At 40.2% G+C, this 223,169-nt stretch carries 203 protein-coding genes, 2 tRNA genes, 1 pseudogene and 1 riboswitch (1 of these 207 only partly in view); of the genes and pseudogenes, 135 read left to right on the plus strand and 71 right to left on the minus strand.

Annotation, left to right across the window (positions count from 1 at the left end; all coding sequences use genetic code 11):
• The 6 genes from ilvD to BG00_RS05380 form a co-directional block, all read left to right on the plus strand.
• Window positions 1-935 carry the 3' portion of a dihydroxy-acid dehydratase gene (ilvD, locus tag BG00_RS05355; RefSeq protein WP_036983358.1) on the plus strand. Its footprint begins 922 nt before the window's first position, so the window shows 935 of its 1,857 coding nt (coding positions 923-1,857); its start codon lies off the left edge, out of view; its stop codon occupies window positions 933-935.
• A 2-nt stretch (window positions 936-937) separates the two neighbouring features.
• Complete coding sequence (ilvA, locus tag BG00_RS05360; protein WP_036981045.1) at window positions 938-2,491, plus strand: threonine ammonia-lyase, biosynthetic; 1,554 nt, start codon at window positions 938-940, stop codon at window positions 2,489-2,491.
• Between the two features lie 144 nt (window positions 2,492-2,635).
• Window positions 2,636-3,619: an ABC transporter substrate-binding protein gene (locus BG00_RS05365; RefSeq protein ID WP_036981047.1), complete on the plus strand. Its 984-nt coding sequence runs from the start codon at window positions 2,636-2,638 to the stop codon at window positions 3,617-3,619.
• A 133-nt stretch (window positions 3,620-3,752) separates the two neighbouring features.
• A complete protein-coding gene (locus tag BG00_RS05370) occupies window positions 3,753-4,937 on the plus strand; it encodes a methyltransferase (protein ID WP_036981049.1) in 1,185 nt (394 codons plus the stop codon).
• Window positions 4,938-4,947: 10 nt separating this feature from the next.
• Window positions 4,948-5,613 carry a carbonate dehydratase gene (gene can, locus BG00_RS05375; RefSeq protein ID WP_036981050.1) on the plus strand — a complete coding sequence of 222 codons (666 nt, stop codon included), beginning with the start codon at window positions 4,948-4,950 and terminating at the stop codon, window positions 5,611-5,613.
• Window position 5,614: 1 nt separating this feature from the next.
• Window positions 5,615-6,259, plus strand: a complete 645-nt coding sequence (locus BG00_RS05380; protein ID WP_036981051.1) for an NAD(P)H-binding protein — start codon at window positions 5,615-5,617, stop codon at window positions 6,257-6,259.
• A 48-nt stretch (window positions 6,260-6,307) separates the two neighbouring features.
• On the opposite strand, the gene ubiK is transcribed toward BG00_RS05380, so the two are convergent.
• Window positions 6,308-6,571 (minus strand): ubiquinone biosynthesis accessory factor UbiK, encoded by a 264-nt coding sequence (ubiK, locus tag BG00_RS05385; protein WP_008112735.1) that lies wholly within the window; start codon window positions 6,569-6,571, stop codon window positions 6,308-6,310.
• Between the two features lie 113 nt (window positions 6,572-6,684).
• Here ubiK and rep point away from each other — a divergent pair, with 113 nt between their 5' ends.
• Window positions 6,685-8,703 carry a DNA helicase Rep gene (rep, locus tag BG00_RS05390; protein WP_016899315.1) on the plus strand — a complete coding sequence of 673 codons (2,019 nt, stop codon included), beginning with the start codon at window positions 6,685-6,687 and terminating at the stop codon, window positions 8,701-8,703.
• Between the two features lie 13 nt (window positions 8,704-8,716).
• Here the strand turns inward: rep and BG00_RS05395 are convergent, their stop codons facing one another.
• The 3 genes from BG00_RS05395 to elbB all read right to left on the minus strand — a co-directional run bounded on the left by BG00_RS05395 (window position 8,717) and on the right by elbB (window position 12,718).
• Window positions 8,717-11,281, minus strand: a complete 2,565-nt coding sequence (locus BG00_RS05395) for a bifunctional diguanylate cyclase/phosphodiesterase (protein WP_036981052.1) — start codon at window positions 11,279-11,281, stop codon at window positions 8,717-8,719.
• 173 nt (window positions 11,282-11,454) lie between these two features.
• Window positions 11,455-11,847, minus strand: a complete 393-nt coding sequence (locus BG00_RS05400; protein ID WP_016899314.1) for a c-type cytochrome — start codon at window positions 11,845-11,847, stop codon at window positions 11,455-11,457.
• Window positions 11,848-12,070: 223 nt separating this feature from the next.
• Window positions 12,071-12,718, minus strand: coding sequence for an isoprenoid biosynthesis glyoxalase ElbB (elbB, locus tag BG00_RS05405; protein ID WP_028834474.1), 648 nt, complete (start codon window positions 12,716-12,718; stop codon window positions 12,071-12,073).
• A 511-nt stretch (window positions 12,719-13,229) separates the two neighbouring features.
• On the opposite strand from elbB, the gene polA reads away from it, so the two are divergent.
• The 3 genes from polA (at window position 13,230) to BG00_RS05420 (ending at window position 17,567) form a co-directional block, all read left to right on the plus strand.
• The gene (gene polA / locus BG00_RS05410) at window positions 13,230-15,965 is read left to right on the plus strand and encodes a DNA polymerase I (protein WP_036981053.1); all 2,736 of its coding nucleotides are present in this window, start codon (window positions 13,230-13,232) and stop codon (window positions 15,963-15,965) included.
• Window positions 15,966-16,464: 499 nt separating this feature from the next.
• Entirely contained in the window at window positions 16,465-17,052 is a 588-nt protein-coding gene (locus BG00_RS05415; RefSeq protein WP_036981054.1) for a YceI family protein, read from the plus strand.
• A complete protein-coding gene (locus tag BG00_RS05420) occupies window positions 17,049-17,567 on the plus strand; it encodes a DUF1285 domain-containing protein (RefSeq protein ID WP_036981055.1) in 519 nt (172 codons plus the stop codon). Before BG00_RS05415 ends, BG00_RS05420 begins: the two co-directional genes overlap by 4 nt.
• On the opposite strand, the gene yihA is transcribed toward BG00_RS05420, so the two are convergent.
• Window positions 17,568-18,224: a ribosome biogenesis GTP-binding protein YihA/YsxC gene (gene yihA, locus BG00_RS05425; protein WP_036981056.1), complete on the minus strand. Its 657-nt coding sequence runs from the start codon at window positions 18,222-18,224 to the stop codon at window positions 17,568-17,570.
• Between the two features lie 280 nt (window positions 18,225-18,504).
• Here yihA and BG00_RS05430 point away from each other — a divergent pair, with 280 nt between their 5' ends.
• From BG00_RS05430 to BG00_RS05440, 3 genes are all read left to right on the plus strand, one after another.
• Entirely contained in the window at window positions 18,505-19,137 is a 633-nt protein-coding gene (locus BG00_RS05430; RefSeq protein ID WP_013463877.1) for a c-type cytochrome, read from the plus strand.
• 732 nt (window positions 19,138-19,869) lie between these two features.
• Window positions 19,870-20,454 carry a Der GTPase-activating protein YihI gene (yihI, locus tag BG00_RS05435; protein ID WP_036981057.1) on the plus strand — a complete coding sequence of 195 codons (585 nt, stop codon included), beginning with the start codon at window positions 19,870-19,872 and terminating at the stop codon, window positions 20,452-20,454.
• Between the two features lie 12 nt (window positions 20,455-20,466).
• A complete protein-coding gene (locus BG00_RS05440) occupies window positions 20,467-20,982 on the plus strand; it encodes a DUF2489 domain-containing protein (RefSeq protein WP_036981058.1) in 516 nt (171 codons plus the stop codon).
• A gap of 69 nt (window positions 20,983-21,051) precedes the next feature.
• Here the strand turns inward: BG00_RS05440 and hemN are convergent, their stop codons facing one another.
• Window positions 21,052-22,425 carry an oxygen-independent coproporphyrinogen III oxidase gene (gene hemN / locus BG00_RS05445; protein ID WP_036981059.1) on the minus strand — a complete coding sequence of 458 codons (1,374 nt, stop codon included), beginning with the start codon at window positions 22,423-22,425 and terminating at the stop codon, window positions 21,052-21,054.
• A gap of 115 nt (window positions 22,426-22,540) precedes the next feature.
• Entirely contained in the window at window positions 22,541-23,065 is a 525-nt protein-coding gene (yjgA, locus tag BG00_RS05450) for a ribosome biogenesis factor YjgA (protein ID WP_013463882.1), read from the minus strand.
• Window positions 23,066-23,210: 145 nt separating this feature from the next.
• Here yjgA and pmbA point away from each other — a divergent pair, with 145 nt between their 5' ends.
• The 3 genes from pmbA to BG00_RS05465 all read left to right on the plus strand — a co-directional run bounded on the left by pmbA (window position 23,211) and on the right by BG00_RS05465 (window position 27,461).
• Window positions 23,211-24,560, plus strand: a complete 1,350-nt coding sequence (gene pmbA / locus BG00_RS05455; RefSeq protein WP_036981060.1) for a metalloprotease PmbA — start codon at window positions 23,211-23,213, stop codon at window positions 24,558-24,560.
• A 109-nt stretch (window positions 24,561-24,669) separates the two neighbouring features.
• Entirely contained in the window at window positions 24,670-25,149 is a 480-nt protein-coding gene (locus BG00_RS05460; protein WP_036955747.1) for a DciA family protein, read from the plus strand.
• A 239-nt stretch (window positions 25,150-25,388) separates the two neighbouring features.
• Window positions 25,389-27,461 carry a M13 family metallopeptidase gene (locus tag BG00_RS05465; protein WP_036981063.1) on the plus strand — a complete coding sequence of 691 codons (2,073 nt, stop codon included), beginning with the start codon at window positions 25,389-25,391 and terminating at the stop codon, window positions 27,459-27,461.
• A gap of 84 nt (window positions 27,462-27,545) precedes the next feature.
• On the opposite strand, the gene mutT is transcribed toward BG00_RS05465, so the two are convergent.
• The gene (gene mutT / locus BG00_RS05470) at window positions 27,546-27,944 is read right to left on the minus strand and encodes an 8-oxo-dGTP diphosphatase MutT (RefSeq protein ID WP_016899312.1); all 399 of its coding nucleotides are present in this window, start codon (window positions 27,942-27,944) and stop codon (window positions 27,546-27,548) included.
• A 70-nt stretch (window positions 27,945-28,014) separates the two neighbouring features.
• The gene (gene secA, locus BG00_RS05475) at window positions 28,015-30,723 is read right to left on the minus strand and encodes a preprotein translocase subunit SecA (protein ID WP_036981064.1); all 2,709 of its coding nucleotides are present in this window, start codon (window positions 30,721-30,723) and stop codon (window positions 28,015-28,017) included.
• A gap of 616 nt (window positions 30,724-31,339) precedes the next feature.
• Here secA and BG00_RS05480 point away from each other — a divergent pair.
• A complete protein-coding gene (locus tag BG00_RS05480) occupies window positions 31,340-32,110 on the plus strand; it encodes a Rossmann-fold NAD(P)-binding domain-containing protein (protein WP_036981066.1) in 771 nt (256 codons plus the stop codon).
• A 195-nt stretch (window positions 32,111-32,305) separates the two neighbouring features.
• On the opposite strand, the gene hutH is transcribed toward BG00_RS05480, so the two are convergent.
• Genes hutH through hutC form a run of 3 tightly spaced genes read right to left on the minus strand, consistent with a single transcriptional unit; the run spans window position 32,306 to window position 36,265 of the window.
• Window positions 32,306-33,838 (minus strand): histidine ammonia-lyase, encoded by a 1,533-nt coding sequence (gene hutH, locus BG00_RS05485; RefSeq protein ID WP_036981068.1) that lies wholly within the window; start codon window positions 33,836-33,838, stop codon window positions 32,306-32,308.
• A complete protein-coding gene (gene hutU, locus BG00_RS05490) occupies window positions 33,835-35,514 on the minus strand; it encodes a urocanate hydratase (RefSeq protein ID WP_036981070.1) in 1,680 nt (559 codons plus the stop codon). The genes hutH and hutU overlap by 4 nt, the downstream gene beginning before the upstream one ends.
• Before the next feature lie 22 nt (window positions 35,515-35,536).
• On the minus strand, window positions 35,537-36,265 hold the full coding sequence (gene hutC / locus BG00_RS05495) for a histidine utilization repressor (RefSeq protein WP_036983359.1): 729 nt from the start codon (window positions 36,263-36,265) through the stop codon (window positions 35,537-35,539).
• A 110-nt stretch (window positions 36,266-36,375) separates the two neighbouring features.
• Between hutC and hutI the strand changes: the two genes are divergently transcribed.
• Both hutI and BG00_RS05505 read left to right on the plus strand, forming a co-directional pair.
• Window positions 36,376-37,623: an imidazolonepropionase gene (gene hutI / locus BG00_RS05500; protein WP_036981072.1), complete on the plus strand. Its 1,248-nt coding sequence runs from the start codon at window positions 36,376-36,378 to the stop codon at window positions 37,621-37,623.
• A gap of 59 nt (window positions 37,624-37,682) precedes the next feature.
• Window positions 37,683-39,407 (plus strand): GGDEF domain-containing phosphodiesterase, encoded by a 1,725-nt coding sequence (locus tag BG00_RS05505; protein ID WP_036983360.1) that lies wholly within the window; start codon window positions 37,683-37,685, stop codon window positions 39,405-39,407.
• Window positions 39,408-39,413: 6 nt separating this feature from the next.
• Here BG00_RS05505 and BG00_RS05510 read toward each other — a convergent pair whose 3' ends face one another.
• Both BG00_RS05510 and rraA read right to left on the minus strand, forming a co-directional pair.
• Window positions 39,414-40,463: a formimidoylglutamase gene (locus BG00_RS05510; RefSeq protein WP_013463896.1), complete on the minus strand. Its 1,050-nt coding sequence runs from the start codon at window positions 40,461-40,463 to the stop codon at window positions 39,414-39,416.
• 1 nt (window position 40,464) lies between these two features.
• Window positions 40,465-40,962, minus strand: coding sequence for a ribonuclease E activity regulator RraA (gene rraA, locus BG00_RS05515; protein WP_036981074.1), 498 nt, complete (start codon window positions 40,960-40,962; stop codon window positions 40,465-40,467).
• Between the two features lie 427 nt (window positions 40,963-41,389).
• Here rraA and BG00_RS05520 point away from each other — a divergent pair, with 427 nt between their 5' ends.
• Window positions 41,390-43,270 (plus strand): methyl-accepting chemotaxis protein, encoded by a 1,881-nt coding sequence (locus BG00_RS05520; RefSeq protein ID WP_036981076.1) that lies wholly within the window; start codon window positions 41,390-41,392, stop codon window positions 43,268-43,270.
• 70 nt (window positions 43,271-43,340) lie between these two features.
• Here the strand turns inward: BG00_RS05520 and BG00_RS05525 are convergent, their stop codons facing one another.
• The 5 genes from BG00_RS05525 to priA form a co-directional block, all read right to left on the minus strand.
• Window positions 43,341-43,715, minus strand: coding sequence for a gamma-butyrobetaine hydroxylase family protein (locus BG00_RS05525; RefSeq protein WP_036981078.1), 375 nt, complete (start codon window positions 43,713-43,715; stop codon window positions 43,341-43,343).
• 65 nt (window positions 43,716-43,780) lie between these two features.
• Window positions 43,781-45,109: an HslU--HslV peptidase ATPase subunit gene (gene hslU, locus BG00_RS05530; RefSeq protein ID WP_013463899.1), complete on the minus strand. Its 1,329-nt coding sequence runs from the start codon at window positions 45,107-45,109 to the stop codon at window positions 43,781-43,783.
• A gap of 12 nt (window positions 45,110-45,121) precedes the next feature.
• Complete coding sequence (gene hslV / locus BG00_RS05535; protein WP_008115012.1) at window positions 45,122-45,640, minus strand: ATP-dependent protease subunit HslV; 519 nt, start codon at window positions 45,638-45,640, stop codon at window positions 45,122-45,124.
• An 80-nt stretch (window positions 45,641-45,720) separates the two neighbouring features.
• Window positions 45,721-46,248 (minus strand): SPOR domain-containing protein, encoded by a 528-nt coding sequence (locus BG00_RS05540; RefSeq protein ID WP_028834485.1) that lies wholly within the window; start codon window positions 46,246-46,248, stop codon window positions 45,721-45,723.
• A 20-nt stretch (window positions 46,249-46,268) separates the two neighbouring features.
• Window positions 46,269-48,452: a primosomal protein N' gene (gene priA / locus BG00_RS05545; RefSeq protein ID WP_036981080.1), complete on the minus strand. Its 2,184-nt coding sequence runs from the start codon at window positions 48,450-48,452 to the stop codon at window positions 46,269-46,271.
• Window positions 48,453-48,682: 230 nt separating this feature from the next.
• Here priA and rpmE point away from each other — a divergent pair, with 230 nt between their 5' ends.
• From rpmE to BG00_RS05565, 4 genes are all read left to right on the plus strand, one after another.
• On the plus strand, window positions 48,683-48,898 hold the full coding sequence (gene rpmE / locus BG00_RS05550) for a 50S ribosomal protein L31 (protein ID WP_008115018.1): 216 nt from the start codon (window positions 48,683-48,685) through the stop codon (window positions 48,896-48,898).
• A 524-nt stretch (window positions 48,899-49,422) separates the two neighbouring features.
• A complete protein-coding gene (locus tag BG00_RS05555; protein WP_036981082.1) occupies window positions 49,423-50,664 on the plus strand; it encodes a malic enzyme-like NAD(P)-binding protein in 1,242 nt (413 codons plus the stop codon).
• Between the two features lie 87 nt (window positions 50,665-50,751).
• A complete protein-coding gene (locus BG00_RS05560; RefSeq protein WP_036979831.1) occupies window positions 50,752-51,252 on the plus strand; it encodes a transposase in 501 nt (166 codons plus the stop codon).
• On the plus strand, window positions 51,249-52,094 hold the full coding sequence (locus BG00_RS05565) for an IS3 family transposase (protein WP_250653896.1): 846 nt from the start codon (window positions 51,249-51,251) through the stop codon (window positions 52,092-52,094). Before BG00_RS05560 ends, BG00_RS05565 begins: the two co-directional genes overlap by 4 nt.
• A 61-nt stretch (window positions 52,095-52,155) precedes the next feature.
• Here BG00_RS05565 and metJ read toward each other — a convergent pair whose 3' ends face one another.
• On the minus strand, window positions 52,156-52,476 hold the full coding sequence (gene metJ / locus BG00_RS05570; protein WP_008115021.1) for a met regulon transcriptional regulator MetJ: 321 nt from the start codon (window positions 52,474-52,476) through the stop codon (window positions 52,156-52,158).
• Between the two features lie 198 nt (window positions 52,477-52,674).
• Here metJ and metB point away from each other — a divergent pair, with 198 nt between their 5' ends.
• Both metB and metL read left to right on the plus strand, forming a co-directional pair.
• Complete coding sequence (gene metB / locus BG00_RS05575; RefSeq protein WP_036981083.1) at window positions 52,675-53,922, plus strand: cystathionine gamma-synthase; 1,248 nt, start codon at window positions 52,675-52,677, stop codon at window positions 53,920-53,922.
• Window positions 53,923-53,971: 49 nt separating this feature from the next.
• Entirely contained in the window at window positions 53,972-56,317 is a 2,346-nt protein-coding gene (metL, locus tag BG00_RS05580) for a bifunctional aspartate kinase/homoserine dehydrogenase II (RefSeq protein ID WP_036983361.1), read from the plus strand.
• A gap of 48 nt (window positions 56,318-56,365) precedes the next feature.
• Here metL and BG00_RS05585 read toward each other — a convergent pair whose 3' ends face one another.
• Complete coding sequence (locus BG00_RS05585; RefSeq protein WP_036981085.1) at window positions 56,366-58,840, minus strand: penicillin-binding protein 1A; 2,475 nt, start codon at window positions 58,838-58,840, stop codon at window positions 56,366-56,368.
• Between the two features lie 131 nt (window positions 58,841-58,971).
• On the opposite strand from BG00_RS05585, the gene BG00_RS05590 reads away from it, so the two are divergent.
• From BG00_RS05590 to BG00_RS05630, 9 genes are all read left to right on the plus strand, one after another.
• Window positions 58,972-60,051, plus strand: coding sequence for a pilus assembly protein PilM (locus BG00_RS05590; RefSeq protein ID WP_036981089.1), 1,080 nt, complete (start codon window positions 58,972-58,974; stop codon window positions 60,049-60,051).
• On the plus strand, window positions 60,039-60,611 hold the full coding sequence (locus BG00_RS05595; protein WP_036981091.1) for a PilN domain-containing protein: 573 nt from the start codon (window positions 60,039-60,041) through the stop codon (window positions 60,609-60,611). Before BG00_RS05590 ends, BG00_RS05595 begins: the two co-directional genes overlap by 13 nt.
• On the plus strand, window positions 60,601-61,203 hold the full coding sequence (locus tag BG00_RS05600) for a type IV pilus inner membrane component PilO (RefSeq protein ID WP_036981094.1): 603 nt from the start codon (window positions 60,601-60,603) through the stop codon (window positions 61,201-61,203). The genes BG00_RS05595 and BG00_RS05600 overlap by 11 nt, the downstream gene beginning before the upstream one ends.
• Window positions 61,203-61,739, plus strand: coding sequence for a pilus assembly protein PilP (locus tag BG00_RS05605; RefSeq protein WP_036983362.1), 537 nt, complete (start codon window positions 61,203-61,205; stop codon window positions 61,737-61,739). The genes BG00_RS05600 and BG00_RS05605 overlap by 1 nt, the downstream gene beginning before the upstream one ends.
• Window positions 61,726-63,816 (plus strand): type IV pilus secretin PilQ, encoded by a 2,091-nt coding sequence (locus BG00_RS05610; RefSeq protein ID WP_036981096.1) that lies wholly within the window; start codon window positions 61,726-61,728, stop codon window positions 63,814-63,816. Before BG00_RS05605 ends, BG00_RS05610 begins: the two co-directional genes overlap by 14 nt.
• 447 nt (window positions 63,817-64,263) lie before the next feature.
• Window positions 64,264-64,782 (plus strand): shikimate kinase AroK, encoded by a 519-nt coding sequence (gene aroK / locus BG00_RS05615; RefSeq protein ID WP_008466255.1) that lies wholly within the window; start codon window positions 64,264-64,266, stop codon window positions 64,780-64,782.
• 29 nt (window positions 64,783-64,811) lie between these two features.
• Entirely contained in the window at window positions 64,812-65,882 is a 1,071-nt protein-coding gene (aroB, locus tag BG00_RS05620) for a 3-dehydroquinate synthase (RefSeq protein ID WP_036981098.1), read from the plus strand.
• The gene (locus BG00_RS05625; RefSeq protein WP_036981100.1) at window positions 65,883-67,199 is read left to right on the plus strand and encodes an AAA family ATPase; all 1,317 of its coding nucleotides are present in this window, start codon (window positions 65,883-65,885) and stop codon (window positions 67,197-67,199) included.
• A gap of 53 nt (window positions 67,200-67,252) precedes the next feature.
• Window positions 67,253-68,104 carry a Dam family site-specific DNA-(adenine-N6)-methyltransferase gene (locus tag BG00_RS05630; RefSeq protein WP_036981101.1) on the plus strand — a complete coding sequence of 284 codons (852 nt, stop codon included), beginning with the start codon at window positions 67,253-67,255 and terminating at the stop codon, window positions 68,102-68,104.
• On the opposite strand, the gene BG00_RS05635 is transcribed toward BG00_RS05630, so the two are convergent.
• Together BG00_RS05635 and BG00_RS05640 are read right to left on the minus strand one after the other, a co-directional pair.
• Complete coding sequence (locus BG00_RS05635) at window positions 68,067-68,252, minus strand: DUF2970 domain-containing protein (protein WP_008115053.1); 186 nt, start codon at window positions 68,250-68,252, stop codon at window positions 68,067-68,069. The genes BG00_RS05630 and BG00_RS05635 overlap by 38 nt on opposite strands.
• Before the next feature lie 4 nt (window positions 68,253-68,256).
• A complete protein-coding gene (locus BG00_RS05640; protein ID WP_036981103.1) occupies window positions 68,257-68,556 on the minus strand; it encodes a hypothetical protein in 300 nt (99 codons plus the stop codon).
• Between the two features lie 297 nt (window positions 68,557-68,853).
• On the opposite strand from BG00_RS05640, the gene rpe reads away from it, so the two are divergent.
• From rpe to trpS, 3 genes are read left to right on the plus strand one after another with little or no spacing between them, the layout of a single operon-like run.
• The gene (rpe, locus tag BG00_RS05645) at window positions 68,854-69,537 is read left to right on the plus strand and encodes a ribulose-phosphate 3-epimerase (RefSeq protein ID WP_036981104.1); all 684 of its coding nucleotides are present in this window, start codon (window positions 68,854-68,856) and stop codon (window positions 69,535-69,537) included.
• Window positions 69,537-70,202 carry a phosphoglycolate phosphatase gene (locus BG00_RS05650; protein WP_036981107.1) on the plus strand — a complete coding sequence of 222 codons (666 nt, stop codon included), beginning with the start codon at window positions 69,537-69,539 and terminating at the stop codon, window positions 70,200-70,202. The genes rpe and BG00_RS05650 overlap by 1 nt, the downstream gene beginning before the upstream one ends.
• Before the next feature lie 33 nt (window positions 70,203-70,235).
• Window positions 70,236-71,240: a tryptophan--tRNA ligase gene (gene trpS / locus BG00_RS05655; protein WP_036981109.1), complete on the plus strand. Its 1,005-nt coding sequence runs from the start codon at window positions 70,236-70,238 to the stop codon at window positions 71,238-71,240.
• 172 nt (window positions 71,241-71,412) lie between these two features.
• On the opposite strand, the gene BG00_RS17985 is transcribed toward trpS, so the two are convergent.
• Together BG00_RS17985 and uvrA are read right to left on the minus strand one after the other, a co-directional pair.
• A complete protein-coding gene (locus tag BG00_RS17985) occupies window positions 71,413-71,775 on the minus strand; it encodes a hypothetical protein (RefSeq protein WP_253861353.1) in 363 nt (120 codons plus the stop codon).
• Window positions 71,776-72,198: 423 nt separating this feature from the next.
• The gene (gene uvrA / locus BG00_RS05665) at window positions 72,199-75,024 is read right to left on the minus strand and encodes an excinuclease ABC subunit UvrA (protein ID WP_036981112.1); all 2,826 of its coding nucleotides are present in this window, start codon (window positions 75,022-75,024) and stop codon (window positions 72,199-72,201) included.
• Window positions 75,025-75,187: 163 nt separating this feature from the next.
• Between uvrA and BG00_RS05670 the strand changes: the two genes are divergently transcribed.
• The 3 genes from BG00_RS05670 to BG00_RS05680 all read left to right on the plus strand — a co-directional run bounded on the left by BG00_RS05670 (window position 75,188) and on the right by BG00_RS05680 (window position 79,280).
• Window positions 75,188-76,555: an MFS transporter gene (locus tag BG00_RS05670; protein WP_036981115.1), complete on the plus strand. Its 1,368-nt coding sequence runs from the start codon at window positions 75,188-75,190 to the stop codon at window positions 76,553-76,555.
• Between the two features lie 20 nt (window positions 76,556-76,575).
• Window positions 76,576-77,265, plus strand: coding sequence for a single-stranded DNA-binding protein (ssb, locus tag BG00_RS05675; RefSeq protein WP_036981118.1), 690 nt, complete (start codon window positions 76,576-76,578; stop codon window positions 77,263-77,265).
• Between the two features lie 368 nt (window positions 77,266-77,633).
• Entirely contained in the window at window positions 77,634-79,280 is a 1,647-nt protein-coding gene (locus BG00_RS05680) for an EAL domain-containing protein (protein ID WP_036981121.1), read from the plus strand.
• Between the two features lie 29 nt (window positions 79,281-79,309).
• On the opposite strand, the gene BG00_RS05685 is transcribed toward BG00_RS05680, so the two are convergent.
• Window positions 79,310-80,218 (minus strand): 1-aminocyclopropane-1-carboxylate deaminase/D-cysteine desulfhydrase, encoded by a 909-nt coding sequence (locus tag BG00_RS05685; RefSeq protein ID WP_036981123.1) that lies wholly within the window; start codon window positions 80,216-80,218, stop codon window positions 79,310-79,312.
• 336 nt (window positions 80,219-80,554) lie between these two features.
• Here BG00_RS05685 and BG00_RS05690 point away from each other — a divergent pair.
• From BG00_RS05690 to BG00_RS05740, 11 genes and pseudogenes are all read left to right on the plus strand, one after another.
• Window positions 80,555-82,474: pseudogene (locus BG00_RS05690) on the plus strand (SUMF1/EgtB/PvdO family nonheme iron enzyme).
• Window positions 82,475-82,608: 134 nt separating this feature from the next.
• Window positions 82,609-83,652 carry a rod shape-determining protein gene (locus tag BG00_RS05695; protein WP_036981126.1) on the plus strand — a complete coding sequence of 348 codons (1,044 nt, stop codon included), beginning with the start codon at window positions 82,609-82,611 and terminating at the stop codon, window positions 83,650-83,652.
• Window positions 83,652-84,494, plus strand: coding sequence for a rod shape-determining protein MreC (mreC, locus tag BG00_RS05700; RefSeq protein WP_171034717.1), 843 nt, complete (start codon window positions 83,652-83,654; stop codon window positions 84,492-84,494). Before BG00_RS05695 ends, mreC begins: the two co-directional genes overlap by 1 nt.
• Window positions 84,487-84,966 carry a rod shape-determining protein MreD gene (gene mreD / locus BG00_RS05705; protein WP_036981128.1) on the plus strand — a complete coding sequence of 160 codons (480 nt, stop codon included), beginning with the start codon at window positions 84,487-84,489 and terminating at the stop codon, window positions 84,964-84,966. The genes mreC and mreD overlap by 8 nt, the downstream gene beginning before the upstream one ends.
• Entirely contained in the window at window positions 84,966-85,535 is a 570-nt protein-coding gene (locus tag BG00_RS05710; RefSeq protein WP_036981129.1) for a Maf family protein, read from the plus strand. The genes mreD and BG00_RS05710 overlap by 1 nt, the downstream gene beginning before the upstream one ends.
• A gap of 1 nt (window position 85,536) precedes the next feature.
• Window positions 85,537-87,009, plus strand: coding sequence for a ribonuclease G (rng, locus tag BG00_RS05715; protein ID WP_013463925.1), 1,473 nt, complete (start codon window positions 85,537-85,539; stop codon window positions 87,007-87,009).
• On the plus strand, window positions 87,009-90,848 hold the full coding sequence (locus tag BG00_RS05720; RefSeq protein ID WP_036981131.1) for a YhdP family protein: 3,840 nt from the start codon (window positions 87,009-87,011) through the stop codon (window positions 90,846-90,848). The genes rng and BG00_RS05720 overlap by 1 nt, the downstream gene beginning before the upstream one ends.
• Entirely contained in the window at window positions 90,845-91,684 is an 840-nt protein-coding gene (locus tag BG00_RS05725) for a carbon-nitrogen hydrolase family protein (RefSeq protein ID WP_036981134.1), read from the plus strand. Before BG00_RS05720 ends, BG00_RS05725 begins: the two co-directional genes overlap by 4 nt.
• Window positions 91,681-93,120: a metalloprotease TldD gene (tldD, locus tag BG00_RS05730; RefSeq protein WP_036981136.1), complete on the plus strand. Its 1,440-nt coding sequence runs from the start codon at window positions 91,681-91,683 to the stop codon at window positions 93,118-93,120. The genes BG00_RS05725 and tldD overlap by 4 nt, the downstream gene beginning before the upstream one ends.
• Window positions 93,121-93,204: 84 nt before the next feature.
• Window positions 93,205-93,705 (plus strand): transposase, encoded by a 501-nt coding sequence (locus BG00_RS05735; protein ID WP_036979831.1) that lies wholly within the window; start codon window positions 93,205-93,207, stop codon window positions 93,703-93,705.
• On the plus strand, window positions 93,702-94,547 hold the full coding sequence (locus BG00_RS05740; protein ID WP_250653896.1) for an IS3 family transposase: 846 nt from the start codon (window positions 93,702-93,704) through the stop codon (window positions 94,545-94,547). Before BG00_RS05735 ends, BG00_RS05740 begins: the two co-directional genes overlap by 4 nt.
• A 58-nt stretch (window positions 94,548-94,605) precedes the next feature.
• Here BG00_RS05740 and BG00_RS05745 read toward each other — a convergent pair whose 3' ends face one another.
• Genes BG00_RS05745 through BG00_RS05760 form a run of 4 tightly spaced genes read right to left on the minus strand, consistent with a single transcriptional unit; the run spans window position 94,606 to window position 98,089 of the window.
• On the minus strand, window positions 94,606-95,106 hold the full coding sequence (locus tag BG00_RS05745; RefSeq protein WP_036981138.1) for a DUF3299 domain-containing protein: 501 nt from the start codon (window positions 95,104-95,106) through the stop codon (window positions 94,606-94,608).
• A 14-nt stretch (window positions 95,107-95,120) separates the two neighbouring features.
• On the minus strand, window positions 95,121-96,368 hold the full coding sequence (locus BG00_RS05750; RefSeq protein ID WP_036981140.1) for an ABC transporter permease: 1,248 nt from the start codon (window positions 96,366-96,368) through the stop codon (window positions 95,121-95,123).
• Window positions 96,365-97,051 (minus strand): ABC transporter ATP-binding protein, encoded by a 687-nt coding sequence (locus BG00_RS05755; protein ID WP_036981142.1) that lies wholly within the window; start codon window positions 97,049-97,051, stop codon window positions 96,365-96,367. The genes BG00_RS05750 and BG00_RS05755 overlap by 4 nt, the downstream gene beginning before the upstream one ends.
• 6 nt (window positions 97,052-97,057) lie before the next feature.
• Entirely contained in the window at window positions 97,058-98,089 is a 1,032-nt protein-coding gene (locus tag BG00_RS05760; RefSeq protein ID WP_036981144.1) for a CDP-glycerol--glycerophosphate glycerophosphotransferase, read from the minus strand.
• A gap of 217 nt (window positions 98,090-98,306) precedes the next feature.
• Between BG00_RS05760 and BG00_RS05765 the strand changes: the two genes are divergently transcribed.
• The 7 genes from BG00_RS05765 to BG00_RS05795 all read left to right on the plus strand — a co-directional run bounded on the left by BG00_RS05765 (window position 98,307) and on the right by BG00_RS05795 (window position 105,309).
• Window positions 98,307-99,410, plus strand: a complete 1,104-nt coding sequence (locus BG00_RS05765) for a phosphoribosylaminoimidazolesuccinocarboxamide synthase (protein WP_036981145.1) — start codon at window positions 98,307-98,309, stop codon at window positions 99,408-99,410.
• A 137-nt stretch (window positions 99,411-99,547) separates the two neighbouring features.
• A complete protein-coding gene (locus BG00_RS05770) occupies window positions 99,548-100,213 on the plus strand; it encodes a methylamine utilization protein (protein WP_036983364.1) in 666 nt (221 codons plus the stop codon).
• The gene (locus BG00_RS05775) at window positions 100,203-102,518 is read left to right on the plus strand and encodes a bifunctional diguanylate cyclase/phosphodiesterase (protein WP_036981146.1); all 2,316 of its coding nucleotides are present in this window, start codon (window positions 100,203-100,205) and stop codon (window positions 102,516-102,518) included. Before BG00_RS05770 ends, BG00_RS05775 begins: the two co-directional genes overlap by 11 nt.
• Window positions 102,508-103,338, plus strand: a complete 831-nt coding sequence (locus BG00_RS05780; protein ID WP_036981147.1) for a DUF3034 family protein — start codon at window positions 102,508-102,510, stop codon at window positions 103,336-103,338. The genes BG00_RS05775 and BG00_RS05780 overlap by 11 nt, the downstream gene beginning before the upstream one ends.
• Window positions 103,338-103,757: a group I truncated hemoglobin gene (locus tag BG00_RS05785; protein WP_036981149.1), complete on the plus strand. Its 420-nt coding sequence runs from the start codon at window positions 103,338-103,340 to the stop codon at window positions 103,755-103,757. Before BG00_RS05780 ends, BG00_RS05785 begins: the two co-directional genes overlap by 1 nt.
• Window positions 103,758-103,843: 86 nt before the next feature.
• The gene (locus BG00_RS05790) at window positions 103,844-104,908 is read left to right on the plus strand and encodes a CDP-glycerol glycerophosphotransferase family protein (protein ID WP_036981151.1); all 1,065 of its coding nucleotides are present in this window, start codon (window positions 103,844-103,846) and stop codon (window positions 104,906-104,908) included.
• A complete protein-coding gene (locus tag BG00_RS05795) occupies window positions 104,908-105,309 on the plus strand; it encodes an FAD synthase family protein (RefSeq protein ID WP_036981152.1) in 402 nt (133 codons plus the stop codon). Before BG00_RS05790 ends, BG00_RS05795 begins: the two co-directional genes overlap by 1 nt.
• 112 nt (window positions 105,310-105,421) lie before the next feature.
• Here BG00_RS05795 and BG00_RS05800 read toward each other — a convergent pair whose 3' ends face one another.
• Window positions 105,422-106,438, minus strand: a complete 1,017-nt coding sequence (locus tag BG00_RS05800; protein ID WP_036981153.1) for a CDP-glycerol--glycerophosphate glycerophosphotransferase — start codon at window positions 106,436-106,438, stop codon at window positions 105,422-105,424.
• A 174-nt stretch (window positions 106,439-106,612) separates the two neighbouring features.
• On the opposite strand from BG00_RS05800, the gene BG00_RS05805 reads away from it, so the two are divergent.
• Complete coding sequence (locus BG00_RS05805) at window positions 106,613-107,443, plus strand: sulfurtransferase (protein WP_036981154.1); 831 nt, start codon at window positions 106,613-106,615, stop codon at window positions 107,441-107,443.
• Between the two features lies 1 nt (window position 107,444).
• Here the strand turns inward: BG00_RS05805 and BG00_RS05810 are convergent, their stop codons facing one another.
• Complete coding sequence (locus tag BG00_RS05810) at window positions 107,445-107,795, minus strand: DUF5522 domain-containing protein (RefSeq protein ID WP_036983365.1); 351 nt, start codon at window positions 107,793-107,795, stop codon at window positions 107,445-107,447.
• Window positions 107,796-107,838: 43 nt separating this feature from the next.
• Here BG00_RS05810 and BG00_RS05815 point away from each other — a divergent pair, with 43 nt between their 5' ends.
• On the plus strand, window positions 107,839-108,159 hold the full coding sequence (locus tag BG00_RS05815; protein ID WP_036981155.1) for a hypothetical protein: 321 nt from the start codon (window positions 107,839-107,841) through the stop codon (window positions 108,157-108,159).
• Window positions 108,160-108,278: 119 nt separating this feature from the next.
• Here BG00_RS05815 and BG00_RS05820 read toward each other — a convergent pair whose 3' ends face one another.
• Complete coding sequence (locus tag BG00_RS05820) at window positions 108,279-109,247, minus strand: class 1 fructose-bisphosphatase (RefSeq protein ID WP_008115459.1); 969 nt, start codon at window positions 109,245-109,247, stop codon at window positions 108,279-108,281.
• 155 nt (window positions 109,248-109,402) lie between these two features.
• Between BG00_RS05820 and BG00_RS05825 the strand changes: the two genes are divergently transcribed.
• Window positions 109,403-111,832 (plus strand): zinc-dependent metalloprotease, encoded by a 2,430-nt coding sequence (locus BG00_RS05825; RefSeq protein ID WP_036981156.1) that lies wholly within the window; start codon window positions 109,403-109,405, stop codon window positions 111,830-111,832.
• 139 nt (window positions 111,833-111,971) lie between these two features.
• Window positions 111,972-112,745, plus strand: coding sequence for a YggN family protein (locus BG00_RS05830; RefSeq protein ID WP_036981157.1), 774 nt, complete (start codon window positions 111,972-111,974; stop codon window positions 112,743-112,745).
• A 134-nt stretch (window positions 112,746-112,879) separates the two neighbouring features.
• Here the strand turns inward: BG00_RS05830 and rsuA are convergent, their stop codons facing one another.
• The gene (gene rsuA / locus BG00_RS05835) at window positions 112,880-113,578 is read right to left on the minus strand and encodes a 16S rRNA pseudouridine(516) synthase RsuA (RefSeq protein WP_036981158.1); all 699 of its coding nucleotides are present in this window, start codon (window positions 113,576-113,578) and stop codon (window positions 112,880-112,882) included.
• Window positions 113,579-113,636: 58 nt separating this feature from the next.
• On the opposite strand from rsuA, the gene zapE (BG00_RS05840) reads away from it, so the two are divergent.
• Complete coding sequence (gene zapE / locus BG00_RS05840; RefSeq protein WP_036981159.1) at window positions 113,637-114,746, plus strand: cell division protein ZapE; 1,110 nt, start codon at window positions 113,637-113,639, stop codon at window positions 114,744-114,746.
• 155 nt (window positions 114,747-114,901) lie between these two features.
• On the opposite strand, the gene BG00_RS05845 is transcribed toward zapE (BG00_RS05840), so the two are convergent.
• The 6 genes from BG00_RS05845 to BG00_RS05870 are packed head-to-tail and all read right to left on the minus strand — an operon-like array spanning window position 114,902 to window position 119,887.
• Entirely contained in the window at window positions 114,902-116,329 is a 1,428-nt protein-coding gene (locus BG00_RS05845) for a tetratricopeptide repeat protein (RefSeq protein WP_036983367.1), read from the minus strand.
• Window positions 116,330-116,348: 19 nt separating this feature from the next.
• A complete protein-coding gene (locus tag BG00_RS05850; RefSeq protein WP_036981160.1) occupies window positions 116,349-117,005 on the minus strand; it encodes an energy transducer TonB in 657 nt (218 codons plus the stop codon).
• A 1-nt stretch (window position 117,006) separates the two neighbouring features.
• Window positions 117,007-117,411 (minus strand): ExbD/TolR family protein, encoded by a 405-nt coding sequence (locus BG00_RS05855; protein ID WP_036981164.1) that lies wholly within the window; start codon window positions 117,409-117,411, stop codon window positions 117,007-117,009.
• A 4-nt stretch (window positions 117,412-117,415) separates the two neighbouring features.
• Window positions 117,416-117,796 carry a MotA/TolQ/ExbB proton channel family protein gene (locus tag BG00_RS05860; protein WP_002960812.1) on the minus strand — a complete coding sequence of 127 codons (381 nt, stop codon included), beginning with the start codon at window positions 117,794-117,796 and terminating at the stop codon, window positions 117,416-117,418.
• Complete coding sequence (locus BG00_RS05865) at window positions 117,789-119,114, minus strand: MotA/TolQ/ExbB proton channel family protein (protein WP_036981165.1); 1,326 nt, start codon at window positions 119,112-119,114, stop codon at window positions 117,789-117,791. Before BG00_RS05865 ends, BG00_RS05860 begins: the two co-directional genes overlap by 8 nt.
• Window positions 119,114-119,887, minus strand: a complete 774-nt coding sequence (locus tag BG00_RS05870) for a DUF3450 family protein (RefSeq protein WP_036981166.1) — start codon at window positions 119,885-119,887, stop codon at window positions 119,114-119,116. The genes BG00_RS05865 and BG00_RS05870 overlap by 1 nt, the downstream gene beginning before the upstream one ends.
• Window positions 119,888-120,104: 217 nt before the next feature.
• Between BG00_RS05870 and BG00_RS05875 the strand changes: the two genes are divergently transcribed.
• The gene (locus tag BG00_RS05875) at window positions 120,105-122,285 is read left to right on the plus strand and encodes a TonB-dependent receptor (RefSeq protein ID WP_036981168.1); all 2,181 of its coding nucleotides are present in this window, start codon (window positions 120,105-120,107) and stop codon (window positions 122,283-122,285) included.
• A gap of 89 nt (window positions 122,286-122,374) precedes the next feature.
• Entirely contained in the window at window positions 122,375-123,055 is a 681-nt protein-coding gene (locus BG00_RS05880; RefSeq protein WP_002960803.1) for a Fe2+-dependent dioxygenase, read from the plus strand.
• Between the two features lie 450 nt (window positions 123,056-123,505).
• Here the strand turns inward: BG00_RS05880 and galE are convergent, their stop codons facing one another.
• Window positions 123,506-124,522: a UDP-glucose 4-epimerase GalE gene (gene galE / locus BG00_RS05885; protein ID WP_036981170.1), complete on the minus strand. Its 1,017-nt coding sequence runs from the start codon at window positions 124,520-124,522 to the stop codon at window positions 123,506-123,508.
• A 242-nt stretch (window positions 124,523-124,764) separates the two neighbouring features.
• Between galE and BG00_RS05890 the strand changes: the two genes are divergently transcribed.
• Window positions 124,765-125,250 (plus strand): DUF3016 domain-containing protein, encoded by a 486-nt coding sequence (locus BG00_RS05890; RefSeq protein WP_036981172.1) that lies wholly within the window; start codon window positions 124,765-124,767, stop codon window positions 125,248-125,250.
• Window positions 125,251-125,305: 55 nt separating this feature from the next.
• On the opposite strand, the gene BG00_RS05895 is transcribed toward BG00_RS05890, so the two are convergent.
• Window positions 125,306-125,596 (minus strand): hypothetical protein, encoded by a 291-nt coding sequence (locus tag BG00_RS05895; RefSeq protein WP_010390514.1) that lies wholly within the window; start codon window positions 125,594-125,596, stop codon window positions 125,306-125,308.
• Window positions 125,597-125,712: 116 nt separating this feature from the next.
• Here BG00_RS05895 and BG00_RS05900 point away from each other — a divergent pair, with 116 nt between their 5' ends.
• Window positions 125,713-125,922, plus strand: coding sequence for a hypothetical protein (locus tag BG00_RS05900; protein ID WP_036981174.1), 210 nt, complete (start codon window positions 125,713-125,715; stop codon window positions 125,920-125,922).
• Here BG00_RS05900 and epmB read toward each other — a convergent pair.
• Window positions 125,919-126,932 carry an EF-P beta-lysylation protein EpmB gene (gene epmB / locus BG00_RS05905; RefSeq protein ID WP_036981176.1) on the minus strand — a complete coding sequence of 338 codons (1,014 nt, stop codon included), beginning with the start codon at window positions 126,930-126,932 and terminating at the stop codon, window positions 125,919-125,921. The genes BG00_RS05900 and epmB overlap by 4 nt on opposite strands.
• Before the next feature lie 40 nt (window positions 126,933-126,972).
• On the opposite strand from epmB, the gene efp reads away from it, so the two are divergent.
• Together efp and epmA are read left to right on the plus strand one after the other, a co-directional pair.
• A complete protein-coding gene (efp, locus tag BG00_RS05910; RefSeq protein ID WP_010390517.1) occupies window positions 126,973-127,539 on the plus strand; it encodes an elongation factor P in 567 nt (188 codons plus the stop codon).
• A 61-nt stretch (window positions 127,540-127,600) separates the two neighbouring features.
• Window positions 127,601-128,575 (plus strand): elongation factor P--(R)-beta-lysine ligase, encoded by a 975-nt coding sequence (epmA, locus tag BG00_RS05915; protein WP_036981179.1) that lies wholly within the window; start codon window positions 127,601-127,603, stop codon window positions 128,573-128,575.
• 102 nt (window positions 128,576-128,677) lie between these two features.
• On the opposite strand, the gene BG00_RS05920 is transcribed toward epmA, so the two are convergent.
• A complete protein-coding gene (locus BG00_RS05920; protein WP_036981181.1) occupies window positions 128,678-130,777 on the minus strand; it encodes a TonB-dependent receptor in 2,100 nt (699 codons plus the stop codon).
• Window positions 130,778-130,879: 102 nt separating this feature from the next.
• On the opposite strand from BG00_RS05920, the gene BG00_RS05925 reads away from it, so the two are divergent.
• The 8 genes from BG00_RS05925 (at window position 130,880) to BG00_RS05960 (ending at window position 138,506) form a co-directional block, all read left to right on the plus strand.
• Window positions 130,880-131,278, plus strand: coding sequence for an acyl-CoA thioesterase (locus BG00_RS05925; RefSeq protein WP_008465083.1), 399 nt, complete (start codon window positions 130,880-130,882; stop codon window positions 131,276-131,278).
• A gap of 126 nt (window positions 131,279-131,404) precedes the next feature.
• Window positions 131,405-131,803, plus strand: coding sequence for an META domain-containing protein (locus BG00_RS05930; RefSeq protein WP_282452050.1), 399 nt, complete (start codon window positions 131,405-131,407; stop codon window positions 131,801-131,803).
• A gap of 100 nt (window positions 131,804-131,903) precedes the next feature.
• A riboswitch (TPP riboswitch) is annotated at window positions 131,904-132,010 on the plus strand.
• A gap of 141 nt (window positions 132,011-132,151) precedes the next feature.
• Window positions 132,152-134,104: a phosphomethylpyrimidine synthase ThiC gene (thiC, locus tag BG00_RS05935; RefSeq protein WP_036981185.1), complete on the plus strand. Its 1,953-nt coding sequence runs from the start codon at window positions 132,152-132,154 to the stop codon at window positions 134,102-134,104.
• Window positions 134,105-134,207: 103 nt separating this feature from the next.
• Window positions 134,208-135,209 (plus strand): FAD-dependent oxidoreductase, encoded by a 1,002-nt coding sequence (locus BG00_RS05940; RefSeq protein ID WP_036981187.1) that lies wholly within the window; start codon window positions 134,208-134,210, stop codon window positions 135,207-135,209.
• 7 nt (window positions 135,210-135,216) lie between these two features.
• Window positions 135,217-135,411: a sulfur carrier protein ThiS gene (gene thiS / locus BG00_RS05945; RefSeq protein WP_036981189.1), complete on the plus strand. Its 195-nt coding sequence runs from the start codon at window positions 135,217-135,219 to the stop codon at window positions 135,409-135,411.
• A gap of 4 nt (window positions 135,412-135,415) precedes the next feature.
• Entirely contained in the window at window positions 135,416-136,207 is a 792-nt protein-coding gene (locus tag BG00_RS05950) for a thiazole synthase (protein ID WP_036983368.1), read from the plus strand.
• 12 nt (window positions 136,208-136,219) lie between these two features.
• Window positions 136,220-137,746 (plus strand): thiamine phosphate synthase, encoded by a 1,527-nt coding sequence (thiE, locus tag BG00_RS05955; protein ID WP_036981191.1) that lies wholly within the window; start codon window positions 136,220-136,222, stop codon window positions 137,744-137,746.
• Window positions 137,739-138,506 (plus strand): HesA/MoeB/ThiF family protein, encoded by a 768-nt coding sequence (locus tag BG00_RS05960; RefSeq protein WP_036981192.1) that lies wholly within the window; start codon window positions 137,739-137,741, stop codon window positions 138,504-138,506. Before thiE ends, BG00_RS05960 begins: the two co-directional genes overlap by 8 nt.
• Before the next feature lie 106 nt (window positions 138,507-138,612).
• On the opposite strand, the gene asd is transcribed toward BG00_RS05960, so the two are convergent.
• Together asd and rsgA are read right to left on the minus strand one after the other, a co-directional pair.
• A complete protein-coding gene (gene asd / locus BG00_RS05965) occupies window positions 138,613-139,479 on the minus strand; it encodes an archaetidylserine decarboxylase (protein WP_016900290.1) in 867 nt (288 codons plus the stop codon).
• Between the two features lie 14 nt (window positions 139,480-139,493).
• Window positions 139,494-140,552 carry a small ribosomal subunit biogenesis GTPase RsgA gene (gene rsgA, locus BG00_RS05970; RefSeq protein WP_036983369.1) on the minus strand — a complete coding sequence of 353 codons (1,059 nt, stop codon included), beginning with the start codon at window positions 140,550-140,552 and terminating at the stop codon, window positions 139,494-139,496.
• A 122-nt stretch (window positions 140,553-140,674) separates the two neighbouring features.
• Here rsgA and orn point away from each other — a divergent pair, with 122 nt between their 5' ends.
• Window positions 140,675-141,220, plus strand: coding sequence for an oligoribonuclease (gene orn, locus BG00_RS05975; protein ID WP_036981194.1), 546 nt, complete (start codon window positions 140,675-140,677; stop codon window positions 141,218-141,220).
• A 153-nt stretch (window positions 141,221-141,373) separates the two neighbouring features.
• Window positions 141,374-141,449, plus strand: a tRNA-Gly gene (locus tag BG00_RS05980).
• Between the two features lie 147 nt (window positions 141,450-141,596).
• Here the strand turns inward: BG00_RS05980 and BG00_RS05985 are convergent.
• The 3 genes from BG00_RS05985 to BG00_RS05995 all read right to left on the minus strand — a co-directional run bounded on the left by BG00_RS05985 (window position 141,597) and on the right by BG00_RS05995 (window position 142,987).
• Complete coding sequence (locus tag BG00_RS05985; protein WP_024601659.1) at window positions 141,597-142,025, minus strand: secondary thiamine-phosphate synthase enzyme YjbQ; 429 nt, start codon at window positions 142,023-142,025, stop codon at window positions 141,597-141,599.
• Complete coding sequence (locus BG00_RS05990) at window positions 142,022-142,489, minus strand: chemotaxis protein CheX (protein WP_036981196.1); 468 nt, start codon at window positions 142,487-142,489, stop codon at window positions 142,022-142,024. The genes BG00_RS05985 and BG00_RS05990 overlap by 4 nt, the downstream gene beginning before the upstream one ends.
• Before the next feature lie 63 nt (window positions 142,490-142,552).
• Entirely contained in the window at window positions 142,553-142,987 is a 435-nt protein-coding gene (locus BG00_RS05995; protein WP_036981198.1) for a transcriptional repressor, read from the minus strand.
• Window positions 142,988-143,079: 92 nt separating this feature from the next.
• On the opposite strand from BG00_RS05995, the gene BG00_RS06000 reads away from it, so the two are divergent.
• From BG00_RS06000 to BG00_RS06035, 8 genes are all read left to right on the plus strand, one after another.
• Entirely contained in the window at window positions 143,080-143,700 is a 621-nt protein-coding gene (locus BG00_RS06000) for a MarC family protein (RefSeq protein WP_036981200.1), read from the plus strand.
• A gap of 123 nt (window positions 143,701-143,823) precedes the next feature.
• Window positions 143,824-144,756 carry a tRNA dihydrouridine(20/20a) synthase DusA gene (gene dusA / locus BG00_RS06005; protein ID WP_036983371.1) on the plus strand — a complete coding sequence of 311 codons (933 nt, stop codon included), beginning with the start codon at window positions 143,824-143,826 and terminating at the stop codon, window positions 144,754-144,756.
• 236 nt (window positions 144,757-144,992) lie between these two features.
• Window positions 144,993-145,673, plus strand: a complete 681-nt coding sequence (locus BG00_RS06010; protein WP_036981202.1) for a PspA/IM30 family protein — start codon at window positions 144,993-144,995, stop codon at window positions 145,671-145,673.
• Between the two features lie 10 nt (window positions 145,674-145,683).
• Window positions 145,684-145,890: a PspC domain-containing protein gene (locus tag BG00_RS06015; RefSeq protein ID WP_013463970.1), complete on the plus strand. Its 207-nt coding sequence runs from the start codon at window positions 145,684-145,686 to the stop codon at window positions 145,888-145,890.
• A gap of 10 nt (window positions 145,891-145,900) precedes the next feature.
• Window positions 145,901-146,227 (plus strand): hypothetical protein, encoded by a 327-nt coding sequence (locus tag BG00_RS06020; protein ID WP_036981204.1) that lies wholly within the window; start codon window positions 145,901-145,903, stop codon window positions 146,225-146,227.
• 78 nt (window positions 146,228-146,305) lie between these two features.
• Complete coding sequence (locus tag BG00_RS06025; protein WP_013463972.1) at window positions 146,306-146,815, plus strand: copper chaperone PCu(A)C; 510 nt, start codon at window positions 146,306-146,308, stop codon at window positions 146,813-146,815.
• 8 nt (window positions 146,816-146,823) lie between these two features.
• On the plus strand, window positions 146,824-147,810 hold the full coding sequence (locus BG00_RS06030) for a DUF2333 family protein (protein ID WP_013463973.1): 987 nt from the start codon (window positions 146,824-146,826) through the stop codon (window positions 147,808-147,810).
• 3 nt (window positions 147,811-147,813) lie between these two features.
• Entirely contained in the window at window positions 147,814-148,584 is a 771-nt protein-coding gene (locus BG00_RS06035) for a TIGR04219 family outer membrane beta-barrel protein (protein ID WP_036981206.1), read from the plus strand.
• Window positions 148,585-148,625: 41 nt separating this feature from the next.
• Here the strand turns inward: BG00_RS06035 and BG00_RS06040 are convergent, their stop codons facing one another.
• Window positions 148,626-149,507 (minus strand): TIGR03899 family protein, encoded by an 882-nt coding sequence (locus tag BG00_RS06040; RefSeq protein ID WP_036981208.1) that lies wholly within the window; start codon window positions 149,505-149,507, stop codon window positions 148,626-148,628.
• Entirely contained in the window at window positions 149,476-150,024 is a 549-nt protein-coding gene (locus BG00_RS06045) for an SRPBCC family protein (RefSeq protein WP_036981209.1), read from the minus strand. The genes BG00_RS06040 and BG00_RS06045 overlap by 32 nt, the downstream gene beginning before the upstream one ends.
• A gap of 289 nt (window positions 150,025-150,313) precedes the next feature.
• Here BG00_RS06045 and BG00_RS06050 point away from each other — a divergent pair, with 289 nt between their 5' ends.
• Entirely contained in the window at window positions 150,314-152,497 is a 2,184-nt protein-coding gene (locus BG00_RS06050) for a YgiQ family radical SAM protein (RefSeq protein WP_036981212.1), read from the plus strand.
• Between the two features lie 62 nt (window positions 152,498-152,559).
• On the opposite strand, the gene mgtE is transcribed toward BG00_RS06050, so the two are convergent.
• The 12 genes from mgtE to BG00_RS06110 all read right to left on the minus strand — a co-directional run bounded on the left by mgtE (window position 152,560) and on the right by BG00_RS06110 (window position 162,097).
• A complete protein-coding gene (gene mgtE / locus BG00_RS06055) occupies window positions 152,560-153,918 on the minus strand; it encodes a magnesium transporter (protein WP_013463978.1) in 1,359 nt (452 codons plus the stop codon).
• A gap of 123 nt (window positions 153,919-154,041) precedes the next feature.
• Window positions 154,042-154,314: an HPr family phosphocarrier protein gene (locus tag BG00_RS06060; protein WP_013463979.1), complete on the minus strand. Its 273-nt coding sequence runs from the start codon at window positions 154,312-154,314 to the stop codon at window positions 154,042-154,044.
• An 18-nt stretch (window positions 154,315-154,332) separates the two neighbouring features.
• Window positions 154,333-155,175: an RNase adapter RapZ gene (rapZ, locus tag BG00_RS06065; RefSeq protein ID WP_036981214.1), complete on the minus strand. Its 843-nt coding sequence runs from the start codon at window positions 155,173-155,175 to the stop codon at window positions 154,333-154,335.
• A 19-nt stretch (window positions 155,176-155,194) separates the two neighbouring features.
• On the minus strand, window positions 155,195-155,647 hold the full coding sequence (gene ptsN, locus BG00_RS06070) for a PTS IIA-like nitrogen regulatory protein PtsN (protein WP_013463980.1): 453 nt from the start codon (window positions 155,645-155,647) through the stop codon (window positions 155,195-155,197).
• Between the two features lie 4 nt (window positions 155,648-155,651).
• Window positions 155,652-155,939, minus strand: a complete 288-nt coding sequence (gene hpf, locus BG00_RS06075) for a ribosome hibernation promoting factor (protein WP_010390562.1) — start codon at window positions 155,937-155,939, stop codon at window positions 155,652-155,654.
• Window positions 155,940-155,965: 26 nt separating this feature from the next.
• Entirely contained in the window at window positions 155,966-157,465 is a 1,500-nt protein-coding gene (locus tag BG00_RS06080) for an RNA polymerase factor sigma-54 (protein WP_036981216.1), read from the minus strand.
• 334 nt (window positions 157,466-157,799) lie between these two features.
• Window positions 157,800-158,525 (minus strand): LPS export ABC transporter ATP-binding protein, encoded by a 726-nt coding sequence (gene lptB / locus BG00_RS06085; protein ID WP_013463982.1) that lies wholly within the window; start codon window positions 158,523-158,525, stop codon window positions 157,800-157,802.
• On the minus strand, window positions 158,522-159,061 hold the full coding sequence (gene lptA / locus BG00_RS06090) for a lipopolysaccharide transport periplasmic protein LptA (protein ID WP_036981218.1): 540 nt from the start codon (window positions 159,059-159,061) through the stop codon (window positions 158,522-158,524). Before lptA ends, lptB begins: the two co-directional genes overlap by 4 nt.
• Window positions 159,051-159,605 carry an LPS export ABC transporter periplasmic protein LptC gene (gene lptC, locus BG00_RS06095; RefSeq protein WP_036981221.1) on the minus strand — a complete coding sequence of 185 codons (555 nt, stop codon included), beginning with the start codon at window positions 159,603-159,605 and terminating at the stop codon, window positions 159,051-159,053. The genes lptA and lptC overlap by 11 nt, the downstream gene beginning before the upstream one ends.
• Window positions 159,602-160,153: a 3-deoxy-manno-octulosonate-8-phosphatase KdsC gene (gene kdsC / locus BG00_RS06100; protein WP_036981223.1), complete on the minus strand. Its 552-nt coding sequence runs from the start codon at window positions 160,151-160,153 to the stop codon at window positions 159,602-159,604. The genes lptC and kdsC overlap by 4 nt, the downstream gene beginning before the upstream one ends.
• Window positions 160,154-161,125 carry a KpsF/GutQ family sugar-phosphate isomerase gene (locus tag BG00_RS06105; protein WP_036981225.1) on the minus strand — a complete coding sequence of 324 codons (972 nt, stop codon included), beginning with the start codon at window positions 161,123-161,125 and terminating at the stop codon, window positions 160,154-160,156.
• Between the two features lie 3 nt (window positions 161,126-161,128).
• Window positions 161,129-162,097, minus strand: a complete 969-nt coding sequence (locus BG00_RS06110; protein WP_033104260.1) for a calcium/sodium antiporter — start codon at window positions 162,095-162,097, stop codon at window positions 161,129-161,131.
• 266 nt (window positions 162,098-162,363) lie between these two features.
• On the opposite strand from BG00_RS06110, the gene BG00_RS06115 reads away from it, so the two are divergent.
• From BG00_RS06115 to murA, 7 genes are read left to right on the plus strand one after another with little or no spacing between them, the layout of a single operon-like run.
• Complete coding sequence (locus tag BG00_RS06115) at window positions 162,364-163,179, plus strand: ATP-binding cassette domain-containing protein (RefSeq protein ID WP_013463988.1); 816 nt, start codon at window positions 162,364-162,366, stop codon at window positions 163,177-163,179.
• Window positions 163,179-163,958 (plus strand): lipid asymmetry maintenance ABC transporter permease subunit MlaE, encoded by a 780-nt coding sequence (mlaE, locus tag BG00_RS06120; RefSeq protein ID WP_036981227.1) that lies wholly within the window; start codon window positions 163,179-163,181, stop codon window positions 163,956-163,958. Before BG00_RS06115 ends, mlaE begins: the two co-directional genes overlap by 1 nt.
• 14 nt (window positions 163,959-163,972) lie before the next feature.
• On the plus strand, window positions 163,973-164,521 hold the full coding sequence (gene mlaD, locus BG00_RS06125; RefSeq protein ID WP_013463990.1) for an outer membrane lipid asymmetry maintenance protein MlaD: 549 nt from the start codon (window positions 163,973-163,975) through the stop codon (window positions 164,519-164,521).
• A gap of 5 nt (window positions 164,522-164,526) precedes the next feature.
• A complete protein-coding gene (locus BG00_RS06130) occupies window positions 164,527-165,207 on the plus strand; it encodes an MlaC/ttg2D family ABC transporter substrate-binding protein (protein WP_036981229.1) in 681 nt (226 codons plus the stop codon).
• Complete coding sequence (locus BG00_RS06135) at window positions 165,200-165,493, plus strand: STAS domain-containing protein (protein WP_008465119.1); 294 nt, start codon at window positions 165,200-165,202, stop codon at window positions 165,491-165,493. Before BG00_RS06130 ends, BG00_RS06135 begins: the two co-directional genes overlap by 8 nt.
• Window positions 165,494-165,498: 5 nt before the next feature.
• A complete protein-coding gene (locus tag BG00_RS06140; RefSeq protein ID WP_007378312.1) occupies window positions 165,499-165,756 on the plus strand; it encodes a BolA family protein in 258 nt (85 codons plus the stop codon).
• A 14-nt stretch (window positions 165,757-165,770) separates the two neighbouring features.
• A complete protein-coding gene (gene murA, locus BG00_RS06145; RefSeq protein ID WP_036981232.1) occupies window positions 165,771-167,030 on the plus strand; it encodes a UDP-N-acetylglucosamine 1-carboxyvinyltransferase in 1,260 nt (419 codons plus the stop codon).
• A gap of 91 nt (window positions 167,031-167,121) precedes the next feature.
• Here the strand turns inward: murA and BG00_RS06150 are convergent, their stop codons facing one another.
• The 3 genes from BG00_RS06150 to BG00_RS06160 form a co-directional block, all read right to left on the minus strand.
• Window positions 167,122-168,204, minus strand: a complete 1,083-nt coding sequence (locus BG00_RS06150; protein WP_013463993.1) for a trypsin-like peptidase domain-containing protein — start codon at window positions 168,202-168,204, stop codon at window positions 167,122-167,124.
• A gap of 87 nt (window positions 168,205-168,291) precedes the next feature.
• The gene (locus BG00_RS06155) at window positions 168,292-169,644 is read right to left on the minus strand and encodes a Do family serine endopeptidase (protein ID WP_008465125.1); all 1,353 of its coding nucleotides are present in this window, start codon (window positions 169,642-169,644) and stop codon (window positions 168,292-168,294) included.
• Window positions 169,645-169,775: 131 nt separating this feature from the next.
• Window positions 169,776-170,210: a Z-ring associated ZapG family protein gene (locus BG00_RS06160; protein ID WP_036981235.1), complete on the minus strand. Its 435-nt coding sequence runs from the start codon at window positions 170,208-170,210 to the stop codon at window positions 169,776-169,778.
• 133 nt (window positions 170,211-170,343) lie between these two features.
• Here BG00_RS06160 and zapE (BG00_RS06165) point away from each other — a divergent pair, with 133 nt between their 5' ends.
• Window positions 170,344-171,432 carry a cell division protein ZapE gene (zapE, locus tag BG00_RS06165; RefSeq protein ID WP_010390581.1) on the plus strand — a complete coding sequence of 363 codons (1,089 nt, stop codon included), beginning with the start codon at window positions 170,344-170,346 and terminating at the stop codon, window positions 171,430-171,432.
• A gap of 532 nt (window positions 171,433-171,964) precedes the next feature.
• Here zapE (BG00_RS06165) and gorA read toward each other — a convergent pair.
• Window positions 171,965-173,326, minus strand: coding sequence for a glutathione-disulfide reductase (gorA, locus tag BG00_RS06170; RefSeq protein ID WP_036981238.1), 1,362 nt, complete (start codon window positions 173,324-173,326; stop codon window positions 171,965-171,967).
• 248 nt (window positions 173,327-173,574) lie between these two features.
• Here gorA and prlC point away from each other — a divergent pair, with 248 nt between their 5' ends.
• The 3 genes from prlC to BG00_RS06180 all read left to right on the plus strand — a co-directional run bounded on the left by prlC (window position 173,575) and on the right by BG00_RS06180 (window position 176,779).
• Window positions 173,575-175,626, plus strand: a complete 2,052-nt coding sequence (gene prlC, locus BG00_RS06175) for an oligopeptidase A (RefSeq protein WP_036983373.1) — start codon at window positions 173,575-173,577, stop codon at window positions 175,624-175,626.
• 97 nt (window positions 175,627-175,723) lie between these two features.
• Window positions 175,724-175,888, plus strand: coding sequence for a response regulator (locus tag BG00_RS17765; RefSeq protein ID WP_190276281.1), 165 nt, complete (start codon window positions 175,724-175,726; stop codon window positions 175,886-175,888).
• A 135-nt stretch (window positions 175,889-176,023) separates the two neighbouring features.
• Complete coding sequence (locus tag BG00_RS06180; protein ID WP_036981241.1) at window positions 176,024-176,779, plus strand: class I SAM-dependent methyltransferase; 756 nt, start codon at window positions 176,024-176,026, stop codon at window positions 176,777-176,779.
• Window positions 176,780-176,914: 135 nt separating this feature from the next.
• Here BG00_RS06180 and BG00_RS06185 read toward each other — a convergent pair whose 3' ends face one another.
• Window positions 176,915-177,898, minus strand: coding sequence for an IS110 family RNA-guided transposase (locus BG00_RS06185; protein WP_036981244.1), 984 nt, complete (start codon window positions 177,896-177,898; stop codon window positions 176,915-176,917).
• Between the two features lie 676 nt (window positions 177,899-178,574).
• Between BG00_RS06185 and trmJ the strand changes: the two genes are divergently transcribed.
• From trmJ to BG00_RS06245, 11 genes are all read left to right on the plus strand, one after another.
• Window positions 178,575-179,300 carry a tRNA (cytosine(32)/uridine(32)-2'-O)-methyltransferase TrmJ gene (gene trmJ / locus BG00_RS06195; RefSeq protein ID WP_036981247.1) on the plus strand — a complete coding sequence of 242 codons (726 nt, stop codon included), beginning with the start codon at window positions 178,575-178,577 and terminating at the stop codon, window positions 179,298-179,300.
• Window positions 179,301-179,482: 182 nt separating this feature from the next.
• Entirely contained in the window at window positions 179,483-179,974 is a 492-nt protein-coding gene (gene iscR, locus BG00_RS06200) for a Fe-S cluster assembly transcriptional regulator IscR (protein WP_008113921.1), read from the plus strand.
• A gap of 24 nt (window positions 179,975-179,998) precedes the next feature.
• Window positions 179,999-181,216: an IscS subfamily cysteine desulfurase gene (locus tag BG00_RS06205; protein ID WP_036981250.1), complete on the plus strand. Its 1,218-nt coding sequence runs from the start codon at window positions 179,999-180,001 to the stop codon at window positions 181,214-181,216.
• 40 nt (window positions 181,217-181,256) lie between these two features.
• A complete protein-coding gene (gene iscU / locus BG00_RS06210; RefSeq protein WP_008467675.1) occupies window positions 181,257-181,640 on the plus strand; it encodes a Fe-S cluster assembly scaffold IscU in 384 nt (127 codons plus the stop codon).
• A gap of 9 nt (window positions 181,641-181,649) precedes the next feature.
• Window positions 181,650-181,973, plus strand: coding sequence for an iron-sulfur cluster assembly protein IscA (gene iscA, locus BG00_RS06215; protein WP_008113924.1), 324 nt, complete (start codon window positions 181,650-181,652; stop codon window positions 181,971-181,973).
• Window positions 181,974-182,043: 70 nt separating this feature from the next.
• Entirely contained in the window at window positions 182,044-182,571 is a 528-nt protein-coding gene (gene hscB, locus BG00_RS06220) for a co-chaperone HscB (protein WP_036981253.1), read from the plus strand.
• A gap of 41 nt (window positions 182,572-182,612) precedes the next feature.
• Complete coding sequence (hscA, locus tag BG00_RS06225; protein WP_010390592.1) at window positions 182,613-184,475, plus strand: Fe-S protein assembly chaperone HscA; 1,863 nt, start codon at window positions 182,613-182,615, stop codon at window positions 184,473-184,475.
• Window positions 184,476-184,486: 11 nt separating this feature from the next.
• Window positions 184,487-184,825, plus strand: a complete 339-nt coding sequence (gene fdx, locus BG00_RS06230; RefSeq protein WP_008113929.1) for an ISC system 2Fe-2S type ferredoxin — start codon at window positions 184,487-184,489, stop codon at window positions 184,823-184,825.
• Window positions 184,826-185,279: 454 nt separating this feature from the next.
• Window positions 185,280-186,707, plus strand: a complete 1,428-nt coding sequence (locus tag BG00_RS06235) for an NAD-dependent succinate-semialdehyde dehydrogenase (protein WP_036981256.1) — start codon at window positions 185,280-185,282, stop codon at window positions 186,705-186,707.
• A 458-nt stretch (window positions 186,708-187,165) separates the two neighbouring features.
• Window positions 187,166-188,707, plus strand: coding sequence for a methyl-accepting chemotaxis protein (locus BG00_RS06240; RefSeq protein ID WP_036981259.1), 1,542 nt, complete (start codon window positions 187,166-187,168; stop codon window positions 188,705-188,707).
• A 4-nt stretch (window positions 188,708-188,711) separates the two neighbouring features.
• A complete protein-coding gene (locus tag BG00_RS06245) occupies window positions 188,712-191,261 on the plus strand; it encodes a sensor domain-containing protein (RefSeq protein ID WP_051498231.1) in 2,550 nt (849 codons plus the stop codon).
• A 776-nt stretch (window positions 191,262-192,037) separates the two neighbouring features.
• On the opposite strand, the gene BG00_RS06250 is transcribed toward BG00_RS06245, so the two are convergent.
• Window positions 192,038-192,113: transfer RNA gene (locus tag BG00_RS06250), tRNA-His, on the minus strand.
• 794 nt (window positions 192,114-192,907) lie between these two features.
• Between BG00_RS06250 and BG00_RS06255 the strand changes: the two genes are divergently transcribed.
• From BG00_RS06255 to rfaH, 24 genes are all read left to right on the plus strand, one after another.
• Window positions 192,908-193,726, plus strand: coding sequence for a mechanosensitive ion channel family protein (locus BG00_RS06255; protein ID WP_013464003.1), 819 nt, complete (start codon window positions 192,908-192,910; stop codon window positions 193,724-193,726).
• Between the two features lie 106 nt (window positions 193,727-193,832).
• Entirely contained in the window at window positions 193,833-194,615 is a 783-nt protein-coding gene (locus BG00_RS06260) for a DUF481 domain-containing protein (protein WP_036981261.1), read from the plus strand.
• Window positions 194,616-194,737: 122 nt separating this feature from the next.
• Window positions 194,738-197,287, plus strand: a complete 2,550-nt coding sequence (locus BG00_RS06265) for an SLBB domain-containing protein (RefSeq protein WP_036981263.1) — start codon at window positions 194,738-194,740, stop codon at window positions 197,285-197,287.
• Between the two features lie 264 nt (window positions 197,288-197,551).
• Window positions 197,552-197,734: a hypothetical protein gene (locus BG00_RS17625; RefSeq protein WP_150111308.1), complete on the plus strand. Its 183-nt coding sequence runs from the start codon at window positions 197,552-197,554 to the stop codon at window positions 197,732-197,734.
• Between the two features lie 707 nt (window positions 197,735-198,441).
• A complete protein-coding gene (locus BG00_RS18475; protein ID WP_340139788.1) occupies window positions 198,442-198,636 on the plus strand; it encodes a four helix bundle protein in 195 nt (64 codons plus the stop codon).
• A gap of 61 nt (window positions 198,637-198,697) precedes the next feature.
• Window positions 198,698-198,904, plus strand: a complete 207-nt coding sequence (locus BG00_RS18480) for a four helix bundle protein (RefSeq protein ID WP_340139789.1) — start codon at window positions 198,698-198,700, stop codon at window positions 198,902-198,904.
• A 100-nt stretch (window positions 198,905-199,004) separates the two neighbouring features.
• The gene (locus tag BG00_RS06280; protein WP_036981267.1) at window positions 199,005-199,985 is read left to right on the plus strand and encodes a Wzz/FepE/Etk N-terminal domain-containing protein; all 981 of its coding nucleotides are present in this window, start codon (window positions 199,005-199,007) and stop codon (window positions 199,983-199,985) included.
• A 321-nt stretch (window positions 199,986-200,306) separates the two neighbouring features.
• Entirely contained in the window at window positions 200,307-201,323 is a 1,017-nt protein-coding gene (locus BG00_RS06285; RefSeq protein ID WP_036981269.1) for an exopolysaccharide biosynthesis polyprenyl glycosylphosphotransferase, read from the plus strand.
• A gap of 24 nt (window positions 201,324-201,347) precedes the next feature.
• A complete protein-coding gene (rfbB, locus tag BG00_RS06290) occupies window positions 201,348-202,442 on the plus strand; it encodes a dTDP-glucose 4,6-dehydratase (RefSeq protein WP_036981271.1) in 1,095 nt (364 codons plus the stop codon).
• Between the two features lie 10 nt (window positions 202,443-202,452).
• The gene (gene rfbA, locus BG00_RS06295; RefSeq protein ID WP_036981272.1) at window positions 202,453-203,316 is read left to right on the plus strand and encodes a glucose-1-phosphate thymidylyltransferase RfbA; all 864 of its coding nucleotides are present in this window, start codon (window positions 202,453-202,455) and stop codon (window positions 203,314-203,316) included.
• Between the two features lie 11 nt (window positions 203,317-203,327).
• On the plus strand, window positions 203,328-203,885 hold the full coding sequence (gene rfbC / locus BG00_RS06300) for a dTDP-4-dehydrorhamnose 3,5-epimerase (RefSeq protein WP_036981273.1): 558 nt from the start codon (window positions 203,328-203,330) through the stop codon (window positions 203,883-203,885).
• Window positions 203,885-204,715, plus strand: coding sequence for an NAD-dependent epimerase/dehydratase family protein (locus BG00_RS06305; RefSeq protein WP_036981274.1), 831 nt, complete (start codon window positions 203,885-203,887; stop codon window positions 204,713-204,715). The genes rfbC and BG00_RS06305 overlap by 1 nt, the downstream gene beginning before the upstream one ends.
• Window position 204,716: 1 nt before the next feature.
• Window positions 204,717-206,327, plus strand: coding sequence for an aldolase catalytic domain-containing protein (locus BG00_RS06310; protein ID WP_036981275.1), 1,611 nt, complete (start codon window positions 204,717-204,719; stop codon window positions 206,325-206,327).
• On the plus strand, window positions 206,314-206,979 hold the full coding sequence (locus BG00_RS06315; RefSeq protein WP_036981276.1) for an HAD family hydrolase: 666 nt from the start codon (window positions 206,314-206,316) through the stop codon (window positions 206,977-206,979). Before BG00_RS06310 ends, BG00_RS06315 begins: the two co-directional genes overlap by 14 nt.
• Complete coding sequence (kdsB, locus tag BG00_RS06320) at window positions 206,970-207,710, plus strand: 3-deoxy-manno-octulosonate cytidylyltransferase (RefSeq protein ID WP_036981278.1); 741 nt, start codon at window positions 206,970-206,972, stop codon at window positions 207,708-207,710. Before BG00_RS06315 ends, kdsB begins: the two co-directional genes overlap by 10 nt.
• 1 nt (window position 207,711) lies before the next feature.
• A complete protein-coding gene (locus tag BG00_RS06325) occupies window positions 207,712-208,959 on the plus strand; it encodes a hypothetical protein (RefSeq protein WP_036981279.1) in 1,248 nt (415 codons plus the stop codon).
• A complete protein-coding gene (locus tag BG00_RS06330) occupies window positions 208,925-209,584 on the plus strand; it encodes an acyltransferase (protein ID WP_202807718.1) in 660 nt (219 codons plus the stop codon). Before BG00_RS06325 ends, BG00_RS06330 begins: the two co-directional genes overlap by 35 nt.
• 5 nt (window positions 209,585-209,589) lie before the next feature.
• The gene (locus tag BG00_RS06335; RefSeq protein ID WP_036981280.1) at window positions 209,590-210,831 is read left to right on the plus strand and encodes a hypothetical protein; all 1,242 of its coding nucleotides are present in this window, start codon (window positions 209,590-209,592) and stop codon (window positions 210,829-210,831) included.
• On the plus strand, window positions 210,824-211,759 hold the full coding sequence (locus tag BG00_RS06340; RefSeq protein WP_036981281.1) for a WaaS/CpsH family glycosyltransferase: 936 nt from the start codon (window positions 210,824-210,826) through the stop codon (window positions 211,757-211,759). The genes BG00_RS06335 and BG00_RS06340 overlap by 8 nt, the downstream gene beginning before the upstream one ends.
• A gap of 286 nt (window positions 211,760-212,045) precedes the next feature.
• Complete coding sequence (locus BG00_RS06345) at window positions 212,046-212,930, plus strand: O-antigen ligase family protein (protein ID WP_202807719.1); 885 nt, start codon at window positions 212,046-212,048, stop codon at window positions 212,928-212,930.
• Complete coding sequence (locus BG00_RS06350; RefSeq protein ID WP_150111309.1) at window positions 212,920-213,735, plus strand: glycosyltransferase; 816 nt, start codon at window positions 212,920-212,922, stop codon at window positions 213,733-213,735. The genes BG00_RS06345 and BG00_RS06350 overlap by 11 nt, the downstream gene beginning before the upstream one ends.
• 56 nt (window positions 213,736-213,791) lie before the next feature.
• Window positions 213,792-214,676, plus strand: a complete 885-nt coding sequence (gene galU / locus BG00_RS06355; protein ID WP_036981283.1) for a UTP--glucose-1-phosphate uridylyltransferase GalU — start codon at window positions 213,792-213,794, stop codon at window positions 214,674-214,676.
• A gap of 454 nt (window positions 214,677-215,130) precedes the next feature.
• Complete coding sequence (locus BG00_RS06360; protein WP_036981285.1) at window positions 215,131-218,724, plus strand: putative Ig domain-containing protein; 3,594 nt, start codon at window positions 215,131-215,133, stop codon at window positions 218,722-218,724.
• A 904-nt stretch (window positions 218,725-219,628) separates the two neighbouring features.
• Window positions 219,629-220,120: a transcription/translation regulatory transformer protein RfaH gene (gene rfaH / locus BG00_RS06365; protein WP_036981287.1), complete on the plus strand. Its 492-nt coding sequence runs from the start codon at window positions 219,629-219,631 to the stop codon at window positions 220,118-220,120.
• 325 nt (window positions 220,121-220,445) lie between these two features.
• On the opposite strand, the gene BG00_RS06370 is transcribed toward rfaH, so the two are convergent.
• A complete protein-coding gene (locus tag BG00_RS06370) occupies window positions 220,446-221,828 on the minus strand; it encodes an MBL fold metallo-hydrolase RNA specificity domain-containing protein (RefSeq protein WP_036981289.1) in 1,383 nt (460 codons plus the stop codon).
• A 156-nt stretch (window positions 221,829-221,984) separates the two neighbouring features.
• Entirely contained in the window at window positions 221,985-222,968 is a 984-nt protein-coding gene (locus BG00_RS06375; RefSeq protein ID WP_036981290.1) for an IS110 family RNA-guided transposase, read from the minus strand.
• Between the last annotated feature and the right edge of the window lie 201 nt (window positions 222,969-223,169).

Genomic DNA, 223,169 nt, shown 5'->3' on the forward strand with positions numbered 1-223,169 from the left:
CGCCATTTTTATGTAAAGTCGCGCCAGCTACCGCGCAATACCACATTGAAGACGTACACCGCGCTGGTGGCATGATGGCCATAGTACGCGAGCTTGGTAAAGCCGGCTTGGTTGATTTATCGGTTAATCATGTTGCCGGCATGACCATGGGTGAGTTGGTAAAAAAATGGGATGCAACGGATCCTAATAACGAAGCGGCGCGAAAGTTTTACCGCGCGGGTCCGGCAGGCATTCGTACCACCAAAGCAATGAGCCAAGATTGTCGTTGGGATGAGGGTGATAACGACCGTGAAAACGGTTGTATTCGCAGTGTTGAACATGCATTTCGTCAAGATGGCGGCCTTGCCGTGCTTTCAGGTAATTTAGCAATAGATGGCTGTATCGTTAAAAGTGCCGGCGTTGTCGATGAAATGCTGCATTTTGAAGGTACTGCTGTTGTATACGAATCACAAGATGACTCTGTAGAAGGGATTTTAAATGGTGAAGTAAAAGCCGGCGATGTAGTTGTAATTCGCTATGAAGGACCTAAAGGCGGCCCAGGCATGCAAGAAATGCTATACCCAACCAGCTACTTAAAATCAAAAGGTTTGGCAGAGAAGTGTGCATTAATTACTGATGGGCGTTTTTCAGGTGGTACGTCAGGTTTATCAATTGGCCATGTGTCTCCCGAGGCAGCCAGCGGTGGCGCGATAGCTTATGTTGAAAATGGCGATAAAATTATCATCGATATTGCCACTCGAGAAATCACTTTAGCATTAAGCGATGAGGAACTCGAAGCTCGCAGGCAAAAACAATTGGCTCGTGGTAAACAAGCGTATAAGCCGCTTAACCGCGATCGCTATGTCTCATCTGCGCTTAAAGCGTATGCGCTACTTGCAACCAGTGCCGATAAAGGTGCGGTTCGCGATTTAGCCAAACTGGAGGAGCTTAGTTAGGTATGGTTTCTCAAGAACTCGATTATTTTCGCGCGATTATCCAAGCCAATATGGAGCCTTTAGCTAAGGTGACTGAGGTGAGTGAAATGGCCGAATTGAGTGCACGATTAGGTAATCATGTTTGGTTAAAGCGTGAAGATCAGCAACCGGTGTACTCGTTTAAATTACGTGGTGCTTTTAATAAATTAAATAAGCTGCCAAAGGGCTCGGTTGTGATCACCGCATCGGCAGGTAACCATGCTCAAGGGGTGGCGCTGAGTGCCTCACACCTAGGGCATAAAGCCACTATTGTCATGCCCGTAACCACGCCTGAAATTAAGGTTAATGCGGTAAGAGCATTGGGCGGGGAAGTCGTGTTACATGGTCATCAGTTTGATGCCGCAAAGGCGTATGCGCTTGAATTAACTGAGCAGCGAAACGGCGTATTTGTCCCTCCATTTGATGACCCCGATGTCATTGTTGGTCAAGGCACAGTTGCCCGTGAACTAATGCAACAGCTGAACGACTTAGACGTGGTATTTATTCCTGTTGGCGGCGGCGGATTGCTGGCGGGTATGGCGGTATACATTAAATCGCTGCGCCCAGATATCAAAGTGATTGGAGTCGAGGCTAATGAAAGTGCTTGTTTAAAAGCTGCCATGGAAGCGGGAGAGCCTGTAGAGCTAGAAAGAGTAGGAAGCTTTGCCGATGGTGTTGCCGTAAAAATAATTGGTAGCGAAACATTTAGATTGGCGCAAAAGTTTTGCGATGAAGTGGTGACCGTATCAGATGATGAAATATGTGCTGCCATGCAAGATATTTTTGTATCAACCCGTGCTATTGCCGAACCTTCAGGCGCACTTGCAACTGCAGGGCTTAAAAAATGGTCTCAGCAGTCGGGTTTAAAAGGGTTAAATTTAGCCGCTATTTTGTCTGGTGCTAATTTAAACTTTGATCGCTTACGTTATGTGGCTGAGCGCACTGCGCTGGGTGAGAAAAACGAAGCTTTATTAGCCGTAACCATTGATGAAAAGCGCGGTAGTTTTAAGCAGTTTTGTGCATCTTTAGGTGGGCGTGCTATTACCGAATTTAACTACCGATATGCAGGGCCTGGCGAGGCGCAAATTTTTGTTGGTATTGCACTGCGCCAAGGGTTAGCAGAACTTGAAGAGCTTAAACAAAGTCTAACAGATAACAAATATACCTTTTGCGATTTGTCAGATAACGAATTAGCAAAGCTGCATGTACGCTATATGGTTGGCGGTAAAGCGCCAGAGCAGTTACATGAACGCTTACTAAGGTTTGAGTTTCCAGAGTACCCAGGCGCATTGGCGCGCTTTTTAGATACGCTGGGTAGTAACTGGAATATCACTTTATTTCACTACCGTAATCATGGCGGGTCAATGGGGAATGTATTAGCAGGCTTTGCTATTGAACCAAGCCAATATGAGATGTTTAATGAGCACTTAAACCGCCTAGGTTACAGTGTTCAAGACGAAACCCATAACCCGTGTTTCACCCAGTTTTTAACTACCCAACCTCAAGCAGAAAAGCTTGAAAAGCTCGCCTTAGCATAATCCTACTTTAAGCAGGCATCTTCTGTGGATGCTTGCTTTATTAGCTGCTTTACATATAGTTACGTTAATCACTACGTTTTTTGGAAACTCTCTTTGTTACTTAAAGGAATGATAATTAGCGCCTGCCTTTTTTGTAGCCAGTTAATGGCGCAGGAATCAGTCACACTACAATTAAAGTGGACACATCAATTTCAATTTGCGGGTTATTATATGGCTCAGCAAAAAGGGTATTATGATGAGGCCGGTTTAGACGTCACTATTGTGCCTGCCGATCCAAAACGGCCCAATAGTTTTGGCGCGGTAGAGCGTGGTGAAGCCCAGTTTGGGGTTGCGCATTCTGGTATTTTACAGCAGCGTATTGCAGGTAAACCCTTTGTAGCCATGGCTGCCATATTACAGTTTTCTCCTTATTGCTGGATGGTCAAAGAAAGCTCTGATATTTTTCATGCCCGTGATTTTGTCAATAAACGTGTAAGTGAAGTGAGTAAAGAGAGCAATTCTGAGTTGTTAACTATGCTCAAGCGCAGCGGTATAAATATCGAAAAGTTGGTTATATACAAAGGCGATAAATTACAAAAAGCATGGATGGAAAATAAAATAGATGCCATCGAAGTCTATGTTACCGACTTACCTTATTATATGGATCAGCAAGGTATTGCTCATCGACTTATATGTCCACAACGTTATGGTATGGACGTATACGCAGATATTTTATTTACCAGTGATGACATGATTAAGTACCACCCCGATACGGTAGAAAAGTTTTACCAAGCGAGTTTAAAAGGGTGGCGTTATGCGGTAATGAATATGGATGAAGCCATCGCCATTACTCAGCAGTTTTATGCCCCTGAGCGTAGTTTTCATCAATTAGCTTTTGAGGCCGAAGTGCTAAAAGACTATATTGCGCCGCCAAGCACCAATGTGGGTAATATGTCGATGGCCAAATGGCGTTTGATTGCTGATTTATATGAGATTGACCAAACAAAGTTTGACGAAGTAAAAGCCGATTTTATTTATAAATATAAAAAACAAGAAACGTTGCAGCTTTCTTGGATGCTGATTGCGGCCATTATTATTAGTATTATTTCTATTCCCCTTTATTTACGGTTAATGTTCAAAGCACGCTAATGGCTAATTTAACCAATAGAAAAGGTGGGAAAGTTAAGTAATCCCCTTGCTCTGCGAGGTTAAAAAAATAACCGCTTAATTAGGCGCGAGTGTACTGGTATAATTTATTGCCTTTTTAATATTTTAAGCTGTTATGACCTTAACTGAGCAATTTACTGCCCTCGATTCGTTACTGATGAATACGCGCTCGTATTGGCAATGTACTGCGTTTGATTTTGACTGTTTACCATGGCCTGAATTACACAACCCCCTAACTGCTTTAACTGATCAGGACGTTGCTGAGTTAGATACTGATCAAGCGCAACTTTATCAGTTTTTTTCACCTTACATACCCGGTATTGAGCAATTAAGCCGATTAGCTTCACTCCCTGTCATAACAAGCAGTCGAACGGATTATCCGTTTTGGATTAGTAACGGTATTAAAGGACGAAAGTTTACACAGCTACAAGACTTTGTTGGTGCGCTACCTGCCAATGATCAGCCTATTTTAGAGTGGTGTGCAGGCAAAGGCCATTTAGGACGAATGTTAGCTTTTAATGGTGCGCCGAGCGTGCACAGTATTGAGCTACAATCTCACTTATGTGAGCAAGGACAAAAAAGTGCGCAGCAACAGGGGCTTGCTATGCAATTTAGCCAAGCTGATGTACTCACAGATAACACTCAGGATTTTTTTAACCCACAAACCCATGCCGTTGCTTTACATGCCTGCGGTGCGTTACATCAAACATTTATGCATCAAGCCAGTGCGGCCAAAGTAACACAAATTAGTTTTTCACCTTGTTGCTATCACTTGTTTACCGAGAATAATTATCAAGCAATGAGCGAACAGGCGAAGCGAAGTGCGCTTAATTTAACTCATCGAGATTTAAAACTCGCTTTGCAAGAAACTGTCACGGCTCCATCGCGAGTGGGCAAAGTACGAAAAACAGAAGTTGAGTGGCGACTCGGGTTTGATGCTTTAAGAAAGTCAGTCACCGGTGAGTTGGCGTATGTTAGTGTGCCCTCAGTGAATAAAGCAATATTTTCAGATTCGTTTGAATCATTTTGTAAGTGGGCGGCAGATAAAAAAGCCTTAAAACTGCCAAAAGATATTGATTACAATAAGTTTTTATTGATTGGGCAGGCGCGAAAAAAGATAACCGAGCGAGTTGAACTGGTTCGACATGTGTTTAGAAGAGCAATAGAAGTTTGGCTTGTGCTCGATCGTGCTTTATATTTGCAACAGCAAGGCTATAACGTCAGTGTTAGTACATTTTGTGAGAAGCACTTAACACCCCGTAATATTTTAATTTTAGCCAGTTTAACGCCCTCGACCTAAAAGAGATGTAATGAGAAATTTAAATAACCTACTAGAAAATAATAAACGCTGGGCATCTAGAACGAGCGAAGCTAATCCTGAATTTTTTAAAATTTTATCGATGCAACAAAATCCAGAATACTTATGGATTGGTTGCTCTGACTCACGAGTTCCTGCTAATCAAATTGTTGATTTACTACCGGGTGAATTATTTGTACACCGTAATGTTGCCAACGTAGTCGTTCACACCGATCATAATTGTTTATCGGTTATGCAGTACGCGGTTGAAGTATTAAAAGTAAAACATATTATGGTTGTTGGCCACTACGGCTGTGGTGGTGTACAAGCGGTATTAAACGAAGATCGCTTTGGCTTTATTGATAACTGGCTACGCCACGTTGGTGATGTAAAAGAAAAGCATTTAGAGCAACTTAACGCTCTACCAGAAAAACAGCGTCTTGATCGTTTAATTGAGCTTAATGTGATTGAGCAAGTGCGTAACGTATCGCGCACTAGCATTGTTCAAGATGCTTGGTTACGAGGTCAAGAGCTCACAGTGCATGGCTGGGTATATGGATTAGAAAACGGTCACTTGCATGATTTAGAGTCGGTAGTTAGCTGCGCTGAAGAAGAATACATTAGCTATAAAAAAGCTGTACACCATGTACTAAATAAATCTGCGGACAGTCACCTTTAATATGACCAAAACGGCGCTAATAATCGGCAGTACCGGCTTAGTGGGCAGCCAGTTATTACAACAGCTGTTAGCATCTCCTTGCTATACGAAAGTAGTGAGCTTATCGCGCCGCCAATTAGATTTTTCTCATCCTAAATTAACTAGCCATGTTATTGATTTTGAAAATTTGACGCATCATGTTGAATTGTTCAAAGGTGACGTGTTCTTTTCTTGCTTAGGGACCACATTAAAGCAAGCAGGTAGTGTGGCTGCACAACGTAAAGTTGATTTTGAATACCAATTTATTTGTGCGCAAATGGCGGCCAATAACGGTGTTCCTCATTATTGTTTGGTGTCATCAAGTGGCGCAAATGCGCATAGCATGAGCCGTTATTTAAAAATAAAAGGGGAACTTGAGCAGCAGGTAAAGCAGCTTGGCTTTTCGCGCTTGAGTATATTGCAACCGTCTTTGTTAGTCGGCGAGCGATCAGAGCTTAGAATTGCAGAAAAGCTAGGTGAGGTGGTACTGCCACTGTTAACGCGTTTTGGCATCTTCAAACGGTATAGACCAATAACCGGTGAGCAAGTAGCTAATAAATTACTAAGGGTGAGCATAGAGCAGCAACAAGCAACGGGTTACTATGTGCTCGACGAGCTATTTGAATAACTGAGTGATTAGCGCCATAAAGCAGGTTCGTCTATGGCGTTATATTCATTATTCTGCGTCTGTTTTTGCCGATAATTGCTGTTCAAGTATCGCTACTTTTGCTTCTAATTCAGTTAGCTTTTCACGGGTGCGGATCAGCACTTGGCTTTGAATATCAAACTCTTCACGGCTTACAAAGTCCATTTCGGCAAGCTTATTTTGTAACACTTGCTTGGTTTTACCTTCAAGTGTATCAGCCAGGTTTTTTACACCTTGTGGCATGTTATTAGTGATCTGTTTCGCAATTTCTTCAAGTTTTGCTGGGTTAATCATAGTCGTCCCTTGCCTGTTGCCTAAAATGATAATAACTAATATTACCTTATTGGCTAGGCGTATTGTAGTGATTACGTTAAAATTGCCCGTCTTTTTGCAATCAGCTGGTCGTTATGAAACTCAATCCTAAACAAGATGAAGCGGTAAAGTACATTAGTGGTCCTTGCTTAGTATTAGCCGGCGCAGGCTCGGGTAAAACACGAGTTATTACCAACAAAATTGCTTACTTAGTACAGAAGTGCGAGTATCAAGCGCGTAATATTGCGGCGGTTACCTTTACCAATAAAGCGGCTAAAGAAATGCGCGAGCGGGTTTTGCAAACCTTGGGCAAACAAGAGTCTAAAGGTTTATGGGTCTCTACATTTCATACACTCGGGCTTGAAATCATTAAAAAAGAGTTAAAAACACTGGGTTTTAAACCCGGTTTTTCGTTGTTTGACGATCAAGATACGAATCAATTACTTGGTGATTTAACCGAAGATGAGCTTAAAAAAGACAAAGACTTACTAAATCTACTTAAAATGCAAATTGGTAGTTGGAAGAATGAACTCATTTTACCAGAGCAAGCTATTCGTGAAGCCAGAGAGCCACAAAAAGCCTTGTTTGCTCAGTTGTATGCGCGTTATCAAAATCAATTAAGAGCGTATAACGCGCTGGATTTTGATGATTTAATTATGATCCCCACGCTGCTTTTAAGTAGTAATGCCACATCACGTGAGCGATGGCAGCAGCGTTTTCGTTATTTACTGGTGGATGAATACCAAGATACCAATACCAGCCAATACCAATTAGTAAAATTGCTGGTTGGTGAGCGTGCACGATTTACCGTGGTAGGAGATGACGATCAGTCAATTTACTCTTGGCGTGGTGCTCGCCCACAAAATTTGGTGTTATTAAGTAAAGACTATCCAGGATTAAGATTAATAAAACTAGAGCAAAACTACCGTAGTGCAGGGCGTATTCTTAAAGCGGCTAATATATTGATTGCGAATAACCCCCATGAGTTTGAAAAAAAGCTCTTTAGTGAACTTGGCTATGGTGAGCAAATTAAAGTCATTGGTTGTCGCGATGAAGAGCATGAGTCTGAGCGTGTGGTTGCAGAGATTATTTCTCATAAGTTTATGAAGCGCACTAGTTATAAAGATTACGCGATTTTGTACCGAGGTAACCACCAAGCGCGTGGTTTTGAAAAGTCGTTAATGAGTAACCGTATACCTTATAAAATTAGCGGCGGGATGTCGTTTTTTTCACGTTCTGAAATTAAAGATATCATGGCTTACTTACGTCTTTTAGTGAACCAAGATGATGACAATGCCTTTTTAAGAATCGTGAATACGCCACGGCGTGAAATAGGCACGGTGACGCTTGAAAAACTAGGCACCTTAGCCAATGAAAAACATCAAAGCTTGTTTGCCACCTGTTTTGATAACGACTTAGGATACAGACTAAAAGGACGTGGTTTTAATGCGTTAGCTGGGTTTGCCCGTTGGGTGGTTGAGCTGTCGGATAACGCAGTACGCAGCGATACCTTAGAAGCGGTCAAAGATTTAGTGCGAAATATTAATTATGAAGCCTATTTATATGAATCATCACCGAGTGCCAAAGCCGCCGAAATGCGGATGAAAAATGTGTCCGAGCTATACCGCTGGATCACCGATATGCTGACTGGCGATGCCGATAATCCGCCAATGACGTTAGCTGAAGTGGTTAGTAAATTGACCCTGCGCGATATGCTAGAGCGTAACGAGGAAGAAGATGAAGCAGATGCAGTACAATTACTTACGCTGCATGCTTCAAAGGGACTCGAGTACCCTTATGTATTTATGGTAGGCATGGAAGAGGGGCTATTACCACACCAAGTAAGCATTGATGAGGATAATGTAGATGAAGAGCGCCGCCTTGCCTATGTAGGTATTACCCGCGCGCAGCAAGAGCTAACCTTAACGTATGCTAAAATTCGTCGTCAATTTGGTGAAACATCGCAAACGGAGCTCAGCCGGTTTGTGCAAGAGCTACCCCAAGATGATCTCGCTTTTGAAAACAAAAAAGCGCCTAATACTCAAGCTGAACGCATGGAAAAAGGCCAAGCTCGGGTTGCAAATTTAAGGGCAATGCTAAAAAAACCACAATAAGGTGTGTTTAGCGCTATTTTAATTCTGAGTTTTTAAGTGTAGCTGGTATAGCGCTGGTTAGTGGGTGCTGCTTAGCAACGAATAGGTTTATGCCGTGTTTATCTAAAAGAGCTCTAAAGTTTAATATTGACGGGCCTTTAGCTATCACTTTAATGTGTTTAAGTTTAGTGATAGCCAGCAAACCTTGTAGCTGTAAGTCATAGCATTCCTGCTGCAATATTCGTTTACTGAAAGTGGAGCTTAATAGTAAGTAATCAAATTCTATCTCGGTCACTAAATTAAGCTCGCATTTATCCTTTGCGAAATTATTTAGACCAATAGAGTAGCCCAGCGCTTTAAGCTGTTTTAAGTTTTCTAGTTGCAGCGCACTGGCGTAACGTAATTCTTGATCATCAAACAACAAACAAAGTGGATCAATGTTTAATGGCTGCTTTAGTGCAGCAGTTAATAAAGAGAACTCATGCTTTTCTAAAAGCAGACTTGAGCAAGGCAGAAGAGCAACGCTTATTTCAGCGTCTTTCGCTTGTTGATACGCTTGTAAAATCAGTTGGAGTTCTACTTTTATATGCTGTTCTTTATCACTTGCAAATTTCTTTAAAATATCAAAACTAGTAAAGCCAAGTACAGGGTGTTCACCAAACGCTTCAAATAATGAGGCATATTGATAATGCTCATCCATAGAAATAATATCTGAGCCACGAAGCGTCATAGGTAATACATCAAAATGGTGCAATGTTTGTGACTCATGTTGCAGCATTGGCTCTGTGAGTAACGGGTGAAATAATTCGAAGCGATTTTTACCAGAGTTTTTAGCGTAATACATTGCGGCATCAGCATCTCTAATAATTTCATCTGTATGTTTATAGCTTTGTTTTGAATAAGTGATACCAATACTCGCGCCGCTTTGCACACAAATACCTTTTGTACAAAAAGGTTTTCGCATGATGTTGATGATTCGATTTGCAACATCTTCAGCTTGGTTTGGCTCGGTTAAATGAGTGAGTAAAATGACAAATTCATCTCCCCCTAAGCGTGCTAATAAATCATGCTCACGGATACATTGAGAGAACAACTGACCCACGCTAATTAAAAATTCGTCTCCGGCATGGTGCCCAAGCTGGTCGTTTATATCTTTAAATTTATCAAGATCAATAAACAGTACCGCAAAGTGCTCATCAGGGTGACGTTGGTAAAACTGTAGCGTTTTTTCTAGCTGCGTTAAAAATAAATTACGATTTGGCAAGCTTGTTAATGAGTCATGGTGCGCATCGTGATACAGCTGCTGCTCTATTTTTTTACGCTCATCAATTTGCATCTGTAAATGCAAATTTGCTTGGCTTAGCTCTTTGGTTTTTTCGTTTACTCGAGAAGCGAGCTCTTGGTGGCTCTTTTTCAGCGCCTGTGAGGCTAATTTTGTTTGTAATACCGTGGCAATTTGATGCGATACAAAGGTTATGAGTTCTGCATCATCTTGTGTGAAAAGGTGTTCATTATTATAAGCTTGGCAAACAATTAAACCTATAACTCCTTGCGATGTTTTTAGCGGAGCGCCAAGCCAGCTGGTGGCTCTTCTAGATTCATCAATTGGTTTTTCACGCTCTACAATACCACTATCTAATAACTCTTGTGCTCTTTGCGGGTGAATTATTTGTGTTTCTTCAGTGCTGATCACCAGCTCACTGTACCCTTTTGCAAAGCGCCTTGGTTGGGTGCTGCCTTGAAATTCGTCAACACTGTAAGGAAAACTAATCCAGCCCGTTTCTTTATCATACAAGGCAATATAAAGATTTTTTGCGTAAGTGATGGTTTTTATTATTTCGTGTATTTGAAAATAAGCATCATCTAGGTTTTTAGCTTGAGTTGTCAGCTCTGAAATTTTAAATAATATTTGCTGGCGTTGCAGGGCGCTTTTTCGCTGTTGTATTTCAACATTTAAAGCATCATTGCTTTGCGTTAATGCACGGGTTCTTAGTTTTACTTCTGATTCGAGCAATTCTCGTTTCTTAACGCGTTCAATAGCTGTCGCTAAATAAAGTGATATTGCTTCAAGTAGGTTTATTTGTTGCGAACTATAACCTTGCTCAGTGTCGTAACTTTGCGCTGCTAATACGCCAATAATATTTTTTTCTTGATAAACTGGAACGCCTACCCAGTGTTCTGCAGGTGTACCTAATGCTTTAAATAAGCCTTGCTGTGCAGCATCATGCATTTGTTGCTTAGTGAAATAAATGGTCTTTCCTTGTTTAAACACATAACCCGTTGCGCCTTCTTTAAAATTATTCTCCCGATTAAGTGGTACAGAAATTCCATCTTTTTCATCAGAAAAATAAGACAGTTCCAACTGTTGTGATTGCGGCTCAACAAGCACCACATAAAAGCTTTTACTCGGGACATACTTTTGTAGAATGTCATGAATAGCTGGGTAAAGTAAGGTTAATTCGGCAACAGTACTTGCTTGCTCTGATAACTGTATCAGGGCATTGTGGAGGTGGTAGGCATGTTTGTACTTTTTCAATAGTGCTTTTAGTCGTTTATTTTGGCGCACTACGCTACTCGGTACAATGAGTTTATCTTCCAATGATGTTTAACCAGTTATAATTTTTTGTATAGTTATTAATCATTATAGTTCCACTTTTAACATTTTGCGTCAAGTAGATATTTATCTTATTATGCTGCGAAAAGTCGATAATTAGAAACAAAAAAGGCTTACTGTGAGTAAGCCTTTCATTTATAGTTTTTGCCTGACTGATTTTATTTAGCAGTCATAAAGTCGATTGCTGCGCTTATTTCATCATCAGAACAATCCATACATGTACCACGTGGCGGCATTGCATTGAAGCCATTGATTGCATGATCTAATAAGGTATCTTTTCCTTTAGCAATACGAGGAGCCCAATCGTCAGCTGATTTAGGAGCGCCTAAAGCACCTGTACCATGACAAGCAAAACAGGCCGCTTGATATACTTGCTCGCCTGAACGAGGCCCTGTTGGTGCAGCAACCGCTACTTTTTCACCTTCAAGGTAAACAGCACCGATAGGCGCTAAACGTTTTTTAATTGCATCTTCAGTCATAGAGTTATCATATGGCTGTGCGTATGCGGTGGTTGCTAGCACAAGTAATGCTGCAGCTGATAGTTTTTTCATTTTGCCTTGCCCACTTCAATTTGAACGTGATCAATCACGATTTTAAATGACGGAATTTAAACCAATTATAACTCCACTAAGTCATTTATAAAATGCTCAGAGTCGATTTTATTTAGAAATACGACTAATGATTGTCTTAACTCAATAAAATTACATGGTTTAGCGCGTAGTTAAATTATAAAACGGGATCATCACGCCTTTAATGCGATCAAAGCCCTTACGACTAACTCATAGCTAATACGTTACGCACTAACTTATCGATTCCTGCATCTGCATCCATAATAGATTGTGCCAACATATAGGCCGGTGTCGTAACGAGTTTATTGCTTTTATCAATAACAATATCATCCACTTTACACTCTACGTGTTCAGCGCCTAATGTGCTAAGAGCCTCGGCTGTGTCGCTATCATTACCAATAGTAAGCTGAGGTTTATGATAAATAAAAGGCAATAGAGCCGGTGCAATACACATGTAACCCGTGGCTTTTTTTGCATCCGCAAACGCTTTACAAGCGCTAAGTACTGCCTCGTTTACTTTAGCGTTAGTGCCATTAATAGCAAAGTCAGATAGATTTTTAGCTACCCCGAAGCCCCCAGGGACAATGAGTGCATCAAATTGTGTAACGTCTAATTCAGCGAGTGACTTTATATTGCCACGGGTGATGCGAGCTGATTCAACTAATACATTTCGCGGCTGTGCAATTTCTTCACCAGTGATGTGATTAATGGTGTGGTACTGCTCTATATCAGGTGCAAAGCACTGATACTGAGCATTATTTTTTTCAATGTGTAATAAAGTCAGTACCACCTCATTAATTTCACTACCATCAAACACACCACAACCTGCTAAAATTACAGCTATATTTTTCATATCATTTCGCTCCATTAAAGTCTCTTAAATAAAGTTTAACACGATGAATCAGCCGATTTAAAAATTTATTTGCTCGTTTTTTAGGCGCAAAGCACCTTGTTATGCGCTATATGCCATTTAGTGATTAGTAGCCATGAAAAAAATTATAAAGGATCGCTATGATCTTTGATCCATTATGCTAGAATGCCCATCCAGTTATTTAAATGGACGTAAATAATTAAGGTGGGTTATAAAACCAGTGACGGTATAAATGCTTTTTCCACACTAATAAAAAAATAATAAAAAAGAACCTCGAATTATCTTTTTTTTAGACAAAACAATAAATTACAAATTAATCTAGGCATTTTAAGATGCTTCGGATGAATCGTTCGTGGGTGTTATCTACATAGTTATCCACAACTTACCAAAAATGTAGCGCTATTACTCACATTAATTCACAGTCGTTTTATTTACTGCCTTATGGCATGCTTACACTCATATTACTTTTTTGTATTTAGGATCCAATTTTACCATGGCTCAGATCCCCGAAAACCCGCTTATTTTAGTTGATGGCTCTTCATATTTGTTTCGTGCTTATCATTCACCACCACATCTAACCAACTCTAAGGGTGAGGCCACCGGTGCCATTTATGGCGTGGTAAACATGCTTAAAAGTTTGATCAAACAATATGATCCCTCACATATGGTGGTGGTATTTGACGCCAAAGGTAAAACCTTCAGAAATGATATGTACAGTGAGTATAAAGCGAACCGTCCGCCAATGCCTGATGATCTGCGTACTCAAATAGCGCCGCTGCACAGTATTATCAAAGCAATGGGTTTTCCGTTAATTAGTATTGAGGGCGTGGAAGCCGATGACGTAATCGGTACTTTTGCACGGATTGCCTCTGAGCAACAACGTCATGTGCTGGTATCGACTGGTGATAAAGATATGGCGCAGTTGGTCAATGAGCATGTAACCTTGATTAATACCATGACCGACAGTATTTCAGATCCCGAAACTGTGGTTGAAAAGTTTGGTGTTGGACCTGAACTTATTATCGATTATTTAGCTTTAATGGGCGACAAAGTAGATAATATTCCTGGCGTTGAGGGTTGTGGACCTAAAACAGCAGTTAAATGGTTACAAAAGTACGGATCGCTTCAGGGCGTAATTGATAATGCTTCTGATATAAAAGGTAAAATAGGCGAGAAACTGGCAAAAGCGATTGATCATTTACCGTTAAGCTATGAGCTTGCCACTATTAAATGTGATGTTGAGGTTGAAGCTGATCTTGATACTTTTAAATTGCAAACACCGAATAAAGACGAATTAATTGCCTTATACGGTGAATGTGAGTTTCGTCGTTGGCTAGCTGAATTGCTAGACAACCCAAAAGATGCCGACACACATTTAGCAGTCCCAACGCAAGAGAATGAGCTGCCAAAAGTTGAAGATGCGCACTATGAAACTATTTTAACTGAGGCCCAATTTGAGACATTAATAGAACAGCTTAATGAAGCTGAGCTATTTGCTTTTGATACAGAAACAACCAGTTTAGAGTATATGAAAGCGCAATTGGTCGGTATGAGCTTTGCGGTTAAAGCAGGGGAAGCGGCTTATTTACCAATAGCACACGATTACCCCGGTGCGCCCGAGCAGTTAAGCCTTGAATTTGTGATGCAAAAGTTGGGGCCGATATTAGCAGACGAAAATAAAGCTAAAGTAGGTCAAAATCTAAAATACGATAAAAGCGTGCTTGCCAATGCAGGCTACGAATTAAATGGTATTAAGTTCGACACTATGCTGGAGTCTTATGTATTTAATAGCGTAGGCACCCGTCATGATATGGACTCGTTGGCGCTTAAATACTTAGGCCACAAAAATATTAGCTTTGAAGATATTGCTGGTAAAGGTAAAAAGCAGCTTACATTTAATCAAATAGAACTTGAAAAAGCAGCGCCTTATGCCGCTGAAGATGCCGATATTACTTTGCGTTTGCACCAAGTGTTATGGCCGAAACTTGAAGCGGATGAAAAACTAAAATCGGTGTTTGAAGATATAGAAATGCCACTAGTAAGTGTTATTTCTGATATTGAACGCACCGGTGTTGCTATCGACAGCAACATGTTGGCCACGCATAGCCAACGTTTAGGTGAGCGATTACTTGAGCTTGAAAAAGAAGCGTTTGAAATCGCGGGCGAACCGTTTAACTTAAGCTCACCAAAGCAACTACAGGTGCTGTTATTTGAAAAGCTCGAATTGCCCGTTATCAAAAAAACACCTAAAGGAGCGCCCTCTACAGCAGAAGAGGTACTACAAGAGTTAGCGCATGATTACCCATTGCCTAAAGTGATTATTGAGCATCGTGGTTTATCTAAGCTCAAATCAACCTACACCGATAAGTTACCCTTGATAGTCAATGAACGCACGCAGCGAGTGCATACTTCTTATCACCAAGCGGTAACAGCAACAGGTCGATTAAGCTCAAGCGATCCTAATTTACAAAATATTCCTATTCGTTCAGAGGAAGGGCGTCGTATTCGTGAAGCGTTTATTGCCGCAGATGGATATAAAATTGTGGCTGCCGATTACAGCCAAATAGAACTGCGTATTATGGCGCATCTCTCGCAAGATAAGGGATTACTAAGCGCATTTGCTAATGGCTTAGATGTTCACAGTGCCACGGCTGCTGAAGTATTTGGGGTTGAGCTTGAAGAGGTAACATCAGATATGCGCCGTAAAGCTAAAGCGGTAAACTTTGGCTTAATTTATGGCATGTCAGCATTTGGCTTAGCACGTCAACTTGATGTACCACGCCATGAAGCGCAGCATTATATTGATAAATATTTTGAGCGTTTTCCAGGTGTTTTAGAATACATGGAAACAACGCGTGAGAAAGCGGCCGAAAAAGGCTATGTAGAAACAATTTTTGGCCGTCGCTTACATTTACCAGAAATAAATGCGCGTAATGGTGCTCGTCGCAAAGGCGCTGAGCGCGCAGCAATTAATGCGCCGATGCAAGGTACTGCGGCCGATATTATTAAAAAAGCGATGTTAAGCGTGCATGCTTGGGTTAATCAGCAAGCACCTAATACAGTTAAGCTGCTTATGCAGGTACACGATGAATTGGTATTTGAGATTAAAACAGAATGTACTGAGCAATATACCAAACAGATTTGTGAGCTGATGTCACAAGCGGCGCAGTTAGATGTACCACTTATTGTTGAAGCTGACGAAGGTGATAACTGGGAACAAGCACACTAATTTAGCGCTACTGTACTGGCTTTAATATAGGCCAAATACAGAGTTCAAAAAGATTATCATAAAGCGCCTAACGGCGCTTTTTCTTCATCTTGCAGGTTAAAAAAAAGTTAAATTAAACAGCAGGTTGTACTAAATCGTTATAGGTTCGTCAATTCGCTACGATTATCAATAATATGCTTGTATTTTTACACTTGCTTTTGGTAAAGTGCCGCCCGTCCTCATCCTGTAGGACATCCTGTTGATGATGCATCGTAAGATGCAACGTATTGATAGCTTCTCCCCAGTTTGCTATATCGGCCTATCATATATTTGATGGGCCGTTTTTTATTGCCTTGCATCCAAGCGTTAAATTTATTCTCTAATTGCACTTAGCGTTTCAAGTGATACCATCAGTCTACTTAGCATTTTCGATTTACCACACAGTAACTAATGATTTTCAGCTTGGCTGATCAAAGTATTATTTTTACCGGTATAAATCTTTTTATTTTAGGAGTGCATTATGTTTAAAACGTTAGCTATCGCAGGTTTATCTTTATCATGTTTACTAGTTTCAGGTGCTGCATCGGCAAACTGGCAACTATTGAACGATAAAAGCCAATTAAGTTTTGTATCAATTAAAAAAAATAGCATTGCTGAAGCAAGTCACTTTACTCAGTTAGCAGGGCAGCTGAGCGATCAGGGTCAATTTAGCGTAAACGTTGATTTAACCTCAGCCGAAACCTTTATCCCAATCCGTAACGAACGTTTAAGTAAAATATTGTTTGAGTCTGACACGTTTGCAAACGCAGTATTAACCGCTGACTTATCTGATAAGTTGTCACTTATTAAGCAACCTGGGCAGTACGTATTAAAAGGTATTAGCGCTGAGCTAGACTTTCATGGCCATAAAAAGCCACTTGCTGTTGATGTACTCGTAAGCAGTGCGGCCAATGGAGATTTAAGTGTGGCATCATTCTCCCCTATTATTATCAACAGTGATGACTTTAAGATCACTGAAGGGGTAATGCAGTTACAAAAATTAGCCGGATTACCTTCAATTGCTACTGCTGTACCGGTTACTTTTGCACTAACATTTAAAAAACAGTGATTTCACTTAACGAGCTTAGCAAGCAACTCAGCGAGCCAAGCAAACCTTTTGAACAATGGCAGCCCGCTCACTGCGGGCAGTTACCATTATTGATTGATGAGCAAGGTAAATGGTTTTACGCAGGTAGTGAAATTACCCGTCAATCAATGGTGAAACTTTTTGCCAGTGTATTATGCAACGAAGATGGGCAGTTTTACTTAAAAACACCTGTAGAAAAAATCGCGATTGAGGTTAAGGATGCGCCTTTTATTATTGTAAATTGGCACAGTGAACCGACATCAGAGGGAAGCGTTATTTGTTGTATTGATAATTTAAACCGTACATGGCTATTAAGTCGTTCTGAGTCACTTTATATCAATGACTACAAAGGCGCGGCCGTGCCTTATATGCAGTTACCCTACGGCTGCTTTGCGCGAGTTGCGCGTAATGTGTTTTATCAGTGGGCTGAAATAGCCGAAACAGATGAGCTCGGCTATTTTATTACCTCCGCACAGCAGAAATTTTACTTACAGTAATTATTCGCTATCTGGCGTTGCTAAATCAGCAGGTGGAACGGCCACTATTGGGCCTAAATACCACTCATCTAGCTTTTTAGCGACTTCTGGTAAGCCGGTGCCTTTAAGTGATGAAAATGCATGAACCGTAATATCGCCATCTAATTCACTTAACTCACGACGAACACTAAGAACTTGTGATTTACGCGGACCTTGCTTTAGCTTATCGGCTTTAGTTAATAGTGCCAATACCGGAATTTCACTGCCTACAGCCCAATTAATTAAGTCGCGGTCTAAATCTTTTAATGGATGACGAATATCCATTAATACCACAATACCTTTTAAACTTTGACGTTTTTGCAGGTATTCGCCTAGCGATTTTTGCCATTTCTTTTTCATTTCAATCGGCACTTTTGCAAACCCATAGCCAGGTAGGTCAATTAGACGCATATTATCTACATCGGCAAGTTCAAAGGTGTTGATCAGCTGAGTACGGCCGGGTGTTTTACTGGTTCGTGCTAACTTTTGATCGGTTAGGGCATTTAGCGCACTTGATTTACCTGCATTAGAGCGACCGGCAAACGCGACTTCAATTCCCGTATCAGCAGGTAATTTAGTGATGTCTGGCGCGCTTGTAACAAAAGACGCAGTGTTATACTTGATACGAGATTTGAGCACAGGCTCTCCTAAAACTTAAAAAATAACATTGGGTAAACCAAATTCACCCGTGACGCGTATTTTATACTATAAAGTAGCTATTAAAAAGTGTATTTGAGCATGTAAGATCATTGCTGACAGTACATTTTAACTGGCTTAGCGTTTAATTTTACTCAAAACCCTATAATTTATAGGTTTAATGTGTGTAGAAAACGTGCCAGAGAATTTAATATCGTGTAGAATATAAAAATCACAACATCCATATTGTAGATGATACAGGGTCGGAAACAGAGAATTCACCATGAAAAAAATAGCACTATCTTTAACTATATTGCTTGGTGCGTTGTCAGCAAGCAACGCAACAGCATTTGATGGCGATGTAAACGCAGGTAAAGAAAAATCAGCAACGTGTGCGGCTTGTCACGGCCCAGACGGTAATGCGCCGGTTAACATCTACCCAAAAATTGCAGGCCAACACGCAGATTACATATACAAGCAGCTTACTGAATTTAAATTAGGTATGACTTCGGGCGGTAAAGAAGGTCGTATGAATCCAGTAATGAGCGGCATGGCAATGCCATTAAGTGATCAAGATATGAAAGACTTGGCTGCTTACTTTGCTTCTTTGAACATGTCTGAAGGTGCTACACCGAAAGATGTTCAAGAAACAGGCGCCATGTTATATAAAGCAGGTGATGCTGAGCGCGGTATCCCATCATGTGCGGCTTGTCATGGTCCACGTGGTAATGGCTCTTCACTTGCTAAATTCCCAAAGATTTCTTTCCAACATCCAGAATACATCAAGTCACAACTTGAACAGTTCAGAGATGGTGTTCGTAATAACGACCTAAATGGTGTTATGCAGGACATTGCAAAGAAACTAACAGATAAAGACATTGAAACACTCTCTAAATACCTTGGTGGTCTACACTAAAGTCGTATTTATTTAGTTGTTGTTAACATAATATATTGTTAATTAGTGAAAAAGGCAGCTTTAGCTGCTTTTTTTGTGCCTGCCGTGACCGATAAAGCTCCTTCTCTTGTAAGACATTGACCATGCTTTGATGTAAGAAAAATCTCATTTTATTTTTATTTTTTAATGTAACTTCTTGTAATTAATATCTTTTAGTGCTTTTTATCATGTGTAGTACAATAAAAAAGATATAAATTAGTTGTAACAAAATTATTAACGAGTAAATTAACCCCTGTCGCAAAAACAATAACAAATAGGAAAACGTTATAAGGATAGTAGCGCGGCACGACTGAATAGCACATAGAGTGTGCTACCAAAGGAAATATCAAAAAAGTGTTAGGAAGACCGAAAATAATAAAATACTCATGGAAGTTTAATAATAAAAACAAAATGGAATGCTACACGGAAGATAAATAATAAAAATACGGATAGAAAATAATAATAAAAACAATAAAGGCTAAAAAGTCGAAGGGAGAAGTGTCCATATAACGGCGCTCAGATTAGTAGGCGGTAGAGATGTTTTCTCTACCGCCTTTTTATTTGTCCTGTTACAATACCCCCCGTTTAAAAAAAGCACCTTAACTGTGCTTTGGCGCACAAAATGCCCAAACTGAATTCTCCTGGCTAGGCCAGCACCGCGATGCCCATTGAGTTGCGCCTCGCTCAAAACCTCTTAAGTGAGACGATCAAGATATGAGTAGAAAGAAAAAGTCACGTAAAATACCATCAAATGGTCCCGTTCGTTTAAGCCAAGATAAGCTTAGAGAAATGCGCGCATTGAAAGAGCAACGTGTTAAAAAAACTAAGGGTGCTAAGCCTGGTTCACGTAATGCACCGGATGCATTGAGTAATGACACTCAAAAAGCAAGTTCGGCTACTAAAGATAAACGCGTTGGTAGTAAAAAAGCAGTGCCATTGGTTGCACCTGCTGCTGAACCAAAAATCGAAATGAAACGTAACCTTAAACCTGTAGCTGAGCTTAAAAAGGCCGTTGAACCAGAATTAACGCCTGAACAAGAGTTAGAAGTCCTTGAAAATGATGAGCGCTTACTTAAATTAGTTGAGCGTCATGAGCAAGGTGAAATGCTAACGGGTAAAGATGCAAAATACTTCAATAGCCGCATAGCGCGTCACCAAGTGCTTTGTAAATTATTAGGCATTGAAGATGAAGAAGAGTTTGAAGATGACTTCAGCGATGAAGACAGTAATTCAGACTTTGATCAATACCTATCAAACGATCTAGCGAATGAATGGCTAGATGACGACGAAGATAAGTAATAAGGACACGCAATGAGTACAGCAGTGATCTTAGCCTTAGTTGTAGGTGCTGCTATTATAGCGGGCTTGGCATTTTATGCGGGTCAGTTGCTCTATAAGCTAAATGTGCAAAATAAGCTAATTAGCAAAAAACAGGCAGAGCAACAGCAAAAGCTAAAACAGTCGCGTTTAAAGCGTAACGCGAAGTTAGCCGATAGTATTCATTTAATTGCACGTGCTATGAATGAAAAGCAATGTGATTATTCTGAGGGGTGCTTACGTATTTGGGTGCTTATGTCGCAATATAGTTTTGATACTGAGCGCGACCTAACGAGTGCATACCCGGGTATTTATAAAATGTACGACGTGGTAAAAGAAATGCCAACCCATGATTCGCGCAAAAAGTACGCTAAAAAAGAAATTTTTAAGCAAGACACGGCGCGCTGGCGTGCAGAAGAATCACTGAGTGATGAAATTGAAGCTGACTGTAAAAAAATTATTGTTGAGTTTAAAGCAGCCCAAGGCAGCGAAAACGTGGTTTTTAACTAGCGCTTAGATTTTACGGCATATATAAAAAAGCAGACCTTGGTCTGCTTTTCTATAGGTGCTAGTTTTAAATTATATAACGCGTGAGAAGCGAGTAGCATTTATCTGTTTTTGTAAATGCGCATCAAAGCACATACAAATAATACGAATAAATAAATTCCCTTTTGGTGTTACGCTAATTAGGTTGTTTTCTATTGTTACCATTTCATCGGCAATTAATGGTGCGAGTGCCTCTAAAGCATCTTGAAAGTAGTCATTAAAGCTGATTTTATGTCTGTTAGCGAATACGCTCATATCAAGCTCAAACTGGCAAATAAGCTGCTTAATCGCATCGGCGCGAATAAGATCATCTTGGGTTAAATGCATGCCTTTATTAATGGCACTGCCTGCTTGCTCATCAACTGCTTGATAATAATGTTTTAACTCTTTTTTATTTTGTAATATCGCTGTGCCTATTTGCGAAATAGACGAGACCCCTAAGCCCAATAAGTCGCACTCACCATGAGTGGTGTAGCCTTGAAAATTACGATGCAGCTGACCAGTATTTTGAGCAATAGCCAATTCATTATCAACTTTTGCAAAGTGATCCATACCTATAAATTGATAGCCCGCCTGCGTCATTTGCTCTAGTGTATTTTTAAACATGGTGAGCTTATTATGCGCACTGGGTAAATCGGCGTCTTTAATTTTACGTTGGGCGGCAAAACGTTCTGGTAAATGAGCGTAGTTAAATACTGAAACGCGGTCAGGGTTTAAGGCAATCAGTTGCTCAATAGTTTGCTTAAAACTCTCAGGTGTTTGTAGAGGCAGGCCATAAATCATATCTGCATTAATTGATTTAAAGCCCAACTGTTTTGCTTGGGTAATTAATTGTTTTACCTCATCAACATGCTGTGGGCGATTAACAGCCAGCTGAACCTGATCATTAAAATCTTGAATACCAAATGACACACGATTAAACCCCAACTCGCTTAAATCAACCAGCATATTGTCAGCCAGTGAGCGAGGGTCGATTTCGATACCGCGCTCGCAGGTATCGCTAAAGTTAAAGTGTTGCTCTAGCAGCTTTACTAAGCGCGTCATTTGCGCTGCGGTTAAAAAGGTTGGTGTGCCGCCCCCCAAATGTAATTGCTCAACCCGATAATCTTGAAACAGCGGCGCTTGTGCTGCAATTTCTTTAGCTAAAAAGTCTAGGTAGGTATCGGCTTTAGATTGGTGGCGAGTAATGACTTTATTACAGCCACAGTAATAACAAAGCTGACTACAAAAAGGAATATGGATATATAAAGACAACGAACGGGTTTGCGATGATTCAATAGCGCTAATCAAATCTTGTTGCTGATAACCATCAGCTAACGAAAGTGCGGTCGGGTAAGACGTGTAACGCGGGCCCGATACATTGTATTTGTTTATTAAAGTTTGATCCCATTGAGGAAGTTTAATCATCACGCGCACCTTATCTTTTAAGTTGCTGCGTATTGTAAAAAAGCAAAGGGGAGGAGGCTTTGATCTACAACAAAAAAAGGTGCCGCAGCACCTTTTAATATATAACGCGGCTGCGTTACATTATGGCGTCTTTTAAGTACTGAAATAACTCTTTGTAGCTTCTCGCTGGTTTTTCAGCTTTTACTTCTTTGGCAGCATTACGCACCATTTGGCGCATTTTTTGGCGCTCAAGAGCTGGATATTGTTCAATTGTTTCGTTGATTAAGTCATCGCCTTGTTCAATTAAATCACTGCGCAGTTGCTCAATTTTTTTGATCATAACCTCAGCTTGGTTATTTTTATTTAGCATGACATCAATGATCGCTTTAATTTCTTCAATATTTTCTACCGTACGAAGGGTTTTTGCGATGTAATTTAAATGTCGGCGGTAGGCATCACTTTTATTACTTATTTTATCAGCAACCACCATTGCTTCTTTTAAGTCATCATTGAGCGGCAGGCGTTCGCGCTGCTTTTTACCCATTTTGGCAATTTCAGATCCTAACTGATGAAACTCTTGCGCCTCGCGCTTAAGTTCACTTTTTGATACATATATAATTTCTTCTTCAATTTCAGCAGGCTTGCCTTTTTTCTTCGCCATGGGGTGCTCTTAAATAAAAATAACTTTATCTATTATACGCGATTCTTTTAGTGATTAATATTAGCTGATGTGGTGCAGTGAGTGTGTTAGCATTTAAATATAAAAAATGTGTGCAATACGGCCTTCAGGGCTCAGGACAGAATTTATGAAAAGCCAACACCAAGATCCAATTTATTCGCAAATCTCTCAAGTAAAAGACGCCGTTTCAGAAGTACTTGAACATGCTAAAAAACTAGGTGCTACCGCTGCAGAAGCTGCTATGTCTAGCACTTCGGGGCTGTCGGTAAGTACGCGCATGGGGGAGGTAGAAACTATTGAGTTTAATCAAGACGGTGGTTTAGGTATTAGCGTGTATGTTGGCAATAACAAAGGCTCGGCATCAACGGCTGATTTAAATCCTAAAACATTACGTGCTGTGGTCGAAAAAGCCATCGATATTGCTAAATTCACTTCAGACGATCCATGTAATGGTATTGCTGATAAAGAACTGCTTGAGTTTGCCCCTAAAGATTTAGACTTGTTTCATCCTTGGGATGTAAGCCCAGAGCAAGGGATTGATTTGTGTCATGCAGCAGAGCAAGCCGCATTAAACGCCGATGAGCGAATTGTGAATTCAGATGGCGCGAGCTTTTCATCGCATCAAGGTTTGCGAGTGTATGGTAATAGCCATGGTTTAATTGCCGGCTTCCCTCGAACTCGTCACAGCATTAGCACTATGGTGATAGGTAAAGAGGGCGAGCATATGCAGCGCGACTCAGCCTACACGATTTCTCGCGATCAAGCAGGGTTAAAAGATGCAGCAAGTGTTGGACTTGAAGCCGCTGAAGAAACCCTAGCAAAACTAAACAGCCAAAAGCTAGGCACCATGAAAGTGCCGGTTATTTTTAGAGCCGATATTGCTAATTCATTGTTTGGCCATTTGGTATCAGCAATTGGTGGTGGCGCACTGTATCGTAAATCCAGCTTTTTATTGGATAGCTTAGGCACGCAGGTATTTAGCAAAACCGTTAATATTTCAGAGCGTCCGCACTTACTTAAAGGCTTAGCATCATCGCCATTTGATAGCGAAGGAGTTAAAACTCTCGACAGAGAAATAATTCACGGCGGCGAGCTGCAAACGTATTTATTAGCAAGCTATGCGGCGCGTAAAATGAATATGACCCCAACCGGGCACGCTGGCGGTATTCATAATTGGTTAGTAGAACAAACGCATCAAGATTTAACTGCATTATTAAAAACTATGGGTACGGGCTTATTAGTTACAGAATTGATGGGGCAGGGCGTGAATACCGTAACCGGTGACTACTCTCGCGGTGCGGCTGGTTTTTGGGTTGAAAATGGGAAAATACAATACCCAGTAAGCGAAATTACGATTGCTGGTAATTTAAAAGATATGTTCAAAGGTATTTCTGCTATAGGTGGCGATATAGAACGTCGCGGCGGGATTCAGACTGGTTCAGTACTGATTGAACAAATGCAAGTAGCAGGTGCTTAATACCCATCCGCAATAACATTTATTTCAGTGAATTGGTATAAACCCACTTTGCTTGCTTAAATTAAACTTAATTTAAGCAAGCCTTCTTTTGATGTTTTTAAGGTGTGATATGGCTAAAGATAGATATGCGCCAAAACCGTTAACCGATATTATGGCTGGGCTGAACAATCGCTTAGCAGCCTATGCGGGAAAAAGCCAAGCACTGGATACACAGCAACAATTGTTGCGCGATTTCTTAGGCCCTAAGTTAGGTGAAAAGTGCCGAGTAAGTAATTACCGTGACGGCACCTTAATGATAGAAGCCGTTTCTGCACCTATTGCGCTTAGGCTTAATTATTTAAAAATGGACATGCAATCGCATTTTAGAGCCGCGGGTATGGCCGAGCTTGGGCAAATAAAAATTACCGCCAATCCACAGGCAACTCAACGGTTAAGCACTCGACCTAAAGTGGCTGATGGCAAACCAACAAACTCCCTTAAAATGAGTGAACAAACGGCTGATTATTTAAATGCGATCGCCGATTCTGCTCCACCGTCATTAAAAGAAAAGCTTCAACGCTTAGCTTTGCATGGTAAAAATAAGCCCTAATTAAATACCATTTAACACCTTACTCGGTTTGTTTTGCTGGCTTTAAAATACTTTGTTACATATTCGATTTTATTGTTATTTAAATCAGGTTTATGATGCCTAGTTAGTACTTCCTAAATTAGGTTGTAGCTGATGCGTATTTCATTAAGCAGATAATAGACTTCATCCTATTGTTGTTTTTTTGAGTTATCAAACCTTAATGAAATGCGTATTTATTCTAATTAATATACGGAATTCTTATGAAAAAAATAACAATGACTGCCGCCAGTATTGCATTGGCGTTAGGTTTGGTTGGTTGTGGCGAAAAGCCACAAGAAATGCAAGCAGAAGCAACAACAGTAACCGCACCGGTGGCAACCCCTGGTGCCTTAGGTGTTGATTTACAAAATATCGATAAAAGTGTTCGTGCACAGGATGATTTTTACTATCACGTAAACGGTAAATGGTTAGAAAAAACTGAAATCCCTAGCGATAAGTCAAACTATGGGTCGTTCTCACAGTTATATGATGAATCGCAAAAGGCAATGAAAACAGTACTAGAAAACGCCAGTACCAATAGCAGCGCAAAGCCAGGTTCGGATGAATATAAGATCGGCGCATTTTATACTAGCTACATGGCTGAAAATGCTCGTGAAGAGTTAGGGATGTTACCACTTGAGCCGGCTATTAAAAGCATTGATACAGTAAAAGATAAAGCCGCGTTGGTCACACTGATGGCACAGCTACAAGTTAAAGGCGGAGATCTTCCTTTTGGCTGGTATGTTAATAATGATGCTAAAAACTCAAGTGAAAATGCGCTTTATGCCTATCAAGCGGGACTTGGTTTACCTGACCGTGATTATTATTTAAAAGATGATGAAAAATTCACAAAAATTCGCGCGGCATATCAAACCTATATTACCGATATTTTAGCTAAAGCTGGCGTTAATAATGCCGCTGATGCAGCCAAAGCGATACTTGCCCTTGAAACGACACTTGCTGATGCACAGTGGAGCCGAGTACAAAGTCGTGATGCAACAAAATCATATAATAAAATGTCAGTAGCTGCAGCTAACGAGCTAATGGGTGAATTTGATTTAAGTGCTTACTTTGAAGCAGTTGGTGTTGATGCCGAAGAACTGATTGTGAGCCAACCGAGTTACTTTGAAAAATTTGCAGACATTTTCAAAAATACAGACTTAACGGTTTGGCAAAACTACTTAAAATTTCATTTTGTTAGTAATTACGCGCAGTTGCTAAATAAAGACTTAGTGGATTTAAAGTTTAATTTTTACAGCACCACGTTACGTGGTGTTGAAGAGCAAGCACCACTTTGGAAGCAAGCCGTTGATGCTTCAAACAGTGTACTGGGTGAAATTTTAGGTAAAGTCTACGTTAAAGAAAACTTCCCGCCAGAAGCGAAAGCGCGCATGGAAGAATTAGTTGATAACGTGATTAAAGGCTATTCAGTGGCAATTGAAAACCTTGAGTGGATGAGCCCTGAAACAAAAGTTGCGGCGCAAGAAAAGCTGGATAAGTTTACGCCTAAAATTGGTTACCCAGATAAATGGAAAGATTATTCAGATTTAGCGATTAACCCCGATGAGCTAGTAGGTAACTATATTCGCTACAGTGAGTGGGCTTATGCAGATATGATTGCTAAATTAGGTAAGCCAGTTGATCGCTCTGAGTGGCATATGACGCCACAAACGGTGAATGCTTACTACAACCCAGTGAATAACGAAATAGTATTCCCTGCGGCGATTCTGCAGCCTCCTTTCTTTAATTTAGAAGCAGATGATGCGGTTAACTATGGTGCTATTGGTGCGGTTATTGGCCATGAGTTAGGCCATGGCTTTGATGACCAAGGTGCAAAATACGACGGTGATGGCAATTTACGTAATTGGTGGAGCGAGTCAGACCTTAAGCAGTTTGAACAGCGAAGTGCAGCCTTAGTAGCGCAGTATAATCAATATAAACCGTTTGAAGATGCCAGCGTTAATGGTGAGCTGACACTGGGTGAAAACATTGGTGATTTAGGCGGCTTAACCGTCGCTTATAAAGCGTATCAATTATCGCTGGGTGATTCTAAAGCGCCCATTATTGAAGGCTATACGGGCGACCAACGCTTCTTTATGGGCTGGTCGCAAATTTGGCGTCGTAAATACCGTGATGAGGCATTGCGCAATCGTTTAATGACCGATTCACATTCACCGAGTCATTATCGCGTAATTGGTATTTTGTCGAACATGCCGGAATTTTACCAAGCGTTTGATGTTAAAGAGGGCGATAAAATGTATATCAAGCCTGAAGATCGCGTAAAAATTTGGTAATTTAAGCTAAAATTAGCTTAAACTAATCGAAAACTAAAAAGCCAGTGAGTATGATGCTCACTGGCTTTTTAGTTACTTTTATACTTAGCTATATTTCGTTTTTATGGCGCTGATAATCTCGACATTGGCTGCAGGAAAATCATAGTTATCTAGTTCGTCTATACTTACCCATTCGCTTGGTTGCCCTTCTGCGCCATGAGCTTGACCATTAAAGTTACTGACCACGTGTACATTAAGTCGTACGCATTTATCGCCATAGTCATGCTCTATAGTGACAAGTTCGCTTGAGCTATGAATAGTCAGTCCTACTTCTTCAAATAATTCGCGCTTCAGTGCTTGAAAAACACTTTCTCCGGCTTCCACTTTTCCGCCTGGAAATTCCCATAAGCCACCTTGGTGCTGTTCATCTGCACGTTTACAAATAAACACATTGTTATTTTTTTTAATTACACCCACAGCAACATTGATGATTACTTTAGTCATTACCTCTCCCTTAAATAGCATAAAAAAAGCGACGCAAGCGTCGCTTTTTATCTAACGTAACAAAGTGGTGTTATTTTAATTTACCACAACATTGTTTGTATTTTTGACCTGAACCACATGGACATGGATCGTTACGACCCACTTTTGGCTCGCTACGCGCCATAACCTGAGCGCTTTGTGGTGCTTCACCACCTACATGCTCTGCTTCTTCATGTTGATATTCGCGAGGGGCATTTTCACTTTTACGGTGTTGCTCTTCTACTTTTTCAACATCTTCTTCAGCGCGAACTTGCACTTTACTTAAAATACCGACGACATCGACTTTTAAGTTTTCTAGCATTTCAGAGAACAATTCAAACGACTCACGTTTGTACTCTTGCTTAGGGTTCTTTTGTGCATAACCACGTAAGTGAATACCTTGGCGTAAGTGATCCATTGCAGCAAGATGGTCTTTCCAATGTTGGTCAAGACTTTGAAGCATAATGGCTTTTTCAAACTGACGTAGTACAGAATCGCCAACCATTTCTTCTTTTTGCTTGTAAGCTTGTTCAACCGCTTCTTCAATACGCTCACGCAGTTTTTCTTCGTATAGTTTATTGTCATCAGCTAGCCATTGCGCGATAGGCAACTCAATCAAGAAGTCTTGTTTTAAGCGCTCTTCAAGCCCTGGTATATCCCACATTTCAGCCAAGCTTTGTGGGGCAATGTATTGATCAATCACACCCGCGAGCACATCACCACGGATAGCGGTAATCGTTTCTGAAATATCACCTTCTTCAAGCAATTCATTTCGTTGAGAGTAAACAACACGACGTTGGTCGTTTGCTACATCATCGTACTCAAGTAGCTGTTTACGCACATCAAAGTTACGTGCTTCTACTTTACGCTGAGCGTTTTCGATTGCGCGGTTAACCCATGGATGTTCAATCGCTTCACCGCGTTGCATACCTAGTTTACGCATCATGTTAGTCATGCGCTCACCGGCAAAAATACGCATTAACGCATCGTCCATAGATAGGTAAAAACGGCTAGAGCCGGCATCACCCTGACGACCAGCACGGCCACGTAATTGGTTATCAATACGACGTGATTCATGACGCTCAGTACCAATAATGTGTAAGCCGCCAGCATCAATTACCGCATCATGGCGAGTTTTCCATGCTGCTTTTATTTCAGCAATTTGTTCGTCAGTTGGGTTCTCAAGTTTTTCAACTTCGCTGTTCCAGTTACCACCAAGTACGATATCGGTACCACGACCGGCCATGTTAGTGGCAATCGTAACTGTACCAGGTAAGCCAGCATCAGAAACAATGTCTGCTTCTTGTGCGTGGAATTTAGCATTAAGTACATTGTGCTTAATTTTTTCTTTGCGTAAAAACTGCGATAAGTACTCAGAGCTTTCAATTGATATAGTACCTACAAGTACCGGCTGACCACGTTCTTGACAGTCTTTAATGTCTGCTAAAATCGCTTCGTACTTTTCTTCCTGCGTTAAGTAAACTAAATCAGCGCGATCATCGCGGATCATTGGTTTATTGGTTGGCATAACCACAGTGTCTAAACCATAGATAGACTGAAACTCAAACGCTTCTGTGTCGGCTGTGCCTGTCATACCTGCTAGCGTTTCGTACAAGCGGAAGTAATTTTGGAACGTAATAGAAGCTAACGTTTGGTTCTCGTTTTGAATTTTCACACCTTCTTTTGCCTCTACAGCTTGGTGTAAACCTTCTGACCAACGACGTCCTTCCATAGAGCGACCTGTATGCTCATCAATAATGATGACTTCGTTTTCTTTAATAACGTAGTCAACATCTTTTTGGTAAAGCTTGTGCGCACGAAGAGCTGCATAAACGTGGCTAAGTAGCGTGATGTTCGCTGCTGAATACAGTGAGTCACCTTCTTCAATTAGGCCGCGCTCGGTAAGTAACTCTTCTACTTTTATTTGCCCACGCTCAGTAAGATGAACTTGCTTAGATTTTTCATCGATTGTGAAATCGCCATCACCTTCAATTCCTTCCTCGTCTTCTTTTTCTTGTAATTCAAGTAGAGGAACAATGGTATTAATTTCAGTGTATAGCTCAGAGCTATCTTCAGCGGGACCAGAAATAATCAGTGGCGTACGTGCTTCATCAATAAGGATTGAATCCACTTCATCCACTACAGCATAAAATAATGGGCGTTGTACGCGCTCATCAATACTAAATGCCATATTGTCACGCAGGTAATCAAAACCAAATTCGTTATTGGTACCGTAAGTGATGTCAGCTGCATAAGCTTGTTTTTTCTGTTGCGGCATCATGCCCGGAACATTACAGCCTACGGTTAACCCTAAAAATTCAAATAATGGGCGATTGGTTTCAGCATCACGTTTGGCCAAGTAGTCATTCACGGTAATGACATGAACACCTTTACCTGTTAAACCATTTAAATAAGCCGGCAGTGTCGCTGTGAGTGTTTTACCTTCACCGGTACGCATTTCTGCGATACGACCTTGGTGTAAAACCATACCACCTAATAACTGCACGTCGAAATGACGCATACCGTTTACACGTTTTGATGCTTCACGTACCACTGCAAATGCTTCTGGTAGAATATCGCCTAAGCTTTGTCCGTTATTGTAACGCTCTCTAAACTCGGCTGTTTTAGCTTTTAAATCTTCATCTGAAAGCGCTTCTAGCTGCGTTTCAAGTGCATTGATCAGTGCGACCGTCTTTCTTAGGTTTTTAATAGTGCGGTCATTGCGACTACCAAAAATCTTGGTAAATAAATTAGATATCATGATAAAACCGTTACAATGTGTTTTTTTGCTAGCCGTGCATCGGCTAACCCATTTTTTACAATTGATAATTAATGTATTCTTTAAATTAACCTTTAGGACACATTAATTAGCAATTTTGTATTAAGCTGCTTAAAAAGCACTGTTTATTACCTGCGCTACTATACCAGACTCTGCTAAACATCAAACTACCTCAATAAAAAGATCTTCATTTAAAACAGAAAAATGAGATCTCGCTCATAAAAATAGCGTTATGTAACGAAACTTGATTAAAACTGCAGATAAACAGACCCTAAAGATATGGTGCTGAATAAATTAAAAACAAGAGCAAAGCGCTTAAATTTCAACCTTAAACGCCTTGTTAGCAGCCATCGTTTTTTAAAGCTTAAATTGAGCAATCGTTTTATATATTACTCTCGGTAAGTCACTTAAGTCATACGCTTTATCTACATGTAATGAATGGTTGCGGTATCATTAAAGAGATTACTAATTGAAAAAAAGCGTGTGTAAATATCTTCTGCAACCAGCGTTTGCTAATATTATTTTTAGTCGCATAAAGTTAATTATATTTTTTATCGCTATAAAACGCGTTGATTGAGTTTTAATAAGGGTAAATAAAGTGCAAACCAACAAAGATAATTTAGTCGTTCTTGGCGCTGGCTGGCTTGGCCAAGCCTTATGTATTGATGCACAAAAACAAGGTTGGCAAGTGCAGGGGACTCATCGAAGTGACACTCATCAATTTGATTTTGAACGTCAGTTTGTTTTACAAAACGGCGAGTTGCAGCACCAAGTGGATTTACAAAATGCGTATTGGGTCTGTGCAATCCCGCCTCGCAGTCGAGATAGTCAAAGTGATTATCCGCAAGTGCTTGAGCAGGCGTTAAAGCTGGCAACTGAGCTTAATTGCAAAGGCTTTTTATTGTGCTCATCGACTGGGGTATATGACCAAGAACCTGGCGTTTATAGTGAAAGCAGCGATATATCAGGCACTAACGAGCGACAAATAAAGCTGTATGATGCCGAAGAGCAAGTGCTTGAACAGCAAGGTAAAGTGCTTCGCTTAGCTGGATTGTTAGGGCCAAATAGAGAGCCTGGTCGTTTTGTGGCGGGTAAAGAACTCAATACCTCTAGTAAGCAAGTAGTGAATATGGTGCATCAACAAGATGTGATCAATGCTATTTATGCGGTCCTTAATAACTGGTCGCAAGGACAGAGCATTTATAATGTGGTGAACCCAGCGCACCCGACCAAAGAAGATTATTATGCACAAAAGTGTGAGCTGTATGGCACACAAATGCCAAGCTTTAGTAGCGATGAAGTCGCTGAGCGCAAAGTTATTGGCTCAGCGATAGAAGCACTGGGTTTTAGTTATCAGTATGGTATTTAACCTGAACTCTGAATAATAAATCTATCTCAAGCAGCTATTTTCAGTGCTAACTGCGTTGAATTTACTTGCAATAGGCGAGCTATTGACGCGTAATTTCGCCTTGTTTTCACTGGAAATCTCTGGCTAGAGAAAATAAACATAAATATCATATTGATTCAATACGTTAGTAAATCTCTTAACCAGAGTTCAGGCTATTTAATAAGAAGGTAAAGGTGAGTGGCTTATGAAGTCGCACAACTTACCTTCACTTAGTAGTGTGTTAGCCGCTTCGATATCGGGAGCAAAGTAGCGGTCTTTATCGTAATAGCTAACATGTTGGCGTAGCAGTGCCTTCGCATTTTCTACCTGCTTACACGCATGTAGTGGCGCTCTAAATTCTAACCCTTGAGAAGCACTTAGCCACTCAACGGCTAACACGCCTTGCGTATTATTAGCCATATCAACTAAGCGCCTAGCGGCAAAGGTTGCCATAGAGACATGGTCTTCTTGGTTAGCTGAGGTCGGTAAGCTATCTACCGAGGCTGGGTGTGCTAGTGACTTGTTCTCAGAGGCGAGCGCAGCTGCGGTCACTTGAGCTATCATAAATCCTGAATTTACCCCACCGTTTTTTACTAAAAATGGCGGCAATTTTGATAAATTAGAGTCAATAAGTAAGGCAATACGTCGCTCAGCTAAGGCGCCAATTTCGGCAATGGCAATCGCAAGGTTATCAGCGGCCATAGCAACGGGCTCAGCATGAAAGTTTCCGCCTGAAATAATATCCCCTATATCGGCAAATACGAGAGGGTTATCGGTTACCCCGTTTGATTCACAAAGTAATACTTCGGCGGCTTGGCGTATTTGGGTTAAGCATGCACCAAGTACTTGCGGCTGGCAACGCAGGCAATAAGGGTCTTGTACTTTTTCACAATTAATATGTGAGTCACTAATTTGTGAGTGGGTACTTAACAGCTCTCTAAATACATGCGCGGTATCAATTTGCCCTTGTTGACCACGAACCTCATGAATACGAGCATCAAATGGTGCGCGACTGCCCATGGCCGCTTCTATACTGATAGAGCCAATTACACAGCTTTGTGCGTACAAGTCTTCGGCTCTAAATAATCCCTGAAGTGCAAATGCAGTAGAGGCTTGCGTGCCATTTAATAATGCTAAGCCTTCTTTTGCAGCTAATGTTAGTGGCTCAAGCCCTGCAATGTTGAGTCCTTGTGCAGCACTTATCAGCTCACCTTGGTAACGCATTTGCCCTTCACCTAATAAAGGCAAACACATATGCGCAAGCGGTGCTAAATCGCCCGATGCGCCCACTGAGCCCTTTTTAGGCACGCAAGGGTAAACTTCACTTTTAAGCAGCTGCATAAAAAACTCAAGCACAGCTAAGCGAATGCCAGAATAACCCCGTGATAAAGAATTTACTTTTAGGGTGATCATTAATCTGACCGTGCTGTCATCCATTAACTCACCAATACCTGCGGCGTGTGAAAGCACGATACTGCGTTGTAATAGTTCGAGTTCATCGTCAGCGATTTTAGTATTGGCCAATAACCCAAAGCCAGTATTAATACCATATACAGTGCGATGTTCGTTTATCACGTTTTGTACTGTTTGGGCACTGGCTGCTATTTGCGCCTGTGCATCATTGGCCAGAGTTAAGTGTATGGCTGATTTGTTAATTTTTCTTAAGGTATGTAATTCAAGCTGACCCGGTGTAAGTGTGTATGAAATCATGACTTATCCTTGTTAAGCATAGGTAGGTCTAGGTTTTGTTGTTGTGCACAATTTTTTGCAATGTCATAACCGGCATCGGCATGGCGCATCACACCGGTAGCAGGATCATTCCAAAGCACTCTTGCAAGGCGTTGCTCTGCTTCATCGGTACCATCGGCAACAATAACCACACCTGAATGCTGGCTAAAGCCCATACCTACACCACCGCCATGATGAAGCGATACCCAAGTAGCACCGCCTGCGGTATTAAGCAGGGCATTTAATAGTGGCCAATCGGAGACCGCGTCGGAGCCATCTTTCATACTTTCAGTTTCACGGTTAGGACTGGCAACTGAGCCTGAGTCGAGATGATCTCGTCCAATAACTACCGGCGCTTTAAGCTCACCGCTTTTAACCATATCGTTAAAGGCAACAGCAAGGCGCGCTCTATCTTTTAAACCGACCCAACAAATACGTGCAGGCAAGCCTTGAAATTGAATTCGCTCACGCGCCATATCAAGCCAATTATGCAAATGCTTATCATCAGGAATTAGCTCTTTTACTTTTGCGTCTGTTTTGTAAATATCTTCAGGATCGCCAGATAGTGCTACCCACCTAAACGGACCAATCCCTTCACAAAATAATGGACGAATATAAGCAGGCACAAATCCAGGGAAATTAAATGCATTTGCTACGCCTTCTTCGAGCGCCATTTGGCGAATATTATTGCCATAGTCAGTCGTTGCTGCGCCCGCATCTTGCAGTGCCAACATCGCTGTTACTTGAACAGCCATTGACTGTTTGGCCGCTTTGACTACTGCTTGTGGATTATCGATTCGCATTTTTTCTGCATGCTCCATACTCCAACCTTGTGGTAGGTAGCCGTTAAGCGGATCATGGGCTGAGGTTTGATCGGTGACTATATCGGGAGTAATACCACTTTTTACTAAGGTACTAAAAACATCAGCCGCGTTACCGAGTAAACCCACAGAAAGCGCTTCACCTTTGACACAGGCATCGGTTATTAATTTTAATGCATGCTCAAGATCTGTCGCTTTTACATCGACGTATCCTGTTTTTATTCGAAAATCGATACGGCTTTCATCACATTCCACCACTAAGGCACTAAAGCCAGCCATGGTTGCAGCTAATGGTTGTGCACCGCCCATTCCTCCCAGGCCACCTGTTAACACCCACTTACCTTTGGCATCGCCTGAGAAATGTTGTTTTGCCATAGCTACAAAGGTTTCGTAAGTGCCTTGAACAATTCCTTGAGAACCAATATAAATCCAAGAGCCAGCGGTCATTTGGCCGTACATCATCAAGCCTTTCTTATCTAACTCGTTAAAGTGTTCCCAGTTAGCCCAGTGCGGAACAAGGTTAGAATTTGCAATTAATACCCGCGGTGCATTGCTATGAGTTTTAAATACCCCCACTGGTTTACCTGATTGCACCAATAAGGTTTCGTCATCTTCAAGGCGCTCAAGCGTCTCAATTATTTTGTCATAGCTTGGCCAATCACGGGCTGCACGGCCAATCCCGCCGTACACCACCAAAGCTTGAGGGTGCTCGGCAACATTAGGGTCTAAATTATTCATTAGCATGCGTTTAGCTGCTTCGGTTTGCCAGCTTTTAGTAGATATTTGATTACCATGCTGTGCGCGTATTTCACGTTGTGTGTCCAGTCGATGATCCATTGTTCACTCCTGTTAAATAGTGTTAAGCGTTATGGGCTTTATTATTGTTTTTAAATGTTAATTGTCCGCCCAAGCGGTACTTACTACCCGGCGATATAAGTCGTGCAAAGCTAACAATCCCGTTAACCGACCAAGTGCGGCGTATTACTTGTAAGCATGGCTCTTCGTTATACAGGTTAAGCCATTGGCACATTTCACTGCTTGGTGTAATAGCCTCTACGGTGTGCCTTGCTTGTGTTAAAGGGGCAACCGTTGATAGGTATTCGTGTGGGGTGAGAGCGGTAAAATCTTGTTGTAAATAATCATTGGCAAGTAACGGGTTTACAAAGCGTTCTTCAACTTGCAAGGGACTGTCGTTTTCGTTATGAATAATGACACTTCTATACACCACACTATCTACCTCAACACCTAAAGCAATAGCAATTGGCGCCACGGCATTGATTGATTCCAACACCTGTACTGTGCAGCTGTAGTTTCCGTTTCGCTCTTTGACTTCATGTGCAATGTTTTTTATTTCGAGTAATGATGATTGCGACTTAAAGCTTGCGACAAAAGTACCCAGCCCTTGGCTACGGGTTAAAATGCCTGTATCAGTTAGCTCACTTAACGCTCGACGTGCGGTCATTCTACTTACCGCAAACTGCTTTGCCAGTTCATTTTCTGAGGGCACGCGTTGGTTTTCAAGCCAAAGCCCACTACGTATTTTGTCCACAATAAACTGTTTTATTTGTGTAAATTTAGGTGTTGGCATAGACGCTTTTGATGTATTAAAAATAAACAATGCTTAATAAGATGGCATAATTACCTTGTATATACAAGATGTGTTGTTAAACTTGTTTGAACATTATCGCGGAGAAACTTATGCAAGCCACAGAATCTACAGAACAGTTAAATGATATCGATTTATTGCTCACAGATGCCAACATTGCCACTATGGATAGCAATATTGATGCGCCTTATGGGGCAATAGAAAATGCGGCGCTAGCTATTAAAAATGGCAAAATAGTGTGGCTAGGTAAGCAAGCTGACTTACCTAATTTTGATGTGTTAGCCACCCCGATATTAAGTGTAAAAGGGCAATGGTTAACCCCTGGCTTAATTGATTGCCATACACATTTAGTGTTTGCCGGTTCTCGTGCGCAAGAGTTTGAGCAGCGTTTGCAGGGCGTGAGCTATCAGCAAATAGCCGCGCAGGGCGGGGGAATAGCAAGTACAGTTAAAGCAACCCGAGAGGCTGACCACGAACAGTTATTTGTAGCAACAAAAGAGCGTTTAAATGCATTGTTAGCTGAAGGGGTGACAACGGTTGAAATTAAGTCAGGATATGGGCTTGATATAGACAATGAGAAAAAAATATTGGAGGTGGCTAGGCTGTTAAATCAACATCATCCTATTGACGTGGTTAACACCTTTTTAGGGGCGCATGCACTACCTCTGGAGTTTAAAAACCGCAGTGATGATTACATAGATTTAGTATGCAATGAAATGCTAAGCATGCTTGTTGAACATGACCTAGTGGACGCAGTTGACGTATTTTGTGAAGACATTGGCTTTAGCTACGCACAAACTCAACGCGTATTTGATGCAGCTAAAAAACAGGGTTTGGCAATCAAGTGTCATGCCGAGCAATTATCAAATCAACACGGTGCAGCGCTGGTAGCACAATACAATGGCCTGTCAGCTGATCATTTAGAATACCTTGATGAAGCAGGCGTTAAAGCTATGGCAAACGCAGGCACTGTGGCGGTATTACTGCCTGGGGCTTTTTATTTTTTAAAAGAAACGAAATACCCACCAATTGAACTGTTAAATAAATACAAAGTACCCATTGCGATCGCCAGTGACTTTAATCCCGGCACATCACCCTTATGTTCGTTGCAATTAATGATGAATATGGCCTGTACCTTATTTAATTTCACCCCAGAGCAGGCATTAACTGGCGTAACAGCACATGCGGCTCGTGCTTTAGGTTTTACTGATAGAGGGGTGTTAAAAGTTGGCGCTCGCGCAGATATAGCTCATTGGCAAATTGACCATCCTGCACAATTAAGTTATCAGTTTGGGGTAAATAAACTGTTAAATCTATGGATATTGGGTAAACTTAGCTAGTTTGTATAAAATTAACTCTTAAACCTATGTTTTATTTAATGTCAGTGAGTACGTCAGCTATGGATGGAACGTTATTTAGCTACATCAATTTAGCTATTTTTTTAAGTGGTGCACTTTTAATGGCAATGGTTGCCACGCTATTAACCGTTAAAAGTAACGTAATGAGACTCAGCTTTTTATGTACTGGGCTCATTGGCTTAGCTATGGTGAGTAGCGCAATACCCTGGCTCGCTATTTTACTAGCGCTAGGTTTTGGTTTTAATTTATATCAAGCGAAGTTACAAAAGCAAAAAAAACCACTTCTTATCAGTGCCTGTGCAAGCGCATTACTTGCTTTATTGTTAATAGGGTATCTCTTTTTTACGCTGCATTTAGCGTGGTTGCTCATGGCTATTTTACTGCTCTCAGTCAGTGGTTTTTTAGCTGATAATGAGCCTAAAACTACTACGCCTTTAAAGCCACAAACCGAGCCTGAGGTGTATGTTGAAAACTCACCTTTAGCCAGCTTCCCCGATAAACAACAGTTACGTCAAAAGTATAATGAGCTTACCAATGAAGGTTCATTCAGAGCCGCACTTATTGTATTAAGGCTAGAGGGGTTTGCGCAGGTAAATCAACATATTGGACGAGATTTTGGTGACTTATTGTTGTCGCAGTCGGCAAATCGAATAAAAGACTTACTAGACAGTGATGAAGTGTTGTTCCTTGCTCCGCACGCTAAATTAGCGCATTTAGGCGGGTTAAATTTCGCGTTTATTTGTGTTCTACAAAGCCATAATCATTTACATCAACAGCTTATCAAGCAAATTATTGGCGCTACATTAAAGCCCTTTAACGTGGCAAATTGCACTATTGAAGTAAAGGTAAGAGCCAGTTATGTTCATTGCGATCAACAAAGTACGAACTTTGATGATTTAATTAGTCATGCTTACTTGGCACTTGATAGTCAGCCAAGCAAACAAATAGTGGCTTATCATCAACAAATGACGGTTGAGCATTTAGCGCAACAAGCGCGATTAACAGAGCTTGCGAATATCAGCTTTGCTGATGAGTTTGAGCTGTTTTTTCAACCCGTTATTCGCAACGGCGATGGCCAAATTGAATTTTTAGAATTGTTATTGCGTTGGCAACACCCCACGCAAGGCACCTTATCGGCAAGCCGATTTATAAATGATATTAGAATTGCAGGGCTTGGTTATTCACTGGCTACCTTTGTTATAGAGCGTGCTGGCGAATTAGCCATGGCACTTCGTATAGAAGGGATGTCGGTGCCTTTGAGTGTTAATTTATTTGGCCCAGAAATGCTCAATGAAGAGTTTGTTGATTTTGTTTACGGAGTAATTGGTGAGCATCAACTAAGACCAGGCGATTTAATTATTGAATGTCCGCTTCATGTTTTTACCAGCCTAGATGATAAAGGCAGAGCCATGATCGCAAGGCTTAACAGTTTAGGTTTAAAAGTATGCGTTGATGGCTTGGGAGATAACCCCGTATTACTATCTAAATTACCAAGTTTAGCGGTGGAGTATATTAAGGTATCTCCTGCCTTAACTGCTGACTTTAGTAATCAAAATAATATACGCAGCTTAGTAAGCGGCATGGTAGAAATGCATAATCAGCAACAAACAAAAGTGATTTTTGAAGGTGTTGAAACACTGGACCAACTTAAATTTGTGAAAAGTTTGAAAGCTTATGCCTCACAAGGCTACTACTTCGGACACCCTTTAAGTAGCTTAGGGTTAATGAGTTGGTTTAAACAGTGGTTACAGGCACAAGAAGACTAGGGAAGATTAGATTTTTTGCTTTGTTTGCAGGTAGGTATTTACTAAGGCGCTGATAACTTGACCACATTGTAATTTACCCGCAGCAAGAGAGTGAGGATGTTGCGATGGTGCTGCTTCGCATAAATGTAAATAAGCACTGTGATGATTACTTGCAGCTAAATAAACATAATGCTCGCCATCGCTAACATCAAAACCGCAATAATTAAATGCGCTTGCAGGCATGTTGGTTAGGCTATCTAAATCAACTTCTATTCCTAACGGTGCGTTATCAAATGCGTTTAGTGCATTGTTAGTTGCCTCCGTTAAACTTATTTCTCGCCTAACATTAATCGCTTGATAGCTGGTGAAACTAAATTTTGCACTTTGCATCGCATTAAAAATTTGTTGATTATTTTTAAGCTCATGTAAGCCAATTACATGGTAACTGTTAAGGTGCTGCTCTTGATAGGCGTAGTGAAAACCATTGCCACTGTGTCTGCCTTCACACTCTCTAAAGTCGGCATGGGGGTCTAAATTAATGGCGTTAATTGCGCTGTTTTTATATTTTGCAAGCGAGCGAATAATACCTAAGCAGTTGTTATGTCCGCCACCAATAATGATGGGTTCAAGACCGGCTTTAAAAATCATGCTTAAAATTGCTTCAACCCGCACATCAATCTCAGCGCACAACTGACGTAATTGGTCTAAATCGAGAGGATTTTGGTTATCAAGCGGGTGTGCTTGTTCCATTAAGTCATCAAGGTTTACTTCGCCAAGGAGTAACACTTTTTGCATGGCAATAGCGTGATTGTGAGGTTGGTTTAAAAAGTGTTGTAAAAAAGCGGGCCAAGCATGCTGTGCTCCGCCTTTACCTAAATTGGCTCTAGGTCCAATGTCTTCGCAAACGCCCAGTAAAACAAAGCGCATACCAAACTGTGCAGCATCAGTAAGCGCTTGTTGTATATTAACGTTTGCGTCAAGTAATGCCATTGACTGCCACGCTTTTTGTTCACCTGCACGGTTAGAACAAATGCGCTTGAGCGTGCTTTCGTTATATACTTTAAGGTGTGCTGTCACGCTACAGCTCTATTATTTCTAGCTCTAATTCTTCAGCAGAAAGTACAATACCTGTACTGTCGGCATAAACAAAATCATCATCGAAAAATGATACACCCGCAAAGTTAACGCCTATGCCGCTTTCACCCGCGCCTTCACTGTCAGCTGCAACCGGAATTGATCCAATGGCTTGAATTCCTAAATCCAGTTCTTCAAGTTCATCAACATGGCGCAGTGCACCATATACAATAATACCTTGCCAATTGTTTTCAAGTGCCAGCTCAGCCAGTTCAATATCAATTAAGGCTCTACGAGTGGAGCCTCCACCATCAATAAGTAAAATCTGATCTGTACCATCTTGAGAAAGCAATTGACGGATCAGTTCATTATTTTCAAAACATTTTACCGTTTTAATGCGGCCACCAAAACTGTGTCGACCACCAAAGTTGATGAACATAGGTTCAAGCACGTCAACCACATCAGGGAAATGGTCACATAAATCAGAAGTGCTGTAATCCATTATTTTATCCTCAAAAGATACATAAGTTAGTAGCTTAGTATACCCTCCTTATATTCAATAACAACGACTTAATTGCAGTAAATTTAGCCAGAAATAGAACTAAATCAATAACACGACTCATAATTTTTTAATAAAATTGTCATCTTTATAAATAAATTTTTTTAAGCTATGGACTGAGCGCTTATAAGTGCGAGAGATGTAAGTTCTGATTGGCGAGACTGTTAAAATTAAACAATACTGTGATCAGGCCGATGATTATATTGTCCATTTATATAAAGGGAGTTTGTTAATGGTTAAATTTTACTGGTAGCCCTTTTTTTTGGTTTTTAATGATAGGCATTATTGTTTATTTCATGTAACAAAATTATGTTAATACAAGAAAGCATCACGTTATACTGAACTGGCAAATTTAATTTAGGTATTTACAATGAACTTTTTACAGAATCTAACGATTAAACGTCGTTTACAATTTAACGCATTAATCGTTGGCTTAGCCATGATTGTTATGCTGTGCATCATCATTTATGAAGCACGTATTATGCTTAAATTAAATGAAACTATTCAGTACGCTGAAGAGCTAGATGTGCATGAGCTTTCGATGCGTAAATACGAAAAAGACTTTTTGTTTTACAAAGATGAGTCTAGTTTAGAGCTATTTGCACAAGAATATAAAAAACTACAATTTAAACTAGAAAAGCTATCTGTTTTATCTGCAGATTTAAATATTGCTACGGCTCAGGTCAATCAATTTTCTACGTTAACCCAACAGTACTATGACGACTTTCAAAATGTTGTAAAACTACAGCGTAAAATCGGGTTGCACCCAAAAGACGCTTTATATGGCGAGCTGCGAGAAGCAGTTCATAAAATAGAAACATTGCTTAGTGAGCAAAATAATTACCAATTACTCACCACTATGCTACAGCTACGCCGAGCTGAAAAAGATTTTATGCTACGTTTAGATACCAAGTATTTAGATCGATTTAATAAATTAGCAAGCGAGTTGAAACAACAAGTAAATACTGCAGAGCTACCCAATAATACACGTAATCAATTAGCCTCGTTAATGGCTAACTACCAAAATAAATTTACTGCATTGGTAGAGGCGCAGGTGGAATTAGGCGTCGATTTAGATTCGGGTGCCCTAGGGAAAATGAGAATAAGCGTCAAGAAAAGTGATGAAGTGGTTACTTTGATCACTAATGCGACTAAACAGCAAGTAACTGAAACGGCGCAGCAGGCGCAATTATTAGCAATAGTCATATTTATAATTGCAGGTATCATCGTTATGCTACTTGTGTACTTAACCAGTCGTTCAATTATCCAGCCTATTGAGAAAGTTTATCAAGCAATAGATCAGATCAGACGAAACAATGACTTAAGCTTATTCATAGAGCACAAAGGGAAAGGTGAAGTAACGAGGATGACCATAGACTTTAATAGTTTAATTAGTGACTTTAAAGATCTCATCTATGAAGTAAATACGGCTCTAACAACGCTTAATATAGCAACAGAGAATCTATCTGAAACAACCTCAGCGACTAGCTCTGGTATGCAAGAGCAATTACATGAAGCGGATATGGTAGCAACCGCTGCTACAGAAATGCAGGCAACGATTCAAGATATTTCACACAATACTGAAGCCGCCGCTAAAAAAGCTGAATCGACCAATGTAAGCGCCCAGCAAGGTCAGGTTGAAGTTGAGTCAACCATTAAGCATATTAATGCCTTATCTGATTCACTTGGTAAAGCTTCCAGCGTGGTGTCTCAGCTAGAAAAAGATGGTGAAACCATAGGTTCTGTGCTTGATGTGATACGTGCGATTGCAGAGCAAACTAATTTACTTGCTTTAAATGCTGCCATTGAAGCGGCGAGAGCGGGTGAACAAGGTCGTGGCTTTGCGGTTGTTGCAGATGAAGTGCGCTCACTTGCACAGCGTACGCAGGAGTCAACCAGCGAAATAGAAGGCATTATTAACACCCTACAACAGCGTACTCAAGAAGTTGTGAGTATCATGCACCAATGTCGTACTCAAGGTGGAGAAAGTGCTACACAAGCAACAAAAGCGGGTGAGCTGCTAGGATCAATTACCATTGATGTGCAAACTATTATGGAAATGAGTACACATATTGCTACTGCTATTGATGAGCAAAGTCAGGTGGCTTCTGAGGTAAATAAAAACGTGGTCCGTATTCGAGATATTGCAGAGGGGGCTGCGGCTCACTCACAAACTAATGCGCAAACCAGTGAAGAGGTCTCTGAGCAAGCAAGGGTACTTCATCAAGCAATTTCAAAATATAAGGTTTAACTACTAACAGAAAAAAGTGGCTTAATTGCCGCTTTTTTCTCATTCACAGAGTATAAGTTCAGACTAAATACTAGGGGACAAACTTTATGGGTACGCTGTCTTTGTTGTTTTCATGTTGTTTAACACGTTCTAAATACGTATCCCATAAGCTCGTTTGTTCAGCTTGTAACTTAGCAAAATATTGCCAGCTGAACAGCCCGCTATTATGGCCATCGTCAAACTCTAAACGTAACGCGTAATGCCCTACTGGCGTAATGGTTTTAATTCCCACTGCTTGTTTATTTAGTACTAACTTCATAGGCTCAGTTCCATGGCCTTGAACCTCTGCTGAGGGAGAGTGTACCCGTAAAAACTCAGCGCTAAATATAACTTCAGAGTTATCATCAAAATAAACATCTAAATTTTTACTCACACTATGATAGTGCACTTTTGTAACTTGTTTCATCGTCATCTCGCTTACAAAAAAGCCTCCATATTGGAGGCTTTTAGTATAACTGTTTGTGTTTTCAATTAAAGAATAAAACGACTTAAGTCTTCATCTTCAACTAGCGCACCTAAGTGTTTTTCAACGTAGGCGGCATCAATAACAAGGCTTGAACCCGCTTTTTCAGAAGCGTCATATGAAATCTCTTCCATTAGCCTTTCCATAACTGTATGAAGGCGACGCGCACCGATATTTTCGGTTTTTTCGTTTACTTGCCATGCTGCCTTAGCAATACGCTCAATTGCGTCGTCGCTAAATTCAATAGCGACTTGTTCTGTTTTGAGTAGCTCGCGTTGTTGCTCAGTAAGTGACGCGTGTGGCTCAGTTAATATACGTTTAAAGTCATCGGCTGTGAGTGCTTCAAGTTCAACACGAATAGGTAAACGGCCTTGTAACTCAGGGATCATGTCTGATGGTTTAGACATTTGGAATGCGCCTGAGGCAATAAACAACATGTGGTCAGTTTTTACCATGCCGTGCTTGGTATTAACGGTAGAGCCTTCAATAAGCGGAAGTAAATCACGTTGTACACCTTCACGACTTACATCTGGGCCAGAGGCTTCACCACGTTTACAAATTTTGTCTATTTCATCAATAAACACAATGCCGTTTTGCTCTACTGCAAAAATGGCCTGTTCTTTTAATTCTTCAGGATTAACCAGTTTACCGGCTTCTTCTTCAGTAAGTAACTTAAACGCTTCTTTAATTTTAAGCTTACGCTTAGTGCGTTTATCACCACCCATGTTTTGAAACATTCCCTGTAACTGGTTGGTCATTTCTTCCATACCAGGAGGAGCCATAATTTCAATATTAGGTTGAGCTTGGGCTAAATCAATATCAATTTCTTTGTCATCTAATTGGCCTTCGCGTAACTTTTTACGAAACGATTGGCGTGTCGATGAATTTTCATCGCGCTGAACTTCACCGTATTGATCTTTCGCTGGAGGCAGTAATACATCTAAAATACGTTCTTCAGCCGCTTCTTCAGCGCGATGTTTGAACTTTTTAGTTTGTTGCTCTCGTGTCATTTTAATTGAAACATCAACTAAATCACGGATGATAGTTTCAACTTCTTTGCCGACATAACCTACTTCTGTAAATTTAGTGGCTTCAACTTTAATAAAAGGTGCGTTGGCAAGCTTTGCTAAACGACGAGCAATCTCAGTTTTACCTACACCCGTAGGGCCAATCATTAAGATGTTTTTTGGCGTTACTTCTGCGCGTAAGTCTTCGTTTAACTGCATACGGCGCCAGCGATTACGAAGGGCAATAGCAACCGCTTTTTTCGCTTTAGCTTGGCCAATAATATGTTGGTCTAGCTCATGAACAATTTCTCTTGGGGTCATATCAGACATAGCGAGTTCCTATTACAATTCTTCGATAGTTTGGAAGTTATTCGTAAATACACAGATGTTGCCAGCAATTGTTAGACTTTTCTCTACAATTTCACGAGCACTTAAGTCGGTATTTTCTAATAAGGCGGTTGCAGCTGATTGCGCAAAGTTACCGCCGCTGCCAATTGCGATTAGGTCGTTTTCTGGTTGCACCACGTCACCGTTGCCGGTAATAATTAGCGAAGCTGTTTCATCAGCAACAGCAAGTAAAGCTTCAAGTTTACGCAGGGCACGATCGCTACGCCAATCTTTAGCCATTTCTACAGCCGCTTTAGTGAGGTTACCTTGGTGCATTTCTAGTTTGCTTTCAAAACGTTCGAAAAGAGTAAAGGCATCAGCAGTGCCGCCAGCAAACCCAGCGATAACTTTGCCATTATAAAGACGTCGAACTTTTCGGGCATTGCCCTTCATTACTGTGTTACCAAGAGATACTTGGCCGTCACCACCAATAACAACTTTGTCATCACGGCGTACACTTACGATTGTAGTCATGTTATTCCTCATCATCGCGCTGCAAGGGGCAGCGCGTAAAAAACGATTATGAAGAGGTTATATGGGTGAATGGTTTAAATTCAAGTCCAGCCCCAAATTCCGCAGCCGACAATATTAATTCGTTTAAGTTTGTTCTTGTCACTTTCTGCATGACGCTTGGTTTCATAAGGCCCTAAACGCACTTTGTACCAAATACCATTGCTGCCTGTGGTTTTTTTGATTTCTGAAATTAATCCTGCAAACGCTATTTTAGCTTTTAAGGTTTCAGCTTGCTGATGGGTTCTAAATGAACCACATTGCATGACATAAGGACCTTTTTGTTCAAGTTCTTTTACTTCAACCTGAATCTCATGCTCTTTAATTTCTTTAATAAATTTAGGTGGCCGCGGTTTAGCTATTTCTACTTGTTTTTCGGGTGTTGGATTTGCTTGCTTTTCAACAAGCTCTGGATCGGCATTGTTTTTAACAAACCAGAGTCCGTATGCAAAACCACCGACTAGTAACAAGGCAATAATGATTAACAAAAACGGGAAGGGTTTTTTTGCCGGCTCTTGTTTAGTGTTTTTTCTATTTTTTGGTTTTTTATTAATATAATCGTGCTGTGCCATGGTGTTATATGTGGCCTTACCTAAATCATGTCTGTAGGGTCTACGTCTAAACTCCAGCGAACTTTTTGTGCAAGTTTGCTAGTGCTGAGATAATCAACCATTTGCGCGAGATACTGATGTAGTATGCGTCGTTCTTGCGCTTGAATATGTAATTGAAAACGATACATTCCCGCAATTTTTTCTAAAGGCGCGGGGATCGGTCCGAGCAATTGTATACCAGATACCCCATTGACAGGAACCAAATCCGTTAGAAAGTCGACGACTTGCTTTATGTTATGCCCTTGTGCGCGAACAATTGCCATACTTGTAATAGGTGGCAACTGTGCATCACTTCGCTCAGTGAGTGCAAAGCGGGCAAAATCTTGATAGCCATTATTAACTAAGTCTTGTAATAAGGGGTGCTCAGGAAAGTGCGTTTGTAATAATACTTCACCGGGTTCGCCAGAACGTCCCGCGCGTCCTGCAACTTGTGTTACTAATTGTGCTAAATGCTCAGTAGCCCTAAAGTCACACGAATACAAACCACTATCGACATCTAAAATAAGTACTAGGCTAACATCAGCAAAATGGTGGCCTTTTGCCAGCATTTGCGTACCAACTAAAATACGTGCGCCGCCTTGGTTTATTTCATCCAGTGCTTTTTCAAGGCTACCTTTACGCCGAGTTGAGTCACGGTCGATACGGCTGATCGGGGTGTCTGCAAATTCACTACTTAAAAACTCTTCTATTTGCTCGGTGCCTTTGCCGTTAGGAAATATTTGCGTACTACCACAGTCAGGGCATTGATGCGGTACATGATATTGATCGCCACAATGGTGGCAAATCATTTGGCCTATTGCCTTATGGAAAGTCGCACTGGTGCTGCATCGGCTACATTCACTCAACCAACCACATTCATGACAAATCAAGGTAGGAGAAAACCCACGGCGATTTAAAAATACCATCACCTGCTTTCCTCTATTTAGGTGCTGGCGCATTATTGCAAGACTGGCATGCGCAATACCGGCTCGATCAGGCTGACCTTTCATGTCGAGCAGCTTAAACTGATTATCGGTGGCGGTTTGCGCGCGCTCACTTAATGTGAGTAACTGGTATTTGTTATTAATTGCTTTATGCAGTGTTTCTAATGCCGGCGTGGCGCTACCTAAAATAAGTGGAATTTGATGCTGATAGGCACGATACGCAGCTAAATCACGGGCATGATAGCGTAAAGTGTCTTGTTGTTTAAATGAGGCATCATGCTCCTCATCAACCACAATCATCCCGAGCTTTAAAAATGGCAGAAAAATACTCGAACGGGTGCCTATAACAATGGCGCAACTGCCTTTTTCACAAAAGCGCCATGTTTGTAGACGTTCGTTATCGGTTAATGCCGAGTGCCATAACATAATAGGGGTGTCAGGAAAGCGACGTCTAAAACGATTGACCGTTTGAGGCGTTAGCCCTATTTCAGGAACAAGCACTAACGCCTGTTCGCCACGTTTTAATACTTCTTCTAGGCATTGTAGGTAAACTTCGGTTTTTCCGCTGCCAGTGACACCTTCTAGCAAAAAGCTCTTAAACCCAGTGCTTTGATTAATTGCAGTGCAGGCAATGGCTTGCTCTTTATTCAAACGAGGTTTGCTGCCAACCGTTGGCGAGGTATGTTGCCATTGATTGTCGTGCTCAATGGTTTGAATTATTAGCTTTTTATCTAAAAGGGTATCAATGGTTTTTTTATTAAACCCGAGGGCTTTGAGTTCGGTTAATGATGATTTACCGGATGCTGATAATTGCTTAAGCAAATTAAGCTGTGTTTTAGCTTTTAAAGACGGTAAAAGTGCCCCCTTTTCGCTTAATGTCACCATGTTTATACTGGTTTTATCAGGGCACTCACCTTGGCGCAGTGCACTGGGCAATGCAATATGAATAGTTTCACCGAGTGGATAGCAATAATAACGCGCTGTAAACTTCAGTAGCTCTAAATGCTGCGCAGATAACACCGGTGAGTCGTCAATAACTTCAATAATAGATTTTATTTTGCCTTCGGGGACTGCTGTATCCGCTTTTAAGCTAAGAATAACCGCTACTTTACGTTGATTGCCAAAAGGGACTAACGCGCGCATACCAGGCTGTAATTGAGTCAGCGGTACTAATTGCTCATCCACTTTATAATCAAAGGTGCGAGGCAAGGGGACTTTTATTGCAACTTCAGCAAAATGCATAACAACTCAACCAATTAACGTAATGGTTTAATGTACTAAAAATAGCATTAAAAGCCTACCGACAAATCAGTAATGAATAGGTGTTTGCCGACTTTTTAGCAAAAAGGGTAATTAAAGCTTGTGTGCGTGCGGGTTGTTGGATAAAATTCGCGACCAATAAATTTGTTTTAACGACGTATGGTGCCAGACTTCGGGTTTGGAGAGCGATGCGGCCTTAACTAGAGGTTCCTATGAAAGAAGGTATTCACCCTAAGTACGAAGTAATTTCTGCAACTTGTTCATGCGGAAACAAATTCGAAACTCGTTCTACTCTGTGTAAAGACATTCACTTAGACGTATGTTCTGCGTGTCACCCGTTTTACACTGGTAAGCAAAAGATTTTAGACACTGGCGGCCGTGTTGATCGCTTCAACAAGCGCTTCGGTGCACTTAGCAGCAAAAAATAATTTTTTGTTTCTATGTAAAAAAAGCACCTTAGGGTGCTTTTTTTGTGGTCAAAATTTACTTTCCTATCTGCTTTCTTAGCAATTTTGTATTTATTTTTTTTGCATAACTATTTCCTGTTCTTATTCTGAGTATGCATAAACATTTGCAGACAAAACAGCCAATATTCTCTATATTTTTATTTGTTAAACTTTAAAGATGGTACTCAAATGCAGGTAACGTGAGGTTATTTGTGTTTAAAGTTAAATAAAATTCGGTATTTCGCTATTTTAATTTAAGACTAAAAAATACGCTTTATAAAAATAGAACAAGGGCAAAAAGTACCTGTGTTTTTCATTTTTATGACGAATTTATATTTTAAAAATGTCAGGATAATCTAGGGAAGTTGCTGATAAATCACTTAAAATTAACAGTTCTAGCATATAACAGGATAGACCTGATATTGCTTGGAATTTAAAAATAATAAAGGTATCGTAGATTAAAACTACCTCTCACTTTAACTTAAATTGCAGGATATAATCGCGTTATGTCAGATTTTCGTGAACAAGCACTACATTACCATGCCCATCCCGTTCCAGGTAAAATCAGTATTGAGCTGACCAAGCCCGCTGAGACGGTTAAAGACCTCGCGCTCGCATACAGCCCTGGTGTCGCAGAACCTGTTCGTGAAATTGCCGCTGATCCAGCAAATGCCTACAAATATACTGGTAAAGGAAATATGGTTGCGGTTATTACTAACGGCACCGCAATTTTAGGCTTAGGTAATTTAGGTCCACTCGCTTCAAAACCCGTTATGGAAGGTAAAGCGCTACTATTTAAGCGTTTTGCAGGGTTAGACTCTATAGATATTGAAGTTAAGCACCGTACTACCGAAGACTTTATTAACACGGTGGCTAATATTGCCGACACCTTTGGTGGAATTAATTTAGAAGATATTAAAGCGCCAGAGTGTTTTGAAATAGAAAAAGCGCTTATAGAGCGTTGTAGCATTCCTGTTTTTCATGATGATCAGCATGGTACGGCTATTGTAACGGCTGCGGGTATGCTAAACGCGCTGGAAGTACAGGGCAAAGCAATTGAAGATGCAATTATTGTATGTTTAGGTGCCGGCGCTGCAGCTGTTGCCTGTATGGAGCTTTTAATTAAGTGTGGCGCGTTGCGTGAACATATTTATATGTTAGATCGCAAAGGAGTTATTCATACGCGTCGTGATGACTTGAATGAATATAAGCAATTATTTGCAAACAATACCGATAAACGTACTTTACAAGATGTAATTGAAGATGCCGATGTGTTTGTGGGTGTATCGGGCCCTAATTTATTAGCCCCTGAAGATTTAAAATTAATGGCTGATAGACCCGTGGTATTTGCTTGTTCAAACCCCGATCCTGAAATCGATCCGCAATTAGCACACGCTGCACGTAACGATTTAATTATGGCTACAGGTCGCTCTGATTATCCGAATCAAGTTAATAACGTATTGTGTTTTCCGTTTATTTTCCGTGGTGCGTTAGATGTACGTGCCAGTGAAATAAACGACGAGATGAAAATTGCTGCTGTGGAAGCAATTCGCAGTATTGCTAAAGAGCCCGTGCCGACTGAAGTGCTTACTGCCGCAGGCATCGGCAAATTAGAGTTTGGTGCTAAATATATTATACCAAAACCAATGGATCCACGTTTGTTACCACGTATAGCTAAAGCGGTTGCGCAGGCGGCGGTAGACTCTGGTGTTGCACAAATTGATATGCCAGAAAACTACATGGCGTAATTGTTAAGTGTAAATTACCGCAAAAAAACCTCAGCATTTTGAAGTGACCCCCAATAGTTGGACATTCCAATTACTGGGGGTCTTTTTATGTCCAAACATCATCGAGCTTTTAAGCTCAAAATAGCAGAGCTCGCTTTGTCTGAAAGCTCTTCGACAGTAAGCAACAGATTTAATGTTACAGATAGGCAGGTCCGATATTGGACCGCTATTTATCGAATTCATGGCGCTGAAAGCTTCAGGTCTGTTCACAAACCTTATTCTCAAGCATTTAAGGTAGAAGTGTTAAAAACGATGACAGCAAACAGTTGGTCACTCGGTTATACCAGTGCTTTTTTCGATTTATCGTCCCCTGGCATTCTTTTTCAATGGCAAAAGCTTTATGCTCGTGATGGTATATCACGTCTCAAACCACAAATAAAAGGTAGGCCAGTCATGACTAATAATTCTTCTTCATCAAAACCAGTAGAGCAAATGACTGAGGAGGAGTTACGAGAAGAATTAGCATACTTACGAGCAGAGAATGATGTGCTAAAAAAGTTAGAAGCCTTGGCTCAAGCCAGAAAGAAAAAAGCAAAGACAAGACGATAGTCGTCGAAGAGTTCAAGGCAAAACATAGCTTACGACACCTTTTAAAGGCTACAGGGCTGCCAAAGAGTGTTTACTATTATCATCGCACTACTTGTAAGCAACCCTGTGCAAGCAATGATTTACTGGTAAAAATACGTGATATCTATCACGCGCATAAAGGACGATATGGCTATCGCAGAATTACGAGTGCTCTGAGAACAATGGGGGTACTTGTTAATCATAAGCGCGTTCAACGGCTGATGAATGAGTTAGGCCTCAAGTCAAAAGTAAGGCCTAAGCGTTATAAATCCTATAAAGGTGAAGTGGGTAAAATCGCAGAAAATACGCTTAACCGTGAGTTTAGTGCGCAGAAGCCAAATCAAAAATGGGTGACGGATGTGACAGAGTTTAAAGTGAATAATGAGAAGGTATATCTATCGCCTATGATTGACCTATTCAACCAAGAGGTAATCAGTTACGAAGTCAGAAAATCCGTTGCACTCCCTTTGGTAACTGACATGCTTAAAACAGCAACTGCTAGGTTGAAGCCAAATGAAAAGCCAGTTGTACACTCAGATCAAGGGTGGCAATATCAAAACAAACAATATCAAAATCATCTCAAGGAAAAAGGGTTGCAACAAAGTATGTCTAGAAAAGGAAATTGTTTAGATAATGCGGTTGCTGAGAACTTCTTCGGCATATTGAAGAGTGAGATGTACCACAACGAAACGTTTAAAGACGTGAATGAGCTTATTGAAAACATCAAAGAATATATCGACTATTACAACAACGAGCGTATTAAGCTGAAACTAAAAGGCCTGAGTCCGATACAGTATCGAAATCAGGCCTTGGCAGCCGCTTAAAAATGAGTCCAACTTTATGGGGTCACTTCATTTGCTGAGGTTTTTTTGTATAAAGACCCTTCTAGTCTTCATTTAAAATAGGCACTTCTAGTCCCATTTCTTGCATTATTTTCTTCACTTCTTCAGGTACTTTTTCTGCGTTATCTTTACGCAAATCATCATCATTAGGCAGCGGTTGCCCGGTAAACGCATGCAAAAACGCTTCGCATAAAAGCTCGCTATTTGTTGCATGACGTAAGTTGTTTATTTGACGACGAGTACGTTCATCAGTTAATACTTTTAATACATTTAGCGGGATCGAAACGGTGATCTTCTTTACTTGTTCAGATTTTTTCCCGTGTTCTGCGTATGGGTGAATATATTCACCATTCCATTTAGCCATAAGATGTATCGTTGCCTCAGATTATAAATTGCTCACACAGCATCAAAGCGTGTAAATATGCGTGAAATTCTATCGGTTTAAAAAAGATAGTCAAATACTAGTTATTTAGCTATCTAGACATTTAAATGTTTTGACATCTTAAATTGCATGCGCTACCTTTTAGACGTCTAAACATCCAAATCAGTAAAGGTAGCGAAAATGAGTAAAAAAAATAAGGCAACAATTGCTGTTCGTAGTGGAATAGAAGCCGACAAGCAGCATGGTGCGGTTGTTCCACCGCTTTATTTATCAACAACTTACTCATTTGCTGACTTTGATACAAAGCGCCAATATGATTATGGCCGTAGTGGTAACCCTAATCGTGACATTTTGGCTGAGGCGCTCACGGAGCTTGAAGGTGGCGCTAAAGGCATTATTACCGCAACAGGCATGGCAGCCGTTCACCTAACAACACAATTACTTAATAGTGACGATACGTTAGTGATCCCTCATGACTGTTATGGGGGCAGCTATCGCTTATTTACTTCGCTAGAAAAGCGCGGCTTATTAAAACTAGAAGTGGTCGATTTTACCAAAAGCGACAGTTTGACACGCATCCTTGCTATTAAACCTAAGCTGATTTGGATTGAAACACCTAGCAATCCTATTTTACGCTTAACAGATATTAAAGCAGTAACTGATACAGCTAAACAGTGTGGTGCACTGGTTGCCGCCGACAACACGTTTTTATCGCCAGCATTACAAAACCCGATTAAGTTTGGCGCTGATATTGTGGTGCACTCAACCACAAAATATATCAATGGCCATTCAGACGTTGTTGGTGGCGCGGTTATCGCAGCGACTGCTGAGTTAGGTGAAGAGTTAGCGTGGTGGGCAAATAACATTGGCATCACCGGCGCGCCATTTGATAGCTATTTAACTCTCAGAGGCTTACGTACTTTAAACGTGCGTTTAAGGCAACACCAAGAAAATGCACTCGCCATTGCACAGTATTTAGAACGCTCTCAGTTTGTTGACCAAGTTTACTACCCAGGTCTTGAATCACACTCTCAACATGCGCTAGCTAAGGCGCAGCAGCTTGGCTTTGGTGCTATGGTTAGTTTTGATATAAAAGGCGATATAAACGATGCTGCAGCGTTTTTAACGCGCTTAAATGAATTTAGCTTAGCGGAATCATTAGGTGGAGTAGAAAGTTTGATTTGTCACCCTGCGACTATGACCCACGCCGGCATGGACGCAACCGCGCGTGCAGAAGCCGGAGTAGGCGACACGCTTATTCGTATCTCGGTGGGTATTGAAGATGTAAATGATTTACTCGCTGACTTAGACAGGGTATTTAATTTGGTGCGCCCAGGGCAAGCCGATCCCGGCCTATCGGCAAAAAGTGGTGCTAGTGAATCATTTGGTTCAGCAAAGTTAAACGCGGCGCATCCGGCGTTATGGTAGTGCATACCATTCTTCAAAATACGAAACATAAATGCGAGTCGGTATTAATATGGTAAATCAGGTTCATAAATTTGGTGGTTCGAGTTTAAGCTCAGCGGATCGCTTTAAAAGTGTCGCAAATATTATTTTAACTCACGCTCACGCTGGGGATTGTGTGGTGGTATCGGCTGCCGGTAAAACCACCGATACCTTAGTTAAACTGTGGCAAAGCTATCAACAGCAAGACACTCAAGCTATTGCTGATATTGTATTGCTATTGAGTAACCATCAAATAGCTCTAATTGAGCAATTATTAATAGCTAACGCTAAGCACCATGCGCTTGATTTACTTGAAACTGAGCTCAGTATTATTACCAAGCAGGCTAAGCAAGGGACATTAGCTGAAGCTGCGTTATTAGCCCATGGTGAATTGTGGTCTGCAAGGTTACTAAGCGCTTACTTAGAACAACTTAACGTTAGCGCTTGTGCCCATGACGCTAGGCAGTTATTTACGTTAGATGCCGGACAGCTGCAGCATGCTAATAATCAGCAGCAGTGCTTAAAAGCCATACAGACGAGTAAAATTAATGTAGTTACGGGGTTTATTGCGGCTGATTTACATGGTGAAACAGTGACCTTAGGGCGAAATGGCAGTGATTACAGTGCCACTTTATTAGCGCGGTATTGCAATGCTAAAAAAGTCTCTATTTGGACTGACACTCAAGGTGTTTTTAGTACTGATCCGCGTAAGGTTGCTAATGCGGTTAAGTATGCGCGAGTGTGCCGTGATCAAGCTAATTTATTAGCGAGGTTAGGTAATCCAGTATTACACGCTAAAACATTATCGCCATTAAAAGATACCGATATAGAATTAGTTGTTCGCAGTAGTTACGATCCTCAAGGCAGTCATACCGAAATAGTTAAACTAGGAATGAGTAAACAAAAACGCTTTTTAACCACAGTAAATAATGTGGATTTACTCATTGTTGATGATCTGAGTGAAGGCGAAGTAGCACATGTTAGCCAACTTATTCAGCATAGTTTGCATCACTTTGAACACGAAGGCGAAATCTACTTACTAGTCCCTGCGTCAGCGACACATCAGGTGGCTAATTATTTTGCTGGCCGCGCCAATATTAGTGAGTCAAACTTAAATGGGGTGGCGATTATTGCACCTGATCAAGAGGTAGCGCCGCTTGGTAAGCAAAGTGAAGCCTTATTACAAACACAATCTATCCAGCCTCGGTTTACCCATTACGGTGAGGGATATACGTTACTATTAACCGATCAAGTACTTGAAAGTGATGTGCTGAGCCTGTTACATGACAAGCTCATTAATAAAGCACAAGAAATAGCTATAATTATTGCAGGACTTGGTAATGTAGGTGCTGAGTTTATGCGCCAATTACCTGCTCAACTAGCACGCTTATCAACTGATTTTAACGTCAAGTTAGTAGCGCTTTTACGCTCAGAGCAGATGCTGGTGAATGCTAATGGGTTAGACTGTGAAAGCTGGCAACTTCAATGGGAAAACCATGCAAGCTCCTATAAACAAGCCGATTTATTGTCATACATAGATACTCTTGAGTATGAACATAAAATAGTGATCGACATGACCGCAAGTGAATATTTTAGTCAGCTTTATAGTAAGTTAGTTGAATTAAACTGCCATCTAATTAGTGCTAATAAATACGCGGGAACCGCATCGCTTTCGTGGTATCAAACACTACGTGAAAGCCTTGCTCAACGTGGCTTACATTGGCGTTATAATGCAAGTGTAGGGGCCGGACTACCGATTAATTTTGCCTTGGCTGATTTACAAAATAGTGGCGATAAAATAACGCGAATAGAAGGCGTGTTTTCAGGCACGCTGTCATGGTTATGCAGTATGTATGATGGCAGTAAAGCGTTTTCAGATTTAGTTCTAGAAGCACAAGCTTTGGGGTTCACAGAGCCTGATCCTCGAGAAGACTTATCTGGACGAGATATGCAACGTAAGTTGCTTATTTTAGCGCGTGAATTAGGTATTGAATTGGAACTTGATGACATTTCTTTATCCGCATTGATGCCCGATGAGTTAAGTGCTGGCAGCTGGAATGACTTTATTGATAACAAGGCTCGTTTAGATGCGTTTATTGAGCAGCATGCGCAAGCGGCTCAGCAACAAAATGCTGCACTGTGCTACACCGGGTTATTAGAGTTTGAAAACAACACGCTAAACGCTAAGGTAGGGATTGCCTATGTACCAAAAAGCGAAGCGGTTGCGAATTTGACCCCTGGCGATAATATTTTTGTGATTAATACCCAGTGGTATAACCAAAACGCATTAGTGATACAAGGCCCCGGTGCGGGTAAAGAAGTGACTGCTGCTGGCGTTCACTCTGACTTATACTGGCTGGTACAAAATATTAGTTAGACCATCAAAAAGGCCGCTAATTAGCGGCCTTTTCATTGTTCACTATATTTAAAATAGCTCTTCTTCAGTTTTAGTGTTTTCTTCAAATATATCATTTGGTTGTGATAACACATACTTGGTAGGAGCGGTGCCTTTTTCAAAGTATTCAAAACGGCTGGTGTAATCGTTTTTATGACTTAATAACCCGGTTTCTAAATCAATACGAATAGAAACTAAGCCTTCAGGTGGTTCGATTGGCGCAGCAGGTTTACCATCCAGTGCAGCGCGCATAAAATCAACCCATGCAGGCTGAGCTGTTTTTGCGCCTGACTCAGCACCTGATATTTGACCACTTCCTAAGTTGTTATTGTAGGTTGAGCGTCCCAGTGTATTACCTGGGTTATCAAAGCCAACCCAAACTGATGTCATCACATCGCGGTTAAAGCCACTAAACCAAGTATCTACAGAATCATTAGTCGTGCCTGTTTTACCAGAAAGATCGCGACGTTTTAGCGCTTGTGCACGCCAGCCTGTTCCACTCCAACCGGTTTTATGTGACCAGCTACCGCCACCCCAAATAGCACTATTCATTGCGCTGGCAATTAAAAATGCATTTTGTTTAGAGATGATCTGCGGCGCACAATTTGGTGCTACGTGCTCACCTAGCATTGGCGAGCTAGGTGTTGTCGTTTCATCATCACAAATAATGGTGGGATTGGTTTTAAATAACGTATTACCCATTGCATCTTGGATTTGTGAAATAAAGTACGGCTCAATTAGGTGACCGCCATTAGCAAAAGCACTCATCCCACGAGCTAATTCAAGCGGCGTAATGGATGCACTGCCTAATGCCAGTGACTCACTACGATTTATATCTTTATCGTCAAAACCAAATTTTAATAAATGATCGGCTGTTCTTTGCAGTCCAACGCCCCTTAATAAGCGTACGGAAATTACATTCTTAGATTGGGCTAAAGCACGACGAATGCGAATTGGACCATTATAAATAGCTGGGCTGTTTTTTGGTCGCCATGCAACGCCTTGGCTCTTATCCCATTGATTTATAGGAGCATCATTTAAAATTGACGCTAGTGTGTAGCCTTTTTCAAGCGCAGCTGAATATATAAACGGCTTAATATTTGAGCCTACTTGGCGTTTAGCTTGTACAGCTCGGTTGTATTGGCTTTGTTCAAAACTATATCCACCAACAATGGCTTTTATGCGCCCGTCTTGTGGGTCTAAAGAAACAATGGCGCTCGCCGCTTCAGGTATTTGACTTAAAATGTAGCTATTATCGTCATTTTTGCGCAGCCATATTTGCATGCCTGGGGTTAATATATCGCTTGCTGTTTCAGGCGCAAAGCTTTGGCGGTAGCGTGTAATAAACTTACGTGCCCATTTTAGGTTATCCCAAGTAAGAGTTGTGCGCTCGCCGCTTTTAAGTATAACTTCAGCGCTTTTATCGCTCACGCTTAACACCGCAGCCGTTTTTAAAGGGCCAAATTCATTAACAGCTTTTAAAGTATTTAATAATTTCGACTGCGTTAATGGCGGCTCTGTTTGCGGATCCCACAATATGGCTTCAGGGCCTCTAAAGCCATGGCGCATATCGTAGGCATGTAGGTTATTAACTAGAGCTGTTTGTGCTGCTTTTTGAACATCTGATTCAACAGAAGTGTACACTTTAAACCCTGAGTTATAGGCTTTATCTATACCGTAGCGTGACACCATTTCTGCTCGTACCATTTCTGAAATGTACGGCGCATATAAGTCAATTTCAGCTCCATGAAAATACGCGGTAATTGGTTGGTTAGTGGCTTCATTATACTGCGCTCTTGAAATATACTTCTCTTCAAGCATTCTTCCTAACACCACATTTCTTCTTGCTTTAGCACGTTCTGGATTACGAATAGGATTAAGTGCTGAAGGAGCTTTTGGTAAACCAGCAATCATTGCCATTTGCGCAAGAGTTAACTCTTTTAGTTCTTTACCATAATAAACTTGAGCCGCAGCACCAATACCAAAGGCACGATTTCCTAATTCTATTTTATTTAGGTAAAGCTCAAATATTTCATCTTTTGAGAGGAGGTTTTCGATATGAATGGCAATAAATATTTCTTTTACTTTACGAATGTAGGCTTTTTCTCGTGTTAAAAAGAAGTTACGAGCTAATTGCATGGTAATAGTACTGGCACCTTGCTTTTTCTCACCAGTAGAAATAAGTACTAGTGCTGAGCGCACAATACCAATTGGATCAATACCGATATGATCGTAAAAGCGGTTATCTTCAGTTGCCAAAAAAGCCTGCAATAAAGGCTGGGGAATTTGATCTATAGTTACAGGGATCCGTCTTTTTTCACCAAATTGGTTGATTAAAAGCCCATCTTTAGTAAATACTTGCATAGGCGTTTGTAATTGCACGTTTTTTAAAACTTGCACGCTGGGAATATCGGATTTAACGTAGTAATAAAGGCTGAGCAATGTAATTAGTGCAAGTAATGCACAAAGGATCAAAAATTGTAAAGTTCTTTTTAATAAAATCACTGATATTTCCCTAAACGGACTCCCAATTACTGGTTGAGACTGCTAGTATATATTGATTAAAAATTGAATAATATTTTTTAAGATATAAATTATAACTTGTTTATTATTAAAGCAAAGGCAAAGTTGCAAACATGCTAAGTCAACTAATAAAAAAACCATCACCAATGATGGTAGGTATTGATATTGGATCGCACTCTATCAAGGCCGTACTTTTAAGTGAAACAGAAACTGGGCTTCGACTAGAAGCACTTGCAATTGAACCTATGCCAAAAGGCGCCATGAGCGAGCGTAATATTCAAGATATTGAAGCAATTGGTAATGTGATAATCAAGTTAAAACGAAAGCTACCAAAGTCGCTAAAATTCGCGTCTGTTGCCGTCTCTGGGCAAACCGTGATTACCAAAGTTATTTTTATGGATGTTTCCTTAAGCGACGCTGAATTAGAGTCGCAGATTGAAATTGAAGCCGACAGCTTAATTCCTTACCCACTAGATGAAGTGAGTCTTGATTTTGAAAAGCTCTCTATAAATAGTGCTGACCCGAGCAAAATAAATGTACTGCTCTCTGCCGCTAGAACCGAAAGCGTTGAAGCCAGAGTCGGTGCGTTAAGTGCTGCGAATTTAACCGCAAAAGTAGTGGACGTTGAAAGCTATGCACTAAGTCGCGCTATGGATGTTTACTACCAACAGTTACCATCAGATGCATATGACAAAACGGTTGCAGTGGTTGATATTGGTGCTGTACTCACCTTGGTGAGTGTAGTGCAATCTGGTGAGACAATTTATACCCGTGACCAAGTATTTGGTGGCGACCATTACACAAATAGTATCGTTGCTTACTACAACAAAGGCTTTGATGAAGCTGAAATTGGCAAAACAACCGGTGATTTACCTCCAAACTATACATTTGAAGTGTTAGCTCCTTTTCAAACATCGTTACTCCAGCAGGTTCGTCGTGCTGTTCAAATGTTTTTAACTACCACAGGTAAAGAACAATTGGACTATATTGTATTGACGGGCGGCTCAGCGATGATTAAAGGCATTGATAGATTGCTGATTGAAGAATTAGGAATACACACAGTTGTTGTTGAACCATTTGATAAGATGGAAATATCCCCTAGAGTTGATCGTAATATAATACAGCGCCACCGCACTCAATTTGCAATTGCGACTGGCCTGGCGTTGAGGAGCTTTTCATCATGCCACATATAAATTTATTACCTTGGCGTGAGCTACAGCGTGAGCAGTCTAAAAAGAAATTTATAACACTTCTTATGGCTGTGGTTATCGTCTGTTTTGCTGGTATGTATATGCTGAGTATGTTTTATGGTGCTCTAAAAGAAGGGCAAACGTTAAAAAATAATTATCTTAGTTCAGAAATTACAACGCTCGACAATAAAATTCGCGACATACGTGATTTAGACAAGAAAAAAGAAAACTTACAACAACGTATGCGTTTAATTGAAGAGTTACAAAGTAGCCGTAATTTAGGCACCCAAATAATGGATGAAGTGGCAAAAATAGTGCCTGCAGGGGTTTATTTAACCAAGCTGGAGCGCAAAGGTAATCAAATTCAAGTGTTAGGCAAAAGTGAGTCTAATAATCGTCTATCTACTATGCTCAGACAGGTACAAAGCTCTTACTTATTAGAGCGCCCGACTATGCAAGGTATTGTTGCCGGCGATCAATCTTCACGTTTACTCAGCGATTTTAATATGGAGTTTTACGTAAAACCATTTGGCAAAATAGGTGAGGTACGTAATGAACCTTGATTTTAAATCGTTTACAGAAATCGATTGGAATGAAATCGAGCTCGATAACATCGGTGAGTGGCCCGTTATTGTAAAAGCAATATGCGTAACTTTTGTAGCTTGTTTGGTGTTGTTTTTTAGCTACAGTTTATTAGTGTCGGATGAAATAGACAGCTACCACAATGCCGTTGCTAAGGAAATTGAGTTACGCACAACCTACCGAACTAAATATGCAGTTGCCAGTAAGCTTGATATTTATCGTGAGCAAATGGTTGAGATGGAAGATAAATTCTCTCAATTATTAAAACGCCTACCTACTTCAAATGAGACGCCAGGATTATTGGACGACCTTTCTTATGTGGGTACAACCAGCGGGTTAACATTTTTAAAAATTGGTTGGTTGCCAGAAGTTGAAAAAGAGTTTTATACCGAGTTGCCAATTAAAATTGAGGTGGTAGGTACTTATCATGAGTTTGGCGAATTTGTAGGGAAAGTGGCTCAACTACCAAGAATTGTCAGTTTACATGACTTTTCTATTTTATCATCTGGCGAAAAGCAGCTAACATTCAGTGTAGTAGCAAAAACTTACCGTTATGAAGAGGGGGTGAGATGATGAAGCAGCTTCTCTTTTTAACCACCGCGATGTTGCTGCTCAGTGGCTGTAACGAGGATACATCGGAGCAAAAAGAATTTATTGATCAGGTTAAAGCAAATACCACGGCACGTATTGAAAAAATACCTGAGCTAGTTAAGTTTGAGCACTTTGAGTATAACGCCAAAGACTTACGTAGCCCTTTTGTAGCACCAGAACCAGAAATTATTCAAAACAAGCTAACACAAGTTAAAAACTGTCTTCACCCAGACCCAGAGCGTGTTCGTCAGCCACTGGAGAAGTACCCATTAGATAATTTAGCAATGAGGGGCACAATAGGATCGAACGGCAAAACATGGGCGCTCATTACAGCTGCTGATGACACCTTGCACCGAGTAACAATAGGAAGCTACTTAGGCACCTATGACGGAAAAGTAAGCAGTGTTAATAGTGACTATATTGAATTAGTAGAATTAATCCCGGATGGGTCAGGTTGTTGGAAAGAACGTTTGACCAAATTAGAAATGTTAGAGGCGGCAACCAATGGCGCAAATTAATAAGAAAAAAGGTATACCCTATATGCATAAAGGTGAGTGTTCGCATCATCGTATTTTATCTGCTTTATTGTTTGTTTTTTTACTACTAATGACAAAAGCCGTAAGTGCAGCCCCTTTACTCTATGACGTTCGATATAATCCATTGCTTAAAGGTGAAACCGAATTACAGCTAGTTTTTGATGAAGAGTTGCAGCAGCAACCAGCAGTACAAGTTTTTAATAGCCCTGCAAGAATAGAGCTTCTATTTGATGGGGTAGAATTAGATGAAGGGTTGACGAATATCGCTATCAACCAAGCTGGTATCAGTAACATCACGAGTATGATGACCAGTGCGGGTTTAAAAGTGACCATTAACTTGGACCGATTAAAAATTTATGAGACTGAAGTAAACAATAATTTAGTTTCTATTAGAATTTCAGATAACCCACTTACAGAGCAAATTTTAACAACCAGCGAAGATGAGCCTGCTTACACGTCTAATTATATTAACGGTATTCAAGCAATTGATTTTCGACGTGGAGAAAAAGGTGAAGCGAAAGTACTTGTTTATCTACAAGATACTCAGGCAGCTGTAGAGGTGCATGAAAGCGGTGGAAAAATCATTGCCGAGTTTCATCATACCGATATTTTAGATGATTTATTGTATGAATTAGATGTACTTGATTTTGGTACTGTGGTGAGCAGTATTGAAACGTTTAAAGAAGATAACCTTACACGTTTAGTGATTGAACCAAACACTGCATTTGCCTATACCTATCAGCAAATTGAGAATATTTTTACCTTAACGGTTGAGAAAGATGAAACGCAAAATGCCTACTTAGATGGTGGTAAAGAGTACTTGGGTCGTCCTATGACGCTTAATTTTCAAGATATCTCTGTTCGTGCTGTATTACAGATTATTGCCGGTTACAATGATTTTAACTTGGTAACAAGCGACTCAGTGACAGGCAATATTACTCTTCGCCTTGATGGGGTTCCGTGGGATCAGGCGTTAGATGTCGTGCTTAGAATAAAAGGCTTAGACAAACGCATGGACGGTTCTATTTTAATGGTTGCACCATCTGAAGAGCTGGCTGCCCGTGAAGCAAAAGAGTTAAAAGCTAAACAGCAAGTTGAGGATTTAGAGCCACTTTACAGTGAATACATCCGCTTAAATTATGCAAAAGCAGAAGACTTTGCCGACTTATTAAAAACAGATACCAATAGTATTATTACAGCCAGAGGGAGCGTGTCTGTTGATCAACGTACCAATACGTTATTAATGAAAGACACTGCAAAAAGTATTGAAAGTGTTCGTCGTATGGTCGAAACTTTAGATATACCAGTTAAACAAGTAGTTATTGAAGCGCGTATGGTAACCGTACGTGACAACGTTAAAGAAGATTTAGGCGTACGTTGGGGGTTTAGTGATCAGCAAGGCTCAGACGGTGTTTCTGGCACATTAGAAGGAGCTGAAACGATTTCTAATGGTAATATTCCTAGTCTTTCTGATCGACTTAACGTTAATTTACCAGTGGCGAATCCATCGGCAAGTATAGGTATGCACATTGCTAAATTGGCTAACGGAACATTAATTGATTTAGAATTAACCGCCCTTGAAGAAGAAAACAAAGGTGAAATCATTGCAAGCCCACGCATTACTGCTGCTAATCAGCAAAAAGCGCGTATTGAACAAGGTACTGAGATCCCGTATGTGGAGTCAGCTTCAAGTGGTGCAACAACTGTAAGTTTTAAAAAGGCGGTACTAAGCCTAGAAGTGACACCTCATATCACACCCGATAACAAAGTTATTTTAAATTTAATCATTACTCAAGATACCCGAGGGGATACGGTTCAAACAGGTACAGGCCCAGCGGTTGCCATCGATACGCAACAAATTGAGACTCAAGTACTCGTTGAGAATGGACAAACGGTAGTGTTGGGTGGTATTTTCCAACAGCAAATTATTAATTCGACCAAAAAAGTACCTTTATTGGGCGACCTTCCTTACGTAGGAAGACTATTTAAAAGCACAAGCGAGTTCAATGAAAAGCGCGAACTGCTGATTTTTGTTACACCTAAAATCCAAATAGACTAAATATTTAAGCTATCTAGGTTGAATACCAGCCTAGATAGTATGGGTATGTAATTTAGTTATCGTGGTGTGAACACTCCCTATAAATGTACAATAAGACAGTATATAATTTTGATCATGTACTGTACTGCGGATGTATTTAAGGCTGCGTTTATGTTGTTTGTAATTCAGGCTCTTGTAAAGTTACCATGCAAAAGCTTTCATGAAGCAACAATGTAGTAACCTTAATTGCATAAATTTTAACCCTAGAAGATAAACTTGCCTATAATAAGGTGCTTTTTTGTTAACCAGTGGGTAATTATTTAGTTTAATTGCTCGTTATATGGCTTTTTATCCTAATTGACTTGAAATACCCGACCGATTACTGAGATAATCCCTTTCTTAATTTTGGGGCCAGGTCGTTAGGCGGGGTTTTATTTCAAATTTTAGAGTTCGTTTGTACTAAAAGATATGGCTGAGAAACGTAATATATTTCTAGTTGGCCCCATGGGGGCTGGCAAAAGCACGATTGGTCGTCACATCGCTGACCAATTACACCTTGAATTTGTTGATTCTGATCAAGAAATCGAACGTCGCACGGGCGCAGATATTGCCTGGGTATTCGATCTTGAAGGTGAAGAAGGCTTTAGACTTCGTGAAGAATCTGTTATTGGTGACTTAACCGAAATGCAAGGTATTGTACTTGCAACCGGTGGTGGTTCTGTAATGAGTAAAGAAGTTCGAAACAAGCTTTCGGCTCGCGGTATTGTTGTATACTTAGAGACACCGATTGAAAAGCAAGTTGCACGTACGCAACGCGACAAGCGTCGCCCATTACTGCAAACAGAAGAAGCACCTCGTGATGTACTTGAGCGCTTAGCAGAAGAGCGTGAACCATTATATAAAGAAGTAGCTGATTTTGTTGTACGCACTGATGAGCAGAGCGCGAAAGTTGTTGCTAACCAAATCATCGAGAAATTGGATTTTTAAAAGCCAGTATTAAAAAGGACTAACCCAGCATGCTTGAATTAACTGTTAATTTAGACGAGCGAAGTTATCCTATTTATATTGGTCAATCTGCACTTCAAGATACAGGCCGTCTAATCCATCACATTGGTGATTGTCGGCCTATCATCATTACTAATGAAACGATTGCACCGCTGTACCTTCAACAGTTGCTTGATTCATTAGCACAGCTAAACCCACTGCATTTTATTATTCCAGATGGTGAGCAATATAAATCACTCACTTGGTTTGAAAAAATATCGGCATTCCTACTTGAGAATAATTGCGGCCGTGACACCTGCTTAATTGCATTAGGTGGTGGCGTTGTAGGTGATTTAACTGGATTTGTTGCTGCTTGTTATCAGCGTGGCGTCCCATTTATCCAAATACCAACCACTTTATTATCTCAAGTTGATTCTTCAGTTGGCGGTAAAACAGCGGTTAATCACCCGCTAGGTAAAAATATGATTGGGGCTTTTTATCAACCCCAAGCTGTATTTATTGACACACGTTCGTTGCATACCTTACCAACACGCGAGTTTGCTGCAGGTATGGCTGAAGTTATTAAGTATGGCTTGATTTACGATACTGAACTGTTTGCTTATCTAGAGCATAACATCGCTAAATTACAACAATTAGACGAGGCGTGTTTACAGCACATCATCTTCAGATGCTGTGAAATTAAAGCGCTTATTGTTGCACAAGATGAAAAAGAGCAGGGCCTTCGTGCGTTGTTAAATTTAGGGCACACGTTTGCGCATGCTATTGAAGCGCAAATGGGTTACGGTGTTTGGTTACATGGAGAAGCGGTCGCGACAGGTATGGTGCTTGCTGCAAAGCTTGCTTATACTCGCCAAGATTTAACACGAGAAGATGTAGAGCGTATTGCTACATTAATAGCACAATATAGCTTACCAATCGAGATACCTAGCGATATGACCAGTGAGCACTTTTTACTGCATATGCGAAAAGATAAAAAGAATAAAAAAGGGACTATCAGATTCATTTTACCCACCGAATTTGGTCAATGTGCATTAGTTGATGATGTGTCTGATGAGCAAGTCAGAGCATTGATCGAGCAATAAATGCAGTCACAAATTTTACCGAGCCGTGCGGCTTTGGTGGATAGAATCGCATTGCAATTTGAATATGGTCAAAACCTAATTGTTTTGTTGGGCACTTCTGGTTTAGGTAAAAGCTATTTGCTTGAAACCTTCATCACTGATAAATATAACGATTTTAATAAAGCGTTTGTGCAAGTTGGCGCTCAAATGACTGATGTGCAATTGATGACTCAATTATTAGAGCAAAGCTTTAATGGCCCTTTAATTGATCACAACCTGAGCTTATCACAAAATTATTATCAATTAGCGAAGCAACAACAATGCGGCGCGTGTTTATGGGTTATCGATGGCGGCAGGCACTTATCTGATGAGCTAATTGCAGAGCTCGAGCTGTTATCAAAAAATGCGCCCAATGTGCTTTACATTATGATTGCATCGCAGTCTAAATTGCCGTTTAAAGAGGCAGTTAATATTCATTTAGAGCCATTAAACTTGGTTGAAAGTAAGCAGCTAATGGGATGGTACTTCACGGCGCTACCTTATGATGAAGACCCTGTATTTAAAACCTTTTTAGTTGAAGCCCAAGGTAACCCAAGTCTTTTATTAGCCTGGCAGCCTAGCGAACAAGTTGCTGATATTATAGTAAAAGACAAAGTATCTTGGCGCTTACAGTTGCTCACACTATTACTCATAATTATGTTATTGATTATTGGCGTTGTATACAAAGCTGATATGACCCAATGGTGGAAAAATGCTAATAGTCAAAGCGATGAGCAAGTCCTCACAACCGCTATTACAACCGAGCAAGCTATTCAAAATAAACAACAACCGGCTAAATCACCAACCCTGTTTACCTCACCACAGCCTATAACTAAAGAGCCAACTACAGATGAGCGTGCCCACAATGACGTGCCAGCAATTGTAGGAAGTTTAACTGAGCCATCGACTTTAACTGAACAAGAAAAGCCAGCACCGCCGCCGGTTGAAGAAGTCATTAGCGTACCTGAGGTGGTAAAGCAGCAAAGCCAAATGGTAAAAATACCTAGTAACTGGTACCTGGAACAACCTGAAGATAATTTTGTTATTCAGCTATTAGCCGTAACTCAGCAGCAGGTAAGCAATGAGTTTATTGCTGAACATAAGCTAGAAAGTATTATCAATACATACCAAACTAAGCGAAATGGTAAAATGTGGTGGGTGGTAACAACAGGCAGTTTTGCTAACTTAAATGAGGCAAAACAAGCACTGCAAGCACTCCCCGCTGGAGTAAGAAAAAATAAACCTTTCTATAAAAAAATTAGCAAAATAAAACAAGAAATTGCACGAGTTGATCAGTAAACTCAGTGACTTTAGTGTAAAATCGCGCAACACCGAATTGAAGTAAAGAGCCAATGCAGCAAAAGAGTAGAGCCTTCCTTAAATGGGCAGGCGGAAAATACAGCCTCGTTGAAGATATTAACGCGCGACTAAATCAAGCAAGTAAACATGCAGATACCTTGGTTGAACCTTTTGTTGGTGCGGGCTCAGTGTTTTTAAATAGTAATTTTAAACACTACGTACTTAACGATATAAATGCTGATTTAATCAATTTATATAAAGAGCTTAAACGTTCGCCGGATGAGTTTATTAGCGATGCAAAAAAACTATTTGTTGATTTAAATAACCATCCAGATGCGTATTACGATTATCGTGTGCAGTTTAACCAAAGCAGCGATGTGTATGAGCGAGCTATTTTATTTTTATATATGAACCGCCATGGTTATAACGGATTATGTCGCTATAACTTAAAGGGCATTTTTAATGTGCCTTTTGGTAAATATAAAAAGCCTTATTTTCCTGAAAAAGAAATGTACTTTTTTGCCAGCAAAGCACAAAAAGCAACATTTACCTGCTTAGGCTACGATGATGTATTTAAACTGGTCCCTAAAAATGCGGTGATATACTGCGATCCGCCCTATGTGCCATTAAGTAAAACCGCATCGTTTACCTCTTACGCTAAAGGCGGATTTAACTTAGATGATCAGGCTAATTTAGCTAACTTGGCTGAGCAAGCGGCATTTGAGAATAACACGCCAGTCCTTATTTCAAACCACGATACCGTGTGGACACGCAAAATTTACAGTCAAGCATCACTGGATAAAATTCAGGTTAAACGTACGATTAGTCCAAAGGGCGGTTCACGAAATAAAGTGGATGAGCTAATGGCTATGTATTTAGCACCGAAGTCACGGTTGCATAAATAGCCAGTACAAATAATACAAACAGTACTACGGCAATAGCTATCAGCGTAATTGGAGAGTGGTACTTAAAGTCTGTTTTGCGCTTATCTTCAGATTGAACACCAAAAAATGCAGCCAGTACGCTTTGTAACGCGCTAAAAAAGTGCTGCATTTAATTAAAATAATGGCTTGATTGAAGAGGGTTTGTGTTTGTCATCAGTACCCGTTAACAACTCTAGCAAGTCTAAGTAATGAAACTGAGCGCTACGGCTATCACCTGTTAACCAAGAGGCCCAAGACGAATCCTCTTCAATTTGAATGCAACGGGTTGCGCTATTATTAATAGCGTTGGTTTGCTCTTTATGAAGACAAATGTTGGCAGAGCTTAAATCTTGCTCAGTATTTGAGTAAAACGATATTGCTCCAATAATAACACTTACCGACGTGATTAATAATCCAATTTTAAAAGCACGCATGATATAAACCTAATAATTTAGTTCTTCGCGCAGCATAACAAAAACTGCTTAAATAATACACTTTATTTTTGTTATTGTTTATTTGTATTGTGTTTTAAATACTGAGTGGCACCCGCTTAAAAACTGACTCTGTTTTTAATTATAAAGCCTACATCCTCAGCAGGTTATTCTTTTTCATGAATAGCCGCAATAAGGCTTTAACATTACTTATTTGGCGCTATTTTTAAAGGTGCTACTTGGGTAACTTCGCTAATTAAGTTACATTAACGGCATAAATTATTCATTAACGGATTAGCGATGCTCAACTGTGAACAAAAATACTTAATAGCGCCCTCAATATTATCTGCAGACTTTGCACGATTAGGCGAAGATGTCGACAAAGTGTTAGCCGCTGGTGCTGATGTCGTTCATTTTGATGTAATGGATAACCATTACGTACCTAACTTAACGATTGGCCCAATGGTATGTAAAGCACTTCGCGACTACGGGATTAAAGCCCCGATTGATGTGCATTTAATGGTAAAACCGGTAGATAGCTTAATTCCACAATTTGCCGAGGCGGGTGCATCAATTATTACCTTCCATCCAGAGGCGAGCGAGCATATTGACCGTACTTTGCAATTGATAAAAGATAAAGGTTGTCAAGCAGGCTTAGTGTTCAACCCTGCAACAAGTTTAAGCTACCTCGATCACGTAATGGATAAAGTAGATGTGATCTTATTAATGTCAGTAAATCCTGGGTTTGGTGGGCAAAGTTTTATTCCACAAACACTCGAGAAACTGCGAGAGGCAAAACAACGCATTGTTGAATCTGGACGTGATATTCGTTTAGAAGTAGATGGTGGTATTAAAGTAGATAACATAGCCGCGGCGGCTGAAGCGGGAGCCGATATGTTTGTTGCAGGCTCAGCTATTTTTAATCAGCCTGATTATAAAACGGTGATTGATGAGATGCGTCAGCAATTAGAAAGTGTTAAATAATGAAATATGAAGCAGCGTTTTTTGACTTAGACGGCACCCTAGTTGATAGCGTGTACGACTTGTATATGGCTTTAAATTTAACACTTAGCGATTTAGCGTTTCCAATTGTCAGTCAGCGATTAGTTGAAAGCTGGGTAGGTAATGGCATTGAGGTGTTAGTTAAACGAGCTCTTTGCGGCGATATGCAAATTAGTGAGCATCTCGATGAGGCTTTAAGCGAACGAGCTACCAACCTGTTTTATCAACATTACAGTGAGCAGGTCGGTGAATACAGTGTGTTATATCAGCATGTTGAAACTGGTCTTGCTGCTCTCAGTGGTATGCCTAAAGCACTTATTACTAATAAAGCACGCCGCTTTACTGAAATGCTTTTAGATAAGCTCGCAATTCGCAGTCATTTTGAAGTGATTGTTTGCGGTGATGACATGGCAAAAAAACCGTCACCTGAGCCGCTATTATTTGCTTGCGATGCATTAAATATAACGCCTGATAAAGCGATTATGATTGGTGATTCAAAGAGTGACATACTCGCAGCGCAAGCCGCTAACATTGACGTGATAGCGCTTACTTATGGGTATCACCAGGGAGAGCAGTTAGCGGATTATAATCCGCAGTACCTATGCGATAACTTCTTAGCTATAATACCGACACTAACACAGCGTTAAGCATATTTAATTAAGTAAAAATAAAGGAAAATCATGAGCAAACCAGTAGTATTAAGTGGCATGCAGCCAACCGGTGGTATGACAATAGGCAACTATGTTGGCGCTATTAACCAGTGGGTTAAGCTACAGGAAGAATATGATAGCTACTTTATGCTTGCAGACTTGCATGCAATTACCGTACGCCAAGACCCTGAATTATTGCGTGCTCGTGTACTCGATGGCGTTGCGTTATATACGGCATGCGGTATTAACCCAGAAAAAGCGGCGTTATTTGTACAATCTCAGGTACCTGAGCATGCGCAACTTGGCTGGGTATTAAACTGTTATGCGCAAATGGGTGAGCTTAATCGCATGACCCAGTTTAAAGATAAGTCGGCAACGCATGCTAATAATATTAATGTGGGGTTATTTGCTTATCCAGCTTTGCAAGCGGCTGATATTTTACTGTACCAAGCAGACAAAGTACCTGTAGGTGAAGATCAAAAACAGCACCTTGAACTAACGCGTGATATTGCAACCCGCTTTAATAATGTTTACGGCGATATTTTTACGCTGCCAGAACCGTATATTCCAGAATTTGGTGCGCGAGTAATGAGCCTGCAAGATCCACTGAAGAAAATGTCTAAGTCAGATGAAAATCCAAATGGCTTTATTATGATGTTAGACGAGCCGAAAAAGATTGAGAAAAAGCTTAAAAAAGCAGTTACCGATTCTGACGAGCAAGCGCGTATTTACTTTGATCGCAAAGAAAAGCCAGGTGTATCTAATTTACTTACACTACTAAGTGTGGCAACTAAGCGCTCAATTGAAGAGTTAGTCCCTGAATACGAAGACAAAATGTATGGCCATTTGAAAAAAGACACCGCAGCAGCTGTTGTCAGCATGATTGAGCCAATTCAAACACGTTTTAAAGAAATTCGTGAAGATCAAACACTTCTTAATGACATCATGAGAGCAGGGGCTGAAAAAGCCGGCGCGCGTGCAGAAACTACATTAAAAGCAGTTTATGATGCGGTTGGGTTTATTACACGCCCATAGGCTCGTTTATTTGCAGATACAAAAATGCCGCTAATTTAGCGGCATTTTTTGTATTTTAATGTTTTGTAGCAGAAATACCGGCAGACTCACAGGCTCTAACTATAAATTTATAACCGTAAGGCATGCTTTGATCAGGCGTTATTTCAATAATTTCGTAATCATTTAGCTCTATTCACTTACTCTCTGTTGATTTCTTACAGCGTGAATAACTGTCTGCTTCATAACTATAGGCAAACATGGCAATTAAGCGCTTACTATGTTCAAAGTAGCCTTTAGTATCTAAAAACTGCCTAACCGTTTGAGTGTTCTCATCTTCGCCTTCTAAGCGAATACCAAATGTTTTTGTCTGAGCGCCGTCATCGTCTGAAGAGGGAAGTTTTTTCTTTATTTGCTTACTCAACTTTTCTATGGCTTGCTCTTGTTCAGCGGGGGATTTATTTGCGAGCGATTGGCTATTTTCAAAGCTATTTACTATATCGTTTAATACTTTTTCAGGCGGTTTTTCATCAATAAATGCAATCAGACTTACAAACACTACCGTCGCTAAAAACAGCGGGTTAATGCAGTTAGAAGTGGTGAGTAGCTTTGGCTAATAAACTTTATGCGATCAGATCCAAATGGCTTGATTAGTAATACTGGCATAAATACCAAAATAAGTGCTTTACCGGCGGGTGAATTCCAGAGCTGATTAAACTTAGGCCAAAATTCTATGATCAGCGCAATAATAGTAATAGTGGCACATAGCCACGTTAACTTAAAAATGGCTAGGGTTATAAACGCAAGCAGATAAAGTTTTTGCGCGGTGTTAAGGTTAAACCATATGCTTTTTATATGGCTAAGCAGTTTAACTTGGTGTGGTTGCCAGCTTTTTTGCTGTTGCTTAAACTGCTTATTAGCACGCCATTTTGCAATTTTAAATACCTTAACACCGACTTTCCTTATCTAAAGCGTATTACCGTTATTTATTTAATAACGGTTTTAAGTAGTGCCCAGTATGAGAGCGCTGGCATTCAGCCACCTCTTCAGGTGTACCTGCAATCAGTATTTCACCGCCGCCAGCACCACCTTCAGGGCCTAAATCAACGATCCAGTCGGCTGTTTTGATTACATCTAAATTGTGCTCAATCACTACAATGGTATTGCCATGATCGCGCAGACGATGCAGTACTACTAATAACTGCTCTATATCTGCAAAGTGCAGGCCTGTTGTTGGCTCATCTAATATGTATAGCGTTTTACCGGTATCACGCTTAGAAAGCTCACGTGCTAACTTAATTCGCTGTGCTTCACCACCAGAAAGTGTTGTAGCTGCTTGGCCTAAACGGATATAAGAAAGTCCAACATCCATCAGGGTTTTAAGTTTACGTGCAATAGCCGGTATTTTATCAAAGTAGTCATGGGCATCTTCAACGGTCATGTCGAGCACTTGGTTGATGTTTTTGCCTTTATATTGTACTTCTAAGGTTTCGCGATTATAACGTTTACCCTTACACACATCACACGGTACATAAACGTCTGGTAAAAAGTGCATTTCTACTTTAATAACGCCATCACCTTGGCATGCCTCACAACGCCCACCTTTAACATTAAAACTAAAGCGACCTACTTTGTAACCACGTGAACGGGCTTCTTGAGTACCTGCAAATAGCTCACGAATACCAGTGAAAATACCAGTATAAGTGGCAGGGTTTGAACGCGGTGTGCGGCCAATAGGACTTTGGTCAATATCAATTACTTTATCAAAGTGCTCAAGGCCTGCAATTGATTTGTAAGGTGCCGCTTCTGCGGTTGTGGCACCATTAAGCTCAGTGTGAGCGAGTTTAAATAAGGTATCGTTAATGAGTGTAGATTTACCCGAACCAGATACGCCGGTAATACAGGTCATTAAGCCAAAAGGTATTTTTAAATCAACATTTTTTAAGTTATTACCAGTAGCACCAAACAGTTCTAACCATTTCTCGTTAGTAGCATGGCGCTCTTTAGGTACTTCTATTTTACGCACGCCCGATAAAAACTGGCCGGTAACCGAGTCTTTGCTTGCTAAAATATCATCGCGTGTACCTTGAGCAATAACATGGCCGCCATGTACGCCAGCACCTGGGCCAATATCAATAATATGATCAGCGGCACGAATGGCGTCTTCATCGTGTTCTACAACAATAACGGTGTTACCTAAATCACGTAAATGAACTAAGGTTTTCAATAAACGGTCGTTATCACGTTGGTGCAAACCAATTGAAGGTTCATCCAGTACATACATAACACCCACTAACCCAGCACCAATTTGACTCGCTAAGCGAATACGCTGTGCCTCACCGCCTGAAAGTGTGTCGGCGCTGCGCTCAAGTGATAAGTAATTTAGACCTACATTTATTAAGAACGATAACCGGTCGCGAATTTCTTTTAGTATCTTCTCGGCGATTTGGCCTTTTTGCCCAGTCAAATGCAAACCTTCAAAAAAGCTCATCGCCTCACCAATACTCATATGCGTAATGGTTGGCAAGTTAGTTTGACCAATAAATACATTGCGTGCTTCTTGGCGAAGGCGCGAACCTTTACAACTAGGACACGCTTGACTAGTTTGATACTTAGCTAGCTCTTCACGCACAGAGTTTGATTCAGTTTCGCGGTAGCGGCGGTTCATATTATTTAACACGCCTTCAAATACATGATTACGTGTAATTAAATCACCGCGGTCATTACGGTAATTAAATGCAATTTTAGTATCACCCGAGCCATCTAGAATAATTTTCTTATGTTCTTTTGCAAGCTCTTGATAAGGAACATCTAAATCAAACTCGTAATGTTGTGCAACTGCTTGCAACATTTGATAGTAGTAAAAGCTGCGTTTATCCCAACCTTTAATTGCACCGCCAGCTAAGCTTATTTCAGGATTATGGACCACGCGATTAGGGTCAAAGTATTGTCTTACGCCTAAACCATCACAGCTTTGACAAGCCCCTGCAGGATTGTTGAACGAAAATAAACGCGGTTCAAGCTCTGTCATCGCATAGCCACAGGTTGGACAGGCAAAATTTGCTGAAAACAGCATTTCTTCAGCATTGCTATCGTCCATAAACGCAATGTTGGCAACGCCGCCTGACATTTCAAGTGCTGTTTCGAATGATTCCGCGAGACGTTGTTGCTGGCCGTCTTTGACTTTAAAGCGATCAACCACGACTTCAATTGTGTGCTTTTTATGTAGATCTAGTGATGGTGGATCAGATAGGTCGCACACTTCGCCATCAATACGTGCGCGAATGTAGCCTTGGCTTGCAAGCTGCTCTAATAGCTTTACATGTTCGCCTTTACGGTCTTTAACAACAGGCGCCAAGAGCATTAACTTTGTGCCTTCAGGCAGCGCCAGTGTGGTATCGACCATTTGGCTGATTGTTTGCGCCGCGAGCGGTAAATCATGAGTCGGACAGCGAGGTTCGCCAACGCGTGCAAACATCAAGCGTAAATAATCGTAGATTTCAGTAATAGTTCCCACGGTTGAACGTGGGTTATGCGAGGTTGATTTTTGTTCTATGGAAATAGCAGGAGAAAGGCCTTCAATATGATCTACATCGGGCTTTTCCATTAATGACAAAAACTGCCTTGCATAAGCAGAGAGTGATTCAACATACCGGCGTTGCCCTTCTGCATACAGCGTATCAAATGCAAGTGATGACTTACCTGAACCAGATAAGCCAGTAATAACAATTAGTTTATCACGTGGGATGGTTAGGCTGATGTCTTTTAAATTGTGCGTGCGGGCGCCTCGGACTTCAATGTTTTCCATGCTATCTCGTTTATTGCCAAAATTATTTGTTCAGTATCGCATAATACGCTGCAATATTAATCCTTGATCATCGAAAAAATCCTTAGTTATAGACGATTAATTATTGCCAAGCTTGTGATAGAATCCTTGCCTAATTTTTTAACACAGTAAGATCACGCAAATAATGACCGCATCTTCACTTAATTCACGAGAAAAACGCGCCGCCGTATCGTTAGCGAGTGTGTTTGCATTTAGAATGCTCGGCTTGTTTATGCTGATGCCTGTTTTAGCTATTTATGGTCAAGAGCTTGAAGGCTTTTCACCTATCTGGATTGGTTTTGCAATTGGTGCGTATGGTTTAACTCAGGCCGTATTACAAATCCCAATGGGGAGACTTTCCGATAAAATAGGTCGTAAAAAAGTCATAGTCGGTGGTTTGGCGGTGTTTGCTTTAGGTTCGGTAATTGCCGCTTTGGCAGAGTCTATTCAAATGGTGACGGTAGGGCGTGCGTTACAAGGCATGGGAGCTATCGCCAGCGCATTATTAGCGTTTGCATCAGATTTAAGCCGTGATGAACAGCGCCCCAAAGTGATGGCGGTGATCGGCATGAGCATCGGCATGAGCTTTGCGTTTGCGATGTTATTAGGGCCGATAGTGGCAGCTTCATGGGGCATTGCAGGCGTATTTTGGCTAACGGCTATTTTGGCTGTGTGTGGTATTTTTATAGTCACTATGCTCGTTCCCAGTGCAATAAATAAAGCCCCTAAAGGCGATACGCTTGCCAGTTTTAGTGACATCAAAAAATTGATTAAACACCCACAGCTGGCACGTTTAAATGTAGGCGTATTATTGCTGCATCTAACATTAACGACTATTTTTGTAGTATTACCAAGCCAATTAATTAAAGATGGCTTAGTGGCCGAAAACCATTGGCAGCTTTATATTCCGGTTTTATTTTTGGCGTTTTTTTTAATGGTGCCAGTAATGATAGTGGCAATTAAAAAAGAGAAAGAAAAACAAGCCTTTATTGGTTCTGTTATGGTTTTAATAGTTAGCATGTTAAGTATGTCTATGTGGGCAAACAGCGTTGTTGGTATTGCAGTTTGTATGCTGTTATATTTTGTTGCGTTTAACTTTTTAGAAGCCACTATGCCGGCTCTTGTGTCGCGTATTGCTCCAGCAAGCCAAAAAGGCTCAGCCATGGGGGGGTATTCATCGAGCCAGTTTTTAGGCGCTTTTTTAGGCGGCATGCTTGGCGGGTATGTAGCACAAACAACTAGTACGCAAGCTGTGTTTGCGGCGGCGGCACTTGTTGGGGTAATATGGCTTATTATTGCGTGGAAAATGCAAGTCCCACCGAAAAGCAAAGTTATTAGTTTAATGACCCAATTAGATTCTGAAGAGCAGGCACAAACACTGGCTTCTCAGTTAGTTGCTTTACCCGGCGTAATAGAAGCAACCGTAGTTCGCGACGAAAGCCGCAGCTACTTAAAGATTAATGATAAAGAATTTGACCTAGACCAAGCCCGAAGAGTGGCTGGTTTAATCTAACGTTTATAGGAGATGGTTCCATGGCACGCGGTGTGAACAAAGTAATTTTGGTTGGTAATTTAGGGCAAGATCCTGAAGTTCGTTACATGCCTAATGGTAATGGTGTAGCAAATATTACCTTAGCAACTTCAGATAGCTATAAAGATAAAAACACTGGCCAAATGGTTGATAAAACTGAGTGGCACCGTGTGGTATTTTTTGGCAAGTTAGCTGAAATTGTGGGTGAATACTGCCGCAAGGGATCACAAATTTACGTAGAAGGAAAACTTCAAACCCGTAAATGGACTGATCAACAAGGCCAAGAAAAATACACTACAGAAATCGTTGTTGATGGCTTTACGGGTCAAATGCAAATGCTAGGTGCACGCGGTGGCGACCAACAAGGTGGTGGTTATCAAGGTAACCAAGGTGGTCAACAAAGTAGTGGCTATCAAGGAAACCAAGGCGGGCAACAAAGCGGTGGTTATGGTCAAAATAACCAAGGCCAAAATAACCAGCAAGGCAGTTATGCTCCACAGCAGCAATCTGCACCTGCTCAGCAGCAAAACAACCAATACCAGCCACAGCAGCAAGGTGGTTTTGCACCACAACAAAATAGTGCACCACAACAGCAAGGCGGGTTTGCACCTAAGCCACAAAATGCACCGCAAGGTGGCGCATCAAACCCTATGGAACCAACAATCGACTTTGATGACGATATCCCGTTCTAGACAAAGACAAAACGTCAAATGTTGAAAAATAATCTTAAAAGCCGCTATTAAGCGGCTTTTATTATTAAAAAAATGACCGTATTCCATTTCTACAGTTTTTAAATCTGAATAAATACTTCCTAAAGTAAACATATGAATGTGTAAAAAGCACTGTGATACTGGTGTTTTTATTTTTTAAGCCAAGCCCTCCTTTGTTCAAACTAATATATAAATAATGACAGCTGTTTAGTTAACTAATTAAAGGCTAAATATAATGTTTATAACATTAAGTACTAACTTTTAAACCTCTGCTAAACTTTTATTGTTGGCTTGTACAATTGCAAATAGTAGACAACACTTTAATAACTTATTTGATGTGCCGGTGGGTTATGAAAGCCAGTAAATTTCACTTTACCAATTATTCAAATGCTTTGTTTTATGCTCTGTGTATCGCCTTGCTAGTGATTATTAATAGCGGTTTAAGTTTGGTTTTACAGCATCAAAACGAGCAAGTTGGTTTAAAGCTAGCGAAGCAATTGCAACAGCCATTGGCCAATGAAAATCAACTTATTGCAAATACGCCTTTTACGCTCGCCCCTAATAAAAACTCTATTTATATAGAAAAACAAAAACATTATTTTAGCGCTAACTCAAAAGGAATTTTGCTCTACTCATGGCCAGTTTGGTATAGCTATAGCTATTTGTTTTTAATAATAAACGCGTTTTTTTTGCTCGCTATGCTTTGTATTCGACGTTTTAAAAAGCCTAAAACAATAAAAAACAGCACAATAGCCTCTAAACGTCAGCAGCACTTTAATAATAAGAAAGTGCGTTATGCACCCAAAGTGAGTTCTTTACAGCTCGCTCCAATAGCGACAACTAATGTGCAGGAAGCAATTAAATATAATGTATTTGCACTTATTCAGTGTGAATGTCATTTTGATGCAAACACTGACTTACAAGCGACCTTTAAAGTCTTATTGGCAAAAGACTTTATTAATACGACTGAAATATCCGTTAAGTTATTAACTGCAGGCAATTTCGCTTTTACTCTCAAAGGGATTGATGCAATTGATAAACTCAATTGCGCTAAATATTTACATCAATGCATTGTAAGTGCCGCTCATGTATTGGCGCCAAGAACTGCACAGAGGCATGTAAAAGTAGGTTTATGTACTTATTATTCAGAGGCTGATCAGGTTATGGTGTATCAGTTGGCAAAGTCGGCGCTTACTCTTTCACAGCAAAATCGAGTTAAGCATTATCACCAATTAGGGTTAAATTATGGTCATGTCCAAAAGCTCGATAGACACTCAATACCACAACGAATTAAAAAGCAAAAATTGGCTATTTTATTTCAACCAGTATACGAGCTCGATAGCGGCGCTATTATTAAGCATTACGTATCAATTAAAAGTAATGACAGGGGAAATAAACAATTACTTAATCAAGAAAGTATCAGTCAATTTTATAACGAAGGTGAGGCGCTATTGCACGATCAAGCGGTAGTTATGCAAGTAAAAAAACTATTGCTTATAGATAAATCATCGTCAGTTATTAGCATTAAGTTACATCCTAAAAACTGGTTTAATAACGAGTTTTGGAGCTGGTTAACTGCTTATATCAATGACTTAAAAAACCAACATACACTGCAATTTTCTATAAATGAATCAGAATTCTTAAATAATCAATTACGTTTGCAAGGCGCTTTTGCAGCAATAGCGGCACTAAACTGCAATATTGTAATTGATGATGTGAGAAGCAGTAAAAATATCTTTAAGTTTACGCTTAATAAACAAATATCAGGGCTTAACTTAGCTTCTGAACTTGTCCATGGGATAGAGCGCAGTAATTCACAACAAAAATACGTTAAGGGGATTGTGCATATGGGTAGATTATTGAGCTTATCAGTATTTGCACTTGATGTGGAGACGCCTCAGGAGCTACAACTTTTAAAAGTAATAGGCATTAGCGGCGCGCAAGGAGGATATTTTTCTAAATTGCTCCCCAATTATACTCAAGTCGCATTTCACTAATGCTAAGCAATTAACAAGTTAAATATACTCTACACTAATTTGCGATATTTTAGCCCTTCTAAACCTTGCAACCCACCAGTATGTATTGCAATAATTTTGCTGTTAGGGGCAAAGTAATCATTATTGATGAGCTGCCAAAGTGCGTACATCATTTTACCGCTGTAAATAGGCTCCAAGGGTAATTGATGTTGCTGCTGCATGTGTTGGCAAAACTGCCATAACTCAGCTGTAAAACGACCATATCCACCACCGTGAAATTGCGTAAGTAGTTGCCAGTTATTTTGTGATTTTGCTTTAGGGCTAAGAGCACGTATTTCGTCCCGCAGGTAGTCGGCTTGCTTTAAAACAGCAATCCCTAGTAGGTTGATTTTATTTGAGCTGCCCTCTATCAATCCAGCCAAGGTGCCGCCACTGCCAGTTGGACAGATTAAGTAGTCGTGCTCAGGTAAACTCTGGGCAAGCTCTTTACATCCCTCTATAGCAAACTCGTTAGTGCCTCCTTCAGGTAGAATGTATGCGTTTGGAAAGCGTGCCTGTAATGCGGCTAAATAGGCTTCATCATGTCGTTGTTTGTACTCTATACGATTGACGGCATGTAACTGCATACCACATTGCTGTGCAAATTTTAGAGTAGGATTATTTAGATCAAGCTGTGGGCCGCGCACAATTGCGTGGGTTGTTAAGTTAAACTCTTTACCAGCAGCGGCGCACGCATGAATGTGATTTGAAAAGGCCCCACCAAATGTAAGTAATTCAGATTTACCCAGTTGTTGCATACGAACTAAATTGTATTTGAGCTTTCGCCATTTATTACCACTGATAAGTGGATGCAATAAATCATCGCGCTTAATAGTTAAAGTTATTTTTTTGTCTGTTAGTAATTCACTGGTAATTGTTTGTAAATAGCTATGTTCATTAATACTGAATGGTATTGGCATTATCACTCTTTTTCATTAGTTACATTATGAATGTGCTGTGTAATAGCGTTATTTTGACTCAGTTTTTATTACTTAAGCAAACTAAAAAATATGAATACGCGGCTAAATTGGCATCTTATATAGCGTAAAACGCAGATAAATCTCGGTGTTGTTAAATAAATTAGCTATTTAGTACAAATGAAACGGTTATTTACTGGCATGAAACGGGATAATAGTTGTAAACTGAGATAATAAATGAACAAAGCTTGTGTTTTGTGCTTCAAGTACATAGCATAAGGTTTTATTATAAAAAATAATAATAACCAAATAACTGCCGCTTTTTTGGGACTGAAATATATGCGAATCGCCCCTTTATCTCTGTTAATTTATGCTAGCTTTTTTGCAAGCACAGTATTTGCACAAGATACAACTACTGTAAACAGAATTGAATCAGAGATTAATGCGAAACAAACAGAATACACTCGTTCAACGACGATGCTCGATAAATATTTAAAAGAAGAGAATCAACTTCAAACACAACTTGAATTGCTGAGAACGCGTTCCACACAGCTTGATAAAGAAAAAACCAAGCGTTGGATGCGATGAATGATATGTATCGACGTTTCATTGATAATCCGTCGCTATACATTACCTCTGCACAATCGCGTTATCAAAAAGCCGTTGTTGATCAAAAACAAAATAAAAATGATATTTTTATGCAATTGGCGGCAATTGCATCCATCTAAAAGATATTGAGCAAGTTCGCGCTGATAAACATGCACTTCAAAACACGATTGAAAGCTTAAAAGTGCAATATATTACGGCGCGTGTAGAGCGATTACGCAATGAATTTACCCGAGAGGGTACGCTTGAAGTTGACCATACCATTAACTGTAAGCGCACTGAAACACTGGCGGCAAGTGAGCAGAGCGGTCAGCAAATAGGACTGAAAAAGGCAACTAAACGTTTTTTAGATAAAATATTTGAAAATTATACAGAAAAACGTCTTGTTGAACCTAAGCGAGACATGGCTGGGGCACAAGCACAAATTTTAAGTAGTCACGTGATTAAGAGCGCATTTAGCGGGCAAGGTGATTACAACGCCAATTTAAGCGTTACTAAGCGCGAAGATGTAAACAGCAGTCGTTTATGTCACTTACTTAGTGTGAATAATAGTTTTTGTTTAGAGTATGGTACCCCGCTGGCAAATACTTATCAGCCAGCTTATAGTACTACTTTCTCTGATAGTCAGTTAACATTCAGCGATAATGGGGATAATAAAGCTGCTGCCGTTGTCGCTAAAACAGTTAATAAAAAGCCTAAAGTGGTCGCTGAGAACAAGAAAGATAAATTAGTTCAGTTAACCTTACGCTCTAATGTACACGGCGATGCAGTATTTATTAATGATATTGAGTCGGTTCTACTCGTTTGGTGACGAACTTACCACGTGGTTTGTATAAATTAGAAATACGCAAAGAGGGTTACATCCCTTATAAAGCGCGAGCAAATAATACAAGCAGATTGCCCAAAAGGAGTGGAAGTTGATACACGCCTACCTATGGTGGACCCATCAGCAGTGATGATCCCCGTTGGCAAATTTAAAATGGGTGATATAAACGGCAATGGGCTTGAATATGAACGCCCCGTGGTTGAAAAAACGATTAGTGAATCTTTTGCTACGCAGAGCAAAAAAGTGACTGTTGGCGCATTTGAAGCGTTTGTAAACGAAACGCAATATAAAACCGAAGCTGAAAAAGGCAAAGGTTGCGCATATTACCTCAACGGCGAACCGGTTTGGGAAGAAAGCTTAAATTGGCGAGCTCCAGGATTTGAGCAAACTAATGAGTTTCCTGCTGTGTGTTTGACAAAAAAATGATGCTATTGTTTACGCTTAATGGTTTTTTGATATAGCAGCGCAAACGTATCGTTTACCTACTGAGGTTGAGTGGGAATATGCGGTGCGTGCAGGCACTGAGACAGAGTACCCATGGGATAACGAAATTGGTAAAAATCTAGCTAACTGTGGTTGGTGTGGTAGCGAGTGGTCTAATAAACGCACGGCTCCGGTAGGGTCTTTTTCTGCAAATGCATTTGGCTTATGCGATACTGTAGGCAATGTATGGGAATGGACTAGTAGTACAGGGAATAAAAAGATGCCGTTGTTCGCGAAGGTGCATGGAATTTTGCCCCAAGCCTTGCTCGTGCATCAACGCGTTAATTTTAGCGCCAGATTTTAGAGCTAATTATATTGGCTTTCGCTTAATGAGCGAACGATAATATTTAATGGGGAAGCGACGCTTCCTCTTTTTAATGATTACAAAAACGGCTGCGCTTTACATTGCTCATTGTGTTGAGAATGTTAAAGTAAGCGCAACTACAACAAGAACGAATTTCAAAGGTCATCCAGCCTCATGTTTAAAAAACTCCGTGGTATTTTTTCAAACGATCTATCGATCGATTTAGGTACAGCCAACACACTAATTTATGTAAAAGAAGAAGGTATTGTATTAAACGAACCTTCAGTTGTTGCTATTCGTCAAGAGCGTGCTGGTGGACCTAAAAGTGTTGCATCTGTAGGTGCAGAAGCTAAGCAAATGTTGGGCCGTACGCCTGGTAATATTAAAGCTATACGTCCAATGAAAGACGGTGTGATTGCTGATTTTTATGTTACTGAAAAAATGTTACAGCACTTCATCAAACAAGTGCACAATAATAATTTTATGCGCCCAAGCCCACGCGTGCTTATTTGTGTTCCTTGTGGAGCTACTCAAGTTGAAAAGCGTGCAATTCGTGAATCAGCAATGGGTGCAGGTGCTCGCGAAGTCTACTTAATCGAAGAGCCAATGGCAGCTGCAATTGGTGCCGGTTTACCGGTGTCTGAAGCAACGGGTTCTATGGTGGTTGATATTGGTGGCGGTACAACAGAAGTCGCTATTATTTCACTTAATGGTGTTGTGTATTCATCTTCAGTACGCATTGGTGGTGATAAGTTCGATGAAGCCATTATTAATTATGTGCGTCGTAACTTTGGTAGCTTAATCGGTGAAGCCACCGCTGAGAATATTAAACACCAAATTGGATCGGCATTTAAAACAGACGAGCCAGTAGAGATAGAAGTGCGTGGTCGTAACCTTGCAGAAGGCGTACCTCGTTCGTTTACGCTTAACTCGCATGAAATCTTAGAAGCATTACAAGAACCACTAATGGGGATTGTAAGCGCTGTCATGGTGGCGCTTGAGCAGTCTCCACCTGAGCTGGCATCTGATATTTCAGCGCATGGTATGGTGTTAACTGGCGGCGGCGCATTACTTAAGGATTTAGATCGCCTGCTAATGGAAGAAACGGGCATTCCAGTGGTTGTTGCTGATGATCCACTTACGTGTGTTGCACGTGGCGGCGGCAAGGCCCTTGAAATGATTGATGTGCACGGTGGTGACGTTTTTAGTTACGATTAATGAAATCAATGTTTGAAAAAACGGTTTCTTTGCAACTGCGACTTTTTGTCGCAGTGCTTTTGAGTATCGTATTGATCCTTGGAGACAAGTACACGCAAGGTGGACAGAACATTCGTACTAGTTTGAATACATTGGTCAGTCCACTTATTTATGTTGCTAACCTACCTTACGAAGTATTTAGCTTTAGCGCCAAAAGTTTGCATACCCGTGAGCAGTTACTAACCGAAAACGAAGCACTCAAAAAGAAGCAAGTATTGCAAAGTGAGCAAATCCAGCAATATGAGTTTTTAGCAAAAGAGAATCAAAAACTTCGTGCATTACTTGGCTCTTCCTCTAAGCACACCAATCGTAAAATTATTGCTCAAGTACTTTCTGTTCATTCAAATCCTTATAGTCACCAAGTGGTGATAAATCGGGGAACCACCGATGGTTTAAGCGAAAGCCAAGCGGTGATTGATGATATGGGGTTAGTCGGGCAGTTGACTAAAGTTGGTTCAACAACCTCGCGGGTGCTGTTAATTACAGATACTACCCATGCAACACCGGTGCGTATATTACGAAACGATGTGCGCACAGTGGTTGAAGGTATCGGTAAAATTAACGTGTTAAAGCTATCACATGTGCCGCATAGCTTAGATGTGCGTATTGGTGATGTGCTGGTGACCTCTGGCCTAGGTGGTACCTTTCCTGAAGGTTATCCGGTTGCGGTGATCACCGAAATAACTCGTGATGAAGGCCAACCTTTTGCTCAAGTATTTGCTGAGCCGATAGCTCAATTAGATCGAATTCGGTTACTAGTGGTATTATGGCTAAATCAGCAGGAGTTGATGGGTGATGATTAACCGTCATATGCTCTTAATCGCATTAAGTATTTTCTTTGCATTAGTAATGGTGCTAATGCCGTTACCTTTTTCACTTGAACCATTTCGTCCTGATTGGGTGCTGTTGGTGCTTATGTACTGGTCTTTAGCTTTACCGCATAGACTAAATATAGGGACTGCCTGGGTTGTTGGGTTATTAATTGACTTAGCAACAGGCTCCTCATTGGGTGTTAATTCCTTAACTTATTCAGTATGTATTTTTATTACTGCAAGTAACTTCCAAAAAATTCGCAATTTTTCATTGTGGCAACAAAGCCTACTTATAGGCTTGTTCTTAACGCTTTACCACTTAATGCAGTTTTGGTTAAATCACTTTTTACTTGGCGTTTATTTTAGCCCACATTACTTATGGCCTGTATTAACAGGCATGTTGAGCTGGATATGGGTATTTTTATTACTTCGAAAATACCGTAGACATTTTAGGATCAGATAATGACTTGCGCAGTATATTTAGCCTCCGCGTCTCCCCGTCGTAAAGAGCTTCTAACCCAATTGGGGATTGAATTTTCACAGTTTAGTGTTGATGCCGATGAAAGTCAGCTTGCTAATGAGCGCCCGTATGACTATGTAGAGCGTTTAGCGCGTTTAAAGGCGCAAATGGGCGTAGAGCAAGGGTATACTGACCGGCCAGTGCTAGGTAGTGATACTGTGGTGGTGATGGATAACCAATCATTATGTAAGCCTCGAGATAAAGACGATTTTACTCAAACCTTAAAGCGCTTATCAGGGAGCACGCACCAAGTGTTAACAGCCATCGCTTTTGCTACATCAGATAAAGTACTCAGTTGTGTGGTCAGTACAGATGTCACCTTTAAAACGCTCAGTGATGAAGAAATACATGCTTATTGGCAAACGGGCGAGCCTCAAGATAAAGCCGGTGGTTACGGTATCCAAGGGTTAGGTGGGCGCTTTGTAACGCATATTTCGGGTAGCTATTTTGCCGTTGTCGGCTTACCTTTATATGAGACAGAACAATTATTAAATACATTCTTAAGAGGGTAGCATGAGTACAGAACTACTGATCAATGTCACGCCAAGTGAAAGTCGCGTTGCCCTAATCGAAAACGGTGTATTACAAGAAATTCAGCTAGAACGTATTGGTAACTTAGGTATCGTGGGTAATATTTACTTAGGTAAAATAAGCCGCGTGTTACCAGGTATGCAAGCCGCTTTTGTTGATATAGGCCTAGAGAAAGCTGCCTTTTTACACGCTTCAGATATCGTTAATAGTGCCTCTATCGTTGAGGGTGTTGACGACGAGCCGATTAAAAAAGTCCAAGATATTCGTGAGCTTGTTCGCCAAGGTCAGTACATTATGGTGCAAGTGGTTAAAGATCCTTTGGGTAGCAAAGGGGCACGTTTAACCACTGATATCACGATACCTTCACGGTATTTAGTGTTTATGCCTGATGCGACACATGTTGGGGTGAGTCAGCGTATCGAAACGGAAGAAGAGCGTGCAAGGCTGAAAAAAATTGTAGCCGAATACGGCGATGAAAATGGTAGTTTTATTGTCAGAACAGCTGCTGAAGGCGCAAGTGAAGCAGAGCTGAGACACGATGCAGCTTTTTTAAAAAAGCTCTGGGATAAAATTGTCTCTAGACGCAGAAAAACAAGCAAAGCCAGTATTTTGCATGAAGATCTTACACTTGCCTTTAGAACGTTACGTGATTACGTAGGTGAAGATATGGAGCGCATTCGTGTTGACTCTAAGCTTACTTACCAAGAGCTTAAGCTGTTTACTGAAGAGTTTGTGCCTTTGTTATCACAAGTGCTTGAGTATTACCCAGGTGAGCGTCCCATTTTTGATTTATTTGATGTAGAAAGTGAAATTCAAAAAGCATTGCATCGTAAAGTTACTTTAAAATCGGGTGGTTATTTGATCATAGATCAAACTGAAGCGATGACCACTGTCGATGTTAATACCGGTGCTTTTGTTGGTCACCGTAACCTTGAAGAAACTATTTTTAATACCAACGTAGAAGCAACGTCTGCTATTGCCCGTCAACTAAGGCTGCGCAATTTGGGCGGTATTATTATTATCGACTTTATTGATATGGTAAGCGATGAGCATAAACGCCGAGTAATGCACTCATTAGAATCTGCACTCGATAAAGATCGTGCCAAATCTAATATTAATGGTTTGTCGGCATTAGGCTTAGTTGAAATGACCCGCAAACGTACCCGCGAAAGCCTAGAGCATGTACTGTGTGATGTATGCCCAGCATGTTCAGGGCGTGGCTCACAAAAAACAGTTGAAACGGTCTGCTATGAAATTCTTCGTGAAATAGTACGTGTTAATCGCGCTTACGATGCAGATAAGTTTGTAGTGTATGCTTCGCCTGCAGTTTGTGAAGCGCTATTAAATGATGAGTATCATAACCTCGCCGAATTAGAACTATTTATTGGAAAGCAGGTCAATATTCAAACTGAAAGTTTATACAGCCAAGAGCAGTTTGATGTGGTAATGATGTAATGAAATTTAAAGCGGCCTGTTTTTATTGTGTACGAAAATTATGGCAAATAAGTGCTGTAATTTTAGTACTACTGGCCGTGATTGTTTCTATTTTAAAATACACCTTACCCTACGCGAACGATTATAAAGGGGATATAGAAAGCTACCTTGATGATAGGTTTGATATTAGTTTATCTATAGGTACTATATCAGCAAGTTGGCAAGGCAGTGGTCCCGCTTTAGTACTCGAAGAATTATCATTTAAAGACAACCAAACAGCCCCTATCTCTTTAACCATAGCTAAAACCAGTTTAGAGCTAAATCTTTGGGAAAGTTTAAAGTCGCTGCAGTTTAAATCAAATTACTTTGTGATCAATGGTTTTCATACCAAGGTTAATGTCGCCAATTTATTTGCAGGTGATCAAGATGAAGTTTCATTTGAGCAAAAAGAATTAATAGAAGGACTGTTTTTAGGCGAAACCGGTCACTTTGCAATAGAAAACTCCAGCATCAGCTTTGTACTAGAAGATAACAAAGAACGTAAACTGTTATTAGAAAACATTGTATGGCAAAACCAAGATAAACAGCATCTTGGCAGTGGTAGTCTAGCGCTACCGGGTATTTCTGTGGGTAATTTTGATGCCCGTATTGCGCTCAAAGGTGAAACCTTAGAGCAAATGGTAGGTGATCTGTATGTGCAGGCTAATCAGGTTGATGTGTCAAATTGGTTAGCCCAGTATATAAATACTCAAAAGCAGCAACTGCATAGTGATTTAAATTTACAAGCATGGCTTAGGTTAGAACAAGGCTTAATAAGTGACGTAAAAGTACAGTGGTTACCGAGTGCGGTAAATTGGCAACTCAATGAGCAAACACAAAAAGTCAGCCTAAGTGAAGGGGGATTTCATTTATACCCTGAGCAAAATAGCTGGCGGTTAAAAAGCACTGGCTTAGCGTTTAGTACCAACGAAATAATGTGGCCTAGCCTCGAATTTGAAGCTTTATTAGGCAAGAAAAATAAAATATGGCTACAGCAACTCGATTTAGCCCTATTAAATGATTTAGCAGAATTAACTAATTTTACTCCTTTTTTAGCTCGCCAACCCAGTGGTGAAATAAAAAACGCGTATCTAGAGTTTGCCGATGCAAAGCAATGGCAACTATGGTTTAAAGCCGATGAAATTAGCTGGCAAGAAAAAAACGCCGTACCCGCCGCTCAATCTTTAAGGGTTGATGGTTTAGTTAATCAGCAATATGGGCGGATCACTATTTTTGGTGAAAACAGCCATTTAATTACAGGTGCTAGTTTTAGTAATAATATTGACTATAACCAGCTAAACATTGAATTAGATTTAGCTAAGCGCTCAGGCGATTGGCATATTAGTAGTGATAACCTGTGGTTTGATAACAATGAAGTGACCTTAAGCGCACAGATGAAATTAAGTTTAGGTAAGACGCCTCGCTTAGATTTATATGCCGAAGCATTTGCCCCCGATGCCAGTGTTGCCGGTCATTATTTTCCTTTAACGTTAATGAGCCCTGAGTTAGTTAGTTATTTAAATGGCGCAATAAAATCAGGTGAAGTAACAAATGCCCAGGTGTTATTTTCTGGTCCATTATCAGGCTTTCCATTTGACGATGGTTCTGGGCAGTTTGATGTTTTAGCGCAAATAGATAATGCTACCTATCAATTCGATCGGGATTGGCCAGCAGTCACAAATGCCAGTGTAAAGCTGCATTTTGCAAATGAGCGAATGGATATTTATAGCCAGCAAGGCCAACTTGTAAACCTTGACGTTGGCAGTAGTGTACATGTGAGTATTGATGACTTAATGGGCGATGCGCCATTGGTGGTTAGTATTGATAAGCAAGCTGAGCTTGAAAAAATGCACGATTTTTTTGTCGCCACACCTTTAGCAAATCCTTTGGCTGATATTTTTAATATTGTGCAGGGACAGGGACTTGCCAGCGCAAACATTGAACTGCTAATCGGCTCACAATTTGAGGGCGGGGCGAGTGTAACTGGTACGGTTAATTTACTTGACTCACCTCTTTATATTTCTGCTCCCGGTATTTCGCTTGAGCATTTAAAGGGTGAACTTAGCTTTAATAATCAACAAATAAACCTCACCGATGCTACGGCTACATGGCTTGGTATGCCATTAACGATTAACTACACTAGTGACGCAAACGCAGAGGATTATCGCGCTAATATAAATATAAATGCTCAGCTTGATGCGCAAACACTCATAAACCATGGTCAAGGCATTTTAGATGGTTACTTAAGCGGGCAAAGTGACGTTGATATTGCTTTAGAGCTTAATTTTACCGAGCAAGGGTTTAACTATCGTGCCGAAGTTGAATCGCCACTTATTGGCTTAAATAGTTCCTTGCCAGGAGTATACACAAAAAGCAGTGAGCAAATTTGGCCTCTGAGTGCGGTTATTCAAGGTGATGATATCTCTAATCTGATCACTGCAAATATTAATGAGTTATTTTATTTCAATGCCATTCTAGACAATACTCAATCGCAGTTTACCAACGCTCATTTTATCATCGGTGAAAAAGACTTAGGGCTTAACTCACAAAATTTAGCGGTGAGTATTAATTTAGCGCAGAGTGAGTTATTACCTTGGATTGATTTAATTGATCAAATTATTAATGTAGCTAAAGCGCAGCCTGAGAATGCATCGCCGGGCGTGATGCCGCCTTTACATGAAGTGGTTGCGAATATTAACTCTTTTAACGTGAGTGGCATGCAGTTTAATGATTTTGATATGCGTTTATCGCCCCTAAATAATAATTTGCAATTAAAGCTCAATGCCAAAGAGTTAAGAGCCGAAGTATTTATACCTAGCGGGCAATCAAGTCAGCCGATTCGAATTAATAGCGATTATTTAAGGCTTAATTTTTTAGATACAGAATCAGAGCGACTGAGCGAAAAATCAACCCCTGAACAACTTGCATGGCTTACAAAATTACCGGCTATTGAATTTGAATGTGCCGATTGTAAAGTAAGTCATTATCAGCTTGATAAGGTAAGCGCCTCATTGTTAGGCGATGGTAAAAAGCTGCTTATTTCTGAGCTAGTGGTTGATAAGGGCGACCATATATTACGGACTAAAGGGCAATGGCAGAATGGCCTAACGGCGATGAGTGGTGAACTTAAAAGTGATGATATTGGCGCCTTATTTAATGAGTTTGATATTACCACCACTATTAAAGACTCAAACGCCAATCTAAATTATCAGCTAAATTGGCAAGCGGCACCTTATGATTTAGACATTGCCAGTTTAGATGGCGAAATTAGCTGGGATTTAGGCGAAGGCCATTTAACTGAAATCAGTGATGGAGGTGCACGCGTATTCTCATTACTGAGCCTTGATTCATTAGTGCGTAAGCTAAAGCTTGATTTTAGAGATGTATTTTCTAAAGGTTTTTTTTATAACAGCATGCAAGGCACCATGCAGATAGATAAAGGCATTGCTTATACCCAAGATACTAAAATGGATGGGGTACCTGCCGATCTCTCTATAAAAGGGTATGCAAATTTAAATACTCTCGAAATTGACTACGACTTAGCCGTGGCACCACAAGTAACCTCGAGCATTCCGGTGATTGTGGCTTGGATGGTTAATCCAGTAACGGGGCTTGCAGCTTTAGCAATTGATAAAGTGATTCATTCTGCCCGAGTGATCTCAGAGATCAACTTTAAAGTAACAGGCAAAATGAACGATCCTCAGGTACAAGAGTTAGATCGTAAGAGTCGAGAGGTGACTTTACCGCAAGCAGCACAAAGTCAGCCACAAGCATCCTCAGAGTTAAAGCTTAAAGATGCCGAGGTTAGCGCCACACAATGAATAAACAAGGTATAAATTCAGCCCCTGCGATTATTGCATTGCAAATGTGCTCAGGCTTAAACCCTGATGATAATATTGCAAAATTAAAACAGGCATTACAAATCTTACCGACAGCTCGTCCGCTGCTAGTGTGTTTACCAGAAGCATTTTTAGTGTTTAGTAAACACGCAGGTGATACGCTTTTAGTGTCACAGCGTATTGAACAGTACAAACAGCAACTCAGTGAATTGTGCCGTAAGCACAATATTTGGTTAAATGCTGGCACACTACCAGAGCCGTATAACCAGCATAAGTATTACGCTGCCTCACACTTGTTTAATAACCAAGGCGATATTGTTGCAAGCTATAACAAAATACATTTATTTGATGTTGAGGTAGATGACCAGACCGGCAGCTACCGAGAATCCGATTTTACTCAAGCCGGCGATGAGGTTGTGGTTGTTGATTCGCCCTTTGGTAAAATTGGTTTAACAGTGTGTTATGATTTGCGTTTTGCAGGTTTATTTAATGCCTTAGTTCGTAAAGGCGCCGAAATTATATTAGTACCCAGTGCGTTTACTGTTCCAACAGGTAAAGCGCATTGGCAGCCGCTACTTGCAGCGCGAGCTATAGAAACGCAATGTTATGTTATTGCTGCAGCGCAATATGGAACGCATGAAAACGGTAGGCAAACTTATGGTCACAGCCTCATGTTATCGCCTTGTGGTGAAACATTAAGTGAAAAATCAACAGGGCTTGGTTTTATTAGTTGCACCGTAGATTTAAACCAGTTACACAAAATTAGACGAGATATGCCGCTGCAATCTCACCAACGATTTAGAGAGCCATTATTATGAATTCGGTTGAACAGCATTTATTACACGACAGCCAGCTAAATCGAGAAGAACTCGAAAAAACATTAGCTTATATTCACCAGCACAAAGTTGATTATGCCGATCTTTATTTTCAATCGAGTCATCATGAGTCTTGGGTATTAGAAGATGGCCTTGTTAAAGAAGGGTCTTATAATGTTGAGCGTGGTGTTGGCGTACGGGCTGTTAGTGGTGAAAAAACCGGTTTTTCGTATTCAGACGCAATCAATCTTGAAGCGTTAAACAAAGCAGCCACGGCAGCACGGAGTATTGCCGATGCCGGTGAAGATAAAGCGGTTAAAGTATTCAGCGATGTGGCTGCAAAGCAGCAGTATGCGCCACATCAGCCTATTTCTAGCATGAGCGATACCGATAAAGTTAATTTGTTACGTGAGCTTGAAAATTATATTCGCGAATTAGCCCCTGATGCTGAGCAAGTTATTAGCTCAATGTCTGCGGTATACGAAGAAGTATTAATTGCAGCCAGTGATGGCACCTTTGCTACCGATATTCGCCCACTGATCCGTTTAAACTGCTCTGTATTACTTGAAAAAAATGGTCGTCGTGAACGTGGCGGTGCTGGTGGCGGCGCCCGCCTAGATTATGGTTACTTTAAAGAGCTTGTTGATGGCAAGCCGCGTTGGATGGGTTTTGCAGAAGAAGCTGTTCGTCAAGCTAAAGTAAACTTAGAAGCCATTGATGCCCCTGCGGGTACTATGGAAGTGGTATTAGGTAATGGCTGGCCAGGCGTGTTGTTACACGAGGCCGTAGGTCATGGCCTAGAGGGTGACTTTAACCGTAAAGGCGCGTCTGCGTTTAGCGGTAAAGTAGGGCAAAAAGTTGCTTCAGAGCTATGTACTGTGGTTGATGATGGTACTATGGCCGATCGCCGTGGTTCACTTAATGTAGATGACGAAGGTACGCCTGCAGCCTATAACGTACTTATCGAAAACGGTATTTTAAAAGGCTATATGCAAGATAAAATGAACGCGCGTTTGATGGGGGTAAACCCAACAGGTAATGCACGTCGTGAGTCATACGCGCATTTACCTATGCCACGTATGACCAACACTTACATGTTAGGCGGCGAGCATAGCCAAGCTGATATTATCAGCACGGTTAAAAAAGGCGTGTTTGCTCCCAATTTTGGTGGTGGTCAAGTGGATATCACCTCAGGTAAGTTTGTATTTAGTGCCTCAGAAGCGTATTTAATTGAAAATGGTAAAATCACCCAGCCAATTAAAGGGGCAACATTAATTGGTAATGGCCCTGAGGTTATGCAACAAATTTCTATGGTAGGTAATGATCTAGCGCTTGATAAAGGTGTAGGTGTTTGTGGTAAAGACGGTCAAAGTGTACCAGTAGGTGTTGGCCAACCAAGCCTGAAAATAGATAACCTAACAGTGGGTGGCACGGCTTAATTTTATTACAAAGTCGTTATAAAAAAAACCGCGTTTTGAAGTGACCCCCAATAGTTGGACATTCCAATTACTGGGGGTCTTTTTATGTCCAAACATCATCGAGCTTTTAAGCTCAAAATAGCAGAGCTCGCTTTGTCTGAAAGCTCTTCGACAGTAAGCAACAGATTTAATGTTACAGATAGGCAGGTCCGATATTGGACCGCTATTTATCGAATTCATGGCGCTGAAAGCTTCAGGTCTGTTCACAAACCTTATTCTCAAGCATTTAAGGTAGAAGTGTTAAAAACGATGACAGCAAACAGTTGGTCACTCGGTTATACCAGTGCTTTTTTCGATTTATCGTCCCCTGGCATTCTTTTTCAATGGCAAAAGCTTTATGCTCGTGATGGTATATCACGTCTCAAACCACAAATAAAAGGTAGGCCAGTCATGACTAATAATTCTTCTTCATCAAAACCAGTAGAGCAAATGACTGAGGAGGAGTTACGAGAAGAATTAGCATACTTACGAGCAGAGAATGATGTGCTAAAAAAGTTAGAAGCCTTGGCTCAAGCCAGAAAGAAAAAAGCAAAGACAAGACGATAGTCGTCGAAGAGTTCAAGGCAAAACATAGCTTACGACACCTTTTAAAGGCTACAGGGCTGCCAAAGAGTGTTTACTATTATCATCGCACTACTTGTAAGCAACCCTGTGCAAGCAATGATTTACTGGTAAAAATACGTGATATCTATCACGCGCATAAAGGACGATATGGCTATCGCAGAATTACGAGTGCTCTGAGAACAATGGGGGTACTTGTTAATCATAAGCGCGTTCAACGGCTGATGAATGAGTTAGGCCTCAAGTCAAAAGTAAGGCCTAAGCGTTATAAATCCTATAAAGGTGAAGTGGGTAAAATCGCAGAAAATACGCTTAACCGTGAGTTTAGTGCGCAGAAGCCAAATCAAAAATGGGTGACGGATGTGACAGAGTTTAAAGTGAATAATGAGAAGGTATATCTATCGCCTATGATTGACCTATTCAACCAAGAGGTAATCAGTTACGAAGTCAGAAAATCCGTTGCACTCCCTTTGGTAACTGACATGCTTAAAACAGCAACTGCTAGGTTGAAGCCAAATGAAAAGCCAGTTGTACACTCAGATCAAGGGTGGCAATATCAAAACAAACAATATCAAAATCATCTCAAGGAAAAAGGGTTGCAACAAAGTATGTCTAGAAAAGGAAATTGTTTAGATAATGCGGTTGCTGAGAACTTCTTCGGCATATTGAAGAGTGAGATGTACCACAACGAAACGTTTAAAGACGTGAATGAGCTTATTGAAAACATCAAAGAATATATCGACTATTACAACAACGAGCGTATTAAGCTGAAACTAAAAGGCCTGAGTCCGATACAGTATCGAAATCAGGCCTTGGCAGCCGCTTAAAAATGAGTCCAACTTTATGGGGTCACTTCATTTTTACGCGGTTTTTTTATTTTAAGAATTAAAGCTCAAAAGGAGCAACACCGACAGCTTGCATTGTGTAACCTACTTGGGCTACTTCGCCAGACCAAGTTTGCGTTTTAATAATACCCGTTACAACAATCGCATCGTATAAGCTATCGATAGGGACACCGCCTTTAATGGTCACATGAACCAGCTGATTTGGCGGCGGCGGGGGCACATGAATACAGGCACCAAAGTAAGGGACTAATAAAAACTCGGTAATAAGTTCGCTATCGCCTTCAAGAGGTACAACAAAACCAGGTAAGCTAACAGATTGCCCATCAAGTGCTTTAACAACTGGCGCGTCTAAATCAGGTTGCACCCAGTTTTGTTCACTGCCTTCGTGATTAGCTTGCGCTTGAGTATCTATTTGTACATGGCCCTCGGGTATGAGGTCTTCCCAAAAAATTTCCTTGGGTGGATTTGCAATGCTAGCAAAGCTAATTAGCACTGCGCTTAATAGCATTAAAGAGTGTGTAGTTACTTTAAACAACGTCATGATCATCCTAAAGTTTATATTTTTATACTCATACCATCACTGAGAGAATAAAAGTAAGCGCGTGTAGCGGGGATCAAGCCAATAATAAATCCCGCAGCCATAATAACGCCAATCAAAGTGAGTTCATAGTCAGAGAGCATGCTGATATTAATACTCACTCCAGCTTGGCTCTGTAAGTAACCCGCGGTCCTACCCATAAGCGCATAAAATAGAGTGCAACCTACTAAGCAACCTAAAAAGGTGGTGAGTAGTGACTCCATACTGATCAGCGAAAATAATTGCCAAGGGCGGGCACCCACAGAACGCAGTATTGCCAGTTCTCTGCGGCGTTGATTAAGGTTAGCAAGTAATGTGGTTAACATACCGAGCAAGCTAATAATGACCACCACAAATGAAAATAACAGCAGTATTTTTTCTATTATTGCCAGCATTTCCCAAAGCTCTTTTAAAGTGACTGTGGGCATAATCGCTAATAGAGGCTCTTGTTTATATTGGTTAATGTTGCGCCTAATTTGTAGCGTATAAAGCGGTGAGTCGAAGCCCATTAAAAAGGCGGTAATTTGTTTTGGGTGCCCAATTAATGCATGGCTCGAGTGATCATGATGATCGTCATGATCATGATGGCCGCCACCATGGATCAGCTCAATTGCCGCCAGTGGCACATGCAAGGTTTTATCAACCGGGGTACCGGTAGGCTTTAAAATACCAACCACTTTAAAAGGGTTATCATCATGATGATGAAAGCTAGTATTGCCCATGCCATGAGAAATCACAATTTCATCACCAATTTTATAGGCCAGTTTATTTGCAACCTCACTACCTATAACAACTTCATTGATGCTAGAAAAAGCCTGTCCTTGTTCAAATGCTAAGGGCTGTTTTTTAGCAAATCGATAGTGCTTAAAATAATCGAGTGTGGTGCCTAAGACTGCTTGGCCTTTGTGGCTATCTCCAAGGCTGATAGGAATGCTCCACTTAACCCCGCGCTGTTTTGTTATGTATTGATAGCTTTGCCAACTCACCCCATTGTTGGTATGGCCAATTCTAAACACCGAGGAGAGGAGTAATTGAATATCGCCAGTACGTGCGCCAACAATTAAATCGGTACCCGAAATGGTATTACTAAAACTACTTTTAGCATCTACGCGAACGCGCTCAATACTGAGTAATAACATGACGCTAATCGCAATAGTGAGCAATGTGAGTAATACACTGGCACGTCTATTGAGCAAACTTTTATAGGCGAGTTTAAATAAAATCATACACCACCTTGTAAATTAACTAAGTCGATTGTGCGGCTAAAGAGTGGTTTTAATGTTTCATCGTGGCTAACAAAAACAAGGGTGCTGTTACTTTTTTTGGCTTGTTCAAATAGCAGCTTGATAAAGCTTTCACGATTTTGTGTATCAAGCGCCGAAGTGGGCTCATCGGCAATGATAAGTTCAGGGCTGCCTATAAATGCCCGCGCTGCAGCAACTCGCTGTTGTTGCCCAATACTTAAAGTGGCAACATTTTGATTATGAAAGTGCGGCTCTAACCCCAGTGCATTGAGTAATCGGGCTGCCTCACTTACTAAATTATCAGCTTGGCTGAGCACGTGTTGCTGACGTTTTTTTGAAAATTGGCACCCTAAACACACGTTTTCTAATGGGGTTAAATAAGGTAGTAAATTAAAGTTTTGGAAAATATAGCCAATATGATCAGCTCTAAATGCATCGCGCTGTGCGTTGGTGAGCGCACTTAGGTTTTGGTTTAAAACACAAAGTTGGCCGCTAGTGGTTACATTAATGCCTGCCAGTAACGCCAGTAAGGTAGATTTACCACTGCCGCTTGGACCATGTAAAAAAACATGTTCCCCGGCATTAATCGTAAGCTGCTTAATAGCGAGAGTCGGGGTGACTGCGCTTTTTTGCCATTTGAAAGAGACATTCTCAAGGTTGATCATAACGGCTTACCAACTCCAATAGTTAAGTCTTTTGCGCATTTTAAATTGTCTAAGAAGATTAAGCGGTTTAGCTTTGAGCTTTTCATCACTATGCAACAGTTCATTGGTTGCGCAAAGTACTCGTTGGCTTGACTTACCATCTGTGTATGGGTGTAACTCTTGGCAAAAAGCTTCAATATTATCTATAAGCTCTTTTGGGTAGGTTAGTGCATAGTCTATTGCAGCTTCAACGTTATTTTTATCAGTAATATCAAGTAAGTGTTTTTCAGGCGCTTTATTGCAAAACGTTACAACCGGTTTTCGTTGTACCAAAAACATCAGTAATATGGATGAAGTATCGCACAGCATTACATCAGCAGATTGTAATAAAGGAATAACATTGTCTGTTTCAACAAAGGTTAGATTGTCATTACTTAATGCTTTGTATTTATCAACCCAATCTTGCGGCATTTTCGGATGAAACTGAACTAATAGTCGCCATTTACCGCTTTCACTAAAGTGTTTTATTTGTTCATAAAGTTTAGGTGCAAGAGATAAACGTTTTGAAAATGTAGAGCAAATCAATACCGTTGGGCGAGAGCCTTTACCTAAATAAGGATTACTTGCATGGTCATTAAACAGAGGATCTAGTGTGGGCCAGCCAGTTTCTGAAACTTGGAAAAAGCCATGCTTTTTAGCAAGCTCTTGAAACCTTAAAGTCGTATTAGGTCCTTGTGTACAATATAAATCAAAACAACCCCTAATATTGAAATGGTCTTCTTTACCTTTTCTATTTAGTTTTCCAGAATTAAAACCATGAAATACAGCTATTTTTTTTCCTGGAATAAAGCTTGGAATAGTATTGCCTGGTATGAAAACAGCATCTGGTTCCCAATCTTTTATACTTTTGACTGAATCAAGGCTATGTTCAGTTGATTTTAAAAACTTAGGGTCTACTTCATCACCCTCTAAAAACCATTTAACTTCCCCTCCTTGAGCTAATATTTCTGCTTGCAAAGGTCTTAAAATAGCGTAGGAATAATTTTGAGAAATATACATTAAATATTTCTTATTCTTAGTGGCAGTTAAATAGTTCAAGCTAGCTCCTTAGGGCAAGTAATCATTCAAGTTTACCCCAATGCGCCAGCTAGATAAATATTCTAAGATGATTTGTTTTTAGCCTAAGATTGAGCTTTGTGGTTGCCTAGATTATTATAGAGCGCCTAACCCCAATTCCATACTTTGCTCTTTGAGCATGCCAAACCCCGGAGATAGCATGACTAGCTATAAAGTTTTAGACGTAAACGATGACTTACCCATTCGTACCAAAGGTAAAGTACACAGTGGCAAAGTGCGTTCAGTTTATTGGTTAACCGATGCAGATAGTAAACGCTTAATAAATGAAAAAGGCTATAACGTTCCTGCCGATACTGAATTAGCCATTATGGTTATTTCAGACAGAATTTCTGCTTTTGATTGCATATGGCAAGGTGAAAATGGCCTAAATGGCGTGCCGGGTAAAGGCATTGCATTAAACTCAGTGGCTGCTCATTGGTTTAACATGTTTAATGAAGCCGGTTTGGCGGGTAATCATATTGTTGATATTCCTCATCCATACGTATGGATTGTTCGTAAAGCCAGTACAGTTAAAGTTGAAGCGATTGCTCGTCAGTATATTACCGGCAGTATGTGGCGCGATTACGCCAAAGGCGAAAGACACTTTTGTGGTTTGCAACTTCCAGAAGGCTTAAAAGCGAATCAAAAGCTTGAGCAAGTACTTATAACTCCCTCTACCAAGGGTATTATAAAAGGGGTTGCTGATATTCCTGCCGTTGATGATGTAAATATCACGCGTGAAAATATTACAAACAACTTAGATGTCTTTAATTTTAAATCGGCTGACGATGTCACCAAATACGAAAAATTATTGGTAGAAGGGTTCGAGCTAATTAGTAATGAGTTAGCTAAGCTTGGCCAGATTTTCGTTGATACTAAATTTGAATTTGGTTACGTAGAAGATTTAAATGGTGCTCAGCAACTTATTTATATTGATGAAGTAGGGACACCCGATTCATCGCGTATTTGGGATGAAGCATCATATAAGAATGGCAAAATTGTTGAAAACTCAAAGGAAGGCTTCCGTCAGCTGTTAATTAATAATGTGCCAGAGAGTGATGTGTTATTAAATAAAGACCGTATGGCTGAGCGTGAGCAGTTAGCAAAAGATTATATTTTACCTGAGTCAGTAATGCTTGAAGTGTCTGACACTTATGTGGGTATTGCTAGCAAAATTATCGGTAAAGAGATCGTTATACCCAATGATCCACGCCAAGAAGTGATTGCAATTTTAGATGCTGATTACGGTTTAATCGTTAAATAACGTAGTAAGTAGACAGATATAGCAAAGCTCATTTTAACTAATGAAAAAGTATTTATTTTAAATAACTGAGCTATAATTCTTGCAATTAGTGCTCGTCTTTAATTAACTTAACCTATGGTGAATTTTTGGGTGTGGTTATGTTAGAGCGAGCATGGCAAGTTATTGCAAAACGTCGTTATATATTAGTACTGGGTGTAGTGTTTAATGTATCGGCTTTTGGTAATACCATTAATTTGGTTATTAAAGATCAGCATGACCAAGTATTGCCTAATGCTGTCGTAGAAATAAATCATTTACCTTCTTCAAAAACTCCGGGTAATTTACCTACAGCGGTAGTGGATCAAGTTGATAAACAGTTTTCTCCAGAGTTGCTTATTGTGCAGCAAGGTCAGTACGTTAACTTTCCAAATAGCGATAATATTCGCCACCATGTGTATTCTTTTTCAAAAGCTAAACCTTTTCAATTAAAGCTCTATTCTGGCCAGCCAGAAGAACCTATTAAGTTTGATAATCAAGGTGTTGTTGTTCTAGGCTGCAATATTCATGACTCCATGGTGGGCTATATATATGTTGCTAACAGTCGTCATGTGTATACCAGTAACGAGCAAGGCCAGATAAAGCTGCAAGTAGACACTTTTCCTGTGCAAGCCAGTGTTTGGCATTCACTGCAAACTGCTCCCTTGGATAATAAAAAACAGTTTAATATAGAATCAACCAGCCCGTTATCAATAACTATAAATACATCTACCCCTGCGCCACGTAATACCTTTGGTAGTCAATTTAGGAAAGGCAATGGCCAATAATTTACGCAGTCGTATTACAACGCTTTGCGTTGGCTTGGTATTACTCACTACCTTGGTTAGTTTACTGAGCTTTTGGTGGTCTACCAGTAAATTTCAGGCAGAAAAAGTGCAACAAAATATAACGGTTGCGCAAAGCGTTTATAAACAATATTTAAAATCAAAAGAGAGCTTGTTATTAACCGCTGCAAAGGTGTTAACCGCTGATTTTGGTTTTAAGCAAGCGGTTGCAACTCGTGATGCCGCCACTATTAGCAGTGTGTTATACAACCACAGTCAACGGATCAATGCCGATTTAATGCTGTTGCTCGATTTATCAGGGCGGTTAGTGTCTGCTAATGTGAATGCACAAAATTTTGCCGATAACCTACAACCCTTAATGGATGAATTATTAAATAATTCTGAGCAATCGAGCTTTGTCGTGTTAAATAAGCAGCTGTACCAAGTGATTTTATTGCCCGTTAAAACTCCCAGAACCATTGCTTACAGTTTGGTCGGCTTTAAAATCACGTCGGCTGTTGCTACTGAGCTGAAAAGTTTAACCGGAATGGAAGTTAGTTTTGTTGCGCAGTTAGATGATTTTGCAGCAAGCTCGTTGGTACCTCAACCTAAAAACTTTCAACCCATAGAATACTTTGAGACTAAAACTACAGCTCGTTTTTTTGCTGAGTACTTGGCCTATGAAAATCAACAAATAGCTTTACCCTCTTTGCAATCGCATCCGGTTACCTTACTACTTAGTGCTGATTTAACTTCAAGTTATCGAGATATTGAGCAGCTATTGCTGACGCTAGTTACATTGGCCGTATTCACCATGTTATTTGGTGTGATCACCAGTAGTTTGCTAGCCAATAACTTAACCACCGGACTTACACAGTTAGCGGTTATTGCAAGGCAATTTGCTAAAGGTGACTACCGTTTTAAATTTGAAGGTAAAAAACAAAGCAGCGAAATAGCAACGCTAGTCAGCGCCTTTAATAACATGGGTAATGATATTAATAAGCGTGAGCAGCAAATCAGTTTTCAAGCACATCACGATACTTTAACAGGGTTTTATAACCGTTCAGCTATGTTAGATTTATTAGCAAAGCAGCTCACTAAAGATAAACGCTACACGCTTGTTGCTATTGATATAAAAGGCTTAAGACACATAAACGACAAGCTTGGTCCGCAAGTAGGAGATGAGTGTTTAATTGCGGTGGCAAACCGTATTCGTCAATTTTCTGATGAGCTTGGTGGATTTGATGCACGAATTGGCGGCGATGAGTTTTTAACGGTTTACCCCAGTGTGGAGGCTGACCAAGTAAAATGTGCTGTAGCCGATTTGATTGAGCAATTACAGGCACCTTATCAGATTAAAAGCTTAAAAATAAGTTTGCGTTTTAACGCTGGGATTGTGCAGTACCCTGGACAAGGCGTTAAAGCGGACGATTTAATGCGGCGTGTACTCATTGCTGTTGATGCGGCTACAACAAGCCAACAAAGCTTATATTACTACCAAGATGGTGAAGATGAGGCGCACTTAGACCGTTTAATAATGCTTGATGAGCTCAAACAAGCGATTGATGATGATAACGGGCAACTGTTTATGACTTATCAGCCTAAGTTGAATATTAAAAGTCAGAAAATTGATAAGGTTGAGTCACTTATTCGTTGGCAACGTGATGATGGGAGCTGGGTTTCGCCTGAAGTGTTCATTGATTTAGCTGAGCAGTCAGGATTAGTTGTGGAACTAACTGCCTGGGTTGTCGATACAGTTATTGCGCAAATAGCCGATTGGGATAAAAAAGGGATTCACTTACAGGCAGCCATTAATGTGTCAGCCCAAGATATTGCGCATGCGGGGTTTCATAATTTGTTGGTCGCAACCTTAAAGAAATATCATGTAAACCCAAGCTCTGTCACTATTGAGTTGACGGAGCGCGATATGATCGAAAATGAAGCTCAAGGTATCAAAGCGTTAAAGAACTTAAAAACTATCGGTGTTAAAATATCATTAGACGATTACGGTGTCGGGCAAACATCATTGGGGCGATTAAAAATGTTACCTATTGATGAGCTTAAGTTAGATAAATGCTTTATTTTAACTCTGCACGAATCACAAAAAGATCAATACATAGTGCGCTCCTCAATCACATTGGGTCACCAATTGGGGTTTTCTGTTGTGGCTGAAGGGGTGGAAACCGCTGAGTCTTTATCAATGCTTCACGAAATGCAATGCGATCATGCGCAAGGTTACTATTTAAGTCGCCCTTTAAAAGCGCAGCAACTAGAACAATGGTTAGAGGAATATCAGCGTGCACATTAAGTTATTATTCGCCTTGGCACTCTCATTTTGTAGTACGTTAAGTATGGCTGCTACGGGGAAATTATTAGCAACACCTGGGGTGTCTCAAATTGAAGGCAGTGCAGGGGGCGGATTAGTTCCTTGGGCACAATTGGCAGGTTATGCCAGTGAAGACGAATGGGCTGTTAATGGCTTTTGTAGTCGTGCTGATGTAACAGATTACCGCCTAGATGCCTGTGGTGTGCAGCTTAACCTATTTAATCGTGTTGAACTGAGTTATGCCGTGCAGCAGTTTGACGTGCCTGCGCTCAATACAGAAATAGAGCAGTCAATTTCTGGTGCAAAAATTCGTTTGTATGGTGATGTAGTTTACAGTAAATGGCCACAACTAAGCATGGGGGTGCAGCATAAGTCACTGGATGATGGCACAGTTGCAAATTTGGTTGGTGCAAAAAAAACCAGTGGTACAGATGTGTACCTAGCAGCCAGTAAATTACATTTGGGCGCACTTGCTGGGTACAACTGGTTTTGGAATGTGACCACCCGCTACAGTAAAGCCAATCAGTTAGGGCTTTTAGGATATGGCGGGGCCAATGAAGGTAGCCATATTTTACTAGAAGCAAGTAGTGCGGTGTTTGTAAGTCGTGAACTTGCCATTGGTGTTGAATATCGACAAAAAGCCAATAACTTGGGGTTAGGCGAACAAGATTGGCGTGATTTATTTATAGCTTGGATGCCTAATAAACATGTCAGTGTAACGGCGGCCTATTTAGACTTAGGCCGGATTGCTGGTGTTGATAACCAAACCGGCTGGTATTTATCGGTTACGGGGTATTGGTAATGAAACTGAGTGTATTTACTTTTTGTTGTTTAAGCTTACTTTCAGGGTGTACAACACAACCTAACACTTCTTTGTATCAGCAGCTTGGCGAGCGAGCTGGGCTTGAAAAGTTAACTGACAGTTTTATTACACAAATAGGCAATGATAAACAAGTGTTTCATTACTTTGAACACAGTAATATTAGCCATTTTCGACAAGGATTTATTAGCCACTTATGTTCGCTGGTTCAGGGCCCTTGTGAATATAAAGGTGACTCTATGGTTGCTATTCATACAGGTATGAACATTAACGAAAAAGACTTTAACCACGTTGTCGATTTATTAATAAACGCAATGAATGAGCAAAATATTCCACATACAGTTCAGAATAAAGTACTTAATGAGTTAGCGCCTTTGAGAATTAATGTAATTAAAATGTAAATTTTAAGGTTCTTTTTTGTTTGAGTTCAATAGTTGTATCCACTTATGTACAATAAGCAGCATTATTATTTAATTGTGTATTTTTGATGCTTATATGTTTTGATGTTCAACATGTCTACTATTTACCTCAGTATTTACCTGTAATTGAAGAGCTATCAATAAAAGGTCATCAATGTTCATTGATATTTTATAAGTCACAAGATGCCCAGTTTATTACAATTTGTAAAAATTTTATTGCTGAGAATGCTATAAACTCAATGTGGTTAGATAATAAAGAGCAAGCGCTAACATTTTACAATAGTTTGGCTTGCGATTGGGTTGTGTTTGGCAATGCATTTTTAGATGTTGAAATGTTAAACAAAAAAAGTATATTGATGCAACATGGTATAGGCCCAAAAAGTTGCTACTATGATGTATCAAATACAACAACTACCGTTCGTTTTGTCGAAGGTGAACATCGATTGAAACGTTTAGAAACGTTATATCCAGATGGTAACTTTGTTGATACAGGCTACGCAAAGTTAGATCCCATAATAAATAAAACGATCAAAAAAATTGACATCAGTACCTTAGGGTTAGATAAAAATAAACCTACATTGTTGTATGCACCAACATTCTATCCTAGCTCTATTGAATGTATGAGTAATGATTTTCCTAATCATTTCACAGATTACAATATAATTATAAAACCACACTTTTTTAGTCTTGCTAAATCACGCTATAGAAAACAAAAGCGAAAAATAATGCATTGGCAAAAATATGATAATGTTTATGTAGCCAGTGAGAGTGAGTTTAACTTGATACCTTTTTTAGCTATAGCGGATATAATGTTATCAGATGCATCATCGGCAATTTTTGAGTTTGCAGCATTAGACAAGCCAGTAGTTTGGTGTGACTTTTATAAACTAAGATGGAGCTATAGAGGTTTATTTTCTTATCGTTTCAAGGCGCGTCTAGATGATGATATTAACTATTTTCATCAGATTTGCCACCAAGCAAAACAATACAATCAATTAGCCTCCGCAATAAAATCATGTTCAACCGAGACGAACGAATTTAAAAACCATCGTAAGAAGCTTATTGAGCAACTTGCAGGCAAGGTTGATGGTTTATGTGCTAAGCGAATAGTAAATTATTTAGAGAGTTATTAATGAAGCGAGTTATAACATTTGGTACCTTTGACATTTTCCATGTAGGCCATATCAATATTTTAGAGCGAGCAAAAGAGCTGGGCGACTATTTAATTGTAGGAATCTCATCTGATGAGCTCAACTTACAGAAAAAGGGTCGAGCACCTATTTACAGTGAAGCTGAGCGGATAAAAATCATTAGTTCTTTACGTTGTGTCGATGAGGTGTTTATAGAACATTCTCTAGAGCTCAAAGGAGAATATATAAAACAGTATCAGGCTGACCTATTGGTGATGGGGGATGATTGGTTAGGTAAATTTGATGAATATAAAAGATTATGTGATGTTCAATATTTAGCACGTACACCTTCTATATCAACCACTGAAATTATCGAAGTTGTTCGTAACCCCATCAAACAGTAATATTTAAAAATAATGCCATATTTCATATGGCATTATTTTAATAAGAATCACCTCAACGGCTCAAAGGTTAATACAAGTATTTTTGGCGCTATTTTTAGCTTCTCACACTTTTTTACTTAAACTTCATATAATTTAATGATTTACGTATTTTATACTTACGTAATAAATTAAGTGGTTTTGTCTTTACACCTTCTTTAATTACATCCTCAGTTGCCGATAAGATACGCAGAGAACTGTTACCATCTTTGAAAGGGTGCACCTGTTCAATGTAGTCTTTTATTTTTTGTTGATGATTGGGGTTTTTATATAATGCTTTTTCAAGCGTTTCAGATAGAAGCTCAGGAGCTGTAATATTTAATAATGCAGCTTGTGGCTGCTGGTTATTATATGTAATTACTGTTTTACCTAAAATTAATGATTCATCTACTGCGCTTGATGTATCTGATATCACGATATCAGCTTCTTGTATTAATGGAATTAAATTGTCTTTATTTGCTATCTCGAAATTTTCATATTTAGTAAGCTGTTGATACATTTGTTGCAATACTTTGTCTGTTTTTGGATGAAACTTTAATTTTATAATGTATTTATTGCTTTCAATGAGCGCTTTTATTTGAGAATAAAGTGCATGCAAAGAGGTTAATTTAGGTGAAAAGGTAGGGGCATATAAAATAACTGGCGTTTTATTTTGAGGTTGCTGGTAATTAAAATAAGGATCGAGCTTTGGCCAGCCTGTTTCCACAACCTTAAAGTGTTTGTGCTGTTTGGCTAATTTATTAAATGGAATCGTCGTTAATGGGCCATGTGTACAATAAAGATCAAAAAAACCACGGATACTAAAGTGGCCCTTCTTTTTGTATTCTAAGCCATGAAAAACTTGTACTTTTATGCCAGGAAAAAAGTCAGGAACAATATTACCAGGTACAAAGACGGCTCTTGGATTAAATGCTTTTACCTCTTCAACACTTAATAACTGCAATTCATCTTTCAAAAGGTTCTGCTTTGCAATGTCCTCTTGTCTGATATACCAGTAAACTATATCTCCTCTTGCTCTTATTACCTCCTGTAATGGCCGTAAAATAGCAAAACTATAGGGCTGTTCAACATAGAACAAATAATGTTTGGGCATGAATAATCACTTATTATTTAATGAATTTTGGCTAAATGAACCTATTACAATTATGAGAATAATAAAACCTAAACAATTTATTATAAATTTAAGATATTTTTTATACGAAGAATTTTATTATGCAATAAGTTAAAAATTAAAATACGAGTATAAACTTTATTGGAGCGAGAAAAAATGAAAAACATGGTGAGCGCACAATGGTTACATGCGCGTTTAGAGCAAACTAACTTAGTTATTTTTGATGCAGGTATGCTACGCCCCTCAGCTACAGGGGAATATTCGCCCGTTGCTATGCTACCTAAAGCACAACGGTTTGATATCAAAAAAGAACTCGCAGATACTTCAAACCCATTACCCAATACCTTGTGTAGTGCAGAGCAATTTACTCAGGTGATGCAAAAAGCGGGCGTGAATCACGACTCATTGGTGGTGATTTATGAAGATGCGGGGTTATTCAGTGCAGCTAGAGCCTGGTGGATGTTTAAAGCCATGGGATTTAATAACGTAAAAGTGCTCAGTGGTGGTTTAGCCAAGTGGCTTGAACTAGAGCTTCCGGTTGAGTCAAGCTATACACAAGCATCACTAAAAGGTGACTTTATTGCTCAATACCAGCCTGGTTACTTTATTGATAAAAAACAGGTGCTAAGTGCTACTAAGGATACCAATACGGTCATTTTAGATGCGCGTGCTTATGAGCGTTTTACCGGTAAAAATAAAGAGCCAAGAGCGGGTATGCGCAGCGGCCATATTATTAATAGCTATTCGCTACCTTTAACTAGCTTATTAGAAAATGGCGAGGCAAAATCACTCGACTTTATACAGGCACAGTTTAATAAATTAGTCGGGAATGCAAAACAGCTGCAATTTAGCTGTGGTTCAGGTGTTACTGCCTGTGCGCTTGCATTGTTCGCTGATGAATGCGGATATAATAATTTAAGTGTTTACGACGGCTCGTGGAGTGAGTGGGGCGCTGATAGCTCACTGCCTATTGCTGTGGGTGACTAATTTAATTATAGGGACAATTTTTACACCCGTTTTTGCAGCAAGTACCCCGTTTTAAAAAATACCACTTACTAAACACCATGTAATTATTCTGCATGGTGTAATCTAACCCTTCAATTAAATTATCATGGCTTCTAAATTGTTTAGCAAAAGCGATTTGAGCTTTTATTGGCTGAGTATATATGGTTTCTATATAGTAATTAATTTTAGCAAGAGTACATGATCGGCATAAGCAGCTGGTTGCTGTATCATCGAGTGGTAAAATAGCAGGTAACTGATAACACCAACATGCGGTTATATCATTAACATTACAGTTAAGTGTTGTATTACATTGGTTGCAGTTTATCTGGGTCATTTTAGGTCTTATTAACAGTAGAGCAGCAAGAATAACAAACATTATGAATATACAAAAAGCATTGGCTGAATTTATTACATTTGGGGAGCAAAGAGATAACGCCATTAGTGTGATTGTTTCAACCGCAGCAAACAATCAAACCTACCTGTATACACTCACAAAGCCTGTACTAATTAATGTACTTACGCGTTGTTTTAATAAAGAAATTGATATTGACGATTTACAGCTGTGGGCAAATGTCATTGAGTCGCGAGATGACATAAATTGCGCCGAGCATGAAGGCGTTATTTACGCGCTGAGCAACAGCGAGCAAATGGGCGAATTGACTCATCAAAAGCTCGCACAGTTGTTAAAACTATTATAACAGTAGCAGGTGGTTATCAGAAAATATTAAAGGTTTTAAGCAACAGTTTTCAGATGTTAGTAACCACCGCTGGGCTAATCTCTAGCTGACACCTGAAACCTAAAACCTGTTCTTAAAGTTTACTTATGATAGCTCAAGCAAGTTTCTACTTCGTCTTTAGAGCCTAAAATAACCGCAACACGCTGATGGATAGCATCAGGCTGAATATCCATAATACGCTCAGTACCTGTTGAAGCAATACCCCCGGCTTGCTCTACTAGCATTGCCATTGGGTTTGCTTCATAAAGTAAACGCAGCTTATTAGGCTTATTAGGGTCTTTAGTATCAGTTGGGTAAGTAAATAAACCACCACGGCTAAGTACACGGTGTACATCGCCAACCATTGCAGCAATCCAGCGCATATTGAAGTTTTGAGCGCGAGGGCCTGTATCTCCGGCAAGTAAGTCGTTAATGTAGTTTTGCATTGCCGGTTCCCAGTGGCGCTGGTTAGAGGCGTTAATTGCAAATTCATTGGTTTTAGCAGGAATAGCGGCAAAATCTTGGGTAAGTAAAAAGCTACCTTGGGTTTTATCTAAGGTAAACATGCGTGTACCTTTACCCGTTGTTAGCGCAAGCATAGTTGATGGGCCATACAGTACATAACCTGCAGCCACTTGTTGATGCCCAGGCTGCATAAAAATCTTTTCATCAGCCGCATCTGAGCCCACAGGCGCTTTCATAATAGAAAAAATAGTACCTACTAGCGAGTTAATATCGGTGTTTGACGAGCCATCAAGTGGGTCAAATGCAACAATGTACTCAGCATCTGGGTTACCGGCAACGGTATAATCTTCTTCTTCAGAGGCAATCGCTTTAACTGTGCCTGACTCCAGCAATATATCTTTTAATAACTGATTAGACAGTACATCGAGTTTCTTTTGTGTTTCGCCTTGAATGTTTTCATCGAGGGTTGAGCCTAATACGCCCGATAATTCACCTTGACCGACGCGAAATGAAATTTCTTTACATGCCGCTAAAATAGTACGAATTAACGACAAAAGTTCTCTTGAACAGCCATCTTCTAGTAATACTGGTGGGAGTCTACGCATTCTTTTTTCCTGATAACGTGTTAAAACTAATCATAATGTGAGAGAGATTAGTTTAGAGCGCTGAAATTCGTCTTAAATAACTGTATTGTATAAATACCCCCCTTATAATGGGGTACCTACATCGCATTTAAAACGCTAATAACAAAGATAAGATTATGCAAAAAATATCACGATTAAGTTACATACTCTTTACTGTGCTGCTCTGTATGATAACCCAAGCGCACGCAGCAATTAAGTCTATTGACGAATTTACTGAAAAAATGAACCATTTCCCTGGTTATTTTTCTTTCTTTTACGATACCCAAAACGGCAATGTGTATTTAAAGGTCGATAAACTTGAACAACAATTTTTATTACAACACAGCTTACCTTATGGCGTTGGGTCTAACGACATAGGTTTAGATAGAGGCCAATTAGGCGGTACTTATTTAGTACAGTTTGAGCGCTTTGGCAATAAGGTGATGTTGCGCGCTGTAAATACTTACTACCGTGCTAACACGAGTAATATAGCAGAGCAGCAAAGCGTTAACGAAGCGTTTGCATCCAGTATTTTGGCGGGTTTTAAAGTTGTCGCGCAAGATGAGAATGCTGCATTAATTGATTACACCCCCTATTTACTAAGCGATGTACATGGCGTAAGCCGAACTTTAGCTGCGCGCAAGCAAGGGCAGTTTAGCCTTGATGAGTCACGCAGTGCGGTATTTATGAATCGCTCAAAAGCATTTGTAAAAAATACTGAACTTGAAGCCATTCTCACCTTTAAAGGGTCTAAACCAGGTGAATATGTGCGCCAAGTGAGTGCTGACCCTTACGCTTTGAGTGTGCATATGCACCATTCACTTATTCAATTGCCTGATGATAATTACACACCTCGTAAATTTAGCCCGCAATCGGGTTATTGGAGTGTGGAGCATAAAAATTATGCAGCAGGGCTCGATGAGTCTATGTATGTGCGTTACATTCCGCGCCATCGTTTAGCAAAAAAAGATCCAAGCCTAGCAGTTAGTGAGCCAGTAGAGCCTATTGTTTATTACTTAGATCCTGGGGTACCTGAACCAGTAAAAACGGCTTTATTAGATGGCGGGCAATGGTGGAATGACGCTTTTAATGCTGCAGGCTATAAAAATGCCTTTAAAGTTAAAGTGCTACCAGATAATGCTGATCCTATGGATGTACGCTACAACGTTATTCAATGGGTGCATCGCGCAACTCGTGGTTGGTCTTATGGCAGTTCAATTATAGACCCACGTACAGGTGAAATTATTAAAGGCCATGTGACACTAGGATCGCTACGAGTACGCCAAGATATTTTAATTGCTGAATCACTGGCGGCGCCTTATTTAAAAGGCAATGAAGTGGCAAGCACTTTACATGCAATGGCACTTGATCGTATTCGTCAACTCAGTGCTCACGAAATTGGTCATACACTGGGTATTGCGCACAACTTTGCTGCGTCAGTAAATAATCGTGCTTCGGTGATGGACTATCCGCATCCGTTGTTAAGTTTTGCTGATAATGGTCAGTTAGATGTATCTGATGGTTATGCTAAAGGTATGGGCGCATGGGATAAGCAAGTGATCAAATATGGCTACAGCGACTTTACCGGACAAGATGAAAGCGCAGCACTCGCTGCTATTTTACAGCAAAATAAAGCGCAAGGTTTGGCATTTATTTCTGACAGTGATGCCCGTGCCAAAGGTGGGGCGCACCCTACAGCGCACCTTTGGGATAACGGTAGTAATCCAAGTGAAGAATTACTTAGAGTGCTTGATGTGCGAAAGCAGGCGCTTGGGCAGTTTGGTATTAATAATATAAAAACTGGGGTTGCGCTATCGCAATTGGAAGAAAAGCTAGTACCGCTTTATTTGTTCCACCGTTATCAAGTTGAAGCGGTTGCTAAGCTTATCGCGGGCGTTGATTATGACTATGAGATACGTAGTGATGCACCCGTTAAAGGCGCCCAAGTTGTAACTAAAGAGGCTCAACAACAAGCGGTTAATGCCATTTTAGCGACCCTAAAAGCAAGCAACTTAACGCTTCCAGAGTCGATACTTTCCTTAATCGTACCTAAAGCGTATGGCGAGTCTAAATCACGAGAAAGTATAGTGGGGCGTACCGGCTTAACCATGGATGCACTTGCATTGCCTGAAGTCGCCGTGCAGCATAGTTTATCGCTATTACTAAATGCTCAACGATTAAACCGATTAGCGCAGCAACAAGCACGTGATAACCGTTTTTATAGCCTAGATGAGTTACTTAAACAGTTAAATAAGCAGGTGTTTAACGTATCAGCGCCTGCCACCATGACAGGAAAAGTAACGCAACGAGTACAGTACCTAACGGCAAAAACCATGGCTGATCTTGTGGCTAACGACGGTTTAAGCCCTGAAGTGCAAGCGCAACTACATTTCTATTTAAGCAAGCTTGCTGATGAGTTTAATCAACACTCTTTACTGAGCCATCCTGAAGTAGGTGACAGCGCATTTAAAGACTATTTAGCGGCGCAAATTAATCAGTTTTTAACAACAGGCCAGTGGCCTGATAACTTTAAAGCGTTACCTATACCACCAGGCTCACCTATTTAATAGTACAAGCCAGAGGATAAAGGCGCTGTGTAAACGTTACGTTTCATGGTGCCTTGTTTTTAGGGTGTTACTTTTGCTTGCATAAAGTTGGTTTTTTGTTAATCTAGCCACCCCCTATTTTAGTCTTTTTGAGGTGTTTATGGCGTTTTTATCTCGTTCGATATTGGCGTTATCAATGGCACTTTTAAGCTGCAATGCAATCGCACAAAAACAATGTGATGTTGAACTTCGTCATGGTTTAATTATTACCGATGATGTGATCCGTATTGTTGATAAAGGCCAAACCAGGGTGCAAATTAACAATAATAATCAACTGTTTATTCGAGGCTACTGGGTCGATTTAAGTACCGACGAAAGTAAAGTGCTAGAACAATTTAGCAATGGTATTCGTCAAACGGTGCCAGAGCTGGTCGATTTAGCGACTGATGGCGTAAACCTTGGGCTTAGTGCTATTGAGCATGTTGTTGAGGGCATGTCAGATAAAGAACCCGAAGTGCTAAAAACGCAATTACAATATGTAGAGCGTGCACTTATGGATAAGTTTAAGCGTGGCAACGACTTCTTTTTTATAGCCCCTCAATCGCTTTCCCAAATTGATGATTTTTTTACTAAAGAAATTAGCCAAAAAATACACTCTGCAGTACATGGATCTTTAGGCGCTATTTTAATGTCGCTCGGGGATGCGTTTAAATCTCGAGAAGGCAATATAGAAGACCGCATGAACGACATGGGGCAACGCATGGATATCATCACTAAAGAAATCGATAAGTCGTTGCAGAAAAAAGCCCATCAATTAGAACTTAAAGCCTCTGAATATTGTGAATGCTTAAACTCTTTAGATATTACTGAGTCTCGTCTGCAAGCGATTGTACCCGGAATGACAGACTTTGATTTAGTACAAATTAAATCGTAAGATCAGGTGTTAAACGCCAGATTTCAGACAGATATTAAGCAAGATTATTAAAGGCAACGAGCAGCGAGCCTAGAGCAGCAGATGAACAGCCCGAACCTCGTGGCCCGAAGCCATTTCCTAACACCTAAACAGCCTTACAGTTTTATCTCTGCGGCGGTTAGTGGGCGGTATTCACCTGCAGCCAAATCTTCACCTAACTTTATACCCGCAATTTGTTCACGATGTAGTTCAACCACTTTGTTATCTACCGCTGCTAGCATACGTTTTACTTGGTGATACTTCCCCTCAGAAATAGACAAGCGTAAACCGTAACTGCCCAAGCGTTCAGCAATAGCAGGGCGAGTTAAATCTTTTTCATTGTGTAACTGCACACCGTCGCGTAGTTGTTTAAGTGCATCGTCAGTAATCGGTTCTTGGGTTTCGACTAGGTAGGTTTTAAACTTATTCTTTTTCGGCGAGGTAATTTTGTGTGACCAGTCGCCATCATTAGTAATAAGCACTAGGCCAGTGGTGTCTATGTCTAAACGCCCGGCAATGTGAAAGTCGGCCATGTTTGGCTCATCAAGCAAATCAAATACGGTTTTGTGTAACTCATCCGAATTAGCGCACACATAACCTACCGGCTTATTGAGCATAAAGTAGCGTTTACCTAAAAAAACTAATGGCTCGTCATAAAACAGCACGTCATCTTGTTGAGTAACTTGAAAGTCAAATGCCGTGATCACCTCGCCATTAACGCAAGCCACTTGGCTTTTTATTGCTGCGCGGGCTTTTGAGCGTGGTATCTCTGCTAAATGGCTAATAAATTTATCTAAACGGCAAGGAAATTTCATGTTGTTCACATTTTTAGTCGGCTACAATGGCCGCGAGTATAGCGGATAGTGAAATACCATGACAGAGCCCAGCACAGAAATTTTAAGCCTGTACCATAGCAAGGTTTCATCAGGAGAGCTTGATTTCGATGCGGCGCAGCACCTAGCAGTGAGTGCGTTACAGTCTTTAAGTGAGCAATTAAATCAGCCTGCAAGTTGGTGGCAAAAAGCACCTTTAATTAAGGGAATATATTTATATGGCCCGGTTGGTCGGGGTAAATCTATGTTGATGGATTTATTTTATGAAAACTTACCTACAGAGAAAAAGCAGCGCCTGCATTTTCATCATTTTATCGAAAAAGTTCATGCTCAACTAGCCAAGTTACAAGGGGATAAAAATCCGCTACAAATAATAGCTAAACAGTGGGCCAAAGAGATAAAGGTACTGTGCTTTGATGAGTTTTTTGTTAGTGATATTGGTGATGCCATGATTATGGCTCGGTTATTTAACGCTTTGTTTGAACAAGGCGTGGTACTAGTCGCAACCTCTAACGCAAAACCCGAGCAACTGTATTACAACGGTTTGCAACGCGCGCGATTTTTACCTACGATTGATTTAATTAATAGTCACTGTCATATAATTAACGTGGCAGGGGAGGACGATCACCGCTTTAGATATGGTAAAAACAGTCGTCACTATTTTATTAATTTATCAAATCACGATTTTGAAAGTAAGTTTTTAGCTTCGTATCCGGCTGTAACATGCAGCAATACAGTTAGTGTGCATGGGCGCGATTTACCTTATTTATTAAGAGCCGATAATGCCTTGATGATTGATTTTATGGCGCTATGTTCAGGCCCACGCAGTGCTAACGATTATATGTTTTTAGCAACCAAATTTGATGTGTTATATGTATCGAACGTGCCGCAAATGGGGGCTAAAGCAACGGGTAAAGTTATTGTTCACGGTATAGAAGATAGCTACCAACGCGAAAAACAAACGCTTGATGAGCACACATTTGACGACGAAGCACGGCGCTTCATTGCCTTAGTAGATGAGTTTTACGATTGCCATAAATTGCTGGTAATAAATGCGCAAACCGACATTGAACATTTGTACAAAGGTAAAAAGTTGAGCTTTGAATATGCGCGCACGCAATCACGCATAGTCGAAATGCAAAATTGGTAACGTTTTAATATATATTGTAAACAAGCTTGCTCACGTGAGGAGCGCAGCTTTTAATTTATTCTACTTACGAGCTGCACCGTTTGTTTTTTTATGGGCTTTGCCCATCACGCCCGCAAGCTGTGCGGCTACAAGTCAGTCTAACCACTGTGTTAAACTTACCCTTCTTGGCGCACTATATTCTCAAGGGCGCGAATATTAGTAATTAAATCCTGGCGTTGTGGGTTGGCTTGTAATGCTTTTCTAAGATGATTTAGCGCACTCGGGTAGTCTTTAGAATCAATCGCTATTTGCGATAATCCAAGCCACGCCGATAGTTGGTAATCAGGCAGAGCTTGTGCACGAACATACATAAGTTTAGCTTGGGTGAGTTGGCCTTTACTACGATATATACTTGCTAAACTAAGTAGGGCATCACCTAAATTCGGGTTTATTTTAAGTGCATTATTTAAGCTTTTAAGAGCACGTTTAGTATTACCTTGTTGCATAGCAATTTGTGCGCTGTATACAGAAAACTGCGCTTGTTCATCACGGGGTAGCTGCTTAGTTAATCTTTTTGCGCTGCCTATTAGATCTTTAGCTAAATCCCATTTTTGTTGAGATACAAGCCAGCCTAAAGTTTGCATCGTGGTATTAATAACTTCAACTTGCTGCTGTTTAGTGGCGTGTTTTAAACCTTGCTTTAATAAACTCACTGCGCGTTCAGTGCTGCCTTCAGTTAAATGCAGCTGGGCTGCTAAAAGCTGGTTACTGGCATCTTTAGGGTTGAGTTTTAGGGCTACTTCAATAGCAGCTAGCGCCTGCTTTTTTTGATCAAGCTGTAATGCTATTTGTGCACGTTGCAGCCAAAGTTCAGCTTTATCAGGGGTTTTATTGAGTAATTCTTTTAATAATGCATTTGCCTGACTTAAATCACCCGATTCAATTAACGCAAACAATAGCCCTTGTTGATACTGCGCTGTTTGAGGAGCAAGCATCAGCGCTTGGCGGTAGGCCGCTACTGCGCTCCAAGGTTGGCTATGCTGCACGTGTATATAAGCAAGTTGCGCATAACTTTGTGCGTCAGCTTGGCCAAGTTCAATACTGTGAACTAGGTGTGTTTGTGCTTTATCATACTTTGCTTGTTGCATGTATAAAAGGCTCAAACCTTGGTGTGCTTTTACTAAATCAGGTGAAGCTTTTAAACACGCTAGGTAAGCTAGTTCAGCGTTATTAAAGTCTTTTGTTGAAAGCAGTACTTGTGCACGTAATAAGTTTAAAGCAGTGCTATCTTGGCTTATATCTCGGCCTTTAAATAGCGCCGCAACTTCACTGTAATTACCGGCTTGTAATAGTGGTTGTACTTGGCGAGCAAAACCGCGCTCGGTCGGCTCAATAAGAACCTCTGTAGGGCCTAGTAATTTATTATTTATAGCCAACTGCCATGTTGGATCGCTAGGCGATAAAGTTACTTTTAGTGGCGCACTTTTTAATGGCGTACTAGCAGCGCTTGCATGCACGCTAGTTACACCTAATAAAGGGAGTGAGCACATTAAAGTAGTAATAACTGCGCGAGTTAATGGTTTTAGCGTTTTAAATATATTCATATTTTTCATTTTAATAGGCTTAAGGTTTAAATTCGATTGGCCAAATAAAGCGAGCGCGTACGGTTTCACCTTCTTTTTTAGGTGCACTAAAGCGGCTTTGTTTAATAATTTTGTCGATAGCTGGTTTAAGTTCAGGGTATGGGTTTTGTACTACCTCAATTAAACTTAACTTGCCACTTTCATCAATAAATACATCGAGTTTTACAGTAAATACATCAACACCTCGGCGGGTTAAGCTTTTTGGTAAAACGGCTTTGACGGGAGTAAGCAAAGTGGGGAGACCATCGAGTTGATTTAAGCTAAATGCATCCCAATTTACACTCATTGATTGCCATTGTGGCGCGCTTACTTTTACGCTAGGTGTATCGGGTTTTACAATACTTAAATTGCTGTTGATCTTAATTTTTACGGCTTGAATAGATGCGCCTGCACCTTCTACCGCTAAGCTTTGCATTGGCTCACTAGTTTGCTGTTGCGATATTGATGGAGGTGGCGGAGGTGGCAATGCCACCATGGCAATCTCACGTACAACCACTTTGTCTTGGATATGATGCTCTGCAAGTTGCCCAAGCCATAAAAGCAGTAATGCAGCACTAAGCACAATGAGGCTAAGGCCAAATGCAAACAGCGGATGGCGATTGTTTTTTGTTTTTTGAAGCGGGTTAATCGTGTGCATATTATTGTTTCGTAGCTAAGTTAACTTGCGCTGCGCCTGCCAGCTTTGCTTCGTCAATTACTTGAACAAGTAACTCAGTAGGTACTGTTTTATCAGCTTGAATAACCACAGGGCGTTGTTGCTGCTTTAACATTTGCTCGACACTACTACGTACGCCAGCCACACCAATTTGGCTGCCATCAAAAAATACTTGTTGGTTGTCGGTTATTGCTAAAAATATAACTTGCTGCTCAAGACGACTGGCCGATACGGCTTGTGGTTTATCAACCTCAACGCCGCTTTCGCGTACAAATACGGTTGTAACAATAAAAAATATTAGCAATATAAATACCACATCAAGTAGCGGCGACATATCAATATGTTGCCCAGCTTCTTGCTCTAGCTTGTGCTTTAATCGTGATTGCATAGTGTTACCCTAACTGTTTACTTAACGTATGTAATTTAGGATTACGCTGCGAATACGCTAAGTAAGCTTGCATTAACCACGCAGGGATAGCGCACACAAGGCCCAATTGAGTTGTTAGCAATGCGTCACCAATGGCGTCGCTCATTAACTCGTTATGGCCCAGCGCCATTACTTTAAATGTATCAAGCAAACCAACAATGGTGCCTAATAAACCAAGTAGCGGAAGCGCTGCAGTTAAAATAGAGCTAACTTCTTGCCAATAACCTTTGCGCTGCGCTTGGTATTGTTTAAGGTGCAGTAAGTCATGAAAAATCAGCTGGTATACAAATAAAGCGAGTAAAAGAATACACCAGCAAATAGGGTTACTAACGATTTTTTCAAACATTGTTTTCTCCTTTTTCTAGTTGACTAAGCTGTAATGCAAAGCCTTCTAGTTGGCTGTAATATGCTTTTGCTTTACGCGATAACAGCGCATTTAAAACGAGTGCTGGTATAGCAACAACTAAACCTAACTCGGTAGTAATAAGTGCTTGTGCAATACCGCCCGATACAACTTCTGGGTCGCCTGAGCCAAATAAAGTCATCATTTTAAATGTTTCGATCATGCCGCTAACAGTGCCTAATAACCCAAGTAGTGGGGCTACTGCAGCCGTAACGGCAATAGCGCCAATAAAGTTATCGAGTTTATGCTTATCATGAATTAACTGATTAAATAATTGATCGTCTCGTACTTGGCCTTTTTCGCTTTGTAGCGTTAAGTTAAATAGCTGCTGCTGCATACCTGCAAATTCACTGCTATTTTCAGCTTTAAAAAGTTGCTGTAATTGCATTTGAGAGTGCATTTTAATTTTACTTAAACGCAGTAGCTGTGCGGCTTTTAATAGCGCAATAGTTAGTGCAAAGCAGGCAAATAAAATAATAGGGATAGCCCACAAACCGCCTTTTTCTAAGTGTTCAAGCGGACTTTCTTGTTGGGCTTGGCTAGTTACTAAGTGCGTTAAACTAGGATCAAAAGTAAGTAATGTAGAGCCTACACCGTTTTGCTTTACAGTATTATCGAGTGGGTTGTCGTCACTTGTAGATTGTACTAACGCTACTTTTAATGCATTAGATTCATCATCTAAATTTAATAAACCCATAAGTTTAGATGTTTGCGTACTAAACCATGCAACAGGCCCGACTTGAAGGGTATTAGCTTGGCTTAATTCGCCATTACTTAGCACAACCGATTGTTTTTTAAACTGTGGATAAAGTGCCTGCTCTTGATTATTAATTAGCGATACAACACGGTTTAATAACTCGTTTTGGCTATTAGCCGACTCGTTACTGCTAGCACTATTGCTGGTGTTTTGGCGTACAAAACGGCTAAGTAAGTTTAATTGATATTGCCGCTGCTGTTGCCAAGTGTCTAATCGGGTTTGTAACTGATCAAGGCTTAATGTGTTTTCGTCAGCTAGGCGGCGATTAACTGCGGCTTGTTCGCGTAATTTACTGAGCGATTGCTGCTTGGTAAAAATTTGCTTTGCAAGGATTGCTTGCTCTTTTGAAATGCTATTTTGAGTTTTACTTAGAGTACGCTGCGCTGTTTTTATATCACTTAAAATACTTTGTTTAGCATCATCACTGCTAGCTGCAAAAGATATGTTTGCACTAAAAAGTAAAACTGTGGCGCTAAATACTTTAATTATGCTGTTAGTAGCCATTATTTAGCCCCTTGCTGGTTTTTATTTACATAACTTAATATTGGGAGTGTTACCCAATCAGTAGCGCGCTTTTTTTGCTGTACAGCAATACCCAGTGCAACTTGCTCTGCATTAATGCTTGAATCAAACTCCCACTGCCAACCTAAGTCACTTGGAAAACCAATACCTACGTAACTTAAGTCTTCGCTTACAAACCATGCTTGAGCTGCACCTAAATAAAGCTGCTTAACCCATACTTCTTGCCCGTCAGGATGCTTAATAGCCATTTCGTGAATAGAAATACGTTGTTGAAAATCATTAAGTAGAGTCAGCATTTTTAGTGCTGTTTGTAACCTGTCAGTTGTACTGAGTTTTGAATCGCTTAAATCACCGGCGTTTTTCCAACTACTCAAAAGTGGCGGGGGGAGCTGCACTTGTAATGAAAGTAATTGCCCAGAAATACGTGCTAGTTGATCATTTAATTGCTGTTGATCATTTTCAAGTTCTGATTGCTGAGTTACAAGCTGTTCGCGTTTTTGGGCAAGCTCACTGGTGCTTTTTTTTCTACGCTGATTAAGCTCGCTAAGTTGCTGCTGCTCGGCATTAAGAAGCGTTAAGGTTTGCTCCATACTGCTTTTTTGTTCAAGCCAATGAGTATTTAATTCTGTGTTTTGATTTTCTATTTGTAGCCATTTATTAACGAGTTGTTCTAGCTCACTAACAGTGTCGGCTTTTACTGCCATAGTGCTACAAAGCGCGATAACTACGCTAATTGGTTTAATTAAGCTTCGCATTACTTAACAACAATCCTGAAAGTTACGACGAGCAATTACAGGGACGTAATTACTGTTAATTTTTGAGTGTGTATACAATATAGGAATTTACATAACAATGCAATTGATAACAGTTATCGTTTACATTGCGTTGTTTGAGTGGTAGGATTTCGCCGAAATTAAATATGTACCTTAAATTAACAATAGTTAAGTGCTTAATAAAAACTACGGAGTAACCATGAGTAAGCCATCGAATAAAGGAAATGCGTACGTGAAGCCAATTGCAGCGGTTGTTACAGCTACGCTTTCAACTTGGGCAAGTGCACAGGATGTTCAAGAACTATCGGTAACCAAAGCAGAAACTAAAACTGAGTCTAGTTATGTTGTAGAAAAATCAACGTCGCATAAATACACTCAACCGCTACTCGATACAGCTAAAACGGTAACAGTAATCAACCAAGCGGTAATGAAAGACAGAAACGTAGATAGCCTACGTGATGCTTTGCGTAATGTTTCAGGTATTTCTTTAGCAGCAGGTGAGGGTGGCTCACCTACTGGCGATAGCATGTCGATTCGTGGTTTTAGTGCAACAAATGATATTTTTGTTGATGGTATTCGAGATGTTGCAGGTTACACACGTGATATTTACAACATTGAAGCCGTTGAAGTTGCAAAAGGCCCAGGCTCTGCAGTTTCTGGTCGTGGCGCAACAGGTGGTAGTGTTAATTTAGAAAGTAAAAAAGCGAAGTTAGACAACTTTAACGACGTTTCGCTACGTTTAGGCACAGAAAGCGATTACCGTGGTCGTTTTGATACTAACATCCAAGTAAACGACACAAGCGCACTACGTATTAATCTTCTGACTGATAAAGGTGATGTTGCAGGTCGTGACCATGTTGAAAACGAAACAAATGCTGTTGCGTTTGCATTTGCAACAGGGCTTGGTACAAACAGCCGTTTTGATTTAAACCTAGAGTATCAACGCCAAGACAATTTACCAGATTATGGTATTCCTTGGGTTTACAGTGATACGCCAGTAGCTGAACTTGCCGATAGTGCACGCTCACCTTCTCCTGTCGACTTTGATAACTTTTACGGTAATATTTACCGTGATTACGAAGATATTGAAGCTTATTCAACAACAGCTCGTTATGAGTATGATTTTTCTCAAAATACTACGTTACGTGTGCAAGGTCGTTTAGGTAAAGTTAAGCGTGAATCAGTAACAACTGCACCGCGTTATTTCTCGGTTACAACAGACACTGATATTACCTTTGCAGATGAAAAAACACGTGATACTGAAAATTCACTTGCTGCACTTCAAGTTGATTTAATTGGTAACTATGAGTTTGCTGGCTTTACTCACGATGTTGTAGTGGGTGTTGAACTTGCAAATGAAACGTTTACACGCCATAACTTTGTTGCAACTACGCCTGATAACCTAATTGAAGATGGAATACGTAACGACTTATACAACCCTGATGCAACAATTGCATTTACGGGTGTGTACGGCCGTGACGGTACAAGCATTGAAGCTAAAGCTAAAAACCAAGCTATTTATGCATTTGATACAGTGACGCTTAACAAGCAATGGGAAGTTACAGGTGGAATTCGCTTTGATAGCTTCACTACGGATTATCACAACGATTACAATGATCCAAGCGCTTTAATTTCTACAAGTGACGATTTATTTAGCTGGAATGCAGCTGTAGTTTATAAACCTACAGAAAATGGCAGTGTATATTTAGGCGCAGGTAATTCATTTAACCCATCGGCGGAAAGCCTAACGGTATCTACGCGTTCAAATGCAGCTGATTTAGACGCAGAAGAAAGCCGCAGTTATGAATTAGGAACTAAATGGAGCCTAATGGATGGCCGCCTGCAAACTAATGCTGCACTTTTCCGTACTGAAAAAACCAATGCCCGTACTGATGACCCATTTGCAGATAGCTCAAGTGACGAAATACTCGGTGGTGAGCAGCGCGTTCAAGGTTTAGAGCTTTCAGCAACGGGCCTAATTACTAAAGAGTGGACTGTAATTGCTTCATACACTTACCAAGATAGCGAAGTAACTGAAGCATTAGGCGACGACGCAACTCAAATCGGTAACGAGCTTGCACGTACGCCTAAAAATAGCGCGAGTGTTTGGACTACGTACGATATGTCGGATAAGTTATCGTTTGGTTTAGGTGCGCAGTATGTAGGTGAGCGTTACAACGGCACTAGGTCAACACGCTCTCGTGCGCCAGGTTATACTATTTTTGACCTGATGGTTGCGTATGACATATCAAAAGATTTGAGCCTGCAGCTTAATGGTGAAAACCTAGGTGATAAAGATTACGTTGATCAGTTAGGTGGTGGACACTTTGTACCAGGTGATGGTCGTAAGTTTAGTTTAACAGCGAGCTACTCTTTTTAATTTTAAAACAAATTAAAAAATAAAAGTAAGCATAAGGGCAGGCCTATTACCTGCCCTTAATTATTTGATGAAAATGTGAGAGGGCGCACATGATAGTTAAAATTCCAGAGCTATTAACGAAAGAAGAAGTGGCGTATTGCCATGAGGTTTTGCTTAAAGCGCAGTGGGCCGATGGCAGTATTACCGCAGGTCATCAATCAACCAAAGCAAAAAATAACTTACAGCTACCTGAAAATAGTCCTGAATGCCAAGAGCTTGGCGATATTATTATGGCAGCACTTGCGCGTAGTAATTTGTTTATGTCGGCAGCGCTTCCTGCAAAAATTTTTCCTCCGTTATTTAATTGCTATCAAGGCGGGCAATCGTTTGGTGTGCATGTAGATAATGCAATTAGACAAGTGCCGGGTACGCCAGTAAAAATTCGTACAGATGTATCAATGACGTTATTTATTAATGACCCTGAAGACTATGAGGGCGGTGAACTTGTTATTGAAGACACTTATGGCTCACATAGTGTAAAGCTGCCCGCAGGCAGTATGGTGTTGTACCCTTCAACGAGTTTACATCGTGTAATGCCAGTAACGAGTGGGCGCAGATTAGCCTCATTTTTTTGGCTGCAAAGCATGGTAAACAGCGACGAAAAACGTGGTTTGTTATTTGATTTAGATATGTCGATTCAAAGTTTGCGTAGCAAAGTAGAAGATAGCCCAGAGATTATTCAATTAACAGGTGTGTACCATAACTTACTAAGACAGTGGGCACAGACATAACGAATATACTCGTTATTAAATACTGGATATAAGTAATTAAATATAAGTAATTAAAAGCTGCGCTTTTCGCGTGAGCAAGCTTTACGCCTTGTATCTACAGCCAAAACTTAACGCTGTGGTTAAATTACTTGTAGACGCGCAGCTTGCTGGCGTGACGCGCGAAGCTCGTAATTTCTAGGTTTTGGTCTCTTCTCATTTACTCCTCTTTTACTTCTCTTTGTGCAATAAGGTTTTAAGTGATTTATTCACAAAGAGGTTAAGAGGGCGCTGCGCTTTAGAGAAGTAAAAAGTAAGTAACAATCAATTTTAAAAGCTGCGCTTTTCGCGTGAGCAAGCGCTACGCCTACAATTAAAACTTAACGCGGTGGTTAAATTACCTGTAGACGCGCAGCTTGCTGGCGTGACGAGCGAAGCTCGTAATTTCTATGTTTTCTCACTTGCGCTTTTTACTTAACCCTTATAACCGTTAGGGTTATTTGACTGCCAGCGCCAGGTATCTTGCATCATTTCATCAATACCGCGCACTGCTTCCCAGCCAAGTTCATTAAGTGCTTTTTCTGGCGCTGCATAACACGCTGCAATATCACCAGGGCGGCGAGGTGACACCGCATAAGGGATTGCTTGGTCGCTAGCCTTAATAAACGCATTGACCATTTGTAATACTGAATAGCCGTTACCTGTACCAAGGTTATAAACAAGCGCACCGGTTTCTGCGGCTATTTTATCAAGTGCTTTTAAATGCCCTAGGGCTAAATCTACAACGTGAATGTAATCACGAACGCCAGTACCATCAACCGTATCATAATCGTCGCCAAATACAGCAAGTTGCTTTAATTTGCCAACCGCAACTTGTGAAATGAAAGGCAATAAATTATTAGGAATACCATTAGGGTCTTCACCAATCAAACCTGACTCATGTGCACCGACAGGATTAAAGTAGCGCAAAATAGCAAATGCGAAGCGCTCATCTGATTTAGCGATATCTTGCAACATCATTTCAACCATTAGTTTAGACGTACCATATGGGTTGGTTGTACCGCCAACGGGGAAGTCTTCGCGTATTGGTAAGCTTGCTGGGTCGCCGTATACAGTAGCGGATGAGCTAAATACCAGTTTGAATACACCCGCATCACGCATAGCATCAACGAGTGTTAGTGTACCTTGTACATTATTTTGATAATACTCAATGGGTTTTACGACCGATTCTCCCACGGCTTTTAGGCCAGCAAAATGAATCACACTTTCAATGGTATGCTTGGCAAACACCGAGTCTAAAAAGGGTTTATCTAAAATATCACCTTGATAAAAAGTAATTGCTTTACCGGTTATTTTTTTCACTCTCTCAAGTGACTCTTCAGAGGAGTTACTTAAGTTATCGATAACGATAACGTCGCTGCCTTGCTGTAAAAGTTCTAAAACGGTGTGTGAGCCAATATAGCCTGCGCCACCGGTTACTAAAATTGCCATGAATGCTCCTTGGAAACCTGTGTTCAATTACCCTAATTTCACCATAAATAATGAGTTTTTACATGTATTATTTTATTTGCTTTGTAATAGTATGATCGTAAACCGTACATTCGATTACATTTTGTGCAATTTTAATAACACCTCAGCGTAAAGATTAAGTTATAGTTCATATGTAATTGCTAAAGTTATGTATAGCAATTTGTAAAATATTCAATTGATCAAAATACTCGTTGGAGAAACGTATGAACTTAGTTAAAAAAATAGCAATGTTGATGTGTATTGCGCTACCGAGTGTTGTTTGCGCGGGTGAGGCTCAAGTGAAATGGCATGACTTTAATGATTATCGCGATGTACGCCCATCCAACCAAACTGAAGGCTCATACCATAAGCAAATAGCCAAAAGTATTGATGAACACTTTGCAAAGCTCAGCGAGCAACTTCCTAAAAATTACAGTTTAAAAATTGAAGTAACCGATTTAGATTTAGCCGGAGACGTACGCTATGGCGGTGTTAACGAAATCCGAGTGGTTGAACCTATTCACTTTCCACGCATTGAATTTAATTATGTGCTTAGTGATGAAAGTGGCGTTGTCGCACAAGAAGATAATGTAAGTTTAAAAGATATGGGCTTTATGGATAAAATTAAAATGGGTCGAGACGAAGCATTTTACTATGAAAAACGCTTATTAACAGAGTGGTTTGGTGAACAAATCTTACCGCGAATCTAGCTAATAATGCAAAGCATCTACTTTAGTAGATGCTTTGCAAGTAAGTCGCTCATTTTTATTTAAAGGTCGCTAACAAGGTTAGTAAATTTTGTAGTTTAATAACCGCTTGTTTTAGTTTTTCTTCATCCAAACCGTCGCTCGATAAGCTTTCTACATCAGCGGCAACGTCTAAAACATAAGGCTTAAAGCGTTTAGCTTCGAAACTAAATCCAGCGTCCTCGGCAAATAAGGCTTTAAATTTTCCGTGACCTTGCTGTTGTAACTCATCGAGTTTTTTGTCAGCGTCAAGTGCCTGACGGTAAACAATTTTTAAGTTGGCGTTGAGTTGTTCAATTATAGAATCCATGGTTTTCCTAAAGCTTAGTGCAATGTTGCCGATAAATACTTAAGTGGGTTGGTAAAGTAATTTACCAATTCAGCAACTATAATACGTGTATTACAGTTAAAAGTCAGGTGTGAGTTATGAATATATCAGGTGGAAATCTACCTACAATGCCTGGTGCAGGCCAAGGCGCAGAAGTATTAACTGCTGCTTTATCTAAAAAGCAACAGCAAGCTGATGGTGCCGCTGCACTGGCACTTATTGAAGGCGCTACACAATCTTCAAGTGCGCAAACACCGGCTAAGTCGGTCACTGCAACACTTGGGAATAATATAAACGTTTATGTTTAAACTAATTTGAGGTCGATAGGGGTTTTACTTTTTTGACCTCCTATTTCCCGAACTAGTTTAGGCACCAAAAATCCAGGCAGGGCTTTTAGTAGCTCGGCCTGAATTTTTATCGCTTGTTGTTCATCAATATCAAAATGACTTGCGCCTTCTACCTTATCCAGTAAGTGTAAATAATAAGGCAGTACGTCCGCATCAAATAGTGCTTCACTTAAGTTTATTTGCGCATCAACTGTATCGTTAACATCTTTTAAAATAACCGCCTGGTTTAACAGTAGCACATCTGCTTTTTTGAGCATGTTCATGGCATTTTTAAAGTCACTATCTATTTCGTTTGCATGGTTAATATGATTAACGAATATAATTTTTAATGGTGACTTTGCTAATCTTTCACATAATTGCTCAGTGATACGTGCAGGAATAACTACAGGCAAGCGGCTGTGTATGCGCATGCGTTTAATTTGTGGTATTTGCTCAAGCTCATCTAAAAACCAGCTAATAGCATCGTCTTTGGCCATTAGTGGATCGCCACCACTTAAAATCACCTCGTTAATATTTTTATCCGATTTTATATAGCTTAATGCATCAATAAGGCTACGTTTATTCAGTTGGTTTTCTTGATAAGGAAAGTGGCGTCTAAAGCAGTAGCGGCAATTTACTGCACAACCGGTTTTAAACATGACTAAAACACGCGATTTATATTTATGTAACAGACCCGGTTGATTGTTATCTTGCTCAAGTAACGGGTCTTTATTAAACCCCGACTTAGTTAAAAACTCTTGGTGGCGGGGCATAACTTGCAGCAATAAAGGGTCATTTTCATCGCCGTGACGAATTTTTTTTATAAAAGGCAATGGCACACGAACAGGGAACAAGCTACGAGCTTTTATGTCGTTTTCATGGACTTGGCTCGATAAACCAACCATTTCTAGCAACACTTTTGGGCAGGTAACTACATTTGCTAATTCTTTTTGCCAGTTTTTATGCAAATTTGCTTCATTTCTTTGTATCATTGGCACGTAGATTACTCGAAAAATATAAATAGAGGAAACGATGGCGAATTATAGCACCAACGAGTTCAAGGGCGGCCTAAAAATTATGATGGACGGCGAACCTTGCAGTATCTTAGAAAATGAAATGGTAAAACCGGGTAAAGGCCAAGCGTTTAACCGTGTTCGTATCCGTAAGCTTATCTCTGGCAAGGTACTTGAAAAAACCTTTAAATCGGGTGAATCGGTTGAAGGTGCTGATGTAATGGATACCGATTTAGCGTACCTATACACAGACGGTGAATTTTGGCATTTCATGAACAACGAAACATTTGAACAAATCGCTGCTGACGAAAAAGCACTGGGCGATGCTGGCAAATGGTTAGTTGAAAACGATGTTTGTACTATTACATTATGGAACGGCAGCCCAATTGCAGTAACTCCACCAAACTTTGTTGAGCTTGAGATCACTGAAACCGACCCTGGCCTTAAAGGTGATACAGCAGGCACGGGTGGTAAACCAGCAACGCTTAGCACAGGTGCTGTAGTACGTGTTCCATTATTCGTACAAATTGGCGAAGTAATTAAAGTAGACACTCGTAATGGTGAATACGTGAGCCGTGTTAAGTAAGCAGTAACACGCCTTATTAATTAAATCCCGGCTTAAGCTGGGATTTTTTTTTGGAGAAAATATGTCAGCTGATCTTTGGGCGCCGAGTGCCAGTATAGAAATACTTAAGCAACGCGCAACAATTATGCGCAGCATTCGAGAATTCTTTTATGTTCGTAATGTAATGGAAGTAGAAACACCGAGTTTAAGTGGTGCCAGTGTAACCGATGTGCATTTAGCTAGCTTTAATACTACATTTGTAGGCCCAGGTCACGCTGGTGGGCTACCCCTGTTTTTGCAAACATCTCCAGAGTTTGCGATGAAACGCTTGTTAGCGGCCGGCTCAGGCGCTATTTTCCAGCTTTGTAAGGCATTTAGAAATGAAGAAGCGGGCAGTCATCATAATCCTGAATTTACTATGCTTGAATGGTATCGTCCTGGGTTTGACGAATTTGCTTTAATGGACGAAATTGATGAGCTAATGCAGCTCATTCTTGAGGTTGCGCCTGCAGAGCGCGTTACCTACCAAAAGGCATTTGAACGCGCGTTAGGGGTCGATCCATTAACTGTATCTATCACGCAGTTACAACAACTCGCATGCGAACATGGCTTTGCTGATATTGCTAAAAACGAGACTCATAAAGATACCTTGCTGCAATTATTATTTTGTATGAAAGTAGAGCCAACAATAGGGCAAGATAAGCCATGTTTTGTGTATCACTTTCCGGCATCACAAGCGGCACTAGCACAAATTTGTGAACACGATCAGCGAGTAGCAGGGCGCTTTGAGCTTTATTATAAAAATATGGAACTGGCTAACGGCTTTAATGAACTCACTAATGCTAAAGAGCAAGAAAAAAGGTTTAACGAAGACAACGCCTACCGTGCTGCTAACGGCTTAAAACAAGTACCTATGGATACGCGTTTAATTGCCGCATTAGAGCATGGTTTAGAGCAATGTGCAGGGGTTGCATTAGGGATTGATAGACTCGTGATGCTAGCAACCAATAAACAAAAAATAAAAGAAGTGATTGCGTTTGATGTAGCCAGAGCTTAAAGCAGCTAATAGCTTTTAGCGGTCAGCTATCAGATAAAAAAACACCGCGTTTGCATTAAACGCGGTGTTTTCTATTCTCGATCTGACAACTGGTTCGCTGTATTACAGATTAAGCGTAAACGTAACGCCGGCCACACGTGGCTCACCTAGTTGAATGTAAGTTTGACTTGTATAACCATCTAACGGGTTGTTACCAAATTCAAAACCGCGAGTTGGAACGGTTTCATCAAACACATTACGTGCCCATGCACGAACAGCCCAGTTTTCTGCTTCGTAGCCAAGGCTTACATTCACTAAGTTTGTATTTGGAGCTTGTGCATTATGGCTGTCTGAGAAGTAATAATCATCTTTACCTTCAACACCTAACATAGCATATAGCTCATCAGTAACATTGTAGCGTGCACTAAATGCGTATTGATATTTAGGCGCTTGTGCTTGCTCACGGCCATCTTGGTTTAAGCCTGATTTAGTGACAAAGTCGTTTATTTTCGTATCTAAATAGCCAGCACTACCACTAATGAGTAAATTATCAGTAAGTAAGTAGCTACCTTCAATTTCAAGACCGTAGTTGCTACCAGAGCTGGCATTGGCAACATAACCGGTAAATTGTTGATCTGATACTTGCCACGACTTTAATTGAATATTATCGCGGTGCATATAAAAAGCAGCTAAACGCAGAGTAAACTTGTCATCTAGCGATGAGCCTTTAACACCAAACTCACCACTCCATAAGTACTCTGGATCAAAGCTGGTATGCTGTTTGAAAAAATCAGCATCTAAGCTTAAACCTTCATCTTTTGCTTTTGCTAGCGCTTCTGAATTAATACCACCGGCTTTATAACCACGGGTAATACTTGCGTAGATCATAGTGCGATCAATTACTTGGTATTCAAGTGCAGCCTTACCACCAACCATTACGTCATCAGTTTCTTCAATAAAGCCGTTACTATCGGTGTAATCACCTTGATATTGCTCAACTCGTAAACCAGTAATAAGCGTAGTTTTTGGGCCTATTGCTGTGGCTAATTGGCCATAAGCTGCAATGTTATTAGTTTCATAGGTTGAGGCAAATGGATTGGCTAACCATGTATATTGACGCTCAAGGTCAACATCGCGGTTTTGATAGTAAATACCCGCAACCCAGTTACCTGCTTTACCATTAAACTGCAGATCGAGCGCTTGATCATCACGATCGCGGCTATAAATATCTGTTGAGCTATAACCATCAGGATGTAACCCGGCGGCACATAATTGCGGCTTACTTGTATCGTTACACACCCAGTCTTCATCAAAACTATAAAAAAGCTCAGTATCAATGGCTGAAAGGTTTAAGCTCACATCAAAGGCATCAAAACCAGTGTAAGTATTATTCAGGCCAACAGCATAACTTTGTTGGTTATCTTCGCCTGGTTGATCAGCAAGACTGTTACGAGAATTATCAAGAGTAAATGCATCGTAGCCGTTATTAATATCGATATAGTGCAGGTTTAGCTCTGAATTTAAATGAACTGTGAGTTGGCTGTTTAATTTAAAGCGTGCAACTTGCTCATCTTGATCTTGAGTGGGTTTATCTAAATAAAGGTTGTCTACGTAGCCGTCAGACTTTCTGCGAAAGTAGCTAACGCGGGCACTGGTGTCATCTGTTAAACCTGTACTAGCAGCAAGGCCTGCTTCGTGGCTGTTATAAGTGCCGGCACCTAAATGTAACTTTAAGCTAGGATCGCTGGTTGCACTAGCTGATTGCATTTGGATCATGCCCGCCATGCCATCTGCACCAAAACGTGTACCTTGAGGACCGCGGTAAATTTCTACTTGGTCAATATCAAACAATAATGAACTGCCACCTAAGCCCGAATAATTAATACCGTCAATTACTAAGCCCACAGATGGGTTTATCGGGTCAACAAACTGCGAGCGTAAACCTACACCGCGAATTTGAATATAACGTCCGCGAGACGCACCAGCAGCAAAGTTTACATTGGCAGCACTGGCTAACATTTCGTCTAAATACGTTGCACCACGTTGATTCATTTCATTTTCAGAAAATAAGCTGGCACTGGCGCTTAATGTTTGAATGCTTTCTTGCTGAAAGTCACCGGTAACAATGATTTTCTCTAGTTCGGTGTCATCTGCGTTAGCATAGATAGGTGCTGCGAACAGGGGTAATAACGTGGCTGTAATTAAAGACAAACGTAAGTTCATTAGGTTACTTAACTCCATTTTAGGGACTTGTATGGTAGCAATTATTTCAACACTTGTGCTATAAACGCGGCAATTATACGTTAAATAATCGGGATTACTAATATGACCTTTAAAGTAGACTTTAAAGTGCGTGACTACGAGTGTGACCTACAAGGTATTGTAAATAATAGTGTTTATTTTAATTATCTGGAGCACGCTCGTCATGAGTTTTTATACGCACAGGGTGTTGATTTTGCACAACTTGCCAAAGATAAAATTAACTTAGTGGTACTTCGCAGTGAAATGGATTACAAGCAGTCTTTAAAGCCAGCGGATGAATTTTATGTAGCAGTAGAGCCTGTACGCATTAGTCGCCTTAAATTTGCGTTTAAACAAACGGTAGTTCGCAAATTAGACGAAAAAGTGATGCTCAATGCCTTAGTAATAGGTACATCGGTTAACGAGAAAGGTCGTCCATTTTTACCACCACAGATAGATAACTTATTCCAAGCAATTGCTTAATTCCAAATAGCACTGCTTTTAAACTAGCTTAGAACAAAAATTTACATTTAAAACATGCATTTTTAACGGATAAACCTGACAAATATTGATACTATTACACTAATTAGACAATAAGTTAGTAGTAACATGAAATTAGCAACAATACCGATGCTTGTAATCGGTTTATGTGTTGGTTGCGCATCAACAGGGACAGTTACCACTGAGCAGCTAAAATATACACAATGGCAATTATCAAAGGTTGATGGTTTAGCCATTCCCGCATCTTTTAAAGCATCAATGAGCTTTATAGAAGCGCTACAAATAAATGGCTTTGCCGGATGCAATAAGTTTTTTGGTGAAGGTTCGCTTGAAGATAGCAGCTTGAGCGTAAGTAAATTAGGTATGACACGCAAATCATGCGGCCCTGAACTGGATGAGTTTGAACAGCAGTTTTTACAAGCGCTTAAGCAAGGTGCCGAGCTTAACCTGCAAGACCAAAAATTGGTGATGCAAGGCGAGCAAAAATTTGTGTTTATCCCTAAGTAAATTTTACACATTTTGAAAAACAGACCCTTGCGGGGAGTTTTCAACTGGCGTACACTCATAGCAGATTTGATTAAAACATTATCAAATCAACGAACAATTTAACTACTTGTCGGAGTGCCTAAGTTTTATTTAGGCTGAGATCGCGAAAGCGGGATCCGTGAACCTGATCAGGTTAATACCTGCGTAGGGAACAAGCTGCCTAAACGGGACGCTTGTGCGTCTTTTTTATGCGTACAACAACACCAAACCCGTCAATTTAGGCTGCAAAGTGGCATAAAGCTACTTTACGATCTTTCTCTATTCCATCGGAATATCTGGCAAGACAACCCTTAAGCAATGAGGTAAGTCATGTCAAACACTACAAACAAATCATCGCGCCGCGAAACCCGTGCTGCTGCATCTGACTATATTTATAACCTAACGGGTCAACCATTCCCAAACTCTCATAAAGTGTATGTTGAAGGAACCCAGCAAGGCGTGCGTGTGGGTATGCGCGAAATAACATTAAGCGATACTTTTATTGGTGGTGATGAACAAAATCCAGTGTATGAGCCAAATGCACCACTGCGTGTTTACGATACATCAGGCCCGTATACCGACCCTGAATTTAAATTGGATGTGCGCAAGGGACTTAATAAATCCCGTGAACAATGGATTGAGAGCCGTAATGATACCGAAGTACTTGAGTCAGTTACCTCACAGTTTGCGCAGCAGCGTATGGCTGACGATGGGCTTGATCATATTCGCTTTGAGCATTTACCAAAAATTCGCCGTGCAAAAGCGGGTAAAAACGTAACGCAAATGCACTATGCCCGCCAAGGAATTATTACGCCTGAAATGGAGTATGTTGCTATACGTGAAAACATGGGGCGCGCACAAATACGCAAAGAGCTTCTCGCGGCACAACATAAAGGGGAGTCGTTTGGAGCGAGTATCCCTGAGTTTATTACTCCTGAATTTGTGCGTGCTGAAATAGCGCGTGGTCGCGCTATTTTACCTAACAACATTAATCATCCAGAAACCGAACCTATGATTGTTGGTCGCAACTTTTTAGTTAAAGTAAATGCCAATATTGGTAATTCATCAGTCGGTTCATCTATCGAAGAAGAAGTTGAAAAAATGGTGTGGTCAACCCGTTGGGGCGCCGACACCGTAATGGATTTATCAACTGGACGTTACATTCACGAAACCCGTGAATGGCTAGTGCGTAATTCGCCAGTCCCTATTGGTACTGTACCCATTTATCAGGCCCTTGAAAAAGTAAACGGTGTAGCGGAAGACCTAACCTGGGAAATATTCCGCGATACTTTAATTGAACAAGCAGAGCAGGGAGTTGACTACTTTACTATTCATGCCGGCGTTCTTTTGCGCTATGTCCCTATGACAGCAAAACGCGTAACCGGTATTGTGTCGCGCGGTGGCTCAATTATGGCCAAATGGTGTTTAGCGCACCATAAAGAGAACTTTTTATACACGCACTTTGAAGATATTTGTGAAATTTTAAAACAATACGATGTGTGTTTTTCACTAGGCGATGGCCTTCGCCCAGGCTCTATTGCCGATGCCAACGATGAAGCGCAATTTAGTGAGCTTCGTACCTTAGGCGAACTGACTAAAATAGCTTGGAAGCATGATGTACAAGTGTTCATAGAAGGCCCTGGGCATGTGCCTATGCATATGATCAAAGCCAATATGGAAGAGCAACTTAAACATTGTGATGAAGCACCGTTTTATACCTTAGGCCCACTCACCACCGATATTGCCCCAGGGTACGACCATATAACCTCAGGGATTGGGGCTGCGCAAATAGCTTGGTATGGCTGTGCCATGCTGTGTTATGTAACACCGAAAGAACATTTAGGTTTGCCAAATAAAGAAGACGTTAAAGAAGGCCTTATCACCTATAAAATTGCCGCTCATGCCGCCGATTTAGCCAAAGGTCACCCCGGTGCACAAGAGCGAGACAATGCTTTATCAAAAGCACGCTTTGAATTTAGATGGCACGACCAATTCAACATTGGTTTAGACCCTGTTCGCGCTCGTGAATATCATGATGAAACACTGCCGCAAGAATCAGGAAAAGTAGCCCACTTTTGCTCCATGTGTGGTCCTAAATTTTGTTCGATGAAAATAACCCAAGAAGTACGTGACTACGCCAAAGATCTAGAAGCGCGCGGTATTGATCCTAATAACGTAGGTGATGCCATTGAAATCAAAATGGTTGATGTAGAGGCCGAGATGAAAGCCAAATCTGAAGAGTTTAAGCAAACAGGCTCAGAGATTTACCATAAAGCAATATAAAATAGGTTGCGAGTTGCGAGCATCGAGTAGCGAAATGTTTATCTTAACATCTTGTTGCTCGAAGCCGGAGACCCGCAGCTCGCAGCTAAATGTAGGAGTGTTTATGTTTTATGACATTGCTGTGGTGGGCTTTGGTTTAGCAGGGCGGTTGGCGGCGCTTGAATTAAGTAAGCAGCACCGTATTACTGTATTTGAAGCTGATGATGAGCATACCCAAAATAGTGCGGGTAAAGTGGCGGCGGCTATGCTGGCACCGCTAGCTGAATCGGTTATGTGTGAACATGATTTAGCGCTATTGGGAGTAGATTCTATTGCTCGCTGGCCTGCTATTTTAGATGAGTTAAACAGTGAGGTGTTCTTTCAACAGCAGGGCACCTTGGTGGTTGCTCATACGCAAGATAAAGCCGACTTACAAAGTTTTGCACAGCGAATAAAGCCGTTACTAAATTTTAGTGCCAAAGCGGTTAATGCGCAGCAAATAGCGGATTTAGAACCTGAGCTTACAGGGCGTTTTAATCAAGGGCTATTTTTACCCGGTGAAGGACAAATTGATAATCAGGCTTTTTATAAAGCCAGTTTTAAAACCCTCAATAAACGTAAAGTAAAGTTTGTATTTAATCAACGCGTCAGTATTTTTGATAATAAAGTGAATAATCGAGAGTTTGATTACATTATTGATTGCAGAGGGCTTGGAGCCAAGCAAGAACAGCCACTTCGAGGTGTGCGCGGGGAAGTGGCAAGGTTATACGCCCCTGAGGTTAACTTAACGCGGCCTGTGCGGTTAATGCATCCGCGTTACCCTATTTATATTGCACCTAAACCTAATCATGAATATGTCATAGGGGCAACGGAGATCGAATCGCAAGATACAGGTCCTGCAACTGTGCGCTCAACCCTTGAACTATTATCGGCGGCCTACACTGTTCACAGTGGCTTTGCCGAAGCGCGATTATTAAATATTCAAACAGGCTTACGCCCAGCGTTTAGCGATAATCGCCCACAGGTAAAAAAAACGAGCAAGGTTATCAGTATCAATGGCTTGTATCGCCACGGCTATATGTTGGCCCCCGCGCTTGTGGCACAAGCATTATCGCAAATAGAGTGAGTATTAAATGAACATTACAATTAATGGTGAGCCTTTAAATGTGACTAGCCAAGCGCTGCTGGAAATAGTAAAAAACGTGGGTGCAATGGCGCCTTATGCCGTGGCTGTAAATGGAGAGTTTATTCCTCAGAGTCGCCATAGCCACGTTGTTATAAACGAAGGTGACAGTATTGAGTTATTGTCACCTATCCAAGGTGGATAGTGCTATGCAAAGCAAAGACTGTTTAACAGTTTATGGTGAGCCAATCAATAGCCGCTTGTTAATTGGATCTGCGTTATACCCATCACCAGATATAATGACGCAATCAATTAAAGCCTCAGGTGCTGAAATAGTCACCGTGTCACTTAGACGACAACAAAATGCGGCAGCAGGGAATGATTTTTGGCAATTAATTAAAAACACCGGTTTAAAAATACTGCCTAATACTGCCGGATGCCACAGCGTCAAAGAGGCTATTAACCTAGCTAAAATGTGCCGAGAAGTATTTGCTACCGATTGGATAAAACTTGAATTAATAGGCGATGACTATAATTTACAGCCCGATCCATTTGCATTACTTGAAGCCACAAAAATATTGATTGATGATGGGTTTAAAGTACTGCCTTATTGCACTGATGATTTAGTGCTGTGTCAGCGCTTGAATGAATTAGGCTGTGAGGTGCTAATGCCGTGGGGCGCACCTATTGGCACCGGTAAAGGATTGTTAAATAGTTATAATTTAAAAACCATTAGAGAGCGCCTGCCTAATACAACATTAATTGTTGATGCCGGGTTAGGTTTACCATCGCATGCCTGCCAAGCACTTGAATTAGGATATGATGCGGTATTATTAAATTCAGCCATTGCAGGAGCGGGTTGCCCAGTGACTATGAGCCGTGCATTTAAAGTTGCGGTAGAGGCAGGGCGCTTTGCATACAATGCCAAAGCAATGCCCGAAAAAGACGTTGCAACCCCCTCAACCCCAACAATGGGTATGCCATTTTGGCATCAGCAGTAAGGAAATAAAAATATGACAAACGTAGTGTGGACAATTGCTGGCTCTGATTCTGGCGGCGGCGCGGGTATTCAAGCCGATATCAAGGCAATGCAAAGTTTTAGTGTACATGCTTGTACAGCAATCACCGCGCTTACCGCTCAAAATAGCTTAGGTGTAGAGGCCATTAATGCAGTGTCTACCGATATTATTGAGTCCCAGTTGCTTGCACTTGAAAAAGACATGAAAGCCAAAGTGATAAAAATTGGCATGCTTGCTAATGTGCAGCAAATTCAGTTAATTAGTGAGCACATAAGCCACTACAAAACCAAATGGCCAACCCCGCCGGTTATTGTGTATGACCCTGTGGCTATTGCCTCAAGCGGTGACTTACTAACAGAAGAAGACACCGTAAGCGCAATAAAAGAATGTTTATTACCGCTGGTGGATGTAATTACCCCAAATACCCACGAAACACAGTTATTAACGGGTGTGTATTTAATTGGCCCTGCAGCGATTAAAGAAGCGGCGAGTAAGCTGATGGCGTGGGGCGCAAAAGCGGTGGTGATTAAAGGCGGACATTGGGATTACCCAAGCGGGTATTGCATTGATTACTGCACACAAAACGGTGAAGACTATTGGCTAGGTAATGAAAAAATTCAAGTTCCTCATAGCCATGGTACAGGGTGCAGTATGGCGTCAGTAATTGCTGCGTGTCTTGCAAAAGACTACCCGTTAAAAGATGCGTTTATTTTAGCTAAAGCCTATATAAACCAAGGTTTAAAGCAATCAGTTCGCTATGGCGAGGGTATAGGGCCCGTCGCACAAACGCAGTTTCCTACCGATTTAGCGCATTACCCTCAGGTGATTGAACCGGGTAGCTGGTTAGGTGATGAGTTGGATTTTGATGTGCCGCTTGATTTTAATATGGCTGCTGACTTTGCAGCCTGTGAAAGTAAAAAGCTTGGCCTCTATGGCGTGGTTGATAGCATTGAATGGCTAGAAAAGTGCTTACAGCAAGGAATTAAAACAGCTCAGCTTCGTGTTAAAAATAAAACGCAGAATGAGCTAGATGAACTGATTGCCAAAGCGGTCACCTTGGGTGAGCAGTATAATGCGCAGGTATTTATAAATGATTACTGGCAACTTGCCATCAAACATGGCGCCTATGGGGTGCATTTAGGGCAAGAAGACTTAGAGAGTGCAAACTTAGTTGCTATAAAAGAAGCAGGCCTGCGACTTGGTCTCTCTACCCATGGGTTTTATGAAATGCTACGCGCGCATAATTATCGCCCAAGCTACATGGCGTTTGGTGCTATTTACCCAACGACGACCAAAGACATGACAGGGCAAATACAAGGGCTTGAAAAGCTCAATAAATTTGTACCGCTTATGCAGAGTTACCCTACAGTCGCTATTGGCGGTATTGATTTAAGCCGCGCAACTGAAGTAGCAAATACGGGGGTTGGTAGCGTAGCTGTGGTACGTGCCATTAGTGAAGCGTCTGATCATGTTTCAGCAATTCGGTCACTGCAAACCGCGATTAATACAAAACATGACTGATACGTTGCAAACGTTAAATGACAAAGAAACCTTGCGTTATAGCCGCCATATATTACTTGATGAAGTGGGGCTTGACGGGCAGTTAACGCTGAAACGTTCAACGGTTGCCGTAGTTGGTGCAGGTGGCTTAGGTAGTCCTGCGCTGCTGTATTTAGCGGCAGCTGGCATTGGGTCGCTTATTTTAATTGATGACGATGTAGTTGAACTGTCTAACTTGCAGCGCCAAGTGCTCTATAAAGTAAATCATTTGGGGCAAAACAAAGTTCGCGCGGCTAGAAAAGTGCTTGCGAGCCTTAACAATCAAATAAATATAATAACCCACACTCAAAAGCTGGATGATACCAACAGTACGTTGCTCTTAAAAAACGCCGACATAGTGCTTGATTGCTCTGATAACTTTAGTACCCGTTATGCGGTTAATCGCTATTGCATTGCTAATAACACTCGCTTAATTACAGGGGCTGCGCTGGCAACTCAAGGGCAATTAATGGGGTTTGATTTTAGACAAAGTGACAGCCCATGTTACGGCTGTGTTTTCCCTCAAAGTAGCGATGCACCGGTTATAAATTGTAGTAATGCCGGGGTAATTAGCCCTTTACTTGGGATTGTTGGGTCAATGCAGGCACAATTAACCCTCAATATGTTGTTAGGTCATTTTAAGGGGAATGTGTTTATAACGTTTGACGCATTAAGCTTAAAGCAACAGCATTTTAAGATGACTAAGGATTTAGCGTGTAAAGAGTGTGGCGGGTATGAGTAATGAAAAGCTTGGCTTTTAACGTGAGTAAGCTCTACGTTTACAAGAAAACACCGCGGTTATTGAAAATAAACGCGGTGTTTTTTTAAGCTCGAACTGACACTACCTATTAATCATCAATTTTTGCAAAGGCAGTACCTAAACGAGTAACTACCTCTGGGAGTTGATCGTCTAATATTTCTGCTTTGTTCGCACCCCATGCAAGTACAACCGTTGAGCCTAATTTAAAGCGACCCATTTCTTCCCCTTTCTTAAGGGTGATCGCGTTTTCGCCTTTAGTTGGGTAGTTCCAGCTAAACACATCACTGCCAGCTGGTGGAGTCACTGTGCCAGCCCAAATAGTTTCTATGCTGGCAACAATGGTTGCGCCTACCAAGACCATAGCTAAAGGACCAATTTCAGTTTCAAAAATAGCCACTACACGCTCGTTACGGGCAAATAAATTTGGTACGTTTTGAGCGGTAAGTGGGTTTACTGAAAATAAATCGCCCGGTACATAAATCATTTTGCTTAGCGTGCCATCAATTGGCATATGAATCCGGTGGTAATCTTTTGGGGCTAAGTAAATAGTTGCAAATTTACCGCCTAAAAACGGGGTTGTGTCGTCTTGTGATCCACCTAACAATGCTTGTAAGCTGTAATCGTGGCCTTTAGCTTGAATAAGTTGACCATCAACAATGTCGCCTAGTTGGCTAATTGCGCCGTCTACTGGATGAATAATAATATCGTCATCTTCAACCATAGGACGCACACCGTCTTTTAACGGACGGGTAAAAAATTCATTAAAGCTTTTGTAATGAGCCGGATCTGAATATTTAGCTTCGCTCATATCTATTTTATATTGTTTAATAAATAATTTAATTAATGTGGTTGTTAACGCACCGGCTTTTGCTGCAGCAAGTTTACCTACCACACGAGAAATAAAGTGTTTTGGCATGGCATACTGCATGGCGATTTTAAATTTATCTAAACTCACAGGTTATTCCCTTATTATACGCGGGGCGCACGAGCGCCTGCACGGCCATCGGCCATGGTTTCTAAAATACGGTGGTAGCTTTCAAAGCGTAATTTTGAAATATCGCCATCGGCTACCGCTTGTTTAATTATACAGCCCGGATCGTTTAAATGTTTACAATCTCTAAACCGGCATCCGCCTATAAATTCTCTAAATTCTTTAAAGCACCAAGTGACGCGTTCAACATCTAAATGCCATAGGCCAAATTCACGAATCCCCGGTGAGTCAATTAAATTACCCCCGCTCGGTAAATGATGAAGGCGCGATACCGTGGTGGTGTGCTGGCCAAGCCCGCTGTTTTCAGATACTTCTTTAGTCAAAATTTCAGCATCCGGCAGTACAGTGTTAACTAAGGTAGATTTACCCACGCCACTTTGACCAACAAAAATATTGTTTTTGCCCGCAAGTACTTCTTTTAGCTCATTAATGCCTTCGCCAGTTATATTACTAACTAGCAGCACCTGATAATTAAGCTTACGGTAAATGTCGAGGATTTGTTGTATTTCGTTTAAACCAGCTTCATCAATTAAATCAATTTTATTCAGTACTAAAATGGGTTCGATACCCATGTCTTCACAGGCAATTAAATAGCGGTCAATAATGCTCGGGGTAAACTCTGGCAGTACCGCTGAAACCATTAAAATTTGATCAATATTAGCGGCAATCACTTTAACCCCATCATAAAAATCGGGGCGCGTGAGTTGTGAACGGCGCTCTTGAGTTGCTTCAATAACACCCGCTAAATCACCTGCACTTACTTTTGCACGGCGAAACAATACTTCATCGCCGCAAACCAAGTTCGATACGGTACGACGAATATTACAACGTAATACATCACCGTTTTGTGTTTCTACATCGGCATGTTGTCCAAAGCGGCTAATAACAATCGCATTTTCCAGTTGACCTAAATTATCTGTTTGCCATTCTTGCGCGCCGACTTTTGCCGGTTTTGTATCGGCATTCGATAAGCGCTTTTGATGATTGGCCTTGATCCTACGGGATTGGCCTTTACTTAATTTTTTCTGTTTTGCCACTTGAGGCCTATAACCTGAGTTAAATGCCGAGTTTGCCAAAAAAAGCTTTAGCTCGACGGTTGATGCTAATATGATATATCGAAATGCGTTGGATCTAAAGAAAAGCACCGTTTAAGGTAATTATGACTATTAATAAATCAAATTTAATTTGGCTCGATCTGGAAATGACCGGACTTGAACCAGAGACTGACAAAATACTTGAAATTGCAACTGTTGTCACTGACGCTGATCTGAATATATTAGCGGAAGGCCCAACCATTGCCATTCATCAAAATGATGAACTACTTGATGGTATGGATGAGTGGTGTACAACTCAGCATGGCAAATCAGGGCTTACAGCGCGTTGTAAGGCAAGTACTTTCGATGAAGCTTATGCCGTTGATCAAACCCTCGCGTTTTTAAAGCAATGGGTGCCAGCGGGTACTTCACCTATGTGTGGTAACTCGATTGGCCAAGATCGTCGTTTTATGAATAAGTATATGCGTGAGCTTGAAGACTTTTTTCATTACCGTAATTTAGATGTAAGTACCATTAAAGAACTTGCTCGTCGTTGGAAACCAGATGTATTGGCTCAAGTGAATAAAAAAGGGTCACATTTAGCGTTAGACGACATTAAAGATTCGATTATGGAATTAAAGGTTTACCGAGAAAAGTTTTTTAATTTATAAAAAATACTTGCAAAGCACCCTAATTATTGTAGAATCCTGCCCCGCTCAAGACGATAACCCCGCGGGGTTAGTGTATTTGAGCTTAAGTTAAAGATTCAAGATGAAAGGTTAAAGGAACAAGGTTTAATATTGATAGAACCTAGAACCTAGAGTGCGGCACTAGCTCAGTTGGTAGAGCGCGACCTTGCCAAGGTCGAGGTCACGAGTTCGAGCCTCGTGTACCGCTCCAATCTTATTTACTTTCCAGATATTCATTTTCAAATAGCAAACAATAATCCACATGTGAATCATTATAAATTTAATTTATATAATTTTTATCGATTTGAAGTGCTCAATGGATGCGAACGATCTGTGTTGTAAAACCTAAAACCTAGCTCTAAAACGTTTCGCCTTGCAAAGTGGCAATAATACGCCTAGCCCCGCCATGATCGCGATGTTCGCCTAAGTATATTCCTTGCCAAGTCCCCAGCGCTAATTGACCATCATTAATAGGTATCGTTAACTCGCAACCTAAAGTACTGGTTTTAATATGAGCAGGCATATCATCATCGCCCTCATAGTCATGACGATAATAAGGCTGGCGCTCAGGTACAAACTGATTGAAGTGGCTTTCCATATCCATACGCACGGTCGGATCGGCATTTTCATTAATGGTTAAGCTGGCAGAGGTGTGTTGAATAAATAAGTGTAATAACCCTATTTTTAGTTGGCTCAGCTGTGGGAGTTTAGTCAGTATGTCGTTATCAATTAAGTGAAAGCCCCGCGAGCGAGGCTTTAATGTAATCGTTGTTTGCGACCAGCTCATAGCTTATCGAAGCTCACTTCAATGTTTGCATTACCTGCATCACTGGTAAATGGCATAATAATTTTTTTGCCGTCACTTTTATGCGTAATAGTATGGTTTTTACCAGACACAACAATGGGGGTTGCCATGGCAAAGTCATAGCCTTTTTCACCTAATAGGTTTTTAGCACCACCGGTGACCATATTGGTTATTTCGCCGACCATGTCAGTGACTTCTTCATTTACGCTGTTAGGTCTCTCACCTAACATACGTTCCATTATAGTCAGCGCTAAACTTTCGTCGAAGGTTATTGAAAATGAACCACGAGTTTGGGGGCCAACCATACCAATTAATCCCGATACATCACCACAGGCTACTTCATCGGTTTTAATGCGAGGTTTACCTGGTTTTAACTGAGTTTTAGCCATGGTGCTCAATACATTCATCAAAGAAGATAAAAAGGGATTAATGAACTCTACATTCATATTATATATCCTTAAATTGGTACTGATAGGGGGGATACGTAAAGTATAGCTATAGTCGCTCAGCTATGCTCGACAAGCGTCACATTTACCGTGTGCTTCTATGGTTTGCCCAGAAACTACAAAGCCACTTTCCGCTGCTAAGTTATTGAGCTCATGTGAAATTACTGTTGAATGCAGCTCTTTAACAAACCCACATGTATCGCAAATTAGTAATTGAACAGGATGAATATGATCAAAGTGATGACACAACATGAATGCGTTAGTGCTTTCAATTTTATGAATAAAACCGAGTTCTGCTAAAAAGTCTAAAGCACGATAAATTGTCGCAGGTTTTGCGCCTGTTTCAGTGACTTTTAATTGCTCTAGCAAATCGTATGCACCCACACCACCTTGAGCGCTTGCTAATAAACGAAATACCTTTTCGCGAATAGGTGTGAATCGCGCACCACGGTTGTCGCATACTTGTTTTGCTTTATTTACGAGTGATTCTATATTCATCTTCTCTCATCCTTACTTTGCCGTGATATACTAACATACTGTATTGTAGTTGCAGCGATTTATTAACCGCTTTTGTGAAAAGGTATTCATTAATGCATGAATTATTAGCCACATTTATTTTCTTTTTTGCAGTTATCGATCCAATCGGCACAATTCCGGTTTTTATCGCCGTAACTCGGGGTGATGACGACAAGTTTAAGCGTAAAGTGATTTTTAAGGCAGTGGGTGTATCTGCTTTAGTACTGTTATTTTTTGTGGTTGCCGGTGAGCAATTACTCAATGTGATTGAGATTCCACTATCGGCATTTCAAATAGCCGGTGGCTTGATCTTATTAATTTTTGCACTCTCCATGACGTTTGGTGAAAGTAAACCTGAAGCTGAAATTAAAAGTGTTCGCGATAGCACTGAAACCGCTATTTTTCCGCTGGCTATACCCTCAATTGCAAGCCCTGGCGCTATGTTAGGTGCGGTATTAATGACGCGTAATGAAGAATATACTTGGGTTGAACAAATGATTACCTCATCAATGATGCTGGCCGTTTTAGTGGTGGTACTTATTTTGTTATTACTTGCTACGCAGGTACATAAAATAATAGGTGATAGCGGGGCAAGTATTATTAGCCGAATTATGGGGTTAATTTTAAGCTCAGTCGCAGTAACGAATATTTTAAATGGTATCGCACAATACTTTGGCTTGCAGGTGTTTGCTTAACATTGCTGCGCATGGGGCTTTTGTGTAAAATGCAGCGCCGTTTAAGCTGTGCTTAAATTATAAATTTTTGAGGACTACATTTTGGATAAACGTACTTTAAATCGACGCTTTTCTGTTGCCCCAATGCTGGATTGGACTGATCGCCATTGTCGTACGTTTCATCGTAAAATGACAAAGCACACCGTGCTCTACACTGAAATGATCACCACAGGGGCGATTTTATTTGGTCGTGGTGACTATTTGCATTTTAATCAACACGAAGGCCCAGTAGCGCTGCAGCTGGGGGGCTCAGATCCGCAAGCGCTAGCACAGTGTGCCAAGCTTGCAGGTGAGCGCGGTTATGATGAAATAAACCTTAACGTAGGCTGTCCGTCTGATCGTGTGCAAAATGGGCGTTTTGGTGCCTGTTTAATGGCAGAGCCCGAGCTTGTGGCAGAGTGTGTTGCTGCAATGAAAAGTGAAGTCAGTATTCCTGTTACGGTAAAAACGCGCATTGGTATTGATGAGCAAGACTCCTATGAATTTTTATGTGCGCTTATTGAAGCATCGCATAAAGTAGGCTGTGATGATTTTATTATTCATGCCCGTAAAGCATGGCTAAAAGGGTTGAGCCCAAAAGAAAACCGCGAAGTACCACCGCTTAACTACCCCCGTGTTTACCAGCTTAAAAAAGATTATCCACAACTTGATTTAAGTATTAATGGCGGTGTTAAAACCATTGAGCAAAGTCTTGAGCATTTACAGTACATAGATGGGGTGATGGTTGGGCGAGAGGCTTACAGTAATCCATTTATGCTAAATGAAGTGGATGAAAAAATATATGGTGACGCTGCTAATACTCAGTCACGTCATGATGTTGTGCGCTCTATGTATGATTACATTGAAGAAGAGATGCGTTTAGGCGCTAACTTTTGGCATGTTGCTCGCCATATGTTAGGTATTTTTCAGGGACAACCCGGTGCGCGTGGTTTTAGACGCCATTTATCTGAAAATGGCCATGGCAAGCAAGCTGATCTAGGTGTTATGGATAAAGCACTAAGTTACGTACCCGAATAACAGATCCTCTGTATAGAAAAAAGCCACCTCAGGTGGCTTTTTTTGAACCCAAATTTTGGTCAAAAGTTTAATTTATTAGCCAATTCGACTTAACTCCATTCAGTGACGAGTCATTAATTTACCTACTTGAAATAACTTAACTACATGATATTTAATTAAAATAAAACTATTTTAAGTTGTTGGCATAACTCTTGGAATCCTGTTGATGTATAAATAAAAATCATCAGGAGAATAACATGGGTATATTTAACCGCGTAAACGACGTCATTCAAGCAAATATCGTAGCTATGCTTGATAAAGCAGAAGACTCAGAGAAATTACTTAATTTAATGCTTACTGAAATGCAAGAAGCGCTTAATGAGTGTCGTAGTACGGCAGCTGCACTTTTATGTGAAGAAAAGTGCATTAAACGACAAATAAGTAACAAACAGCAAGCGCTCGCAAATTGGCAATTAAAAGCTGAGCATGCTGTGGCAAAAAATCGTGACGATTTAGCTAAATCAGCATTAGCCGAAAAACACACAGTTGAACAAAGCATAGGGTGCTTGCAAACGCAGCTTGAAACATTGCAGCAATCAATTGTAAAAATCACAGAAGACTGCGAGCGCTTACAACACAAAATGATGCAGGCAAAAGCAAAACAAGCACAACTTACAAAGCGTGAAAACCTAGTTGAAGCAAGGGCAAAAATAAATACGCAACTACAAAGCGATAAAGTGGCTTTTGCCTTATCACGATTTGAGCAAATAGAGCGCCGCGTTGAAAGTGTGGAGTCGCAAGTTGAAGCGTATGAGCTCACAGATACTGCGAGCAATACAGCTATGCAAATTGAGTCACTGGTTAAAAATGAAAAAATTGATGTAGAACTGGCTAGTTTAAAAGCAAGTTTAAATACTGCTAATAAACAAACAGCTTAAGGAGATTGTTATGAATAGTTTTAATACACACCGTCGTTGGTACAAAAACACGCTTAACAAAAAAATATCAGGCGTCTGTAGTGGGTTAGCTTACCGACTAGACTTTCCGGTATGGTCTACTCGCTTAGTGACTGTTTTATTATTTTTAAGTTTTCCGTTTGCAGTGGCGCTAGGTTATTTAATTGCTCACTGTTGCCTTGAAGAAAAAGCAGTGTAAGGAGAGCAGCATGAAAACATTCGCCGTGTGCCTAGTTATTTTTGCGTTGTTTTTAATTAATAGCGGTTCAATTATTCACTTTGATGTGTGGCAGTTTCCGCTATGGATCTCAGATATTAGCTGGACAGGTATAGAGCTCATTGGTGCGTTAGTTGCTATTATCGTTGTTATTGCGATTGTTGCTTTAGTGACGATGGGGTTAGTTGGCGCGGCGATGGTGGCACTGGCTGGTACTATTTTAGCTTTTTTATTCGGATCATTGATGATTGCTTGGCCGTTATTGTTTGTAGCAGGGCTGTGTTGGTTAATCGCAGATAACAAAAAAGTCGTCTCTTGAGCTTAAATTAGCTGCCTAACATAGGGGAATTATGATAAATTTAAACTATATTTTTTTGTTTTAACAAGGATTTTACCGATGATTAAACAATGTATTTTGATAGCAAGTGCATTAATGGTGGGGGTTTTTTCGTCTTCGTTAATGGCGCACGAAGGACATGAACACGATAGTGTTGTTGCGCAGCTACAAGTAACACATGCGCAAGTAAGAGAGTTTTTGCCGGCAACCAAAGCCAGTGTGGCTTACTTTAGTATTAAAAACCACAGCAATGTACCAGCAACGTTGACTAAAGCGACAATTGATGGTCTAGGGCGTGTTGAAATTCATGAGCACGTTCACGCTGACGGTATGATGAAAATGCAAAAAGTCGAATCATTGCTTATTAAAGCTCACCAACAACTCGATTTTAAGCCAGGCAGCTATCATTTAATGGTGTTTGAACCACAAGAACCGTTAAAAGTAGGTCAAGAACGTAAACTCACGCTATATTTTGAAGACGGGAACCGAGTATTTACCAATGCAAAAGTCGTTTCGTTAGCCTCACAAGCAGAGCCGGTAAAAGCATCGAAAGATCATAGTCATCATTAGGAGGATAAATGTCACAGCATAAAGGAAAAATAATAACGGCACTGGTACTGTTATTTGTCGTGTTTTACGCCATTGCAGTATACTGGAGTATAGAGCCTTCACGTTTTGATGTTGTGCAAAATGCTAAGCAACAAGCGCAGCAACGCAGTGAAAAACTAGTCACAGGTTATGTAACAACTTCAACACTCATCACTGTAGCTGATACGCTTTTAACTAAATCAGGCGGTTACTTATCAAATGATGTGCTACCACCGAGTGTAATAATGGACAATATGCCGGCCTGGGAGTATGGTGCGCTGGAAATGGTGCGTGATTTAGCGTTGTCTATGCGAAAAGATTTTAGCCGCTCACAATCGCAATCAACTGAACACGAAGCGCTCAAAAAAGCTCAGCCACAATTTAATATCAGCTCTGAAGCATGGGCATGGCCAAGTGCTGAGGGTGAATACCAAAAAGGAATTGATTATTTAATGGTATATCGTTCTCAAATAGCCAATCAGCATGAGCGCGATAGCCAATTTTACTCTCGTGCAGATAACCTACGCAGTTGGTTAAAAGAAGCTGAAAAGCGTTTAGGCAGCTTAAGTCAGCGTTTAAGTGCAAGCGTGGGTCAAGATAAAGTTAACACTGACCTCGCCGGTAACTCTTCAAATACACAGGCCACCTATACGCCTTTACAACAACAAATAAAAACATCATGGTGGGAAATTGATGATGTATTTTATGAGTCACGTGGTGCTACTTGGGCTTTACTGCACTTTTTACAGGCGGTTGAATATGATTTTGCCGATGTGCTTGATAAAAAGAACGCCCGTGTCAGCTTGCAACAAATTATACGCGAGCTTGAAGCAACCCAAGAAACGGTATGGAGCCCAATGATTTTAAACGGTAATGGATTTGGTTATGTCGCCAACCATTCACTTGTTATGGCAAATTATATTTCTAGAGCCAATGCGGCACTGATTGAACTTAGCGAATTATTAGCGCAAGGATAAAAAATGAAAAAGTATTGTATAGCAGCAGCCTTATCAATGGCATGTTTAGCTCCTGTAGCACAAGCCGACACTGTATTAGGCTTATATGTAGGGGTTGATGGTTGGAAAGCAGATAATGACGGTAGCTTTTCTGATAACAATAACGCCCTGCAAAACTTCAACTTTAAAGATGAAACTTTTGTCAGTTATTACGCTGCGCTTGAGCACCCAGTGCCATTAGTGCCAAACTTAAAGTTAAAATATACTGAGCTTGAATTAACCGGTTCAACAGTGCTTGAAGACACATTTAGCTTTAACGGCACTGATTATGTTGTAGGCACCGGTGTTAATTCAGTGACTGACTTATCGCATATTGATTATATTCTTTACTATGAAATTTTTGATAACGATTTAATTTCAATTGATTTAGGTCTTAATGCTAAGCAGTTTGATGGTGAGCTTGTTGTAACAGGTACATCACAACAAGGTGGCGCTAACTTTACTGAAATCGAAGAGTTCTCTGGTGTTGTGCCGTTAGTATATGGACGTTTTGAAGCGGGTTTACCATTTAGTGGTTTAAGTGTTTTTGCTGAAGGCAGCTTTTTAGCCATAGATGACAGTAAAGTACAAGATTACCAAATGGGTATTGCTTGGGAGTTTATTGATAACCTAGCCGTTGATGTTGCGGTTAAAGCGGGCTACCGCTCTATGGTTTTAGAACTTGATGATGTAGATGATATTAATACTGATATTGATGCATCAGGCCCATTTGCGGGCATACAAGTTCATTTTTAAGCACCGACTTTTCGAAAAGCCACCTCGTGTGGCTTTTTTAGTTACTTTGAAGCATGCCACACTAATTCAAATTCCCCTTCAAATGCTGCACTAATTAACTGTTTGTACACTTTATTAATTGGGTAGTTCATTAATCTAAATAGTTCATCACCTGTTTGAGTAAACTTATAATAACTCAATACTAAGTCGTTACTTTTTGCTTTTAAAGTTAGTTTTTGAGTCAAAAAGGAGAGGGTGATCTCTTGTCCTGCTTTTAATGCAGCGGATTCAATCTCTTTACGGTATAACAAATTTAAATCCATTAAGGTTAATACATCAGGAAAGCTCACACCGCTTTTACCTATGCTTAATGACACTTTATTACCTTTACCTAGTAAATCAAATAATGAGGGTTTTTTGTAATACCCCAAGAATATTAGGTGGCTACTATCCTTTTCGTTATACCCAGAAATAGACACGCACTTTCTTAATGAATCGGCTTCGCGCTGGGTCATGTGCTTGAGTGTTTGTAAACTTTTAATAGAAAAAGTACCTGGGCTAATGGTTTCGCCAGTAAAAATTTTTGCCCACAACACTTGCATAGATTGATTTGAGGTATCTTCACATAAGGCTATAAAGTGCTCTACCCAATCAGCATCGGGCTGTTTGGCGCAAGCAACATCAGGACAAAACTCCATTGCTAAGGCTAAAATAGTCTCAATATTTTGTTGCTGTTTAATCAGTAGTAAGTCTTGTCTTTTTTGAGCACGCGCTAAAATTGAATGCTCGCTATTAATACTATAAAGCGATTTGGCTTTACTTTGAGGATTATAGGTTTTTTCATCAATGGCAGGCGTATTACTCACTTTTGTGACCGAGTAACCTAGCAGTGACTCAATAATATTGGCAAGTTTAATTCTGGCTTGTGCGGTTTTGACTGTCATGGCTTTCCATTATTGCTTGTGCATCACTGAGTTGAGCGACCGTTTTTAAGTTATTTAGCCCTAGGGTCACTATATTACCTAATATATTTTCAGCAAATATAGCAACGTACCCAGAAATAAGCGGCATCGTTGCTTGTCCTTCTATTTGCCACGTGACGGTTTTTGTGTGCGGGCTAAATAGCAATTTGCTAGTGATAATATGCTCTTGATTAAATAACACACTAAATACAATTTCATTATCGCTTAATGCCGATATTGTCATTTCGCCTTTGCCCCATTTACCTTCCCAAGATTGGTAGGCTCCTGCGCCAGAGCTCGGTTCTCCAATATTAAACTTAATGTTAGGGTCTATTTGTTGCCACGGCGACCATTTATACCACTGGGTAAAGTCCTCCACTAATGACTTTATTGCGGGAGCGCGTGCGTTAATCTTTATACTTTTTTGCACATGATAATTTTGTGGTAACAATAATCCAACGACAACAAAAACCAAGAGTAAAATGATTGAAAACTGCATTATTTTTTTAAGTAGTTTAATAGGTATTCCTCATCTATTTTAATTTACAGCGTCTATCAATTATTAATTATTTAATAGTTTAACGAAGTCGCGGTTGCTTTTGATCTATTTTATCTACCTTGTATTATTTCAAAAGCAGACATTAGCCGTAATAAGTTTAGATGATTTATTAGTTTTAGTAATGCAATAAAGGTAAACAATTTTTAATCAGCGCTTTCATTTTGTGCTATATCAACGGGGATGTCGATAGGGTATAATTCGCGCCTTTTGTTATTGAACGGCCAATTTTATGAGCACATTAAAAGCTGATCGCGCCTTATTCTCATACCCCAAGTATTGGGCTGAGTGTTATGGCACAGCTCCATTTTTACCAACAACACGCGAAGAAATGGACGCGCTTGGCTGGGATAGCTGCGATATTATTATTATTAGCGGTGATGCTTATGTAGACCATCCTAGTTTTGGGATGGCCGTAATTGGCCGTGTGCTTGAAGCGCAGGGGTTCAGAGTGGGCATTATTGCTCAGCCTGATTGGAACTCTAAAGATGCCTTTATGGCATTGGGTAAGCCTAACTTATTTTTTGGTATTACAGCCGGTAATATGGACTCGATGATCAATCGTTACACCGCTGAAAAACGAATGCGCCATGATGATGCATACACACCAGGAAATGTCGGCGGTAAACGCCCCGATCGCGCCGTGATCATATACTCACAACGTTGTCGTGAAGCCTATAAAGATGTGCCGCTCGTGTTAGGGGGCATTGAAGCCAGCTTGCGTCGTATTGCTCATTATGACTATTGGCAAGAAAAAGTACGTCGTAGCGTATTATTTGACGCTAAAGGCGATATTTTAATCTATGGTAATGCCGAACGCCCGTTAGTTGAAGTAGCGCACCGTATCGCTGCGGGTGAAACCATAGATACCATACAAGATGTGAGAGGCACGGCAGTTATTCGTAAAGAGCCTTTACCCGGTTGGCGTGGCAGTGACTCAACAGCCATTGATAAAATTGGTAAAATAGACCCTATTCCTAATCCTTATGGCGCGGATGATGTTGGCTGTGCTAAATCAGAATTTAAGCAAGCGGGTATTGATTTAAAAGCCGAAGCTGCAAAACCAATTATCATCCAACCTGCGCGCCCTAAGCCATGGGAAAAAACTTACGTTAAGTTACCTGCTTTTGAGCAGGTTAGCGTTAATAAGCCTTTGTATGCGCATGCATCACGTATTTTGCACCAAGAAACCAACCCCGGTTGTGCAAGAGCGTTGTTTCAGCGTCATGGCGATCGCTCTATTTGGGTGAACCCGCCAGCTTATCCACTTGAAACCCAAGAAATGGATGATGTGTTTGGTTTACCGTATCAGCGTATACCACATCCAAGTTATGGCGACGCTAAAATTCCTGCTTACGATATGATTAAAACGTCGGTAAATATAATGCGCGGTTGTTTTGGCGGCTGTTCGTTTTGTTCCATTACCGAGCATGAAGGGCGAATAATTCAAAGCCGTTCTCAAGAATCGATTATTGAAGAAATTGAACAAATTAGAGATAAAGTGCCAGGCTTTACTGGGGTTATCTCTGATTTAGGTGGGCCAACTGCAAATATGTATAAACTGCGTTGTACCAGTAAAAAAGCAGAGAGTACGTGCCGTCGCTTGTCGTGTGTGTATCCTGATATTTGTAAGCATATGGATACTGACCATACCCCGACTATCGATTTATATAAAAAGGCGCGTGAGGTTAAAGGGATCAAAAAGATCTTAATTGCTTCGGGCGTGCGTTATGACCTTGCTGTACGTGATCCTCGTTACGTTAAAGAGCTAGTAACCCATCATGTTGGTGGATATTTAAAAATAGCACCCGAGCATACAGAAGATGGCCCATTATCAAAAATGATGAAGCCGGGTATGGGCGCCTATGATGAATTTAAAGCGTTATTTGATAAGTACTCAAAAGAAGCGGGTAAAAAGCAGTATTTAATTCCATACTTTATTTCTGCTCACCCGGGGACTAAAGATGAAGATATGGTAAACATGGCTTTATGGTTGAAATCGAATGATTTTAAGCTTGATCAGGTACAAAATTTTTACCCATCACCGATGGCTAATGCGACCACTATTTATCATACTGAAATGAACTCGCTTCGTAATATTAAAAATAATACTGAGCAAGTTGCTGTGCCTAAGGGAGCGCGTCAGCGTCGTTTGCATAAAGCAATTTTACGCTATCACGATCCTGCCGGTTGGCCAATGATCCGCGAAGCCCTGCGTAACATGGGCAAAGCCAAGCTTATTGGTAAAGGACCTAACTGTTTAGTCCCTGAAGAAGGGCGAGATGAAAGACAAACTAAAGGCGTAAAAGGTAACAAGGGCGGTCGCCCTGCACTTACTCGTCATACTGGGTTTAGTCAGTTTAAAAAAGCCAACACTAAACCTAAGGTTGGCGGTAATCGCCAGCGCGCAAGGTAAAGTAATTATCGGCTTAAACAAAAACACCGCGTATTGACGCGGTGTTTTTGTTTATAAAAAGATTAAATCAATAACCAAGTCGCAGTACCTAAGAAGGCAAATATACCAACAATATCAGTTACTGTGGTTAGTACCACACTGCCTGCAAGTGCTGGATCTATTTTCATTTTTTTAAGCAATAGTGGGATACTAGCACCCGCAATACCTGCTGCAACTAAATTCATAAACATAGCAAACGCTAAAACACCACCGAGTTTGAAATCCCATTGCCAAAGCGCAACGACACCGGCAATTAGGATAGACCAAACCATACCGTTAATCGCGCCGATAGCGAGTTCTTTTAATAATAAAAAACGTTGGTTAGTTTGGTTGATATGGCCCACCGCGATACCGCGAATAACCAAAGTTAAGGTTTGGCTGCCTGCAACCCCACCCATTGACGGAACAATACCATTGAGCACAGCAAGAATTGGTAATATAGCTAAGGTGTTTTCAAAAAAGCTCGCCACAATTGCAGCCAGCAATGCAGTTAGTAAGTTTACACCCAGCCAAATTGAGCGCTTTTTAGAGCTTTTTAACACAGGTGCAAAGGTATCTTCTTCATCATCTAAACCCGCTAAACCCAGTAAACTGTGCTCAGCGTCTTCACGAATAACATCAACGATATCATCAATGGTGATCCGCCCAAGCAAGTGTGCGTTGTCATCAACAACCGGTGCCGATATCCAGTTATGACGCTCAAACAATTGTGCAACTTCGCTCTCATCCATTGAAATAGGAATAGACTCACAGTCTTCATCCATTAACTCATGAACAATTTTTTCAGGGGGATTAGTTAATAAAGTACTCAGCGATAGGGCGCCTAAAAAGCAGTTATTTTCATCAACCACATATAAGTCATCTGTACCCTCAGGTAATTCGCCGCGTAAGCGAATATAACGTAGTACCACATCTAGAGTCACATCGGGGCGAATAGTAACGGTATCTATATTCATCAATGCGCCAGCAGAGCGCTCTTGATACGATAAAGCCTGCGTTGCACGTTCTCTATCTTGAATATCCATAGCGCTAACAACATCTTTATAAACAGTGTCAGGTAGGCTACGTAGTACTTCCCCTAAATCATCATGGCCCATGTCTTCGGTTGCAGCAGCAATGTGCTCGGGTGCCATTTGCGCAATAATGCCCAAACGTACATCTTCAGACAGCTCTTCAAGCACATCACCTTGTACATCAGGATCAACCAGTTGCCAGAGCATACGACGAATTTTATGGGGAGATGATTCTAAAAGAAGTGCGGTATCACAAGGTGCCGTTTTTGCTAGCATGCGCCTAACTTGAACAAATTGACCACTATTTAGTGACTTAGTCACCTGTTTTAGTTGTTGTAGTGGAATATCTTGTTCTAAAGCTTCAGGCATTGGCGTCCTTAATTAAATTTTATTACACGATGATGGGGTATTGCTTTATCTTACTTTATATCAGCAAACTACCTCAACCACTATTAATCTAAGTTTAGGATGATGAGTTAATAATGAACTTTTTTATTCTTGCTCATTAAATCGTTGGTCAATGAGTTCACCTATTGCGCTAAGTGCAGGCTCAGCGTCGGGGCCTTCGCATACCACCTTAACTTCTTTGCCTTGGCTGCTTTCGAGTAACATAAGTGCCAGCACGCTATCGCCAGCGGCTTGTTTGTCATCTTGAAATAAAGTGATTGTGGCATCAAATTGCACAGAAAGCTGAGCTAATACTGTCGCCGCTCTAGCGTGTAATCCTAATTTGTTTTTTATTAAAAATGTATTTTCTAAGCGCATGACATGTTCTCGCAAGCTTTATTCTTGTTCTCGGTGGCGAATTTTTACATTGGGATGACTCATTGCAAAGCTTTCGCCAATGGTTTGCGCTAAATAAACAGAGCGGTGTTGCCCACCGGTGCAGCCAATTGCAATAGTTAAGTAGCTGCGATTATTTCGTTCTAAATGCGGCAGCCATGTTTGCACAAATGTTTGAATTTGCCATGTAAATTTTTGCACTATACTGTGACTTGCTAGGTAGTCTTTTACTGGTTGATCCAGCCCTGTAAGTAGCTTTAGTTCAGGCTCCCAATGCGGGTTTGGTAAAAAACGGGCATCGAATACGTAATCTGCTTCTTTAGGGAGGCCGTGTTTAAAACCAAATGACTCAAAGGTAATGATCAGTTGTTTATCTTTTTTTCCGAGTATTTTTTCACGAATAGACTCAGCAAGCTGATGCACACTTAAATCTGTGGTATCAATCATATAATCAGCACGATTAATCAATACATCAAGCAGTTGTTTTTCTTTTTTTATGGCTAAATCAAGCGGCAAAGAATCAATAGATAAAGGGTGAAGACGACGCGTTTCCGAAAAGCGTTTTATTAATGTTTGATCGTCACTGTCTAAATAAAATACCGTTGGTTTAGTAAAACCAGGTAAATATTCAATGATTTCATTAAACTGCTGTTGCTCTTTAGGTAGGTTACGTACATCAACACTCACAGCAATTTTATTATAACTGTCGGAAACACTGCGCACTAATGATGGTAATAAATTAAGAGGAATATTGTCTACACAATAATAACCTAAGTCTTCCACAACGCGTAACGCCACAGATTTACCTGACCCTGAGCGACCGCTTATAATTATTAATTCCATTTACCACCTTTCTTTATTACTACGATTGACTGACGATAACCTGATACAGTTCGCTATCCGATTTGGCGGCGCGTAACTGTTTACAAAATTCTTTATCATTGAGCTTATCAGCAATCGTGGCTAGCGTCTTCAAATGCTGCTGATTATCGCCATCGGGAACAATTAACGCGACAAAAATGTCAACCGGTCGGTTATCAATCGCATCAAAATTAATAGCTGTTTCGCTCACTAAAATCAAAGCTAGGGGTTCTTGAGCACCACTCATGCGACCATGTGGAATAGCAATGCCTCGACCAATGCCTGTACTTCCAAGCTTTTCTCTTGCAGTTAATGCATTAAGAATATCTTGTTGTGTTAAATAGGGCAGCTTATTGTGAGCCAATTCACTGATAAATTCTAAAATTCTTTTTTTACTATTAAAAAGGACCGCAGCTTTACTGCAGTCCTGACAGATAAGTGAGCTTAGTTTCATAGTGTTAGTGTCGAGCAAGTTTCTCTTTGTGTTTAATTACTTGACGATCTAGCTTGTCAATGAGCGAGTCTATAGCGGCATACATATCTTGATGCTCAGTAGAAGCAAAAATCTCAGCGCCACTAACATGAACGGTTGCTTCAGCTTTTTGGTTTAGTTTTTCTACATCGAGAATAACGTGCACATTCGTTATGTGATCAGTGTGCCTCTGTAACTTCGAAAATTTGCTATTTACGTAGTCTCTAAGCGAGTCGGTAATATCTACATGACGACCAGTTAAATTCAGTTGCATAAACATTTTCCTCTTTGTTGTACGCCTTAAATCAAACTTTTACGTTGATTAGACGGGGGAATAGCTAGAGATTCGCGATATTTTGCTATAGTTCTCCTCGCTACTTTAATTCCTTGCTCTGCCAATATATCTGCAATTTTACTATCACTCAATGGTTTAGCTGAGTTTTCTGCAGCGATTAATTTTTTAATTAATGCTCGTATTGCTGTTGATGAGCATTCGCCACCATTTTCAGTACTTACATGGCTTGAAAAGAAATATTTAAGCTCAAAAATGCCACGTGGTGTGTGCATGTATTTTTGCGTAGTAACACGTGAAATAGTCGACTCGTGCATTTCCACCATTTCAGCCACATCGTTAAGTACCATAGGCTTCATCGCCTCAGGACCATGTTCAAAAAAGGCCTGTTGTTGCTGCACAATACAGTTAGTTACTTTAAGCAGCGTGTCGTTTCTACTTTCTAAGCTTTTTATAAACCATTTAGCCTCTTGTAAGTGCGAGCGAATAAACTGGCTATCACCACTTGATTTAACCGTACGCGACATAGCTGCATATTGGCTATTTACTCTGATCTTAGGCATGCTATCTGGGTTTAGTTCAACCACCCAACGGCCTTTTACTTTTTTAACCGACACGTCAGGAATAACGTACTCAGACTCTTCTCTGACAATAGTGTCTGCCGGTTTTGGGCTGAGCGTATGAATCAGCGTCATGATTTCTTTAAGCTCATCTTCTTTAAGCTTTGTTTTTTTCATCAACGTGCGATAATCACGCGCAGCCAGTAAATCAATATGATCGGTTAAGATCATTTTTGTTTCGTTTAAAAAAGGTGTGTCTTTATCAAATTGATTTAGCTGAATACACAAGCACTCTTGTAAACTACGCGCGGCTATTCCCACTGGATCAAATAGTTGAATACGCTTTAGTACCGCTTCTATTTCGTCAAGTTCAACTTCATCTTCGGCGTCGTTTTCTTGGTTAAAGCTTTCTAATATTTCTTCACAGCTAAGGGTTAGAATCCCTGAGTCGTCCACAGCTTCTACAATTGCAATAGCTATCGCTTCATCGGTAGGGCTAAACGGCGTCAGTTGAAGTTGCCACATTAAATACTCATGCAGCGTTTCAGTCGAAGAGCCTTGATAAATAGATTCATCTTCTGGCATTGGGCCCGATGAAGAGGCAGGCGCAGCACTCATATATTCATCCCAAGTGACATCCATAGCCATATCATCGCTAATGGTGTCTTTGGTCATTGCTTCACCGCTATCTTGCTCATACTCGCTAGGTTTATCGTCGGCTGAGGCACTTAGCGTTAAGTCATCGTTATCGGCTTTTTGTTCGTTTTTACCTGCAGTGTCTTCGCTGTAATCGTGTTCTTCAACTTCAAGCAAGGGGTTGCTATCGAGCGCTTCTTGAATTTCTTGCTGGAGATCCAATGTACTGAGTTGCAATAAGCGAATTGCTTGTTGCAACTGTGGAGTCATTGTAAGTTGCTGGCCCATGCGCAGCTGTAATGATTGCCTCATGTATCTCTAACAATCCTTTTAAATTACGGTCTGTTGACCTTTACGATTAAAATTTGTTCAAACTAGGGGCGGTTTAATTGCGGCGCGAGGTTTGTAACCTAGTGGGCTAAGTCAAAACCGAGCAACAAAGAGTAAATCGTCCCTAGGCAGAACCCGAAGGGCAGCGCCTGTTTGGCATTGATGCTGCGTTATCGCCTATTTATGGGGGAATACCACACCACATAGGCTCTGCCTTGCCTAAATACCAAACAGACTGCTGCAAATTCAACCTTGATAGGTCAACAGACCTAAGTATGATTAATCTTAGCAGATGCTTAGTGGAATAACACACATATTAGAGCTTGAACTGCTCGCCCAAATAAACATCGCGTACTGTTTTATCGTTTAATACGTATTCAGGAGTGCCTGATGCAATTAACTCCCCATGAGAAACTATGTAGGCTTTTTCACAAACATCAAGTGTTTCGCGCACGTTATGATCTGTAATAAGGACGCCAATGCCACGGTTTTTAAGATGCTCTATAATCTTTTTAATATCTAATACTGAGATAGGATCAACCCCCGCAAAGGGTTCGTCTAAAAGGATAAATTTAGGGTTTGCTGCAAGCGCGCGAGCAATTTCAACGCGGCGACGTTCACCACCTGATAAAGCCATACCTTGACTATCGCGGATATGCTGAATGCTAAATTCATCAAGTAAATTATTTAAAGTATCTTCGCGTTGTTGTTTATTTAATTCTTTACGTGTTTCTAAGATAGCCATTAAGTTTTGATAAACAGTCAGCTTTCTAAAAATAGACGACTCTTGCGGTAAATAACCAATCCCTAAACGCGCTCGGCTGTGCATCGGTAATAAAGTAATATCTTTATCATCAATTGATATTTTGCCTTTATCGCTAGGTACAAGGCCTACAATCATATAAAAGGTGGTGGTTTTACCTGCACCATTAGGGCCAAGTAACCCCACAATACTGCCAGCTTCAACCTCTAGGCCAACGTTTTTCACCACTTCACGACCTTTGTAGCTTTTAGCTAATAGCTCTGCTTTTAATGTGCTCATGGTTGGCCTTTATCATCTTCTTTTTTATTTTCAACAGGCACTAAAATAGTGTGTACACGGTCTGTTGAGTTTTCGTCTTTTTCTGCGCTAATTAACTGCTGCTCGATATCGTAAGTGATACTTTTAGCTGTTATTTTTTGACCTGCTTGAGCAATGCTTGCATCGCCGATTAAGGTTAAAAAACGCAGCGACACATCGTAACGCACTTCATTAGCACTGGCGCTCATTATGGTGCCATCAGCTTGTGTTTCTTCAAAATATGCAGGGCTGCCTGTGGCAATTAATAACTGTTTGTTATCGCCTAGGTTATCGCGTTTATGCACTTCTAAACGGTCAGCTGTGATACGGCGATTACCATGAATAATTTCAACATTTTTCTCAAAAATGCCTACGTTTTCTTTTAATTGGCCTTCTTGTTTATCTGCACTAATTGAAATTTGATTCGCAGCGGGGGCTTCAGCAGGTTCAGCGCCATTACTGTTAAAAGCAATTAATAGTGAGGGAACAATTAAAATTTTAAATAGATTATTGGTCATAATATAGGGTTCGCGTATGGTTAATAAGTTTAATCACCTCGGTTTTTAAATCTGCCTCAAGGCCTTTACCTGTGATTTTTAAATTAGGTCCTGTAATAACGACAGGCTGCTGTGATTGCATGGTTAATAGTTTTATATCAACATTGATGGTCTGGGCGGTGATCGTATCGATCATGGCGTTATCTACTAAGTTTTGAGCGGTTACATTACCCTCTAACACCAGTTGACGGTCGTCGTAGAGGGTGGCTTCATCGGCGTTAATACGCCATGTTTGCTGCTCGTTGTATAGAGTGAATATAGGCTTTTCAAAAAAGGTAAAACCGAGTTGTTGATACAACTCCATTTTTACCGCAGTTACCTTATGGCTCACTTTACCTTGTTCATCATAAGCCGTTTGTTTTAGCTCAATAGCGGTATAATCAGGCTTAGCAATAACTTGTGTTTCTTCGCTTGCAGTAATATCAACCTTAGTAAAATAAGGATACCAGAGCCAAACCATACAGCTTATGAATAAAACGCTCAGTATAATGCGCGCTACATTCATGAACTCGTTCCTTGGCTAGTCAGTGGCTTGCTATTTTCGAGCATAAGTAAGTCTGTCAGCTCTCTTACCGCACCAAAACCGCCGGGTAGTTGGGTTACATAATGTGATAAACGTTTAATAAGTGGATGAGCATCGTTTACGGCAACCGCAAAACCGACTTGCTCCATTACTGGCATGTCTGGGCCATCATCACCTATATAAGCAATTTGATCATCGCTAAGCGCTAATTTTTGTTTTAATTCTTGATAGGCTATAAGTTTGTCTTCTTGGCCTTGATATATATGTTGTACGGTTAAACTGCTCATACGTTGCTGCACTATATGAGAATGGCGCCCGGTGATCACAGCGACTTCAAAACCGCTGTTAATCAGGGCTTTGATACCAAATCCGTCTTTGGTGTTAAATGCTTTGAGTTCTTCACCTTGGTTTCCAAGGTAAATACGCCCATCAGAAAATACACCATCAATATCACAAATTAATAGCTTTACTTTTTTTGCGCGCGCCTTTGCATCATCACTTAGCGGTTGATAGAGATCTTCAAATTGCATTTATAGCACTCCCGCTTTAAGTAAGTCTTGCATATTTAGTGCGCCAATCGGTTGATTATGCTCATTAATTACAATTAAGCCATTAATACGTTTTTGTTCCATAATATTTAACGCTTCAGCCGCGAGCATCTCTTGGGTGGCTGTAGTACACGACTTGGTCATCACAACATTAATTTCAGTGCTATGAATGTCAATACGTTGCTCTAAAATACGGCGTAAATCGCCATCGGTAAACAGGCCTGATAATTGCTGGTCACTATCAACAATAGCGGTCATGCCGAGTCCTTTGGCCGACATTTCAATTAAGGCATCTTTAATCGTTTGCGTCTCGTTAATGATAGGCGTATCAGCACCACTGTGCATAACATCTTTAAGAGTTAAGAGTAATCGCTTGCCTAAGCTACCACCAGGGTGCGATAGTGCAAAATCATCAGCAGTAAAGCCACGTGCTTCTAATAATGCCACCGCCATGGCATCACCCATAGCGAGTGTGGCAGTGGTACTTGCAGTAGGTGCTAAGCCCAATGAGCAGGCTTCTTGTTCAACTTTAATACACACATGCACATTTGCCAATGTTGCCATGGTTGAGCCTTGGTTGCCTGTCATGGCAATCATTTTGGCACCAATGCGCTTTAATACCGGAATAATATTAAGTACTTCGCTGGTTTCACCAGAGTTTGAAATGAGGATAACCACATCATTTGCTGTGATCATTCCTAAATCACCATGGCTTGCTTCACCCGGGTGGACAAAAAATGCGGGGCTGCCGGTACTGGCAAGAGTGGCGGCTATTTTGTTACCAATATGACCTGATTTACCCATGCCAATAACAATAATACGACCTGGGCAGTCATACATTAATTGACAGGCTTGGTTAAAGCTTTCATTAACGTATTGTGTAATATCGCTGAGTGCTTGGCGTTCAATCTCTAGAACACGTAACCCTTGTTGAATAAAGTTTAGCGTTGCCATGGGCTATCCTACTTGACTAAAAATATAACCTTGGTAAATCATAAATGCGACGATGAGCAAGCCACCTTCTATTCTATTGATACGTCTTTGACCTCTAAAGTTCAATGACATAGCAATTAGCGCCAAGGTTGCGCCAATCATAATAATAACATCACGGTTAGCTACCGAAGCATCGATAACCGATGGATTAATTAATCCTGCCAGCGGTAATACCGCTAAAATATTAAAAATATTCGAACCAACTATGTTACCCAGCGCTAAGTCATCTTCATTTTTAAGTACACCTGCAATTGAAGCTGCAAGTTCAGGTAAGCTGGTGCCTATAGCAATAATGGTCAAACCAATCACTAAGTCACTTAAGCCAAAATATTTTGCGATATCAACGGCTGAGCCAACTAAAAAGTGTGAACTAACCGGCAGTAAAATCATACCCACTACCAGCCAAAAAACAGCTTTTTTGGTTGGTACGTTGTCAGGTACTTCGTCACAGGCTTCGCTCACAAACGGATCGTCTTGGTTTTTAGCTCGCAGTGAGACAAAAATAAGTCCGCCAATAAAAACAACAAAGCCAAATAATAAGGCTGCACCTTCAAAAAATGAAAAATAGTTATCTGAAAAAATATACCAAGTTGCAATGGAGACCAGCAGTACCAGTGGAATTTCACGTTTTAACGTACTTGAAGATACTGATAAGGGTCTTAAAAGGGCAGTAATACCTAAAACTAATAAGATGTTAGTGATGTTTGAACCAACTGCATTACCCACGGCAGTATCGGTTTTATTTGCCAAAGCTGCTGAAGCCGATACCATCATTTCAGGCGCTGAAGAGCCCATAGCTACCACGGTTAAACCTACAATTAGCGTTGGCACGCCAAAGTTTTTAGCCAGTGCTGCTGCACCATAAACAAACCTGTCTGCACTCCATACGAGAGCCGCAAAACCAAGAATTAAAATGACAAACGAGGTAACCATTATGATAAGCCAATTAATGTAAATTCAGATAGCGCGAATAGTAACAAAAGCCACCATAAAAGTATAAATAAAAGAATAAGGTGTAATACATTAGGCGGTTATTTTAAGTATTCTTTGGCGCTTTTTATATGCAATTTTAAGCCAAAGTTAAGGCTGCTTGAATCAACCTTATAACTCTTTTTGCGACACTATTACAAAATCTTACGAATTGTTTTTTCCATATTGGTTAAAAAACCCTTAAAATAGAAATATGAGAGAGTATTGTTATGGAGAGCGACTTGTCGCAATCAATAGTAGAAGTCAAGGATGTTACCTTTTCTAGAGGCGATAGGGTCATATATAAAAATATGAGCTTTGACGTACCTGAGGGTAAAATTACTGCCATTATGGGGCCAAGCGGAATTGGCAAAACCACGATGCTACGCCTAATAGGTGGCCAGCTTAAACCAGACTCCGGTGATATTTTATTTAAAAACGACAGCATTGTCGCTATGTCGCGCAAAGAACTCTACGCGGCACGTAAACGCATGAGTATGTTATTTCAAAGCGGTGCCTTATTTACTGATATGTCGGTGTTCGATAACATTGCATTCCCCATTCGAGAGCACACGCAGCTCAGTGAAGATTTAATCCGTTTAGTGGTATTAATGAAACTACAAGCTGTTGGCTTACGTGGTGCTAAAGATTTAATGCCTTCAGAGTTATCTGGCGGTATGGCACGTCGTGCAGCTTTGGCTCGCTCTATAGCGCTTGATCCTGAACTTATTATGTATGATGAGCCTTTTGCAGGACAAGATCCTATTTCAATGGGGGTTTTAGTTAAGCTGATCAAATCTTTAAACGAAGTACTTGGCTTATCTTCTTTAATTGTCACGCACGATGTGACAGAAGTAATGAGTATTGCCGACCACGTTATTATTATTGCTGATCAAGGCGTTATAGGCAGTGGTACACCAGAGCAGATGCGAGAACACGAATCACCACTTGTTCAACAGTTTTTAAAAGGGTTATCAGATGGTCCAGTGCCATTTCATTATCCAGCACAAACCTATGCAGATGAACTGTTAGGAGAGCAGCAGTAATGTTGGATTTACTACAAAAAATAGGCCATAAAACGCTGGGCCGTTTTGCTGCACTGGGGCGTTCAACCCAAATGCTGGCAAGTGCGTTATGGCATGTACCCAATTTTAAAAAAGGCACGCCCTTACTCGTGCGCCAATTATATATGGTTGGCTCACAGTCATTATTGATCATTGTTGTATCAGGATTGTTTATCGGCATGGTATTGGCTCTGCAAGGCTATACTGTTTTAGTTGATTATGGCGCTGAAGACAGCCTAGGGCCTCTAGTGGCACTTAGTTTATTACGTGAGCTTGGGCCTGTAGTAACCGCGTTATTATTTGCCGGTAGGGCAGGCAGTGCGTTAACCGCTGAAATTGGCTTAATGAAAGCCACCGAACAGTTATCGTCGCTTGAGATGATGGCCATTGACCCGCTTAGACGAATTATAGCGCCGCGGTTTTGGGCTGGTTTGATCAGTATGCCAATGTTGGCACTTATTTTTTCTGCTGTAGCTATTATTGGTGCTCATTTAGTGGGGGTTGATTGGCTAGGCGTTGATACGGGAAGTTTCTGGTCAATTATGCAATCTCAGGTGTCGTTTGAAAAAGACATACTAAACGGTTTAATTAAAAGTATCGTATTTGCGATTGTTGTTACCTGGATTGCGCTTTACAAAGGGTATGACTGTATTCCCACATCAGAGGGGATCAGCAAGGCAACAACAGAGACAGTGGTGCACTCATCACTAGCGGTATTAGGTTTTGACTTTATTTTGACAGCGGTAATGTTTACCAGCTAATAGGGTATTAAATAATGAATTCACGGAAATTAGAAATTTTAGTTGGTTTTTTTGTAGCATTGGGCATTTTAGCATTTTCAATGTTGGCGCTCAAAGTGGCTAATTCGGGTATTAGCGGCTCAGGTGAAACCTACACATTGAACGCCAAGTTTGAAAATATAGGATCATTAAAAACACGTGCACCCATTAAGGTGGGCGGCGTTGTTATTGGTCGTGTAGAGTCAATTTATGTGCATCCTCAAGAGTTTTTACCAGTAGTAAATATGAGCATTGATGCGCAGTATTTGTGTCGTTTTTCAGACACTAGTTCCATCTCTATCTTAACCTCGGGTATTTTAGGTGAACAATATTTAGGGATTAACCCCGTTATCGCATCAGATTCAGCTAAACAGCGATGCTTAGGCGAAGATGTAGCGAACAGCGAACAAGATCAAGCCATTGACGATTTATTTGGTGTTCAAAGTAAAGCACTAGCTAACGGCGATTCTATTACAGATACCAAGTCAGCATTGGTACTAGAAGAATTAATAGGCCAGTTTTTATTCAACCAAGGTAGTGAGTAATTATTATGTTGAAAATATTTTTAGCAAGTATCGCATTAGTAACTGTCACGCTAGTACAAAGTGTACATGCCGGTGAGGTGAAATTGGCTGATCCTAATAAAATGGTACGTCAGGTTGCTGATAATACCTTTGAACGTATTACCAAAGACCAGCCGTTAATAACCGCTAATAAAGAGCATTTACGGGTCATCGTTGAAGAAGAACTGATGCCTTACATTGACTACAAATATGCTGCACTGAGAGTGTTAGGTAGCGAAGTATCTAAGGTACGCGCCATTACCGACAAAGCAGAAAAAGCAAAAGCAATTGAAGATATTCAGCGTTTTATTGGCGCGTTTAGAGAGTACCTTGTTGCCACTTATGCTGGCGTTTTTACCCAGTATACTAATCAACAAGTTGAATTTGCTGCCGAGCAGTCCTTTAAAGGCAAAGATGTGGTGGTGATAAAAACCAAAATTGTAGAAGCCGGTAAGCCTGATATTAAAATTGATTTTAAAGTACGTGAAGATAGAAGTGGCGAATGGCGCGCTTACGATATGATTGCTGAAGGCATTAGCTTACTTGATGCAAAACAAAGTGAGTTTCAGGGCATTTTACGCCAACAAGGTATTGACCACGTTAGCGACCTGTTAGAGCAAAAAAGTAAGTTACCGGTTCAGTTTAGAGGCAGTGACACAAATGACTAAATTGGCAATCAGCCAAGTCGATGAACAGCATCTACGAGTCAGTGGTGAATTGACTCATAATTCAATTGGCAATGAACGGCTTCTGAATACCAAGCGACAAACTGAGCATAAAACCCTTTATTTTGACCTAAGTGAGGTGACAAGGGTTGACACAGCCGGCTTAGCTTGGTTAATTCACTCTTTTACAGAATTTAAGCAGCAAGGCATTCGCCTTGAATTGCAAAACCCACCTGAACAACTGCAAAACCTTATGCAGTTAGGCCAGGTTACAACCCTATTTGAGTGAGAGTTATGGAAACGAGTCAAGTCGAAACATTATTACGCGACGAACTTCAGTTAGCTGAAGTACATGTAAAAGCCAATGGCAGTCATTATGAAGTAATCGCTGTCGGTGAATGCTTTGACGGATTAAGTCGTGTTAAAAAGCAACAGCTAGTATATGGGCCATTAATGAACACTATTTCAGACGGTACCATTCATGCTGTTTCTATCCGCGCTTTTACTCCGACAGAGTGGAAACGTGAGCAAAAATTCATTTTACCGCAATAAATAAGGCCCCTTAAATGGATCAATTTGTAATTCAAGGTGGCACTTCACTGGCTGGTGAAGTAACTATTTCTGGCGCTAAAAACGCAGCTCTTCCGATTCTATTCGCAGCTTTATTAGCTGATGGTAAAAGTACTTTTACTAACGTACCACATCTTCGCGATATCATCACGACCGAAGCCTTACTGAAAACGTTAGGCGCTGATGTTCAGTGGCAGGGCGATTCACTCATTATTGATGGTGCAACGGTAAATAGCACGTTAGCGCCTTATGACTTAGTAAAGCAAATGCGTGCGTCAGTGCTTGCACTTGGCCCTTTAGTCGCTCGATTTGGTGAGGCGCAAGTATCCTTACCTGGTGGCTGTGCTATTGGTGCGCGCCCGGTTGATATTCATATTCAAGGCTTAGAGCGTATGGGCGCTCAAATAACCGTTGAAAACGGTTATATTAATGCCAAAGTAGATGGTCGCTTAAAAGGCGCTGAAGTTTTCATGGAAATGATCAGCGTAGGTGCTACTGAAAACTTACTGATGGCGGCAACGCTCGCCGAGGGTAAAACAGTACTGGAAAATGCTGCCCGCGAGCCAGAAATTATCGATTTAGCCAATTGCTTAATTGCTATGGGGGCTAAAATCAGTGGTGCGGGCTCAAGCCGTATTGAGATTGAAGGGGTTGAGCGTTTATCAGGTTGTGAACACCGCATATTACCGGATCGTATTGAAACAGGTACCTTTTTAGTGGCTGCAGCGATGGCTGGCGGAGAAGTACTATGTAAAATGACCGACTTTCATTCACTTGAGCCTGTAATAGAAAAACTACGTGCAACCAATGCGTTATTAGAAGTGCACGATGACAGTATTTATCTAGACATGCGAGGCCGAGAGCTTAAAGCGGTGAATATTAAAACTATGCCTCATCCTGGTTTTCCAACCGATATGCAAGCGCAGTTTACCGCATTAAATGTGGTCGCTAATGGTAGTGCGACTATTACCGAAACTATTTTTGAAAATCGTTTTATGCATGTGCCTGAGCTACAACGTATGGGCGCTAATATTCGCTTAGAAGGCAATACGGCCTTTTGTGGTGAAACAAAAAGCTTATCGGGTGCGCAAGTAATGGCAACTGACCTTCGTGCATCAGCGAGTCTTATTCTAACGGGGATTGTGGCTCAAGGCGAAACGATTGTTGATCGTATTTATCATGTAGATAGAGGCTATCAGCGTATTGAAGATAAGCTTAGTGCGCTAGGTGCTAACATCAAACGCAAAAGCAATTAGTTATACTAATACAATTATTATTCTAATCCATAAAAAACGCGATGATCTATCGCGTTTTTTTATGTCTAATGCCAAAGTATAAATAAGCGCTTTATAGCTTGGTTTCAAGCTCTGCTACTTTCACCATTATTTTTTGTATTTCACCGTTACGGTAAAGCTCAAATTCAATTTCTTTCCCCGGTTCGGTACTGCCTATTTTTTTCAATACATTTTGTGGATTAGCCACTGAAAGCCCAGCAATTTTAATCACAATATCTTGCTCTTCTATACCCGCCTGCCATGCAGGACCTAAAGGGTCTAGGTTGGTAATACGCATGCCTGCAACAGGCGTTAAGCTATCATTGACCTCTTTGCCTGTACTGTCTACAGCTGTGCCTTCAAAGCCCAAATAGCCGCGTACAACACGACCATGGCGTATAAGCTTACCCATTACCTCTTTTGCCAAGGTGTAAGGCACCGCAAAAAAGATCCCTTGTATATTTAAGTTTTCACGGGTTTTAAACTGGGCAGAGGTGATCCCTACTAAATCGCCATTAGAATTTACCAGTGCACCACCAGAGTTACCTACGTTAATAGCAGCGTCCATTTGCAGTAAGTTATTGTAAGGACTGTCGGTAATTTTTTGTTTACCGGTGGCGCTAATGATCCCCTGAGTAATGGTTTGCCCTAAGTTAAGTGGGTTTCCGATGGCTAACACCAAATCGCCTACACTCGAACTGTAGTTATCATTAACAGGGATAACTGGCAGGTGATTGGCATTTATTTTTAATAATGCTAAGTCGGTAATAGTATCAAATCCAATGAGTTGCACATCAAAAAAACGTCGGCCGTCAGTAAGAATAACCAGTATTTGATCGGCATTATTGATCACATGGTAATTAGTCAAAATATAACCGTCAGGTGACATGATCACCCCAGAACCAAGCTCTTGCACCGTATTTTGGCGTTTATAGCGTGGCTCTTTAGAAATGCTTTCTGAAAAAATGGTGACAACCGATGGCGCTGCGCGCTTAACTGCATCAGAAAAGCTCAAATGACTTGCAGTCATTGCACTAGGTAGCGGCACATTAGGTAGCAATGCAGTGCGCATGTTAGGGCTAAAAAAAACCACTAAAAAAGCAATGCCTAAACCGGCAAATAGAGGAGGAAGTACAAATTTTAGAAGTTTTAGCACGGTATTCTTATTGTTAGTGAGCAATCCCTTTATGATGGCACAAAAAAAATAACAGCGGCAAGTGCCGCTGTTACTTTTATTGTATTATTACTGAATTAATACAAAAATAGACTCACGTCCGCGTTTCACACCTAACACAATATTACCTTGAATATCTTCGATAATTTTGTTCATGTCGCGAATGCTTTCTACTCGTTGACGGTTTACTTGCACAATAACATCGCCTTCTTCAAGGCCTACTCGTGCTGATGGCGAACGAGGGTCGACAGAGGTCACCTCAATCCCTTTCATTTTGTTCTTCTTCACGTTTTCCAGTGTTGCACCTTGGAATGCTGGGTGTAACTCTTCGCCCGCAGCGGTAATGCCTGATGCACCATCTAGGGTTACTTCAACATTTTTAACTTTACCGTCACGGTAAATCCCCAATTGTACTTCGCGGCCTTCACCTAAGGTGGCAATTTTACTGCGTAGTTCATGGAAGCCACTAATTTCGCTACCATTAATACTAATAATCACATCGCCGGCTTTAATACCGGCTTTGCTGGCTGCGGTGTCATCCATTACCTGCATAACATAAGCCCCCTGTTTAACATCAAGCTGCTGTGCTTTAGCAAGACCTGCATCAAGAGGGCGGCCTGAAATACCTAACGAACCACGGCGTACTTCACCATGCTCTACAATTTGATCAACTAGGTTTTTCATCATATTTGACGGAATAGCAAAGCCAATCCCCACATTTCCGCCTGATGCACCTAAAATAGCGGTATTAATACCAATCAGCTCACCGTTTAAATTAACTAAAGCCCCACCTGAGTTACCTTGGTTTATCGCGGCATCGGTTTGAATGAAATCTTCGTAACCCTCAATATTTAAGCCACTGCGGCCTAATGCGCTAACAATACCTGAGGTAACCGTGTGGCTTAAACCAAAAGGGTTACCAATTGCGACGGCAAAATCACCGACACGTAAGTCATCTGAGTTAGCTAGCTTTACTGCGGTTAATTCATCTGCGTCTATTTGTAATAGCGCAATATCAGACTCTTTATCGCTACCAATTTTTGTTGCTTCATATTCGCGGCCATCCTCAAGAGTGACCACCATTTTTTCAGCGTCTTGCACGACATGATTGTTAGTAACCACATAACCTTTGTCAGCATCAATAATAACTCCAGAGCCTAAACCACTAAACTGGCGCTTTTGGCTACGTGGCTGCGGGTTGCCAAAAAAGAAATCGAGTGGGTCACCGCGTCGGCGAACCTCTTTAGAGCCTGAAACCTGAATACTCACTACACCTGGGGTAATTTGCTCAAGCATAGGGGCAAGTGTTGGTAATTGTTGACCATTAACGGCAACCGGCAACTTAGCAAACGAGGCGGTTGGACTTAGTAATAAGCTAGTAGATAAAATAGCAGCACTGATAAGTGATAATTTCATTTTCATAGTCAGGGTTTACTCCACTTAAAAAGCAAAAGGCTGCAATAAGCAGCCTCAAAAAAGTATCAAAGCTGTATACCTAGCTCACACATGGTTAGGTATATTACTTAAAGACTATGGGGTCAAAAAAAAGTTCATCAAGATGCTTTAGAAGTATTCATATCACCTGCAAATAAACCTGACTTACCCGACACATAATCCGCTGGTTGGGCATCGGCGTTTGAGCGGTCAGAACTACGTTCTTTTAATGACGCTTGTAACTGTTCTGTGGTTTCTTTTGAGAAAAACGGTTCAGCAGGGGCTTTATTTCTGTCCTCAAGTAACAGTTGATTAGTTTCTTCAACATGACTTAATAACTGGTCGTAGTTTTCTTTCATTTTGTTTACTAACTTACCAGTGTTCGCTAAATGGTCGGCAACATCTTGACGATACTGCTCAAGCGAATGCTTAGCTTGCTCTACTTGTTGCTCTAACTCATCTTGTTTAAATTGTTTTTTAGTGACAAAGGCACCAACGAAAAATGCAGCAATAGCAACCACTATCACTAAACCTACCCATGTAAATGTACCCATAAATTCACCTCTATGCGAAAATAACTAAAAAAATTTAGTTCAATAATAATTCATACTAAGTCTAATATACCCTGAGTATTGATGCGTGTTAATATGCTTTACAAATTAAACTGTGTTTTAACTGTAAATAGATATGACTCCTTGGCAAACATACCAGCAAGACCTTCAACGCGATGACTTTGTACATGACGCAGCACAAGAAAATGCAGTTCGTCATTTACAGCGCTTATACGACGATTTAACACAAGCAAAACCACAATCTAAAGGTTTTTTTGCAAAGCTTTTTAATAAAGCAGAGCCAGCTCCTATTAAAGGTTTATACTTTTGGGGTGGCGTAGGCCGTGGTAAAACTTACCTTGTTGATACTTTTTACGAAGCGTTACCGGGTGATAGAAAAATGCGGGTGCATTTTCACCGTTTTATGCACCGAGTACACGATGAACTTAAAAAGTTAAATAACACTGCCAACCCTTTAGAAACAGTTGCCGATATTTTCAAAGCAGAAACAGACATAATTTGCTTTGATGAATTTTTTGTTCAAGACATTACCGATGCCATGTTGCTCGGTGGTTTAATGGAAGCGCTATTTGCTCGCGGTATTGTGTTAGTTGCAACCTCTAATATTGTACCTGATGATTTATATCGCAATGGCTTACAACGCGCTCGTTTTTTACCGGCTATTGCCTTAGTGAATAAGCATACTGAAATAGTTAATGTAGATTCAGGCGTTGATTACCGATTACGTACACTGGAACAAGCAGAAATTTTTCACAGCCCGCTTGATGAACAAGCCGATAAAAACCTATTCGAATATTTTGACAAGCTCTCGCCAGAAGTCGGTAAACTAGATACCCCAATTGAAATAGAAGGGCGGATGATCAAAACCCGCAAGGTGTCTGACTGCATCGTTATGTTTGAATTTAGCGAATTGTGTGAAACTGCCCGTAGCCAAGTGGATTACATGGAAATAAGCCGATTATATAACACGGTGATTTTATCTAATGTAAAACAGTTAGGGCAAAATAATGATGACGCAGCAAGGCGCTTTATTGCGTTGGTAGATGAATTTTATGAGCGTAATGTAACGTTAATTATCTCTGCAGAAAAACCCATTACCGAGCTCTATACACAAGGCAATTTAAACTTTGAATTTAAACGCTGTATTAGTCGCCTGCAAGAAATGCAATCGTTAGAGTATTTAGCCCGAGAGCATTTAGCTTAAAGTACGAAGGTTAGCGGGCGACGGGCTACGAGTCGAGATTTCGTAGCAGCGAGTTTACCTCGCGTAAATTTGGTCATTTCTCGAACCTCGAACCCAGAGGCTTTATGCCGCACACATGTAGCAGCGGATTTATTCCGCGTCTTTTTTAAAGGTCAAAGCGAAAGGTAAAGAGCGACGGGCAACGGGTCTCGAGCAAAACACCTAACTTGAAAAACTCCGCCACAGAGTCCACAGAGGTCACAGAGTCCACAGAGGAAGAGATTAAAGGCAAAGGTTTTAGGTAGAGATTAAGCCAAGCACAGTGTTTGGCTTAAACGGCAGGGCTTTACGCCGGGCATATGTAGCAGCGGATTTATTCCGCGTCTTTTTTAAAGGTCAAAGCGAAAGATAAAGAGCGACGGGCAACAGGTCTCGAGCAAAACACCTAACTTCTAAATAAAAAACCTTGCGATGTTAACCACAAGGTTTTTTTATTTTTCGAACCTCGAACCTCGAACCTCGAACCTCGAACCTCGAACCTCGAACCTCGAGCTTATCTCATAGTAACAAACTCTTCCGACCCCGTAGGGTGTAGTGCAACCACGGCATCAAAATCAGCTTTAGTGGCGCCCATTTTCATAGCGACTGCAAAACCCTGAATCATTTCATCAACGGTAAAACCAATACCGTGTAAGCCCACAACTTTTTCATCATCGCCTGCACACACTAACATCATATTACAGGCTTGGCGGTGCTGAGTAACGGCGGTGTACATAGCCGCAAAGCTTGATTTATATACTTTTACATTTTCGCCGCCGTACTGAGAAATCGCTTCTTGCTCAGTTAGACCAATGGTGCCGATAGGTGGGTGGCTAAATACTACGGTTGGTACTAGGCTGTAATCCATTTTTAAATCGTTCGGCAATTCTTTATTAAATAAACGCTCCGATAGAGTACGACCCGCTTTAACAGCAACCGGTGTAAGCTCAATACCATTTTCGATAATATCACCCACAGCGTATACATTTTCAGCTGTGGTGTTTTGGTATTCATCTACTTTTACATAACCGCTTTCGTTTACTTCTACGCCTGCTGCAGCAAGGTTAATTTTATCGGTTGTTGGCGTGCGGCCTATAGCCCAAATAACTTGATCAACATTTTCGCTGTAACCATTCTCAAAATGAATCGTTAAGCTGCCATCAGCCTCTTTTACCACTTCTTTTGGTGAACACTCAGTGTGCAGTGTTGGGCCTTCTTTTGCCATAATATCAACCAGTGTGTCGATAATGTATGGGTCAAAGGTACGCAGTGGCTTGCTCTTACGAACAAATAAGTGAGTTTGTGTACCTAAGCTGTGCAGTACACCGGCAATTTCTACGGCAATATAACCGGCACCAACAACAGCAACACGTTTAGGTTGTTCGTTCAGCTCAAAAAAGCCGTTTGAATCAATACCGTGTTCAGCACCTGGAATGTTAGGAATAGTAGGGCGTCCGCCTACGGCAACTAAAATGTGATCAGCAGTGTAATGCTCACCATTTACTTCAACGGTTTTACTATCCACAAATTTTGCAAAGCCTTTGATCACAGTTACGCCATTTTTAGCTAAACCATTATCATAGCCTTTGTGAATGCGGCCAATATAGGCTTCACGGCTCTCTACTAACTTTGACCAGTCAAAGCCTTTAACTTCAACATCAAAACCGTAATCAGGAGCATAAAGATTAATTGCTTCAGCAACTTGAGCACCATGCCACATTACTTTTTTAGGAACACACCCTACGTTTACACAGGTGCCACCCATGTGTTTAGCTTCAATTAATGCTACTTTTGCGCCACGCATTGCTGCACGGTTAGCTGATGCAATACCACCACTACCGCCACCAATTGCAATGTAATCAAAATGCTGAGCCATGTTTAATCCTCTAAATGTGTTTAACAATGTTTTACCGATAATATCATATGCGATGAACAAGTCACTTGTTCGGGGCTGCTAAAATCTATCAAACATCCTTTATCAAACGAAAGATATGCTATTTCAGATCAAGCGGCTAGGTGAACATTTACAGATACACACTCGTTAATTAGTAAAGCAGGTTTGCCCTTGTATTTACGTATTTTGCCCCAACTTCATTTTTATATTTGCATAAACTGAGAATGACTATGAGCAATGCACAAACAAATCCCCTTATTGGGCTTGAAGGACTTCCTCCTTTTTCAAAAATAAAGCCTGAACATGTAGTACCGGCATTAAAAAAAGGTATTGAGCACTGTCGCAGTGAGATTGAAAGCGTACTAGCAAAGCAATCTTTCACCTGGAATGATTTAGTACTACCGCTTGAAGAAGCCGACGATAAACTATCGCGATTATTTTCACCGGTATCACATTTAAATTCAGTAATGAACAACGATGAACTGCGCGAAGCTTACGAGCAATGTTTGCCGCTTATTTCTGAATATTCTACTTTTGTTGGTCAACACCAAGGTTTATATGAGGCTTACAGCGCGCTTTATAACAGTGATGAATTTAAAGCACTCACTACCGCCCAGCAAAAAACCATAACCAATGCATTGCGCGACTTTAAGCTTTCAGGCATTGCATTAAATCCTGAGCAGCAAAAACGCTACGGTGAAATTAGTGCGCGTTTATCAGAGCTTGCTTCAAAATTTGGTAATAATGTGATGGATGCCACGCTTGCATGGCATAAGCATATTACCGATGAAAGCCAATTAGCGGGTTTACCAGAATCAGCACTGGCATTAGCGGCCGATACGGCAAAAAGTAAAGACTTAGAAGGCTGGGTATTCACTCTCGATTTCCCTTCTTACTTACCTATAATGACTTACGCAGACGACCGTGAACTTCGCAAAGAAACATACACCGCGTTTTCTACTCGTGCATCCGATCAAGGGCCAAATGCGGGTGAGTTCGATAACTCAGCGATAATGAGTGAAGAACTGGCACTGCGTCATGAGTTAGCACAATTACTAGGCTTTAATAATTACGCCGAAAAATCGTTAGCTACAAAAATGGCAGAATCACCTGCGCAGGTATTTTCATTTTTAGAAGATTTAGCCGCTAAATCTAAGCCACAAGCAGAGCAAGAGCTTAAAGAGTTGCAACAATATGCAGAGCAACAGCACGGTATTAGTGAACTACAGGCGTGGGATTTTGGTTATTACAGTGAAAAACTAAAGCAAGAAAAGTACGCGATTTCAGATGAAGTTCTTCGCCCATACTTCCCAGCAAATAAAGTACTAAGTGGCTTATTTGAAACGGTTAATCGCCTATTTGGTATTACTGTAAATGAAGTTGCTGATTTTGATAGCTACCATAAAGATGTACGTTTTTTTGAAATTTACGATAGCAATAACACTTTACGTGGTCGTTTTTACTTAGATTTGTATGCGCGCGATCACAAGCGTGGTGGTGCGTGGATGGATGACTGTATGGGTCGTAAAGTGCGCGCTAATGGTGAACTTCAAACACCAGTTGCTTACCTAGTGTGTAATTTTAATAAAGCGATTGGCGATAAGCCTGCTTTGTTTACCCATAATGAAGTAACCACACTGTTTCATGAGTTTGGTCACGGCATTCATCATATGCTTACCCAAGTGGATGCAGCCCCCGTTGCCGGTATTAATGGTGTAGCATGGGATGCCGTTGAATTGCCAAGTCAGTTTTTAGAAAACTGGTGTTACGAAGAAGAAGCGCTTAGCTTTATCTCAGGTCACTTCGAAACCGGTGAGCCACTACCAAAAGAGTTGCTTGATAAACTACTTGCGGCTAAAAATTATAACTCAGGTATGCAAATGTTAAGACAACTTGAGTTCTCGTTATTTGATTTTAAAATCCACCACGATTACGTGGCAGACAAACCATGTAATATTCAAGCTGTGCTTGATGATGTGCGCAGTCGTACCTCAGTCATTAAGCCGCCAACGTTTAATCGTTTTCAGCATGGCTTTAGTCATATTTTTGCGGGCGGTTATAGTGCAGGTTATTATTCGTACAAATGGGCTGAAGTGCTTTCGGCAGACGCCTATTCTAAATTTGAAGAAGAGGGGATTTTTAATCCACAAACAGGCCAAGCGTTTATGCAGCACATTCTTGAAAAAGGCGGCAGTGAAGAGCCAATGGCACTGTTTAAAAACTTCCGTGGTCGTGAGCCAAGTGTAGACGCACTACTACGCCACAGTGGCATTGCCGCTTAGGGTCTGTTGACCTTTGCGGATTAAAATATAATTACAAAAGCGCCCCAGTGGCGCTTTTTTATTGCCTAAAACACAGTGTTGTTAAAGAATATTTTGAGTGAACTACCCATCGACGCCGCTTCGCGTCGAACAATGGGTTTTCTCGGAAAATTTCGATAAAGCCACAACAGACATTCCGGTAATGTTTTTATCATCCAAAGTGGGGCAGGCTGAACGTATTAAAGGGTTTAGTGTTGGCGGGGCTGACTACATTTACAACTAAGTAAACAACAAACGAAGCCAGAATCTGAGAGTGAAAATAACGATATTGAGTTGTTTTAAACTATACACCTTGCGAACTTCGTATATTGCTGCTGTTTGGGTATAATAGCGGTGAAATTTATCATCGGAGTGTGAAGTGGTTATACAGTGTGCGTTTAAAGAGTGTCGGCCATATTTGAATGAGTTAGAAACACGCTTTGGGCTTGCTCAATGGGCAGAGCAAAGCAGTGGCTTTAGTTTGCATTACGATGATAAAGGGCTAAGCCTATATAAAACTGATGAGCCTAAACTAGGTGCAATTAACGTAGACTTTGTAACTGGTGCCGTTGCACATAGGCGTAAATTTGGTGGTGGTAAAGGGCAATCAATTGCTAAAGCCGTTGGTCTTAATAAGGGCGCAACGCCAGTGGTACTCGATGCAACCGCAGGGCTTGGACGTGATGGTTTTGTTTTAGCCTCGCTAGGCTGTAAAGTGATTTTGCATGAGCGCCACCCCGTGGTTGCCGCGCTGTTATATGACGGTTTACAACGTGCTTATAACGATAGTGAAATTGGCCTATGGATGCAGCAAAATATGAGCTTAATATTTGGCTCAAGCCATACCTTACTTGCTCAATGTGACAGCGTGCCCGATGTAGTGTATTTAGATCCTATGTTTCCGCACCGTGAAAAATCAGCATTGGTTAAAAAAGAAATGCGGGTATTCCAAGAGTTAGTGGGTGGCGATACCGACGCCGATGATTTACTCGAGTTTGCCTACCCTCTAGCCAGCAAACGTGTGGTGGTTAAACGCCCCGATTACGCACCATTTTTAAATGATAAAACCCCAAGCATGCAAATCAAAACCAAGAAAAACCGCTTTGATGTATATGTAAAAGCCGCGATGGTTTAGGTTAAAGGTTAAAGGTTAACGGGCTACGAGCGACGGGCTTCGAGCCTAAAACGTGTGCGAGGTAAACTAAGGCTGATGGGATGGCGCACACTATTTTGTAGATACCATCTCTCTTTATAGGCTTCAAGATCGTATTTAACTTTCTTGGAGCTTAAACGCTTCTTGATTTTTTATTACACCAAAACATATATGAATGAGTTTACGCATATTGGCGCCAATGATTTGCATCGACGTTTTGCCATTATTCAGCAAGGCTATTTTTTGCTGTTGTATCTTATAATTCCACTGCCCAGCGACTACTGCTGCCATATAAAGTTTACTTCTTATTTTTGAGGGCCCTAGCTTGCTCATAGTTGTACGGCCCTTCATTTTCCCAGACTCATGCAGCCGCGGTATTAAGCCACAGTAGGCAGCAGCTTGCTTAGCTCTGCTGAAATTTTTAGCGGCGAGTATATACGTCAGCTCCCGAGACATAACAGGCCCAATACCGGGGATTGTTTCTAGTAACGTTCTATTCTTCTTTAAGTCAGGAAAGCTATTTATGTGACTATCAATATCTGACTTAAGTTTTTTTATCTCATCATCTAGAAAGTTAATCGTTTCTTTTAATGATTGAGTGACTCGCTCAGATGTCGCATTAAACTCACTTGCTTCTAATCGATTCTGCTCTCGTTGTTTATTGGACTCCAATGCATCAAGTCGACGCAGTAAGGATTTAAGCTCTCTAATTTCCTTTGCTTCAGGTTGCCAGAAGTTAACGGTTGATTGCTTAGCATAACCGTAGCTTGCAAGCATTATCGCATCTGACCTATCTGTTTTATGAACAACATTTAGAGCCTCAGCATATTTTTTTGCTTTGCTAGGGTTAGCGAGAATAATATTGAATCCTTGCTGGTATAAAAAGTACATTAACGGCTCATGGTAAACACCGGTTGGCTCTACCGTGATAACGATTTCCTCAGCTATAGTTTTGGTTGTACTTAAAAGCCACTGCTTAATTTCCTTGAAAGCTAGGTGGTTATTTTTAAATACTTTTGTTTTCTTTTTATTAGTGATTGGATCTCTCAGCCAACATAAATCAACTTTATCTTTACTGATATCAAAACCAATAAACATCATCTCTACTTACTCCCCTTGTACATACAGCATCAACTTAATCTAAGAGTGCTTGGATACCATTCAGTTTGTTGAGAATTGGAAGCTAGGGCTTAATCTACGGCTCAGTATCAAGTACTGGGCGGGGCTACAAGCTCACTAACTTCCGATGTAATAAATGATAGCTAATCATCTATTACAGAGAGATACAAGGCGGGGCTTTATGCCGCGTATAGGGTAAAGGCTCCGAGGGTGTAATTAATGTTGTGTAACTGCCAATTATAATTTGCTTTATCAAGAGTTGAAGGGTTAGGTGATGAACAAATAAATGACGAATTGCTTTTTAATTAATACCAAACACAATCCTGCCGAACCCCGAACCCCGAACCCCGAACCCCGAACCCCGAACCCCGAACCCCGAACCCCGAACCCCGAACCCCGAACCCCGAACCCCGAACCCCGAACCCCGAACCCCGAACCCCGAACCCCGAACCCCGAACCCCGAACCCCGAACCCCGAACCCCGAACCCCGAACCCCGAACCCCGAACCCCGAACCCCGAACCCCGAACCCCGAACCCCGAACCCCGAACCCCGAACCCCGAACTGATCTTTTAGATCTCGACTATTGAATATAGGATCTCGGCGCGTTTTCATGCTAGAATTTGCGCAATTTTTTTGTACTCGATAAGTAGCACTGTAATGATCTTAGATGATATTCGCATCGTTTTAGTTAACACATCACACTCTGGTAACATTGGTTCAGCGGCGCGCGCCATGAAAACCATGGGATTATCAAAGTTATACCTTGTTGATCCTGCTTGTGAAATAGATAGCCATGCCAGCGCACTGGCTGCAGGTGCGACTGATGTACTAGGTAATGCTGTTATTGTTGATAGTGTTGCAGATGCGATTGCTGATTGTGCATTAACGATTGGTACTAGCGCCCGCTCGCGTACGTTGTCGTGGCCTATGGTAGGGCCGAGAGAATGTGGTGAAAAGCTTGTTGGCGAAGCCGTAAACGGCCCTGTAGCGCTTGTGTTTGGCCGTGAAAACAGTGGCTTAACTAATGAAGAATTACAACTGTGTAATTATCATGTGTGTATTCCTGCTAACCCAGAATACAGCTCACTTAATTTAGCCATGGCTGTGCAAACCTTATGTTATGAAACGCGTATGGCATTTTTAAATCAACAGCCTAAAGCGGAACAACAAGAAGACGACACCCTATATCCATCGTCTAAACAAACAGAATTGTTTTACGAACATCTTGAAGATACCTTGTTTAAAACAGGCTTCATTATTAAGCAGCACCCAGGCATGGTAATGACTAAGCTACGTCGTCTGTTTAATCGTGCTCGCCCTGAAGATGCAGAAATGAACATATTACGAGGTATTCTTACCTCAATTAATAAGTCTATAAAATAGCAATTAGTTATAAATAGCGCCCTTTATTGCTCTACTAATACTTGACTAAATTACTCAGGTAATTACAATAGACCCAATACTTGACCAAAACAGTCGGGTATTGCAAGTTTTTTTAGAACCTAGAATACTTGACTAATCTACTCTGGTAATTAAAATTTGCACTCTTTTGTGCGGGGGGCGTTATGAAGTTAACATCAAAAGGCAGATACGCCGTTACAGCCATGCTGGATGTTGCACTACATGCAAATATAGGCCCTGTAGCGCTTGCAGATATTTCGCAGCGCCAAGAAATTTCTTTGTCTTATCTTGAGCAATTATTTGCCCGTTTACGTAAAAATGGGCTAGTGAGTTCTGTTCGAGGTCCTGGTGGGGGCTATTTACTAGGACGTGAGGCTGACGTAATTTCAGTTGGCGATGTTATCAATGCGGTAGATGAATCTGTTGACGCTACACGGTGTCAGCGAAGCAATACTGGTTGTCAAAGTGGTATGCGTTGTTTAACCCATACATTGTGGTCAGACTTAAGCGCACGAATTGAAGAATTTTTAAATAATATTACCTTAGCTGAACTGGTTGAAAAGTCGGACGTTAAAGCGGTCGCTCTTCGCCAAGAAAACAGCGTTAATGATGCAATTAAGCAGTTGGAAAATATTCAAGTAAGCTGTCAACTTTAAGGTTGACCTGCAGCGGAGAGAGAAATGAAGTTACCGATTTATTTAGATTACGCAGCAACTACGCCTGTTGACGAACGAGTTGCCAAAGAAATGATGCAATGCCTGACTATGGACGGTAATTTTGGCAATCCAGCATCGCGTTCACACCGTTTTGGTTGGCAAGCTGAAGAAGTCGTTGACCAAGCACGTACTGACATTGCTGATTTAATTAATGCAGACCCACGTGAAATTGTATTCACATCGGGTGCAACAGAATCAAATAACCTTGCTATTAAAGGTGCAGCTCAGTTTTACAAGAAAAAAGGTAAGCATGTTATTACCGCTAAAACTGAACACAAAGCCGTTATCGACACATGTCGTGAACTTGAACGCCAAGGGTTTGAAGTAACCTACATGGACGTTGAAGAAAACGGCCTACTCGATCTGCAAAAATTAGCAGATACCATGCGTGACGACACAGTGCTTGTAAGTATCATGCATGTAAATAACGAGCTAGGTGTGATCCAAGATATCAACACTATTGGTGAAATGTGTCGCGAACGTAAAATTATGTTCCACGTAGATGCAGCACAAAGCGCGGGTAAAGTTTTAATTGACGTGCAACAAACCAAAGTAGATTTTATGTCATTCTCGGCGCACAAAGTATACGGCCCTAAAGGCGTAGGTGCTTTGTATGTTCGTCGTAAACCACGTGCACGTTTAGAAGCACAAATGCACGGTGGCGGCCATGAACGTGGTATGCGTTCAGGTACATTAGCAACCCATCAATTAGTGGGTATGGGCGCAGCATTTAGAATTGCAAAACAAGATTTTGAAAAAGATCACGCACACATCAGTGCGTTGCGTAAACGCCTAATCGACGGCATTTTAACGGATATGGACGAAGTGTACTTTAACGGCACGCAAGACCAATCAGTACCTGGTATTGTCAACATTAGCTTTAACTTTGTTGAAGGTGAGTCGTTATTAATGGCTGTTAAAGATATTGCGGTATCGTCAGGTTCAGCCTGTACATCTGCAAGTTTAGAGCCTTCTTACGTATTACGTGCACTAGGTCGTAACGACGAATTAGCACATAGCTCAATTCGTTTTAGTATTGGCCGTTTTACCACCGAAGAAGAGATTGATTACACCGTTGAGCTAATAAAAAACTCGATTGGTCGTTTGCGTGAAATGTCTCCTCTTTGGGAAATGCACCAAGAAGGTGTTGATTTAGATTCAGTTGAATGGGCGCACCACTAATTAGTGGAGCCCATACCTAGCAGGTAGTGAGGATAGAATTATGGCTTACAGTGATAAAGTAATCGACCACGTAGAAAACCCACGTAACGTAGGTGCTCTAGACAAAAACGATCCGTCAGTGGCAACGGGTATGGTAGGCGCACCAGCATGTGGTGACGTAATGAAATTGCAAATTAAAGTATCGGCAGACGGCGTTATTGAAGATGCAAAATTCAAAACGTACGGCTGTGGTAGCGCAATTGCTTCATCTTCGCTGGTAACAGAGTGGGTTAAAGGCAAAACATTAGACGAAGCTGCTACTATCAAAAATACCGATATCAGCGCAGAGCTAGAATTACCACCAGTGAAAATTCACTGTTCAATTTTAGCCGAAGATGCAATTCAAGCAGCAATTGCAGATTATAAAAGCAAACATACAAACTAAGAGATATTCATGGCAGTGACATTGACAGATGCGGCAGCAAACCGCGTACAATCATTTTTAGCAAACCGTGGTAAAGGCATTGGCCTGCGAGTTGGCATTAAAACGACGGGCTGTTCAGGTCTTGCTTATGTTCTAGAGTTTGTTGATGAGCTAAACGATGACGATGAAACATTTGCGGCCAAAGGCGTTACCTTAATTGTTGACGCTAAAAGCTTAGTTTATATCGACGGCACCGAGCTCGACTACACTAAAGAAGGTTTAAATGAAGGGTTTAAATTTAATAACCCTAACCAAGCGGATGAGTGTGGCTGTGGCGAAAGCTTTACCGTTTAAGCTCAAACTTGTTTTAAGATATAAATAAGCCCTGCCAGTTAATGTAGGGCTTTGTCATTTGTGAGAAGTTATGCGTTATTTTGAGTTATTTGCAATACCGGTTGACTACAATATTGACTTAGCAATGATCAACAAGCACTACTTAGAACTTCAACGTGCTGTACACCCTGATCGTCATGCTAATGCTAGCAGTCGTGATAAATTAATGGCCGTACAAAGTACCGCTGAAATTAACGACGCATTACAAACACTTAAGCATCCGGTTAAACGTGCTGAATATATGTTGAGTGAGCTGGGCGTTGATATTCGCGCTGAGCAGCAAACACTGCAAGATCCCATGTTTTTGATGCAACAAATGGAACTGCGCGAAGAGCTTGAAGAACTTCCCTCTGCAAGTGATCCAGATATCGCTATTGCTAATTTTGAGTCGCAAATAAAGCAATTAAAAACCCAGTATAGCAACGAATTGGCTGAGCAACTTGCAAGCAACGATGAGCAACAATATCAACACGCTGCTGACAACATTCGCAAATTAAAATTTGTATATAAGTTACAAGACGAACTTGAACGCATTGAAGACAGTTTATTTGACGATTAATTACTTGCTGCAAAGCGAGCAACACGAGTTTAAAGAGCATTATGGCATTATTGCAAATTGCTGAGCCGGGGCAGAGCGCGGCACCACATGAACACAAATTAGCCATTGGAATTGATTTAGGCACTACAAATTCATTAGTGGCAACCGTACAAAGCGGCGAAGCACGCACTATTACAGATGAGTCAGGCGAAGCGATGTTACCCTCGGTGGTTCGTTATCAAGCTGGCGGCATTACCGTGGGTAATGATGCAATGCAAGCAGCTACACTCGATCCGGTTAATACGCTTATTTCAGTGAAGCGCTTTTTAGGTAAAACGCAAACCGAAATAGAACAAAGCTATGGCCAACTGCCTTATCAGTTTTGCGATGATGATGGTGCATTGGCTATCGAAACGGCTGCGGGAAAAATCAGCCCAGTTAAAGCTTCAAGTCATATTTTAAATGCTTTAAAAGTACGCGCTGAGCAAAGCTTTGGTAATCAAGATATTTTAGGGGCAGTGATTACGGTACCAGCTTATTTTGATGATGCACAGCGTCAAAGCACCAAAGATGCGGCTGAGCTTGCCGGTATTAATGTACTGCGCTTACTAAACGAGCCTACTGCCGCTGCCGTTGCTTACGGTTTAGATTCAGGGCAGGAAGGTATTATCGCCGTTTATGATTTAGGGGGCGGTACTTTTGATATCTCTATTCTGCGCCTTAATAAAGGCGTGTTTGAAGTGCTGGCCACCGGTGGCGATTCAAGCCTAGGCGGCGACGACTTTGACTCATTATTAGTTGACTACTTAAAACAAGAAACCGGCGTGACGGGCTTATCTCCTTCGGTATTACGTTTATTTATAAATAAAGCCAAAGCCTGTAAAGAAGCACTCAGCCAATACGAAAAAGTAAATGTTGGCCTTGAGTTTGACGATGAAAAATACATGGTTGAAGTAACGCGAGAGAAGTTTAATGAGCTGGCTATGCCACTGGTTAAAAAAACGCTTCGTTCATGTCGTCGTGCAGTAAAAGATGCCGGTATTGAAAACCAAGAAGTACTACAAGTTGTGATGGTTGGCGGTTCAACCCGTATGCCATTGGTACGTACCCAAGTTGGCGAGTTTTTTGACAAACAGCCACTAACTTCAATTGACCCTGATCGTGTTGTTGCTCTGGGTGCCGCATTACAAGCAGACGTATTAATTGGTAACAAGCCAGATTCAGACATGTTACTGCTGGATGTGTTACCGTTGTCGCTAGGCCTTGAGACTATGGGTGGCTTGGTAGAAAAAATCATTCCACGCAATACCACCATCCCAGTTGCACGTGCGCAAGAATTTACTACGTTTAAAGATGGTCAAACGGCCATGTCGTTGCATGTATTACAAGGTGAACGTGAACTGGTTGATGATTGTCGATCGCTGGCAAAATTCAGCTTAAAAGGTATTCCACCTATGGCGGCGGGAGCGGCGCATATTCGCGTTACCTTTAAAGTAGATGCTGATGGTTTACTAAGCGTATCGGCTATGGAAAAATCAACCGGCGTTCAAGCAGAAATACAAGTGAAACCGTCGTTTGGTTTATCTGACGACCAGGTTGCTAATATGCTTAAAGAATCGATGAGTAACGCTAAAGGCGACATGCAAGCGCGTATGCTTAAAGAGCAACAAGTTGAAGCGCTTCGTGTAATAGAAGCAATGGAAGCCTCTTTAGCAGCTGATGGCGATTTACTTGAGCCTGAGCAACTAGCGGCGCTAAAAGTGGAAATAAACGAACTTGCAAAAGTACGCGAGAGTGCACAAGAGCCAAGCGAAATTAAAGCAGCCATTGAAAAAATGGACAATGCGAGTAGTGATTTTGCCGCGCGTAGAATGGATGCATCAATTAAAAAAGCCTTAACAGGCCAGTCAGTAGACAATATATAAGAGAGATTAGAATGCCACAAATTGTTTTTCTTCCCCATCCGGAGTTGTGTCCTGACGGTGCTGCAATAGAAGCGCCCGCTGGCGAAACGGTACTTGATATCGCGCTTAAAAATGGCATTAGCATTCCTCATGCCTGTGAAAAATCATGTGCATGTACAACCTGTCACTTAGTGATCCGTGAAGGTTTTGACTCATTAGATGAAAGTGACGATCTAGAAGACGACATGCTAGATAAAGCATGGGGTTTAGAGCCTGAATCGCGCTTAGGTTGCCAGGCAATTATTAGAGATGAAGACTTAGTGGTTGAAATACCTAAGTACAATCTCAATATCGTTAATGAAGAACACTAGTTTTTAATTAATGACTATCATATTAAAAGCCGCTGTTTGATACAGCGGCTTTTTTGTTTGTATTTGGTAGCAGCGGGTAAATTAAAATAGCCTGTAGGCGGGGCATCTCGCGCACATGTAGCAGCGGATTTATTCCGCGTCTTTTTAAAGGTTAAAGGCAAAAGGTTAAAGGTAAAAGGTTAAAGGCAAAAGACAAAGGTTCTAGGTAGAGATTAAGCCAAGCACAGTGTTTTTATTGAACGAAGGCGGGGGGTATCCCGCGCACATGTAGCAGCGATTTTATATCGCGTCTTTATAAAGATTACGAGTGACGAGCTGCGAGCGGCGGGTAAATTAAAATAAAAACTCTTGTAGTGTTAACCATAAGGCTGTTTAATTTATCGAAGCTCGAAGCTCGAAGCTCGAAGCTCGAAGCTCGAAGCCCGAAGCCCAAAACCCATTTCGGAGGTATATTTTGAGTGATCTTATTTTTTCAGACTCGTTTATAAACGGTGAATTTTATCAAACCAGCACACGCTTTAGTGTTGATGACCCCGCCACCGAACAAAGTATTGTTGATGTTAGCGATATTGACGAGCAAGGCGTAAAAAATGCCATAACAGCAGCACAAGGCGCGTTTGTAAAATTAAAAGCCACCAATGCGACTGAGCGAAGCGAAACCCTGATGCGTTGGTATGATCTAGTAATAAAGCACAAACAAACACTCGCTAAGCTCATGACTAAAGAGCAGGGAAAACCGCTTAAAGAATCGCTAGGTGAAATAGATTATGGCGCTGGCTTTATTAAATGGTTTGCAGAGGAAGCTAAACGCAGCTACGGTGATGTGATCCCCGCCACCGATAACAGTCATCGTTTAACTAGCTTCAAGCAACCTATTGGCGTGGTAGCAGGTATTACGCCATGGAATTTTCCTGTAGCTATGGTGACACGAAAAGTCGCGCCGGCTTATGCCGCAGGTTGTAGTTTTATACTCAAACCTTCTGAGCACACACCATTGTGTGCTATCGCTTTAGCTTATTTAGCTGATCAGGCTGGCTTTGTTAAAGGTGCATTTAATGTGCTTGTGTCACAAGATGCCAAAAAGGTTGGCAAAATGCTGACAGATTCAGAGGTGGTACGTAAGTTTACTTTTACTGGCTCTACTGGTGTAGGTAAGCAGTTACTCTCTCAATGTGCATCTACAATAAAGCGTACTTCAATGGAATTGGGGGGAAATGCCCCGTTTATAATATTTGATAATGCTGATATTGACGATGCGATTGATGGATTAATGGCGGCCAAATTTAGAAACTCAGGACAAGCTTGTGTTGCAGCAAATCGTATTTTTATTCAGCGTAATATATTAAATGGCGTACTTGAAAAAATTACACCCAAAGTCGCTGCGCTCAATGTTGCGAACGGTTTTGATGAAAATGCCGACATAGGGCCGCTTATTTACCCCAAAGCAAAAGAGAAAGTGCAACAACTGATTAAAGACGCTCTTGATAAAGGCGCTACGCTAATTGGAGATAACAGCAATTTAGGTGGCAGTTTTCAAAACCCATTAATAGTCACCAATGTCACTACACAAATGGATATTTATCACGAAGAAGTGTTTGGTCCTGTATTAACGGTGATCCCATTTGATGAAGAAAGCGAAGTACTTGCGCTTGCTAATGACGTCCCTTATGGGTTAGCTGCGTACTTTTATAGCCAAAACATTAAACAAATTTATCGTATAAGCGAAGGGCTAGAGTTTGGCATGGTTGGTGTAAATGAGGGCGTTATATCAAACCCCGTTGCGCCGTTTGGTGGTGTAAAGCAATCAGGTCTTGGTCGTGAAGGCGGGCATCAGGGTTTAGATGAGTACTTAGAAGAAAAATACGTATGTATTAAGGTGTAATGGTTAAGACTGTTCCGATGAGTTAATGGTTGTAAGATAAAACCCGCTTAAATGTTGCTAGATAATGGGCTAAATGTTACCTTTTCAATATATATTTTCGTAAAAAAATTTCTATAAGTAGAAATACCCCCGTGTGTAAATGCCACCATCTGGTGGCATTTTTTTTATCCTTATTTTTGGCGTCCTTTATCTTTAAAGTCTAAACTATTCTTAGCTTAGTCGTATTTTGTTCAAATCCTATTTTAAAATCGAGTTTTTTGTAATTATAACTCTTTATTACATATATGTAATTTTGTAACTGTATGTTTTTAAATGTATATTTTATTAAGCTGAGGTGTAATATGAAGTTTTAGACTCTTTTGAACTATTAGAATATAGTAATAATGTATAATTGTGTTTTATACATTTATAAATTAACATCCCGCAAATTAGTACAGAAGCATTATGAAGACCCCACTATGAGTAGAAAAAATCAAGCAACGGTAGACCAGGAAGTTTCGTTTGGCATTGACGAAGAATTAGTTTCTACAACAGATTTACGAGGCGTTATCACTTATGCAAATGATAGCTTTTGTAAAGTTTCAGGGTATACCATCAATGAGTTAAAAGGGAAAAACCATAATATGGTTCGTCACCCAGACATGCCATCTGCGGCATTTGGAGATATGTGGGCTCATTTAAAAAGCGATACCGCTTGGCGAGGAGCGGTAAAAAATAGATGTAAAGATGGGCGTTATTACTGGGTTGATGCATTTGTTACCCCTATTTACGAAAACGGTAAAAAAGTAGGTTATCAATCGGTTCGCCAACAACTCCTTCCAGAATATAAACACCGCGCAGAAAAGCTATACCAGCGTTTAATTAACGGTCAATCAATTACGCCTTTAAGTGAAAAATTAGCTGCATTTAAATTGCCGCTATTTATTGGTTGTGCAGCTTTAATTGCTTGGTTAACAAGCTATATGTTCTGGTTATGTTTATTATTTGTTCCTCTGCCTTTTATTATTTTTTACGAGGAATTAATTCGCTCGCCAAGCAAAATCAAAAAAAACAAGGCAGGCCCAGATAGCGTATCTCGGCATATTTATTCTGGTAGCGATAGCCTCAGCTACAGTGATTTTCAGATTAAATTACTTGAGGGTAAAGTAACGACCATTGTTGGGCGTATTATTGATGGTACTTTAAGCCTTAGCAAAGGAGCTGATTCGCTTAAAGTTTGTGCTGAAGCTGCGCAGGCTGGCGTTGAAAAAGAAGCATCAGAATTATATCAGGTATCCTCTGCGGTTGAGGAAATGGTGCATTCAATTGATGAGGTCGCTAAAAATACCTTAGTAACCAACCAACGTGTTCAACAAGCTCACCAAGACTGCGAAAATGCAACGCAAGCTATGTCAGGCACTATGCGAGAGGTGTCGTTACTTGCAACTGAAGTTGATAACTCAGCAAGTTCTGCGAGCGAGTTAGCAACAGAGGCTGAAAAAATTGGTGGTATAATGCAAGAGATACAAGGGATTGCCGATCAAACAAATTTACTTGCACTTAATGCCGCTATAGAAGCTGCGCGTGCCGGCGAGCACGGTAGAGGGTTCTCGGTTGTTGCTGACGAAGTGCGTGCGCTTTCAAGCAGAACGCATACAGCTACAGAGCAAATTCAAGTCTCTATATCTGAAATGCAATCTACGTTACTCAATTGGTCAAAAACAATGGAAGCTGGCAAGAATGCGGCAGAGACCTGCGTTAAAGAAGCGCGAAATAGCCAAGATATCGTCTCAAAAGTCTATGCGGCAATTACTGATATTTCTGATTTAGCAACGCAAATATCAACGGCAGCAGAAGAGCAAAGTATGGTATCGCAAGAAATTAGCCGTAATATTTCAAATATTAGTAGTGCGTCTTCAGATAACTTAGCCCAAGCGCATAGTGTAGGCGCAGAGTCTAATACGATAGAAAAGTATTCTAAAGCATTAGCATCACTAGGTCTTTCTTTTAAAGTAGGTTAATAACGTGAGCAAGAATAGCAAGCCGGTAGATATAGGCGCAGCCTATAAAGCACCGTATTCTCAATGCGCAAACTTAAGTGCGCAATTGAGTGCATTGCAACAAGAAATAAAAGCCGATTACTTATTTATTGCCTCTGTTGATGAGGATAAATCAGCTACTACGCAGTTAGTTCTATCCAATACAGAGGTGATTGAAAACTTTTCTTATAGCCTTGAAGGTTCGCCATGTGAGCTCCTTTTAACTCAAAGTATTTGCTTTATTACCCATAAATTACAGCAAGATTACCCTGAAAATAAGCTGTTACAGGTAATCAATGCCAATGCCTATATTGGGGCTGCGATTTTAAATGATGATGGATTACTAATCGGTGTGTTAGTTGGCCTTTATTTTAATGCGCATCAAGATTTAGAATCTTATAAATCGATCTTGTTAAGCTTTGCTAATTATACCAGCGCGTACTTACAAAAATGTTTCTTAGAAAATAAACCAAGTTCGCAAAAGCTGCTAACTAATGCAGTTGAAAGTATGGCAAAAGTGGGGAGTTGGCAATATACAGTTTTAACCGACGAGTTATATTTCTCACCTGAAGTTTATAAAATTTACGCGCTTGCTGCTGATAGTAAAATAAATACCGCTCAAGCCATCGCTCATTACGCAGGTGAAGAACAAGTGCGTATTAGCCAGCTCTTTATGCGATTACAAACATTAGGTCTTCCTTATTGTGAAGACTTTGAGTTTGTAGATGCTCATGGCAATAAAAAGTGGGTACGGACGAGTGGTCACCCTGTTTTTAATGATGATCATCAGGTTATTAAAGTGTATGGTGCTTTCGAAGATGTCACTTTAGAATATGAATTAAAGGCCAAGGTTGATGATAAAAATAATCGCCTTGAAGCTATTTTAAATAACTTAAATGATGCAGTGATCACTATTAATCAGCAAGGTGTTATTGTTCACTGTAACTCAACCGCATTAACTATGTTTGGCTATAAGCAAAATGAAATGCTTGGCTTGTCGATTAACAACTTAATGCCTGAGCCTTATGCATCTAAACATCACTCGTATATGCGAAATTATGAGCAAACAGGTGAGGCTAAAATTATTGGTGTTGGTAGGCAACTCCCTGCAAGAAAAAAAGACGGCACTATTTTTCAAATAGAATTGTCACTTACCAAAGCAGTTAATGAGCAACACGTTGAATATATTGGTGTAGTTAGAGATATTAGTGAAAAACTCAAAGCGCAAGATACCATTTATAACTTAGCCTATTCAGATCCCATAACAGGATTAAAAAATAAGCGATGGTTTGAACGCGAATGCAGAAGTTTACTTCAAAGTGCCAGCATTAATAATGGCTACATATATGCAGCATTATTAGATATGGACAAGTTAGCGCAATTTAACTTTAAGTACGGTATTGAGGCGGGCAACGAAGCACTCATTTTAACGGCTAAAAAACTATCAAATGCGGTACAGGGCGAGTACAAGCTATACAAAAGCGGAGTCGATTCTTTTTTAATTATAAGCGCCAATGTAAGTAATGACTTATCCTACCTAGAGCAACAACAACCAAGTATAGACTCTAAATTATTAGCGCTAGATAACTTCTCACATAAGATCAATGATCTTGATGTGGTACTAAGCGCCTCGTTGGGCAGTACAATTATTAATGCGAGTAGAGACTCCTATAGCTCTATGTTTGATAAGTTGGAATACGCACAAAAACAAGCAAAAAAACTAGCACCATTTGGTTATTACTTTGCAGATTTAGATGCATTAAAACGTTACGAACGTACCAATAAGATTCGCTATTTACTAATAAATGTTGATAAAAGTGATGAATTAACACTGGTACTACAGCCACAATTTAATAATGAAAATACCTTTAATTCAGCCGAAGCATTATTACGTTGGGATTCTGAGGAATTGGGCGTAATAAGCCCTAGGGAATTTATACCCCTAGCAGAAGAGAATGAAGCCATTATTAAAATTGGCGATTGGGTGGTTGATCAAGTATGTAAGTTGCTGCATGAAGTCAGCCGAGCAGGAAAAAACACCTGTATTGCCGTAAACATTAGCGCTAAACAAATTGTAGCCCCCGATTTTAAGGAAAAATTGCTCGCCAGTGTTCATAAGTGGCAAGTGTCGCCACGTAACTTAGTGATAGAGCTGACCGAAACGACTTTAGTGTCAGACATCGAACTAGTAAAAGAGACTATGCTTGAACTTAATAAAAAGGGCTTTAGGTTTTCAATTGATGACTTTGGAACAGGTTATTCAAGCCTAAGTTATTTGAAAGAGTTGCCAATTTCTGAGCTTAAAATAGATAAATACTTTGTCGATGGCATTATGGATACTGATGATAATTCAAGTAAAACTATTGTGAATATGATCATCGACATGGCCAGTGCTTTAGGCGTAAACAGTGTTGCTGAAGGCGTTGAAGAACCCGCGCAATTTAATTATTTAAAGCAACGCGGTTGCAACTTATTTCAAGGCTATTTATTTTCAAAGCCATTGCCTATTAAGCAGTGGAAAGAGCGCCTTCAATAACCAGTTAAAACAAAGGTTCTAGGTTTTAGGTTTTAGGCAGAGATTAAGCCAAGCAAGGTGTTTGTGTTGAACGAAGGCGGGGGGTATCCCGCGCACATGTAGCAGCGATTTTATACGCGTTTTTTAATGCACCATGACGTGGGGTAAACCCACTGCTACGGGAGTTTTTTTTAATTATGTAGCAGCGATTTCACATCGCGTCTTTTAATGCACCATGACGCGGGGTAAACCCGCTGCTACGGGAGTTGTTTTTAATTTATGTAGCAGCGATTTTACATCGCGTCTTTTAATGCATCATGACGCGGGGTAAACCCGCTGCTACGGGAGTTGTTTTTAATTTTTGTAGCAGCGATTTTATATCGCGTCTTTTTAAAGATTAAAGGCAAAAGGTTAAAGGTAAAAGGTTAAAGGTTAAAGGTTCTAGGTTCTAGGCAGAGATTAAGCCAAGCACAGTGTTTTTATTGGACGAAGGCGGGGGTATCCCGCGCACATGTAGCAGCGATTTTATATCGCGTCTTTTTAAAGGTTAAAGGCAAAAGGTTAAAGGCAGAGATTAAGCCAAGCACGGTGTTTGGTTTAAACGTAGGTGAGGTGTTATGTGCGCACTTATATGTTTTGAGATAATGGCTAAAGCGTAAATACGGGAAATAGGCTGTGTAACATGGAATGAACCAGCGGCTACTGATAAGAGTGTATTGTTTTTATTTTAGATTTAAACCGGGTAAATATAATTTAGAGGTTAGCTGTAGATATTACTGAGAAGACTTAAAGAATAGTGGGGCGATTGACGGGGCTCGAACCCGCGACAACCGGAATCACAATCCGGGGCTCTACCAACTGAGCTACAACCGCCACTACATACACCTTGTTTGGTGTGGCGCGCATAATACATAATATCCCCATGCTTGTGAAGCAAAAAAATCAAAAAAATTAAATTTATTATAAGTATTCTATATTTAAGCTATTGGCAACGGGCAACGGGCAACGGGCAACGGGCAACGGGCAACGGGCAACGGGCAACGGGCAACGGGTGACGGGCAACGGGTGACGGGTAACGGGTGACGGGCTTAATACCTAAAACCTAATACCTAAAACCTAATAACGACGCGGGGTAAACCCGCTGCTACGGATATAAAAACCTTGCGATATTAACCTTAAGGTTTTTAAATACCTAGAACCTAGAACCTAGAACCTAGAACCTAGAACCTAGAACCTAGAACCTAGAACCTAGAACCTAGAACCTAGAACCTAGAACCTAGAACCTAGAACCTAGAACCTAGAACCTAGAACCTAGAACCTAGAACCTAGAACCTAGAACCTAGAACCTAGAACCTAGAACCTCGAACCTCGAACCTCGAACCTCGAACCTCGAACCTCGAACCTCGAACCTCGAACCTAGAACCTAGAACCTTGAACCTAATACCTAATAACGACGCGGGGTAAACCCGCTGCTACGGATATAAAAACCTTGCGATATTAACCTTAAGGTTTTTAAATTCCTCGAACCTCGAACCTCGAACCTCGAACCTTGAACCTTGAACCTTGAACCTTGAACCTCGTAAAACGCTGTTGCAAACATGTATTAAAGATTTACAATACAATAAACAACACCGCTAAACTGTTTAATAACACTATCAGGAGTTAATATGGATTCAATACTCAATTGGCTGAATGAAAATTCAGGCTTAATCTTACACTACGGTATTCAAGCAGTCATAGCGCTTGTTATATTTTTACTGGGTGGACGAATTGCCAAATTTTGTGCAAAGTTAACCGAAAAAGCATTCGACAAGAAAAAAGTAGATAAAGCGGTTTCATCGTTTGTCTCTAGTATTGTATATGCCATTGTATTTGCAGCCACTATTTTAATGGCGCTGTCACAAATTGGCATCGAAACCACATCATTCATTGCTATTTTAGGTGCGGCAGGTTTAGCCGTTGGCTTAGCACTGCAAGGGTCGTTATCTAACTTTGCGTCAGGCGTATTAATTATTCTACTTCGCCCATTTAAATCAGGTGACTACGTTGAAGCTGGCGGTAAAGCCGGTACGATTAAAAAAATCGAAATATTTTCAACAGAAATGCGCACACCCGATAACAAAGTTATTGTAATGCCTAATTCAAAAATCATGTCAGATGCAATTATTAACTACTCGCGCGAATCAACACGCCGCGTTGACCTTGTGATTGGTGTTGGCTACGACGCCGACTTACGAAAAGCAAAAGAAGTACTTAAATCAGTACTAGATAACGAATCGCGTATTTTAAAAGATCCTGCATACAATGTATCAGTTTCTGAACTTGCCGATTCAAGCGTTAACTTTATCGTACGCCCTTGGGTTAACTCAGAAGATTACTGGCCAACATACTGGTCGTTAATGGAAAACATTAAAATAGCGTTAGATGACGCAGACATTACCATTCCATTCCCGCAAATGGATGTACATTTACACAAGCAAGACTAATTTTTTAAAATACTTATTTATTAAGGCAGCGCTCAAATTCGATTTATTAATATGCGCGTTGCCTTTTTAATAGGTATTAATACATTTTTTATAGGGTTATTTTTTAATGAAACTTAAGCTTTTATCAATTTTAGTAGCAGCCTCAGCTACAACCAATGCATTTGCATCAGAAGAAGAGCAAAAAACCTGGGAAGTTACCAGCGAAGTAGGCGCTATTATTACCAGCGGTAATACCGAAACAACCACGTTAAAAGGCGGTATTAAAGTTTTGCATAACTTAGAAAGTTGGAATAACGAGTATAAGTTAGACGGCATCTACAAAGAAGATGAAGTAGAAAACGACGACGGCATAAAAGAAAAACAGCGTACTAACGAAAAGTACTCTATCTCAGCACAAGGTAATTACAAGTTAAACGAAAAGCACGCTCATTTATTTATTTACGGATCGCATGTTTCTGATTACTTTGGTGCATACCGAAGTGAGTCGGTTATTTCAGCGGGTTATGGTTTACGTTTACTAAACGAATCAAACATGAAACTAAATGCTGAAATTGGTCCAGGTTATAAGTACTTTAAATACCCAGATGTAAGCGAAGAGGTTGATGAAAACGGCAACTCACTAGCGGGTGAATACGAAGGCGAAGTGATTGCGCTAGGTAAAGTAGACTTTAGCTGGAAAATTTCAGACAACGCGCGCTTTACTCAGTTAGTATCAGTGGAGTACGGTGATACTAATACCAAAACTCGCTCAGAAACTGCGCTACTTACTAAAATTAATGGCTCACTGCAAATGAAAGTGGCCTATAATATAACCAATAACTCAGATGTTGCTGATGACAAAGAAAGCACCGACACAGAGACCTCGCTAACACTGGTTTACAGTTTTTAACTAATAATACCAGGTTAATGACATTTAAATGACCAAAGGGGCAAAAGTCCCTTTTTTATTTGTCCAATAATAATGTACAATACTCAGCAATTCTTGTTGTAGACCTAGGGAAATACCTACTCGTGAACGTTTTTAAACACTTATTTAGTGCTTTAGTATTAATATGTAGCTTTAGTGCATTAGCATTCACTCCGAGTGCGTCGCAAATAGAGCAATTTAAAAAATTACCAAAGTCTCAGCAGCAGGCATTGGCAAAGCAGTACGGTGTTGATCTATCGGTAATAACTGGGTCAAGCCAATCAAGTAATCAACCTCAAGTTGAAGAACCAACAATCGGTCCTCGTTTAGTACAACAAGAGCAAGCAGCAAAAGCAGAACCAGCAAAACAAAACCCTAATACAGTTAAGCCATTTGGTTATGAACTTTTTGCCGGTGAACCAACTACCTTCATGCCTAGTGAAACGTCAGCAGTGCCTGATACGTATTTAGTTGGCCGAGGCGATCAGCTATTAATAAACTTTTATGGTAAAGAAAGCGCGAGCTTTGAAGTTATTGTTGATCGCGAAGGGCGCATTAGCATCCCTGATTTGAGCCCGGTACAAGTCGCTGGCTTAACTTTTTCTGAGGTAAAGCAGTTAATTAAGTTAAAAGTAGAGCAAGAAGTTATAGGTGTAAAAGCGTTTGTCTCGCTTGGTCAACTTCGCAGTATGCGTATTATGGTATTAGGTGAAGCATACAAACCAGGAAGTTACAGTGTGTCGTCGCTTACTACAGTGTCTCATGCTTTATTTGTAAGTGGTGGGGTGTCGGATATTGCATCATTACGTAATATTCAAGTTAAGCGGGCTGGTAAAGTAGTTACTAATTTCGATTTATACGACCTACTTATTCACGGTGATAGCAGTAACGATATTATTTTAAAACCCGGCGACGTGGTATTTGTACCTTCGGTGGGCGCACAAGTTAAAGTAGAAGGATTAGTTAAACGCCCTGCTATTTTTGAGCTTAAAAAAGGCGAAACAGCAAAAGAGCTACTGGCAATGGCTGGCGGCTTAAAGCCCGGTGCCTATACTAAAAATGCAGTAGTAGAGCGCTTTAATAACAACCGTAAAGAAGTACTAACCGTAGACTTTTCGGCAAATAAAATTAATTACATTCCGCAAGACGGCGACCGTATTCGTTTTAACACCATAAGTGCACAATATAAAAATTCAGTTAACTTGGTCGGTGCTGTAGTGCGCCCTGGTAGTTACCAATGGCACCAAGGTAAACGTATATCTGATGTACTTAAGTCGGTACGTGGCGACCTGCTCCCACAAGCCGATTTAAGCTATGGCTTAGTGGTGCGCGAAATAAACATAAATGGCGACATAGAAGTGCATCAGTTTGATGTAGCTTTAGCTATTGTTAAAAATAGTGAAAACGACTTAATCCTTAACGCTAACGACAAAATACTTATATTTAGTGAATTTGAAGAAAAACAAGATGAAAAGTTAACGTTAGCAGCAACGGGCTCAGGCACTAAAAAAGATACCACAATTGAGCAAGCTGCTAGCCAAGCAGGAGATAGTAACCAGCTAAGTGCTGCTAGCTATACACCTTATAGCCGTAATAATTTGTTAGCACCAATAATTAAAAAGTTAAAGCGACAAGCGTCTACTCAGCAAGCTATTCAGCTAGTTGAGGTGAATGGTAGTGTTACTTACCCAGGCGTTTACCCATTAACAGTAGATGCTGAAGCAGCAGATTTAATCACAGCAGCAGGTGGTTTATTGGAGTCGGCTTACACCAAACAAGCCGAAATTACCCGTATGGTAAATGGCGATGCTTCAAATGTTGAGCACATTAATATAGACCTTGCTCAAGTATTGAGTGGCAATGCACAAGGCCTTAAATTACAAAGTAAAGACAGCTTAAATATTTTTACCATTCCTAACTGGCAAGAAAACGTAAAAGTTACCCTTAAAGGTGAGTTGCTATTCCCGGGTACTTACACCATTCGTCGCGGCGAAACACTAACCGATTTATTAAACCGTGCCGGTGGCTTTACTAACTTTGCCGAGCAAAAAGCAGCGGTGTTTATTCGCCAATCGGTTAAGCAGCAAGAGCAACAACAACTAGCCCGTTTAGCTACTGAACTACGCCGCGATGTAGCATCAAAAAGCTTTCAAAATTCAGTAAGTAGTAGTGCGCTTTCGTACGACGAAATGAACAAACTACTTAACGACTTAGCCAGTGTAGAAGCTGTAGGGCGTTTAGTTATCGACCTGCCTTTAATTGTAAATAATCAGCAAAACTTAGTGCTACAAGATGGCGATACGCTTTATGTACCGAGTAAGCGCGACTCTATCAGCGTAGTGGGCGAAGTAAACTACTCAACTACTCATTTGTATAAAGCAGGCGTTAGCCTAGACGACTACCTAGAGCTAAGTGGTGGTTTAAAAGAGCGTGCTGATGACGACCGTATTTACATTATAAAAGCCAACGGCGCAGTAACTATACCTAACTCAGGTAATTGGTTTGCTCCTGGTAATGAGCAAATGTTAGAACCAGGCGATACCATAGTAGTGCCAATGGACGCAGGTCATATGGATAAACTAACGCTGTGGAGCACAGCAACGCAAATACTTTACCAACTAGGCGTAGCAGTAGCCGCGATAGGTAGCCTGTAATATAGGGTTATAAGCAACGGGTATCGGGCTGTGGGCTATTAGCTTAGGGCTCGAAACTCGTAGCCAGTGGCTCGCAGCTAAAATGTTTTTTTAAAGCGGGGCTTTACGCCTCGCTTATGTAGCAGCGACTTTATGTCGCGTCTATAGTGATTTTATTCACCACAGAGGGTAAAGAGCAGTTATTAGCTGTCATTTTTCAGCAAGCTTTTTCTCAGTGTAGCGCGCAGCGCCTCGGTGTACTCTGTGGTTCAAAAATGATTTTGTATGCGGGGCTTTACGCCTCGCAAACGTAGCAGCGACTTTATGTCGCGTCTGTTAGTGATTTTATTCACCACAGAGGGTAAAGAGAACACAGAGGAAGAGATCAAAGTTAAAGGCTTTTATCAATATAAGTTTTTTCTCGGTGTAGCGCGCAGCGCCTCGGTGTACTCTGTGGTTCAAAAATGATTTTGTATGCGGGGCTTTACGCCTCGCAAACGTAGCAGCGACTTTATGTCGCGTCTGTTAGTGATTTTATTCACCACAGGGGTAAAGAGAACATAGAGGAAAATATCAGTTGTCAGTTGTCAGCAGACTTTTTTCTCAGTGTAGCACGCAGCGCCTCGGTGTACTCTGTGGTTCAAAATGATTTTTAAAGCGGGACTTTAACCCGCAGGTTTTTACTTAAAGGTTATGAGCATTAGCCTAGAACCTAAAACCTGTTTTTTTATCAGACCGTAGGAACTGCAACCTAGGGGCGGAAGCGTGCCCGAAGGGCTAGACAAGCAAATAGTTTTGCTTTCAAGCTGGAGCGAGAGGAGCTCTGCGACGAACTGGAACGTGAAGCGTGCCCGAAGGGCTAGACAAGCAAGTAGTTTGAAACTAGTACCCGTAATAGAGTGGGCTATTTTAGGCCAGGAAAACTTTACGATAGCAAGGCAAAAGCTTTGTAGTTTAGTTGTTCTAAATAAAAAGTTTTTAACGCCGCTTGCGGATAGTTTAACTCGTTAAATTGCTTAAGTGATTATGTGTACTAGTTTACATCAAGCTGGAGCGAGAGGAGCTCTGCGACGAACTGGAACGTGAAGCGTGCCTGAAGAGATAGGTACTAGGCGTGAGGCACTAGGAAAGCCTAGAACCTAAACCCTAGAACCTAGAACTTAAAAGGAATTACTATGAAGTTCGAACAATTGGATGTTTGGAAAAGATCTTCAAGGTTGGCTTGCGATACATATAAAGCGCTCGCTAATTGCAAAGACTACGGATTTAAAGATCAAGTTACTCGTTCTGCTATTTCAATTCCTTCTAATATTGCAGACAAAATTGCAGGAGCAAATTTTGAACGCGCTTGCGCGGCCTCGAAGAGGTGAGATAAATGGACTTATCGAATAACGTTTAGAGCGTGACTCACAGGCCGATCAAGCTAGGTTCTTGTATTATGGTAAAGGCTCCGCTGGTGAGCTTGTAACGCAAATATATATAGGCATAGAAATAGGCTTAATAGAAAGAGAACTAGGTTTAAAATTGATTACTGAATCGAAAGAAGTTGCTAGCATGATAGCGGCACTAATTAAAATTAGGAAAAGCTCTATAAAAGAGACAGAGTCTAATTATAATCTTGATGAACCTAGAACCTAGAACCTAGAACCTAGAACCTAGAACCTAGAACCTAGAACCTAGAACCTAGAACCTAGAACCTAGAACCTAGAACCTAGAACCTAGAACCTATGAGAATAATATGAACAACCCAAGCACTCAACAATACAACGAGCCAATGCAAAATAATACACCAATGCAAAACCCCAACATCGCTGACGACGAAATCGATTTACGTGAGCTGTTTGCTGTAATTTGGCAAGGGAAATGGTTGATAATAGCAATTACAGCACTGTTCGCAGTTGCATCGGTTATTTATGCCATTAACCAACCTAACATTTATAAATCAGAAGCGTTGTTAGCGCCTGCAGAGCAAGAAGGTTCTGGTGGTTTGGCGGGCTTAGCAGGTCAGTTCGGTGGTTTAGCCAGCTTAGCGGGTGTTAACTTAGGTGGTGGTGCAAGTAATAAGGCACAATTAGCCATTGAGGTGTTAAAGTCACGCCAGTTTACCAGTGACTTCATTCAAAAGCACAGTATATTAGCCGACTTGATGGCAGCTAAATCGTGGGATATGCAAACGAATACAGTTATTTATGATAGCGAGATATTCGATGCTGAAAACAATAAATGGGTGCGTGAGGTTAAAGCGCCTTTTAAACCAAAGCCTTCAATGCAAGAAGCGTATAAAGAATTTAGTAAAATCCTAAGTGCTAGCAGCGATAAAGAAACGGGAATGGTTAAAGTAGCGGTAGAGCATATATCTCCTAGTGTTGCCCAGCAATGGGTTAGCTGGTTAATACAAGATATTAACCAAACCATGAAAGAGCGAGATGTGCAAGAGGCTATAAAAAGTACTGACTTTTTAACTCAACAGCTAGAGCAAACTAAAATTGCTGATATACGTGCGGTACTTTATAAGCTAGTTGAAGAGCAAACTAAAACAATTATGTTTGCTAAAGTACGCGACGAATATGTATTTAAAACGATTGATGCAGCGCTCGTGCCAGAAGAAAAATTCAAGCCAAAACGCGCATTAATCTGTGTACTGGGTGTTCTTTTTGGCGGAATGCTAAGTGTAATGATAGTATTGATCAGACACTATATAGCCAAGGATAAAGACTAAAGCTCAGAACTATGGGCTCGCGGCCCGAAGCCTATAAGCCTAGAACCTAATTCCTAGATATATAGGGGGCCTATTGGGCACTTTTAAATAAAAGTACAAAAACAAGCAATTACAATGAGATAGTTGAAATTGACTGTCTCAATTTAGAAAAAAGTGTCTCAGAGGGTTGTTGAATTACTGAGATGAAAAATTGAGAAAATTCAATTTAGAGCTGAGCTTTTAATTTAATTAAACTTAGAAAGTTGATTTATAAATGCGCTTTTTATTTGAAAGCTTTTCGAATTGTACATTAAATAATTTATATAAATGGAAGGTCAGACTATGAGTCCGGAAGTTAAAACAGTTACAGTTGAAGCTGAAAAATACTCTTCCACCAGTAACTTAGATGTAATGGAGCCTGTTTTTATTACTAATAGTTTTAAATCTAAATCTGAAGCGCTAAAACAAAATACTATTTATGTGTTTTGTCCTCCAGAAAGTGCTGAAAAAATTGGTAGTATTATTGATGACTATTCATTTGATATTGTAATTAATGATTACTCAATTCATGATTTCACTCAAAAAGTAGTATGCCATTATCAAAGCGCTCACTTAACTAAAGAGCAGCGACGCTTTTTAGTGAGTGCGACCGAGTGTGGTGCATGGGTTGAGCCATTAGTTAGTTACTTAGATGAGCGCTTAAAGTATACAGAGGTACGTTTGCTTCATAGTAGTTATTTTTTGCACCAAAAAGCATTTTCAATATTGTCAAACAAACGAACTCAAGTGGCAAAGCGTTTCTTGGATATCATAAGTGCGATATTATTATTAATACTTACTCTACCTTTTTCTGTAATAGCAGCTTTATTAATAAAGGTTGAAAGCCCAGGGCCCGTGTTATTTAAGCAAAAGCGTACAGGGCAATACAATAAAGAGTTTTATGTTTATAAGTTCCGTTCAATGCGTAACGATGCTGAAAAAAATGGTGCTCAATGGGCATCAAAAAATGACGCCCGTGTTACTAAAGTCGGTAAATATATTCGTAAAACACGGATAGATGAAATTCCACAACTTATTAATGTTATACAAGGGACTATGTCAATCGTAGGGCCGCGGCCTGAACGCGAAGTTTTTATAGAAGACCTTGAAAAAGAGATTCCATACTATCGGTTCCGCCATGCAGTCAAACCTGGAGTAACTGGGCTTGCTCAAGTTAGCTACCCATATGGTGCATCAGTTGAAGACGCAGTATGGAAACATAAATACGACATACATTATATTAAACACCATTCAGTTTTATTAGACTTTAAAATATTATTACTAACAGTTAAGACTGTAATATTTGGAATGGGTCGTTAAGATTTTAAGAGATAAGTAGGTGTTATGAAAATTTTAGTTACTGGCGGAGCGGGCTTTATTGGTTCAGCAGTAGTACGCCATATTATAGAAAATACTCAAGACTCAGTTATTAATCTTGATAAACTAACTTACGCTGGTAATTTAGAGTCATTAAAATCTGTAGATAAAAGCGAGCGCTATGCATTTGAACAAGTTGATATTTGTAACCGTACAGAATTAGATCGAGTTTTTAAAACGCATATGCCTGATGCTGTAATGCATTTAGCGGCAGAGAGTCATGTTGACCGCTCAATCACGGGCCCAGCAGAGTTTATTCAAACTAATATCGTTGGAACTTATAATTTACTAGAAGCTGCGCGAGAATACTGGAACACATTAGATACGAAAGCTAAGAAAGCTTTTCGATTCCACCATATCTCTACCGACGAAGTGTACGGTGACTTGCCTCATCCCGATGAGCTAGAAGGTAATACTTCGGGTAAAGAGTTACCCTTATTTACTGAACAAACATCGTATGCGCCAAGTAGCCCGTATTCCGCAAGTAAAGCCTCGAGCGACCACTTAGTTCGTGCTTGGTTACGCACGTATGGTTTTCCGACTATTGTTACGAATTGCTCAAATAATTACGGCCCTTACCACTTCCCTGAGAAGCTAATTCCATTAGTAATCTTAAATGCACTTGAAGGCAAAGAGCTACCTATTTATGGTAAAGGCGACCAAATTCGTGACTGGCTTTATGTTGAAGACCACGCACGTGCCCTATATAAAGTAGTAACAGAAGGCAAAGTAGGTGAAACTTATAACATTGGTGGTCATAATGAAAAACAGAACATTGAAGTAGTGAAAACTATTTGCAGTATTTTAGATGAGTTAGTACCTAAAGAAGCAAAATATGATGAGCAAATAACATTTGTAATTGACCGCCCAGGTCACGATCGCCGTTATGCTATAGATTCCTCAAAAGTGAGCCAAGAACTTAATTGGGAGCCAGTTGAGACATTTGAAACTGGCTTGCGAAAAACTATTCTATGGTATTTAGATAATCAAATTTGGTGTCAAAATGTTCAGGATGGTTCATATCAACGTGAGCGACTTGGTGAACTAAATACGCAAGTTTAAGGAGAATAATATGAAAGGAATTATCCTTGCAGGTGGTTCAGGTACGCGTTTACATCCAATAACAAAGGGTGTGTCTAAGCAGTTATTACCAATATACGACAAGCCTATGATTTACTACCCATTATCCGTATTAATGCTAGCGGGTATTAACGAGGTTTTAATTATTACTACGCCGGAAGAGCAGGATGGCTTTATTCGTTTACTTGGTGATGGTTCGCAATTTGGTATTTGTATTAACTATGCTGTGCAGCCAAGTCCTGATGGTTTAGCACAAGCTTTTATTATAGGTGAAGAATTTATTGGTTCAGACGATGTTTGCTTAGCTTTGGGCGATAACATATTTTTTGGTCAAGCTTTTGGTAAGCAATTAAGGCACGCAGCTGAAAATTTAGATGGTGCAAGTGTTTTTGGTTATCAAGTTATGGATCCCGAGCGTTTTGGGGTGGTTGAGTTTGACGAACATTTTAAAGCACTGTCAATAGAAGAAAAGCCAAAGCATCCAAAATCAAACTGGGCAGTGACTGGTCTCTATTTCTATGATAATTCAGTGATTGAAATAGCTAAAAATGTGAAACCTTCTTCACGTGGTGAGCTTGAAATTACATGTGTAAATAAGGCTTATTTAAAGCAAGGTAAGCTAAATGTTGAACAATTAGGTCGTGGATTTGCTTGGCTAGATACTGGAACTCATGATTCACTACTTGAAGCGTCGCAGTTTGTACAAACGGTAGAAAAACGTCAGGGCTTTAAAATTGCTTGCCTAGAAGAAATCGCGTTACATCAAGGTTGGTTAAGCAAGCAGCAAGTGAAAGAAATTGGTTTTAGCTTAAGTAAAACCGGTTACGGTCAATACTTACTAAATATCACTAAATAGTTTAAAAACATATGAATGTAATTAAAACCAAAATAAAAGACTTACTTATTATCGAACCAAAAGTATTTGGTGATGAAAGGGGTTTCTTTTATGAAACATTTCAATCTGAAAGATATAAAGCGGCTGGGATTAATGCTAATTTTGTACAAGATAACCGTTCTCGGTCAACTAAAGGAGTATTAAGAGGGCTTCACTTTCAAAAGCACAAACCACAGGGGAAACTGGTAACTGTGACTGAAGGACAAGTGTTCGATGTCGCAGTTGACTTGCGCCCCCATTCGGTAACATTTGGTGAGTATGAATCTACTTTATTGACAGGTGAAAATAAGCGACAATTTTATGTACCGCCTGGATTTGCACATGGTTTTTGTGTATTGAGTGATATAGCTGACTTCCAGTATAAATGTACCGATTATTACGATCCAAATGATGAAAGTGGTTTGCTTTGGAACGATCCAAGTTTAGCTATACAGTGGCCGCTTGATGAACCTTTACTATCTGATAAAGATAAAGCCCAGCCTACACTTATTGAAATAAAAAATAAGCTTCTTAATGGGTGGGATGAATAATGGCACTTTATACAGTATTTGGTGGAAGAGGTTTTATAGGCTCTGAAATTGTATCTCAATTAACTGCTTTAGGGCATACCACTTTTGTGCCCTCTAGAAATGATAACAGTATATTTAAGCGTGATTTAGGAGTTGTAATTTACTGTGCAGGTAACGGGGATTGTAAAAACACACCATTTTCAGTGCTAGAAGCAAATGTTTCTTTGCTTGCGAATATTTTACAGCATAGTACTTTTGCGCGCTTATTATATATATCATCTACTCGTGTGTATATGAATCAACAAGGTGCAAACGAGAATGACAACCTTACAGTATGTTCAAATGATAACCGTCGCTTATTTAATTTGACTAAACTTGTAGGAGAAGAAATCTGTCTTAAAAGTGGTCGAGAAGTTTGTATTTTAAGGCCTAGTAATGTGTACGGTGTTGCGCTCAGTAGCCCTTTGTTTTTACCTGCAATAACAAGGAATGCAATTGAAAATGGAAATGTCAATATGTATGTTCCACCAAGTTATGCAAAGGATTATATTTCAGTCGATGACGTAGCTAACTGTTGTATTATGCTGTCAACTGATGAAAGAGCAAAGAATGAAATAATTAATATAGCAACGGGATATAATATAACAGCTCAACAGCTTGCAGATACACTTCGAAAAAATATTCAATGCGAAGTTATTTGGCACGGCGATGACTCCTTAAATGAAAACTTTCCCCAAACGGATATATCTTCATTAAAAAGGTTATTTCCGAGCTTTAATCCTAAGAATGTAATCGAAGATATGAAACTGATGATTGCTGATTTTAAAGAAAAACTTAAAGAAAAGGGCTGATATGAAAATTCTTGATTGCACATTAAGAGATGGTGGATATTACAATGATTGGGATTTTGATACGGAACTGGTTAAAAGTTATTTGAATGCTGTAGCCGGAAGTGGTATCGAATATGTAGAACTAGGCTTACGTAATTTTCCAAAAGCAGGTTTTTTAGGACCTTTTGCATATAGTTCTGAAAGTTATCTAAAGACATTAAATCTACCATGTGGTGTAACATATGGTGTGATGGTTGATGCAAAAACTGTTTTATCAAGCCAGCTGAGTATTGAGGATGCTGTTGATGAACTATTTTGTAAAGAGTCTGAAAGTTGTGTAAGTTTAGTTAGAATTGCAGCACACTTTTATGAAGTTGAAGAATCGAAAAAAATTGCTGAGTGTTTAAAAGCGAAAGGTTATGAAGTTGGTTACAACCTCATGCAGGCTGGAGGTAAGCCTGATTTAGAGCTGGAAGAAAAGGCCAAAGAGATTAATTCGTGGGGGTGTATAGATGCGCTTTATTTTGCAGACTCTCTTGGTAATATGGACTCTGAGGAAGTTACTCGAATAGTTAGTGCGCTTCGAAAATATTGGCAAGGTGAAATGGGAATTCACACTCACGATAATATGGGACGAGGACTTGATAACAGCCTTACAGCATTAAATCTAGGTGTAACTTGGTTAGATGCCACTATTACTGGTATGGGACGAGGAGCAGGTAATACACAAACAGAAAGCTTAATGGCTGTTTTAGCTGACAAGTATACTCATTTAAATCCAACCGCTATTTATGAACTAGTTATACGATATTTTGAATCAATGCAAAAAGATTATGGGTGGGGCACTAATTTATTATATTTCTTGGGCGCTCAAAAAAATGTTCACCCAACATATATCCAAAACCTATTATCTAATAGTCATTTAGGTAAAGATGAGGTTGTTGGAGCTCTGCAATACTTGTTAGAGCAGAATGGAACTAATAAGTATGATGGAGCTGTATTAGAAGCAGCTTTAAATTTAAATAACAGTGGAGAAGCTGTTACTGGCGACAATATAAGTGATATTTTCAAAAATAAGGAAGTGCTAATAGTAACTAACGCGGAATCAGTTAAAAAACACAAAAAAGCAATAGAGTTATACATAGAAAAGAAAAAGCCGATTGTTATCTCCCTAAATGTAAATAAAATCTTGAACGATGAAGTGATTGACTATATAGCCATTACACATAACTTCAAGTTTTTAGTAGAAAAATCAGATTACCCTAATTTAACAAAGCCAATCGTTTATCCAGAACATCGTTTTTCGACAGAAGATATTAAAATAATACCCAACAATAATAATATACGTTATGGCTTAGATGTAGCTAAAGGTACTTTCAGTGTTAAAGAAAACTCATGTGTAATCCCTAATGAATTAACAATAGCGTATGCTTTGTCATTTGCGTTAGCTGGTGGTACGAGTAATATTACTCTTGCAGGTGTCGATGGATATGAGTCAAATGACTCTAGACAACTTGAAATGATAGAGTTTTTTGAACTACTAAAAGAGCAAGCTACTGAAGCGTTGAATGTTTTCTCTATTACACCAACAACATATCCAGTCAACAAAGGAAGCGTGTATGCGTATATTTGATCAGTATGATCTTATTATTTTTGACTGCGATGGTGTGTTATTAGATTCTAATAACATGAAAGTGTCAGCTATGAATGCGGCACTTACACTTTCAAATTGTTATACTAATCAGCAGGTTGAATCTTTAACTAAGCAGTTTAAAAACAACTTTGGCAGAAGCCGATTTTATCATGTTGATAGTTTTGTAGATCCATTGCTGCTAGATATAGAAAAAAAATCTGACTTAAAAACCTTCTTATTAAATAGTTATGCAGAACAAGTTAACTCTTTATACTTAACTGTGCCAGAAGCTGTTGGTATAAAACCTTTATTGAGATTGTTATCTTCAAAAGCTTTATACGTTGCTTCTGGTTCAGAGCAAGAGCAGCTAAAGGTTACTTTAGAAAGAAGAGGGTTTTCTGAGTTCTTTAAAGGAATCTTAGGTAGTCCAGAGACTAAAGTTGATAATATTAATAACATACTTAATGGTGTTAAATATAATAAGGCAGTAATGGTTGGTGATGCCGTTGCAGATTATGAAGCAGCATTAGAAAATGGCATCGATTTCGTTTTTTACTCCCCTCTTTCTAACGTAAAAGACCAGATGATTAAGTTGAGTGAAAAAAATCATTTTAAAGTAATTGATAACTATGAGGGACAGATATGTCTTTAAGATACGCGGTTTTAATTCCTGCACGATACCAATCTAGCCGATTCCCAGGAAAACCACTCGCTGAAATTAATGGTAAGACAATGATTCAGCATGTTTGGGAAAAGTGCGTTTCTGCAGTAGGAGAAGATCTTGTATACATTGCTACCGACGATCAAAGAATTGTTAATGAAGTAAAGTCCTTTGGAGGGAAAGCTTTAATGACATCTTCAGAATGCCTGACAGGTACGGATAGATTGGCAGAGGCTAATATTACCTTAAATTTTGATTTTATTATCAACGTTCAAGGTGATGAGCCAATGATTGATCCTAATGATATAATTAAAATAAGAGATATATTTTTAGAAGATCCTACTCGAGTTGTTAATGCTTATACTCAAATAAGTGAGCATGAAGATCCTTATTCAAATACATTACCGAAAGTTGTGGTTAGTAAAAGTAGTGACCTGTTGTATATGAGCCGAGCAGCAATACCGATAAGCAAAAGTGGTGAGTTACAAATATGCTTTAAACAGGTGTGTATTTATGCGTTTTCAAAAAGTCACCTGAATTTTTTTGCTACAAACCCTGAAAAAACCCCATTAGAGTCAATTGAAGATATAGAAATTTTAAGGTTTTTAGAAAATGATATAAAAATAAAGATGGTTGAAGTAGGTAATTTCGGAATAGCAGTAGATACTGTAGAAGATTTAGAAAAAGTTAAATTACTTTTAAACTCAACTGAGAAAAATTAGTATGCCAAAAAGTGATTATGTCAATTACTTAAACTTAAAAAAAGACTTTAAGGTATCTTATCAAGGTTATCCATTAGAAAAAATTTTAGCTATTGAGCTTTTTCAGAGTGTAAATTTAAAAAAAATTTCTTTATTAAAATGTTTAGGAAAAATATTTCTTGTTAGAAATATCAAGAGAATACACTTTGAAGCCGAACATATTTACTGTATAGGTAATTACAAACGTAAAGACTATTATGAATTATTATCTTTTTTGATAAATAAAACAGATTCAGCAAAGGTAATAGATTTATCCTTAATAAAGTTTAGATTAAGTTTTAGTCTAAAAAGCACCCTATTTGCACTAGTTCATATATATAAAAATGTCAAAAGTTTAAGCTTCAAAAGGCGAGTTTACCTTCTTTCTGTAACTATTCACACGCTAAACCTTATCAGACAATTAGATAGCTTACCGCCAATAAAAACAAAATTGTTAACCTCTTTTTGTAGTAACTTAGCAGGTGAAGCAGAGATAGATTTTTTTATTCAAAAGAATGGCGGGAAAACTTTATCGGTACAGCATGGACTCTGGTATATATTTGATGAAGGTAATGTTGATAGTTTGGTTTATGAGAATATCAATGCACAAAAATTGCTTTGTTGGGGACAATATACAAAAGATGAATTTATAAAATTCGGAGTTCCTAATGATAAGCTTCTGGTTACTGGATACCCTCGGGCGATAAAAACATTAAAACCAATAAAAAATAATACAAATCAAGTGCTTGTCATGCTTTCTAGAAAACAGTTTCATCAGGGAAATCTTGAGTTACTTTTGTTATTGCAGTCAGTGGCTGAAAAATTAGGATTAAGATACCACCTTAAATTGCATCCATCTTTAGAACCATCTGATTATGAATATTTTTTAAGCTCTGAGAATTTTACACTTTCAAATAATGAAACTATACAGAATTTATTAACCAAGGAAACTTTTTTGTTTAGTATTTCATTTAACTCAACAGCCTATTATGACAGTTATACATTTAATAGTATTTGTTTAAAGTATATTACTGGGGGAATTGATGATGCTATCGATATACATGATGATTCTTTTTCGACAGCCGAAGATTTTATAACTAGGTATAAGTGGTTAAAAGATCAATTAAATAACCCTAAATTTTGGGCTAATACCGAAGAAAAATTAACTTACGTGTTGGGTTTTAAAATTGATGAGTATGAAAATGTTTTTAATGAACAAAAGCGTAACTAAATTCTTTAGACTGCCTCTCTCACGCAAGCTTCAAGCTATAGCTAACTTATATTATAGAAAAAAGACTTCGTGGGTATATAGGTTTTTACTTTCTTCTCTTGGTCAAGAGTCGCTGGTTAGAAAGCCTCTGTTTTTATCTTTGGAAGCAATTAGTCTTGGCTCAAGAGTTGTTATATGGGATGGAGCTAGAATTGAAGCAATTCATGAGTATAGGAGTCAAAAGTTCTCACCTGAAATTTTTATAGGTGAGGGCGTTACTATTGAGCAAAGAGTTCATATAACGGCCGCTTCTAAACTTATAATTGGAAAAGATACAATGATATCAATTGATGTAATGATACAAGATACAGAACACGGTTATTCTGATATTGATAGAGCAATATCTGCACAATCTTTAACAGTAAAACAAACAATTATTGGTAGTAATTGTTTAATTGGGGCAGGGGTTAAAGTCCTTGCTGGAACAAAGCTAGGAAATAATTGTATTGTAGGAGCTAATTCAGTGCTCAAAGGTGAGTACCCCAACCATTGTATTATTGTAGGCGCTCCTGCAAAAATAGTAAAAAAATATGATGTAGATATATCAGCTTGGAGAAAAGTGGATGCAGATGGAGAATTTTTATAAGTATTATGAGTTATTCTCCAGGGCATAAAGTTGTCACTATTTTTAATTTAATGCTCAGGTTGAGCACTTTATCAATTAAATTTTTCTTTATACTATGGCTAGCAAGTGTTGCTGGTGTTGATTTAATTGGAGAGTACGGGGTTGTTTTAGCTTGTATTTCTATTAGTACATTTATATCAGGATTTGAAGTTCATAATATATCAGCGAATTTTTTTCATCCTGAAAATAATAAAGGGGTTATGATATCTCATCTCATAATTACGATATCAATTAGCTTGTTAATAAGCTTAGTAACTTTCAATATGTTTTTTTTAGATTTTTCGCCTCCACTTGCAATTGTTAGTATTTTAGTTTTAGAAGTTTTTGCGGCAGAGTATCAAAAAGTAATTATTTATCTAGGTAAACATGTTTTTTCTAATGTAATTAACTTCTTAAGGCTTTCATTGATGCCAAGTCTTATTGTATTTTTTTATTATACTAACGATGTAGAGTTAAGTATGCGATTTATTTTTGAAGTTTGGCTATACTCTCAGCTTTTTATTTTTATTTGTATTCTAAATCATTTTAACTATGCTCTGAAACATGAAAGTGCAACAGCAGCTAATATAGCTCGTCAAATTAAAGTATATTCCAAAGAAATAAAAACCATAATCTTCTTTTTTATTTCGGCTCTTTCATTTCGCTTTATTTTGGGAGGGGATCGAGTTATTTTCGATATGTTAACAGTTAATAAAGCATCACTTGGTATTTATGTTTTATACATTAGTATTGCAGCATCAACTTTATCAATATTTGAGGTTTTAATACTCAACACTAGAATATCTAAGTTGGTCTCAGTTGGTTATACGTTTCAAGATTACACCAAAGCTTTAGGATATACTGTTCTGTTATTTATAGTTATTTCAATAAGTGGTTTATTTATTTTACCTATCCTTATTTCATTTATCGGCGATGAAAAAGTCTATTTTTCAAGTGAAATTTTTATTATTTTAAATTTATCCTTTATGTTTTTAGCTGCTTCTTTACTTTTTCACTATGATTTAGTTGGGAAAAAATTAGCCAAAGAAAATTTATTTATAGGCTTATTTGTTATGTTTATATTTTTCTCCATGATTTATTTTCTGCACTCCTTAGGTATCAAAGCAATTAATAATGTACCGCTTGCATTTTGTATCGCTATGTTCAGTTCTTTGACATTGAAAAGTTTGATATTGTACCTTTCTAATATGAGATTAATTAATGAGTAGTAAAAAAGTATTAATTATTGGCCCTGATTTTTTTGGCTATAATGACTCGATAGCTCAAGCCTTTTTATCTTTAGAGTACCAAGCAGAAGTACTCAATATTACAGATAAGAAAACGCTAAAATCATTTTTTATAAAAAGTAATGAAGTAAATAATTATCTTAAAACTTGCAAGCAGAACTTTGAATTAATACTCATAATCAAAGGTACCTTTTTAAATAGAGAACTTTTAAACCTATTAAAATTAAAAACAAGTAAGCTATTTCTTTGGTTAATGGATGACTTTAAGAGGTTTGAGTGTGAACTGCTCCCTATTTTATCTGTTTTCGACCATGTATTCACATTTCAAAGTAAAGACTTACCCGCAATCTCTCGTCATAATGATGCTTGCAGTTACTTACCTCTTTGTGCTACCCCGGTAGGAAATAAAGCTTTAAAAACAGTTGATATTAGTTTTGTTGGTAGTCTATATGGAGGTAGGGCTTTTAATTTGAATTTGTTTTTTTCAAAAATAAAAAAAGGTAACCATATAGTTTATGGGGGCTTTGATTTATTTCGAATTTTCAAGATGTTAGATTGCTACTTTAAGTACAAGTTTTTGAGAAAGTATCTTAAGTATGGGGTGCTTAAGTATGAAAAATATATTAAATTATTGCTCAACTCTAAAGTTGTGATAAATATACACTCAGATCTTCAAACGGGATTGAATATGAGGGCTTTCGAGTGTTATCACAGCTCTACCCCACAGGTTATTATAGGCAAAAATTTAGATAAAATAGACTTCGGGCCTACATCTATTTATGTTGAGTCTATTGATGAAGCTATAAAGGCTGCAGATTATTTACTTGATAATCAACATTTATTTATAAATAAACTAAAGGAAGAACATACTTTTAATTGTAGAGTAAGCTCTATGATAGAAATATTATGATCAAATACATATGAAAAAAAAGTATATTCTCTTATTTATTTTAATAACATGTTGCGGGCTAAATTTCTTTACTCCTAGGCTATTAGGTATCCCCCCAGCATATATTGGTGTATACCTGTTCTCTTTTGTCCTATTTATATTAAGTAATAGAAAAACACTTATTGATAAAAAAGTACTTTCGTTTTTTATTTTCTTTATTATTTACCTAGCCTATTCATTAGCTATATCAAAGGACTTAGCTTCAACTTTCATTTACTTTTGTATGTGGATGTTTAATTGCTTTGTAATGTGGGTTTTTTCTAAAGAGTTAAAAGCTGAGGAAATTTCAGACTCACTAATTATATTTACTCTATTTTCAGTTTTTCTCGGAGGAGTTACTTTTTTTAGTGGTTTAACGTATAGTGGAAATCCTTATTTACTTTGGAATAAAAATTCATACTTATTTCTTGTCTTTATAGGCTTTTCTTTAGCTGTGTTCCGTGGCTATTACTTCACGGCTGTCTTAATTATTTTATTATCTTTATTGATCTTTAGTAGAACTCTCCTTGTTATGTACATCAGCTTAGCAATTATACTCGTTCTAGACCCTAAAAAGTTATTAAAATACTTGTTTATCTTCCTATGCTCTATTATTTTACTAGGCTTGCTTTTATATTTACTTAGACACCTAACGTTTGTTGATTTTCTGATACAGCGTGTAGAAGAGGCTACTGAATTAGCTGTTGCATTATATGAATATTATTACAATGGTGCTGGCATTGGGGTAGGTAAAAAGGTAGGAGATCATCAAAGGTTCATGTTATTCGTTTCTAACTTGGATTTACTAATTGGTAACTTTCCATATGGCACTGGGATGGGCTTGAAAAATTACTTAATGCATATTGATCCTAAATTTTATCAATACTTTGTTAATGGCCATGTCGCAAGAGCCCATAATTTTTATATTAGTTACCTTGCTGAAATGGGAGTTCTTTTTTTATTTTTTATAGTCTTGTTATTTAAAATTTATTCTAATATTCATGCAAAAATTCTAAAAGCTGCGATGTTATCTATCTTCTTGGGTTTAGCATTTAATGAGTATATTACGTCACCGTATTTATGGCTCTTCTTTGGTATTGCGATAAATAAAAATTTTAGATTTAATAAAAAAGGAAATACTGTTGGCACATAATATCAAGTTCTCTGTTTTACTCTCTCTTTATAAGGGAGAAAAGGCTCAATTTTTTGATGAAGCAATGCAAAGTATTTACGAGCAAACTTTAAGTCCTACTGAGATAGTACTTGTACAAGATGGCCCTTTAAACAAAGATTTGTATGACGTAATTGAAAGCTGGAAAGGTAGATTAAATATAGTAGATGTTGTTATAGCCAATAACGTTGGTTTAGGCGAAGCGCTTAATCAAGGTTTACAACATTGTAGCTATGAATTAGTAGCAAGAATGGATACAGATGATATCGCGCTTCCCACGCGCTTTGAAAAACAAATAGCTGCTTTTGACTTACAAAATATAGATGTTTGTGGTTCGTGGATTAGTGAGTTTGATCATGACCCAAGTACAATATTATCTATAAGACAAGTGCCAGAATATCATGCAGATATAACAAAGTTCGCGAAGTCAAAAAATCCTATGAATCACCCATCGGTTATGTTTAAAAAAACAACAGTAGTAAAATGTGGTGGTTATCAAAATGTACTGTACTTTGAAGATTATTTTTTATGGTTAAGCTTAATTAAAAGTGGTGCTATACTGTATAATATACCTTCTCCATTAGTGCATATGCGAGCAGGCTTAAATCAGCTTTCTAGACGAAGTGGCTATTTATATTTTAAACGAGAGTTTAACTTTTTTAAAAAAAGCTATAAAAGCAAACTTCTCCCTTTAGGTGATGTGCTTAAAAATATGGCACTGAGAATGCCATTAAGATTATTACCCAAAGCTATAATTGCAAAAATTTATTCATTACTAAGAAATTAGTGGTGTACAAAATTATCAATTAACCTTTTTAGCACATTAATAATTAAAGGACTAGTATGAAAGCTGTTATCCCTGTTGCCGGTTTAGGCACGCGTATGTTACCCATGACTAAGGCAATCCCTAAAGAAATGTTGCCTTTGGTTGATAAGCCACTTATACAGTACATAGTTAACGAGTGTGTTGCTGCGGGCATTAAAGAAATTGTATTAGTGACTCACAGCTCTAAAAATGCGATTGAAAACCATTTTGATACCAGTTTTGAGTTAGAAGCTACGCTTGAAAAGCGGGTTAAGCGTACATTACTTGATGAAGTACGCTCTATTTGCCCACCTGATGTAACCATTATGCATGTACGCCAAGGTGAAGCTAAAGGCTTAGGGCACGCTATTTTATGCGCTAAGCCAATTGTGGGTGATGACGACTTTGTAGTGGTATTACCTGATGTAATCCTCGATGCTTATACGGCAAATCAAAAAACTGAAAACTTAGCTGCGATGATTGCCCGTTTTAACCAAACGCAAGCCAGCCAAATTATGCTAGAACCTGTCGCTTTAGAAGACGTAAGCAAATACGGTATTGCTGATATTAACGGTGTAGAACTAACCTCAGGTGAAAGTGCCGCTATTAATGCCATGGTTGAAAAGCCAGATGTTGATGTTGCCCCTTCAAACCTAGCTGTTGTTGGCCGATATGTATTAAGTAAAAATATTTGGCCGCTACTAGCTAAAACACACGTTGGCGCTGGTGGCGAAATTCAACTGACTGATGCGATTGATGCGCTAATAGCACAAGAAACAGTAGAAGCGTTTCATATGAGCGGCCGCTCACATGACTGTGGTGATAAACTTGGTTACTTAAAAGCCATTGTAGAATACAGCATGCGCCATGAAAGTTTAGGTGATGAGTTTACTGAACATATGAAAAAGTTGGTTAAAGGGTAACGGGCATCGGGTAACGAGCTACGAGCGACGGGGTATGAGCATCGAGCCTAGAACCTCGAATTAACCAGTTGGGCTAAACAAACAAGAGCTCAATCAAATCTAACAGTTGCATATTCTCTCCAGCTTTGAACACCCAATTGCATTAACTTTGATCGCTTATTCTCATTAAGCTTTGATCATTAAAATCACTTAGTCGCTTCAGGCTTCAACCGCATTATCATGATAATGCGGTTGCTGAATTTTTTTGCCACGATTAAAAAGCGAATAATTAAGTGTAATAGATACCCACACGATAAGATGCGAAGCCCAAGCCAACCTCAAAAACTAAATATTCTGTCGACGCTTGCTGTAAAAAGTATACTGATATATCCTAATTAGGCTCCAAGATGTTAAATAAAAGTTAACTGAATGTTTTTATTTAGGGGTGTTTCATTATTGATAAAAGGGAATATTTATGGAATGTAATAAAGTTACTTTCGCGTCAACTTGCTTAGCTTATAGTCTTTTAGTCACTTCGGCCAACGCACAGACCAATCAACAAGCTTATAGTGAAGAGTTTTATTCTTCTTCACCAACTATTCAAAAACAACAATTCAGTAAACAAAACCAAGTTCAGGCAGAGGCACAGGAAGGTATAATTACCTTTTCAGAGTTTGCTACAAACACTTACATAACAGACCAGTATGCTGATAAAGGAATTATTTTCTCTGGAGATACACCATTTATCACTTCAGATAGTGCTAACCCAACTACGCCGGTGTTATCGGGCTATCCAAGATTTAATGGTGCTATTGAGGGGCATTTTGTCGACCCGGCGGATCCAAGTAGAACCTTAACAGTAAATACGTTTGCCCTTGATGCAGGTTATTTTGATGACCTCAGCTCAACGGCTATTTCTTGGTATAACGAAAATGGCGAGCTTCTAGGTAAGCGTTTTGATTCCATCTATGGTATTGAGCGTTTTGAAATTAGTGGTGAGAACATTGCTAGCTTCCGTATTGCAATAGAAACAGAAGAGCGCGCCGGTTTTGCTATTGACAATGTCTGGTTCAACCAAGCGCAATCTCTTTTTAATTTTGAGTTTGAAACCGATAAAGTTTATCAAAAACGTGGCGCCAAGGTTTCAAATACCTTTACTGTTTATTTTCGTGATCTAGTTGCTAAAAGTGGTGGTGCATTAGAGGATATTTGTTCTCAGCACAGCTTTATCGTTCAAGATAGTAACCAGCAGTTACCAGGGGAATGTTCAGTTGACGCTGCTAAGAAGGCTTTTAAAGTAGACTTCACCCTGAATAATGCACCTTATGTACTTAAAGATGCCAGCATGTCTATTTGTTTAGCTGAGCAGTGTGAAGTTATAAAGGATTTAAACAATTTGAGTGTTTATGGTACTTCATTTAATGTTGACCAACATGGTTATGCCTTTAAAAATGGTGGTTGGAGTGATGCCATGTTAGCTGACGGAGGCATTGCTTGCTGGGTGTTAGGAAACTGTTCACTCGAGCAACTTGAAGTGCATGGTACCTTACTTAATGTTGCTGATGGTATCACGCCTATTTTACCTGAACATCGTAGAGATGAAGCCTATGAAATTGTCGGTAAATATGACGGCATTGATAAAAGTGTTCGAGAAAATCGCAGTTTCGGCGGAGTGTGTTATGGATTAGCCACTTCAGCGGCGAGTAACTTTAATAACAGCGCACAAGCATCAGCTTGGGGTAGCTCAATTGTTGAGGGTAGCTCTGCGCAAACAATTACCGCACTCTATAATGACCATTGGCAATACCGTGAAACGCAAACACCAAAACCGTTACCTAAAGACGTGAGTCAATATGTTGCAACGAACAATAATGATATTGTGCAAAGTATGGCGCAAATTGCTTATTACTTTGTTACCCAAGGCGCATACTCGGGGAGCGGAGCAAATAGTGGCGCCGGTAGTGCCAGTTTCTCACGTTTTAGCAATGTTGAGCAGCTAAGTAGCTATTATGCTAAACACTTCACTAATGATAAAGCATCCCCACTGGTGTTCTACTTCACTGTAAAAGGTGGTCATGCCATCGTGGCAACCCAACTAATTAAATATAACAACACTACCGTACTTGTAACGCATGATAATAACTTTCCAAGCAGTTATAGCCAATTAGAATTTACTGGCGATGCGTTAAGCACTATCCCGCATTTTGTCGTTGACTTCAAAAAAACAGGCACAGTGCAAAGCCAATACGGTGATTTTGTGGCGTACAACCCGTATGTTAACAGTGGTTCAATGACCAGATTTGCTAGTGTTACTAATGATGAGTTACAGCTTCATAGCACTGCACAAGAAGCACAAAATGCATTTTATTTGAATGCTAGTAAGGAAGATGTTACTGAGCAAAATGTAAAAGGAAATAGTAATAAAGCGGCTATTACTATGAACTCTTTAGTTCATACGCAGGTCGTCGTGCAGGGTGCTCGTATTGTTTCGGTGAAAAACAAGCAAACTGACGAACCAGCTCGTTTAATGCCTTTATCTGAGCAAATGGCACAAGATGTAAGCTATGTCAGTCGCTCACTTATGTCTGAAAAGCTTTACTTGTCTCGCGCAAGTGAGTTTGAAGTAGAAATTGAACGTTATAAGCAATTCCCCAATGCTAGAGTCTTTGTAAAACGCACAACAGAAAGTGGCACACTAGAAGTCATAAACTACGAGGAAATAACTAGCGATGAGCGTTTTGTTATTAAAGTTAATAGTGATGTGCGCGCAGTTATCGACAATACCATTGTTGAGCCCACATATAGTGGTGAAACCGCTGTGGCCGTTCAGGCTATTAGCTATTTGCAAGCCAGCTCAAACGGTAGCGATGTTCAACTTACATGGACATTACCTAACTTACCAAATATTGCTGAAGTGATCACTGTAAGAAGCACAGATGATTTCCCTGTAAGTCCAAATGATGGCCTGAAGATTTGTGGTGAAGTTGCTAACGAATGTAATGATACTTCGGCATCTAGAGATACGATTTACTACTATAGTGTTTTTGTCATAACAGACGATGATCAAATCAGCACTGCTGAAAGTGTGGTAATTAATACACACCAAGCAAGCCTTATTGGATTTGTTTCTGCTAACAGCCATGCAGTAGCTAATGTAGATTTATCACTATTCACGGCTGAAGGTATACAGGTTGATTTAGTTAACACCACTTTAAGCGATCTTGCCGGACGATTTGCCTTTAACGGTTTGCCTTTAGGTTTATATCGTTTAGACGTTTCAGGCGAAAATGTTGAAGCTCAATCTTTTGATATTACAATCGATAGTAAGCAAGTAATGTTTGATGTCGTCGTTGACATAGTACCAAGTATTTTAATCAACACTGAAAACGTTGTCTTTAATGGTGAAAACTTAAGAGTTTCTTGGGATGTTGCAGGACTAGACCAAAATGATGGGCTAAATGTCAAACTAGTTCATGATAGTGGTCAATTAAGTCTTGCAACTGAATTGGCTGCTCAAGCTGGTCAGATAATTTGGCCTGTCGATATTGCCGAGCAAACGGTAACAGTAGTGGTTGAGCTAGCTAATGACGAAACTGTTAATGCGAGTGCACAAGTTGTTGTTATTCAAAAGAACAGGGCGCCCGTAGTCAACATAGCAATTCCAGATCAGGAAGCACAATCGGGTCTTGCGTATAGCTTTACCTTTGATGCGCAAACTTTTACTGATGCTGATGAAGGCGATGAGCTGACTTATTCTGCAACATTAGAAGATGGCACAGAGTTGCCAAGCTGGTTGAGTTTTGAAGCAGACACTAGAACTTTTTCAGGTACGCCTGGTGATGCACATATTGGTACGGTAACTATTGCCGTATCTGTTACCGATGGTGAAATTTCACAGCCTGTAACAGAACAATTTAGCATTAATGTAGTGGCTGCACCTGTTGTTGAAAAACCCGTTGAAGACTCTAGTGATAGTGATAGTGATAGTGATAATGATAGTGGTAGCTTAGGCTGGTTTAGTTTAATTTTAATTGTATTCGCTTTTACCCGCAGATTAGTTAACCGATGATCTAAATACGGTTATCACTGTTATATAACGATTTCTGTCACGTTCTGAGATAGGTGACAGTTTTAATGAAAGGCTTGGGGCGAAAGTTCCAAGTCTTTTTTATGCACTTGATTAGGTGTTTTGTAAACGTTTAACTGACGAAATAAAGGGGCAAATCGCTGGGAGAAAATAAAACAATGCATCAATAAATTATGCGGTAAAACCTTAAGCAAAAACTCTATTTTGAGCACAAAATTTCACGACAGATAACCAATGAAAATGATTTTAGGGTAGTGTTTGAAGATTTAACGTTAAAGGGGTCCGAATTTTAATGGCGGCATGGTTGCCGATTTGGGTGGTCATGTTTATTCAATCTCTCAAGCGATGGCTTGCCGCGCCTGCCTCATAAAGCTTCACTTACATAATATGAATATTTATCGTATTCGCCATTCCTTATTGAGTTAGGCCATTAAAAACGGTCATCATGTACAAATATTGATATTTTACATAAGTGACATTGGGGCTTTTACGCATAAACACCACACTATACCTATCAATCGACTTCACCCGTAAAACCAGTTCATTGGTTTGTAGTGCTCATTCCTACCGCGATCACTTTTCTATTTGTTTTATTGAAGAAATCTAACATTCAATAAAAAGTCACACTTTTCTCTTGTGTTTCCCTTTGAAAAACTCCGATACGTTACGAGCGACGAGTTACGCGCCTAAACCCTAATACTGACGCGGGGTGAACCCGCTGCTACAGGCATAAAAAACCTTGCGATGCGTATGTTAACCGCAAGGTTTTTAAATTTCTCAAACCTAACTATCTACCTCGCATCAAGTCTGTGAGTAGTTTACAATAGCGCGTTCGGTTAGATAAATGCTGACGATTGCTCGTTAAGCTAAGGTTACAGGATATAGTATGGAAAATTGGTATTTAGTCATGTGTAAGCCACGACAAGAGGAAAGGGCAAAAGCTAATTTAACCAACCAAGGGATTGAGGCATTTTACCCCAAATTAACAACAGAAAAGCTCATTAAAGGTCGTCGCACTGTTAAGCAGTTAGCTTTGTTTCCTAATTACTTATTTGTTCGCCTTGAATTAAAAAGTGGTAACTTTTCTGCTGTAAAAAATACCCGCGGTATTGGTGGGTTTGTGTCTTATGGTGCGAGTTATCAAGTGGTACCCATAAGTTTAATTGAACAATTACAAAGTGAATGTTCACAAACTGTTGAGTCAACGATGCCAAAAGCGGGTGATGTAGTGAGCGTTAATAACGATTCTTTTAAAGGTATTCAAGCAATTTACAAAGAGCCCAATGGCGACATGCGCAGTATTTTATTAATTAACTTACTTAACAAACAAATAGAAATGAGCGTAGATAATAAAGATATTGAATCACAACAATGGTAACGGATAACGAGCAACGGGTTACGGGTAACGGGCGACGGGTGACGGGCAACGGGTAACGGGTAACGGGTAACGAGCAACGGGTGACGGGTAGCGGGCAACGGGTTACGAGTAACGGGTGACGGGCAACGGGTAGCGGGCAACGGGTGACGGGCAACGGGTAGCGGGCAACGGGTTACGAGTAACGAGCAACGGGTTACGGGTAGCGGGCCATGAACCTAATACCTAATAACGACGCGGGGTAAACCCGCTGCTACGGATATAAAAACCTTGCGATGCGGATGTTAACCGCAAGGTTTTTAAATACCCCGAACCCCGAACCTCGAACCTATCCCTTCCCAATTTCAACTTTCACTTCATCACCCAACACTTCCCTGTATTTTGCTGCGAGTGCATTTTTAGCGTCATCATCGCCGTGAACTATTTTTATATGGCGGGGCTTTTTGCGCATACCGGTTACAAATTTGATGAGACCTGCTTGATCGGCATGAGCGCTGTAGCCGCTTATGGTGTGTATTTTGGCGTTTATATTAATGCGGGTATTATTAATAACTACATAGCCATTTTTTGGGCCATAGGTTTGTATATCGCGACCCAGCGTGCCGCGCCCTTGGTAACCTACAAAGAGTACATCGGTGGTTTTGTCGGTTAAAAAGCGCTCTAAGTAATTAACTATACGCCCGCCGGTGCACATACCGCTTGCAGCTAGAATAATTGCAGGTGTTTGGCGGCTGGCTAAGTAATTTATTAACGCTAAGTGCTCACTGTGGGTGTTTATTGTAGTGAGGTTTTCAAAGTCGAGTGGGTGGCGCCCTTTAGCTACTTTTTGTTTTGCCTCTTCATCCCATAAATATTTAAATTTTCGGTACTGCTGAGTAAAGTTAGCTGCCATGGGGGAGTCGAGTATTACTTGTATTGTGCGCCAAGGTGAATTTTTTGTAGAGGCATGAATTAGCTGTTCAAGTTCGTATAACAGCTCTTGTGTACGGCCTATACTAAATGCAGGCACAAGCACGACGCCATTGTCTGCAACAGCGCGCTCAACCACGGTTTTTAAGGTTTGCGTACGTTGCTTGCGGCCTTGGTGGTTTTTATCACCATAGGTTGACTCAATAACTAAAGTATCTGCTTTATAGGGGGCTTTAGGTGCGGGTAGTAGAGGCGTATAGGGCGCGCCTAAATCACCTGAAAAAACCACTCTGTGATTATTGTTAGCTTTGTGGGGAGGTGTGCTTATGTCTATTTCTACATAAGCGGAGCCTAAAATGTGCCCAGCTCGTTGAAGTCGGGCTTTCGCTGTGTGTTTACCCTTACAAGGAAGATCGAACCAAGTTTTAAAATCGATTTCGACAATTTGCTGTTTAAGTAGCCTTAAGCAGGTGTCTATTATTTTTTGATCGCGTGTGACGCCCACTTTTAATGCATCTTCAATGACTAACGGCAGTAAACTTGCTGATGCAATAGAGGTAAATATAGGACCTTTGAAGCCAGCCATTAATAAATAGGGAATCCGGCCAACATGATCAATATGGCAATGGGTAACAATAAGCGCGCGAACTGTGTCTATATTAAATTCAATATTAAGATCATCAACTGAGTCTTCTCCTTGAAACAATCCGCAGTCAATTAGAAAAGAGCTTTGATCGTTTATTATCAGCTGGTGGCATGAGCCTGTTACGCCATTGACTGCTCCATGGTGAAGTATTTGCATTTTATGTCCTTATGTTTTGGCTGCGGGCTGCGGGCTGCGGGTTACGGCTTAAAGCCCGAGCCTAGCACTTAGAGCCTAACGCCTTTATTTTATAAGTAAATATAGCAGGTATTTTAATGTAGATACCATCTCTCTTTATAGGCTTCAAGATCGTATTTAACTTTCTTGGAGCTTAAACGCTTCTTGATTTTTTATTACACCAAAACATATATGAATGAGTTTACGCATATTGGCGCCAATGATTTGCATCGACGTTTTGCCATTATTCAGCAAGGCTATTTTTTGCTGTTGTATCTTATAATTCCACTGCCCAGCGACTACTGCTGCCATATAAAGTTTACTTCTTATTTTTGAGGGCCCTAGCTTGCTCATAGTTGTACGGCCCTTCATTTTCCCAGACTCATGCAGCCGCGGTATTAAGCCACAGTAGGCAGCAGCTTGCTTAGCTCTGCTGAAATTTTTAGCGGCGAATATATACGTCAGCTCCCGAGACATAACAGGCCCAATACCGGGGATTGTTTCTAGTAACGTTCTATTCTTCTTTAAGTCAGGAAAGCTATTTATGTGACTATCAATATCTGACTTAAGTTTTTTTATCTCATCATCTAGAAAGTTAATCGTTTCTTTTAATGATTGAGTGACTCGCTCAGATGTCGCATTAAACTCACTTGCTTCTAATCGATTCTGCTCTCGTTGTTTATTGGACTCCAATGCATCAAGTCGACGCAGTAAGGATTTAAGCTCTCTAATTTCCTTTGCTTCAGGTTGCCAGAAGTTAACGGTTGATTGCTTAGCATAACCGTAGCTTGCAAGCATTATCGCATCTGACCTATCTGTTTTATGAACAACATTTAGAGCCTCAGCATATTTTTTTGCTTTGCTAGGGTTAGCGAGAATAATATTGAATCCTTGCTGGTATAAAAAGTACATTAACGGCTCATGGTAAACACCGGTTGGCTCTACCGTGATAACGATTTCCTCAGCTATAGTTTTGGTTGTACTTAAAAGCCACTGCTTAATTTCCTTGAAAGCTAGGTGGTTATTTTTAAATACTTTTGTTTTCTTTTTATTAGTGATTGGATCTCTCAGCCAACATAAATCAACTTTATCTTTACTGATATCAAAACCAATAAACATCATCTCTACTTACTCCCCTTGTACATACAGCATCAACTTAATCTAAGAGTGCTTGGATACCATTCAGTTTGTTGAGAATTGGAAGCTAGGGCTTAATCTACGGCTCAGTATCAAGTACTGGGCGGGGCTACAAGCTCACTAACTTCCGATGTAATAAATGATAGCTAATCATCTATTACAGAGAGATACAAGGCGGGGCTTTAT

The sequence above is a fragment of the Pseudoalteromonas sp. SCSIO_11900 genome (assembly GCF_000576475.1).
Lineage (GTDB): Bacteria > Pseudomonadota > Gammaproteobacteria > Enterobacterales > Alteromonadaceae > Pseudoalteromonas > Pseudoalteromonas tetraodonis.

Bases quoted from the DNA above. Each gene is read 5' to 3' on its own strand.
- ilvA (WP_036981045.1), top strand. From the start codon at position 938: ATGGTTTCTCAAGAACTCGATTATTTTCGCGCGATTATCCAAGCCAAT.
- BG00_RS05365 (WP_036981047.1), top strand. From the start codon at position 2,636: ATGGCGCAGGAATCAGTCACACTACAATTAAAGTGGACACATCAATTT.
- BG00_RS05370 (WP_036981049.1), top strand. From the start codon at position 3,753: ATGACCTTAACTGAGCAATTTACTGCCCTCGATTCGTTACTGATGAAT.
- can (WP_036981050.1), top strand. From the start codon at position 4,948: ATGAGAAATTTAAATAACCTACTAGAAAATAATAAACGCTGGGCATCT.
- BG00_RS05380 (WP_036981051.1), top strand. From the start codon at position 5,615: ATGACCAAAACGGCGCTAATAATCGGCAGTACCGGCTTAGTGGGCAGC.
- ubiK (WP_008112735.1), bottom strand. From the start codon at position 6,571: ATGATTAACCCAGCAAAACTTGAAGAAATTGCGAAACAGATCACTAAT.
- rep (WP_016899315.1), top strand. From the start codon at position 6,685: ATGAAACTCAATCCTAAACAAGATGAAGCGGTAAAGTACATTAGTGGT.
- BG00_RS05400 (WP_016899314.1), bottom strand. From the start codon at position 11,847: ATGAAAAAACTATCAGCTGCAGCATTACTTGTGCTAGCAACCACCGCA.
- elbB (WP_028834474.1), bottom strand. From the start codon at position 12,718: ATGAAAAATATAGCTGTAATTTTAGCAGGTTGTGGTGTGTTTGATGGT.
- polA (WP_036981053.1), top strand. From the start codon at position 13,230: ATGGCTCAGATCCCCGAAAACCCGCTTATTTTAGTTGATGGCTCTTCA.
- BG00_RS05415 (WP_036981054.1), top strand. From the start codon at position 16,465: ATGTTTAAAACGTTAGCTATCGCAGGTTTATCTTTATCATGTTTACTA.
- BG00_RS05430 (WP_013463877.1), top strand. From the start codon at position 18,505: ATGAAAAAAATAGCACTATCTTTAACTATATTGCTTGGTGCGTTGTCA.
- yihI (WP_036981057.1), top strand. From the start codon at position 19,870: ATGAGTAGAAAGAAAAAGTCACGTAAAATACCATCAAATGGTCCCGTT.
- BG00_RS05440 (WP_036981058.1), top strand. From the start codon at position 20,467: ATGAGTACAGCAGTGATCTTAGCCTTAGTTGTAGGTGCTGCTATTATA.
- hemN (WP_036981059.1), bottom strand. From the start codon at position 22,425: ATGATTAAACTTCCTCAATGGGATCAAACTTTAATAAACAAATACAAT.
- yjgA (WP_013463882.1), bottom strand. From the start codon at position 23,065: ATGGCGAAGAAAAAAGGCAAGCCTGCTGAAATTGAAGAAGAAATTATA.
- pmbA (WP_036981060.1), top strand. From the start codon at position 23,211: ATGAAAAGCCAACACCAAGATCCAATTTATTCGCAAATCTCTCAAGTA.
- BG00_RS05460 (WP_036955747.1), top strand. From the start codon at position 24,670: ATGGCTAAAGATAGATATGCGCCAAAACCGTTAACCGATATTATGGCT.
- BG00_RS05465 (WP_036981063.1), top strand. From the start codon at position 25,389: ATGAAAAAAATAACAATGACTGCCGCCAGTATTGCATTGGCGTTAGGT.
- mutT (WP_016899312.1), bottom strand. From the start codon at position 27,944: ATGACTAAAGTAATCATCAATGTTGCTGTGGGTGTAATTAAAAAAAAT.
- secA (WP_036981064.1), bottom strand. From the start codon at position 30,723: ATGATATCTAATTTATTTACCAAGATTTTTGGTAGTCGCAATGACCGC.
- hutH (WP_036981068.1), bottom strand. From the start codon at position 33,838: ATGATTTCATACACACTTACACCGGGTCAGCTTGAATTACATACCTTA.
- hutU (WP_036981070.1), bottom strand. From the start codon at position 35,514: ATGGATCATCGACTGGACACACAACGTGAAATACGCGCACAGCATGGT.
- hutC (WP_036983359.1), bottom strand. From the start codon at position 36,265: ATGCCAACACCTAAATTTACACAAATAAAACAGTTTATTGTGGACAAA.
- hutI (WP_036981072.1), top strand. From the start codon at position 36,376: ATGCAAGCCACAGAATCTACAGAACAGTTAAATGATATCGATTTATTG.
- BG00_RS05505 (WP_036983360.1), top strand. From the start codon at position 37,683: ATGGATGGAACGTTATTTAGCTACATCAATTTAGCTATTTTTTTAAGT.
- rraA (WP_036981074.1), bottom strand. From the start codon at position 40,962: ATGGATTACAGCACTTCTGATTTATGTGACCATTTCCCTGATGTGGTT.
- BG00_RS05520 (WP_036981076.1), top strand. From the start codon at position 41,390: ATGAACTTTTTACAGAATCTAACGATTAAACGTCGTTTACAATTTAAC.
- BG00_RS05525 (WP_036981078.1), bottom strand. From the start codon at position 43,715: ATGAAACAAGTTACAAAAGTGCACTATCATAGTGTGAGTAAAAATTTA.
- hslU (WP_013463899.1), bottom strand. From the start codon at position 45,109: ATGTCTGATATGACCCCAAGAGAAATTGTTCATGAGCTAGACCAACAT.
- hslV (WP_008115012.1), bottom strand. From the start codon at position 45,640: ATGACTACAATCGTAAGTGTACGCCGTGATGACAAAGTTGTTATTGGT.
- BG00_RS05540 (WP_028834485.1), bottom strand. From the start codon at position 46,248: ATGGCACAGCACGATTATATTAATAAAAAACCAAAAAATAGAAAAAAC.
- priA (WP_036981080.1), bottom strand. From the start codon at position 48,452: ATGCATTTTGCTGAAGTTGCAATAAAAGTCCCCTTGCCTCGCACCTTT.
- rpmE (WP_008115018.1), top strand. From the start codon at position 48,683: ATGAAAGAAGGTATTCACCCTAAGTACGAAGTAATTTCTGCAACTTGT.
- BG00_RS05555 (WP_036981082.1), top strand. From the start codon at position 49,423: ATGTCAGATTTTCGTGAACAAGCACTACATTACCATGCCCATCCCGTT.
- BG00_RS05560 (WP_036979831.1), top strand. From the start codon at position 50,752: ATGTCCAAACATCATCGAGCTTTTAAGCTCAAAATAGCAGAGCTCGCT.
- metJ (WP_008115021.1), bottom strand. From the start codon at position 52,476: ATGGCTAAATGGAATGGTGAATATATTCACCCATACGCAGAACACGGG.
- metB (WP_036981083.1), top strand. From the start codon at position 52,675: ATGAGTAAAAAAAATAAGGCAACAATTGCTGTTCGTAGTGGAATAGAA.
- metL (WP_036983361.1), top strand. From the start codon at position 53,972: ATGGTAAATCAGGTTCATAAATTTGGTGGTTCGAGTTTAAGCTCAGCG.
- BG00_RS05590 (WP_036981089.1), top strand. From the start codon at position 58,972: ATGCTAAGTCAACTAATAAAAAAACCATCACCAATGATGGTAGGTATT.
- BG00_RS05595 (WP_036981091.1), top strand. From the start codon at position 60,039: ATGCCACATATAAATTTATTACCTTGGCGTGAGCTACAGCGTGAGCAG.
- BG00_RS05600 (WP_036981094.1), top strand. From the start codon at position 60,601: ATGAACCTTGATTTTAAATCGTTTACAGAAATCGATTGGAATGAAATC.
- BG00_RS05605 (WP_036983362.1), top strand. From the start codon at position 61,203: ATGAAGCAGCTTCTCTTTTTAACCACCGCGATGTTGCTGCTCAGTGGC.
- BG00_RS05610 (WP_036981096.1), top strand. From the start codon at position 61,726: ATGGCGCAAATTAATAAGAAAAAAGGTATACCCTATATGCATAAAGGT.
- aroK (WP_008466255.1), top strand. From the start codon at position 64,264: ATGGCTGAGAAACGTAATATATTTCTAGTTGGCCCCATGGGGGCTGGC.
- aroB (WP_036981098.1), top strand. From the start codon at position 64,812: ATGCTTGAATTAACTGTTAATTTAGACGAGCGAAGTTATCCTATTTAT.
- BG00_RS05625 (WP_036981100.1), top strand. From the start codon at position 65,883: ATGCAGTCACAAATTTTACCGAGCCGTGCGGCTTTGGTGGATAGAATC.
- BG00_RS05630 (WP_036981101.1), top strand. From the start codon at position 67,253: ATGCAGCAAAAGAGTAGAGCCTTCCTTAAATGGGCAGGCGGAAAATAC.
- BG00_RS05635 (WP_008115053.1), bottom strand. From the start codon at position 68,252: ATGCAGCACTTTTTTAGCGCGTTACAAAGCGTACTGGCTGCATTTTTT.
- BG00_RS05640 (WP_036981103.1), bottom strand. From the start codon at position 68,556: ATGCGTGCTTTTAAAATTGGATTATTAATCACGTCGGTAAGTGTTATT.
- rpe (WP_036981104.1), top strand. From the start codon at position 68,854: ATGCTCAACTGTGAACAAAAATACTTAATAGCGCCCTCAATATTATCT.
- BG00_RS05650 (WP_036981107.1), top strand. From the start codon at position 69,537: ATGAAATATGAAGCAGCGTTTTTTGACTTAGACGGCACCCTAGTTGAT.
- trpS (WP_036981109.1), top strand. From the start codon at position 70,236: ATGAGCAAACCAGTAGTATTAAGTGGCATGCAGCCAACCGGTGGTATG.
- uvrA (WP_036981112.1), bottom strand. From the start codon at position 75,024: ATGGAAAACATTGAAGTCCGAGGCGCCCGCACGCACAATTTAAAAGAC.
- BG00_RS05670 (WP_036981115.1), top strand. From the start codon at position 75,188: ATGACCGCATCTTCACTTAATTCACGAGAAAAACGCGCCGCCGTATCG.
- ssb (WP_036981118.1), top strand. From the start codon at position 76,576: ATGGCACGCGGTGTGAACAAAGTAATTTTGGTTGGTAATTTAGGGCAA.
- BG00_RS05680 (WP_036981121.1), top strand. From the start codon at position 77,634: ATGAAAGCCAGTAAATTTCACTTTACCAATTATTCAAATGCTTTGTTT.
- BG00_RS05685 (WP_036981123.1), bottom strand. From the start codon at position 80,218: ATGCCAATACCATTCAGTATTAATGAACATAGCTATTTACAAACAATT.
- BG00_RS05695 (WP_036981126.1), top strand. From the start codon at position 82,609: ATGTTTAAAAAACTCCGTGGTATTTTTTCAAACGATCTATCGATCGAT.
- mreC (WP_171034717.1), top strand. From the start codon at position 83,652: ATGAAATCAATGTTTGAAAAAACGGTTTCTTTGCAACTGCGACTTTTT.
- mreD (WP_036981128.1), top strand. From the start codon at position 84,487: ATGATTAACCGTCATATGCTCTTAATCGCATTAAGTATTTTCTTTGCA.
- BG00_RS05710 (WP_036981129.1), top strand. From the start codon at position 84,966: ATGACTTGCGCAGTATATTTAGCCTCCGCGTCTCCCCGTCGTAAAGAG.
- rng (WP_013463925.1), top strand. From the start codon at position 85,537: ATGAGTACAGAACTACTGATCAATGTCACGCCAAGTGAAAGTCGCGTT.
- BG00_RS05720 (WP_036981131.1), top strand. From the start codon at position 87,009: ATGAAATTTAAAGCGGCCTGTTTTTATTGTGTACGAAAATTATGGCAA.
- BG00_RS05725 (WP_036981134.1), top strand. From the start codon at position 90,845: ATGAATAAACAAGGTATAAATTCAGCCCCTGCGATTATTGCATTGCAA.
- tldD (WP_036981136.1), top strand. From the start codon at position 91,681: ATGAATTCGGTTGAACAGCATTTATTACACGACAGCCAGCTAAATCGA.
- BG00_RS05735 (WP_036979831.1), top strand. From the start codon at position 93,205: ATGTCCAAACATCATCGAGCTTTTAAGCTCAAAATAGCAGAGCTCGCT.
- BG00_RS05745 (WP_036981138.1), bottom strand. From the start codon at position 95,106: ATGACGTTGTTTAAAGTAACTACACACTCTTTAATGCTATTAAGCGCA.
- BG00_RS05750 (WP_036981140.1), bottom strand. From the start codon at position 96,368: ATGATTTTATTTAAACTCGCCTATAAAAGTTTGCTCAATAGACGTGCC.
- BG00_RS05755 (WP_036981142.1), bottom strand. From the start codon at position 97,051: ATGATCAACCTTGAGAATGTCTCTTTCAAATGGCAAAAAAGCGCAGTC.
- BG00_RS05760 (WP_036981144.1), bottom strand. From the start codon at position 98,089: ATGTATATTTCTCAAAATTATTCCTACGCTATTTTAAGACCTTTGCAA.
- BG00_RS05765 (WP_036981145.1), top strand. From the start codon at position 98,307: ATGACTAGCTATAAAGTTTTAGACGTAAACGATGACTTACCCATTCGT.
- BG00_RS05770 (WP_036983364.1), top strand. From the start codon at position 99,548: ATGTTAGAGCGAGCATGGCAAGTTATTGCAAAACGTCGTTATATATTA.
- BG00_RS05775 (WP_036981146.1), top strand. From the start codon at position 100,203: ATGGCCAATAATTTACGCAGTCGTATTACAACGCTTTGCGTTGGCTTG.
- BG00_RS05785 (WP_036981149.1), top strand. From the start codon at position 103,338: ATGAAACTGAGTGTATTTACTTTTTGTTGTTTAAGCTTACTTTCAGGG.
- BG00_RS05790 (WP_036981151.1), top strand. From the start codon at position 103,844: ATGCTTATATGTTTTGATGTTCAACATGTCTACTATTTACCTCAGTAT.
- BG00_RS05795 (WP_036981152.1), top strand. From the start codon at position 104,908: ATGAAGCGAGTTATAACATTTGGTACCTTTGACATTTTCCATGTAGGC.
- BG00_RS05800 (WP_036981153.1), bottom strand. From the start codon at position 106,438: ATGCCCAAACATTATTTGTTCTATGTTGAACAGCCCTATAGTTTTGCT.
- BG00_RS05805 (WP_036981154.1), top strand. From the start codon at position 106,613: ATGAAAAACATGGTGAGCGCACAATGGTTACATGCGCGTTTAGAGCAA.
- BG00_RS05810 (WP_036983365.1), bottom strand. From the start codon at position 107,795: ATGACCCAGATAAACTGCAACCAATGTAATACAACACTTAACTGTAAT.
- BG00_RS05815 (WP_036981155.1), top strand. From the start codon at position 107,839: ATGAATATACAAAAAGCATTGGCTGAATTTATTACATTTGGGGAGCAA.
- BG00_RS05820 (WP_008115459.1), bottom strand. From the start codon at position 109,247: ATGCGTAGACTCCCACCAGTATTACTAGAAGATGGCTGTTCAAGAGAA.
- BG00_RS05825 (WP_036981156.1), top strand. From the start codon at position 109,403: ATGCAAAAAATATCACGATTAAGTTACATACTCTTTACTGTGCTGCTC.
- BG00_RS05830 (WP_036981157.1), top strand. From the start codon at position 111,972: ATGGCGTTTTTATCTCGTTCGATATTGGCGTTATCAATGGCACTTTTA.
- rsuA (WP_036981158.1), bottom strand. From the start codon at position 113,578: ATGAAATTTCCTTGCCGTTTAGATAAATTTATTAGCCATTTAGCAGAG.
- zapE (WP_036981159.1), top strand. From the start codon at position 113,637: ATGACAGAGCCCAGCACAGAAATTTTAAGCCTGTACCATAGCAAGGTT.
- BG00_RS05845 (WP_036983367.1), bottom strand. From the start codon at position 116,329: ATGAATATATTTAAAACGCTAAAACCATTAACTCGCGCAGTTATTACT.
- BG00_RS05850 (WP_036981160.1), bottom strand. From the start codon at position 117,005: ATGCACACGATTAACCCGCTTCAAAAAACAAAAAACAATCGCCATCCG.
- BG00_RS05855 (WP_036981164.1), bottom strand. From the start codon at position 117,411: ATGCAATCACGATTAAAGCACAAGCTAGAGCAAGAAGCTGGGCAACAT.
- BG00_RS05860 (WP_002960812.1), bottom strand. From the start codon at position 117,796: ATGTTTGAAAAAATCGTTAGTAACCCTATTTGCTGGTGTATTCTTTTA.
- BG00_RS05865 (WP_036981165.1), bottom strand. From the start codon at position 119,114: ATGGCTACTAACAGCATAATTAAAGTATTTAGCGCCACAGTTTTACTT.
- BG00_RS05870 (WP_036981166.1), bottom strand. From the start codon at position 119,887: ATGCGAAGCTTAATTAAACCAATTAGCGTAGTTATCGCGCTTTGTAGC.
- BG00_RS05875 (WP_036981168.1), top strand. From the start codon at position 120,105: ATGAGTAAGCCATCGAATAAAGGAAATGCGTACGTGAAGCCAATTGCA.
- BG00_RS05880 (WP_002960803.1), top strand. From the start codon at position 122,375: ATGATAGTTAAAATTCCAGAGCTATTAACGAAAGAAGAAGTGGCGTAT.
- galE (WP_036981170.1), bottom strand. From the start codon at position 124,522: ATGGCAATTTTAGTAACCGGTGGCGCAGGCTATATTGGCTCACACACC.
- BG00_RS05890 (WP_036981172.1), top strand. From the start codon at position 124,765: ATGAACTTAGTTAAAAAAATAGCAATGTTGATGTGTATTGCGCTACCG.
- BG00_RS05895 (WP_010390514.1), bottom strand. From the start codon at position 125,596: ATGGATTCTATAATTGAACAACTCAACGCCAACTTAAAAATTGTTTAC.
- BG00_RS05900 (WP_036981174.1), top strand. From the start codon at position 125,713: ATGAATATATCAGGTGGAAATCTACCTACAATGCCTGGTGCAGGCCAA.
- epmB (WP_036981176.1), bottom strand. From the start codon at position 126,932: ATGATACAAAGAAATGAAGCAAATTTGCATAAAAACTGGCAAAAAGAA.
- efp (WP_010390517.1), top strand. From the start codon at position 126,973: ATGGCGAATTATAGCACCAACGAGTTCAAGGGCGGCCTAAAAATTATG.
- epmA (WP_036981179.1), top strand. From the start codon at position 127,601: ATGTCAGCTGATCTTTGGGCGCCGAGTGCCAGTATAGAAATACTTAAG.
- BG00_RS05920 (WP_036981181.1), bottom strand. From the start codon at position 130,777: ATGAACTTACGTTTGTCTTTAATTACAGCCACGTTATTACCCCTGTTC.
- BG00_RS05925 (WP_008465083.1), top strand. From the start codon at position 130,880: ATGACCTTTAAAGTAGACTTTAAAGTGCGTGACTACGAGTGTGACCTA.
- BG00_RS05930 (WP_282452050.1), top strand. From the start codon at position 131,405: ATGAAATTAGCAACAATACCGATGCTTGTAATCGGTTTATGTGTTGGT.
- thiC (WP_036981185.1), top strand. From the start codon at position 132,152: ATGTCAAACACTACAAACAAATCATCGCGCCGCGAAACCCGTGCTGCT.
- BG00_RS05940 (WP_036981187.1), top strand. From the start codon at position 134,208: ATGTTTTATGACATTGCTGTGGTGGGCTTTGGTTTAGCAGGGCGGTTG.
- thiS (WP_036981189.1), top strand. From the start codon at position 135,217: ATGAACATTACAATTAATGGTGAGCCTTTAAATGTGACTAGCCAAGCG.
- BG00_RS05950 (WP_036983368.1), top strand. From the start codon at position 135,416: ATGCAAAGCAAAGACTGTTTAACAGTTTATGGTGAGCCAATCAATAGC.
- thiE (WP_036981191.1), top strand. From the start codon at position 136,220: ATGACAAACGTAGTGTGGACAATTGCTGGCTCTGATTCTGGCGGCGGC.
- BG00_RS05960 (WP_036981192.1), top strand. From the start codon at position 137,739: ATGACTGATACGTTGCAAACGTTAAATGACAAAGAAACCTTGCGTTAT.
- orn (WP_036981194.1), top strand. From the start codon at position 140,675: ATGACTATTAATAAATCAAATTTAATTTGGCTCGATCTGGAAATGACC.
- BG00_RS05985 (WP_024601659.1), bottom strand. From the start codon at position 142,025: ATGAGCTGGTCGCAAACAACGATTACATTAAAGCCTCGCTCGCGGGGC.
- BG00_RS05990 (WP_036981196.1), bottom strand. From the start codon at position 142,489: ATGAATGTAGAGTTCATTAATCCCTTTTTATCTTCTTTGATGAATGTA.
- BG00_RS05995 (WP_036981198.1), bottom strand. From the start codon at position 142,987: ATGAATATAGAATCACTCGTAAATAAAGCAAAACAAGTATGCGACAAC.
- BG00_RS06000 (WP_036981200.1), top strand. From the start codon at position 143,080: ATGCATGAATTATTAGCCACATTTATTTTCTTTTTTGCAGTTATCGAT.
- dusA (WP_036983371.1), top strand. From the start codon at position 143,824: ATGCTGGATTGGACTGATCGCCATTGTCGTACGTTTCATCGTAAAATG.
- BG00_RS06010 (WP_036981202.1), top strand. From the start codon at position 144,993: ATGGGTATATTTAACCGCGTAAACGACGTCATTCAAGCAAATATCGTA.
- BG00_RS06015 (WP_013463970.1), top strand. From the start codon at position 145,684: ATGAATAGTTTTAATACACACCGTCGTTGGTACAAAAACACGCTTAAC.
- BG00_RS06020 (WP_036981204.1), top strand. From the start codon at position 145,901: ATGAAAACATTCGCCGTGTGCCTAGTTATTTTTGCGTTGTTTTTAATT.
- BG00_RS06025 (WP_013463972.1), top strand. From the start codon at position 146,306: ATGATTAAACAATGTATTTTGATAGCAAGTGCATTAATGGTGGGGGTT.
- BG00_RS06030 (WP_013463973.1), top strand. From the start codon at position 146,824: ATGTCACAGCATAAAGGAAAAATAATAACGGCACTGGTACTGTTATTT.
- BG00_RS06035 (WP_036981206.1), top strand. From the start codon at position 147,814: ATGAAAAAGTATTGTATAGCAGCAGCCTTATCAATGGCATGTTTAGCT.
- BG00_RS06040 (WP_036981208.1), bottom strand. From the start codon at position 149,507: ATGACAGTCAAAACCGCACAAGCCAGAATTAAACTTGCCAATATTATT.
- BG00_RS06045 (WP_036981209.1), bottom strand. From the start codon at position 150,024: ATGCAGTTTTCAATCATTTTACTCTTGGTTTTTGTTGTCGTTGGATTA.
- BG00_RS06050 (WP_036981212.1), top strand. From the start codon at position 150,314: ATGAGCACATTAAAAGCTGATCGCGCCTTATTCTCATACCCCAAGTAT.
- mgtE (WP_013463978.1), bottom strand. From the start codon at position 153,918: ATGCCTGAAGCTTTAGAACAAGATATTCCACTACAACAACTAAAACAG.
- BG00_RS06060 (WP_013463979.1), bottom strand. From the start codon at position 154,314: ATGCGCTTAGAAAATACATTTTTAATAAAAAACAAATTAGGATTACAC.
- rapZ (WP_036981214.1), bottom strand. From the start codon at position 155,175: ATGGAATTAATAATTATAAGCGGTCGCTCAGGGTCAGGTAAATCTGTG.
- ptsN (WP_013463980.1), bottom strand. From the start codon at position 155,647: ATGAAACTAAGCTCACTTATCTGTCAGGACTGCAGTAAAGCTGCGGTC.
- hpf (WP_010390562.1), bottom strand. From the start codon at position 155,939: ATGCAACTGAATTTAACTGGTCGTCATGTAGATATTACCGACTCGCTT.
- BG00_RS06080 (WP_036981216.1), bottom strand. From the start codon at position 157,465: ATGAGGCAATCATTACAGCTGCGCATGGGCCAGCAACTTACAATGACT.
- lptB (WP_013463982.1), bottom strand. From the start codon at position 158,525: ATGAGCACATTAAAAGCAGAGCTATTAGCTAAAAGCTACAAAGGTCGT.
- lptA (WP_036981218.1), bottom strand. From the start codon at position 159,061: ATGACCAATAATCTATTTAAAATTTTAATTGTTCCCTCACTATTAATT.
- lptC (WP_036981221.1), bottom strand. From the start codon at position 159,605: ATGAATGTAGCGCGCATTATACTGAGCGTTTTATTCATAAGCTGTATG.
- kdsC (WP_036981223.1), bottom strand. From the start codon at position 160,153: ATGCAATTTGAAGATCTCTATCAACCGCTAAGTGATGATGCAAAGGCG.
- BG00_RS06105 (WP_036981225.1), bottom strand. From the start codon at position 161,125: ATGGCAACGCTAAACTTTATTCAACAAGGGTTACGTGTTCTAGAGATT.
- BG00_RS06110 (WP_033104260.1), bottom strand. From the start codon at position 162,097: ATGGTTACCTCGTTTGTCATTTTAATTCTTGGTTTTGCGGCTCTCGTA.
- BG00_RS06115 (WP_013463988.1), top strand. From the start codon at position 162,364: ATGGAGAGCGACTTGTCGCAATCAATAGTAGAAGTCAAGGATGTTACC.
- mlaE (WP_036981227.1), top strand. From the start codon at position 163,179: ATGTTGGATTTACTACAAAAAATAGGCCATAAAACGCTGGGCCGTTTT.
- mlaD (WP_013463990.1), top strand. From the start codon at position 163,973: ATGAATTCACGGAAATTAGAAATTTTAGTTGGTTTTTTTGTAGCATTG.
- BG00_RS06130 (WP_036981229.1), top strand. From the start codon at position 164,527: ATGTTGAAAATATTTTTAGCAAGTATCGCATTAGTAACTGTCACGCTA.
- BG00_RS06135 (WP_008465119.1), top strand. From the start codon at position 165,200: ATGACTAAATTGGCAATCAGCCAAGTCGATGAACAGCATCTACGAGTC.
- BG00_RS06140 (WP_007378312.1), top strand. From the start codon at position 165,499: ATGGAAACGAGTCAAGTCGAAACATTATTACGCGACGAACTTCAGTTA.
- murA (WP_036981232.1), top strand. From the start codon at position 165,771: ATGGATCAATTTGTAATTCAAGGTGGCACTTCACTGGCTGGTGAAGTA.
- BG00_RS06155 (WP_008465125.1), bottom strand. From the start codon at position 169,644: ATGAAAATGAAATTATCACTTATCAGTGCTGCTATTTTATCTACTAGC.
- BG00_RS06160 (WP_036981235.1), bottom strand. From the start codon at position 170,210: ATGGGTACATTTACATGGGTAGGTTTAGTGATAGTGGTTGCTATTGCT.
- zapE (WP_010390581.1), top strand. From the start codon at position 170,344: ATGACTCCTTGGCAAACATACCAGCAAGACCTTCAACGCGATGACTTT.
- gorA (WP_036981238.1), bottom strand. From the start codon at position 173,326: ATGGCTCAGCATTTTGATTACATTGCAATTGGTGGCGGTAGTGGTGGT.
- prlC (WP_036983373.1), top strand. From the start codon at position 173,575: ATGAGCAATGCACAAACAAATCCCCTTATTGGGCTTGAAGGACTTCCT.
- BG00_RS06185 (WP_036981244.1), bottom strand. From the start codon at position 177,898: ATGATGTTTATTGGTTTTGATATCAGTAAAGATAAAGTTGATTTATGT.
- trmJ (WP_036981247.1), top strand. From the start codon at position 178,575: ATGATCTTAGATGATATTCGCATCGTTTTAGTTAACACATCACACTCT.
- iscR (WP_008113921.1), top strand. From the start codon at position 179,483: ATGAAGTTAACATCAAAAGGCAGATACGCCGTTACAGCCATGCTGGAT.
- BG00_RS06205 (WP_036981250.1), top strand. From the start codon at position 179,999: ATGAAGTTACCGATTTATTTAGATTACGCAGCAACTACGCCTGTTGAC.
- iscU (WP_008467675.1), top strand. From the start codon at position 181,257: ATGGCTTACAGTGATAAAGTAATCGACCACGTAGAAAACCCACGTAAC.
- iscA (WP_008113924.1), top strand. From the start codon at position 181,650: ATGGCAGTGACATTGACAGATGCGGCAGCAAACCGCGTACAATCATTT.
- hscB (WP_036981253.1), top strand. From the start codon at position 182,044: ATGCGTTATTTTGAGTTATTTGCAATACCGGTTGACTACAATATTGAC.
- hscA (WP_010390592.1), top strand. From the start codon at position 182,613: ATGGCATTATTGCAAATTGCTGAGCCGGGGCAGAGCGCGGCACCACAT.
- fdx (WP_008113929.1), top strand. From the start codon at position 184,487: ATGCCACAAATTGTTTTTCTTCCCCATCCGGAGTTGTGTCCTGACGGT.
- BG00_RS06240 (WP_036981259.1), top strand. From the start codon at position 187,166: ATGAGTAGAAAAAATCAAGCAACGGTAGACCAGGAAGTTTCGTTTGGC.
- BG00_RS06255 (WP_013464003.1), top strand. From the start codon at position 192,908: ATGGATTCAATACTCAATTGGCTGAATGAAAATTCAGGCTTAATCTTA.
- BG00_RS06260 (WP_036981261.1), top strand. From the start codon at position 193,833: ATGAAACTTAAGCTTTTATCAATTTTAGTAGCAGCCTCAGCTACAACC.
- BG00_RS17625 (WP_150111308.1), top strand. From the start codon at position 197,552: ATGCGGGGCTTTACGCCTCGCAAACGTAGCAGCGACTTTATGTCGCGT.
- BG00_RS18475 (WP_340139788.1), top strand. From the start codon at position 198,442: ATGAAGTTCGAACAATTGGATGTTTGGAAAAGATCTTCAAGGTTGGCT.
- BG00_RS06280 (WP_036981267.1), top strand. From the start codon at position 199,005: ATGAACAACCCAAGCACTCAACAATACAACGAGCCAATGCAAAATAAT.
- BG00_RS06285 (WP_036981269.1), top strand. From the start codon at position 200,307: ATGAGTCCGGAAGTTAAAACAGTTACAGTTGAAGCTGAAAAATACTCT.
- rfbB (WP_036981271.1), top strand. From the start codon at position 201,348: ATGAAAATTTTAGTTACTGGCGGAGCGGGCTTTATTGGTTCAGCAGTA.
- rfbA (WP_036981272.1), top strand. From the start codon at position 202,453: ATGAAAGGAATTATCCTTGCAGGTGGTTCAGGTACGCGTTTACATCCA.
- rfbC (WP_036981273.1), top strand. From the start codon at position 203,328: ATGAATGTAATTAAAACCAAAATAAAAGACTTACTTATTATCGAACCA.
- BG00_RS06305 (WP_036981274.1), top strand. From the start codon at position 203,885: ATGGCACTTTATACAGTATTTGGTGGAAGAGGTTTTATAGGCTCTGAA.
- BG00_RS06310 (WP_036981275.1), top strand. From the start codon at position 204,717: ATGAAAATTCTTGATTGCACATTAAGAGATGGTGGATATTACAATGAT.
- BG00_RS06315 (WP_036981276.1), top strand. From the start codon at position 206,314: ATGCGTATATTTGATCAGTATGATCTTATTATTTTTGACTGCGATGGT.
- kdsB (WP_036981278.1), top strand. From the start codon at position 206,970: ATGTCTTTAAGATACGCGGTTTTAATTCCTGCACGATACCAATCTAGC.
- BG00_RS06325 (WP_036981279.1), top strand. From the start codon at position 207,712: ATGCCAAAAAGTGATTATGTCAATTACTTAAACTTAAAAAAAGACTTT.
- BG00_RS06330 (WP_202807718.1), top strand. From the start codon at position 208,925: ATGAAAATGTTTTTAATGAACAAAAGCGTAACTAAATTCTTTAGACTG.
- BG00_RS06335 (WP_036981280.1), top strand. From the start codon at position 209,590: ATGAGTTATTCTCCAGGGCATAAAGTTGTCACTATTTTTAATTTAATG.
- BG00_RS06340 (WP_036981281.1), top strand. From the start codon at position 210,824: ATGAGTAGTAAAAAAGTATTAATTATTGGCCCTGATTTTTTTGGCTAT.
- BG00_RS06345 (WP_202807719.1), top strand. From the start codon at position 212,046: ATGTGGGTTTTTTCTAAAGAGTTAAAAGCTGAGGAAATTTCAGACTCA.
- galU (WP_036981283.1), top strand. From the start codon at position 213,792: ATGAAAGCTGTTATCCCTGTTGCCGGTTTAGGCACGCGTATGTTACCC.
- BG00_RS06360 (WP_036981285.1), top strand. From the start codon at position 215,131: ATGGAATGTAATAAAGTTACTTTCGCGTCAACTTGCTTAGCTTATAGT.
- rfaH (WP_036981287.1), top strand. From the start codon at position 219,629: ATGGAAAATTGGTATTTAGTCATGTGTAAGCCACGACAAGAGGAAAGG.
- BG00_RS06370 (WP_036981289.1), bottom strand. From the start codon at position 221,828: ATGCAAATACTTCACCATGGAGCAGTCAATGGCGTAACAGGCTCATGC.
- BG00_RS06375 (WP_036981290.1), bottom strand. From the start codon at position 222,968: ATGATGTTTATTGGTTTTGATATCAGTAAAGATAAAGTTGATTTATGT.